Source organism: Desulfoluna sp. CYM3A (assembly GCF_056829965.1).
The window spans coordinates 4,609,079-4,834,054 of the sequence record NZ_CP186556.1 but is presented as its reverse complement, the minus strand read 5'-3'; the positions used below and the strand labels follow the sequence as shown (position 1 = coordinate 4,834,054).

Annotated in this window: 212 protein-coding genes, 1 tRNA gene and 12 pseudogenes (2 of these 225 only partly in view); 145 read left to right on the top strand and 80 right to left on the bottom strand. The window is 59.2% G+C overall.

The window, feature by feature from the left end:
* Positions 1-671, top strand: the 3' portion of a protein-coding gene (locus ACOYW1_RS24490; protein WP_482420119.1) for an alpha/beta fold hydrolase. Its footprint begins 232 nt before the window's first position; only the last 671 of its 903 coding nucleotides appear in the window; the start codon falls outside the window, past its left edge; the stop codon is at positions 669-671.
* Here ACOYW1_RS24490 and ACOYW1_RS24485 read toward each other — a convergent pair.
* From ACOYW1_RS24485 to ACOYW1_RS24465, 5 genes and pseudogenes are all read right to left on the bottom strand, one after another.
* Entirely contained in the window at positions 640-795 is a 156-nt protein-coding gene (locus ACOYW1_RS24485; RefSeq protein WP_482423813.1) for an AMMECR1 domain-containing protein, read from the bottom strand. The two genes, ACOYW1_RS24490 and ACOYW1_RS24485, sit on opposite strands and share 32 nt — an antisense overlap.
* Positions 795-1,226, bottom strand: a pseudogene (gene amrA / locus ACOYW1_RS24480) (AmmeMemoRadiSam system protein A); the annotation flags it as partial. The pseudogene amrA and the gene ACOYW1_RS24485, both read right to left, overlap by 1 nt.
* 549 nt (positions 1,227-1,775) lie before the next feature.
* On the bottom strand, positions 1,776-3,287 hold the full coding sequence (locus ACOYW1_RS24475; RefSeq protein ID WP_482420118.1) for a U32 family peptidase: 1,512 nt from the start codon (positions 3,285-3,287) through the stop codon (positions 1,776-1,778).
* A gap of 122 nt (positions 3,288-3,409) precedes the next feature.
* Positions 3,410-3,469: pseudogene (locus ACOYW1_RS24470) on the bottom strand (hypothetical protein); the annotation flags it as partial.
* Between the two features lie 287 nt (positions 3,470-3,756).
* Entirely contained in the window at positions 3,757-4,152 is a 396-nt protein-coding gene (locus tag ACOYW1_RS24465) for a hypothetical protein (protein WP_482420117.1), read from the bottom strand.
* A gap of 417 nt (positions 4,153-4,569) precedes the next feature.
* Between ACOYW1_RS24465 and ACOYW1_RS24460 the strand changes: the two genes are divergently transcribed.
* The 3 genes from ACOYW1_RS24460 (at position 4,570) to ACOYW1_RS24450 (ending at position 7,314) form a co-directional block, all read left to right on the top strand.
* Positions 4,570-5,769: a multidrug effflux MFS transporter gene (locus ACOYW1_RS24460; protein WP_482420116.1), complete on the top strand. Its 1,200-nt coding sequence runs from the start codon at positions 4,570-4,572 to the stop codon at positions 5,767-5,769.
* A 266-nt stretch (positions 5,770-6,035) separates the two neighbouring features.
* On the top strand, positions 6,036-6,209 hold the full coding sequence (locus ACOYW1_RS24455) for a hypothetical protein (protein ID WP_482418182.1): 174 nt from the start codon (positions 6,036-6,038) through the stop codon (positions 6,207-6,209).
* Between the two features lie 433 nt (positions 6,210-6,642).
* Entirely contained in the window at positions 6,643-7,314 is a 672-nt protein-coding gene (locus ACOYW1_RS24450; RefSeq protein ID WP_482420115.1) for an NAD(P)/FAD-dependent oxidoreductase, read from the top strand.
* A 437-nt stretch (positions 7,315-7,751) separates the two neighbouring features.
* On the opposite strand, the gene ACOYW1_RS24445 is transcribed toward ACOYW1_RS24450, so the two are convergent.
* Positions 7,752-8,123 (bottom strand): hypothetical protein, encoded by a 372-nt coding sequence (locus ACOYW1_RS24445; protein WP_482423812.1) that lies wholly within the window; start codon positions 8,121-8,123, stop codon positions 7,752-7,754.
* A gap of 182 nt (positions 8,124-8,305) precedes the next feature.
* A pseudogene (locus ACOYW1_RS24440) lies at positions 8,306-9,532 on the bottom strand (AMP-dependent synthetase/ligase); the annotation flags it as partial.
* 356 nt (positions 9,533-9,888) lie between these two features.
* Between ACOYW1_RS24440 and ACOYW1_RS24435 the strand changes: the two are divergent.
* Complete coding sequence (locus ACOYW1_RS24435; RefSeq protein ID WP_482420114.1) at positions 9,889-10,761, top strand: transposase; 873 nt, start codon at positions 9,889-9,891, stop codon at positions 10,759-10,761.
* A gap of 257 nt (positions 10,762-11,018) precedes the next feature.
* Here ACOYW1_RS24435 and ACOYW1_RS24430 read toward each other — a convergent pair whose 3' ends face one another.
* A complete protein-coding gene (locus tag ACOYW1_RS24430; protein ID WP_482420113.1) occupies positions 11,019-12,239 on the bottom strand; it encodes a sigma-54 interaction domain-containing protein in 1,221 nt (406 codons plus the stop codon).
* A 534-nt stretch (positions 12,240-12,773) separates the two neighbouring features.
* Between ACOYW1_RS24430 and ACOYW1_RS24425 the strand changes: the two genes are divergently transcribed.
* From ACOYW1_RS24425 to ACOYW1_RS24415, 3 genes are all read left to right on the top strand, one after another.
* A complete protein-coding gene (locus ACOYW1_RS24425; RefSeq protein ID WP_482420112.1) occupies positions 12,774-13,322 on the top strand; it encodes a flavodoxin family protein in 549 nt (182 codons plus the stop codon).
* Between the two features lie 60 nt (positions 13,323-13,382).
* On the top strand, positions 13,383-14,210 hold the full coding sequence (locus ACOYW1_RS24420) for a class I SAM-dependent methyltransferase (RefSeq protein WP_482420111.1): 828 nt from the start codon (positions 13,383-13,385) through the stop codon (positions 14,208-14,210).
* 184 nt (positions 14,211-14,394) lie between these two features.
* Positions 14,395-14,949 (top strand): gamma carbonic anhydrase family protein, encoded by a 555-nt coding sequence (locus ACOYW1_RS24415; protein WP_482420110.1) that lies wholly within the window; start codon positions 14,395-14,397, stop codon positions 14,947-14,949.
* Between the two features lie 114 nt (positions 14,950-15,063).
* On the opposite strand, the gene ACOYW1_RS24410 is transcribed toward ACOYW1_RS24415, so the two are convergent.
* Positions 15,064-15,915 carry a hypothetical protein gene (locus ACOYW1_RS24410; RefSeq protein ID WP_482420109.1) on the bottom strand — a complete coding sequence of 284 codons (852 nt, stop codon included), beginning with the start codon at positions 15,913-15,915 and terminating at the stop codon, positions 15,064-15,066.
* A gap of 735 nt (positions 15,916-16,650) precedes the next feature.
* Positions 16,651-17,772, bottom strand: a complete 1,122-nt coding sequence (locus tag ACOYW1_RS24405; RefSeq protein ID WP_482420108.1) for a DUF362 domain-containing protein — start codon at positions 17,770-17,772, stop codon at positions 16,651-16,653.
* 390 nt (positions 17,773-18,162) lie between these two features.
* On the opposite strand from ACOYW1_RS24405, the gene ACOYW1_RS24400 reads away from it, so the two are divergent.
* Complete coding sequence (locus ACOYW1_RS24400) at positions 18,163-18,891, top strand: sulfite exporter TauE/SafE family protein (protein ID WP_482418171.1); 729 nt, start codon at positions 18,163-18,165, stop codon at positions 18,889-18,891.
* A gap of 241 nt (positions 18,892-19,132) precedes the next feature.
* Here ACOYW1_RS24400 and ACOYW1_RS24395 read toward each other — a convergent pair whose 3' ends face one another.
* The 5 genes from ACOYW1_RS24395 to ACOYW1_RS24375 all read right to left on the bottom strand — a co-directional run bounded on the left by ACOYW1_RS24395 (position 19,133) and on the right by ACOYW1_RS24375 (position 22,233).
* Entirely contained in the window at positions 19,133-19,753 is a 621-nt protein-coding gene (locus tag ACOYW1_RS24395; RefSeq protein WP_482420107.1) for a hypothetical protein, read from the bottom strand.
* Entirely contained in the window at positions 19,705-20,625 is a 921-nt protein-coding gene (locus ACOYW1_RS24390) for a TIGR03545 family protein (RefSeq protein WP_482420106.1), read from the bottom strand. The genes ACOYW1_RS24395 and ACOYW1_RS24390 overlap by 49 nt, the downstream gene beginning before the upstream one ends.
* Before the next feature lie 238 nt (positions 20,626-20,863).
* On the bottom strand, positions 20,864-21,166 hold the full coding sequence (locus tag ACOYW1_RS24385; protein ID WP_482420105.1) for a TIGR03546 family protein: 303 nt from the start codon (positions 21,164-21,166) through the stop codon (positions 20,864-20,866).
* Entirely contained in the window at positions 21,100-21,360 is a 261-nt protein-coding gene (locus ACOYW1_RS24380) for a hypothetical protein (RefSeq protein WP_482420104.1), read from the bottom strand. Before ACOYW1_RS24380 ends, ACOYW1_RS24385 begins: the two co-directional genes overlap by 67 nt.
* A gap of 213 nt (positions 21,361-21,573) precedes the next feature.
* Positions 21,574-22,233 (bottom strand): CsgG/HfaB family protein, encoded by a 660-nt coding sequence (locus ACOYW1_RS24375; RefSeq protein WP_482420103.1) that lies wholly within the window; start codon positions 22,231-22,233, stop codon positions 21,574-21,576.
* A gap of 233 nt (positions 22,234-22,466) precedes the next feature.
* Between ACOYW1_RS24375 and ACOYW1_RS24370 the strand changes: the two genes are divergently transcribed.
* The 9 genes from ACOYW1_RS24370 to ACOYW1_RS24330 all read left to right on the top strand — a co-directional run bounded on the left by ACOYW1_RS24370 (position 22,467) and on the right by ACOYW1_RS24330 (position 33,120).
* Positions 22,467-22,832: a hypothetical protein gene (locus ACOYW1_RS24370; RefSeq protein WP_482420102.1), complete on the top strand. Its 366-nt coding sequence runs from the start codon at positions 22,467-22,469 to the stop codon at positions 22,830-22,832.
* Between the two features lie 44 nt (positions 22,833-22,876).
* Entirely contained in the window at positions 22,877-23,869 is a 993-nt protein-coding gene (locus ACOYW1_RS24365) for an adenosine deaminase (RefSeq protein ID WP_482420101.1), read from the top strand.
* 337 nt (positions 23,870-24,206) lie between these two features.
* On the top strand, positions 24,207-25,208 hold the full coding sequence (locus tag ACOYW1_RS24360; protein WP_482420100.1) for a Fe(3+) ABC transporter substrate-binding protein: 1,002 nt from the start codon (positions 24,207-24,209) through the stop codon (positions 25,206-25,208).
* Between the two features lie 478 nt (positions 25,209-25,686).
* A complete protein-coding gene (locus ACOYW1_RS24355) occupies positions 25,687-27,336 on the top strand; it encodes an ABC transporter permease (protein ID WP_482420099.1) in 1,650 nt (549 codons plus the stop codon).
* A complete protein-coding gene (locus ACOYW1_RS24350; protein WP_482420098.1) occupies positions 27,333-28,187 on the top strand; it encodes an ABC transporter ATP-binding protein in 855 nt (284 codons plus the stop codon). The genes ACOYW1_RS24355 and ACOYW1_RS24350 overlap by 4 nt, the downstream gene beginning before the upstream one ends.
* Positions 28,126-28,362 (top strand): hypothetical protein, encoded by a 237-nt coding sequence (locus tag ACOYW1_RS24345; protein ID WP_482420097.1) that lies wholly within the window; start codon positions 28,126-28,128, stop codon positions 28,360-28,362. Before ACOYW1_RS24350 ends, ACOYW1_RS24345 begins: the two co-directional genes overlap by 62 nt.
* A 329-nt stretch (positions 28,363-28,691) precedes the next feature.
* The gene (locus ACOYW1_RS24340) at positions 28,692-30,266 is read left to right on the top strand and encodes a Re/Si-specific NAD(P)(+) transhydrogenase subunit alpha (protein ID WP_482420096.1); all 1,575 of its coding nucleotides are present in this window, start codon (positions 28,692-28,694) and stop codon (positions 30,264-30,266) included.
* Positions 30,259-31,647, top strand: a complete 1,389-nt coding sequence (gene pntB, locus ACOYW1_RS24335) for a Re/Si-specific NAD(P)(+) transhydrogenase subunit beta (RefSeq protein ID WP_482420095.1) — start codon at positions 30,259-30,261, stop codon at positions 31,645-31,647. The genes ACOYW1_RS24340 and pntB overlap by 8 nt, the downstream gene beginning before the upstream one ends.
* 615 nt (positions 31,648-32,262) lie before the next feature.
* A complete protein-coding gene (locus ACOYW1_RS24330; RefSeq protein ID WP_482418161.1) occupies positions 32,263-33,120 on the top strand; it encodes a YitT family protein in 858 nt (285 codons plus the stop codon).
* A 320-nt stretch (positions 33,121-33,440) separates the two neighbouring features.
* Here the strand turns inward: ACOYW1_RS24330 and ACOYW1_RS24325 are convergent, their stop codons facing one another.
* The 4 genes and pseudogenes from ACOYW1_RS24325 to ACOYW1_RS24310 all read right to left on the bottom strand — a co-directional run bounded on the left by ACOYW1_RS24325 (position 33,441) and on the right by ACOYW1_RS24310 (position 36,827).
* Complete coding sequence (locus ACOYW1_RS24325) at positions 33,441-34,127, bottom strand: methyl-accepting chemotaxis protein (RefSeq protein ID WP_482420094.1); 687 nt, start codon at positions 34,125-34,127, stop codon at positions 33,441-33,443.
* A gap of 259 nt (positions 34,128-34,386) precedes the next feature.
* A pseudogene (locus ACOYW1_RS24320) lies at positions 34,387-34,554 on the bottom strand (HAMP domain-containing protein); the annotation flags it as partial.
* Between the two features lie 805 nt (positions 34,555-35,359).
* Positions 35,360-35,965 carry a hypothetical protein gene (locus tag ACOYW1_RS24315; RefSeq protein WP_482420093.1) on the bottom strand — a complete coding sequence of 202 codons (606 nt, stop codon included), beginning with the start codon at positions 35,963-35,965 and terminating at the stop codon, positions 35,360-35,362.
* A gap of 406 nt (positions 35,966-36,371) precedes the next feature.
* Positions 36,372-36,827, bottom strand: coding sequence for an MBL fold metallo-hydrolase (locus ACOYW1_RS24310; protein WP_482423811.1), 456 nt, complete (start codon positions 36,825-36,827; stop codon positions 36,372-36,374).
* On the opposite strand from ACOYW1_RS24310, the gene ACOYW1_RS24305 reads away from it, so the two are divergent.
* The 4 genes and pseudogenes from ACOYW1_RS24305 to ACOYW1_RS24290 all read left to right on the top strand — a co-directional run bounded on the left by ACOYW1_RS24305 (position 36,751) and on the right by ACOYW1_RS24290 (position 39,554).
* Positions 36,751-37,047 carry a hypothetical protein gene (locus ACOYW1_RS24305; protein WP_482423883.1) on the top strand — a complete coding sequence of 99 codons (297 nt, stop codon included), beginning with the start codon at positions 36,751-36,753 and terminating at the stop codon, positions 37,045-37,047. The two genes, ACOYW1_RS24310 and ACOYW1_RS24305, sit on opposite strands and share 77 nt — an antisense overlap.
* 366 nt (positions 37,048-37,413) lie before the next feature.
* Positions 37,414-38,421 (top strand): YhdH/YhfP family quinone oxidoreductase, encoded by a 1,008-nt coding sequence (locus tag ACOYW1_RS24300; RefSeq protein WP_482420092.1) that lies wholly within the window; start codon positions 37,414-37,416, stop codon positions 38,419-38,421.
* Between the two features lie 283 nt (positions 38,422-38,704).
* A pseudogene (locus ACOYW1_RS24295) lies at positions 38,705-38,788 on the top strand (hypothetical protein); the annotation flags it as partial.
* 61 nt (positions 38,789-38,849) lie between these two features.
* Complete coding sequence (locus tag ACOYW1_RS24290; RefSeq protein WP_482420091.1) at positions 38,850-39,554, top strand: mechanosensitive ion channel family protein; 705 nt, start codon at positions 38,850-38,852, stop codon at positions 39,552-39,554.
* A gap of 9 nt (positions 39,555-39,563) precedes the next feature.
* Here the strand turns inward: ACOYW1_RS24290 and ACOYW1_RS24285 are convergent, their stop codons facing one another.
* From ACOYW1_RS24285 to tpx, 4 genes are all read right to left on the bottom strand, one after another.
* Positions 39,564-40,181, bottom strand: a complete 618-nt coding sequence (locus ACOYW1_RS24285; protein WP_482420090.1) for an HD-GYP domain-containing protein — start codon at positions 40,179-40,181, stop codon at positions 39,564-39,566.
* The gene (locus tag ACOYW1_RS24280) at positions 40,097-40,474 is read right to left on the bottom strand and encodes a hypothetical protein (RefSeq protein WP_482420089.1); all 378 of its coding nucleotides are present in this window, start codon (positions 40,472-40,474) and stop codon (positions 40,097-40,099) included. The genes ACOYW1_RS24285 and ACOYW1_RS24280 overlap by 85 nt, the downstream gene beginning before the upstream one ends.
* A 161-nt stretch (positions 40,475-40,635) precedes the next feature.
* A complete protein-coding gene (locus tag ACOYW1_RS24275) occupies positions 40,636-41,415 on the bottom strand; it encodes an exodeoxyribonuclease III (protein WP_482420088.1) in 780 nt (259 codons plus the stop codon).
* 63 nt (positions 41,416-41,478) lie between these two features.
* On the bottom strand, positions 41,479-41,979 hold the full coding sequence (tpx, locus tag ACOYW1_RS24270; RefSeq protein ID WP_482418154.1) for a thiol peroxidase: 501 nt from the start codon (positions 41,977-41,979) through the stop codon (positions 41,479-41,481).
* A 553-nt stretch (positions 41,980-42,532) separates the two neighbouring features.
* Here tpx and gcvT point away from each other — a divergent pair.
* From gcvT to ACOYW1_RS24250, 4 genes are all read left to right on the top strand, one after another.
* Positions 42,533-44,329, top strand: a complete 1,797-nt coding sequence (gene gcvT / locus ACOYW1_RS24265) for a glycine cleavage system aminomethyltransferase GcvT (RefSeq protein ID WP_482420087.1) — start codon at positions 42,533-42,535, stop codon at positions 44,327-44,329.
* Entirely contained in the window at positions 44,286-45,179 is an 894-nt protein-coding gene (locus ACOYW1_RS24260) for a hypothetical protein (protein WP_482420086.1), read from the top strand. The genes gcvT and ACOYW1_RS24260 overlap by 44 nt, the downstream gene beginning before the upstream one ends.
* A 731-nt stretch (positions 45,180-45,910) precedes the next feature.
* Positions 45,911-46,645 carry a FadR/GntR family transcriptional regulator gene (locus ACOYW1_RS24255; protein WP_482420085.1) on the top strand — a complete coding sequence of 245 codons (735 nt, stop codon included), beginning with the start codon at positions 45,911-45,913 and terminating at the stop codon, positions 46,643-46,645.
* A gap of 232 nt (positions 46,646-46,877) precedes the next feature.
* On the top strand, positions 46,878-50,495 hold the full coding sequence (locus ACOYW1_RS24250; RefSeq protein WP_482420084.1) for a bifunctional proline dehydrogenase/L-glutamate gamma-semialdehyde dehydrogenase: 3,618 nt from the start codon (positions 46,878-46,880) through the stop codon (positions 50,493-50,495).
* A 477-nt stretch (positions 50,496-50,972) separates the two neighbouring features.
* On the opposite strand, the gene ACOYW1_RS24245 is transcribed toward ACOYW1_RS24250, so the two are convergent.
* Positions 50,973-51,377, bottom strand: coding sequence for an MBL fold metallo-hydrolase RNA specificity domain-containing protein (locus ACOYW1_RS24245; RefSeq protein ID WP_482423810.1), 405 nt, complete (start codon positions 51,375-51,377; stop codon positions 50,973-50,975).
* A gap of 106 nt (positions 51,378-51,483) precedes the next feature.
* Positions 51,484-52,491 (bottom strand): annotated as a pseudogene (locus ACOYW1_RS24240) (MBL fold metallo-hydrolase); the annotation flags it as partial.
* 415 nt (positions 52,492-52,906) lie between these two features.
* Here ACOYW1_RS24240 and ACOYW1_RS24235 point away from each other — a divergent pair.
* The 10 genes from ACOYW1_RS24235 (at position 52,907) to ACOYW1_RS24190 (ending at position 63,720) form a co-directional block, all read left to right on the top strand.
* Positions 52,907-53,959 (top strand): FUSC family protein, encoded by a 1,053-nt coding sequence (locus tag ACOYW1_RS24235; RefSeq protein ID WP_482420083.1) that lies wholly within the window; start codon positions 52,907-52,909, stop codon positions 53,957-53,959.
* Between the two features lie 231 nt (positions 53,960-54,190).
* Positions 54,191-54,907: a phosphorylase family protein gene (locus tag ACOYW1_RS24230; protein ID WP_482420082.1), complete on the top strand. Its 717-nt coding sequence runs from the start codon at positions 54,191-54,193 to the stop codon at positions 54,905-54,907.
* Between the two features lie 458 nt (positions 54,908-55,365).
* Positions 55,366-55,974, top strand: coding sequence for a poly(R)-hydroxyalkanoic acid synthase subunit PhaE (locus tag ACOYW1_RS24225; protein WP_482418147.1), 609 nt, complete (start codon positions 55,366-55,368; stop codon positions 55,972-55,974).
* Positions 55,975-56,061: 87 nt separating this feature from the next.
* On the top strand, positions 56,062-57,201 hold the full coding sequence (gene phaC / locus ACOYW1_RS24220) for a class III poly(R)-hydroxyalkanoic acid synthase subunit PhaC (protein ID WP_482418146.1): 1,140 nt from the start codon (positions 56,062-56,064) through the stop codon (positions 57,199-57,201).
* Between the two features lie 44 nt (positions 57,202-57,245).
* Positions 57,246-58,964, top strand: a complete 1,719-nt coding sequence (locus ACOYW1_RS24215) for a PHA/PHB synthase family protein (RefSeq protein WP_482420081.1) — start codon at positions 57,246-57,248, stop codon at positions 58,962-58,964.
* 206 nt (positions 58,965-59,170) lie between these two features.
* Positions 59,171-59,575, top strand: a complete 405-nt coding sequence (locus ACOYW1_RS24210) for a MaoC family dehydratase (RefSeq protein WP_482420080.1) — start codon at positions 59,171-59,173, stop codon at positions 59,573-59,575.
* A 759-nt stretch (positions 59,576-60,334) separates the two neighbouring features.
* Positions 60,335-61,078: an alkene reductase gene (locus ACOYW1_RS24205; protein ID WP_482420079.1), complete on the top strand. Its 744-nt coding sequence runs from the start codon at positions 60,335-60,337 to the stop codon at positions 61,076-61,078.
* 4 nt (positions 61,079-61,082) lie between these two features.
* Positions 61,083-61,412: a hypothetical protein gene (locus tag ACOYW1_RS24200; protein WP_482420078.1), complete on the top strand. Its 330-nt coding sequence runs from the start codon at positions 61,083-61,085 to the stop codon at positions 61,410-61,412.
* Positions 61,413-61,651: 239 nt separating this feature from the next.
* A complete protein-coding gene (locus ACOYW1_RS24195; RefSeq protein WP_482420077.1) occupies positions 61,652-62,143 on the top strand; it encodes a PDC sensor domain-containing protein in 492 nt (163 codons plus the stop codon).
* The gene (locus tag ACOYW1_RS24190) at positions 62,140-63,720 is read left to right on the top strand and encodes a methyl-accepting chemotaxis protein (RefSeq protein WP_482423809.1); all 1,581 of its coding nucleotides are present in this window, start codon (positions 62,140-62,142) and stop codon (positions 63,718-63,720) included. Before ACOYW1_RS24195 ends, ACOYW1_RS24190 begins: the two co-directional genes overlap by 4 nt.
* 153 nt (positions 63,721-63,873) lie before the next feature.
* Here ACOYW1_RS24190 and ACOYW1_RS24185 read toward each other — a convergent pair whose 3' ends face one another.
* From ACOYW1_RS24185 to ACOYW1_RS24165, 5 genes are all read right to left on the bottom strand, one after another.
* Positions 63,874-64,560 carry an amidohydrolase family protein gene (locus ACOYW1_RS24185; protein ID WP_482420076.1) on the bottom strand — a complete coding sequence of 229 codons (687 nt, stop codon included), beginning with the start codon at positions 64,558-64,560 and terminating at the stop codon, positions 63,874-63,876.
* Between the two features lie 112 nt (positions 64,561-64,672).
* On the bottom strand, positions 64,673-65,386 hold the full coding sequence (locus tag ACOYW1_RS24180; protein WP_482420075.1) for an amidohydrolase family protein: 714 nt from the start codon (positions 65,384-65,386) through the stop codon (positions 64,673-64,675).
* A gap of 73 nt (positions 65,387-65,459) precedes the next feature.
* A complete protein-coding gene (locus tag ACOYW1_RS24175) occupies positions 65,460-66,776 on the bottom strand; it encodes an MFS transporter (protein ID WP_482420074.1) in 1,317 nt (438 codons plus the stop codon).
* Positions 66,777-66,821: 45 nt separating this feature from the next.
* Positions 66,822-67,037 carry a hypothetical protein gene (locus ACOYW1_RS24170; protein WP_482420073.1) on the bottom strand — a complete coding sequence of 72 codons (216 nt, stop codon included), beginning with the start codon at positions 67,035-67,037 and terminating at the stop codon, positions 66,822-66,824.
* Positions 66,988-68,202 (bottom strand): alginate export family protein, encoded by a 1,215-nt coding sequence (locus ACOYW1_RS24165; RefSeq protein ID WP_482420072.1) that lies wholly within the window; start codon positions 68,200-68,202, stop codon positions 66,988-66,990. The genes ACOYW1_RS24170 and ACOYW1_RS24165 overlap by 50 nt, the downstream gene beginning before the upstream one ends.
* A gap of 392 nt (positions 68,203-68,594) precedes the next feature.
* Here ACOYW1_RS24165 and ACOYW1_RS24160 point away from each other — a divergent pair, with 392 nt between their 5' ends.
* Positions 68,595-69,881 (top strand): hypothetical protein, encoded by a 1,287-nt coding sequence (locus tag ACOYW1_RS24160; RefSeq protein WP_482420071.1) that lies wholly within the window; start codon positions 68,595-68,597, stop codon positions 69,879-69,881.
* On the top strand, positions 69,830-71,323 hold the full coding sequence (locus tag ACOYW1_RS24155) for a sigma-54 interaction domain-containing protein (protein ID WP_482420070.1): 1,494 nt from the start codon (positions 69,830-69,832) through the stop codon (positions 71,321-71,323). Before ACOYW1_RS24160 ends, ACOYW1_RS24155 begins: the two co-directional genes overlap by 52 nt.
* Positions 71,324-71,419: 96 nt before the next feature.
* Here the strand turns inward: ACOYW1_RS24155 and cls are convergent, their stop codons facing one another.
* From cls to ACOYW1_RS24120, 7 genes are all read right to left on the bottom strand, one after another.
* Positions 71,420-72,853: a cardiolipin synthase gene (gene cls, locus ACOYW1_RS24150; protein WP_482420069.1), complete on the bottom strand. Its 1,434-nt coding sequence runs from the start codon at positions 72,851-72,853 to the stop codon at positions 71,420-71,422.
* A 215-nt stretch (positions 72,854-73,068) separates the two neighbouring features.
* Positions 73,069-73,830 (bottom strand): hypothetical protein, encoded by a 762-nt coding sequence (locus ACOYW1_RS24145; RefSeq protein WP_482420068.1) that lies wholly within the window; start codon positions 73,828-73,830, stop codon positions 73,069-73,071.
* Between the two features lie 132 nt (positions 73,831-73,962).
* Positions 73,963-74,448: a DUF2491 family protein gene (locus tag ACOYW1_RS24140; protein ID WP_482423808.1), complete on the bottom strand. Its 486-nt coding sequence runs from the start codon at positions 74,446-74,448 to the stop codon at positions 73,963-73,965.
* A gap of 241 nt (positions 74,449-74,689) precedes the next feature.
* On the bottom strand, positions 74,690-76,144 hold the full coding sequence (locus ACOYW1_RS24135) for a TAXI family TRAP transporter solute-binding subunit (RefSeq protein WP_482420067.1): 1,455 nt from the start codon (positions 76,142-76,144) through the stop codon (positions 74,690-74,692).
* 599 nt (positions 76,145-76,743) lie between these two features.
* Positions 76,744-78,948, bottom strand: a complete 2,205-nt coding sequence (locus tag ACOYW1_RS24130) for an efflux RND transporter permease subunit (RefSeq protein ID WP_482420066.1) — start codon at positions 78,946-78,948, stop codon at positions 76,744-76,746.
* A 5-nt stretch (positions 78,949-78,953) separates the two neighbouring features.
* Positions 78,954-79,256: a hypothetical protein gene (locus ACOYW1_RS24125; protein WP_482420065.1), complete on the bottom strand. Its 303-nt coding sequence runs from the start codon at positions 79,254-79,256 to the stop codon at positions 78,954-78,956.
* A 95-nt stretch (positions 79,257-79,351) separates the two neighbouring features.
* The gene (locus ACOYW1_RS24120; protein ID WP_482418132.1) at positions 79,352-79,939 is read right to left on the bottom strand and encodes an MlaC/ttg2D family ABC transporter substrate-binding protein; all 588 of its coding nucleotides are present in this window, start codon (positions 79,937-79,939) and stop codon (positions 79,352-79,354) included.
* Positions 79,940-80,465: 526 nt separating this feature from the next.
* On the opposite strand from ACOYW1_RS24120, the gene ACOYW1_RS24115 reads away from it, so the two are divergent.
* The 5 genes from ACOYW1_RS24115 (at position 80,466) to ACOYW1_RS24095 (ending at position 84,554) form a co-directional block, all read left to right on the top strand.
* On the top strand, positions 80,466-81,437 hold the full coding sequence (locus tag ACOYW1_RS24115) for an NAD(P)H-dependent flavin oxidoreductase (RefSeq protein WP_482420064.1): 972 nt from the start codon (positions 80,466-80,468) through the stop codon (positions 81,435-81,437).
* A 362-nt stretch (positions 81,438-81,799) separates the two neighbouring features.
* On the top strand, positions 81,800-83,302 hold the full coding sequence (locus ACOYW1_RS24110) for a cation:proton antiporter (RefSeq protein ID WP_482420063.1): 1,503 nt from the start codon (positions 81,800-81,802) through the stop codon (positions 83,300-83,302).
* On the top strand, positions 83,259-83,591 hold the full coding sequence (locus tag ACOYW1_RS24105; protein WP_482420062.1) for a hypothetical protein: 333 nt from the start codon (positions 83,259-83,261) through the stop codon (positions 83,589-83,591). Before ACOYW1_RS24110 ends, ACOYW1_RS24105 begins: the two co-directional genes overlap by 44 nt.
* A gap of 109 nt (positions 83,592-83,700) precedes the next feature.
* Positions 83,701-84,039, top strand: a complete 339-nt coding sequence (locus ACOYW1_RS24100) for a DegV family protein (protein ID WP_482420061.1) — start codon at positions 83,701-83,703, stop codon at positions 84,037-84,039.
* Positions 84,036-84,554, top strand: a complete 519-nt coding sequence (locus tag ACOYW1_RS24095; protein ID WP_482420060.1) for a DegV family protein — start codon at positions 84,036-84,038, stop codon at positions 84,552-84,554. Before ACOYW1_RS24100 ends, ACOYW1_RS24095 begins: the two co-directional genes overlap by 4 nt.
* Positions 84,555-84,609: 55 nt before the next feature.
* On the opposite strand, the gene ACOYW1_RS24090 is transcribed toward ACOYW1_RS24095, so the two are convergent.
* The 3 genes from ACOYW1_RS24090 to ACOYW1_RS24080 are packed head-to-tail and all read right to left on the bottom strand — an operon-like array spanning position 84,610 to position 86,877.
* Positions 84,610-85,599 carry a TAXI family TRAP transporter solute-binding subunit gene (locus ACOYW1_RS24090; protein WP_482418128.1) on the bottom strand — a complete coding sequence of 330 codons (990 nt, stop codon included), beginning with the start codon at positions 85,597-85,599 and terminating at the stop codon, positions 84,610-84,612.
* Positions 85,600-85,655: 56 nt separating this feature from the next.
* A complete protein-coding gene (locus ACOYW1_RS24085) occupies positions 85,656-86,339 on the bottom strand; it encodes an aminotransferase class I/II-fold pyridoxal phosphate-dependent enzyme (RefSeq protein WP_482423807.1) in 684 nt (227 codons plus the stop codon).
* Positions 86,239-86,877, bottom strand: coding sequence for an aminotransferase class I/II-fold pyridoxal phosphate-dependent enzyme (locus tag ACOYW1_RS24080; RefSeq protein WP_482420059.1), 639 nt, complete (start codon positions 86,875-86,877; stop codon positions 86,239-86,241). Before ACOYW1_RS24080 ends, ACOYW1_RS24085 begins: the two co-directional genes overlap by 101 nt.
* 605 nt (positions 86,878-87,482) lie before the next feature.
* Here ACOYW1_RS24080 and ACOYW1_RS24075 point away from each other — a divergent pair.
* Positions 87,483-88,199, top strand: coding sequence for a 4'-phosphopantetheinyl transferase family protein (locus tag ACOYW1_RS24075; RefSeq protein WP_482420058.1), 717 nt, complete (start codon positions 87,483-87,485; stop codon positions 88,197-88,199).
* Positions 88,200-88,413: 214 nt separating this feature from the next.
* On the opposite strand, the gene ispH is transcribed toward ACOYW1_RS24075, so the two are convergent.
* The 3 genes from ispH to ACOYW1_RS24060 all read right to left on the bottom strand — a co-directional run bounded on the left by ispH (position 88,414) and on the right by ACOYW1_RS24060 (position 92,054).
* Positions 88,414-90,147 (bottom strand): 4-hydroxy-3-methylbut-2-enyl diphosphate reductase, encoded by a 1,734-nt coding sequence (gene ispH, locus ACOYW1_RS24070; RefSeq protein ID WP_482420057.1) that lies wholly within the window; start codon positions 90,145-90,147, stop codon positions 88,414-88,416.
* A gap of 1 nt (position 90,148) precedes the next feature.
* Positions 90,149-91,045, bottom strand: coding sequence for a ParB/RepB/Spo0J family partition protein (locus tag ACOYW1_RS24065; protein WP_482420056.1), 897 nt, complete (start codon positions 91,043-91,045; stop codon positions 90,149-90,151).
* A 250-nt stretch (positions 91,046-91,295) separates the two neighbouring features.
* Positions 91,296-92,054 (bottom strand): ParA family protein, encoded by a 759-nt coding sequence (locus ACOYW1_RS24060; protein ID WP_482418123.1) that lies wholly within the window; start codon positions 92,052-92,054, stop codon positions 91,296-91,298.
* Positions 92,055-92,437: 383 nt separating this feature from the next.
* Here ACOYW1_RS24060 and ACOYW1_RS24055 point away from each other — a divergent pair, with 383 nt between their 5' ends.
* Complete coding sequence (locus ACOYW1_RS24055) at positions 92,438-93,868, top strand: M48 family metalloprotease (protein WP_482420055.1); 1,431 nt, start codon at positions 92,438-92,440, stop codon at positions 93,866-93,868.
* A gap of 254 nt (positions 93,869-94,122) precedes the next feature.
* Here the strand turns inward: ACOYW1_RS24055 and ACOYW1_RS24050 are convergent, their stop codons facing one another.
* The 4 genes from ACOYW1_RS24050 to ACOYW1_RS24035 form a co-directional block, all read right to left on the bottom strand.
* Entirely contained in the window at positions 94,123-94,950 is an 828-nt protein-coding gene (locus ACOYW1_RS24050; protein ID WP_482420054.1) for a translation factor GTPase family protein, read from the bottom strand.
* The gene (locus ACOYW1_RS24045; RefSeq protein WP_482420053.1) at positions 94,947-95,213 is read right to left on the bottom strand and encodes an EF-Tu/IF-2/RF-3 family GTPase; all 267 of its coding nucleotides are present in this window, start codon (positions 95,211-95,213) and stop codon (positions 94,947-94,949) included. The genes ACOYW1_RS24050 and ACOYW1_RS24045 overlap by 4 nt, the downstream gene beginning before the upstream one ends.
* Positions 95,210-96,118 carry a GTP-binding protein gene (locus tag ACOYW1_RS24040; protein WP_482420052.1) on the bottom strand — a complete coding sequence of 303 codons (909 nt, stop codon included), beginning with the start codon at positions 96,116-96,118 and terminating at the stop codon, positions 95,210-95,212. Before ACOYW1_RS24040 ends, ACOYW1_RS24045 begins: the two co-directional genes overlap by 4 nt.
* 294 nt (positions 96,119-96,412) lie before the next feature.
* A complete protein-coding gene (locus tag ACOYW1_RS24035; RefSeq protein ID WP_180142590.1) occupies positions 96,413-96,988 on the bottom strand; it encodes a GerMN domain-containing protein in 576 nt (191 codons plus the stop codon).
* Between the two features lie 482 nt (positions 96,989-97,470).
* Between ACOYW1_RS24035 and ACOYW1_RS24030 the strand changes: the two are divergent.
* The 5 genes and pseudogenes from ACOYW1_RS24030 to ACOYW1_RS24010 form a co-directional block, all read left to right on the top strand.
* Positions 97,471-98,331 (top strand): annotated as a pseudogene (locus ACOYW1_RS24030) (pyridoxal-dependent decarboxylase); the annotation flags it as partial.
* Between the two features lie 73 nt (positions 98,332-98,404).
* Positions 98,405-99,118: a pyridoxal phosphate-dependent decarboxylase family protein gene (locus ACOYW1_RS24025; RefSeq protein ID WP_482420051.1), complete on the top strand. Its 714-nt coding sequence runs from the start codon at positions 98,405-98,407 to the stop codon at positions 99,116-99,118.
* A 75-nt stretch (positions 99,119-99,193) separates the two neighbouring features.
* Positions 99,194-99,763 (top strand): pyruvate kinase alpha/beta domain-containing protein, encoded by a 570-nt coding sequence (locus tag ACOYW1_RS24020; protein WP_482420050.1) that lies wholly within the window; start codon positions 99,194-99,196, stop codon positions 99,761-99,763.
* A 436-nt stretch (positions 99,764-100,199) separates the two neighbouring features.
* Entirely contained in the window at positions 100,200-100,661 is a 462-nt protein-coding gene (locus ACOYW1_RS24015) for a hypothetical protein (RefSeq protein ID WP_482420049.1), read from the top strand.
* The gene (locus ACOYW1_RS24010) at positions 100,574-101,197 is read left to right on the top strand and encodes a hypothetical protein (protein WP_482420048.1); all 624 of its coding nucleotides are present in this window, start codon (positions 100,574-100,576) and stop codon (positions 101,195-101,197) included. The genes ACOYW1_RS24015 and ACOYW1_RS24010 overlap by 88 nt, the downstream gene beginning before the upstream one ends.
* Positions 101,198-101,524: 327 nt before the next feature.
* Here ACOYW1_RS24010 and ACOYW1_RS24005 read toward each other — a convergent pair whose 3' ends face one another.
* The 6 genes from ACOYW1_RS24005 to iorA form a co-directional block, all read right to left on the bottom strand.
* Positions 101,525-102,298, bottom strand: coding sequence for a fatty acid cis/trans isomerase (locus ACOYW1_RS24005; protein ID WP_482420047.1), 774 nt, complete (start codon positions 102,296-102,298; stop codon positions 101,525-101,527).
* On the bottom strand, positions 102,258-103,946 hold the full coding sequence (locus ACOYW1_RS24000; RefSeq protein ID WP_482420046.1) for a fatty acid cis/trans isomerase: 1,689 nt from the start codon (positions 103,944-103,946) through the stop codon (positions 102,258-102,260). The genes ACOYW1_RS24005 and ACOYW1_RS24000 overlap by 41 nt, the downstream gene beginning before the upstream one ends.
* Positions 103,947-104,235: 289 nt before the next feature.
* Positions 104,236-105,729 (bottom strand): TolB family protein, encoded by a 1,494-nt coding sequence (locus ACOYW1_RS23995; RefSeq protein ID WP_482420045.1) that lies wholly within the window; start codon positions 105,727-105,729, stop codon positions 104,236-104,238.
* A gap of 1 nt (position 105,730) precedes the next feature.
* Positions 105,731-106,735 carry a potassium channel family protein gene (locus ACOYW1_RS23990; protein ID WP_482420044.1) on the bottom strand — a complete coding sequence of 335 codons (1,005 nt, stop codon included), beginning with the start codon at positions 106,733-106,735 and terminating at the stop codon, positions 105,731-105,733.
* Positions 106,736-107,002: 267 nt separating this feature from the next.
* Positions 107,003-107,596: an indolepyruvate oxidoreductase subunit beta gene (locus ACOYW1_RS23985; protein ID WP_180142604.1), complete on the bottom strand. Its 594-nt coding sequence runs from the start codon at positions 107,594-107,596 to the stop codon at positions 107,003-107,005.
* A 96-nt stretch (positions 107,597-107,692) separates the two neighbouring features.
* On the bottom strand, positions 107,693-109,546 hold the full coding sequence (gene iorA / locus ACOYW1_RS23980) for an indolepyruvate ferredoxin oxidoreductase subunit alpha (RefSeq protein ID WP_482418114.1): 1,854 nt from the start codon (positions 109,544-109,546) through the stop codon (positions 107,693-107,695).
* Between the two features lie 509 nt (positions 109,547-110,055).
* Between iorA and ACOYW1_RS23975 the strand changes: the two genes are divergently transcribed.
* The 9 genes from ACOYW1_RS23975 (at position 110,056) to ACOYW1_RS23935 (ending at position 119,216) form a co-directional block, all read left to right on the top strand.
* Positions 110,056-110,766, top strand: coding sequence for an XTP/dITP diphosphatase (locus ACOYW1_RS23975; protein ID WP_482420043.1), 711 nt, complete (start codon positions 110,056-110,058; stop codon positions 110,764-110,766).
* Positions 110,767-110,977: 211 nt separating this feature from the next.
* A complete protein-coding gene (locus ACOYW1_RS23970) occupies positions 110,978-112,927 on the top strand; it encodes a phosphoenolpyruvate carboxykinase (GTP) (RefSeq protein WP_482418113.1) in 1,950 nt (649 codons plus the stop codon).
* A 334-nt stretch (positions 112,928-113,261) separates the two neighbouring features.
* A complete protein-coding gene (locus tag ACOYW1_RS23965; RefSeq protein ID WP_482420042.1) occupies positions 113,262-113,684 on the top strand; it encodes a sodium:solute symporter family transporter in 423 nt (140 codons plus the stop codon).
* A 7-nt stretch (positions 113,685-113,691) separates the two neighbouring features.
* Positions 113,692-114,978 carry a sodium:solute symporter family transporter gene (locus ACOYW1_RS23960; protein ID WP_482420041.1) on the top strand — a complete coding sequence of 429 codons (1,287 nt, stop codon included), beginning with the start codon at positions 113,692-113,694 and terminating at the stop codon, positions 114,976-114,978.
* 321 nt (positions 114,979-115,299) lie between these two features.
* Positions 115,300-116,175 carry a DUF6178 family protein gene (locus tag ACOYW1_RS23955; RefSeq protein WP_482420040.1) on the top strand — a complete coding sequence of 292 codons (876 nt, stop codon included), beginning with the start codon at positions 115,300-115,302 and terminating at the stop codon, positions 116,173-116,175.
* Positions 116,117-116,887, top strand: a complete 771-nt coding sequence (locus ACOYW1_RS23950; RefSeq protein ID WP_482420039.1) for a DUF6178 family protein — start codon at positions 116,117-116,119, stop codon at positions 116,885-116,887. The genes ACOYW1_RS23955 and ACOYW1_RS23950 overlap by 59 nt, the downstream gene beginning before the upstream one ends.
* 389 nt (positions 116,888-117,276) lie before the next feature.
* Positions 117,277-117,840 (top strand): GAF domain-containing protein, encoded by a 564-nt coding sequence (locus ACOYW1_RS23945; RefSeq protein WP_482420038.1) that lies wholly within the window; start codon positions 117,277-117,279, stop codon positions 117,838-117,840.
* Position 117,841: 1 nt separating this feature from the next.
* Entirely contained in the window at positions 117,842-118,747 is a 906-nt protein-coding gene (locus ACOYW1_RS23940) for a protein kinase (RefSeq protein WP_482420037.1), read from the top strand.
* A 25-nt stretch (positions 118,748-118,772) separates the two neighbouring features.
* Positions 118,773-119,216, top strand: coding sequence for a universal stress protein (locus ACOYW1_RS23935; protein ID WP_180142618.1), 444 nt, complete (start codon positions 118,773-118,775; stop codon positions 119,214-119,216).
* 131 nt (positions 119,217-119,347) lie between these two features.
* On the opposite strand, the gene ACOYW1_RS23930 is transcribed toward ACOYW1_RS23935, so the two are convergent.
* Positions 119,348-120,100: an SIR2 family NAD-dependent protein deacylase gene (locus tag ACOYW1_RS23930; protein ID WP_482418109.1), complete on the bottom strand. Its 753-nt coding sequence runs from the start codon at positions 120,098-120,100 to the stop codon at positions 119,348-119,350.
* Between the two features lie 18 nt (positions 120,101-120,118).
* Positions 120,119-120,958 carry an MBL fold metallo-hydrolase gene (locus tag ACOYW1_RS23925; RefSeq protein ID WP_482420036.1) on the bottom strand — a complete coding sequence of 280 codons (840 nt, stop codon included), beginning with the start codon at positions 120,956-120,958 and terminating at the stop codon, positions 120,119-120,121.
* 547 nt (positions 120,959-121,505) lie between these two features.
* Between ACOYW1_RS23925 and ACOYW1_RS23920 the strand changes: the two genes are divergently transcribed.
* The 4 genes from ACOYW1_RS23920 (at position 121,506) to ACOYW1_RS23905 (ending at position 125,867) form a co-directional block, all read left to right on the top strand.
* A complete protein-coding gene (locus tag ACOYW1_RS23920) occupies positions 121,506-123,308 on the top strand; it encodes an acyl-CoA dehydrogenase (RefSeq protein WP_482420035.1) in 1,803 nt (600 codons plus the stop codon).
* A 327-nt stretch (positions 123,309-123,635) separates the two neighbouring features.
* The gene (locus tag ACOYW1_RS23915; protein WP_482420034.1) at positions 123,636-124,616 is read left to right on the top strand and encodes a hypothetical protein; all 981 of its coding nucleotides are present in this window, start codon (positions 123,636-123,638) and stop codon (positions 124,614-124,616) included.
* On the top strand, positions 124,606-124,851 hold the full coding sequence (locus tag ACOYW1_RS23910) for a hypothetical protein (protein WP_482420033.1): 246 nt from the start codon (positions 124,606-124,608) through the stop codon (positions 124,849-124,851). The genes ACOYW1_RS23915 and ACOYW1_RS23910 overlap by 11 nt, the downstream gene beginning before the upstream one ends.
* 20 nt (positions 124,852-124,871) lie before the next feature.
* On the top strand, positions 124,872-125,867 hold the full coding sequence (locus ACOYW1_RS23905; RefSeq protein ID WP_482420032.1) for a tRNA 4-thiouridine(8) synthase ThiI: 996 nt from the start codon (positions 124,872-124,874) through the stop codon (positions 125,865-125,867).
* Positions 125,868-126,001: 134 nt separating this feature from the next.
* Here ACOYW1_RS23905 and rlmN read toward each other — a convergent pair whose 3' ends face one another.
* Positions 126,002-127,072, bottom strand: a complete 1,071-nt coding sequence (rlmN, locus tag ACOYW1_RS23900; protein WP_482418104.1) for a dual-specificity RNA methyltransferase RlmN — start codon at positions 127,070-127,072, stop codon at positions 126,002-126,004.
* 120 nt (positions 127,073-127,192) lie between these two features.
* On the opposite strand from rlmN, the gene ffh reads away from it, so the two are divergent.
* The 34 genes and pseudogenes from ffh to ACOYW1_RS23730 all read left to right on the top strand — a co-directional run bounded on the left by ffh (position 127,193) and on the right by ACOYW1_RS23730 (position 152,205).
* Entirely contained in the window at positions 127,193-128,521 is a 1,329-nt protein-coding gene (gene ffh / locus ACOYW1_RS23895; protein WP_180142632.1) for a signal recognition particle protein, read from the top strand.
* Between the two features lie 20 nt (positions 128,522-128,541).
* Positions 128,542-128,796 carry a 30S ribosomal protein S16 gene (rpsP, locus tag ACOYW1_RS23890; RefSeq protein WP_482418103.1) on the top strand — a complete coding sequence of 85 codons (255 nt, stop codon included), beginning with the start codon at positions 128,542-128,544 and terminating at the stop codon, positions 128,794-128,796.
* A gap of 45 nt (positions 128,797-128,841) precedes the next feature.
* A complete protein-coding gene (locus tag ACOYW1_RS23885; RefSeq protein ID WP_092211420.1) occupies positions 128,842-129,072 on the top strand; it encodes a KH domain-containing protein in 231 nt (76 codons plus the stop codon).
* Positions 129,062-129,586, top strand: a complete 525-nt coding sequence (rimM, locus tag ACOYW1_RS23880; RefSeq protein ID WP_482420031.1) for a ribosome maturation factor RimM — start codon at positions 129,062-129,064, stop codon at positions 129,584-129,586. The genes ACOYW1_RS23885 and rimM overlap by 11 nt, the downstream gene beginning before the upstream one ends.
* Entirely contained in the window at positions 129,583-130,329 is a 747-nt protein-coding gene (gene trmD / locus ACOYW1_RS23875; RefSeq protein WP_482418101.1) for a tRNA (guanosine(37)-N1)-methyltransferase TrmD, read from the top strand. The genes rimM and trmD overlap by 4 nt, the downstream gene beginning before the upstream one ends.
* The gene (locus ACOYW1_RS23870; RefSeq protein ID WP_482420030.1) at positions 130,319-130,903 is read left to right on the top strand and encodes an RNA methyltransferase; all 585 of its coding nucleotides are present in this window, start codon (positions 130,319-130,321) and stop codon (positions 130,901-130,903) included. The genes trmD and ACOYW1_RS23870 overlap by 11 nt, the downstream gene beginning before the upstream one ends.
* A 121-nt stretch (positions 130,904-131,024) precedes the next feature.
* Positions 131,025-131,372, top strand: coding sequence for a 50S ribosomal protein L19 (rplS, locus tag ACOYW1_RS23865; RefSeq protein ID WP_092211417.1), 348 nt, complete (start codon positions 131,025-131,027; stop codon positions 131,370-131,372).
* Positions 131,373-131,450: 78 nt separating this feature from the next.
* Positions 131,451-132,044 (top strand): ribonuclease HII, encoded by a 594-nt coding sequence (locus ACOYW1_RS23860; RefSeq protein ID WP_482420029.1) that lies wholly within the window; start codon positions 131,451-131,453, stop codon positions 132,042-132,044.
* Positions 132,045-132,079: 35 nt separating this feature from the next.
* Positions 132,080-132,448 (top strand): YraN family protein, encoded by a 369-nt coding sequence (locus tag ACOYW1_RS23855; RefSeq protein WP_482418098.1) that lies wholly within the window; start codon positions 132,080-132,082, stop codon positions 132,446-132,448.
* Positions 132,423-133,295: a 16S rRNA (cytidine(1402)-2'-O)-methyltransferase gene (rsmI, locus tag ACOYW1_RS23850; protein WP_482420028.1), complete on the top strand. Its 873-nt coding sequence runs from the start codon at positions 132,423-132,425 to the stop codon at positions 133,293-133,295. Before ACOYW1_RS23855 ends, rsmI begins: the two co-directional genes overlap by 26 nt.
* 917 nt (positions 133,296-134,212) lie before the next feature.
* Positions 134,213-134,491 (top strand): 4Fe-4S dicluster domain-containing protein, encoded by a 279-nt coding sequence (locus ACOYW1_RS23845; protein ID WP_482420027.1) that lies wholly within the window; start codon positions 134,213-134,215, stop codon positions 134,489-134,491.
* Positions 134,472-134,750 carry a hypothetical protein gene (locus ACOYW1_RS23840; protein ID WP_482420026.1) on the top strand — a complete coding sequence of 93 codons (279 nt, stop codon included), beginning with the start codon at positions 134,472-134,474 and terminating at the stop codon, positions 134,748-134,750. The genes ACOYW1_RS23845 and ACOYW1_RS23840 overlap by 20 nt, the downstream gene beginning before the upstream one ends.
* A complete protein-coding gene (locus tag ACOYW1_RS23835) occupies positions 134,743-135,624 on the top strand; it encodes a heterodisulfide reductase-related iron-sulfur binding cluster (RefSeq protein ID WP_482418095.1) in 882 nt (293 codons plus the stop codon). The genes ACOYW1_RS23840 and ACOYW1_RS23835 overlap by 8 nt, the downstream gene beginning before the upstream one ends.
* 139 nt (positions 135,625-135,763) lie before the next feature.
* Positions 135,764-136,084, top strand: coding sequence for a DUF1844 domain-containing protein (locus ACOYW1_RS23830; RefSeq protein WP_482420025.1), 321 nt, complete (start codon positions 135,764-135,766; stop codon positions 136,082-136,084).
* Positions 136,085-136,954 carry a 4-(cytidine 5'-diphospho)-2-C-methyl-D-erythritol kinase gene (ispE, locus tag ACOYW1_RS23825; protein ID WP_482420024.1) on the top strand — a complete coding sequence of 290 codons (870 nt, stop codon included), beginning with the start codon at positions 136,085-136,087 and terminating at the stop codon, positions 136,952-136,954. It abuts the gene before it with no gap.
* Positions 136,955-136,965: 11 nt separating this feature from the next.
* A tRNA-Gln gene (locus ACOYW1_RS23820) sits at positions 136,966-137,040 on the top strand.
* A 43-nt stretch (positions 137,041-137,083) separates the two neighbouring features.
* Positions 137,084-138,025, top strand: a complete 942-nt coding sequence (locus ACOYW1_RS23815; protein WP_180142652.1) for a ribose-phosphate diphosphokinase — start codon at positions 137,084-137,086, stop codon at positions 138,023-138,025.
* A 45-nt stretch (positions 138,026-138,070) separates the two neighbouring features.
* Complete coding sequence (locus ACOYW1_RS23810; RefSeq protein ID WP_482418092.1) at positions 138,071-138,676, top strand: 50S ribosomal protein L25; 606 nt, start codon at positions 138,071-138,073, stop codon at positions 138,674-138,676.
* Positions 138,677-138,843: 167 nt separating this feature from the next.
* The gene (gene pth / locus ACOYW1_RS23805) at positions 138,844-139,425 is read left to right on the top strand and encodes an aminoacyl-tRNA hydrolase (protein WP_482420023.1); all 582 of its coding nucleotides are present in this window, start codon (positions 138,844-138,846) and stop codon (positions 139,423-139,425) included.
* Positions 139,426-139,882: 457 nt separating this feature from the next.
* A complete protein-coding gene (locus tag ACOYW1_RS23800; protein WP_482420022.1) occupies positions 139,883-140,803 on the top strand; it encodes a manganese-dependent inorganic pyrophosphatase in 921 nt (306 codons plus the stop codon).
* A gap of 596 nt (positions 140,804-141,399) precedes the next feature.
* On the top strand, positions 141,400-141,939 hold the full coding sequence (locus ACOYW1_RS23795) for a CarD family transcriptional regulator (protein WP_482418089.1): 540 nt from the start codon (positions 141,400-141,402) through the stop codon (positions 141,937-141,939).
* 51 nt (positions 141,940-141,990) lie between these two features.
* Positions 141,991-142,926, top strand: a complete 936-nt coding sequence (locus ACOYW1_RS23790; protein WP_482420021.1) for an RluA family pseudouridine synthase — start codon at positions 141,991-141,993, stop codon at positions 142,924-142,926.
* A 325-nt stretch (positions 142,927-143,251) separates the two neighbouring features.
* Positions 143,252-143,641 (top strand): NADH-quinone oxidoreductase subunit A, encoded by a 390-nt coding sequence (locus tag ACOYW1_RS23785; RefSeq protein ID WP_482420020.1) that lies wholly within the window; start codon positions 143,252-143,254, stop codon positions 143,639-143,641.
* Complete coding sequence (locus ACOYW1_RS23780; protein WP_482418086.1) at positions 143,638-144,216, top strand: NADH-quinone oxidoreductase subunit B; 579 nt, start codon at positions 143,638-143,640, stop codon at positions 144,214-144,216. Before ACOYW1_RS23785 ends, ACOYW1_RS23780 begins: the two co-directional genes overlap by 4 nt.
* Before the next feature lie 63 nt (positions 144,217-144,279).
* On the top strand, positions 144,280-144,723 hold the full coding sequence (locus ACOYW1_RS23775) for an NADH-quinone oxidoreductase subunit C (protein ID WP_482420019.1): 444 nt from the start codon (positions 144,280-144,282) through the stop codon (positions 144,721-144,723).
* Between the two features lie 68 nt (positions 144,724-144,791).
* Positions 144,792-145,910 carry an NADH-quinone oxidoreductase subunit D gene (locus tag ACOYW1_RS23770; protein WP_482418084.1) on the top strand — a complete coding sequence of 373 codons (1,119 nt, stop codon included), beginning with the start codon at positions 144,792-144,794 and terminating at the stop codon, positions 145,908-145,910.
* Positions 145,911-145,921: 11 nt separating this feature from the next.
* Positions 145,922-146,893, top strand: coding sequence for an NADH-quinone oxidoreductase subunit NuoH (nuoH, locus tag ACOYW1_RS23765; RefSeq protein WP_482420018.1), 972 nt, complete (start codon positions 145,922-145,924; stop codon positions 146,891-146,893).
* Positions 146,890-147,330 (top strand): NuoI/complex I 23 kDa subunit family protein, encoded by a 441-nt coding sequence (locus ACOYW1_RS23760; protein ID WP_482418082.1) that lies wholly within the window; start codon positions 146,890-146,892, stop codon positions 147,328-147,330. The genes nuoH and ACOYW1_RS23760 overlap by 4 nt, the downstream gene beginning before the upstream one ends.
* Positions 147,327-147,845, top strand: coding sequence for an NADH-quinone oxidoreductase subunit J family protein (locus tag ACOYW1_RS23755; protein ID WP_482420017.1), 519 nt, complete (start codon positions 147,327-147,329; stop codon positions 147,843-147,845). The genes ACOYW1_RS23760 and ACOYW1_RS23755 overlap by 4 nt, the downstream gene beginning before the upstream one ends.
* On the top strand, positions 147,842-148,159 hold the full coding sequence (gene nuoK / locus ACOYW1_RS23750; RefSeq protein ID WP_482418080.1) for an NADH-quinone oxidoreductase subunit NuoK: 318 nt from the start codon (positions 147,842-147,844) through the stop codon (positions 148,157-148,159). The genes ACOYW1_RS23755 and nuoK overlap by 4 nt, the downstream gene beginning before the upstream one ends.
* 665 nt (positions 148,160-148,824) lie before the next feature.
* Positions 148,825-148,878: pseudogene (locus ACOYW1_RS23745) on the top strand (hypothetical protein); the annotation flags it as partial.
* 243 nt (positions 148,879-149,121) lie between these two features.
* Positions 149,122-150,183: a proton-conducting transporter transmembrane domain-containing protein gene (locus ACOYW1_RS23740; protein WP_482423806.1), complete on the top strand. Its 1,062-nt coding sequence runs from the start codon at positions 149,122-149,124 to the stop codon at positions 150,181-150,183.
* Positions 150,183-150,431 carry a hypothetical protein gene (locus tag ACOYW1_RS23735; RefSeq protein ID WP_482420016.1) on the top strand — a complete coding sequence of 83 codons (249 nt, stop codon included), beginning with the start codon at positions 150,183-150,185 and terminating at the stop codon, positions 150,429-150,431. The genes ACOYW1_RS23740 and ACOYW1_RS23735 overlap by 1 nt, the downstream gene beginning before the upstream one ends.
* Complete coding sequence (locus tag ACOYW1_RS23730; protein WP_482420015.1) at positions 150,418-152,205, top strand: Na(+)/H(+) antiporter subunit D; 1,788 nt, start codon at positions 150,418-150,420, stop codon at positions 152,203-152,205. Before ACOYW1_RS23735 ends, ACOYW1_RS23730 begins: the two co-directional genes overlap by 14 nt.
* Before the next feature lie 171 nt (positions 152,206-152,376).
* Here the strand turns inward: ACOYW1_RS23730 and ACOYW1_RS23725 are convergent, their stop codons facing one another.
* A complete protein-coding gene (locus ACOYW1_RS23725; protein WP_482420014.1) occupies positions 152,377-152,580 on the bottom strand; it encodes a hypothetical protein in 204 nt (67 codons plus the stop codon).
* 42 nt (positions 152,581-152,622) lie between these two features.
* Here ACOYW1_RS23725 and ACOYW1_RS23720 point away from each other — a divergent pair, with 42 nt between their 5' ends.
* The 3 genes and pseudogenes from ACOYW1_RS23720 (at position 152,623) to ACOYW1_RS23710 (ending at position 155,826) form a co-directional block, all read left to right on the top strand.
* Positions 152,623-154,203 carry a complex I subunit 4 family protein gene (locus tag ACOYW1_RS23720; RefSeq protein WP_482420013.1) on the top strand — a complete coding sequence of 527 codons (1,581 nt, stop codon included), beginning with the start codon at positions 152,623-152,625 and terminating at the stop codon, positions 154,201-154,203.
* 239 nt (positions 154,204-154,442) lie between these two features.
* A pseudogene (locus tag ACOYW1_RS23715) lies at positions 154,443-154,901 on the top strand (hypothetical protein); the annotation flags it as partial.
* A 97-nt stretch (positions 154,902-154,998) separates the two neighbouring features.
* On the top strand, positions 154,999-155,826 hold the full coding sequence (locus ACOYW1_RS23710; RefSeq protein WP_482420012.1) for an NADH-quinone oxidoreductase subunit N: 828 nt from the start codon (positions 154,999-155,001) through the stop codon (positions 155,824-155,826).
* 19 nt (positions 155,827-155,845) lie between these two features.
* Here ACOYW1_RS23710 and ACOYW1_RS23705 read toward each other — a convergent pair whose 3' ends face one another.
* Positions 155,846-156,856 (bottom strand): serine/threonine protein kinase, encoded by a 1,011-nt coding sequence (locus ACOYW1_RS23705; protein ID WP_482420011.1) that lies wholly within the window; start codon positions 156,854-156,856, stop codon positions 155,846-155,848.
* Positions 156,857-157,607: 751 nt separating this feature from the next.
* On the opposite strand from ACOYW1_RS23705, the gene ACOYW1_RS23700 reads away from it, so the two are divergent.
* The 12 genes from ACOYW1_RS23700 (at position 157,608) to ACOYW1_RS23645 (ending at position 168,096) form a co-directional block, all read left to right on the top strand.
* Positions 157,608-158,486, top strand: coding sequence for a transglutaminase-like domain-containing protein (locus tag ACOYW1_RS23700; protein ID WP_482420010.1), 879 nt, complete (start codon positions 157,608-157,610; stop codon positions 158,484-158,486).
* Complete coding sequence (locus ACOYW1_RS23695; protein ID WP_482420009.1) at positions 158,479-158,889, top strand: hypothetical protein; 411 nt, start codon at positions 158,479-158,481, stop codon at positions 158,887-158,889. Before ACOYW1_RS23700 ends, ACOYW1_RS23695 begins: the two co-directional genes overlap by 8 nt.
* A gap of 43 nt (positions 158,890-158,932) precedes the next feature.
* Positions 158,933-159,526: a hypothetical protein gene (locus ACOYW1_RS23690; protein ID WP_482420008.1), complete on the top strand. Its 594-nt coding sequence runs from the start codon at positions 158,933-158,935 to the stop codon at positions 159,524-159,526.
* Complete coding sequence (locus ACOYW1_RS23685) at positions 159,523-160,509, top strand: GAF domain-containing sensor histidine kinase (RefSeq protein WP_482420007.1); 987 nt, start codon at positions 159,523-159,525, stop codon at positions 160,507-160,509. The genes ACOYW1_RS23690 and ACOYW1_RS23685 overlap by 4 nt, the downstream gene beginning before the upstream one ends.
* Before the next feature lie 414 nt (positions 160,510-160,923).
* The gene (locus tag ACOYW1_RS23680) at positions 160,924-162,291 is read left to right on the top strand and encodes a TIGR01777 family oxidoreductase (RefSeq protein WP_482420006.1); all 1,368 of its coding nucleotides are present in this window, start codon (positions 160,924-160,926) and stop codon (positions 162,289-162,291) included.
* A gap of 10 nt (positions 162,292-162,301) precedes the next feature.
* Positions 162,302-163,417, top strand: a complete 1,116-nt coding sequence (locus ACOYW1_RS23675; protein WP_482420005.1) for a hypothetical protein — start codon at positions 162,302-162,304, stop codon at positions 163,415-163,417.
* Positions 163,418-163,871: 454 nt separating this feature from the next.
* On the top strand, positions 163,872-164,480 hold the full coding sequence (locus ACOYW1_RS23670) for an RNA polymerase sigma factor (RefSeq protein ID WP_482420004.1): 609 nt from the start codon (positions 163,872-163,874) through the stop codon (positions 164,478-164,480).
* A gap of 42 nt (positions 164,481-164,522) precedes the next feature.
* Complete coding sequence (locus ACOYW1_RS23665) at positions 164,523-164,849, top strand: hypothetical protein (protein WP_482420003.1); 327 nt, start codon at positions 164,523-164,525, stop codon at positions 164,847-164,849.
* 11 nt (positions 164,850-164,860) lie between these two features.
* Positions 164,861-165,541 carry a hypothetical protein gene (locus tag ACOYW1_RS23660; protein ID WP_482420002.1) on the top strand — a complete coding sequence of 227 codons (681 nt, stop codon included), beginning with the start codon at positions 164,861-164,863 and terminating at the stop codon, positions 165,539-165,541.
* Between the two features lie 144 nt (positions 165,542-165,685).
* Complete coding sequence (locus ACOYW1_RS23655; protein WP_482418065.1) at positions 165,686-166,486, top strand: alpha/beta fold hydrolase; 801 nt, start codon at positions 165,686-165,688, stop codon at positions 166,484-166,486.
* Between the two features lie 444 nt (positions 166,487-166,930).
* Positions 166,931-167,485, top strand: a complete 555-nt coding sequence (locus ACOYW1_RS23650) for a porin family protein (RefSeq protein WP_482420001.1) — start codon at positions 166,931-166,933, stop codon at positions 167,483-167,485.
* Complete coding sequence (locus ACOYW1_RS23645; RefSeq protein ID WP_482420000.1) at positions 167,386-168,096, top strand: OmpA family protein; 711 nt, start codon at positions 167,386-167,388, stop codon at positions 168,094-168,096. Before ACOYW1_RS23650 ends, ACOYW1_RS23645 begins: the two co-directional genes overlap by 100 nt.
* A gap of 82 nt (positions 168,097-168,178) precedes the next feature.
* Here ACOYW1_RS23645 and ACOYW1_RS23640 read toward each other — a convergent pair whose 3' ends face one another.
* The 3 genes from ACOYW1_RS23640 to ACOYW1_RS23630 all read right to left on the bottom strand — a co-directional run bounded on the left by ACOYW1_RS23640 (position 168,179) and on the right by ACOYW1_RS23630 (position 172,324).
* Positions 168,179-170,446, bottom strand: a complete 2,268-nt coding sequence (locus ACOYW1_RS23640; protein WP_482419999.1) for an acetate--CoA ligase family protein — start codon at positions 170,444-170,446, stop codon at positions 168,179-168,181.
* Between the two features lie 158 nt (positions 170,447-170,604).
* The gene (locus ACOYW1_RS23635) at positions 170,605-171,648 is read right to left on the bottom strand and encodes a hypothetical protein (protein WP_482419998.1); all 1,044 of its coding nucleotides are present in this window, start codon (positions 171,646-171,648) and stop codon (positions 170,605-170,607) included.
* Positions 171,605-172,324, bottom strand: coding sequence for a flagellar assembly protein A (locus tag ACOYW1_RS23630; protein WP_482419997.1), 720 nt, complete (start codon positions 172,322-172,324; stop codon positions 171,605-171,607). Before ACOYW1_RS23630 ends, ACOYW1_RS23635 begins: the two co-directional genes overlap by 44 nt.
* Before the next feature lie 854 nt (positions 172,325-173,178).
* On the opposite strand from ACOYW1_RS23630, the gene ACOYW1_RS23625 reads away from it, so the two are divergent.
* From ACOYW1_RS23625 to ACOYW1_RS23590, 8 genes are all read left to right on the top strand, one after another.
* Positions 173,179-174,510, top strand: coding sequence for a [FeFe] hydrogenase, group A (locus ACOYW1_RS23625; RefSeq protein ID WP_482419996.1), 1,332 nt, complete (start codon positions 173,179-173,181; stop codon positions 174,508-174,510).
* A 13-nt stretch (positions 174,511-174,523) separates the two neighbouring features.
* Positions 174,524-174,874 carry an iron hydrogenase small subunit gene (locus ACOYW1_RS23620; protein ID WP_482418060.1) on the top strand — a complete coding sequence of 117 codons (351 nt, stop codon included), beginning with the start codon at positions 174,524-174,526 and terminating at the stop codon, positions 174,872-174,874.
* Positions 174,875-175,280: 406 nt separating this feature from the next.
* Positions 175,281-176,693, top strand: a complete 1,413-nt coding sequence (gene hydG, locus ACOYW1_RS23615; protein WP_482419995.1) for a [FeFe] hydrogenase H-cluster radical SAM maturase HydG — start codon at positions 175,281-175,283, stop codon at positions 176,691-176,693.
* Between the two features lie 584 nt (positions 176,694-177,277).
* Positions 177,278-178,732, top strand: coding sequence for an aspartate ammonia-lyase (locus ACOYW1_RS23610; RefSeq protein ID WP_482419994.1), 1,455 nt, complete (start codon positions 177,278-177,280; stop codon positions 178,730-178,732).
* Complete coding sequence (gene hydE / locus ACOYW1_RS23605) at positions 178,729-179,730, top strand: [FeFe] hydrogenase H-cluster radical SAM maturase HydE (RefSeq protein WP_482419993.1); 1,002 nt, start codon at positions 178,729-178,731, stop codon at positions 179,728-179,730. The genes ACOYW1_RS23610 and hydE overlap by 4 nt, the downstream gene beginning before the upstream one ends.
* Positions 179,731-179,895: 165 nt before the next feature.
* The gene (locus ACOYW1_RS23600) at positions 179,896-180,075 is read left to right on the top strand and encodes a hypothetical protein (protein ID WP_482419992.1); all 180 of its coding nucleotides are present in this window, start codon (positions 179,896-179,898) and stop codon (positions 180,073-180,075) included.
* 258 nt (positions 180,076-180,333) lie between these two features.
* Positions 180,334-181,281 carry a GTPase gene (locus ACOYW1_RS23595; protein WP_482419991.1) on the top strand — a complete coding sequence of 316 codons (948 nt, stop codon included), beginning with the start codon at positions 180,334-180,336 and terminating at the stop codon, positions 181,279-181,281.
* Positions 181,194-181,544, top strand: a complete 351-nt coding sequence (locus ACOYW1_RS23590) for a hypothetical protein (RefSeq protein WP_482419990.1) — start codon at positions 181,194-181,196, stop codon at positions 181,542-181,544. The genes ACOYW1_RS23595 and ACOYW1_RS23590 overlap by 88 nt, the downstream gene beginning before the upstream one ends.
* 405 nt (positions 181,545-181,949) lie before the next feature.
* Here ACOYW1_RS23590 and ACOYW1_RS23585 read toward each other — a convergent pair whose 3' ends face one another.
* From ACOYW1_RS23585 to ACOYW1_RS23570, 4 genes are all read right to left on the bottom strand, one after another.
* Positions 181,950-182,447, bottom strand: a complete 498-nt coding sequence (locus ACOYW1_RS23585) for a hypothetical protein (RefSeq protein WP_482419989.1) — start codon at positions 182,445-182,447, stop codon at positions 181,950-181,952.
* A gap of 263 nt (positions 182,448-182,710) precedes the next feature.
* A complete protein-coding gene (locus tag ACOYW1_RS23580) occupies positions 182,711-182,872 on the bottom strand; it encodes a hypothetical protein (protein WP_482419988.1) in 162 nt (53 codons plus the stop codon).
* A gap of 249 nt (positions 182,873-183,121) precedes the next feature.
* Complete coding sequence (locus ACOYW1_RS23575; protein WP_482419987.1) at positions 183,122-184,069, bottom strand: DUF3795 domain-containing protein; 948 nt, start codon at positions 184,067-184,069, stop codon at positions 183,122-183,124.
* Positions 184,066-184,752: a class I SAM-dependent methyltransferase gene (locus ACOYW1_RS23570; protein WP_482419986.1), complete on the bottom strand. Its 687-nt coding sequence runs from the start codon at positions 184,750-184,752 to the stop codon at positions 184,066-184,068. Before ACOYW1_RS23570 ends, ACOYW1_RS23575 begins: the two co-directional genes overlap by 4 nt.
* A 324-nt stretch (positions 184,753-185,076) precedes the next feature.
* On the opposite strand from ACOYW1_RS23570, the gene ACOYW1_RS23565 reads away from it, so the two are divergent.
* The gene (locus ACOYW1_RS23565; RefSeq protein WP_482419985.1) at positions 185,077-185,526 is read left to right on the top strand and encodes a PaaI family thioesterase; all 450 of its coding nucleotides are present in this window, start codon (positions 185,077-185,079) and stop codon (positions 185,524-185,526) included.
* Here the strand turns inward: ACOYW1_RS23565 and ACOYW1_RS23560 are convergent.
* Entirely contained in the window at positions 185,498-186,208 is a 711-nt protein-coding gene (locus tag ACOYW1_RS23560; protein WP_482419984.1) for a DUF3786 domain-containing protein, read from the bottom strand. The two genes, ACOYW1_RS23565 and ACOYW1_RS23560, sit on opposite strands and share 29 nt — an antisense overlap.
* A gap of 289 nt (positions 186,209-186,497) precedes the next feature.
* Between ACOYW1_RS23560 and ACOYW1_RS23555 the strand changes: the two genes are divergently transcribed.
* The 4 genes from ACOYW1_RS23555 to ACOYW1_RS23540 all read left to right on the top strand — a co-directional run bounded on the left by ACOYW1_RS23555 (position 186,498) and on the right by ACOYW1_RS23540 (position 190,237).
* The gene (locus ACOYW1_RS23555) at positions 186,498-187,250 is read left to right on the top strand and encodes a Rossmann-like domain-containing protein (RefSeq protein WP_482419983.1); all 753 of its coding nucleotides are present in this window, start codon (positions 186,498-186,500) and stop codon (positions 187,248-187,250) included.
* Positions 187,251-187,536: 286 nt separating this feature from the next.
* Positions 187,537-189,291, top strand: a complete 1,755-nt coding sequence (locus ACOYW1_RS23550; RefSeq protein ID WP_482419982.1) for an exo-rhamnogalacturonan lyase family protein — start codon at positions 187,537-187,539, stop codon at positions 189,289-189,291.
* A gap of 116 nt (positions 189,292-189,407) precedes the next feature.
* Positions 189,408-189,908 (top strand): hypothetical protein, encoded by a 501-nt coding sequence (locus ACOYW1_RS23545; protein ID WP_482419981.1) that lies wholly within the window; start codon positions 189,408-189,410, stop codon positions 189,906-189,908.
* A 74-nt stretch (positions 189,909-189,982) separates the two neighbouring features.
* Positions 189,983-190,237 carry a hypothetical protein gene (locus ACOYW1_RS23540; RefSeq protein WP_482419980.1) on the top strand — a complete coding sequence of 85 codons (255 nt, stop codon included), beginning with the start codon at positions 189,983-189,985 and terminating at the stop codon, positions 190,235-190,237.
* 87 nt (positions 190,238-190,324) lie between these two features.
* Here ACOYW1_RS23540 and ACOYW1_RS23535 read toward each other — a convergent pair whose 3' ends face one another.
* Positions 190,325-191,086: an aspartate/glutamate racemase family protein gene (locus ACOYW1_RS23535; protein ID WP_482419979.1), complete on the bottom strand. Its 762-nt coding sequence runs from the start codon at positions 191,084-191,086 to the stop codon at positions 190,325-190,327.
* A 553-nt stretch (positions 191,087-191,639) separates the two neighbouring features.
* Here ACOYW1_RS23535 and ACOYW1_RS23530 point away from each other — a divergent pair.
* From ACOYW1_RS23530 to ACOYW1_RS23520, 3 genes are all read left to right on the top strand, one after another.
* A complete protein-coding gene (locus tag ACOYW1_RS23530) occupies positions 191,640-192,167 on the top strand; it encodes a hypothetical protein (protein ID WP_482419978.1) in 528 nt (175 codons plus the stop codon).
* 374 nt (positions 192,168-192,541) lie between these two features.
* Positions 192,542-193,309, top strand: a complete 768-nt coding sequence (locus ACOYW1_RS23525) for a hypothetical protein (RefSeq protein ID WP_482419977.1) — start codon at positions 192,542-192,544, stop codon at positions 193,307-193,309.
* On the top strand, positions 193,306-194,577 hold the full coding sequence (locus tag ACOYW1_RS23520) for an autotransporter outer membrane beta-barrel domain-containing protein (RefSeq protein ID WP_482419976.1): 1,272 nt from the start codon (positions 193,306-193,308) through the stop codon (positions 194,575-194,577). Before ACOYW1_RS23525 ends, ACOYW1_RS23520 begins: the two co-directional genes overlap by 4 nt.
* Here the strand turns inward: ACOYW1_RS23520 and ACOYW1_RS23515 are convergent.
* The 5 genes and pseudogenes from ACOYW1_RS23515 to ACOYW1_RS23495 all read right to left on the bottom strand — a co-directional run bounded on the left by ACOYW1_RS23515 (position 194,555) and on the right by ACOYW1_RS23495 (position 199,328).
* The gene (locus tag ACOYW1_RS23515) at positions 194,555-197,008 is read right to left on the bottom strand and encodes a molybdopterin dinucleotide binding domain-containing protein (RefSeq protein ID WP_482419975.1); all 2,454 of its coding nucleotides are present in this window, start codon (positions 197,006-197,008) and stop codon (positions 194,555-194,557) included. The two genes, ACOYW1_RS23520 and ACOYW1_RS23515, sit on opposite strands and share 23 nt — an antisense overlap.
* Positions 197,005-197,469, bottom strand: a complete 465-nt coding sequence (locus ACOYW1_RS23510) for a hypothetical protein (RefSeq protein WP_482419974.1) — start codon at positions 197,467-197,469, stop codon at positions 197,005-197,007. The genes ACOYW1_RS23515 and ACOYW1_RS23510 overlap by 4 nt, the downstream gene beginning before the upstream one ends.
* A 67-nt stretch (positions 197,470-197,536) precedes the next feature.
* Positions 197,537-197,632 (bottom strand): annotated as a pseudogene (locus ACOYW1_RS23505) (twin-arginine translocation signal domain-containing protein); the annotation flags it as partial.
* Positions 197,629-198,288 carry a 4Fe-4S dicluster domain-containing protein gene (locus ACOYW1_RS23500; RefSeq protein WP_482419973.1) on the bottom strand — a complete coding sequence of 220 codons (660 nt, stop codon included), beginning with the start codon at positions 198,286-198,288 and terminating at the stop codon, positions 197,629-197,631. The gene ACOYW1_RS23500 and the pseudogene ACOYW1_RS23505, both read right to left, overlap by 4 nt.
* A gap of 14 nt (positions 198,289-198,302) precedes the next feature.
* The gene (locus ACOYW1_RS23495; RefSeq protein ID WP_482419972.1) at positions 198,303-199,328 is read right to left on the bottom strand and encodes a transglutaminase-like domain-containing protein; all 1,026 of its coding nucleotides are present in this window, start codon (positions 199,326-199,328) and stop codon (positions 198,303-198,305) included.
* Positions 199,329-200,244: 916 nt separating this feature from the next.
* On the opposite strand from ACOYW1_RS23495, the gene ACOYW1_RS23490 reads away from it, so the two are divergent.
* The 3 genes from ACOYW1_RS23490 (at position 200,245) to ACOYW1_RS23480 (ending at position 202,560) form a co-directional block, all read left to right on the top strand.
* On the top strand, positions 200,245-200,982 hold the full coding sequence (locus ACOYW1_RS23490) for a sulfite exporter TauE/SafE family protein (protein ID WP_482419971.1): 738 nt from the start codon (positions 200,245-200,247) through the stop codon (positions 200,980-200,982).
* 238 nt (positions 200,983-201,220) lie between these two features.
* Entirely contained in the window at positions 201,221-201,817 is a 597-nt protein-coding gene (locus ACOYW1_RS23485; RefSeq protein WP_482419970.1) for an HD domain-containing protein, read from the top strand.
* A gap of 452 nt (positions 201,818-202,269) precedes the next feature.
* The gene (locus ACOYW1_RS23480) at positions 202,270-202,560 is read left to right on the top strand and encodes a hypothetical protein (protein WP_482419969.1); all 291 of its coding nucleotides are present in this window, start codon (positions 202,270-202,272) and stop codon (positions 202,558-202,560) included.
* A 127-nt stretch (positions 202,561-202,687) separates the two neighbouring features.
* On the opposite strand, the gene ACOYW1_RS23475 is transcribed toward ACOYW1_RS23480, so the two are convergent.
* The 3 genes from ACOYW1_RS23475 to ACOYW1_RS23465 form a co-directional block, all read right to left on the bottom strand.
* The gene (locus ACOYW1_RS23475; RefSeq protein ID WP_482419968.1) at positions 202,688-203,149 is read right to left on the bottom strand and encodes a C-GCAxxG-C-C family (seleno)protein; all 462 of its coding nucleotides are present in this window, start codon (positions 203,147-203,149) and stop codon (positions 202,688-202,690) included.
* Between the two features lie 976 nt (positions 203,150-204,125).
* The gene (gene acnA, locus ACOYW1_RS23470) at positions 204,126-206,780 is read right to left on the bottom strand and encodes an aconitate hydratase AcnA (protein WP_482419967.1); all 2,655 of its coding nucleotides are present in this window, start codon (positions 206,778-206,780) and stop codon (positions 204,126-204,128) included.
* A gap of 16 nt (positions 206,781-206,796) precedes the next feature.
* Positions 206,797-207,969 (bottom strand): citrate/2-methylcitrate synthase, encoded by a 1,173-nt coding sequence (locus tag ACOYW1_RS23465; RefSeq protein WP_482418036.1) that lies wholly within the window; start codon positions 207,967-207,969, stop codon positions 206,797-206,799.
* Between the two features lie 599 nt (positions 207,970-208,568).
* Between ACOYW1_RS23465 and ACOYW1_RS23460 the strand changes: the two genes are divergently transcribed.
* The 8 genes and pseudogenes from ACOYW1_RS23460 to ACOYW1_RS23425 all read left to right on the top strand — a co-directional run bounded on the left by ACOYW1_RS23460 (position 208,569) and on the right by ACOYW1_RS23425 (position 214,442).
* Positions 208,569-209,297 carry an FAD-dependent oxidoreductase gene (locus tag ACOYW1_RS23460; RefSeq protein WP_482419966.1) on the top strand — a complete coding sequence of 243 codons (729 nt, stop codon included), beginning with the start codon at positions 208,569-208,571 and terminating at the stop codon, positions 209,295-209,297.
* Positions 209,285-210,352, top strand: coding sequence for an FAD-dependent oxidoreductase (locus ACOYW1_RS23455; RefSeq protein WP_482419965.1), 1,068 nt, complete (start codon positions 209,285-209,287; stop codon positions 210,350-210,352). Before ACOYW1_RS23460 ends, ACOYW1_RS23455 begins: the two co-directional genes overlap by 13 nt.
* Positions 210,352-210,531, top strand: coding sequence for an FAD-dependent oxidoreductase (locus ACOYW1_RS23450; protein WP_482419964.1), 180 nt, complete (start codon positions 210,352-210,354; stop codon positions 210,529-210,531). The genes ACOYW1_RS23455 and ACOYW1_RS23450 overlap by 1 nt, the downstream gene beginning before the upstream one ends.
* Positions 210,528-211,043, top strand: a pseudogene (locus ACOYW1_RS23445) (FAD-dependent oxidoreductase); the annotation flags it as partial. The gene ACOYW1_RS23450 and the pseudogene ACOYW1_RS23445, both read left to right, overlap by 4 nt.
* 44 nt (positions 211,044-211,087) lie before the next feature.
* Positions 211,088-211,366, top strand: a complete 279-nt coding sequence (locus tag ACOYW1_RS23440) for an FAD-dependent oxidoreductase (protein WP_482419963.1) — start codon at positions 211,088-211,090, stop codon at positions 211,364-211,366.
* 272 nt (positions 211,367-211,638) lie between these two features.
* Positions 211,639-212,181: a 2-oxoacid:acceptor oxidoreductase family protein gene (locus ACOYW1_RS23435; protein WP_482419962.1), complete on the top strand. Its 543-nt coding sequence runs from the start codon at positions 211,639-211,641 to the stop codon at positions 212,179-212,181.
* Between the two features lie 276 nt (positions 212,182-212,457).
* Positions 212,458-213,429, top strand: a complete 972-nt coding sequence (locus ACOYW1_RS23430) for a hypothetical protein (RefSeq protein ID WP_482423805.1) — start codon at positions 212,458-212,460, stop codon at positions 213,427-213,429.
* A 179-nt stretch (positions 213,430-213,608) separates the two neighbouring features.
* On the top strand, positions 213,609-214,442 hold the full coding sequence (locus ACOYW1_RS23425) for a thiamine pyrophosphate-dependent enzyme (RefSeq protein ID WP_482418032.1): 834 nt from the start codon (positions 213,609-213,611) through the stop codon (positions 214,440-214,442).
* A 113-nt stretch (positions 214,443-214,555) separates the two neighbouring features.
* Here ACOYW1_RS23425 and ACOYW1_RS23420 read toward each other — a convergent pair whose 3' ends face one another.
* Positions 214,556-214,849, bottom strand: coding sequence for a GYD domain-containing protein (locus ACOYW1_RS23420; protein WP_180142785.1), 294 nt, complete (start codon positions 214,847-214,849; stop codon positions 214,556-214,558).
* A gap of 295 nt (positions 214,850-215,144) precedes the next feature.
* Between ACOYW1_RS23420 and dapF the strand changes: the two are divergent.
* Positions 215,145-215,986, top strand: a pseudogene (gene dapF / locus ACOYW1_RS23415) (diaminopimelate epimerase).
* 96 nt (positions 215,987-216,082) lie between these two features.
* A complete protein-coding gene (locus ACOYW1_RS23410) occupies positions 216,083-216,493 on the top strand; it encodes a hypothetical protein (protein ID WP_482419961.1) in 411 nt (136 codons plus the stop codon).
* 270 nt (positions 216,494-216,763) lie between these two features.
* Here ACOYW1_RS23410 and ACOYW1_RS23405 read toward each other — a convergent pair whose 3' ends face one another.
* The gene (locus tag ACOYW1_RS23405; protein WP_482419960.1) at positions 216,764-217,528 is read right to left on the bottom strand and encodes a TSUP family transporter; all 765 of its coding nucleotides are present in this window, start codon (positions 217,526-217,528) and stop codon (positions 216,764-216,766) included.
* A gap of 372 nt (positions 217,529-217,900) precedes the next feature.
* On the opposite strand from ACOYW1_RS23405, the gene ACOYW1_RS23400 reads away from it, so the two are divergent.
* Positions 217,901-218,347: a heavy-metal-associated domain-containing protein gene (locus tag ACOYW1_RS23400; RefSeq protein ID WP_482419959.1), complete on the top strand. Its 447-nt coding sequence runs from the start codon at positions 217,901-217,903 to the stop codon at positions 218,345-218,347.
* A gap of 177 nt (positions 218,348-218,524) precedes the next feature.
* On the opposite strand, the gene tsaA is transcribed toward ACOYW1_RS23400, so the two are convergent.
* Positions 218,525-218,998, bottom strand: a complete 474-nt coding sequence (gene tsaA, locus ACOYW1_RS23395) for a tRNA (N6-threonylcarbamoyladenosine(37)-N6)-methyltransferase TrmO (protein WP_482419958.1) — start codon at positions 218,996-218,998, stop codon at positions 218,525-218,527.
* Between the two features lie 221 nt (positions 218,999-219,219).
* Between tsaA and ACOYW1_RS23390 the strand changes: the two genes are divergently transcribed.
* Positions 219,220-219,756, top strand: coding sequence for a YkgJ family cysteine cluster protein (locus ACOYW1_RS23390; RefSeq protein ID WP_482419957.1), 537 nt, complete (start codon positions 219,220-219,222; stop codon positions 219,754-219,756).
* Between the two features lie 140 nt (positions 219,757-219,896).
* Here the strand turns inward: ACOYW1_RS23390 and ACOYW1_RS23385 are convergent, their stop codons facing one another.
* Both ACOYW1_RS23385 and ACOYW1_RS23380 read right to left on the bottom strand, forming a co-directional pair.
* The gene (locus tag ACOYW1_RS23385) at positions 219,897-220,172 is read right to left on the bottom strand and encodes a DUF4405 domain-containing protein (protein ID WP_482418025.1); all 276 of its coding nucleotides are present in this window, start codon (positions 220,170-220,172) and stop codon (positions 219,897-219,899) included.
* Between the two features lie 196 nt (positions 220,173-220,368).
* Positions 220,369-222,927, bottom strand: a complete 2,559-nt coding sequence (locus tag ACOYW1_RS23380; protein WP_482419956.1) for a response regulator — start codon at positions 222,925-222,927, stop codon at positions 220,369-220,371.
* A 634-nt stretch (positions 222,928-223,561) separates the two neighbouring features.
* On the opposite strand from ACOYW1_RS23380, the gene ACOYW1_RS23375 reads away from it, so the two are divergent.
* Complete coding sequence (locus ACOYW1_RS23375) at positions 223,562-224,332, top strand: DUF4198 domain-containing protein (RefSeq protein WP_482419955.1); 771 nt, start codon at positions 223,562-223,564, stop codon at positions 224,330-224,332.
* 51 nt (positions 224,333-224,383) lie between these two features.
* Positions 224,384-224,976: the 5' portion of a cobalt transporter CbiM gene (cbiM, locus tag ACOYW1_RS23370; RefSeq protein WP_482419954.1), read on the top strand. The gene runs 40 nt beyond the window's last position; the window shows 593 of its 633 coding nt (coding positions 1-593); its start codon is at positions 224,384-224,386; its stop codon lies beyond the right edge, outside the window.

The following is a 224,976-nucleotide window of genomic DNA, read 5'->3' as shown; positions in this document are numbered from 1 at the left end:
ATCCCAAAGGGTACGGCTACACCCCCAGGGAGCACGCCGGGTGGGTCAAGGCGCTTCTTGGACACCTCAAGCTGGATCGTTATGTGCTGGTGATGCAGGACTGGGGCGGGCCCATCGGGCTCTCCATCGGGGTGGAGGCTCCGGAGAAGGTGGCGGGGATGCTCTTGCTGAACACCTGGTGCTGGCCGGCCCCTATGAACGCCAGGGCGTTTTCCTGGGTGATGGGGGGGCCCTTCAGGGAGTGGATGCACCAGAAGCACAATGTGTTTGCCCGCAAGGTGGTTCCCTGGGGCATTGCCGGGCCGTCCAAGCACGACCCCGACGTGATCGCAGCCTATCTCTCTCCTTTTTCCACCTACGAGTACCGAAGGGGCACCGCCGAGTTTCCCCACCAGATTCGAAAGTCCGGTGACTGGCTGGCTTCCATCGAGAAGCGGTTGAAGCTCCTGAGGGGGGTGCCCAAGGAGATGGTCTGGGCCATGAAGGACCCCGCCTTCGGCAGCAACAAGTATATTTACCGATGGCGGACCTATTTCCCGGATATCTTCACCGTACGGGTGGACAACGCCTCCCACTATCTACAGGAGGACTGCCCCGAGACCATTGTCGACTCCCTGGAGCGGGTGCTTGAGGATGCCGCTACTCGTGAAAGTGCTGAACCTGATACGTAAAGACGTCAAGGCCGGGCTCCCGCCAGGCTGTTCTGGAGAGGCCGGCCTTGAGGCAAAGCTGGGAAAGAAACGCCTCGGCCTGGAATCTGGTCCCATACCTGGGGAAGAAAAAGTACTTTTCCACGCGCCGCCTTTTTTTATGAGGACCCCGTCAAGGCCGGTGCGAAGGCACGTGAGCAGGGTTTCCGGGGTCGTGAACTCCAGGGGCTCCGGCTCGGTGAGGAGGCTCAGCTCAATGTGGAGCTCATCGAATTCCCCGGCCTCCACCGGGTTGAAGCGCTGATCGCGAAAGGCCGCGGCATAGGTGTTTTCCCGGACCGACTCCCGGAGGGTGGTGACGGGCAAAAGGGTGCCGATGCATCCCCGGAGAAGCCCCTGGCGGGTGAGGGTCACGAAGGTGGCCTGCCTGCGCTCAAGGGACGGGTGGTCGATGTTTGGTTCTTCGTCCGCTGTGTCCCAGGGAATCCGAAGGGCTTCGGCCAGGGTCTTGCGGGCCAGCTTGAGCAGGGCCGTGCCCTGGTGTCGGTCGAGGTGCGGGCTGCCGTGGTCGGTCATGGGGCCTCCTCATATGCGGGGGGAACAGGCAATGGGTTACGGGGTGCGCCTCGATACCTCAGGCGGTGCCTTCAGCAACGAGTCGTGCAAAGTGCGCATAGCTTCGGTCAAAGGTCTTGTGCCTCCGGGGGAAAAGAACAGGTGGTGAAGCTGGTTTTTGCCCCGGTGGCGTGGCCGCTGACGCACTGGCAGCAGGCGCCTTTTTTGTCGCAGTCGTAGGACAGGGGCAGTTGGCGCGGTTTTTTTCCAGGGTGCAGTCCATGGGTGTCTCCAGTTCAGCATCATGGGTGATGACTAAAAATAAGGTAACGATTCAGCTTATGCCTCCGGCGGCCCTGCCGGGGGCCAAACGTTTGAAAAGTTTGACAAACAGGTTTTAAACCATCATTTCAAGGCTCCGCCGAAACAATCCAGGCACATTCGCAAGCATCAGGAACGTTTTTTGCGGAGCTTTTTTTCAAAAAAGCGACCCGCCGGAGGCAAACGACAGCAGAACAGATACCGAGCTGGTTTATATGCCTCCGGCAGCTCTGCCGGAGGCATTTTTTCCTAAAGCAGCCGGATGTTCCAGTTCCACTCTCCGGGGCGTTTTTTGAGCTTTACGCCTTTGGGAATGGGCTCGTGCATGGTACCAGCCAGACTTGAGTTCTGCGGACTTGTCCGTGATGTCCACCCTCCAGTTGGGGAGAGCCAGTGGTTCTCCCCGTGTTTGGCCACCCAGGACTCTTCGCCTTTGGGGCTGGCAAAGGCGTCGTGGGGGTTGAGGTCCGGTGTCAGGGTCCGGGCGAGGGTCAGGGGGTAGTACCCGGCCACCACCACGCCCGAGGAAGTGGGTGCAGAGGCCTTGGCCAGGTCCCTGAAATCTTCCCGTGAGAGCTCCGGTGAGGCCATGACCCCTGTGAACCCGCGCTGTTTCAGGGATTCTGCTGCCAGGGCGTTGGCGATGTTGCAAAAGGGGCCCGCCCAGAGGTGGAGCCCTTTTCGTTTGGCCTCGGGAAAGAGGGCCATCTGCCAGGGGGCGCCCAGGACAAAGTGTTTGGCGCCGAAGTTGATGAGGCGCCGGACCAGGGCCGCGTACTCCTTCTCTTCATCGGGCCAGATGACGGGGGAGAGCCACCACCAGCGGTTGCCCACGCCCCCTTTGCGGGTTTTGGGCACTGCTTTTTCCGAGACCCAGGTGGCCTTTTCCGTGTTTTTGGGGCCGTGCCTGTCCTCCCGGAAGAGGTAGAGGGTGGTGGCGCGGGGCGCTTTTTTCGGCCTGTGGCGCATCACCTTGGGAGCCGCGCCGTGGTGGCGGTCACCGGCCGGGAGAGCGGTCGTTCTGGCCAGCTCGGCGATGGCGTCTTTGAGCCCTTTTTCCCGGCGGTCGATGAGAAAGACCGGGGTTCCCTTGGGGGGGATGCGCTCTTTCTGGGGCGCGATGTGGAACTTCCCTTTTTTGGGGACGCTGGCTTTGACGCGGCGGATGAGGTGGCCCCGTTCGTCTTCGTAGCCGATGCGCAGGAGGTCGCCGGGGAGCAGGGGCTCCCTGGGGCTGAACCAGGGGGCTTTAAAGGAGCCCTGGAGCCTGCCGAGCATGAGGCCGGAGCCGGTCTGGGCCTTGACGTCCACTGGGTTGTAGGGGCGGTGGGGCAGGAAGTTGTAGTGGGTGCCGGAACGTCCCAGGGCCAGCTCCAGGAGGGCCTGGGCGTTTTTCTTGGTCTTGGGATCCTTGCCGTTGTCCCGCAGCATCTTGTAGGCCAGGGTGGTGTAGTAGACGTAGTGGGGGCCTTTTTTGCGGCCCTCGATTTTCCAGGTGGTGACCTGGGGGATGTCCAGGAGCACCTTGACCAGGGTGTCCAGGGAGAGATCCTGGCAGGAGAAGAAACGCTCGTTTTTGTGCCCCTGCTTGTAGACCCGCCTGCAGGGCTGGACGCACCGCCCCCTCAGGCCGCTTTTGCCGCCCATGTAGCTGCTCCAGTAGCAGCGCCCCGACACCCCGTAGCACAGGGCGCCGTGGATGAAGACCTCCAGGTCCACGCCTTTGGGCACGGCCTCGGCAGCGGCTTTGATCTCTTCCACGTTGAGCTCACGGGGCAGGACGATGCGGTTGGCGCCTGTGGCTTCGATGGCCTCTGAAAAACCCTGGAGACGTTGGCCAGGGTGGAGAGGTGAAGTTCCCCTTTGAACCCGGCGGCTTCGGCCAGGGCCGGAATGGCCGGGTCCGCAAAGATGATGGCATCGGGGTTGACGATGCGGGCCATTTTTTCCAGCTGGCTCAGGGCGCGCTCCAGCTCGTGCTCCTTGAGCATGGTGTTCATGGTGACGTACACTTCGGCGTTTTTCTGGTGGGCCAGGCGGGTCAGGGCACCCAGCTCTTCCATGGCGAAGTTGTCGGCCTCCATGCGGGCGGAGAAGCTCTTCAGGCCGCAGTACGGCTCGGCGGCCAGGGCAGCCAGAAAAGCGTTTGTAGCCTTGCCGCGGGGGCCAGGATTTTCGGGGGGGTATGGGCAATGCCGTTTTCCGGCATGGTGTGACTCCTTATGTTGTCTTATGGTTCGCGGCGGTTTTGTCCCCGCAATGAAAACGCCCCAGGCCGGTGAAAAAAGGGCCGATGAGGCGTAGCGGCGCTGCCGGCGGGTGCATGCATCCGGAATATGGGTGTTTCGGTATGACAGCAGGGGAGACCGGGGTGTGCCGTGAATTTTTTGTGGCCACCACCATGGGGGAACACAACAGTCACCAAGATATCAAATTTGAAGGTAAAGTAAACAGATTCGATGCCCGGTGGCAGGGTCATCGCATTTAATAAATCAGTTGCCTTCGGCGGGTCGCTTTTTGAAAAAAGCTCCGCAAAAACGTTCCGGTGATCAAGGCGCTTATCTTCAGCCCCGCAGAGAGGTGCCAAAGATAAGCGCCTTGATAAATTAAAAAGAAAGAGGGTCATACCCTTCTCTGGGACGCATCCTCAAAAAACAAAACCTGTTTGTCAAACGTTTCAAAAGTTTGGCCCCGGCAGGGCCGCCGGAGGCAAAAATCTAAATGCGCTAACCCTGTGCCCGGTGGGTGTCCCGTTTTCGTGGGGTTTTCCCGGTTAAAGTCAGACGAATTCCAACGGCCTGCCATGGCATGTCCAGACGAGTGGCACAGGCCTTTTCTGCAACACCGGTTGCCATGTGTCACACATCACGCGAGTGCCCCGAAAGCGTGTGTAAAGCGATAGCCTCCGTGCCTTCGCCAAAGGGTTTCCAGGTGCCCCACCTTGAAGGCGGAGAGCCTGTTTGAGCAGACTCGTGACCTGGAAACATGGTGCAGAGCGCCATAGGTCCTTGACTGCACGGGAGATCACGACTAAGGAGGGGTGATGCAACAGACACATTCCCCCACACGGACCGTGATGACCCTGGCGGCCCTGTCCGCCATTGCCGCTTTTTCCATCGACACCTATATCCCTGCCATCCCCACCATGGCCCGGGCCCTGTCGGCCCCCATTCACAAGGTGGAGCTTTCCATCAGCACTTTTTTTATCGGGTATGCCCTGGGGCAGCTGTTCGGCGGGCCGCTGTCCGATCGCCTGGGGCGCAGGCGGGTGGCTCTCATGGGGCTTTCGTTTTTCCTGGCGGCCAGCTTTCTGCTGATCTTTTCAAAGAGCGTCTGGCAGCTCCTGGCCCTTCGTACCCTCCAGGCCGTGGGGGGCGGGTTTGCCACGGTGGTGGCAGGGGCAACGGTGCGGGATCTTTACGAGGGCAGGGAGGGGGCGCGCATGATGTCCCTGGTCCAGTCCGTCACCATGGGAGCGCCCCTGGTGGCCCCGGCCGTGGGCACGGCCCTTCTCGCCGGATTCTCCTGGCACGCCATTTTCCTTTTTCTCTGCGGCTACGCCCTGTTTCTCATGGCTGTGTTGACCCGGCATTACCCCGGGGAGGGGCACCCTGCCCCGCATACCGAGGCCATGAGTCCCAGGGCTGTGGCGCGTCAGTATGCCGGTGTCCTCCTTCACCCTGTCTCGCCTCTTTTCATGCTGGTACACACCTTTGGTTGCGGGGGGCTGTATGCGTTTTTAACGGAGTCAGCCTTCATGTACATGGGGTATTTTCATGTGTCCAAGGAGCTGTTTCCTGTTCTTTTCAGCTCAGGGGTGGGGGTGGTGATCCTTTTGGCCCGTCTCAACGCGCGCCTGGTCCGGTGGGTTCATCCCATGGACCTTTTGACCTGCGGGATCCTTTTGCAGGTGGTGTGCGGAACGGCCCTGGCCATCCAGGCCACCTTTTTTGTTCCCGTTCTCTGGGTGACGGTGGGGCTGAATCTTTTTTTTATCGGCTCCCTGGGCCTTGTCATGGGGAACACCGTGTCCGGGAACCTGCAGTATTTTCCGGAAAAAAGCGGCACCGCCCATGCCCTCATGGGGGTGGTCAACTGCCTGGGGGGCGCGGTGGCCGGTATCACCGTGAGCCATTTCCACGACGGCAGCCTGCGCCCCCTGGCCTGGGTGATGTGCGTGAGCGCCCTGTGCGCCTTCGGGGCCCTCGGGGTGCTGCGACGGCGGGTGGGGCGCCTGGGGTGAGGGTGTGTCTTTTTTATACGGGTTGCGGGGCAGAGTGGGGCAAAGTGTATCGGTGCGGCGTGGGTGATGGTTTTTCTTTACACAGTGTCGCAATTTTATGAGACATGTCTGCATGATGTCCCGATGGGACGGTAAGAACGGGGCAGGGAAGTGGCACGCAATGCCCTAAAAACAGCGGTTATTGTCTTTTTGTTTTTGTTTGGCACGCATTCTGCATATTTCTCGATGGTACAACGCATCATTAACCCCATATACGGAGGTGAGGCATGAACGCCATCGAATCACGAACGACCCGATATGAAGAATCCCTGGAAGAGGTGACCCTGGAAGCTGTGGTTGCCGCTGTAAGCGACTCCATCGAGCCCGGTGAAGAGGCCATCATTGCCCATGTGGTAAACCGCATCCTGCGCCAGGCAAGTGCCGAGGCTGTAGGCAGGTGATGCCTGCGGACGGGAGAATGTCCTCCCGGCCCAGCCGTTTATCCAACCATGACGTTTGATTTTTCAAGCAAAATTATATAAAACCCCTTTGATCCGTGATGTCGTGTCATGATCAAAGCGCCGGGCCTCGTTGATCCACTGGACATCGGGGCTTTTTGCGGGGCACAGGCCCATGCCCGGGCAGTGGCGCACCCCGTGATGCGGGACCGCGAGGCACCCATTCGCAGTTTGAGCGAGGCCGTTGCAACAGGCAGGATAGATTTTCCGTGGAGAGATCCCGGTTTCCCTGGCAGGAGCTTCATCTGGATACAGATACCGGGTGGGGCAGGGACCGTGACGCTCTTCGATGACGCAGCCGGATGGCATCCGATTGCCCTGCCGATATTATTTCATACCCCAACTGATTTAAGTCCATAATATAGGGATACCTTTCATGACAAACCAGAAGAATTCCATTGTTCGCCAGAGAGACAAAGAGACCTATGCCGTGGTTCCCCACGTACCCTGCGGAGTGGTCACCCCCGACACCCTCAGGAAGATTGCCGATGTCTCAGAAAAGTACGATGCCGCAGCCCTGAAGATCACCAGCGCCGCCCGTATCGCCATCGTGGGCCTCAAAGAGGACGACGTGCCCAAGGCCTGGGACGACCTGGCCATGGTCCCCGGCCAGGCCGTGGGCAAGGTGGTACGAAGCGTCAAGGCCTGTCCCGGCACCACCTTCTGCGCCATGGCCAAGCAGGATGCGTTGACCATCGGTATGGCCCTGGATGAGAAGTACCACGGCATGGAGCTGCCCAGCAAAACCAAGATGAGTGTGTCGGGCTGCAAGAACCAGTGTGCGGAAAACTGCATCAAGGACGCCTCCCTGGCCGGAACCAAAGATGGCTGGACCCTCATGGCCGGTGGTGTGGGCACGGGCCGCCCGCGCCTGGCAGATATCATCGCCGAGGACCTCGATACCGAGGAGGCTCTGGCCATGTTCGATCGCCTCATCGAATACTACAAAGAGAACGCCAAGAAGGCCGAGCGTATGGGCCGCATGATCGACCGCATCGGCCTGGACGTTGTCAAGGCCGCGGTGGCCGGTGAAAAGGCAGCCGCCTAAGCTGACCGCACCTTTCCAGACATCTTTCAGGATGTAAAAAACCCTTTCCCCGCTTGCGGGGAAAGGGTTTTTTTTATGGTTTTTTATGGGGTAGGGCCCTTTTTAAACGTGCCAGTTTCTTGGGTTGAAACAAACGATACGGACACTCTCAATGGGCATGTCGCCGCGATTAAGTGCGTGGAACGGGGGGGGCGGCATGCAGCTTTTGAGGGTGCTCCCCTTGCTGTCGGAGGCCGTGCGGTTCAATCCATAATGGGCACGTTGACGACGTACCCTGTTACGTCAAAGCTTGTGAGCCAGCCCGCACAAGCCCTCAACGTTCATGTCGGGCGCAGCCCGAGTCGAAGGCCATTGCGATTTTTCCTTAGGAACGAAGGGCAAATCGCAATGGCAATGAGCTTTCGAGGTGGCTCACCTCGCCGCCGGAGGCTTTCTGGTTACGATGCCTTCAGGCGGGGCTCTGCGTACATAGCCTCAATGGTGTCGGCATAGCGCTGCAGGATGACTTTTCGCTTGAGTTTGGAGGTGGGTGTAAGTTCTCCGGCGGCCTGGGTCAATTCGGCGGGAAGGAGGGTGAACCGCTTGATTTTTTCCACGCGTCCAAGGTGTCGGGTGTGGTGGTCGATGCGTTCCCTGTAGAAGCCGATGACCTCCGGGTGGGCCACAAGCTCTTTTCGGGAGAGCCCCTGGAGTCCCAGGATATCGGCAAGGGCGTCAAGCATGGGGAAGGAGGGGACCACAAGGGCCGAGATGTAGGGCTTGCCGTCACCCACGGCCACGGCCTGTTCCACGTAGAGATCCTCTTTGATGGCGGTTTCGATGGTTTGGGGAGAGATGTTTTTGCCCCCGGCGGTGATGAGGATCTCTTTGATGCGGTCGGTGACCCGGATGTAGCCTTTGTCCGTGATCTCGCCGATGTCTCCGGTCTTGAACCACTCGTCCCGGGTGGGGCCCTCACTGATACTTCGGGGTTGTTGGTGTAGCCTTTCATAAGGGACGGACTCTTGGCCTGGAGCTCTCCGTCTTCGGCAATGCGGACCTGCATGAGGGGGATGGGCTTGCCACTGGTGCCGAAACCGATGTCTTCCGGGGTGCAGACGCAGATGGGAAAGATCTCCGTCAGGCCATAGCCCACCCCCAGGCGGATGCCTGCGTTGACAAAGAACTGGTTGATCTCCGGGTTCAGGGCGGCTCCACCGGCGTGGAAGAATTTGGCGCGCCCTCCCACCACCTCCCGGATTTTCGAAAGGACCAGACGGTCTGCCAGGGCGTACTTCAGGGTGAGGAATCGATCGGGCTGCCCCTTGGCGTTGGTGATCCTGTGATATTCACCACCGGTCCGTATGGCCCAGTGGAAGAGGTTTTTCCTGAGGTTGGGGGCCTTTTGCACGCCGTCCTGAATGGTGCCGTAGATTTTTTCCCAGACCCTGGGGACGCTCACCATGTAGTGGGGCCTCACCTCGGCAAAGAACTCCTTTACCTGGTGGGTGTCGTGGCAGTAGTGGTTTTCGGCTCCCCGGGAGAGCATGAACCAGGTCCAGCTCCTTTCGAAGACGTGGCTCAGGGGGAGAAAAGCAAAGGAGACGTCGGTGGGTTCCACGGGCATGGGGTACCCCGTGCCATACAGGGATGCGAGGATATTCTCATGGGTGAGCATGGCTCCTTTGGGCGGGCCCGTGGTGCCGGAGGTGTATATCAGGGTGTAGAGATCCGAGGCGGCGGCTTCCTCCAGACGTTTTTCGTGCTCTTTTTCGGCGTCTTCTTGGTGGTCAAGGGCGATAAACTCGGCAAACGAGAAGCTTTGGGTGCCCTCTTTGAGCTGTACAGAGGCAGAGAAAGCCACAAGAACCTCAAGGCCCTGGTTTTGTTTCTGCACTTCAAGGGCCTTGTCGTATTGCTCCTGGTCGTTGACAAAGAGGACTTTGATGCCCGCGTCTTTCACGATGTAGGCCGTTTCATCCGCCGAGTTGGTGGGGTAGACAGGCACTGTTACCCCTCTGACGGAGAGGATCGCCAGGTCGGCCAGGGTCCAGGCCGCACGGTTTTGTGAAAAAATTCCCACCCGGTCCCCCACCTTGACGCCGCAGGAGATGAGCGCCCTGCCCAGGCTGTCGGCCATTTTGCCCATCTCTTCCCAGGTCACCGATTCCCAGGGCCCGTCGGCCCTGTCCTTCAAGGCCACTTTGGTGCCATATCTGGGGATGCGTCTTCGGATCATTCGGGCGATGTGTTGCTCTTGCTGAAGGAAAGCCTGGAACTCAGCGGGATGGTTCGATGTCATGGGGCTGCCTCTTCTTTGATAAGTGATGTAATCATCGTTTTATTGGTAGAACATGATTATATCAAACAGGGCAAAGGATCAAGGCCCCGATAACTTCCAAATGCCGGGGACAGGTTATTTTTTCTGGACTTTCTAAGGTGTTGCATGCGAAAGTTGTCGGGCTGGTAACATCCTCTAATTCATTTCTATTTAATCTTGCTTTGTAAACATTGTGAATGGCCAGAAAGGAGAACGCGATGCCTCGGATTCCTCGTATGGTCGTAACGGACCCCGGCCAAAAGGTTGCATATCATGTGATCAGCAGAACTGCTCTGGACGGGCTTCCCTTCAAACAAGTTGAGAAAGATGAACTGGTGCGAATTATCCAGCGTTATTCGGCGGTATATGCCGTGGATGTTGTGGGTTACGCCATCATGGGGTCGCATTTTCATCTCCTCGTGGTGGTGACGCCTGGTGAGATGGTCTCCGACGAGGAGGTGGTGCGGCGTTATCATCTTCTCTACGGTGAGGGCACCGGTTTCCCGGAAGCGCAATTGGGCGAATTCCGGAAACGGTTTACCAGCCTGTCTGCATACATCAAAGACATCAAGCAGACCTTTTCTATCTTTTACAACAAACGGAAGAAGCGAAAAGGAACCTTGTGGGGCGAGCGGTTCAAAAGCGTCATTGTCCAGGAGGGGAATGCGCTGACCAATTGCCTGGCGTATATCGATTTGAACGCCGTGCGCGCAGGGATCGTCAAGCGACCGGAGGCATACAGGTGGTGTTCCATCGGGTACCGGATGCAAACCGGAAACCGGGAGGGGTTTCTTTCATCAGAGCTGGGGACCCCTGAGTTCGGGGGCGCTGACCCTGCAGCGCAACTTCAAAGCTACCGCGAGTTTCTGTATCACATGGGGGCCATAGAAAAGAGAGGTAAGGCTAAAATTTCACAAAGGATCCTTGATAAAGAGACCTCCACGGGCTTTAAGTTGCCTCAGGCTGCCCGGCTTATGTGTCGGTCCCGGTACTTTACGGATTCGGGGATCATTGGTTCTCGCGCGTTTGTGGAAACAACCTACGGCCTGTTCAAGGGCCGTTATCAGACAAGACGGGAGAAAATTCCTGAAGCCGTCGAAGGCATTGAGGGGTTGTTCTCTTTGAAACGGCTTGCGGGTACCTCCTGAGTCGCCACTACCCAGGGGCCGCACACAATACGCCCAGTACGAATTTTGATGGCGTGGAAAAAATAACCTGTCCCCTTTAAAATTTCTTTTTAGAATCAGTGAATCAGGGTTGGTGGTATGGGATCCCCCATCGTTTCATTCGTTGCTTCCAGACGGCGGTCGACGTCGCTCGTGCGGCCTCGGCCTTGTTCCGTTGGGGCTCCATGGAGGCGAGCTGTCAGCAGTCCCGGGTCAGGGGCCGGAAGGGAGGGGTGGTTCTACGGCAGTGCTGATCTGGTAAGTGTCCTCGATTCCAGGGGTAGGTGGTCCGGGAGGATGGTGCGGGCGTTGCACAGCACAAAGGCATGCTCGATGGCATTTTCCAGTTCCCGCACATTGCCCGGCCAGTGGTGGTCCAGGAGCCGCTGCATGGCCGTGGGGGATATCTTTTGGATGTTTTTGTCCGTTTCGGCGTTCAATCGGTGACAGAAATGTCGCACCAGCAGGGGGATGTCGGTTTTTCTCTCCCGCAACGGGGGGACGCCGATGGGGAAGACCTTAAGGCGGTAGTAGAGGTCCTCCCTGAATTTTCCCTCTTTCACAAGGGCATACAGGTTCCGGTGGGTTGCGGTGATGACCCGGATGTCCAGACTTCGCTGCCGGGACTCCCCGATGCGCTCGATGGTGCGTTCCTGAAGGACCCTGAGGAGCTTGACCTGCACCAGGGGGCTCAGCTCGCCGATTTCGTCGAGGAACACCGTGCCGTGGTTTGCTTTCTCCAGACGACCGACGCGGTCGGCGGAGGCCCCTGTAAAGGCACCTTTGGCGTGGCCGAAGAGCTCGCTCTCCAGAAGGGATTCCGACAGGGCCGAGCAGTTGACGATGACAAAGGGCCCTCTGGCCCGTTCGGAGTTGTAGTGGATCGCCCCTGCCACCAGCTCTTTACCGGTGCCGCTCTCCCCCTGGATCAGGATGGTGGCCTGGCTTGCCGCCGTGGCCTTGATGGCCATGAACACCGCCTGCATGCAGTCGCTCTTTCCGATGATCCGGTCCAGCCGGTGGCGATCCCCAAGTCGTCTGGTGGCCTCCTCTAAGGTCGTCCGGGCCTTTTCCAGTTTTGTGAGATCTGTGATGGCCTCCACGATCCCGATCACCTTTCCGGTTTCATCTTTGACCGCAGTGGCGTTTTTGATGGCCGGGATGTCGTGGCCGGCTTTGTGCTTGAGAAAACACTCCCGGGCACCGGTGATGTTTCCTTCCAGAATGCCGCAGCGGGTGGGGTCTCCGGTTCCCAGGACACCGAGGCAGTTGGAGATCTTCAGGGTCCCGCAGGTTTTGCCGATGGCCTCATCCGCGGAAAAGCCGGTGATCTGCTCCATGGATTTGCTCCAGAAGGTGATGTGTCCGGTGATGTCCAGGGTGAATACCCCGTCGGCGATGGTGTCGATGATCTGTTTCAAGGCCGGGTGGTCGTTCATTTCGCGGAGTAAAGTCTTCACGTCAACGCTCCTGGTTCTGGCAGAAAAGAGATGGAAAGGAGACCGGGCTGTTCATGTGGGGATCGCAGAGTGCCCGGCAGGCCCAAACGTTAACCCACATGGTACGCTTTGGCATGGCTTCATGCAAGGAATTCCCATTGTTTTGGTTACTCTGGGAAAATCGAGTTAACGGTTTTTGGCGGTGGGTTAACGATTGTCTTGTTGGGAGTTAACGTAAACCTATGCTTTTCTCAGCTCCTTTCCACAGAAGATAGTTTTTTTGCAGTGCTTTGTTCTGTGTTTTTTAAACCTGTCCCCCAACGAATCACTCAAGTAATAACCTGATAGTTATTGTGTCGGTTCAGGCGCTTTTATCACAGTGTATATCAGCCTTGTTTCCAGGCAAACTTCGCCGAAACCTATTCTGTTTTGAATTCAAGAATAAAGAACCTGTCCCCTTATGTGGCACATGCGTTGCAATGTGCCATGGGGAACAAAGAGCTGGTGTGGTTATTGATTCTGATTGTCGTTTAGCGCATCGCAAAGGAGATACCGATGAAATCCCTTATCCTCTACGATTCCATGGGGGGCAACACCGCCCTCGTCGCCGAGACCATTGAAAAAGCCCTTGGGGCCCGGGCCATGGCCACTGACCTGGTCAAGGTGGACAAAGACCTTGATATCGAGATGTTTGATTACGACCTGGTCTTTATCGGGTCCCCTGTCATCGACTGGTTGCCAACCAAACCCCTGATGGATTTTGTGAAACGGAAAATGAAGGCCTACGCAAGGCAAGGCGCGGTCAAGCCCTCGTCTCCCCTGTTGCCCGGGAAATTCGGCGTCAGTTTCGGGACCTTTGCCGGGCCCCACATCGGTGAGAAGGAGGCCCTGCCCATGACCATGTGGCTTAACTCCTTTCTTGAGCATCTGGGCTACGCCGCCCTGGATCAGTGGCTTGTGGTGGGAAGGCACCACCACAACAAGGAGATCAACCGGAACGGCCGTCTGGGAAATATTGAGGACCGGCCCAATGGCGCCGACCTGACCGTTGTCGAGCACAAGGTGGGAGGCCTCGTGGACTCATTGAGCGCCTGGTGTGCATGAACTTACAGGCAGGGGCATCGGCGGAGCCTGTCCCTGCATTAAAAACGAAGGAGGACAGCCATGACAGCCACCAAATCAAAAACGCCCAGGGAGTACTGGGATGATAAGGCCGATTTTTTTGCCTCGGATGAGCGGAGGCAAAAAAATCGGCGCATGACAGACCTCTATGAGACAAGCTGCTGGCGGTATATCGAGCCGGTGCTGCCCCCAAAGGAGGGCAGTCTCATTCTGGAGGCAGGATGCGGCACAGGGCGGTGGGTCTATCACCTGGCCCCCATGGGGTACCGGATGGAGCTCCTGGATTTCTCAGCCGAGATGATCCAGCACGCCGAAACCCATGTTACCCGACAGGGGCTGGGGGGGCATGTGCTCGGGTATCACGTTCGGGACCTCTGTGATATGAGCGCCCTGCCGGACGACGGCTACGATCTGGTCCTTGCTTTGGGCATGCCCCTGTCCCTGTGCAGCGACCCTGTAAAAGCCGCGGGGGAAATGTTCAGGATCGTCAGGCCGGGGGGGCATGTGGTGTGCGATGCCATGAATCGCTATCGCACGGCCCTGGACATGGCCCGGAAAAAGAACATGACCGAAATGTTCAATGCCTTGAACACGGGGCGTGTGGTGGCAGACTCCGGGCAGACCCACCATTGCTTCAGCCCGGATGAGCTTGTGTCGCTCTTTGGCGACCAGGGTTTCGAGGCCTGCCGCACCGCGGCCATCACCCCGTTTTTCGATGTGCCCCCCTCCCCTGAGCAGGTGGCTATCCTGGACGACGACACCCTGTTCAATCAGGTATCCAACATTTTTCAGGCCGTGTCGGAAGACCCAGGGGTCATGGCAGTGTCGAGCAGGCTCCTGATCGTGGGCCAGAAACAGGGCCCGGTGTGAGTGTGCAGCGGGGACAGGTTCATGTATCACGGCATGCTTTTTGTTGATCTGATGAGAGAACTATGTTTCTTTGGTCCTGCAGGTGGAAAGGGCGACGCCTTTGCACCTCTCTGGATTCCATGCGTGCGGCAGCATGAAGTCAGCAGATGGCAACCCATTGAGTTCTATAATGTAAGGAGTCCCAATGCTCTACAAATTCGACGGAAAACAGCCCTCCGTGGGAAAAAACACCTACGTCAGCGAGCTGGCCAGCGTCATCGGTGACGTGGTGATCGGCGACAATTGCTACATCGGTCACGGGGCCATTGTCAGGGGGGATTACGGCAGGATTGAGATCGGCGACGGCACCGCCGTGGAAGAGGGCGTGATCATTCACGCTCCCCCCGGTGCGGTCAATCGCATCGGAATTCGCGTGACCCTGGGCCACAACGCTGTGATTCACGGCAAGTCCATCGGGGACGGTGCCGTCATCGGCATGGGGGCTGTGCTGAGCATTCTCTCGGACGTGGGTACGGGCGCCATCGTCGCCGAGGGAGGCATCGTCAAGGCGAACCAGTGCATCCCGGACCATGTGGTTGCCGCGGGAAACCCGGCAAAGGTGATCCGCGAGGTGTCGGCCGATGACAAGGCCCTCTGGGACTTCGGCAAACAGATCTACATCGACCTTGCCCAGAAATACCTGGATGAAGGGATGGAGCCGGTGGGGCAAGGTGAAACCCCGTCTGCTTCCGTGGGCTAACCGTGGGCTGCACTATTTGTCATTATTCAGCTCAAAAAAGCGACCCGCCGGAGGCAACGGACTCGTTAGATTATTTTTTGTCCGCGTCCTTTACCTGCCAGTGTCCGTCGGAGTCTAAGCAGATTGTTCGGACGTTTGTCTCCTTTTTACCGGATCTGGGCTTGAGGTCGAACTGAAGGTGAGCACGGATGTTCCGTCTTCATTAAAGGCCCGTACGAGCGAGACCTTGCCGCTGTTCTTTGACTTGCGGTTGGACCACTCAACGGATTGAAGGTCCAGGTTTTGAAGCAGGGTGGTGGCGGCTTCCACCACTTTTTCCTCATCCTCCGGGGTGATCCCCTTGGAGGAAAACAGAGAGCCGGAGATGCTTTTACCCGCATCTTTGAGGAGCCTGTACGGCGAGGTGATGACCCCTTTGAAGACACCGGTGACGGCATCCTGGGAGGCCCTGCCCACGATGGTCTGGGCTTCGGCCACAATGGCTTCCACCCGGGTGAGGATTCCCGGGATGTCCTTGCGAATGGCCTCGGCCTCCTCAAGGGCTTTGTCGACCCGTGGCAGGACCTCATCCATCTGATCGGTGACGGTGTTCACGGTTTCATTGATGAGGGGAAGCTGCTTTTCCAGCTCTGCGACCTGGGCCTGGATGGCATCGACCCGGGTCAGGATGGAGGGCAACGCCTCACGGAGTTGCTCCACCTCGGAGAGAATCGGCGGAATGGTTTCCCGGATTTTGCCCACTTCCGTGAGGATGGGGGGCACGGTCTCCCTGACCTTTCCCACCTCTGTTACGATGGGGGGGATCTCTTCGGTGATTAAAGGAATGGTTGCCACGATGTCGTCGACCCGGGTCAACACCCCGGGCACTTCCCGGGCGACGACTTGGATGCTGTACGCCAGCCAGGCAAGGGATCCCGCCAAAAGGGCAATGGACAAGGCTAAGGCGGCTGAGAAGATATTTTTCATGGGGAACCTTTTGGTTTGTTTTTCTGTAGCAATTCAGTTTGCTTCGGGCGGGTCGCTTTTTAAAAAAAGCTCCGCAAAAACGTCCCAGTAGCATCGCCTTCTGCCGCCCAGACCCAACGGGTCTGGGCGGCAGAAGGCGATGTATGGCCGATACGGTGAAAAGCAGTCGGCTTGCCGAGAATGTTCGGCCATTCTGAGGCCTTGGCGAGGCCTGCTGGCGAACGTTGTTGTCCCGCCGCAGCCCTTGGCGAAGGCGGATGAAACGTATCCCCCCCGGCAGGGCCACCGGAGTTCTCTCGGTTAACGTCAAGCTCGTCCCAAGTGCCCTTTATCGTGTTTCCAGAAAAATGAAATGGGCCTCTCCTGCAAATACGACTGCCGCATGTCACACACCACGCGAATGCCGCTGAAAGCGGTTGCATGATGTCTGCCGCCGTGCATTCGCCATAGGGTTTCAAAGCGCCCCCACCTTGCCGCCGGAGTTATCCCGGTTAAAGTCAAGCGAATTGCAAATGCCCTTCATCGTGATTCCAGAAGGATGAAATAGGCCTCTTCAGCATAAGCGGTTGCCCCATGTCATAGATCATGCGAATGCCTTGTGAGCATGCGTATAACAGCAACCTCCATGCATTCGCCATAGGGTTTCAAGGTGCCCCCACCTTGCCGCCGGAGGCTTGTTTTTTTACCCACTTTAACCGTAGAAGGCTGTTTTGGGCTCAGAAGTAGTTCCGTTTTTTAAAGTACCCGATCCACAAGCTGTTTGCCCTTCTGGAGCCATGTCCCGAGGCGGGTGTCCACGGCTTCCAGGGCCGCGTGGGGGCAGACCTCCACGCAGCAGTAGCACCGGATGCACGTTTCAAGGTCGAAGGCCACGGCCTCGGGAGTTTCGGAGATGGCGTTTACCGGGCAGTAGGTGAGGCAGTGGTTGCACTTCTGGCAGGCGGCCGGGTTCACCACGGGGCGTTGGACCATGTGTTTCCGGATGAGGTGCTTGAGAAACGAGGGGCCGAAGGTCACCGGGCTCTGGGTGGGGAGCTTGAAGTCCTTGAAGACGGCCTCGGGCACAGGCAGAGGCGGCATGTCCGTTAAGAGCCCTGAAGTCAGGGCCGCGGCCAGGGTGGGCAGGGTCTCGGGGACAAGACCTGCCATGTGGGCACAGGTGGCGTCCACCTCGTGAACGTGTGACCCGGCCACGAGAAAGCCCATGGGCCTTGGGGTTCCGCTCTTACCGGGGCCCTGGCCTTCCAGGCCCGTGACAGCGTCCACCAGGGTGACCGTGGGCCGAACCGCTTCGGCGATGCCTACCAGGAGTTTTGCGAACTGTTCTCTCTGGATCCCGGCCCGTGCGTGCCATCTGGGTTTTTCAAACCCCACCACGCACCCGAAGAGGTTTTTGACCCCCAGGGTTAATGTCATCATGGCGTGGGTCTTGAACTTGGGCAGGTTGATGACCATGGGGGTCTCCAGGGCCTCTTGGGCCAGGCCGATGGTGCCGAAGGGCGCCCCGATATCCACCGGCGCCGCCGTCTCGAATCCCCGCACTTCAACGTCCATTCCCTTAAGCGCTTCTTCGAATCCCCCCATTCTCCAGATTTTTGCCACGCTCCCCACGGCAGGGCTGTCGGCGATGAGGGGCCGTGCACCGCGGTCCAGTACCCATGCGGCCGTGGCCCGCACCACCAATGGGTGGGTGAGGATGGCCTTGTCCGGCGGGGCTGCCAGCAGGAGGTTGGGCTTGATGAGGACCTCTTCGCAGGCACTCGGGGCCTTGGGCATGTGCCGGTCCAGGAGGTCTCCCACCTGGCGGGTGAGCAGGGCCTGGTCATAGGCGGATGCGACAAACTCTGGGGTGGTCATGGGCCCTCCGGGGGTGAGTGGTCAATGTTGGCTCACGGGCTTGGAGCATGTATACCGGTAAGGCAGCATCAAAAAAGACCGATGCCACGGGCATGTCCCGCCGCTGTTGTGTACCACAGACACCGTCCAAGGGAAAAAAGGTTTCGTTTGGGGGCCGCACCTTTGCACCACGCCTCCGTTTATCGCCGTTATTATATAAAATAGGTTATGAAATGTTGACAGCCAGAAGAACCGGGTGGTAAATTTTTTTCCTTTTTGTCCGGGACCATGACGATGGCCTTCGAAAGGCGTTGGGACACCGCTTCATGCCCGTGTACGCTGTTCCGTCGGTGCCTGTGCATTTTTTTGTGTCCATGGCGCGGTGGCGGGCGCATGAAGGAGACTCGGTACGTGTTTGAACAGCCTGAACTCTGGCAAATCCTGGCCGCCAATGTGGCCGTGGCCTTCGGGGCCTTTATCCAAAGCGGGACCGGATTCGGTATGGGGCTTCTGTGCGTGCCCCTGCTTACCCTCATTGATCCGGTTTTTGCGCCGGGCTCCTTTCTTCTGGCCAGCATGTTTCAAAACAGCGTCATGGTGGCCAGAAACCGACGGGGGCTCCGCCCGGACTGGCTGGGGGCCATCCTGCCCGGCATCGTCATGGGGTCCGTGGCTGCCTACTTTGTGCTGAAAAACCTGAAAGGGCCGGGGGTGGAGCTGGCCATCGGGTTCACCATTCTTTTTGCCGTTGCCATGAGTGCCGTGGGGGTTCGCGTGACCGTTGGGCGCAACACCCTTGTGGGCGGCGGTGCTGTTGCCGGCATGATGTCCACCGTGGCCGGTGTACCCGGCCCGCCGTTGATTCTTCTTCTCCAGAACGAGGTCGGTGTCCAGATCCGGGCCAACCTCGGCATCACCTTCATGTGCGGGAGTTTTGCCTCCATCACCGCCCTCTATTTGTCGGGGCGCTTCGGCGGGCTCCATGCCCTCCTCGGCTTTTCGCTCCTTCCCGGGATCCTCACCGGCAGCCTCCTGGCCGGGCCCTTTGCCCGCTTTCTGGATCGCGCCTTTTTGCGCCCGGCCCTTCTGGTGCTGGTCAGCTTCGGAGGCCTGGCCCTGATCCTGCGAAACCTTCTCTGATTGCAGCCATTCAGCGTATGCCTCCGGCGGGTCGCTTTTTTTTCAAAAAAGCTCCGCAAAAAACGTTTCTAAGAAAATGTCGGAATTGTTTCGGCGAAGCCTATGAATGATTACTTGAGACCTGTTTATCAAACTTTTTAAAAGTTTGGCCCCCGGCAGGGCCGCCGGAGGCAGGCTCTTCCTGCCCCACTTCAACCATAGAAGGTTACCTCTGATCTTTAATGCATGGGGCGCCATTTCGTTAGAGAAGCCCTTTGCCCTCTTCGATTTTTTTTGCGAGGTCGTCATCCAGGGCGGTGATGCCGCCCAGGTCGGTGTCTGCGGCGGAGAAGGCATTCCCTGTTTTTTCGCTGATGGCGGCCTGGAGCTCCTTATTAAAGTCTGCGGTGAGTTCCTTGGTGGCGTTTTGGAAGGCCTGTTTCATGATGGTGTCCAGGTTTGACGTGACGTCCAGGTCGTAGCTGTCCAGGGGACCCGTGGCGCTGCCCTGAACCGAGAATTCCGTCACACCCTTGAGGGTCCGGCCCAGGGCCTGCTGGAGGGCACCGGGGTCGGTGGGGTCGGCAAAGCGCACCTGGGTCATCTTTGCGGAGACGGCGGCGTCCAGGGTCTCGCCCCCGGTGATGTCCGCATGGCCCGTGACCGAGGCCGAGGCCCCTTCCATGCGGATGGTGTCCGCGGAGCCCACCGGGCGGATTCCGATGCCGCTGCCGGAGAAAACGAATCGGTCCCCGGCGGTTTGCGGGCTGACGCGATCCATGGTGGCGGTGAGGTCAACGGCCTCGATCCCTTTGAGATCACGACCCGCCAGCGTCAGGGCCATGGGCTTGCCCACCAGGGGCTGCTGGGCGGTAACGTACATGGTGCCCGACAGGGTTTCCGCAGATCCACCGAAAGGGCGCCCCGCGAGATGAGAAATTCCGGTAGGGGGCGCCTCTCCGCAAACGCGATGTCCACGCCTTTTCCCCGGATGCGTTTGGGCTTTTCTTCTTTTGCAGCACCCTCCTCCTGTGTTTTCCTCTTTTCATCCGACGGATCCTTTTCCAGAATGGGCTGGAGCTTTTGGTACCATCGGATAGCGGTTTCCACCTTGCCTTTGTACGCATCCCCAAAAAGCAGGCCGGTGATGTTCCCGGCGCCCACGGCCGAGGGGCCGTAGGTCTCTTTGAGGCGGGTGTAGTCTGCACGGGCCAGTGTGGGCAGGTTTTTTATCCGTTTTTCAAGGCTTGCTATTTCGTTTTCCAGATCTTTTTTGACCGACTTGATTTCCTGGATATCGGCTTCCACTTCATCGGCAATTTTTTGAATGTCTGCGGCCTTGGTGAGGAGGGCCGTCCAGTCGGATTTTCCGCTGGTGAGTTCCTCGATGCGTTTTTCGTAGGCTTTGAAGTCCTCTTCATCGGGCAGGTCGGCGATGCGCTGTTTGAATTCGCCTTTCAGCGTTTTGATGTCCTCCCGGATTTTTTCTGCCTCCTCCACACTGGCCAGGGTCTCCTGTTCCAGGATTTTTTTCGGGTCCTTGATATCCAGGGAGGGCAGGGAGAGGGGGGATGTCTTCTCCTCGGCTTTTTCAGGGGCGGCCTTTTCTCTTTTGATCACGGCCCCGGAGTAGCTCCGTTCGGTGTCAAAACGGATGCCCGTGGCCGCCATGGTGGGGACAATGCATTTTCGGAAGAAGAGCGGCGCGGTGGAAACCGTGAGGACGATGTGCCGCGCTTCCACCGCGTTTCGCATGGGGGCGTCGGGGTTGGTGACGGCAAGGCCCTTGAGGTCAAGCCCCGCAGGGAAAAACCGCTGGCATCGGCCAGCTCCACCCGGGCCCCCACAATGAGGGTGCCCGTGGTTTCGATGGCCTTTTTGACGAGGGCGTCGGCAAAGAGAACGAAAAAGAGGACCAGGGCCGCGGTGATCACGGCAAAGGCGGCCACACCCTTGATGCGAATCCATTTTTTCATGGGAAACCTCCTTGGGGTCAGGCCAGGGCCTTGTAAGTGGCGTAAATTTTGGATGCCTTGAAGAACTGCATGACGCGGCTCTTATCGACCCAGGCCAGAAGATGGTCCCGGTAGGCGAGGATGAGCCGGTTCAACACGAGAAAGAGGGGCACAAAAAGGGCCAGGGAGGTGATGAGGCTGCCCATGACCACGGTGTTGTTGAATCGCGCCAGGCGAAACAGGGAGATGTTGTACAGGGCCGTCCAGGTGCCGTTTAGAGCCGGCAGGGTGAGGACCTGCTTGCCCAGGCCGTGGAAGAGGGGATCGAGGATCCAGGCCATGCCGGAAAAGACCCCCAGCTCCAGAGCCAGAGGTTCACCCGGATGATGCACACGGCAAAGAGGATGCCAAGGTTGTGCAGGGAAAAGAGCGGGGTGAAGCCCAGCACCATGGAGAGGCAGAGGGCCAGGCTGATCTGGGCCGGTTCTGCCTCGGAGTTCAACAGTTTTAAAAGATTGGCAACCAGCTGGATCATGGGGCCTCCTTGGGCAGGGGGTGCGATGGAAATCAACGGGATGTCGCGGTCTCTTTTTTTGTGATTGTCGCGTGTTTTTAATGTATTAGATTAGGAGGGGCACGGCCCGGTGTCAAGGCGAAAAGCGCGTCGCACAGGGCGCAACAGCTCGCAACACCATGAGGTGCCGAGCCGGTTGGCGGGGGCGGCACCGGCCCCCGCGGCGGGGGGCTGTTACAGGGACGGAAACATGTCGTACTCTTCGCTCGTGGTCTTCAGGGCAGCATCGGTGCTGGAGAGGATCTTTTTCACCAGGCTTTTGGAGGTGCGGTCGGCAAAGCGGACCCCGTTGCAGTCACAGGGGGAAAACATGTCGCCCTTCATGCCCGAGCTGCGTGTGATGGCCCCTTTCCAGAGGACCTCCCCGGTTTCGATATGAACGGCTTTGACCGAATAGCTCAAGGTGGTGCAGGAGACCGCCTTCATTTTTCCCTTTTCCCGCTCGTATTTCGCCTTTTTGAAATCGCGAACCATGCCCAGGATGACAACGTTGGCGTTGGTCATTTTCCCGATCTCCTTGAGCTGGGTCTCGTCCACGTGGCCCATGTAGGAGAACTTCATCTCACCCAGGACTTTTTCCACGCTGCTTCGTTCGACGATCTTGTAGCCGGACTTCATGAAGGCGGTTTCAAAGGCGTCGGTCACCACGTCTGAGACGTCAAACCCGAAGTTGTCCTTCCGGCCCGACCGCTCGTCCACAAAGGGGAGGATGGCAAAGCTGTCGTGGTCGAGCTCTGTGAGCCGGGGGCTCAGGACCACGGTTTGGTCCGGCTGGAGCATGGCACATCCGGTGGAAAACATGAGGGCGGCAAGGAGGAGGGCGATTCGTTTCATGGCTGTATCCTGTGGGCGATGAGGGCGTAAGCCCGAATAGTTCATGAGAAAACGATCAGGTTAAACCAATAAACCATTATTACAGATTGTTTCTCGTGAAATGTCCGGGTAAGGGCGCCGGTAAATTGAGGTCTGAGTACCGTTTGCCGTTGTTTGTTTCGGGCTGCTTTCATTCAGCTGTATTCCTGACGTCTTATATCGTATAGGAAAGCCGGTGGCAAGGGGCCGTGGGGATGCCGGCAGGGTCAACGCATTTAAAAATTCAGTTGCCTCCGGCGGGTCGCTTTTTGAAAAAAGCTCCGCAAAAATTTTCAGGTAATAAAATAAAGAAGAGGGGCTATGCCTTGCAAGGACGCACTCTTAAAAAACAAAACCTGTTTGTCAAACGTTTCAAAAGTTTTGCTCCCGGCAGGGCCGCCGGAGGCAAAAATGGGGATGCCGGGGCGGCAAAGGGACGGATGTTCCCTTGCCGTGGCCGGGATCAACATTTCCTTTTCGGGCCAGGCGGGATACCATGGCAGAAAAGACGGCAGGGGCAGGCGCGTTCCGCCGGAGGCAAAGGCGCGAACCCGGCCCACGACCCCACCAGGTTTCCCTGACGTTATGCCACAACCCAAACCAATTCTTCCGGGATCATGAAGGCATGCATTTTTTGCGCAACCTGCCCAAGGCCGAGTTGCACCTCCACATAGAAGGCACCCTGGAGCCGGAGCTGATGGTCGTCCTTGCCGAGCGAAACGGCATTGCCCTGCCTTACAAAGACACCGAGGCGATTCGACAGGCCTATCAGTTTCCCAACCTCCAGAGTTTTCTCGATATCTACTACGCCGGGGCCGGTGTGCTCCAGACCGCCCGGGACTTTTACGACCTTACCTGGGCCTACCTCGAGCGCTGCAAAGAGGACAATGTGGTCCACACCGAGATCTTTTTTGATCCCCAGACCCACACGGAGCGGGGCATCGCCTTTGATACGGTGCTTGAGGGCATTGACAAAGCCCTTGCCGACGCACGGAAAAAACTGGGGATTACCAGTCACCTGATCATGTCGTTTCTGCGCCACCTGCCCGAAGAGAGCGCCTTTGAAACCCTGGAAGCGGCCCTTCCCCACAAGGATCGCATCATCGGTGTGGGCCTCGACTCCTCGGAGGCGGGATTTCCCCCGGAGATGTTTGAACGGGTCTTTGAAAAGGCTCGCAGGGAAGGGTTCATCCCCGTGGCCCACGCCGGGGAAGAGGGACCCCCTGCGTACATCTATCAGGCCCTGAACCTGTTGAAGGTGGCACGCATCGACCACGGGGTGCGGGCTTTAGAGGACCCATCCCTGATGGCACGCCTCATCGGCGAACGCATGCCCCTGACGGTCTGCCCCTTCTCCAACGTGAAGCTCAAGGTCTTTGAGACCCTCGCCGACCACAACATCCTGGCCATGCTGGACCAGGGGGCCTGTGTGACGGTGAACTCCGACGACCCGGCCTACTTCGGCGGCTACATGAACGCCAACTTCCAAGGGCTGGCACGGGAGCTGGGCATGACCGAGGCCCAGGCCCGCCGCCTGGCCGCCAACAGCTTTGAGGCGAGCTTCCTTCCCGAGGCCGAGAAGAGAACCTGGATGGCCAGAGCACTGGGCGAAGGGTAACGAAAAAGCAACGAACATAGTGAAGCCACGGGAGAGATTTTCCGCGGCTGTGGAGCTGTTTATCCCGCCGGATGCATGATGCGTCCGGCGGGATTTTTTTTTGTGGGGTGCTGAAGGGCGGTCAACGCCATGGAGGGCAAGGGCTCTGTGGTGTGTTGATGTCGAAAGAAAGTTTGTTGCCCCAAAAAATGTGCTTGATTCAAAAAATGCTTCGGGGTAAATAGTTCCTCGCTGCGGAACGTACAGCGGCCCGGAGGGTATCCTGTCGGGGCCATGCTTTTCAAACAGCTGGCCGCCGGAGGCAACGGAATGGTTACAAAAAAAATATGGAGCAACGATGAAGATTATACTCAGCGCCCTGTGCGCCGCCATGGTGACGTTTACCGGCCTGTCCCAGGCCTTTTCCCAGGAACTCGTGGTCTACTCGGCCCGCAAGGAGCACCTGATCAAGCCCCTGTTCGACGCCTATGAAAAGAAGACCGGCGTCACCGTCCGATACGTCACCGGCAAGGCCCCGGTACTTCTGGAGCGTCTCAAGTCCGAAGGGAGCCGCACCCCTGCCGACATCCTCATGACCGTGGACGCGGGCAATCTCTGGCATGCAGCCAACGAGGGGGTGTTGCAGCCCGTCTCATCCGAGGTGCTGTCGGCCAATGTCCCGGCCAACCTGCGGGATCCTCAGAACCGGTGGTTTGGCCTCTCCAAGCGGGCCCGCACCATCGTCTACAGCACCGAGCGGGTCACCCCTTCCGAGCTGTCCACCTATGAGAACCTGGCTGATCCCGCCTGGAAAGGTCGCCTGATCCTCCGTACCTCCAAGAAGGTCTACAACCAGTCCCTGGTGGCCATGCTCATGGCCGAACACGGCGAAGCAGACACCCAGGCCCTGGTGGAAGGGTGGGTGAGCAACCTGGCTGCGCCGCCCTTCTCCAGCGACACCAAAGCCCTTGAGGCCATCGTGGCAGGGCAGGGGGACGTGGCTGTGGTCAACACCTACTATTTTGGCCGCCTCCAGAAAAAGAACCCCGGCCTTCCCCTGGCCATCTTCTGGCCCAACCAGAAGGCAGGGGGCGTCCATGTCAACGTTTCCGGCGCCGGTGTGACCAAGCACGCCAGCCACCCCGAGGCGGCCAAGGCTTTTCTGGAGTGGCTCTCCGGCCCCGAAGCCCAGAACCTCTTTGCCGACGCCAACATGGAGTACCCCGTGAACCCCGCCGTGAAGCCCCATGGGGCCGTGGCAGCCTGGGGTGACTTCAAGGGTTCGGATCTCGGCCTTGAAAAAGCCGGGGAACTCCAGGCCGACGCCATCAAACTCATGGATCGCGCAGGTTACAAATAAGGCGAGTAAAAAAAGCCTCCGGCGGCCCTGCCGGGGGCCAAACTTTTAAAAAAGTTTGACAAACAGGTCTTAAGCAAGCCTTTCCAAGCTCCGTCGAAATAATTTCCACTTTTTGCATTACAAACGTTTTTTGCGGAGCTTTTTTTCAAAAAAGCGACCCGCCGGAGGCACGCTTTTTGAACCGGTTTTAACCATAGAAGGCAGTGCGGTTAAATCGGCAATGGGCAAGTAGTGACAACGTATCCTGTGACGTCGAAGCGTGTGAGCCAGCCCGCATAAACCATCAGCGTTTATGTCGGGCGCAGCCCGAGCCGAAGGCCATTGCGCTTTGCCCTGAGAACGAAGGGCGGAGCGCAATGGCAATAAGCTTTCGAGGTGGCTCACCTCGCCGCCGGAGGCTTGATTTTCAAGCTGAGCAGTGACGTCGTGTGATGGGTAACGCGGCGCAGGGAGTTTTATGGAATGGTGTGAGTCAAAAATGGCAGCTGAACGGTTTGCCGGTGCGTTCCGATGGCGTGGCCAAGCGGAACCCTCCCTTGTGCCCATGGCTGTGGTGGCCCTGGTGGTGCTGTTGCCCATTGTGCTGGTGATGGCCTCGGTAAGCGCGGACACCCGGGAGATCTGGGGGCACCTCAGGGAGAACCTGTTGTCCGGGCTCTTGGTCAACACCGCGGTACTCTCCGCCGGGGTGTTGGCCTTGACCGGGTTTTTCGGGGTATCGGCAGCGTACCTGACGGCCCTGTGCGAGTTTCCGGGGCGGCGCTTTTTCTCCTGGGCCCTGCTGTTGCCCCTTGCTGTTCCTACCTATGTGATGGCCTTTGTCTACACCGGCCTTCTCGATTTTTCGGGACCGGTGGCCACCTTCCTGCGGCAGCACCTGCCTTCCGTGGCGCCGTTTCTGCCGCCCATCCGGTCCACGGGCGGGGTCATCCTCGTGTTGTCCCTGGCCCTGTATCCGTATGTGTTTCTTCTGGCCGCCGGGGGCTTCGCCTCCCAGGGGGAGCGGGTGCTGGAGGCCTCGCGCTGCATGGGGCTGGGCCGGTGGCGCCTCTTTTTCCGGGTGCTGCTTCCCATGGCCCGGCCCTTTATCCTGGCCGGGCTCATCCTGGTGCTCATGGAGACCCTGGCGGATTTCGGGGCGGTGTCCGTGTTCAACTACGACACCTTTACCACGGCCATCTACAAGGCGTGGTTTGGCTTTTTTTCCATCGACACCGCCTCCCAGCTCGCATCCATTCTCGTGATGCTGGCCCTGGTACTCACCGCCGAAAGCTGGAGCAGGCGGCGCATGCGTTATGTGCGTGGCCGTGACGGGCGTCGCGCCAGGCGCATGCCCCTGACCGGGAGGCAGGCGGCCGGGGCCCTCTTGTTTCTGGGCGGGCTCTTTGCCGTGGCCTTTGTGGTGCCCATGGCCCAGCTGCTCGTCTGGGTGGGCGAGGCGTGGCAGGAGGAGCTGCACCTGGGTTACGGAAGGCTGTTTGCCAACTCCCTCATACTCTCCGGGGCCGGGGCCCTATTCACCCTGGCGGCGGCCCTGTCCATTGCCTTTGCCGGGCGAAGGGCCAGGGGACGCCTGCCTGCCGTCCTTACCCGGCTCTCCCTGTTGGGTTACGCCCTGCCCGGCACCGTCCTTGCCGTGGGCATGGTGCGGGTCCTTGGGGGGATGGACCAGATGGTGGCCGGGGCCTTTGCCATGTTTGGCGCGGGGCTCTCCGGCCCTCTTTTTCAAGGGACGGTGTGGATGATGCCCGTGGCTTACATGGTGCGGTTTCTCTCCGTGGGGTTCAGTGCGGTGTCCGGCAGCCTGGGCAGGGTCTCTCCTTCCATGGACGAGGCGGCCAGGACCCTGGGGGTGAGCGGCATCTCCCTGGTGCGGCAGGTGCACCTGCCCCTGATCCGGGGCGGCATGGTGACCGGGGCGATCCTGGTGTTTGTGGATGTCATGAAAGAGATGCCCCTGACCCTGATGACCCGGCCCTTTGGCTGGGACACCCTGGCCGTGAAGATTTTTGAGCTCACCTCCGAAGGGGAGTGGGAGAGGGCGGCGATTCCCGCCGTGGCGCTGGTGGTGGCGGGGCTGATTCCCGTGGGACTTCTGGTGTGGCAAAAGGAAAAGGGGAAAACATGATGTATCTGGATGTTCGCGCAGTCACAAAACACTTCGGGGAGACCTGTGTGGCCCGCAAGGTGGGGTTTTCCCTTGGCCAAGGCGAGCTTGGGGCCCTTCTGGGGCCCAGCGGCTGTGGCAAGACCACCTTGCTCCGCATGATCGCCGGGTTTGAAGAACCGGACGACGGGGCCGTCTACCTTGGCGGCCGACCCTTGTGGGACGAGGGCAAAGGCCTTGCCGCCGAAGAGCGGAAGATCGGCATGGTGTTTCAGGATTATGCCCTGTTTCCTCACCTCACCGTCCGGGAAAACATCGCCTTCGGCATGCAGGGCACCGGCAGGGCAGAACGCCGGGAGACCATCGGCGAACTCCTTGAGGTCACCGGCCTTGCCGGGGCGGAGAACCGCTACCCCCACGAACTTTCCGGCGGCCAGCAGCAGCGGGTGGCCCTGGCCCGGGCCATCGCTCCCAAGCCCCGGTGCCTGCTCATGGACGAGCCCTTTTCCAACCTGGACGTCACCTTAAGGGAGAGCCTCTCGGCCGAGGTGCGGGAGATCCTCAAGCGCTTCGGCATCACCGCCCTCATGGTGACCCACAACCAGCACGAGGCCTTTGCCATGGCCGATCGTATCGGGGTGATGATGGGCGGCACCATTCTCCAGTGGGACACCCCCGAGGGGCTGTACGCGCCCGAAGGACCTTGCCGTGGCCCGGTTTCTGGGGAAGGGAGCCTCCTACCGGGACCTTCTCCCCGGACGGGACCCTGGACTGCGGCCTGGGCGCCTTGGCCGTGGGGGGTGCGCGGGCATGGAATCCGCCAGGCGGGTCCGGGTCTTTGTGCGGGGGATCCGCATTGCTCCTTCCGGTGACGGGGCGTTGGCGCGGCTGGAGAAGAGCTGCTTTCGGGGGCCGGGCCGCAGCTGCCTGTTCACATTGCCCTCGGGGGAGCGGGTCAAGGTTGAGGCCGGTCCCCGGTGCCCCCTTCTGGAGGGAGAAACCTACGGCCTGGGTGTGGACAGAAACGGGGTTTCCGTTTTTCCCTGACGAAGCACCTCTTTACTAACGGGTTCCTCTTTCCTCATGTTTTCTCATTATGTATAATAACGGCTCTCAATGTCTGACCATTGAAAAATGAAGATCCGTTGTCATATTGTGACCGTGAACCCGGGCCATGATGTGGCGGCGGGTTCGTTCTGAGCGGTTTGCTCCCTGCCTGGCCCCCATGGTCGATCCCATCGCCGGTATATCCTGTGAGTTACCGGAAGACCCCTTCCACGATGCCGTCCCGTCGGCTGGCCCGGATCTGTAATCCCCTCAGATGTCCTCAGAGGGCATCAACGCCCTATCTATACCTGGAAAAGAGGAGATAACCTGTGAACATTGGTATTCCCAGAGAGACCCACGACGACGAGAAACGGGTGGCAGCCACGCCGGAGAGCGTGAAGACCCTGATCCGCCTGGGGTACGACGTGTCCGTGGAATCCGGTGCCGGAGAGGCCGCCGGATTCGTTGACGGCGCCTATGAGGCCGCCGGTGCGGCACTGACCGACGCAGAGGCGGTGTGGACCGCCTCGGACATGGTGCTCAAGGTGCGGCCCCCGGCCCTTGCCGAGGCAGAGCAGATGAAAGAGGGGGCCGCCCTGGTCGCCTTTGTCCAGCCCGCCGTAAACCCCGAGCTTGTAGAGCTGCTCAAAACCAGACGAATCACCGCCCTTGCCATGGACCAGGTGCCGCGCATCACCCGTGCCCAGAAGCTTGATGCCCTAAGCTCCATGGCCAACATCGCCGGGTATCGGGCCGTGGTGGAAGCGGCCGGAGCCTTCGGGCGCTTTTTTACCGGCCAGGTCACGGCCGCAGGCAAGGTGCCCCCGGCAACGGTTCTGGTCATCGGGGCCGGGGTGGCCGGGCTTTCGGCCATCGGCACCGCAGGGGGCCTTGGGGCCGTGGTGCGGTCCTTTGACACCCGTCCGGAGGTCAAAGAGCAGGTGGAGAGCATGGGCGCGTCCTTTCTCCTGCTGGACATGGCCGAGGAGGGCAGCGGTACCGGCGGGTACGCCAAGGAGATGAGCAAGGCCTTTATCGAGGCGGAGATGGCTTTGTTTGCCGAGCAGGCAAAGGAGGTGGACATCATCGTCACCACCGCCATGATCCCCGGGAAAAAAGCCCCGGTCCTCATCACCAAAGAGATGGTGGCCTCCATGAAGCCGGGCAGCGTCATCGTGGACCTGGCCGCCGAACAGGGGGGCAACTGTGAGCTCACCGAACCCGGTGCGGCCGTGGTGAAGGAAGGGGTCACCCTCATCGGCTATACGGACATGGTGAGCCGCCTGGCCAACCAGGCCAGCCGCCTCTACGCCACCAACCTCACCCACCTTCTGGACAACCTCACCCCGGACAAAGGCGGGGAGGCAGCCTTCGACATGGAGGACGAGGTGGTGCGCGGCATGATGATCACCAAAGACGGGTCGGTAACCTGGCCGCCCCCTGCACCCAAGGTACCCGATCCTGCTCCTCAGGCCCCCACGCCTGAGCCGGAGGCACCGGCCCAGGAGCCGAACATCCTGAAGAAGGCCTGGCGTCGCTGGTGGCCCCAGGTGATGCCCTTTGTCCTGCTGGTCGCAGGCGGGTTTTTTCTTTATGAGATGGGCACGGTGGTGCCCCAGGCCTTCCTCCAGCACATGACGGTGTTCGTCCTGGCCTGCTTTGTGGGGTACATGGTGATCTGGAACGTCACCCCTTCCCTTCATACGCCCCTCATGAGCGTCACCAACGCCATCAGCGGCATCATCGTCATCGGGGCGCTCCTGCAGATCTCCGGGCCTTTTTTCAGCCTGAAGACCTGGCTGGCGGCCATTGCCGTTCTTATCGCCACCATCAACGTGTTCGGAGGTTTTTTCGTGACCCAGCGCATGCTGAAGATGTTCAGGAAAGGAGGCGACAATGAGTAGCGGCCTCATCACCACAGCCTACATTGCGGCAGGCGTTCTCTTTATTCTCTCCCTGGGGGGCCTGAGCAACCAGGAGACGGCCCGGCGGGGCAACCTCTACGGCATCCTCGGCATGGCCATCGCCCTTCTGGCCACCATCCTCGGCCATGAGGTGACGGGCTATGCCCTTATCATCGTGACCATGGGCATCGGCGGCGGCATCGGCGTCATGGTCTCCCGCAAAGTGCAGATGACCCAGATGCCCGAGCTGGTGGCCATTCTCCACAGCTTTGTGGGCATGGCCGCCGTGCTGGTGGGTATTGCCGGGTACCTGGATCCCGAGATGCATTACACGGGCATTGAAAAGACCATCCACGAGGTGGAGGTGTTCCTCGGGGTCTTTATCGGGGCCGTGACCTTTACGGGCTCGGTGGTGGCCTTCGGCAAGCTCCGGGGCACCATCGGCAGCCGTCCGCTGCTTCTGCCCTTCCGGCACCTCATCAACCTGGCCGGGCTCCTCGTGACGTTGGGTATCGGCGTCCTCTTCGTGGGGGCCGAAGGCACGGGGTACCCCCTGTTCGGGCTCTTTATCATGACCTTCATCGCCTTTGGCCTGGGCTGGCACATGGTGATGGCCATCGGCGGGGCAGACATGCCCGTGGTCATCTCCATGCTTAACTCCTACTCGGGCTGGGCAGCCGCTGCCACAGGGTTCATGCTGGGCAATGACCTGCTCATCATTGCAGGGGCCCTGGTGGGCTCCAGCGGGGCCATCCTCTCTTACATCATGTGCAAGGCCATGAACCGGAGCCTGGCCAACGTGATCTTAGGGGGCTTCGGAACCTCCGGGGGCACCGTGGTGGACGGGGGCCAGCAGGGCGAGGCCGTTGCCACCAGCCTGGAGGAGACCGCCGAGCTTCTGAAAGACGCGAAGAACGTGGTGATTGTCCCCGGCTACGGCATGGCTGTTGCCCAGGCCCAGCACCCGGTCTTTGAACTCACCGAGCGCCTGAAAAAGGACGGGGTGAACGTCCGCTTTGCCATTCACCCGGTGGCAGGGCGCATGCCCGGGCACATGAACGTGCTTCTGGCCGAAGCCCGCGTGCCCTACGACATCGTCCTGGAGATGGACGAGATCAACGATGACTTAGGCGACACCGATGCGGTGCTGGTCATCGGGGCCAACGACATCGTCAACCCCTCGGCCCTGGAGGACCCCAACAGCCCCATCGCAGGCATGCCCGTCCTTGAGGTGTGGAACGCCGGCACCGTGGTTGTGCTGAAGCGCAGCATGGCAACAGGCTATGCCGGGGTGGAAAACCCTCTCTTCTTCAAGGAGAACACCCGCATGCTCTTCGGTGACGCCAAGGAGAGCATCACCGGCCTGCTGGCAGCGGTGTAGCAGCAAAACAAGGTGCCTCCTTAAAAGGGGCACCCGGACATTCCGTTGCTTAGAAAAGGGGATCGGTCGAATCAGGCCGGTCCCTTTTTTTATGTGGCCGCTTCGCTGGCCGGAGCCCTGGTCCCCGCTTTTTAACGTGACACAATCTCCACCCGTTTTTGGGGGGGGCTGGCATTTTTGACTGTTTCTCCTGAACAAAACAAGAAATAAGGCGAATGTCTTCTCGTCCAGATGGTTAAAAATACAGTAAAAATCGAATCCGGTATTTCGGAATAAAAAAAAGTGAAACAGAGGGGGTAAATTTTCTTGACACGCCTTTTTCGCTCTGCCATAAAGCGCCACACGTTGTGTGGGTGCCGTGGTCCATATCCCTTTGGATTACGGTGTTTTCCTTGATATCCTTTTGCCCGTACGGAGCGCCTATTCCGTGCATGTTACGCCGTTATCCGACAGGGTGGGTCCCACAGCTCGAACCGCCCGATTATCCATTTGATAAGTTGATCTGATTTTTGAAAATTGACTCACCATTTTTAGGGATCCGGCAGCGTTGACGCGATATGTTTCGCGCCTTCCGTTGCATGGCCTGCAGGATCCGGTGCGTCTGGAGGTTCAGCCATGCTCAAGAAAGATTTCACCTACTCCGTTTTCTGGAACTGTTTTCTCATTGTTTTCGGAACCCTGATCTACGTGATCGGGCTCAAAGGCATCGCCGACCCCCACAGCTTCGTGCCCGGCGGCCTTTTTGGCCTCGCCTTCTATCTTTACTACCTGTCCGACTGGATGAACCCGGGGATCATCTTCGCCCTGTTGAACATCCCCATGTTCATTGTGGGCAGGATGTGCATCAGCGGGCGGTTTCTGGCCTACAGCTTTCTGGCCATGGTGGTCTCCTCGGTCACCTACAACTTCATCCAGGTGGACCTGGGCATCGTGAACCAGCTTTATGCAGCGGTGACCTGCGGGGTGTTTGTGGGGATCGGGTCCGGCATCGTGCTGCGGTCCCTGGGGTCCAACGGCGGCCTGGATATCATCGCGGTGACTCTCTATCAGAAGTTCAACGTGGGCCTCGGCAAGTTTTACATCATCTTCAACGTGGTGCTCTACAGCTTCAGCTTTGCCACCATGAACACCGACCTGGTCATCGCCTCCATCATTTCGGTGTTCGTCACCTCCGTGAGCATGGACTATGCCCTGTCCATGTTCAACCAGAGGAAGATGGTCCTGGTGGTAACCGAGAAGCCGGAGTGCATCTCTAAGGAGATCATCGACAAACTCAAGATCAGCACCACCTTTTTAAACGGCCAGGGCGCCTACACCGGTCGCGACAAGAAGATCCTCATGACGGTGATCAACAACATCCAGCTCAAGCGTCTGGAGGAGATCGTTTTCACCAAGGACGAAGAGGCTCTCTTTATCGTGGAGAACACCTTCAGCGTCATCGGTGCCAATTTTTCCAAAAGGAAGGTCTACTAAAGGCAGGGAGAGGCACAAGCAGGGATACCTGAAAGGGCCACCGCCAGCAAAATGGCGACGGCCCTTGAGGGTTTTGTATATGGGCGGCGGGCCCTTGGCCCGCCGCCCTTTTTGGTTTGTTACACTGTAACTATTCAGTTGCCTCCGGCGGGTCATTTTTTTTGAAAAAAAGCTCCGCAAAAAACGAAGCACGGGTGCGAAAATGTCGGAATTGTTTCGGCGGAGCCTATAAATGATTACTTGAGACCTGTTTATCAAACTTTTTAAAAGTTTGGCCCCCGGCAGGGCCGCCGGAGGCTTTTTTGATCTGAATAGTTACGTCACACTTTGAATTTTCCCACCAGGGATTTGAGCTCCTCGGCGGATCGGGCCTGGTCCACGGTGCCGGTGTTGACGCGGGCGCTGCGGGTGGCCACATCGCCGATGAGCTGGTTGACCTCGGAAATGTCCGTGGCGATTTCCCCGGCAACGGTGGCGTTCTGGGCGATGTTGGAGTTGACGTCGTCGACCCCCTGGGCCGCCTGGTTGACGTTTTCGGCGATCTCCCGGGTGGTGGCGGACTGCTCTTCCACGGCCGCGGCAATGGCCCCCACCATTTCGTTGACGTTGTGGATGGACTTGTTGATCTCGTTGATGTCCCGCACCGTGCCTGCCGCCGACCGCTGGTTGGTTTCGATCTTTTCCCGGATCTCCTGGGTGGCCCGTGCCGTGAGCTCGGCAAGTTCCTTGATCTCCGAGGCCACCACGGCAAACCCCTTGCCCGCGTCCCCGGCCCGGGCCGCCTCGATGGTGGCGTTGAGGGCCAGGAGCTTGGTCTGCTCGGAGATGTCGGTGATGGTTTCCACCACCTTGCCGATCTCCTGGGCGGAGGTGCCCAGTTCTTCCACCTGGGTGGAGGCGCTGTTGGCCTGTCCCACGGCCAGGCCGGTTGCCTGGCTGGCCTCTTCGGAGTTGCGGGCGATCTCTCCCAGGGAGCCTGTCATCTCTTCGGTGGCCGCGGCGATCATGGCGATGTTGCGCGGCGAGTACTACCATGGTGGCGGCAATGGCGGTGAAGTGGCTGCTCATCTCGTCGGCGGCGTCGGCAACGGTGGTGGATTTACCGGACATGGCCTCGGTGTCCGTGGACATATCATGGGACAGGTCGGAGAGCCCGCTGGAGGCGGACAGCAACGAACCTGCGTTTTCGTTGATCTGGCGGATCATCTCCTGGAGCTGGCCGATGAAGGTGTTGAACCACCGGGAGAGTTCCCCCACCTCGTCGCGGCTGGTGACCTCAAGGCGGGTGGTCAGGTCCCCGTCCCCTTCGGCGATGTCTCTGAGGCCGTCCACCACTCGGTTTACAGGGCGGGTGATGAGGCGGGCCACATACCAGGCAACGGCCAGGGCCACGGCCGCGGAGAGCAGGCCGATGGCGAAAAAGAGGCGGGTCATGCGGGAGGCATTTTTCCGGGTGGCAGCCCCGGAGGCAAACACCTGGCGCCGGTGGTTCCTCGGTGCGGTGCCTGTGGTGGTGGATGAGTTCCGTGGATGCGGCGATGGCCTGCTGGATCCGGCTCTCCTGGATGGCCTGGAGCTCAGCGATGATGCCCCGGACCTCGGTGAAGGCCTTGAAGGCGGAGCCGGTGTCGCTGGCTTTCCTTGCGAAACGGAGTTTCCCCGGGGTGTTGGCCAGGACGAATACCCGCTGGCTTTTTTTCTGCCAGTGCTCAAAGCGCTCAGTAAACCGGGAATAAAGGGCCTGGGTCTCCTCGGTGTCGAATTTGGCCGAGGCTTTCTGCATGCTCGCTTCGGTCTCTTCCATGCTGAGACGGCTGGCCTCCTCGGCCGCCTTGATTTCCGACGGTTCGCTGGCCACCAGGGACATCTTTTCCGCGATGGCGGCCTGGGTGATGTCCCGGTCCGCTTTCATCATGGCCTTGATGCTTGCCTGGAGTTCCTGGAGTTGCGGGATGTCCCTGTTGATAAGGGGCAGCATGTCGTCGGTGATCAAGGGCAGGATCTGCTGCTCGATGAGCCCTGAAAACTGGTTGGTTACGATGTCGTTGAGGTCATCCGACAAGATCCCCAGGGCCCATCTGCCGAGGCCTATCAGCAGAAACAGGGAAAACACGGGGACGCCGATGATGAGGATGCACTTTCGATTTAAGCTCACGTTATTTTTCTCCTGGAAAATCTCCCGGTGCAATCGGTTGCGGGCCGCCCGGTGCTGTGAAGCAATCCGGGCGGCCCTTGGGCATTAAAGTTTGTCGAGAAATACACCCACGAGGACCCCGCCCACCACGGTGCCGTCTTCGTCGATGAGGGGAAGAGCCACGTGCTGGAGCTGCGTGTTCTCGGCCTTGTCGAATTTCACGGGGCCGACCTCGATGCTCTGCTCCTTGACGGTGCGCTTGTACTTGCCTTCATCCCCCTGCCAGTAGTCGTTGGGGGTTCTGTGGGAGCCCACGGTGGCCCCCTGGTTGTCGAAGGCAAACCCCTTGGCCATGGCCGGGGTCCGGTTGGCCAGGGCCTGGAGGGCCTTGCCGCAGTCGTTTGACAGAAGCTCTTCCATGATGGGGAGCTCCTCTTCGGCTTCCTGCCACTCTTCGTCGATCTTCTGGATTTCGGCAAGGGTGGCGCCCTTGGCGTTGCTTGCCTTGGCCGCATCCACGAGCTCTTTGGTGACGCACAAGGGGATCAGGGTGGTTTTGGTAAAGGCTTTCAAGGCATCCGAGCCTTTGGGGGCGGCGTCGATGTCCTTGGCGACTTTGGCCAGCAGCGCTTCAACGGCGGGGTTGGCGGTGCAGAGGCCGGGAAGGCCCAGGAACAGGGCGATGACAAGGGTTGCAATGCATTTTTTCATGGGGGGTCCTTCTCCGTTAATCGGTTTTATTCCATTTTATCAATAGGTGATCACGCGGCCGGCGCCCAGGGGCTTGACCACGTTGTCTCCATAGACCTTGCGAAAATGGGCGATGGCGTTTTCTCCGGTGCAGTGACCTCCGTAAAAAGTAAACCCTTTGGCTTTTACGGCGTCGGTGTAAGCCACGGCTTTTTCCAGCACGTCAGGGGATGCCTTTTTCAGGTGGAGTCCGCCCACCACCGAGAGGATCTTCTCATTGGGGAATTTTTTCTTGATGGCCTTGAGGATGTTGATGTAGCCGGCATGGCCGCATCCGAAGACGGCAACGATGCCCTTGGGGGTCTTGATGGCCAGGGTGGCGTCGTCGATGATGGGGCAGGGGCCGGTGCCGTCTTCGTTGAAGAATTTACCCTGGATGGGCTGGTAGCTGCCCGCCTCCCTGGGGACGTCCGGCGGAAACAGGCCCTCGTCCAGCTCGGTGACGTTGTTGACCGGCTTGAAGGTGGCCTGGGTGTATTTGCGTGCCAGGTAGGGCATCCCGCAGATGCGGACCGGTGCGCCTTTTTTGACCCCGTACTGCTTGTGCCAGATGTAGGGGTGCCCGTAGACCGGGGCTTTTTCCGAGTCGGGGGTAGAAGGTGAGGCCGCCGGTGTGGTCGTCGTGGCCGTGGCTGATGGCGATGCCGGAGAGGTCGTCCAGGCTGATGCCCATGCGCTCGGCGTTTTCAAGGTAGATGTTGGTGGTGCCGGTGTCCAGCAGCCAGTGGTGGCCGTTGGGCAGCTCAATGGAGATGGAGACGCCGTGTTCCGTGGCAAAGCCGTCGGCGGCCGCCTTGTCGTCGCAGAGGACGGAGAGCTTCAACGGCTGGGCGGCAAAGGTTCCGGTAACCGAGGTTAGCAGGAGGGTGAGTACTGTCAGGATAGAAACGATGATCGTGTTTCTGAGGTTATTCCGCATGTCTTTGCTCCTTGACTCTGTGTTGCACATGTTTACCGGGAAGGTCACTGGCTTCAGGGCTCTATGTGCTGTTGTTAGGGCCGGGTTCATGGTTGATTCTAAGTGTGAGTCGAATAGAAATTAGTTCGGATGAACCTAAAATTTCTTTAGAGGAAAATATGAGGTATTGATCCCCCATGGGGAAAACGTGCCTTTGTGCAAATGGGGTGTTGGGAAGATATGGTGTTAACTTGAAAGGTTACCTGGGCGGTTTCGTGAAGGCGTGAAATCGTTTTTTTGAGTGGGGTGGTGTTGCCTGAAAGGGAGCGCGATGAAAAGAGGAAATGGGCTTTGTGCCTTGTGGGGGAGCAATATTAGCCAAGGTCGCGGGTTGCATTTTCACAGGGCAGGGTTCCTCACGCGGGGTGGATTCCACAATGACATTTTTGGGTTTCCGTCGTACAATATGTGTGTCATCTCGCTGAATAAGGATACAAAACGGAGGTGAGCCATGGAACATGCGAGTTGGGAGAACGTGACCTATCATGCGATGGTCGTCTCCGAGGAGGAGGGGACCTTTGTACGACGCATCGAGACCCTGTCCGTTGGAGACTTGCCCCCCGGGGACGTGCTGATCCGGGTGGGGTTTTCGTCCCTCAACTGGAAGGATTGCCTGTCGGCCATGGGGATGGGGCTACCGTGTCATCCCCATACGCCGGGCATCGATGCCGCAGGGATTGTCGCCGAATGCACCACCGAGGGGTTCCACAAAGGGGACAAGGTGATCGTGACCGGGTACGACCTGGGCATGAACACGGCCGGAGGGTTTTCCGAATACATCCGCGTGCCTGAATCCTGGGTGGTGAAACTTCCTGCGGGGTTGACCCGAAAAGAGTCCATGATGCTGGGCACCGCCGGGTTTACAGCGGGGCTTTCCGTCAAGCGCCTCCTCGACCATGGGGTGACCCCTGAGATGGGCACGGTTCTCGTTACCGGGGCCTCCGGGGGCGTGGGGAGCCTGGCCGTGGGGATCCTCAAGAAACTCGGCTTTGTGGTGGCGGGTGTCAGCGGGAGGGAGGACAAAGGGGCCTATCTCTCCTCCATCGGCGTGGACCGGGTGCTCTCCCTTGCCGAGGCTGTGGACACCAGCGGCAAGGCCTTGGGAGGAAAACTCTGGGCCGGCGTGGTGGACGCCGTGGGCGGGGATGTCCTTGCCACGGCCATCAAGAACACCATGCATCGGGGGGTGGTGACCTGCTGCGGGAACGTCCGTTCCGATGAACTCACCTCCTCCATCTATCCCTTTATCCTGCGCGGGGTCTCTTTGTGCGGTATTGACTCGGCAACCTGCCCCATGGAGGAACGCCAGGCGGTCTGGGCCCGGCTGGCCGATGCCTGGAAGCCTGAAAACCTCGATGCCATGGTGGAGAGTTTCAACGGGTTGGAGGAACTCGATGACCAGATCGAGCGCATGCTCAGGGGAGACCGCACCGGGCGCAGCATCGTGCACATGCCCTGATGTGATTCTTTCCCCGGTGTAACCATTCAGATCAAAAAAGCCTCCGGCGGCCCTGCCGGGGGCCAAACGTTTAAAAAGTTTGATAAACAGGTCTCAAGTAATCATTCCGTACCAGTGTGCCTCCGGCGACCCTGCCGGAGGCATGTTGAACCGTTACATCGTCCCTTCATGTATCCCGTCATGTGCCGCTCCGTCCCGGTGACATCCTTTCCGGCACGCTGACGCATCTTTTTGTCTTGTCATTGCCATCTCATTTAAGACCCATCAACCCAAGGAGGATCCAATGGAATCCATTGTGATGAAGCTTCAGGAGTGGCTGGCGTTTTACGGTTTGAAAGTGGTGGCGGCCCTGGTGATTCTCGTGCTGGGGCGCATTGCCGCAGGCATTCTTCGACGCGTGCTTCGAAATATCATGGTCAAGGGGAAAGGTGGAACCCACCCTCATCTCCTTTGTCTGCAGCGTGGTGTACGTGGGCCTCATGGCCTTTGTGATCATCGCGGCCCTGGGCAAGCTGGGGATGCAGACCACCTCGTTCATCGCGGTGCTCGGTGCCGCAGGTCTTGCCGTGGGCCTGGCCCTTCAGGGCTCTTTGGCCAACTTCGCCTCCGGGGTCCTTCTGGTGGTCTTTACCCCGTTTAAGGTGGGGCACTTTGTGGAGGCCGGAGGCACCCAGGGCACGGTGAAGGAGATCGGCATGTTCAGCACCGTCATCAAGAGCGTGGACAACAAGCGGATCATCATCCCCAACGCCCAGGTGACCGGCGGCATCATCGTCAACCACACGGCCGAGGATATTCGCCGGGTGGACCTGGTGGCCGGTGTCGGGTACGGGGATAACCTGGATGAGGTGAGACAGACCCTGGAGGACATCCTGAAAAATGAGCCCATGGTCCTTGAAAGCCCCGCCCCCACCATCGCGGTGAGTGAGCTGGGGGAGAGCAGCGTCAACTTTGTGGTGCGTCCCTGGGTAAAGACCGCCGACTACTGGAGCACCTGGTTTTCCCTTCAGGAGGCCATCAAGAAGAGCTTTGACGCCAAGGGCATCTCCATTCCATTTCCCCAGCGCGATCTTCACCTGAATCTTCCCGAAAACGGGCTCAACGGCCTGACCCAGGGCAGCGCCGGAAGCTGAGAATCCGGATCAGGCCAGGCAGGTGCAGAGGTCTTTAAAAAGGGTTTTATCAAAGGCTCCTTTGGTGACCACCTCGTGTTTGATGAGGTTCAGGGTATCAAAGGGGCTTTTGATTTTGCGGTAGGTTTTTTCCCGGTGGGTGAGGTTCTCGTAGCTGTCGATGAGGCCGATGAGCTGGGCTTCGAAGCCGATGTGGGCGATGCCCCTGGGGTACCCGCTGCCGTCTAGGCGCTCGTGGTGCTCCAGGATGGCCCGGGAGATGGAGAAATCAAAGGAGCCTGTCTCCTTGATGATGTCGATGGCGGCGTGGGTTTTGTACTCATCAAACTCTTTGGTGGTGAGCTTGCGGTTGGTGATGACGATGTTGGGGTCCAGACGGGTTTTTCCGATGTCGTGGAGAAGGGCGGCCAGGGCCAGCTGCCTTGCCTCGTCCGGGGAGAGCTTGCAGTGGGTGCAGTAGAGCATGGTGATGGCCATGGTGTTGATGGAGTGGTCCATAATGGATCGGTCCACGGTGGAGCTTTCGGCCAGCTGTTTTAAGATCAGAGAGTTGTTTCCGTAGCCGTCGAAGACAATGTCGATGGTTTCGGGGAGCTGGGACAGGGAGCTCTCCGAGGGCTTGGCCATGGCCTCGGAGACAATGTCGCAGAGGATGGTCTTGAACCCTTGGTGAGCCCGCCGGGGGTCAGGCTCTGCCGCAGGTGAGTGTTGAAACTTGTCTGCAGCTCGTCCACGGCGGCCTGGCTGTCGCGTTTGTGGATATAGATCCGGGGAGGGCGGGTCCGGGCGTCTTCGGTGAAGTTGATGCGTTTGCCCTTGGGCTTGTACAACACGAAGTCGCCGCTGTCCGCCTTGCAATAGAGAGGAACCGAACGGTAATAATGAACCTGGCTCTCCTTGACTTGAATGAAGTCCCCCATACCCCCACACATCACACTCTGGAAAAATGACATCAAAACAACGTCATGCGGCCTCCCCCAATGGGCCGCACGATTTCTGATTGTTGATATCGGCTGCATGTGGAGGAATCTTTACGGTTCCCGTCTAAAAAAATCAGGGTCCGGGGCCTTTTTTCAAGGGATCACAAGATCAAGACCGATGGGACAGTGGTCCGAGCCGAAGATATCGTTGTCGATCCAGGCGTCTTTGATCCAGCCGTTCTCTGCGATGTCCCGGCTGACGTAAAAGTAGTCAATGCGCCACCCCGCGTTGTTCTGGCGTCGAAGTGATAGGACCACCAGGAGTACTTCTCCTCCTCCGGGTAGAGGTGGCGGAAGGTGTCCACGTAGCCCATGGCGAGGATACGGTCCAGCCACTCCCGCTCAACGGGGAGGAAACCCGAGCGCTTGGAGTTGGCCTTGGGGTGCCGCAAGTCGATTTCGTTGTGGGCGGTGTTGACGTCCCCGCAGATGATGACGGGGCGGCCCTTGTCCCTGAGGGCGTTGGTGTAGGCAAAGAACGCATCGTAGAACCGGAGCTTGTAGTCCAGCCGTTCATCGCTCTGCTGGCCGTTGGGAAAATAGACGTTGAAGAGGGTGAACTTCTCGTACTCAAGCTCCAGGATTCGCCCTTCATCGTCAAACTCCGGGGTCCCGATGCCGTGTCGCACGGCCACGGGGGCGGTTTTTGTCCAGGCCCCGACCCCGCTGTACCCTTTTTTGACCGTGGAAAACGACCAGTGAGCCTTGGACCCGTTGAGGGCCGTCATTTCCGGGGTGAGCTGGGGCTCCTGGAGCTTGGTCTCCTGGACCATGAGCACATCGGCCCCAAGCCGCTCCGCGGCCCCTTCAAAATCTTTCTTCCAGACGGCCCGGAGGCCGTTGACATTCCATGATACCAATCGCACGTTGTCCGATTCCATCGTTGTCCTTTCTCTGCGCAATCATCGGTTAACGGTGGCCCCCTTATAAGGGGGCGCGTCGCATCAGGCCAGGGTGGCCAGGATCTCTTCGTAGGGGGGCTCTTCCTTCAGGTCTTTTGAAAAGGATGAATAGATGACCGTCCCCTCTTCGTCAAGGACCACAACGGCCCGGGCCAGGAGCCCCTGCAGGGGCCCTTCGGCAATGCGGACGCCGTAGGCATCCCCGAACCCGCGGGTGCGGAGCTCGGACACCGGGATGACCCCGTCGATGCCCTCGGTTTCGCAGAACCGCTTGTGGGCAAAGGGCAGGTCGGCGGAGACGCTCAGGACCTGGGTGTTGGCAAGGGAGGCGGCCTCCTGGTTGAACCGGCGCACCGACGCCGAGCAGACCGGCGTGTCGATACTGGGGAAGATATTCAAGACGATGCGTTTGCCCGCCAGGTCAGGAAGGCTCACATCCGTCAGGTCGGTCTTGGTCAGGGTGAACCCCGGGGCTTTGGACCCGACATCGGGGAGGTTGCCTGTGGTGTTGGCGGGTGTGCCGCCGATCATGATCACTGCCATGTGTTCTCTCCTTGAAGGTTAAGGCGTTGTGGTGCCGCCATGCATTGATGAACAGCGTCGATGAAGATGGGTATACAAGATGTGTGCCGGGGCGGGAGGGCCCACGCATGAAGATGTAAAAAAGAAGGTATTTTGACGGTTTGTGGGATTATATCAGCTCTTCGGCGGGCAGGGCAAGGGGGGATGGGCCGCGGCCGTGAGACGAAAGTGCATCGGGTGTCTCCCCTTGCACGTCAGTGGGTGATGCGGGGGTGACACAGGGTTAACGCATTTAGATTTTTGCCTCCGGCGGCCCTGCCGGGGGCCAAACTTTTGAAAAGTTTGACAAACAGGTTTTGTTTTTTGAGGATGCGTCCCTACAAGGCATAGCCCCTCTTCTTTTTTCAAAAAGCGACCCGCCGGAGGCAACTGAATGATTAAATGCGTTGACCCTCAGGGGTGACATCCCAATGGTTCCTTTTGAAGGGCCTCGGTGGTACAATGGCCCATCCGCACCGGATGTACCCATCTGAAAATTCCCGGGTAATGACACAGGCCAGAGGAGGAGACGACCATGACGGAACTTCACCGCACGCCGTTTTTCACCTGCCACCTTCGGGCCGGAGCCCGACTCGTTCCCTTTGGGGGATGGGAGATGCCCCTGGAGTACCCATCGGGCATCGTGGCCGAGCACCTCACCACCCGAAAAAAGGCCGGGCTCTTTGACGTCTCCCACATGGGGCGTTTTGTCGTCTCCGGAGACGATGCCCTCGGCTTTCTTCAGCATGTCCTCACCAACAACGCCGCCGCCCTCGCCGTGGGGGAGGCCCAGTACACCATGATCCCCACCGAAGGGGGCGGGGCAGTGGACGATGCCTACCTCTATCGGTTTCAACAGGAGGGCTTTCTCTTGGTGGTCAACGCCGCCAACCGGACCAGGGACTGGCACCATTTTCAGGCTCACCTGGAGGCGTTCCAGGATGCCTCCCTGCATGACGCCACCTTTGACCAGGCCATGCTGAGTCTCCAGGGCCCCACCTCCAAAACCCTCCTTGCCGGCCTGTTGGAGGAGGGGGCCCTGCCCGAGCCCAGGCGCAATGCCCTCTCCGAGGTGAAACTTAAGGGCGTGCCCGTGCGACTGGCCCGTACCGGGTACACAGGCGAACCCCTGTGCTTCGAGCTCTTCTGCGACACGGCCCATGGCGAGGCGCTCTGGGAGATGCTCGTGGCAGAAGGCGCCGAACCCATCGGCCTGGGGGCACGGGATACCCTGCGCCTGGAAGCGGGTTTGCCCCTGTACGGCCACGAGCTGGGGCAGGACCCCGACGGGGGAGAGATCCCCGTGTTTGCATGCCCCCTTGCGCGGTTTGCCGTGAGCTTGAGCCCCCTGAAAGGCGATTTTGTGGGGCGGGAGGCCCTGACGCGGCAACACAGGGCGTTTTCTCGCCTTGTGGCCGGTGATGATTCCCTCAAAGGGGATCTGCCCCGCATGGCACAGCCCCTGGCCCTTACGGGAAAAGGCATCGCCCGGCAGGGATGCCGTGTCTTCAGGCGCGGTGCCCCGGTGGGCTATGTGAGCAGCGGGACCATGGTCCCCTACTGGGTGATGGACGGGGAGGGCATCCGCACGCATCTGACCGGGGAGAAGGGGCGGCGGGCCATCTGCATCGCCATGGTGGACAGCGATTTAAGGGAAGGGCAGGCCCTGGAGGTGGAGATCCGGGGAAAGATGAGCGAGGCTGTCATCGTGCCTTGCCACATGCGGAGCGATGCCCCGCCGTACGCACGGCCGGTGCTGGCGGACACAGCCCCGCACCAGGACGATGAGGACGCCGTGGGCGAGGTGATGCCCAAGGTTCGGGCCTTGATAAAGGAGGCCGCAGACAACACGGCCTGGCGCCAGGGTGCCTGCATCAACCTGATCCCCTCCGAGCAGTCGGTCTCCCCGGTGGTCAAACTCCTCTCGGTCATGGATCCGGCCGGGCGCTATGCTGAGCACAAAAAGGTGGCGGCCTTAAAAGATGCCGAGGTCTTTTATTATCAGGGCACCGACTTCATCGCCCGGGCAGAGGCGCAGCTTGAAGTGGAGATGCGGACCTTCCTGGGGTGCGCCCAGGCCGAAACCCGTGTGATCTCCGGTCAGATGGCCAACACCGCGGTCTTCAGTGCCATGGTGGATTACCTCAACCGGGCCGACCGCAAAACCGAGCAGCGCCGCATGCGCCGTGTCATGAACCACCACATCATGAAGGGGGGACACCTGAGCGCTCAGCCCATGGGCGCCTTAAGGGACTTCATCGCCCGGGACCCGCGTACCGAAAAACCCCGTGGCGCAGTTTCCCGTCCTTGGCCACAACCCGTTCAAGGTTGATGTTGATGCCTGCAGATGGCTCCTGGAGGCCGAAAAGCCCGAGTTGATAATCTTCGGCAAGAGCATGGTCCTGCACAAAGAGCCGGTGCGGGAGATCCGCGCCATGGTGGACGAGCTGGGCCTCGATGCCGTCCTCATGTACGACATGGCCCACGTCCTGGGCCTTGCCGGTCCCTGGTTCCAGGAGCCCTTTGCCGAAGGGGCCGACCTTGTCACCGGCTCCACCCACAAAACCTTTTTCGGCCCCCAGCGGGGCGTGATCACCGCCGACATGGCCGACGACGATCCCCGCCTTCCCCTGTGGGACGCCATCACCCGGCGCACTTTTCCCGGCAGCGTGAGCAACCATCACTTAGGGACCCTTTTGGGGCTCTGCGCCGCGGCCATGGAGATGAACGCCTTTAAACAGACCTACCAGAAGAAGGTGCTGGAAAATGCCTGCTACTTTGCCCAGGCCCTTGCCGACTGCGGCCTGGAGGTGGCCGGTGACCCGGCCGAAGGCTACACCGAGACCCACCAGGTGATCATCAAGGTGGGCTACGCCAAAGGCCCGGAAGCCGCCCGGCACCTGGAAGAGAACAACATTCTGGTGAACTACCAGGCCATCCCCGAAGAGGAGGGCTTTACCGCCTCCGGCGCCCTGCGTACCGGCGTTCAGGAGATGACCCGCTTCGGCATGGAAAAAGAGGATTTCGGCGCCCTGGCCGAGCTCATGGCAGATGTCCTCATCAACGGAAAATCCGTTCGGGATGAGGTGGCGGCCTTCAGGGGCCGGTTCACCCAGATGCGCTACTGTTTCAGGAACGAAGAACTCGACGGCCTTTTGGAACAGCTGCATCAGTGGATATGAGGGTGTTGTACCTGCCTTCTATGGTTAAAGTGGGCTCAAAAAGCGTGCCTCCGGCGGCCAGGGGATTTTTGGCCTAAGTGGCTTCGCCACCCCTGGACCCCAGGTTGCGAAAGCCCTCCCCCTTCGTTCCTCAGGTGAAGAGCTTCCGCGAAGATTTTCGTGAATACTGAGCAAAACCTGTTTGTCAAACTTTTCAAAAGTTTGGCCCCCGGCAGGGCCGCCGGAGGCATCTTTAACTTGGCTGCCTCCGGCGGCGAGGTGGAGCCACCTCGAAAGCTGATTGCGCGTGCACATTTTCCTTCGTTCCTCAGGGAAATGCGCACGCGCCTTCGGCTCGGGCTTCGCCCGACATAAAGGCCCATGGTTTATGCGGGCTGGTTCACAAGCTTCGACGGAACAGGATACGTTGTTGCTACTTGTCCATTGTGGATCTAACCGCACTGCCGGCGCTCCTGCTGGATGCGCTTTTTTTCTATGTTGCGCATAAGAAGGCAATCGAAACGTTCAGTTCACCGCTCCTCAGATGCTTGCCCGTGTATAAAGAACTTTTTCAGAATGTTGTCTCCCTTGACAAAGGCTGGGTGTGTAAAGTATCTAATGGTTAAACCATTTGATCTTTGCGCCTGTTTTCTTCCTTTTTGTGGGCTGGCATCGCCCTGGAAAGGACCAGAATGCGGGCGTTGTTCCGTTGAACCGTGCACCATGACCGGCCAGGGAGCCGTGAAAAACATATGTTTGAGAAAGCAAAACAGAGTCGCATTTTCCAAGACGTGGTGGACCAGATCCAGGAAGCCATCCTGGACGGGCGCATCAAGCCCGGCGAGAAGCTGCCCTCCGAGCGGGAACTCAAAGAGACCTTCAACATCAGCCGGGGCACCTTAAGGGAAGCCCTTCGGGTCCTGGAGCAAAAAGGGCTTATTGAGATTCGCCTGGGCGTCCATGGCGGGGCCATCGTCAAGCAGGCCTCCACCGAGCCCATGCTGGAGAGCCTCTCCCTTATGGTGCGGCGAAAAGAGATCCCCTTTGAAAACCTGCAGGAGTTTCGAAGTTCCGTGGAGGCGGACATCGCCTCTTTGGCCGCCCAGCGCCGCACCGACGAGGACATGGTCTCCCTTGCCGAAATCCTGGAAGAGACCCGGGTCCACCTGGAAGACCACTATGACTGGGACGCCTTCATCGCCGCCGACGGCAGGTTCCACCAGGAGCTGGCCCGCATCGCCCGCAATCGCCTCTTCTCCCTGGTCCAGAAGGCCGTCCACGAAAACATCCACGAGTACTACGAGGCCTACCTGGCAAGGAAAAAAGAGATCCTGGTCGAGAACCACCAGGACCTCATCGATCTCTTTCACGCAGTTAAAGACGGCAACGGCGTCCGCGCCGCTGCCCTCATGGGCAGCCACGTGGTTAAATTCGACCGCCATATGACAAAGCTCGTGAATACCCCTACCTCGCCTGTCGCGCCGTAGCCCGCGACGGCGAGGGTGGCGAAGCCACGATAGCGAAAACACCTCGAAAGCTGATTGCCCTTGCACTCGGAACTCACCACGGGCGAAGCCCGTCAGGGAATGTGATGAGCCTGAGGAACGAAGGCGAAAGAGCATTCCCGAACCTGGGGTCCAGGGGATTTATCCCCTGGTTTTTATGCACGTTAACCAGAAAAGATAGATTGTGACTTATATGACATAGGAAGGAAGGATCATGGAAAAGCAGACAGAAGCGAGACTGGTTCAGGAGGCGGTGGCTCTGGCCGAGCAGTGGCAGACCCGCGCCAACGAGTTGTTGACCCCGGATGAGAAGAAGATTCAGAAGATGATGAGTCGGCTTCTTACCCACCCCATGGACAAGGTGATCCTCACGCGGATGATCGACGAGAGTTTTCGGTCGAGCCTCACTCCCAAGGTGGCGGATCGGGTCTACACCCTCCTGAAGGAGAAGGGGATTCCCAAGTTCATGGGGCCCCTGGAAAAATCGCTGATGATGCTTTTCATGGGGGTGGGGCGCCACATCCCCTGGGTCTCCGTGCCCCAGATGGTGGAGCAGATTCGAAAGCAGAGCAGCCGGGCCGTGGTCCCCGGCGAGGAGGGCCCCTTCAAGGCCCACCTTGCCAAGCGCAAGGACGAAGGGGTCCGCATGAACATCAACCACATCGGCGAGGCCGTGCTGGGGGAAGAGGAGGCGGAGCACCGTCTTGAAGCCTATGTGCGGGACCTCTCCAGCCCGGACATCGAGTACATCTCCGTCAAGATCTCCACCATCTATTCCCAGATCTCTTCCCTGGCCATGGACGACACCGTGGCCGAGTTGAAAAAACGCCTCACCGTGCTTTTTACCACGGCCGAGAACCACACCTACACCCGCAAAGACGGCACCACGGTGAAAAAGTTCGTGAACCTGGACATGGAGGAGTACAGGGACCTGGAGCTTACGGCCCGGGCCTTCATGGAGACCCTGGAGCAGAAGGAGCTGAAAAATCACTCCGCGGGCATCGTTCTCCAGGCCTATCTCCCGGACTCCTGGGCCATGCAGCGCAGGCTCACCGAGTGGGCCAAAGAACGCGTGGCAGACGGCGGGGCACCCATCAAGCTGCGCATCGTCAAGGGCGCCAACATGGAGATGGAGCAGGTGGAATCGGCCCTGCACAACTGGCCCCTGGCCCCCTTCGACAACAAACCCTTTGTGGACGCCAACTACAAGCGCATGGCCGAGTACGCCATGGAGCCCGAAAACATCCAGGCCGTGCACCTGGGCATCGCCTCCCACAACCTCTTTGAGCTGGCCTTTGCCTATGCCATGGCCAAAGAGAACCAGGTCACCGAGTACTTTGGCTTTGAGATGCTCGAAGGCATGGCCGACCATGTGCGACGGGCCATTCTGGAGACCACCGGGGATGTGCTCCTCTACGCGCCGGTGGCCGGAAAAGAGCAGTTCATCAACGCCATCGCTTACCTGATTCGCCGCCTGGACGAGAACACGGCCCCGGAGAACTTTCTGCGGTACGCCAACGACCTGAAACCGGGGTCCAAAGAGTGGACCTTTCTTGAAAAGGGGTTCAGGGCCTCCCTGGAACTGCGGGAAAAAGCGCCGAAAATTTCCAATCGCGTCCAGGATCGTACGGCAGAAACCTGGGACGATTTTGAGGGCGGCAGCCATCACACCGGGCGCTTTATCAACGAGGCCGACACGGACTGGGCACTTTCCGGAAACCGGTCCTGGGCCGAAGGGATCCGGGATGCCTGGATGCCCGCAGCGGACAAAGCTCCCCACGAAATTCCCGTGGTGGTGGCAGGCGACGAGCGCTTTGAGGGCAAAAAGATCCGGGAAGGCATGGACCCCTGCCAGTTCAGCGAAAAGAAAAAGGAGAACATCGTCAGCGCCCGCTACGCCATGGCAGACGACGCCGACGCCGAAGAGGCCCTGGAAACAGCCCTGGCTGATCCCGACGGATGGCGGGCCCTGGGCTGGGAAGGCCGTCACGAGGTCCTCTCCCGGGTGGCCGTGGAGATCCGCAAGGCAAGGGCAGACCTCATGGGTGCGGCCGCCGCGTCCACGGGCAAGCTCCTCACCGAGGCCGACGTGGAGGTCTCCGAGGCCATCGATTTTGTGGAATTCTACCCCTTGAGTGCCCGCAAGCTCGCCAGCCTTAACGGCGTCACCGCAACGGGCAAGGGCGTGGGCCTTGTGATCTCTCCCTGGAACTTTCCCATCGCCATTCCCTGCGGCGGCATCTCCGCCTCCCTTGCCGCGGGCAACACCGTGATCTTCAAGCCCGCGTCAGACGCGGTGCTGCCTGCCTGGATCCTCTGCAACTGCTTCTGGCGCGCCGGGGTTTCCAAAAAGGTTCTCCAGTTCATGCCCTGCTCCGGGGCCACCACCGGCCAGAAACTGGCCACGGACGAGCGGGTGGATTACGTGATCCTCACCGGCGGCACCGACACCGGGCTGGCCCTTTTAAAGGCAAAACCCACCCTGGCCCTCTCCGCCGAGACCGGGGGCAAGAACGCCACCATCGTCACCTCCATGTCCGATAGGGACCAGGCCATCAAGAACATCATCCACTCGGCCTTCGGCAACACCGGCCAGAAGTGCTCTGCCACCTCCCTGCTGATCCTGGAAAAGGACGTGTACGAAGACGCCCAGTTCCGCCAGCAGCTGGTGGACGCGGCCCGAAGCTGGTACGTGGGCTCTGCCTGGGAGTACAAAAACAGCATGGGAACCCTGGTGAACCCGCCCTCAGGGGACCTGAAGCGGGGCCTCACCGAGCTGGAGCCCGGGGAGGAGTGGGCCCTGAAACCCGCCCAGATAGGAGACAACCCCTACCTCTGGAGCCCGGGCATCAAGTACAACGTCAAGCCCGGCAGCTACACCCACATGACCGAATTCTTCGGGCCCGTGCTGGGGGTGATGAAGGCCGACAACCTGGAGCACGCCATCAGCCTTGTCAACCAGACCGGCTACGGCCTTACTTCGGGCATCGAGAGCCTGGACGACCGGGAACAGGCCCTCTGGAAGAACAGCATCAAAGCCGGAAACCTTTACATCAACCGAGGCACCACCGGGGCCATCGTCCTGCGCCAACCCTTCGGCGGCATGGGCAAGTCTGCCATCGGATCCGGTATCAAGGCGGGCAGTCCCAACTACGTCAGCCAGTTCATGGCCGTGGAAGAGACCCCGACCCCGGTCTTTCCCCCGGTGCAGAAGGAGACAGCCCTCTACCGCTGCTGCCAGGACCTGGAGTCCAAGGCTGCCTGGGGAGGCTTTGGCGCCATGGGCACGGAGATCACCCGGTTCGTCCGGTCTGCCTTCAGCTACATGGGATGGTACGAGACCGAGTTTGAAAAAGAGACCGACCACTTCCGCCTGAGGGGCCAGGACAACATCGTGCGCTACCTGCCCGTGGGCCACGTGGTGGTGCGCGCCACCGGGGACGATACCCTTGCAGACATCCTTGCCATGTGCACGGCAGCTCTTGTCACCCGGAATAAGGTAACCCTGAGCCTGTCACCCGAAGCCCCCGAAGAGGTGTTTGCCTTTGTGGAGAGCGCAGACGGAGAGCGACTCCTTGCCGGGGTCACCGTGGCCAAAGAAGGGGAAACCTCCCTGGCCGCTTACCTCAAAACCGCAGACCGCATGCGCTTTGCCGCCCCGGACCGCGTGCCCGACGCCCTCCTGGCCAAAGCCGCCGAGACCGGCTTCTACATCGCAAGGACCAAGGTCCTTGCCGAAGGCCGCCTCGAACTGCTCCAGTACGTCCGTGAACAGAGCATCTGCGACAACTACCACCGCTACGGCAACCTCGGAGAGCGGGGGCTGTTGTAAGGGTGAAAAAAAACGTGCCTCCGGCGGCAAGGGGCTAAAGCCCCTTGACCCCAGGTTCGGGAATGCTCTTTCGCCTTCGTTCCTCAGGCTCATCACATTCCCTGACGGGCTGCGCCCATGATAAAAGGTTCTATACAAAAGCCCCGCCTGCATTCAGGTGGGGCTTTTGTGTTGTGTGTATTGGCTCGTTCCCAGGCTCTGCCTGGGAATGATCTTCGGAGGCTCTGCCTCCATGTTTGATGTCGAGAAAGCCTGCGCCAAGCGCCATTCATCGAATTTTATATACCGGCAAGGCAGAGCCTTGCTTTAAACACCCCCAGGCAGAGCCTGGGAGCGCAGAGATACCCAGGTGCGATGTATTGCCCCTTGCCTCGGCACTCATCACGGGCGAAGCCCGTCAGCAAATGTGAAGGGGCGAAGCCCCGGAACATTTGTGAGACCTGGGGTCCAGGGGATTTATCCCCTGGCTGCCGGAGGCTATTCCATGGTGATGGTCTGTCCCCGTTTGGGCACAAAGGCGTTGAGGCCTTTTTCTTTGAGGAAGGCGGCAAAGGCTTTGGATTGCTCTTCTTCCCCGTGGACCACGGCGATGTTTTTCACCTGGAGGTTCGATTTTTTGAGAAAGGTGTGCATCTCTTCGCGGTCGGCGTGGGCGGAGAATCCGCCGATTTTCACCACGTCGGCTTTGAGGGGGTACTCCTTGCCCAGGATTTTGACCATGGGGGGCTTTCCTTTTCGGCCGTTTTGCTTGTAGTCCCAGCCCAGTTCCATGATGCGGCGTCCCAGGGTGTGCTGGGCCATGTACCCCACGATGACGATGGTGTTGTTGGGGTTGTGGACCCGGTACCGCAGGTGGTGGAGGATGCGGCCTGCTTCGCACATGCCCGAGGAGGAGATGATGATGTGGGGGGTGATGGACGATGACGATGGTTGATTCGGCCACGGTGCTGATGTAGGAGAGCCCTTTGAACTCGAAGGGGTTCATGCCTTTTTCCAGGAAGGTGCGGTGGGCCTCCTTGTCGTAGACCTCCGGGTGTTCGGCAAAGACCCGGGTGAGGTTGCCGGCCAGGGGGGAGTCCACGAACACGGGGAACTTGGGGATGCGTCCTTCGTTTCTCAGCTCGTGGATGATGTAGACCACGTCCTGGGTTCTTCCGAAGGCAAAGGCGGGGATCACCACCACGCCTTTTCTGTCGAAGGTGTCGTTGATCACCTCGGCCAGCCTGTCCTTGAGCTCTTCGGCGGGCTCGTGGTGGCGGGCGCCGTAGGTACTCTCCATGATCATAAGGTCGATGGGGCCGATGTCGTCCGGGAAGTGGAGGGTGGGGTTTTTCAGGATGGGCCGTCCGAAGCGCCCGATGTCCCCGGTGTAGATAACGTTGAAGCGCCGTCCGTTATCGCGGAAAGAGAGGAGGCACAGGGCAGAGCCCAGGATGTGGCCTGCCTCGTAAAAGGTGACGGTCATGCCCTTGCCCACGGTGATGGGCGTGTTGTAGGGGTAGCCGTCAAAGGCGGAGAGGGCTGCCTCGGCGTCGGCCATGGGCTCCACGCTGTTGAGGTTGTGCTTGGCCAGGAGCTCTGCGATGGCTCCCTTGTTGAGGCGCAGGCCGTTGTGCTTGAGGAGCTTGGTGATCTCCGAGCGCTCCCGGTTGGTGAGCTTGTTCTTGCCGTTGGCCAGGTTGTAAAGGTGGCCGCGGACGGTTTTGTAGTTGAGGTAAAGGGCGTCCGACTCCTGGATGTGGGCGGAGTCCCGCAGCAGGAAGGAGCAGGCGTCGGCCGTGGTGCGGGTGGTGATGACGCGGCCGTTGAAGCCTCCTTTGACCAGCAGGGGGATACGCCCGGAGTGGTCGATGTGGGCGTGGGAGAGGATCATGTTGGTGATGAACTCGGGGTCCACGGGGAAGACGCGGTTTTTGGCCTCGGTCTCTTTGCGTCGGCCCTGAAAGAGCCCGCAGTCCAGCAGGATGCGATCTTTGCCTGCCTCAAGCAGGTGCATGGACCCGGTGACTTCGCGAATGGCACCGTAGAACGTGACATGCATGGAAGACTCCTTTCACCCCGGCCAGTCGCCGGAGCGGCATGGGATATGGCGGCAAGGTAAGCCACCAAAAAAACGGGTTGGGGAAGATAGTTAACCCTTGTTTGTCGAGCTGGCTGCTGTTGTGCCCGGTAATCCGGGTTTTGGATGTTTTTTTAACATATGGCAGGGGATGCGGGGTGTCAACGAAGCCTGTTGATGCAAGTAAAAAAAGGTATCTATTCAGCTCCTAAAAAGCCTTCGGAGGAGCTGCCGTGGGGCAAACTTTTGAAACATTTGACAAACAGGGCAGGTCGGTATATCGACAAGGGCGAATCGGGCCGCACGTGGCCCGATCCAAATCCCAAGACCCCAGACAAGGGACCTTCCGATCATGAGCATCGCCACCTTTTTTGAACGCATCCCCGCCGCCCACCTGCGGCATGGCTTGAAAACCGGCCTGGCCTCCCTCATCTCCTATGAGGCGAGCCGCGCCATGGGCCTTCCGTACGGTTACTGGGCGGTCATCTCCACGGTCATTGTCATGCAGGTCTACGTGGCAGACTCCGTAAGGATGTGCCTCTATCGCTTTTTCGGCACGGCCATGGGCGCGGCCATCGGTATTTTCTCCATCTGGGCCTTTCCTCCGGGGGACCTCTGGAACGACGCGGCCATTGCCCTGACCCTGGGCTTCTGCGGGTTTATGACCCGGTACAGCCCCCGGTTCCGCATGGCGGCCATTACGGTTTCCGTGGTTTTTGTGGGCAGCTTCGGCTCCCCCATGGACGAGCGGATCGTTTATGCCCTCTGGCGGGTCCTGGAGATCACCCTGGGGGTGGGCACCGCCTTTCTCGTGTCGGTCCTTATTTTTCCGGAGCGCCTGGAAAAACACCTGAGCGAGCGGCTGAACAATCAGAAAGGCCAGGCCGCAGACCTCTGCCGGGAGCTCACCGCAGCCTTTGTCCACGGGGTTGCCTCTCCGCCGTTTCACGGGATGCAGGCCCTCTCGGCAGAGATCAGGAAAAATCGGGAGACCCTTTCGGGCATCACCCACCACGAGTTTCTTTTTGTGCGCAGAAAAAGGGGAGATACCCTGGAATCGGTCATCAACGGCCTGGAGCGCACCGCAGAACACCTTGCCGTCATGGCCCACGCCCTGGAAAAAGAGGCCCTGCTCAAAGAGCGGTTCCACATGGAAAAAGAGATCCTGGACCTTGCCGAAGCCTGCACCGTGACCCTCACCCGCATGCGGGACACGGACGAGCCCGTGGACTGCTGGGACCTTCGGCTGGCCCTTTCCGCCTGCGATGCCCGCCTCCTTGCCTTGCGAAAACAAGGGGCCACCTTTCGTTTCGACCTGGACATCCTGGCCGGGTTCTATGAATTCTACAGCGCCCTGAAAGCCCTGGCCCAGGATTTGATCCGGGGCCCATACATGAACAGATAGGTAACTATTCAGTTCAAAAAAGACAGCCTCCGGCTAAAAGGTGTGCCACCTTGAAAGCAGGTAGCGGATGCGTTTTGCCCCTCGTTCCTCGGGTCAAATCACATCCGCCTTTAAAGCGACACCCGTGAACATGTTTTTTATGACCTGTTTGTTAAACTTTTTAAAAGTTTAGCCCCCGGCAGGGCCGCCGGAGGCATGAGCTGAATAGTTTTAAGATTAAGGAAGTTGCACATGCAGATTTCAACCATTGCCGTCATCATGGCCATGGCCGAAGAGGCCGAGCCGTTTATTCGAGAGATGGGCCTTGTGCCTGTGGAGGCCGCCATTGACGGCCCGTTGCCTTTGGACGTTTACGCCGGAAAGGCGGGGACCGCGGACCTGGTGCTCATTGTGGGCGGAAAGGACCCGCGCCACGGTGTGGATTGCGTGGCCACCCAGCCTGCGACCCTGGCGGCGTACCTGGCCATCGAGCGGTTCAAGCCAGACCTCCTTATCAACGCAGGCACGGCAGGGGGCTTTCGCGGCCGGGGAGCCCACATCGGGGATGTGTACCTGGGGAGCGGGTGCATCCGGTTCCACGATCGTCGCATTCCCATCCCCGGCATGGACGCTTACGGCGTGGGATCTTATCCGGTTCCTGAGTTCAAGGGGCTTGCGCGGACCCTTGGCCTGAAGCGGGGGATCATCTCAACGGGCAACTCTCTGGACATGGTCCCCGAGGACCTGGAGCGGCTTCGGGCCAACGGGGCCGACGTCAAGGAGATGGAGGCCGCGGCCATTGCCTGGGTGGCGGACCTCTATCATGTGCCGCTCCTTGCCCTGAAGTCCGTCACAGACCTGGTGGATACCGAGACCCCAACCCAGGAGGAGTTTCTGGCCAATCTTTCCCTGGCCTCCGAGGCCCTTCAGGAGAAGCTCACGGCGGCCATTGCCTACTGCACCGCCTGATCCGTGGCTTCCGGCCCGCTTCCGTTTCCCGGCCATCCGCGAGGCCCTGGGGGCGGGCCTTGCGTGGGGCTGTAAAATTTTCTGACACCCTGAAAACCCTGGGTTTTCCCTGACGTCCCGCAGGCCATTTCCTACAGGGCGTTTCCCGTTCCATTTTTCTTCCTTTCTTGCCCCTTCTGATCCAACCCTTGCGAAACCGCGAATTACCCCGCCCTTCGTGCCCATTCCCCATAATCCGTACTTGTCTGAGGATCCTTTGTGAAAATTGATAGCTTAAGTATGGCATTGTTTTTGCTAGTTTGCATTGTAACGTATCGCTTTCATGTGTCAGCGATGCGATCCGGGGCCGATGGGTTGGCCCGAATGCCGGAGGCTGGTTGGTTCCGGTGACGTCCATTTCGGGTGAGCCGGAGCAAAGCCGACCGGTTTTCACCCCGACAACACAGCGAGGAAAAAAGATGGCGGCTTTTTACGAGGAGTTGTTCAAGCAGAATGCCACCCTGTGGAACAGCATGTCTGAGTCCATGGGATCCCTTGGAAAAGACGGAATGACAGGGCTTACCTCCTTTTGGCGTGAGTCCGGTGGAAAAGCCATGGAGCGGTTTCTGACAGGCGGGTTTCCCGGTCGCATCGGGCCGGCGTGTTTTCATCAGGAGAAGGTGGACGGGGCCGTGAAGCACCTGGGGGCCCTGAACGCGGCGATCCTGGAGTTCACCGCCTACATGATGCTGCCCGTGGAGGCCGCTTTCAAACATGCCGTCAAGGAGATGGGCAGCGCGAACACTCCCGAGGATTGGAAGGCTTTTGGCGAGCACATGATGCGCCACATGGAGGAGGGGTACCAGGGGCTGTTTACGAGCAAGGGATACCTGGATTCCCTGGACATGCTCATGGTGACGGCCGGAGAGGCCCGGCACCGGATGATGGGGGTGGGAGAGGACCTCCTCCAGGCCTCGGGGGTGCCGTCCCTGCGGGAGATGGATGCCCTGTCCAGGGATGTGTACCAGCTGAAAAAACGGGTGGGAGCTTTGGAAAAAGGGGACGGCGTGTCCCAGAAGTCCGCGTGACCGACCCTTCAGTTGGTGTGAACCCGGTCGCGGCGTTGTTGCGGTGCGACCCCAGTCAAAACAGCCTGCATGAAAACGGAGGACCCCATGAATTTTTCCACCATACAGACAGCCGAGTCCCTTGCCCGGGAGTCCATGCGAACCTTCAGCCAGGGCATGGCTTACGCGGAGGAGAGCCTTCGCAACCTCTCTGAGAACCTGGATACCGATATTGCCACCACCCCTTTTGAGGTGGTGTACACCGAAGATCGGATCCGTTTGAAGCACTACTGCCCCAAGAAGACCAGGGGAAAAGGGCTCAAGACCCCGCTTCTCATTGTCTACGCCCTGATCAACCGGGAGACCATGCTGGACCTCCAGCCCGACAAGAGCGTGATCAGGAATTTTCTGGAGGAGGGCGTGGACGTCTATGTGCTGGAGTGGGGCTATCCCATGCGCAAGGACCGCTGGCTCACCCTGGAGGACCACATCGAGGGCTACATAGACCATGTGGTGGATCATATCCTGAAGACCAAGCGCCTGGCCAAGCTCAACCTCATGGGCATCTGCATGGGGGGCACCATGGGCGCAGTGTATGCCTCCCTTCACCCGGACAAGGTGAAGAACCTCATCACCACGGTGACCCCCACCTGGTTCGACACCGAAGAGGGGCTGCTCCATCTCTGGATGAAGGAGACCCACGTGGAGAGGGTTGTGGAGGCGTGCGGCAACATGCCCGGCGACGTCATGAACCTGGGCTTTCTCATGCTTAACCCGGCCAAGCTGGTGGTGGAGAAGTACCACGGGCTCATGGCCAACCTCAACGACAAGGATTTCCTCGAGAACTTTATCCGCATGGAGAAGTGGATCTTCGACAGCCCGGACGTCCCCGGGGAGACCTTTCTGGAATTCATCACGGCTTTTTACCGGGAAAACCGTCTGCTCAACGGCAGCTTCACCCTGGGCGACAAGGCCGTGGACGTCACCCGCATCACCATGCCCGTTTTGAACATCTACGCCAAATACGATCATCTGGTGCCTCCTTCGGCCTGCGACCGGTTTACCAAGGCCGTGGGAAGCGCCGACGTTCAGGACCTCTGTCTCGACACCGGCCATATCGGCATTTACGTGAGCTCAAAATGCCAGAGAGACTTCGTGCCCCATATCGCGGGGTGGCTCAAGGAGCGTGACGGGGCAGAGGTCCGCAAAACCAAGGGCGACAAAGAGAAGGCCACGGCCGCCGCATGATATTCGGGACCGCCCGGCGGTCCCAACGGAAGAGAGGGATGGAGATGAAACGCGATACACAGACTGACCGATCGTTTCAGGCACTGGACACCCTGTGGCACGCCCTGCAGGGGCGGGGAACCATGAACTTTTCCCCGGTGGCAACCGCCCTTGCCGCCGGGGACTGGGCCATGCATTTGGCCAACTCCCCGGCAAAGCAGACCGAACTCTGGATGGCCCTGGCCACCCTGCCTGCCGCCCTTCAGGCAGAAAAGGCCCACGCCGTGGAGACCGAAGGTGGTGCAGCCGACCGTCGGTTTAACGGCGAGGGCTGGGCTCAGGAGCCCTTCTGCACCTTCCGGAGCCTCTACAGCCTGGCTTGCCGGGCATGGGACACCCTGGCCGTGGGGGGGCCCGGGGTGGAACCCCACCACGGGGAACTCATGGCCTTTATGGGGCGGCAGGTGCTGGAGCTGGGGTCTCCGTATAACTACCTGGCCACCAACCCCGAGCTGCTCCGCCTGACCCGACAGGAGAAGGGGGGCAACCTCGTGCGGGGCCTCTGCCACTACGCCGAGGACATGGGCCGCCTGCTTCAGGGCATGCCCCCGGCCGAGGCCGGTGCCTTTGAGGTGGGCCGCAACCTGGCCGTCACCGACGGGGAGGTGATCTACCGCAACCGGCTCATGGAGCTGATCCAGTACCGTCCCTCCACCCCGGAGGTGTTTGCGAACCCCGTGCTCATCGTTCCGGCCTGGATCATGAAGTATTACATCCTGGATCTTTCGGCTGAAAACTCCATGGTGAAGTACCTCGTGGACCAGGGCCACACCGTGTTCATGGTCTCCTGGAAAAACCCGGCCACAGGCGATCGGGACCTCGACTTGGAAGACTACATGGACTCAGGGATCATGGCGGCCCTGGACAAGCTGGAGGAGGTGGTGCCGGGCCGAAAGGTCCACGGCGTAGGGTATTGCCTGGGAGGTACCCTCTTTGCCATAGCCGCCGCGGCCATGGCCCGGGACGGGGACGAGCGGCTCAAGAGCCTCACCCTCATGGCCGCCCAGACCGACTTCACCGAAGCCGGAGAGCTCATGCTCTTCATCGACCCGGCCCAGCTCAGTTTCCTGGAGGACATCATGCGCTTCCAGGGCTACCTGGACACCGGGCAGATGGCAGGGGCCTTTCAGTTGCTGCGGGCCTACGATCTTATCTGGTCCCAGGCCGTGGGCCGGTACTTAAAGGGCGAGCGGCGGCCCATGAACGCCCTGATGACCTGGAACGCCGATGCCACGCGCATGCCCAGCCGGATGCACAGCCGCTACCTTCGGGAGCTGTTCCTGGACAACGATTTTTCCGAGGGGCGCTTCGAGGTCAAGGGAAGGCCCGTGGTGATCAGCGACATCCATGTCCCCATCTTCCTGGTGGCCACCCAGAAGGACCACGTGGCCCCCTGGACCTCGGTGTACAAGCTTCACCTGGCTGCCGATGCCCGCAGCATCACCTTTGTGCTCACCGCAGGGGGACACAACTCGGGCATCGTGAGCGAGCCCGGTCACCCGGGTCGATCCTACCGCATGGCCACCCGGCGGGAGGGGGAGATCTACGTCCCCCCCGAACGCTGGCTCGCCAGTACCCCCGTCAAACAGGGCTCCTGGTGGGTGGACTGGCAGAAATGGCTCATGGCCGGATCCGGGCAGAAAGGCGCGCCCCCGGCCCCGGGCCGGTTTTCTGGGGAGGGAGAAGGCTGCGTTGCTCCGGGGTCCTATGTCTACGGGCGGTGAGCCCGCTCAAGGTAAGGGCGGGACAAGAGCAAAACATATAAAAACGATGCCTCCGGCGGCAAGGTGAGCCACCTTGAAAGCTGGTTGCCGCAGCGCTTTAACCCTCGTTCCTCGGGTTAAATCACTGCGGCATTCAGGCACAACGAAAATATGTGCTTTTTGCCTGAACTCTTCGATAAAAAGTTAAGGATACATGGAGGCACCTCATGACCACGCGTTCGGCGCAGGGCTCCTGCGCAGAGTTTGCCAAGACCATCACGGAATGCGACATCAACGGATACGCCGGAATCACCGGGGATTTTAATCCCGTGCACATCAACGATGTCTATGCGGGGGCCACCCGCTTTAAAGGGCGCATTGCCCATGGCATGCTGACGGCGGGCCTTATCTCCAATGTTATCGGCACGAGGCTCCCCGGACCCGGGACCATCTACCTGAGCCAGAATCTTACCTTCACCGCCCCGGTGAAGGTCAACGACACCATCACCGCCCGGGTGGAGGTCACCGAGCCCCCCACCGACAAAGGGCTCACCCACCTCAAGACCACCTGCACCAATCAGGACGGGACCCTGGTGCTGGAGGGCACGGCCACGGTGATCTGGCCCCGCTGACAACCGATCCAAAAAGCCCGCCTTTTATGGGGAACGCGGGGACAAAAAGAAGGCCTTCTATGGTTAAAGTGAGTGGAAAAAGCATGCCTCCGGCGGCGAGGTGAGCCACCTCGAAAGCTTATTGCCCTTGCACTTTGCCCTTCGTTCCTCAGGGCAAAGTGCAAGGGCCTTCGGCTCGGGCTGCGCCCGACATAAACGCTGATGGTTTATGCGGGCTGGCTCACAAGCTTCGACGTCACAGGATACGTTGTCGCTACTTGCTCATTGTCGATTTAAGCGCACTGCCTCCGGCGGCAAAAGGCGGGGCACCTTGAAACCCTATGGCGAATGCATGAAGGCAACCATTTCGCGACAGGTTTCGGGGCATTCGCGTGATGTGCGACATGTGGCAACCGGTTTTGCAGAAAAGGCCCATGTCATTCTTCTGGAATACTGATTCGTATATACCTCGGGCTGAAAGTCTCTTCCTCAGGTGCCGGCGGGCCGTGACGTTGCCGGAGTGCGGGCCATGTTGTGCGTTACATGGTACCGTCTTGCCCTGTGATGAGGTATGATAAAGAAATAATTCATTTTGTGGAGGGTGCTTGCATCGTGCATGTACACATCTCCACAAGCATACCGCTGTGATTTCGCCCGAGGAACGAGGGGGAAAGCACAGCGGTAACCAGCTTTCAAGGTGGCTCACCTTGCCGCCGGAGGCTTTTTTGGCTCCGCCCTTACCCTTCGTTGACCAACCCCCAAAAAACAGGAGATCAGGCCATGTCCCGTGAGATGCTCTTTTCCCCGTTTCACATCGGTCCCTTGACCCTTCCCAACCGCGTGGTGATGGCGCCTTTGACGAGGAGTCGGGCAGGGGAGGGCAACGTCCCCCATGCCCTGAACGTGGAGTACTATGCCCAGCGGGCCACGGCAGGGCTTATCATCAGCGAGGCCACCCAGATTTCGCCCCAGGGGGTGGGGTATCCCGGCACCCCCGGGATCCATTCATCGGAGCAGGTGGCGGGCTGGTCCCAGGTGACCGGGGCCGTGCACAACAAGGGGGGGCGCATCTTTCTCCAGCTCTGGCATGTGGGGCGGGTGTCCCACCCGTCCCTTCAGCCCAACGGCGAAAAACCCGTGGCGCCCTCGGCCCTTGTCCCGGCCGGGGAGAGCTTTACCCCGACGGGCATGGCGCCTTTTGAGACGCCCCGGGAGCTGGGCTCCGAAGAGATCCCCTGCATTGTGGCCCAGTACGCCGAGGCAGCGGAGAACGCCATGGCCGCAGGGTTTGACGGGGTGGAGATCCACGGAGCCAACGGGTATCTCATCGATCAGTTTTTACGGGACGGCACCAACCACCGGACTGATGCTTACGGTGGCTCTGTGGAGAACAGGGGGCGTTTTTTGCGGGAGGTGACCGAGGCCGTTCTGAAGGTGGTGGAGCCAGGCAGGGTGGGGGTGCGGCTATCCCCTGAGAACAGCTTCAACGACATTCGGGACAGCCATCCCCAGGCCACCTTTTGATGCCGTGGCCGAGATGCTGAGCTTTTATCGCCTGGCCTATCTCCACGTGGTGGAGGGCGATTTTGTCTCCGGGGAAACGAACCTGGATTACTCACGGCTCAAGGAGCGGTTCCGGGGGCCGTACATGGCCAACGCGGGCTACACCAAAGAGCGGGCCGAAGCGTCCCTTCGAGACGGCGTGGCCGACCTTGTCTCCTTCGGAGCCCTGTACATCGCAAACCCGGACCTGGTGGCCCGTTTTGAGCAGGACGCGCCCCTGGCCGAGCCGGACGAATCCACCTATTACGGAGGCGACGCCAGGGGCTACACCGATTACCCCTTTTTGGATCGGTAGCCCGGGTATTTCGTGGGAAAACGACCCGATAAAAATACGAAAATCGCTTGATCATAGATCGATCCGTCGGAGACAAAGGGTTAAGGTGTTTAGATGTTTATTTTCTAAATTATTTTATAAAAAAGTAGGCAAGTCGTATTCCTCGATATAGGATATCCCCGTTCGTATTCGATTCGGCAGCAGCCTCGGCCACGGTTGCCGGATCTTTATCCTTCTGGGCCGACGATGATCGAGGCAGTATGAAACTCACCTTGCGCGCACGCATGATTCTCCTTATTTGCGGAGTTGCCACCCTTGCCCTGGGCCTGACCCTCGGCACCACCCTTACCCTTTCTAAAAAACTTGCCACCGAAGAGGCCGTCTCTCTGGCAAAAGAGGCCGCTTTCCATTACGGGAGCCAGGTCCAGATCAATCTGGAAGAGGGCCTTGATAAGGCCATCACCGTGGCCCAGCTTTTTGAGGGCATCAAACAGGGGGATCCCTCCCCTTCCCGCAGCTCGTTTTCTCGCATGTTAAAGCAGGTTCTCATTAAAAACCCGGAGTTCCACTCTGTGTGGACGGGATGGGAGCCGGGGGCCATGGATGGCTATGACGAGATTTTTGCCAACACCGAAGGCCATGATGCCACCGGTCGGTTTCCTGTTGGTGCTGGTTCCGGAACGAAGCCGGCGAGTATTCAGTCAAGCCCCTTGCCAAATATGACCAGGCCGGGGCCGGGGATTATTATCTGACCGCCGTCAATACCGGGAAGGCCGTGATCACGGAGCCCTCCGAGTACATGATGGGTGGGCGGAAGGTCAATATCACCAGCCTGGTTTCTCCCGTCGCCCTGGAGGGCAAGATACTCGGGGTGGTGGGGGTGGATCTGACCCTTGATCGTATCGCGGAACAGGTTGGGGCGTTTGATGTCTTCGGCGGGGGAATCATCTCCCTGGTGAGCCATGGCGGCTCCTATGTGGCCCATCCCGATGCCTCCTTTGTAGGACGTCCCGCCGCCGAGGCGACGCCATGGATTACCCCTTATCTTGACGCTGTCAGGAAGGGAGAGGCCTTTTCCCTTGAGAACGACTCCCGAACCCTGGGCGCGCAGGTGCTTCGCATCGGGGTGCCCGTGACCATCGGGGCCACCGGGACCCCCTGGGCTGTCATCGTCAGCATCCCCAAGGCTGCCGTTCTGGCCAAAGTCAGACGGATGATGCTGATCGGGCTGGGTATTGCCCTTGCCTCCGTTGCCTTGGTCTGGGGGATCATTTACTGGCTGACAGGCTCGATCACCGGGCCCATCCTCACCGATGTGAAGGCAGCCGAGAAGATGGCGGAAGGGGACTTTACCGTGCGGGTGACCAGCCGCCGGACCGATGAGATCGGGATCCTGGCCGATGCGTTGAACCGCATGGCAGAGGGGTTAGGAGAAATGGTGGGGGAAATCCGGGAAGGGGTGGAGATGCTGGGAGACTCCGCCACCAACCTTCAGTCTGTCTCCGGGAACATGGCGGAAACCTCCCAGGCGGTCTCCACGCGATCGGGTGACGCGGCCATGGCGGCCGCCGAGGCGGAAAACGGGATGACCTCCATTGCCGCCGCCATGGAGCAGGCTTCGGCCAACTCCGGCATGGTGGCGGCCGCTGCCGAAGAGATGAGTGCCACCATCGGTGAAATCGCAGGCAATACGGAGCGCGCCCGTTCCATTACCGACAGCGCTGTCTCTCTGGCTGATACCACCTCCGAGCGCATCGACGAACTCGGTCGGGCAGCCCGGGAGATCAGCGCGGTGACCGAGGCCATCACCGAGATCTCCGAGCAGACCAACCTCCTGGCCTTGAACGCCACCATTGAGGCGGCCCGTGCCGGGGAGGCCGGAAAAGGGTTTGCCGTGGTGGCGGGCGAGATCAAGGCACTGGCCATGCAGACAGCGGACGCCACCGACGACATCCGCAAGCGGATCACGGGGATCCAGGTTACCTCCGGTGACGCGGTTACGGCCGTGGATGAGATCCGGGGCGTGATCCGGGAGGTGGCGGGCATCGTCTCCGGCATTGCTTCCGCTGTGGAGGAGCAGTCAGCCACCACCCGGGAGATCACCGGCAATATCGCCCAGGCCGCCGACGGGCTCACAGAGATCAGTAACGGCGTCCAGACCAGCACCCATCTTACCGAAAAGATCAACGGTGACATCCAGGCGGTGAACCGACATGCCAGAGCACAACGCCAACCCGGTGCACCATCGCCAAATCCCATGCCTCCTCCCTGGAGGAGCTCTCCCGGCACCTCGAAAACCTGGTCTCCCGGTTTCATATTTAACCTTTAAACATGAAGCGCCCGGCCGCCTGTCGTTATCTGTATCGAATCCGGCAGGCGGGGGGCGCTTTACAAGGCGCGCGGTGGGACGTCGTTTACTCCTGATGACGCGTCCGGGTTGTTGTGCAGGCGCTCCCCCCATTCCTGATGACGAAGCTGCCGTTCAGAGCGCGTGATCGATGCCTTGGGGCTGCGGCTCGTCAAAGGTGGCGCAGGGCTTGAACCGCGCAGCATCAAATACCGTGATGTCCGCATGGAGGCCGGGCTTGATCAGGCCTCGGTCCGACACGTTCACACGGCGTGCAGGGACCGAGGTCAGGCGGCGGATGGCCTCTTCCAGGGGCAGGATCTGCCGTTTGGTTACAAATTCGTCGAGGAAGAGGGGAACCCAGTCAAAGGTGTGCAGCGAGCAGGGGAGCTGGGAGAGAAGGCCCTCGGAGGCCATGGCAAACCCGTCGGAAATGCAGGGACACTCCGGGTCCTGAAGGGCCACGGTCACGTCGTCGTAAGAGAAACTCCGGGAGGTCCACAGGGCGCTCCTGAGTCGTTCACCTTCCTTGATCATGATGTCAAAGGCGCAGTCGAGGGCCGGGCGGTCCAGTTTTTCCGAGATCTCCTCAAAGGACAGGCCCACAAGCTCCGGTGAGTTCGCGGCGTTCAGCAGCCACACCTTGTCCCATTTCTCTTCCCTTACAATCTGCCAGACCGGCTTGAGTTCCCCCTTTATCTTCTGGCGCAGGGCAGGGTCCTGCAATCGTTTGATGGCGTCCTGGGGCGATCCTTCGGTGGCCCAGGTGGGCAGGATGGCTGCGATGTTGGTGTGGTTGAGGTTCACACCCATCACGTCCATGTTGGCGACCGTTGATGCCCTCTTTCCGAGCGTTGAGCACGGCATCCAGGATGCGCTGCATGCCGTTGTCCGGGCGCCCGTTCTTCGGTGGTGGCGAGGAAGACCTGCATGGTTACCCGGTGTTGCGCGCCAGGGCAATGGCCTCATCGATGCCGGTGTCGTAGTACCGGGCACGGTCCCGGGAGTGCATGGCGGCGACGCCGTTATGCCTGGCCACCACCGCGCAGAGCCGTTCCAGCTCCTCCACGGCGGATGAAAACCCGGGTTCGTACTCCAGGCCGAAGGAGAGGCCCACGGCGCCCTGCTCCAGGCACTTTTCGAGCATCTCCTCCATGGCGGTGATCTCATCGTTTCCGGCCTGCCCCTGGGGGTATTTCATGCAGTTGATGCGCAGGGCGCCGTGTCCCACCATGGAGGCCACGTTAAGGCCCAGGGCTTGCCTTTCCATGGTGTCCAGGTAGGTACCGAAGCTGTCCCAGTCCACGGGGGACAGCAGGGGCAGCGGGCAGTATTTTTTCATGTTCTCGACGTTTTCGTACGGGGCGACGCTGGCGCCGCACTGGCCGCACACCTCGAAGGTGACCCCCTGACGTACCTGGCTCTGGGCGCTGCCGTCGGCAAGGAGGACGGTGTCGGAGTGGGTGTGGATGTCGATGAAGCCCGGGCTGACGATTCGGCCGCTTACATCCACGGTTGTTTTGGCCTCGGTGTCGTCCAGGTGGCCGATGCAGGTGATTTTGTCGCCGGTGATGCCGAGATCCCCTTGGTAGGCAGGGGATCCCGTGCCGTCGATGATGGTTCCGTTTGTCAGTTTGATGTCAAGCATAAGTGTCTCCTTGGAAAAACCCCGCAGGGTGTTGATCGTTCAGTCACGTGCCTTTCCGTGAAAAGGGCGCGGCTCAATTGCCTTTTGCGTCTGCCAGGGTGCCCGGGGCCGAGGTGACGGGTGCCGGGTTGTGTCGGGCGAGCAGGATCAGGGCTGCCGACACGGCAAAGCAGCCCGCAGACATAAGAAAGGCCAGGTTGTAGCTGCCGAAAGAGGTAAAGGCCCATCCGTAGACATAGGAGCCTGTCCCCCCGATGATGGCGCCGACGAAGATGCCGACGCTGATGAGGGTGGCCAAGGGCTTGGTTCCGAACATGTCCCCCAAAAGGGCCGTCCAGATGGGGTAAAAGAAGGAGGGGATCAGCCCGAAAAGGAGCATGGCGGCCACGAATCCGAAAAGGGAGGAGACCTGCGTGAAGGTCAGGCAGAGCAGCAGACCTGTCACCAGGGCCACGATGCTGACGGGCTTTTTGCCGAAGCGGTCGCTCAGGGCGCCCCCTAAGAGCATGCCCACGACGGCGAGGATGGAAAGAGCGAACATGGCAGCCGTGATGGCGGTCTTGGCCGATGCAGGGGCAACCCCGCTTTGCCTGGCGATATCGAACCCCCAGCTTGCCACATGGGCCACAAGGCCCATCCCGGGGAAGTTGAAGGCTGTGTAGGCCAAGGCAACGCACCAGAACGAGGGGGTCTTCAGGGCTTCCTTGACGGTCCACTCCCGTGCGGAGGCGGCGGTGCCTTCGGTGGCGGCCATGCGCTCGGCGTGTTGTTCGGCCGAGACCCCGTCCGGGTAGAGGCCCATGACCGCCGGGGAGCGTTTGACCACAAGGGCGAGGACCATGATCAGGGCCCCGGCCGTAAGGCCCAGGTAAAGCCAGGCCGTTCTCCAGCCCCAGGTTTCGATCATGGCGGGGATGAGAAAGCTCACGATGGCCAGGCCGCAGGCCGAGCCCAGGCTTGTGATGGCAATGGCCAGGGCCCCTTTTTCCTGGAACCACACCCGGGCCGCTGCCACGCCGGGCACAAAGTAGGCAAAGGAGACCCCGAGCCCCAGGATCACCCCGTAAAAGAGCTGGAACTCAAAGGTGGTGCCCACCCCGGAGAGGAGGAAGATTCCGACGGAGATGAGGGCCCCGCCCATCAGCATGGGGAGTCTGGAGCCGAACTTGTCGACCAGGACCCCCACCAGCAGCGAGGCGAAGGCATAGACCCAAAGGTGAACGGTCATGCCGAAACCGAGGGTGGCCCGGTTCCATCCCAGCTCGGCCTCCAGGGTGGGCATGAAAATGGTGAGGGAATAGCGGCTCATGGCCGTCAGAAGAACGATGAGGGAGCAGGCGGCCACCACCCACCATCCGTAGAATAGTTTGGGTTTTGAAGCGTGTGTCATAAAGAGTCCTTGTGTTGGGTTGTCGGAATGCTTTTTGCCGGCGCCTTACAGGATGTAGTAAGACAGGGCAAAGGTTGCCTTGGTGGCGATGTTGCTCTGGCTTTCCCCTTCCAGGCGCATGTCCACGGCGCCTAAGCTGATGCCTGCCCGGACCCTGTTGGTGATCCACCAGTCCGTGTCCACGGTGTACTCCAGGGCGTAGTCCCCCTTGTCAAAGCCGATGTTCTGGCCTGCAAAATCCCATCCGAAATAGAGGGGCATGCCGTGGCCCCTCTCCGAGGTGCCCGTGATGTAGCTGGCGCCGATATCCAGAAGGATGCCCTTGTAAAGGCGGATGCCCTTGAGCCCCAGGTTCACCCCGGCGGTGCCCTGGCCGGTTTTGGTGACGGCGCCCACGGATATCTGCATCGGTGGCCAGGGTGGTGGCCTTGAGACCCCGGGACTGGGGACCGCTGAGCACGGGCAGCACCTCGATGCCGTTGTCTGTGTTGGCGTCGTTGCCGCTGCCGTACCATCCGGAGAGGACGGTGGCGAACTTGCCGGGGATGGTGTGCTGGACCTTGAGGGTGGCCAGGTAGCCTTCGGCCTCTTCATGGCGGGTCTCCGACTGCACCGTGCCGCAGATCAGGTCCGCTCCGAGGTAGAGGTTTTCCGTCGGGGTGTAGGAGAGGGGGAGGCCGAACCAGTACCCGTCGGCGTCGGTGGTGGGGGTGAAGAAGACCCCCTGGCCGGGGTGGCTGCGCTTGCCGAAGTTTCGCATGTAAATGGTGGTGTCCTTGCCGATGTCCGAGTACATGGCGTAGGGCATGGCGGTAAGGTTGCCCAGGGAGAACCAGCCGTCGATGGCCCCGATTTCGATGTTGCCGTTGTCTCCCTTGAAGGGGTCGCGGGTGGGGCGTGCCCAGAGCATGCGGACTCCGCCCTCTTTGCCCCTGTCGTAGCGTGTCACCAGGGCCGCCACGTCGTCGAAGAAGATGGGGGAGTGAAAGGCGGCCGTGGGCAGGGTGAGCTGGCCCTGAAGGCCGATATCAAAGAAAAAATGGGTGTCGGGAATCTGGGCCTTGGCATAGAGCCGCCGGGTCTCCACGTTGACGCCGTCGGTACCCAGGGCGCCGCCTGCCCCCTGGCCCACGCTGCCCAGGGAGTCGTTGCCCCAGGGGATGTAGCCGATTTCAACCTGGGCCACGCCCGAGGCATACGGGTTGATCTTGGCCTCGACCTCCGTGCGGAGGCGGCTGTGGACGGTGAAGGGGTCCACGATGTTGGCATCGGGGTTGAACTCGGTGTTTCCGAGGTAAAACGCCTGGTTTGTCAGTTCCGCCTGAACCTTGAACTCCGTTGCGCCCGTCCCCCGGGCAGTGACACACATGGCAAGGCACAAGGTGCCGCACACGAGGTGTTTCAGGTACTTCATACTCTCCATCATTGCGTTTCTCTCCTGATACGCTGAGCTGCTGGACACAGCTGGTGTCTCGAAAAATTCACAAATACAAAAAAATAGATTTACCTTCGAAAAGGGGTGGCCTCCTTCCTCAGTCCCTTTTTTTCAGTCGAGTGAAACCTGTTTTGTGGGATGACGGGGTTAAGAGCAAAGTGCGTGCCGAATTGTGGAAAACAGCGTTTTTTATGGTGGCTGGGGGCGTGCCTGGAGAGGTTTGTTTTGAAAACACGAATGGTTGTTGTGAGGGAACGTTGGCGGGAATGAAAAAAGGATGTTTACATGGAGAAGTTCCTTTGTGTAGGGTGAATCAATAAAACTGTACGTTGTCTAAAAAAGTATAAATCGGTTTACAATTTATTGGACAATCAGGAGGGACGATGGAGGACCTGGGCATGGTTGCTGCCACGGATGTGTTGGGGGAGTGTGAAGGGCTGATCAACGAGATCGTCACGCAGGTCGGCATCGAGGTGACCCCGAGGACCCTGGAGCGGCTCGACACCGTGATGGGGCTGCTCCATGCCTACGAGGTCCGCAGCAAAGGGGAAGCGGAGCAGCTGGCCTATATCGAGCTTGTCCTGGCGGTTCAGGACGTCTGCATCTACCTCAGCAAAGGGTTGAGGCAGGCCCTGGCCTTGTGCCGCGTGGCCATGGAGCTTGTGATTGAGCGCGGGGACCTGCGGTTGAAATCCATCCTGGCCCTTGCCCAGGGCATGCTGCACTGCCTGGTGGGAGAGCCCTTTTCCGGGGCGGGCTCTTCCCTTGCCGAGTGCATCGACACCATTCATATCTTAGGGGACAGGGATATCCGGCTGCGCTCGTCCATTTTTCTTTGCCCCCTCTATTTTTTCCGTGGGGACATGCGGAAACTCCTCCACCATCACAACATGGCCGCCTTTCATCCCCCCTTATGGAACTGCCGGTTCCTCAGCGAGATCTTTCCCCTGGCCTCCTGCGGGGCAGCGCACCTCATGGGCAACTTTCCTCTGGCGTTGGGCATCGCGGATTCAGGCTATCAGAGGGCGAGGCTCCTGGGCCTGGAGGTGGCCGAGGTGTGGTGGCGGCTTCAGTATTGCGCGGTGCTCATGCCTGTTAAGGGCAAGGAGCAGGAGATCGAAGCCCACCTCCGGCGGGTCGAGGAGATCGTGACGCCGGCACAGCACACCGCGGTATACGCCGGGTTGCTTCAGGTCAAGGCCTGTTATTGCTTCAGCCGCGGCGAGATTTCCAAAGCATACGAGTGCATGGGCTCCTGCTTTGAGACGGTTCGGCGATACGGGATCCCAAAGCCGGTATTCGGCCCTGCCAACACCCTGGAGCTTTGCGTGGAGTTCCGTCGCAGGGGGTATCCGGCTTTTCCGGGGGTTGATCTGGAGCATGAGCTGGACCGGGCACTGGAGGGGGAGAACAAGGTCCTGACCGGCATCGCCCTTCGGGCCCGGGGGTTGTTCGCCTTTGACACGGGGGCTCCCCGCTCATCGGTGGCGCGGCACCTCCGGTTGAGTGCAAAGACCTTCCATGAAGCAGGGTGCCTTTTGTACCAGGTCCCCACCGAGGCGATGCTGGAGGCGTTGAACCGGGCAGAGAAGCAGCGGGAGGCTGCTGTCCCAGAGAGGTGTCGATCAAAAAAGAGACCCCTCTGGAGATGCCCAAGCCGGCCAACCTGATGCGGCAGTGTGCGGGAGCGCTCAAAGACATGCCGTCCCGGGGGGACACGGTCGATTACTTTCAGGATCTTGTCTGCCTGGTTCAGCGGGAGTTCGCTGCCGAGCGCGTGGTTCTTTTGCGTCTTGGTGAGAAGGGAGAGGTGGGGTACGTGACGGGGTGCAACTTACCCCGGGCCCGGGTCGACCACCGACCTGACCCGGTGGTCCCTCGCTTTGACGAGGCGCTGAGGCTGGGCAAGATCCGCCGCATCGAAACCGAGGCGGTGGCTTCTGTCTGCATTCCCTTGCAGGTGGAGGACGGCCGGTCCCTGCTTCTCTACGCCGAGAGCAAACACACCCGTGACGTCTTCAGGCAGACCCTCGATGCCGTCAACGATGAGCTGGCGCTGGTCCTCTCTGCCGAGGTCCGTTCGGCCCTGGGCTTCCATGAGGCGCGGGAAGCCAAGCGCATCCGGCCCCAGTACCAGGGCTCTTCAGCACCTGTGTACTACGGGGAGTTGATGCAGTCGATTCTGCAGCAGGCAAACCAGGCCGCGGTCACCGATGCAACGGTTCTGATTTTAGGGGAGACCGGGGTCGGCAAAGAGCTTTTTGCCAGGTATATCCACGAGGCCAGCGGAAGGGAGGGGGCTTTTATTCCGGTGCACCCGGCCAGCATGGCGGAATCGCTCTTTGAAAGTGAGCTCTTCGGCCATGAAAAGGGGGCCTTTACCGGGGCGGTGAAGCAGAAGACGGGCTTTTTTGAGATGGCCAACGGGGGGACCCTGTTCATCGACGAGGTGGGGGAGATCCCTTTGTCTCTTCAGGTCAAGCTCCTTCGGGTGTTGCAGGACAGGAAGTTCACCCGCGTCGGAGGGACCCGGGCCATCCACTCCAAGTTCCGGCTGGTGGCGGCCACCAACAGGGATTTGACCCAGGAGGTGAAAAAGGGGCGCTTTCGCGAGGACCTTTTCTACCGGCTCTTTGTGGTCCCCCTGACCCTGCCCCCGCTTCGGCAGCGGGGAAAAGACATCTCCTACATGGCCAGGATCTTCCTCGATCATTTTGCCAAGCGCTACAACAAGGCCCTGCCCGAGTTGACACCGGGGCAGATCAAGGGGCTGGAGAGCTACCCCTGGCCCGGCAACATCCGGGAGCTCAAAGGGGTGGTGGAGCGGGCTGCCATCCTTTCAAACGGCGAAACACTGGAGTTCATGCTGCAGCCCGCCGAGTCCTCCGGGGGCCAGGCAGACCCGGCCCGGGGCGAAGGCGGCCCGACCCTCTACGACGACCTGCCCACCCTCAAGGAGCTCCAGCGGCGGTACCTCCGGCACGTGATGACCCTGTCCGAGGGCAACATCGCACGGGCCGAGGAGGTTCTGGGGGTCAAGCGCTCCACCCTTTACGCCCAGCTCAAGCGGTTCGGTCTGACCAGGAAACGATGGGGGGACGGGGACGCTTGAGCTCCTGTGCGGGATGTTACTGCACCGGCGCCGTAAGCCGGGCAGCACGGGCGGCAAACCGGAACCAGAAGGGTTTGTTATCCAGCTCGTTGGGGGTCATGAGGCGGGAGATGAAGTCGCCTTTGAGCATGGCTCCACCTCGGCGGCAAAGGGGGCATCCACCACCAGGGCGGAGATCTCGAAGTTGAGCCGGAAGGAGCGGTTGTCGAGGTTGGCCGTGCCCACCACTGCGGCTTCGCGGTCCACGAGCATCACCTTCTGGTGGAGGAACCCTTTCTGATACCGAAAGATCTTGATGTCCGTGCCCTCGAGGTCCCGCAGGAAGGTAAAGGCCGTAAGGTAGACGAGTTTGTGATCCGGGTCGTCGGGGATGAGGATCTTTACCTCCACGCCCCTTAAATCGGCAAGCTTCAGGGCGGCGATGATCCCCTCGTCCGGGACAAAGTAGGGGCTGGCGATCCAGATCCGTTCCCTGGCTGTGGTGATGGCTTCCAGGAACATGAGACCGGTGGTCTCCTGGGGATCCGCCGGGGAGGAGGGGATGATGTGGACCACCTTGTCCCCCTGCCGCGAGAGTGCGGCCAGCCAGTCAAGCTCCACAAAGCTGCGGGTGGCCCAGTACCAGTCTTCGAGGAAGGCGAGCTGCACGGCAAGGACAGATGGGCCCACGATGCGCACGTGGGTGTCCCGCCAGTGACCGAATTTGGGGGAGAGGCCCAGGTACTGGTCTCCCACGTTGTGGCCCCCGACCCAGGCCGTGGTGCCGTCGGTTACCACGATCTTGCGGTGGTTGCGGAAGTTGAGCTGAAAGCGGTTGCCCCGGCCCTGGGTGGTGCCGAAGGCCGAAACCTCGACCCCTGCTTCGCGCAGAGCGTTTAAGTAGCTCCGGGGCAGGGCGTGGCAGCCGATTTCGTCGTAAAGGAAATAGACCTTGATACCGGCCCGGGCCCTTTCGATCATCTTGTCCCTGAGGCGCTGGCCCAGCCCGTCGTTTTTGACGATGAAAAACTGGACGAGGATGTACTCTTTGGCCGCATCCATGCCCGCAAAGATGCTCTCAAAGGTCTGGTCCCCGTCGATGAGCAGCTCCACGTCGTTGCCTGTGGTCATGGGCAGCTCGGTCATGCGGGTGAGGACCCGGTGGCTCCCCCGGGGATCTTTGGGCGTTACGAGAAAGCTGTCCCCTGCGGCCTCCACCTCCGGCTCCAGGGCCAGCAGCTCTTCGTCCACCCGGTGACGGGCCGTGGTGTAGCCCTGGAACTCGCTGCGGCCGAAGACCCAGTAGAGGGGAACGGCCAGGTAGGGAAAGGTGTTGAGGGAGACGGCCCAGGCAACGGCCCCCTGGGCGGTGCGGGTCTCCATGATGGCGTGGACCGAGGTCCAGGCCCCGATGCCGTGGGCGACGGCCGAAATGGTGAGAAAGGCGGAGAGGCGAACCAGCCATCGTTTTAAACGGGACTTTTTTTTGACGGGTGCTGTGGCGTCAGCCTGGGGTGCAGCCTTTTCAGGCGGCGTGGGGTGATTGTCCATGGGGCAGCTCCCTGGTGGGCTGTCGGGTGTGAAGAAGAAAGACCGGGTGAGTGAACAGTGGCCTGAAAACATTCACCAAAGAATATCTTTGATTGATGCCTGAAGTAAAGGGGCTTTGTGTGGGGCTCCGTGGATGGAGGGAGGGGGGGCTTTGTGAATCGTTCCCAGGCAGGGCCTGGGAACGAAGCAAGGGGCATCACGTCTGCCCTGGCGTGTTATTTTTTCAACGCGGCCAGGCGGTCAGAGATGGAGCTGGTGGCCGGGGCGGAACCGCCCGCCTCTTTCATGGCCGAGGCGATGAGGTCGTTTTCTTTTTCGGCCTTGCCGGGTGCCAGGAGCTTGGCCTTCATGCGGGCGGCCTCAGCTTTGGCGTTGGCCTCATCGGCGTTTTTGCGCATGGCGGAGAGGGCACTGCCCAGCTGGTCGGACTCCTCGCGCAGCCCGGCGAGTTTGGCGGCGCGTTCCGCTGAATCTTTGGCCCGCTCTTCCCGGACCTTGGCCCGCTTCATGTCCTGAACCGCTTTTTCAAGGCTCTTCTTGGCGGTTTTCAGCTTTTCGGCGGAAAGGGACGCCACCTCTTCGAGTTCTTCCATGAAGGCCTTGGCTTCCACGGCTTCCTGCTCTTCCACTTCCATCTCAGGCTGCATCTCTTCGAGGAGCTGTACCAGCTCGGTGAGGGCCTTTTCAGCGTCGGCGTTTCCCGGTTCCTCTGCAAGGCGTGTCTGAAGGATCTCAGCTGCCTTGAGGCGCTGGTCGTAAAGGCCCTTGATGGCGTCTGCTTCGGCCTGCTCTTTCTTGTATACCTGGCGGGCCTCTCCCACTTCCTGGACCAGCTTGTTGAGCCGTTTTTCCATCTGCTCAAGCTCTGCCTTGGAGGCGGTTTCAGGGTCCCAGGAGGCCAGGATCTGGACAATGCTCTGGCCGACGTTTTCGCTCTTCTTTTTGCCGAATGATGTCACAAAACTGAAAAAACCCATGGAATGTTACTCCTTATCTGTCATGGTTGCGGGATGCGATAATCAAATTATAAAACAGCCTCCGTCAGCGAATGCCACACCCCGAGGCCCGAGGGGGTTGAGTTTTCGTGAACCAGGGGATTGTCCACCGGTTTAGTATTTGACGGTGATGGACTCGGGGATCACATCGATGCCGGTGGAGATCCGGACGAGGGCGCTTCCGTCGGTGTTCTCTTCTCTGGAGACCAGAATGTACTCGGCCATCTCGCTTTCCTCGTCGATCCAGCGGCCGTAGAGCATGGCGGCGTGGTCAAGGGAGACGGTCTTGTCTCCGAAGCGGTCGAGGAAGAGGGTTTCGCTGAATTCGTTGGGAGCCATGCGGCCCTCGCCGTCTCCCCAGGCCCGGTCGTAGAGGTTGCCCTCTTTGTCTTCAAAGGCGGGGAGCCCGATGTAGCCATCTTCGTCCCCGATCCAGAAGGCCCATTCCTCTTCGGATTCGGGGTACACCTCGTCCAGGCAGGCAAAGAGGCGGCACTCTTCGATGCCGTCGCCTTCCACCACCTGGAGCATGGATTTGGCTTCGGGGTCATCGGTCGACTCCAGGTAGAACCGATGGACCACAGACCCGTCCAGGTCGATGGCGCCCAGCGATGATCATGGTACTTGGCCCCGGGGCGGGGCTGGGTGATGGCTTCGCCGTGGATGAGAAACGGAGTGGTGTCTAGCGCCAGGCTGCTGCCCAGATGGATCTGGAGGGGCAACTGGGTGTCCACGGGTTCCTTTTTCCCCTTGGTGAACGTCTCCTTTGCGGTGTCCATTTTTTTTCCGGCCACGGCCTTGAACAGGTTAAATACTCCCAAAACAACTCCTTAAACGTAAATTAGCGGTCCAACCCGTTGGTTCGCCTCTGGATTTCGGGCTTGCTCTCCATGATGGCAAAGGAGAGGGCGTCCATGGCTTCGGGGCCGTATTGCCGGGCCCAGTCCGTGCGGACCACGAGAACGGCGGAAACGGCGATGCTCTCGACGTCACTGCCCAGGATAAATCCTTTCTGGAGTCCCGGGTAGGTTTTGGACGGGATGGTGACAAACTCGTAGATGCGGTTCCAGTTGCGGTCCCGGGCGTCGTTGAAGTCCCAGTCGTCCACCTGGACGAGGCGGATTTTTTTGGTCTCTTTGGCCACGGCTTCGGCCCTGGCCAGAAGGTCCGAGTTAAGGCCGGAGACAAACATCATGACGGCCCTGGGGTTGTTGATGACCTGCTGCAGGGCCTCGTCGTAGCTGGCGTTCTGGGTCCGGATCTTTCGGTACCCTTTGTCCTGCAGGCAGAGGCCTTCCCAGGTCATGGCCGTGCCCGAGCCCCGTGGGCCGATGTAGAGGATGTGCTCTCCGTCGGGCTCGATGTCCTGAACGGTCTGGATTCCCGACTTCCGATTGGCGATCATCTGCACCACCTCCGGGTAGAGGGCCACCTGCTCGGAGGCGGCAAGGGGCATTTTGGGAAAGCTGCGCTGGAACACCTCAAAGGCATCGGACTGGACGATGGCGGCGTCCACTTCCTTGGCAACCAGAAGGCGCAGGTTTTCCATGGAGCCTGCGGTGGTGCGCAGGTTCACGTCAACGGACGGGGCCGACTCCTTCAGCATGGTTCCGAAGGCCGTGTAGTTGCCGCCTGGTGATGCGGTGGCCAGGGTGAGGGTGGGCCTGTCCACGCTCTTACTGGCAAGGGCTTCGGCGGAGAGGGCCACTTCCGGGGGCATGCCCTCGGGTAGGTAGCCGGATTGCCTGGGCGTGCCGTCCAGGGTGGCCACCCTGGCGTCGAGTTCGTTGAGCTTGGCCCGCAATTGAGCGTCGTCTTGGGCCATGCGATCGGCCTCCTGGCGCCACTGGCGGTAGCCGGGGTCGTCGGCGTGGTGGTAGGCCATGGCGTAGCTGTTCCGGCTTCCCAGGTTGTCCAGGACCATCCACCAGACCATGGCGTCCCACATGCCGAAGTGGGACCGGCTTCGGTAGGCGTAGCGCGGAGGCGTCCAGCCCCGCCCGCGGTAGTAGCTGTTTCGGCGCTGGTAATGGGTGCGATAGTCAAAGTCGCTGTATGTTTTTGTCTTTCGGTAGATGGGGTTTGATGCATAGGAGGAGGCCTTGACGGTCTCACTCTTTTGTTTGAACTTGCCCGTTTCCTTCTTGTAGGCAGAATAAGACGCTGCGGCCTTTTTTTTCTTCAGGGCCGTGGCGGTCTTTTTGTCAAAGGACGAGGTGCTGGTGAACTTCTTTTTCGGGGGCGTGGCCCCGGGCTTGCTGTAACCGCTTGCCGAACTTTTTTTCTGGGTCGCCACCGACTGCTTCGGCTGGGTGCTTCCCGGTTTGGCGTAGCCGGACGACTTCTGGGTCGTTTGTTTGGTTTTCTGCTTTCCATATATGCCGCCGCCGTCCCGTTGGCCCCATACCTTTTTGCTGGGGCTGGACCATTATGTAGCTGGAACTCTTCGAGAAAGAAGAAGAGGAGGAGTGGCTGGAATAGCTGGAGCGGCTTGACCGGCTGGAGCGACTGGATCGCCTGGCGTCGGCGTCGCTTACGGAAAACGAGACCACCAGCAGGGTAAGCAGGAAGAGGGTGAAGCGGGACAGGAATCGTGGTGTCATTCGAAGCGTCATGGTGGCCCTTGGGTTCGGTGTTATGTCATTGAACTCAGCGTGTCGGGCCCGAAGAAGGAAAACCTTGCAAGGGGAAGCATCACTGAACGAGTAAATCTATGCAGGGTTTGACGTGTTGTCAATGTTTGAAGGGAGATCTTTTTCTACTCGCAGCTGCTTCGAGTAAGTTGCTTTTGGTCTCCTTTGCCGTGGTGTTGGGATGTTGGAACGACGGGGGGAGAAATTCCGGCAACGGGGCCATGGCCCCGTTGCCGAAAGATAAGGTGTGTGCCTCTTTTCCTCAAGGGGCGGATGCTTCCTTTCCGAAGGGCTGAAGGATGAGGATCAGCCTGGGCAGAAGGGTCAGGGCTGAGACCAGAGCGATGGCCATGGCCAGGCCCGTGAGCAGGCCGAAGAGGATGCTCGGGATGAAGTTGGAGAGGACCAGGATGGAGAACCCCGAGATGATGGTGATGGAGGTAAAGTACATGGCGTGGCCGATGGAGCCGTGGCAGCGGTGCATGGTGGCCATGTAGTCCCCGTCTTTTTCCAGCTCCGCCTTGAACCGGTGGATGTAGTGGATGGTGTCGTCCACGGCGATGCCCACGCTGATGGCCGCAATGGTGATGGTCATCATGTCCAGGGGGATGCCCAGCCAGCCCATGAGTCCCAGCACCACGCCGATGGACAGAATATTGGGGAGCAGGGCGATGAGGGCGATGACCGGAGAGCGGAACAGAAGGAGGAACATCCCGGCCAGGGCCGCCAGCACGATGCCCAGGGTAAGGATCTGGGAGGAGAAGAGGCTCTGGAGCATGTTGTTGTAGAGCACCAGCATGCCGTTGAGCTTCACCTTGTCCGGGGCCAGCCCCACCTCGTTGATGAGCCCTGCGTTGACCTGTTTCAGGAATTCGTCCCGGCGCAGCTCCGGCGCCGAGTCCTTGATGCGGATGGACAGATGGGCTTCGTTGTGCTCCACCGAGACGTAGGGCTTCAAGAGGAGTTCCCGGTACTGATCGGGAATTTCGCTGTAGAGAAGGGCCAGGGCGAAGTTGTCCAGGGGCTTGCCGTCGTTTAATTTTTCCGCGATGCGGGTGAGGGAGGCCAGGGAAAGGATCTTTCCGGTCTCGGGCAGGGCATCGAGGTAGGTGTGGACCTTGTCCACCAGGGCCACCTTGTCCTGGGTAAACCAGTACTTGTCGCCGGTTTCGATCTCTTCGAACTCTTCAAAGTCGGCAAAGTCTCCATTGGCCTCGTCGTCTTCCGGCAATTCGGTGGCCTCCTCCGCGGCCTGCTCGGGTTCGTCAAAGGTGATGACCACGTCCAGGGGGGTGGTGCCGCCCAGGTGGTCGTCGATGAGCTTCATGCCCTGGTAGATCTCCGTGGATTTTTTGAAGTAGTCGATGAAGCTGTTTTCCACCTCCAGGCGCATCATGCCGGTGAGGCAGAAGAGGAGGGCCAGGAATGAGGCCGTGAGGATGCCCCGGCCGTGTCTTTCGGTGAAGCCGCCGAGGATCTCGGGCAACGGGAATCTCAGGGTGAGTCGTTTCGGGGGGCGTCCCTTGGGAAGCAGCACCAGCAGGGCGGGCAACAGGATAAAGGTGACGCACAGGGAGACCACGATCCCTGCGCTCATCATCCAGCCGAAGGTGATGACGGGCAGGATGTCGCTGGAGATAAGCGAGCCGAACCCTGCGATGGTGGTGAGGGTGGCAAAAAGGCAGGGGGTGGCCATGAGGGCCGCGGCCCGGGCCGTAAGGTCCATCTGGCTCCACTGGGGGTTGGCTTTGTGGAGCTCTCTGTGGCGCACGATGAGGTGAATGGCGATGGCCATGGTGATGATGAGCTGCAGGGAGATGAAGTTCGATGAGATGACGGTCACCTCCCACCCCATGAAGCCCAGGATGCCCGACATGTGGATCACCGAGACAAAGCAGCAGAGCATGGGCAGGATCACCCACCGGACCTGGCCGAAGATGAGGCCCAGGGTTACCACGAGAAAGAGGGCCATGCCCCCGCCGAAGAGGCGGATGTCGTTTTTGATGAAGGTGATGAGGTCGTCGGCGATCATGGAGACCCCGCCGAGGAAGAGGTCGGCCTTGTCCCGGTGGGTGTCCATGATGGCGCGAATGGCGGCGATGTCGTCATGCCGGAGGCTCCGTGCCTCTTCCCTGTACTGCCAGAAGGTGGTTTCGGCCTGCTTCAGCGCCGCTTTCTCCTCCCGGGTGAGGTCGCGTTCCCGGGCGATGTTTTTCAGGGCATCACGTTTGCCCAGAAGGTCCATGTAGGTGTGGTCGTACGTGAGGTTGATGATCACCGAGGTGATGGTGCCGTCGGGGCTGACAAGAAGGTCCCTGTAGACGGGGCTTTGGAGGATCTCCTCCCGGGCCATGGCCTGGTCGATCTCCGGGGAGGTCAGGGTTCGTATGTTGGCGGCCAGCTCCTTGACGGGCAGGGGCGGGCTCTCCAGCAGGGGCACATCCAGGATGGTGAGGACCGACTCCACCAGGCTCACCTCGGAGAGCTCGGCCTTGAGGGCGGTAAGGTCCTCGTAAACCCCCTCGGAGAAGAGATCCCCTTTGGGTTTGTAGGCGATGATGAGGTAGTCCTGCTGTCCGAAGGCTTATGGCGAAAGTAGTTCAGGTCTTCGTCATTGTCCAGGACCAGGGTCTCGGCAGAGGCGTCGAGCCGGAAGTCCTTCATCTCATAAGCGAAAAAGAGGGTGAGGGCAGCAAGCAGCACCAGGGTGAGGATGGGGTACTTCAAGATGGTGTTGCGGTATATACGTTCGATGAGGTGGTTGAATCGCTCCATGGGGATCGGGCCTTTTCAGGGTGTCTGTGGGGGAAGGCAGCGTCGGGCAAAGGCGCGCCGAAGGAACCGGGCATCCGACGGCGCGTGTCTGGGGCTCAGACCTTGATGTGGTTGAGCTTGGTAATGAGCTCGTCAAAGCCTTCTTCGTTGAGGACCTGGTTGAACTGGCTCTGGTAGGTCTTGACGATGCTGACCCCCTGGAGCTCGATGTCGTAGATCTTCCATCCTTTTTTTGATTTGTAGAACTTGTAGTTCATGGCGTAGCGGTTCTCCTTGGAGATGAGCTCCGTGGGGATGACCACCTTTTTGCTGTTGGCATTTTTTACGGGAAGGATGACGATCTCTTCATCGGTGTACAGGGAGAGCTTGTCCGAGTAGGAGCTCTTCATCACCTCGGTGAAGGTGTGGATAAAGGTTTTCCGTTGCTCCTTGGTGAGGCCGGACCAGTTTTTCTTGCCCAGGGTGAGTTTGCCCATGAGGGAAAAATCGAAGATGGGGGAGACGTTCTCCACGATGAGGGCTTTTTTCTCTTCAAGCTGGATATCGTTTCTCTTCAGGGTAAAGAAGATAAAATCGAGTTTCCCCTTCAGCAGGGCTTCCACAGTGTCCGTTCCCACGGCACCGGCCGTCTGCACCAGAAGCAGGAAAAGGACAAGGGTGGTCATCACTGTTTTTTTGATCATGGGTCCTCCGTGACGTCGCGCAGTGCCTTGCTTGGTGCCGAGCCCTCTCTTGGGGCAGGGGGGGAGGCGCATCGTCGTTATCTGCCGGGCCCTGGCCCGGCAGTGTGGTGTTAAACAGTCGCATTCCATAGATTAGTTGACGCTCCCCGTGGTGTCAAGGAGACCGGGAGGCCAATTGCCTTGACACCGGCGGTTTCCCACCGCCTGTGCGAGTCCTGCAACCTGCACGGAGCGGCTCGACGGGGTGTATGCCCGGGAAGGCAGGAACATGCCTTTTTCGGTGCCGGGAAACCTTATCACAAGGCGGTGGGCATGTCTGTGCCCGGGATCACCTTTGCTGTATGATTGACATGGGAATATGTGATCTTACTATGTACACAGTTGAAAAGAAACGAGGGATTGATGATGGACCCGGCCTGTTTTTGAAAGCCGGAGGCGCCTTATTTTCAACGCTGACCATCCCAGGGCAATGGGGCTGGTTGATGTCATCGTCGTATTTAATTCCAAGGATGAACAGGAGGCCTTTATGAAGACACGGGTAACGGATCTGTTGGGCATTGAGCACCCCGTCATCGAGGGCGGAATGCAGTGGGTGGGACGTGCGGGGCTGGCGGCCGCCGTGTCCGAGGCCGGGGGGCTGGGGATCATCACCGCCCTGACCCATCCGACCCCCGAGGGCCTGGCAGGCGAGATCGCTGCGGTGAGGGCCCTCACATCCAAACCCTTCGGGGTGAACCTCACCCTGCTGCCCACCCTGAAGCCCGTCTCCTACGAGGCCTATGTGGAGGTGATGGTGGCAGAAGGCATCACCATTGTGGAGACCGCCGGACGCAGCCCTGAGCCTTTTATGCCCCTGTTTAAAAAGGCCGGCATCAAGGTGATCCACAAGTGCACCTCGGTGCGCCACGCCCTGAAAGCCGAAAAGCTCGGGTGCGCGGCGGTGAGCGTGGACGGGTTCGAGTGTGCCGGTCACCCCGGGGAAGACGACATCCCGGCCCTGGTGCTGTTGCCCCTGGCCGCCGATGCCGTCTCCATCCCCATCATCGCATCGGGCGGGTTCGGGGACGGGCGTGGCCTGGCCGCGGCCCTTTCCCTGGGGGCGGATGCCGTGAACATGGGCACCCGCTTCCTGGCCACCCGGGAGGCTGCGATCCACGACAATGTGAAGAAGGCCCTGGTGGATGCCGATGAGCGCCAAACCGCCCTGATTTTGCGTTCGTTCAGCAACACCGCCCGCATTTACAGAAACAGGATTGCCGAGGAGGTGATGGCCCTTGAGAAACGGGGAGACGTCACCATCGAAGAGCTGGCTCCCCTGGTGAGCGGCAAGCGCGGGGCTGCGGTGTATGAAACCGGAGACCTGGACGCCGGGGTCTGGACAGCCGGGATGGTGACCGGATTGATCCACGACATCCCCACGGTGGCCGAGCTTGTCCAGCGTATCGTTGACGAGGCTGAAGTCCTGATCCGGGAGCGTCTTGCCAGGCTTCTGGGGTAGACAAGGGGGACCCGCTTCGGTCAAAAAAGCCCCCGACGACCCTGCCTGGGACCCAATGGTTAAAAAGTTTGACAGACAAGTCTTAAGGCCCCATTGACAGGCCCCGCCGAAATAGTTTCGATATGTTCATCATGAGAAACGGTTTTGGTGGGGCTTTTTTTTCAAAAAAGCGACCCTGCGGAGATAGACTGAATAGTTGCGAAAAGGGATGGATTCGCCCTGTGGCGTGTGGTATTTTTTCTAAGGTGACGCTTGTTCACGGCGCTGTTCGGTTGTGTCCCGTGCCCGGGAAACCCGGTGTGTCTCTCCCGCCTCTCCCAGGCAATCCCATGGAAAAACACTCATGAACGACAGGGGTGGTGATGTCCCACGACGCATTCCAGACGATTTCTCTTTCCATCGCCTTGGGGGTCTTTTCGTACATTATCTCAAGGGCATACAAAATTCCCGCCATTGTGTTCTACCTGATTTGCGGCTTTGTCTTTGGCCCGGCCGGGCTCAACCTGATCCGCACGGAGGCGGCCATCGGCGGGGGCATCGCCCCCATGGTGGAGATCGCCGTGGCCATCATTCTCTTTGAAGGGGGGCTCTCCCTTTCCATCCAGGGGTTTCGCATGGAGAAGAAGGCCATCAGGCGCCTTCTGTTTATCACCATCCCCATCACCGGAGGGGCCGCAGCCTTTCTCTGCCACTATCTCACGGGCATTCCCTGGCTTTTTGCCGCTTTTTTCGGTGCCCTTATCGTGGTGACAGGCCCCACGGTCATCGGGTCCATTCTCAAGAGCGTGGCCCTGAACCAGCGGTTGGAGACGCTATTGAACTGGGAGTCCCTCTGGGGGGACGTCATCGGGGTCATGGTAAGCGCCCTGGCCCTGGAGCTGATCCTTGTCTCCAAGGGAGGGGTGATCACCGCCGGGGTCTTTTCCCATCTGCTTCTGGGAACCTTTGCCGGAAGCCTCGTGGGCCTTGCGGGGGGCATGCTGCTTAAGCACATTGTGGCATGGCTGGAAAAGTTGAAAGACCCCACCTTGTCGGGTATCGCCTCCTTTGGCGGGGCCGTGGCCCTTTTTTTCCTTTCCGGTGAGCTGGTGGAATCCTCCGGTCCTCTGGCCGTTGTGGTCGCCGGCATGTACCTCTCTCTGAAGTGCGGTGACGCGGTGGTGGGGATCCGTCACTTCAAGGATCAGATCGCCAGCCTCTTTATCAGCACCATGTTCGTGATGCTCTCCGCCTTTGTCAATCCACTGGAGCTTCTGCACCTCTGGCCCACCATGCTGGCCGTGGCCATTATCCTGGGGGCGGTGGTACGCCCCCTGGCCGTGCACCTGGCCATGGCCGGGTCGGATGTGACCCTTCGGGAGCGCTGGTACATGGGCATCATCGGGCCCAGGGGCATCGTGGCGGTGGCCACGGCCTCCTACGCTGCCTTTGAGCTGCCCGGTTTCCCCTACGAGATGAAGGTGATTCTTAACCAGACCATGGCCATCATCTTTTTTTCCGGTGTGGTGGCCACGGTGTTGTGCCGCCCTCTGGCCTCCCTGTTGAAAGTACGGGTGCCCCAGGCCCAGACCGGCATCCTCCTGGTGGGGTCCAACCCCATGAGCCGGGAGTTTGCCCGGCTTCTCTCCCTGCACGTGCCCGTGGCTTTTCTTGAGACGCGGCGGGATGCCTGTTCCCTGGCTACGGATCAGGGGTTTCAGACCGTGTGCGCCGATATGCTCAGCGCCGATGTGTACGAAGAGGCGTCACGGGAGGGGATGATGGTCTGGTGGCCTGAATGTGGCATGCCCACGGACGGCGGCCCTGCGGGCGGCCTCCCACATGGCCCCTGGGCGGGTGTACCGGGGGGTGGCCCGCAGGGCTGAAGAGACCCTCCTCACAGGCAAGGACAACGTGGCCCATGTGGCCTTTTCCGACGGTTTTTTTATCATCGAGGCGGTGAGGCGCATGGAAAAGGGGCAGGCCTTCCTTACGGAGAAGGAGGTGGAGGAGCTCAGGGACGGGGACATCCCCCTGGCCCGGGTCAACGGCGAGGGAAAGGGCGTGCTGATCATGCGTCCGGGGCTGGAGCCTTCCGGGAGGCTCATCTGCTATTGCCGGAAGGAGAAAACAGCGGTGCGTGCCCGGCGCAACGCCACAGATACACCGGCTTGACCGTTTGGGCCTTACCGGCAAGCCGGCAGGTTCCTAAATTCAATGGGCAATGAGCTTTTGAGGCTGACATTAACCATAGAATACCCGAAACAAAGGACGCAGGAGCTCCATGGGACAGAGAATAGCTATTGTCACGGATTCCACCGCGGACTTTCCGGCCGGGGTGGCTGAAAAACTGGGGATACGGTGCGTGCCCGTGCATGTTGTGGTGGACGGGGTGGACCACCTGGACGGGGTTACCATCACCCCGTCCGAGCTGCTGGTGCATATGAAGAAGGGGGCCGAGGTCGTCACCCGTGCCGCGGCACCTGCCGCGTATGCGGATCTCTACGACTTCCTCCTGGCCCGTTATGACCGGGTGATCTCCTTTCATCTTTCCGCCCGGCTTTGCATTGCTGGAATCCGCGGAAATCTCCAGCTCTTGATCCGGCCGATGCCGAGCGCGTGACGGTGGTCGACACCTGCTCGGTAAGTATCGGTCAGGCCATGTACACCCTGATGGCCGTTCGGTACCTGAAAAAACACGGGCGCATGGAGGGGATGAGGGAGGCTTTGGGATCTGCCTTTGCATCGGGGGTGATCCAGGTTGTCGTGGACGACCTTTCCTGGCTCAAGCGGGGAAAAAAGCTGGGGGGACTTTCGGCGGTGCTGGGTGGCATGCTGGATATCAAACCTCTCCTGGAGATGCGGGACGGGGGGCTGGCCCTGGTCTGCAAGGTCCGGGGCATGACCCGGACCCTGGATGAGATGGTCGCCTGTGCCGCCCGTTTGCGGGGAGAAGGGGCCCTGGAGGTGTGGGTGTGCCATTGCGATGCCGAGGCCAGCGCCTTTTACCTGCGGAACAGGCTGGCCGATGCCCTGGGAAAGGAGGTGCACACCATCCACGTGGTGGAGGCCGGGGCAGCCATCTCCGTCAACGTCGGCCCCGGTGCCTGTTGCTGGGGCATGGTGCCCCTGGGCTGACCAGGCTCGGGTGATCCATGGAGAAACGGTCGATGGCCTTTACGGTTTTCGGGCCTTACATGAGGCCCGCTTCTTTGTAGTACCGGACGGCCCCGGGGTGCAAGGGGGCGGAGAGGCCTTCAAGCATGCTTTTTTTGGTGATCACCTGATAGGCCGGGTGGAGTTTTTTGAACTCCTCGAAGTTTTCGAACACCTCTTTGGTGATGGCGTACACCACGTCGTCAGGCATCTTGGCCGAGGTACAGAAGGTGGCCTTTACCCCGAAGGTGGGGTTGTCCTCTTCATTGGCGGCGCCGGGGTAGAGTCCTGCCGGGATATAGGACTTGGCGTAATAGGGGAAGCGCCTGATGAGGTCGTCGATTTCGGTGATGGCCACAAACCGCGTGGGGCGGCTTCCGGAGGTGGCCTCTTTGAAAGCGCTGCTGGGGTGGCCCACGGTGTAGAAGAAGGCGTCGATTTTCTTGTCCTGAAGCAGGCCCGGCGCTTTGGCCGCTTCAACGGACTTGGCTTTGATGTCGGTCTGCCAGTTGATGCCCGCTGCCTCCAGGGCGTCGATGGCGTTGCCTCGCTGGCCGGACCCGGGGTTGCCGATGTTGACCTGCTTGCCCTTGAGGTCTGAGATGGTTTTGATGTCGGCGTCCACCGCGGCAAGGAGGGTGACGGATTCCGGGTGAATGGAGAAGACGGCGCGCAGGTCTTTCTGGGGCGCTCCGTCCCACTCTTTCATGCCGTTGATGGCCTGGTACTGGCGGTCGGACTGGACAATGCCGAACTCCAGGTCTCCGGACATGATGGCATTGACGTTGTAGACCGATCCGATGGTGGCCTCCACCGTGGTCCGAATGCCGTAGGTCTCCCGCTTTTTATTGACGATTTTGGCGATGGCCCCACCGGTGGGGTAGTACACCCCGGTGATGTCACCTGTGCCGATGGTGACAAAGGCGGTCCTTTTCTTGGTGTCGGTGGTTTCCTTGTCGGCGGGCTGGCTGCAACCGGCTGCGACGGTGAAGAGCACAACCATACTCAGGCAAAGCCATCTGTTCATTTAGGATGCTCCTGTGTGTGCCCCCCGCGCCCGGTCAGGGGCGGGGGGCGTGAACATTAGTTCAATGCCTCTCGAATTCGGGCCATGGCCTTTTCGACGTTTTCCAGGCTGTTGAAGGCACTGATGCGGATAAACCCGTTTCCGCAGGAGCCGAAACCGGCCCCCGGGGTACAGACGACTCCCGCTTTGGTGAGAAGCAGGTCAAAGAACTCCCAGGAGTCGCATTTGCCGTTGATCCAGATGTACGGGGAGTTGTCCCCTCCCACCAGTTCGTATCCCAGGGCTGCCATCTCCTTGCGGATGATGGCCGCGTTGTTGAGGTAGTAGTCCACCAGTCCCTTGACCTGGGCCTTGCCTTCCTCAGAGTAGACGGCGGCTGCCGCTTTCTGGACGGGGTAGGAGACGCCGTTGAACTTGGTGCAGTGGCGGCGATTCCAGAGGGCGTGGACCGAATGGGCGTTGCCTTCGGTGTCCCAGGCCTTGAGCTCTTTGGGAACCACGGTGAAGGCGCAACGGGTACCGGTGAAACCGGCGGTCTTGGAGAAGCTGCGGAATTCGATGGCCACCTCTTTGGCGCCCTCCACCTCGTAGATGGAGCGGGGAATGCTCGGGTCGGTGACAAAGGCCTCGTAGGCGGCATCATAGAGGATGATGGCGCGGTTCTCTTTGGCGTAATCCACCCAGGCCTTGAGCTGCTCTTTGGTGATGGTGGTGCCCGTGGGGTTGTTGGGGAAGCACAGGTAGATGAGGTCTACGGGTTTCGGGCAGGGCGGGGATAAAGCCGTTTTCTTCCCGGCAGTCGAGGTAGACGACCCCGTCGTAACGTCCGTCTGTGTTGACGCCGGTGCGCCCGGCCATGACGTTGGTGTCCAGGTAAACCGGGTAGACCGGGTCGGGGATGGCGATGGTGGCGTCCCCTGAGAAGATCTCCTGGATGTTGCCGGTGTCGCATTTGGCGCCGTCGCTGATGAAGATCTCGTCCGGGGAGATGTCGGCGCCCCGGCTCTGGAAGTCGTTTTCCGCAATGGCATCCCGCAGGAAGGCGTATCCCTGTTCGGGGCCGTATCCGTGGAAACCCTCTTCGGTGGCCATGTCGTCCACGGCTTTGTGAAAGGCCTCGACACAGGCCTGGGGAAGGGCGCGGGTCACGTCCCCGATGCCGAGTTTGATGACATCCATCTCAGGGTTGGCCTCCTGAAAGGCGGAGACGCGCTTGGCGATATCCGAAAAGAGGTAGGATGCTTTGAGTTTGGTGTAGTGTTCGTTGATTCGAATCATGTGTCGTCTCCCTGTAAAACCTGTTGATATCACAATGTCGGTCGTCACTTAGGGGACGAGCATTGTGGGTCCTGAAAACGCTGGAAGCGGAGGGCCGTTGGGATACCCCTTGCTTGAAACGCATGGGCGGGATGTCCTGGAGGCGGCTTGGGGGTGATCGGAACGTCTCCTGATCACTGGGTCGCGGAATTATAGAATATTGTTCTCCTGGTGTCAAATACTTGTCAATTCCTTGAATGGGTAATCTGTGGCGATGAGTGCTCCGGTTGAAGCCTTTGTCGGGACCCCGGAGTATGTGTGGAGGTTAGCTATAACGCATCGTTAGTATGAAGAAAATTCGGTGGTATGGCGACCTGATGAAAACACTTGGATTCGGAGCAAGGCATGGCGATGTGTCGTGGTATGGGACGATATGTGAGAAAATGTTCTCTTTGTGGTAACGGCAGAATGGCATGATTTCCTTTTTTTATTCGCCTTTTTGCCCGTTTTTCCGAATCCCTTCTTCTCTGGCACCTGTTTTGACAACCGTTGGCAAACATGGCACCATACGCTGCCCGAAGAGGATATCGGGCACGAACCGCAACCCTATTCAGGAGTCATGAGACGTGAACCCTTCCCTGGAACAGATGGTGCACTTATCCCGGCTTGACGGGGGGATGATGCTGGCCGACGTGGATATTGCCGCTTTTATGGGGGTATTTCTCCCAGAATTTCCGTCCGGGAAACGGGGCCTGCCCGGTGTGGACCTGCAATCGGTCTCCGGCCTTTCCTCCTTGTTCACCGATGCCGAGACCGAACGCGCATCGGGGTTCCGCGTGCTGAAAAAACAGGCGGAGTGGCTCTGCGGAAGGCTGGCTGTGAAGCAGGCCGCGGCAGAGGTGTTGTCTGTTTCACCCCGGGGCGTCACCGTGGATACCGAGCCCGAAGGGGCTCCCTTTCTGGCGGACCATTCAGCCACCCACATCTCCATCAGCCACTCCGGGGACCACGCCGTGGCCGTGGTGTCCACCCGAAAGGAACGGCGCGTGGCCGTGGACCTGGAACAGGTGGAGGCCGGTCGCATGCCCCATGTGGCCCGCGTGGCCTTTACCCCCCGTGAGATTGCCGAACTGAACGGGGCCTCCGATGCCGAGTGGTACCGGCGCTGGACCCTCAAAGAGGCCTACCTTAAATACATCGCCAAAGGCTTTCACGAGAGCCTTAAAAAAGTGGAGATCCTGAATCGCGGCATCTGCCATAACGGCGAGGTGGTGACAGGCATCGCCTGGGACACCCCTGCCTTCCGGGACGGCTACCAGCTCAGCGTGGTCTGGCAGGCGTAACGCAGAAGGGCTGTCGGGGTATAAAAAACGGGACATCACCGATTCATGGGAATCGGTGGTGGCCCGTTGTGGTTTGTGGGGAAACGAATGGTGGGGGGGCCAGGTCCGCTTGTGTTCGCAACGGCTTGAGGCGATGTCCCATCCATATGTAAAACCTGTGTGGCAACCTTATTTAAAAGGTTGGCCCCCGGCAGGGCCGCCGGAGGCAGCCATTTTACCCGATGCAGAGGCTCCAGGTGAGGGCCAGGACCCCTGCCAGCACCAGATGGCTTTCGATGAGGAGTTCAAGCTGCACGCCTGCCAGGAGAAGATGGTTCTGGTAGGCGATGAGCAGGGCAAACATCAGCACCGGGCAGATCCAGAGGAGAAGGCCCAGGCTTGAGAAGATGCCCAGGGCGCTGATAAGCGGGAGCATCACGGCCAGGGCCACCAGCAGGTTCTTGAGCAGGCGGATGGTTTTTTTATCCCCCAGGATGATGGGGAAGGTCTCCTGGCCCACGATGCGGTCCCCCTGCATGTCGAGGATGTCGAAGAAGACCGTCCGGGCAAAGACCATGCCGCAGGCAAAGACCAGGGCGGGAAGGGTGGCGAGACCGAACCCGTTGTCGCTGGTGAGGGCGGGCAGCAGGGCGGTGACTGTGCCCCAGGCCGCGGTGATGAGGATGGTCTTGGAGCCGGGGATGTCCCGCAGGCATCGGTACCTGCCTTGGAAAAAGCGCTTTGGGATCACCGGGGCGTTGTACGAGAGGCCCGCCAGGCTCATGCCCAGCAGCACGAGAAAGGCAAAGAGGCCCTGGCTGTAGGCCAGGAGAAGGCCCACGCCGCCGCCGGTGAAGGCAAAGCCCGCCAGGGGCCACTTGTTTCGGTCGTAGAAATCGGCTCGCTCCGGGTCGTTGTAACGGTCCGAGGAGATGGCGGTGAGGTGGTTGAAGATGTGCATGGACAGGACGTAGAGCATGGCCACGGCCGCGGGGATGAGCCAGCGGTCGATGCCCTGGAGCATGGAGCAGGCATAGGAGAGAAAGGCCGCCCCCAGGGCGAGGTAGGCGTTGCTGCGCAGCAACGCCATCTTCAGGGCCGAGACCGGGATGCCGAAAAGGTCCTTTTCGCTTGCCGTGCCGCTTTCGATGAAGCGGTAGACTTTGTTGATGATCCAGTTGGGGGTGGAGGCCCCGGCGGTGATGGCAACGGATTTCAGGTGCTTGATCCGGCTTAAGTCCAGCTCGTCGGTGTCCTCGATGTGAAAGGTGAGCTTGCCCGATTCCCTGGCCAGTTCTGCCAGGCGCTGGGTGTTGCCGCTGCTTTTGCCGCCCACCACCACCACGGCGTCGACGTTCTGGGCGATGGACAGGATGTCCGCCTGCCTTTTTTCCGTGGAATCGCAGATGGTATCGAAGGTGAGGTAGTGGGGGTGGGTGCTGGCGACCCACGCCTTGACCTCGTCGTAAAAGTGCACGTTCTGGGTGGTCTGGGCCACGAGGATGGCATTTTCAAAGTGGGGAAGGGCCTTGACCTCGTCAAGGGTCTCCACCACATGGCCCAGGCCGTGGGCGTAGCCGTTGAGCCCGATGACCTCGGGGTGGTCCCGGTCCCCGATGATGATGGCGTGGTGGCCTTTTTTGGCGTAGCGGTGGATGATGCGCTGCACCTTGATCACGCGCGGGCAGGTGGAGTCGATGACGGAAAATCCTGCGTCCTTGAGGGCCTCTTTGGCCTCGGGCGGAACCCCGTGGGCACGGATCACCACGGTGCCGTCGCCCTGTTCGGGGATCTCCGAGATGGCGGGGACCCCTTTTTCCTTGAGCAGGTCCAGGACCTGGGGGTTGTGGATCAGGGGGCCGTAGGTGCAGATGGGGCCGTCCTGGCCGTTGGAGGCGTCCAGGGCCGTTTCCACGGCTCGTCTGACGCCCATGCAAAATCCGGCGGTGCGCGCGATGATAATTTTCATGTTAGGCTGTTTCCAGAAGCGTGAGAAGGCGATTGAAGTCGTCATCGCCGTAAAACTCGATTTCAAGTCGGCCCTTTTTCCCCCGTTGCTTGATCTGGACCCTGTTGCCGAATCGGTGGCTCAGGCGCTCGGCAATGGTGTCGAGCTGGAGTTGGTGTGCGGAAGGCACCTCGGGCTCTTGTTCGGGTTGCTGGTTCTCGGTTTTGAGGCGACGGACCAGCGCTTCCGTCTGTCTGACGGAGAGGGCCTTTTCCAGAACGGTGCGAAAGGCCTCTTTCTGGGTGAGGGGGTTGTCCGTTCCCAAAAGGGCCCGGGCGTGCCCCATGCTGAGGCGACCGTCCTGAATGCTGGCTTTGATCTCCGGGGGAAGCTGTCGCAGGCGCAGGAAGTTGGCCACGGCCGGGCGGCTCTTGCCCACCTTGGCGGCCATCTCCTCCTGGGTAAGGGAGAAGAGTTCCATGAGGCGGTGGTACGCCTCGGCTTCTTCAATGGGGTTTAGGTTTTCGCGCTGGATGTTCTCCACGATGGCCACTTCCAGGAGCTTGGCATCGGAGACGTCGCGGACCACCACGGGGACCGTGTCAAGTTTCGCCAGCTTTGCGGCGCGCAGGCGCCTTTCACCTGCCACCAGCTCGTAGGCACCGGCCTCGGCGGCTCGTACCACCAAAGGCTGGATGATGCCCTGCTCCCGGATGGAGTCGGCAAGTTCCGAAAGCTCTTCATCGGAAAAGGTGTGCCGGGGCTGGTATCGGTTGGGGCTGATGCGGTGGATGTCGCAGCGAAAGAATTCCTGGGACGATTCCGGGGCGTCGTCCAGCTGAAGGCTGCTTTCCGGGATCAGGGCGGAGAGCCCTCGGCCCAGGCCCTTTTTTTTGCGTGATTTGGCGGTAGTGGTCATGTTTTTTATCTCACCGTCTCTCTTGGTGAAGGTTATCGGCCCTGCACGGCAGGGTCTGCTCAAGGTCCCGGGTTAACAGGGGCAAGGGCCGGGCGGGCCTTGCCCCCATCGGGCGCCATGTGTCTGAATGGTGGACGAGACGTTTCGTCCGAAGGTTCCGGCCATGGGCGGCCGGAAAGTGGAAGGGCGCGTTTGTGGCGGTGGTTGCCAACCGGTCACATCACGTCGGGCGTCGGGGCTTACGGTGTCATCACCGCTCGACCACCTCTTTGGCCAGGGCCAGGTAACTCTTGGCTCCCACGGAGGAGGGGTCGTACAGAAAGATGGGTTCGCCGTAACTCGGCGCTTCGGAGAGCCGGACGCTCCTTGGGATACGCGTGGTGAAGACCAGGTCGTTGAAGTGTTTTTCAGCCTCTTCCGCCACCTGAAAGGAGAGGTTGGTGCGGCGGTCAAACATGGTGAGCAGGATGCCGCTGATGCGAAGGCGCGGGTTCAAGCTGGCCTTGATGCGTTTTACCGTGTCGATGAGCTGGGTGAGCCCTTCCAGGGCATAAAATTCACTCTGCAGGGGGACCAGAATGGAGTCGGCCGAGGCCATGGCGTTGAGGGTGAGCAGGCTCAAGGAGGGAGGGCAGTCGATGACGATGTAATCAAAGGTCTCCTTTACTTCCTCCAGAAGCTCGCGCATCACCAGCTCCCGGCCTTCGTGGGCCATCATCTCCACCTCGAAGCCGATGAGCTCCACCCGGGCGGGAATCACGGAGAGTCCCTCCACGGCCGTGGGATGAATGAGCGCCTGTGCGTCCGCATCACCGATGAGACCGTGATACAGGTTTTCCCGGAGGGCTGTCTTGTCGATCCCGATGCCGGTGGTGGCGTTGGCCTGGGGGTCGCAGTCCACAAGAAGGGTGCGTTTCCCGATCTTGGCCAGGGCCGTTGCCAGGTTGATGGATGTGGTGGTTTTACCCACGCCGCCTTTCTGGTTTGCTATGCAGATAATCTGTGCCATGGTCGAGGAGATTAGCATAAAAAAGGGGTTTTGCAAAGAAAATGAGCAAAAAACGGCAGTGTAGATATTGCTTGTATAATTGGAGTGTTAGTTCCTTGTGGGGTGGGCGTGTCCCCCCCGCAGGGTCCTGCCGTGGGGCCACCGGGGGCCGGTTGTGGGGCAGCAGGGGGTGTGCTAAAGTGGGCTGGCTGTGATGCGGGTCGGAAGCCGGGAACCCCGGTTGTGCCTGGGATCACAGACAGAGCGCATGGCGCAAGGTATGATATTTTCAAAGGAACCTGCCGCATTTTGTCGGGCCCGAAAGGGCCGTTGCAGGACGAAACGAGCGCAATATTGAGGTGTGCATGAAAAAAAGAAGACGACCTTTTCTACGGGCTGTCTCCATGGCGATAATGTGTGTGTTTCTCTGCGGTCAGGTGGCCTCGGCCATCACCATCCGCGAGGAGAACGAAGTGGCCGGAGAGTTCATCCGGATGATACGCGCCCAGTACCGGATTGTGGATGATCCCGTTGTCAGTGACTATATCAACACCTTGGGGAACCGCATTCTCTCGGCCTTTCCGGAGCAGCACTTCAAGTACCGTTTTTATGTGGTGCAAAGCGACGTGTACAACGCCTTTGCAGGGCCCGGTGGGCACGTGTTTTTCCATAGCGGGCTGATCCAGGGGCTCCCTTCGGAGGAGGCCCTGGCGGGCATCGTGGCCCACGAAATTTCCCATGTCTACAGCCGGCATATCTCCGACCGCATCGAGCGTTCCAAAAAGATCGGTATAGGAACCCTGGCCGGTGTGGCCGCCGGCATCCTCGTGGGGGTGGCCGGGGGGAACTCCGAGGCTGCCGGAGCCCTGACCCTGGGCTCCCTGGCGGGCTCCCAGAGCGCGGCCCTGGCCTACAGCCGGGAAGACGAAATGCAGGCCGACCAGGTGGGGATGACGTACATGATGGAGGCCGGGTACGGCGGTGAGGAGATGCTCACGGCCCTGAAGACCATTCGCTCCAAGCAGTGGTTCGGGCCTTCCCAGGTCCCCACGTACCTCACCACCCACCCCGCCCTGGAAGACCGGCTGGTCTATATCAGCAACTGGATCGAGGCCCATAAAGAGGAACTCGACGCCCGAAGGAAGGTCATCGACCAGTCGGAGTTTTTGAAGATCAAGGCGCGGCTCACGGCCCTTTACACCCCGGTGGACCAGGCGGAAGAGCGGTTTATGAACGCCATGGAGCGGGGAGATGCCCCCTTGTACACCGAATACGGTCTGGCCCTTCTCATGGACCGCATGGGCAAATACGACAAGGCCGCCGTTCACATGCGGCGGGTCCTGGAAAAAAGAGCCTTTGACAAGGACGCCCTCAAGGGGCTGGGTTGGATCTATTTTCATCAGGGCAAGCTTGCGGAGTCACGCCGCCTGCTGGAGGGGGCCCTGAGCATGGATCCGGATGATTTTGAAAGCAACCTCTGGATGGGGCGCCTCCTTATTGAAGAGGGGGACTACGACGGAGCGGTGGACCGCCTCCTGCCCCTGGCAAGGGATTACGGTCCCGGGGCACGGGCCCATTACGACCTGGGCAATGCCTATGCCAAACTGGGAAAAGCCTATGAGTCCGCCTACCACCTCGGCCTCTCCTACCGGGCATCAGGGGACCTTCGCAACGCCGTGTTCCAGCTGAAGCGTGCAAAGGAGATGGCGCCTGATGACGCCTCCCGCAAAGAGGTGGAAAAAGCCCTTGTGTCGATTACGGGCAAGAAAAAGAAGAAGAAAGAGAAGGCCGAGGAGCCGGTGCCTGATGAAGAAGGGGAAAAGGTGAAAGGCTGAAGGCTAAAGGCGAAGGGCCAAAGGCGAAGGGCTGAAGACGAAAAGCAAAAGGGCCGCTTTCCCATGGGGAAGCGGCCCTTTTTATTTAATGCGGGTGGGTGCCGTGTGGCGACCCGTTAGGGCTATGCCAGGTATGAATTACACATGACGAAATCACCCCATACGTCCTCAGCATGTTTTTTTGATCGTTGCGTCGAGACGTAACGCATTTGAGGTGAAATATCGTTATGTATTATTATTTTGGGGCATAGCCCCTATTTGTCCACGGCGCGGTCGAAGTGGGAGAACTTCATGGTGAAGTTGCCCCGGCCCTGGGTGGCGGAACGAAGGGCGGTGGAGTAGCCGAACATCCGGGACAGGGCCACGGCAGCGTTGATCTCCTGGATGCCCGCGTTGGGGTTGATGGCCTCGATCTTGCCGCCACGGGAGTTGAGGTCGCCGATGACTTCGCCCATGAAGTCGTCGGGTACAAAGACCTCCACGGCCATCACCGGCTCCAGCAGGAAGGGGGAGCCGTTTGAAAGGGCCTCCCGCATGGCCATGGAGGCGCTGACGGAGAAGGCCAGCTCGGTGCCGTGGCCTTCCCGGGTGTCGGCCCCGGTGACCGTGGCTTCCACGTCCACCACCGGGTAGCCCAGGAGGGTACCGCTGTCCAGGGCGTCCATGACCCCTTTTTCGATGGCTGCGCTGAACTGGGGCGGCAGCTCCTCTTCGGAGAGGTTGTTGACGAACCGGTTGCCCTCGCCCAGGGCCAGGGGCTTGAGGGTGAGGGAGACCTGGCCGTAGTGGCTCTGACCGGCCATCTCGCGATCGAAGGTGGCGGTGGCGGAGGTCTCGTTTGTGATGCTCTCCCGGTAGACCACCTGGGGTTTGCCCACGTTGACGTCGGTGTTGAACTCACGCTGCATGCGGCTGATGATGATCTCCAGGTGCAGCTCTCCCATGCCGGAGAGGATGGTCTGGCCGGTGTCCTCGTCGGTGCGGACCTTCAAGGTCGGGTCTTCGGTGGTGAACTTGGCCAGAACCGTGTCCAGCTTGTCCTGGTCGGCGTGGGTCTTGGGCTCCACAGCGATGGAGATCACCGGCTCGTAGGTGTCGATACGCTCCAGGATGACCTGGTTGTCGGCGTTGCAGAGGGTGTCCCGGTGGAGGTGTCCTTGAGGCCCACGATGCCAGGGATTGCTTCCGGGCCAGCTTCGGCCACCCGCTCTTTTCGGTTGGCGTGCATCTGCAGGATTCGGGAGAGCTTCTCCTTTTTTTTCAACAGCGGGTTGAACACCTCGCTGCCCGCAATGAGCTTGCCGCTGTATATGCGTGCAAAGGAGAGCTTGCGGCCTTCGATCATGGAGACCTTGAAGACCAGGGCGGAGAGGGGCTCTTTGACCTTCTGCTCAAAGGTGACGGCCTCGCCGCTGGTGGGGTTGTCGTCGGCCGGCCAGGGATGTCCACGGGGCTGGGCAGGTAGTCGCAGATGGCGTCGAGCAGGGGCTGGATGCCCTTGTTTCTGAGGGCCGTGCCGCAGAGGACCGGCACGATGGAGAGGTCGATGGTCCCCTTGCGCAGGGCCGCCTTGATCTGATCGTTGGTGACGGGCTCTTCGGCCAGGTAGGCCTCCATGATCTCCTCATCCACGTCGGAGAGGGCCTCAATCATGGCATCCCGTGCGGCTTCGGCGTCGTCGATCATGGCCTCGGGGATGGGACCGGTTTCGAACTCGGCACCCAGGGAGTCGTCGTTCCAGGCAATCATCTCCATGGCGATGAGGTCGATGACGCCCTGGAAGGACTCTTCGGCTCCCACGGGGAGCTGGATCACCACGGGGTTGGCCCCGAGTTTTTCACGGATGGCGGTCACCGCGCCGTTAAAGTCGGCGCCGATGCGGTCCAGCTTGTTGATGAAGGCGATGCGGGGAACCTTGTATTTGTCGGCCTGGCGCCACACCGTCTCGGACTGGGGCTGAACCCCGCCCACGGCGCAGAAGACGCCGATGGCGCCGTCCAAGACGCGCAGGGACCGCTCCACCTCAATGGTGAAGTCCACGTGGCCCGGGGTGTCGATGATCTGGATCTGCTTGTTGTGCCACTGGCAGGTGGTAACCGCCGAGGTGATGGTGATGCCTCGTTCCTGCTCGTCGGTCATCCAGTCCATGGTGGCTTCGCCGTCATGGACCTCGCCGATTTTGTGGGACCGCCCCGTGTAGTAAAGGATGCGCTCGGTGACGGTGGTTTTTCCCGCATCGATGTGGGCCATGATGATGTTGCTGCTGTTCCGCTGTCGTTTTTCATGTGTGCGTGTTTTTCCTGATGGCCTCAAAAAAAGTCCGGCAAAGGGTGGTGGGGTTCACCAGCGATGCGATGGGTCACCAGCCCGCTGTGCGGCCACATGGCCCGGGCACGTGATGTTGACTTTTTTTCGATCTTTATGTTGCAAACGGGGCGGGAGCTTCCCGTCGTCCGTCACTCTTCCTTCTAATATGGACACAGCCTGTCCCGTGTTAGGGGCATGTGACTGTTGTGTTACGTGCTGCTTTGCCCTTGTCGGCCCCTATCGTACCATGAGCATGTCGGGAGCAAGGGGCTCGGAGATGTCGATGTGGCCGGCCAGGGTCTCTGCCCGCTCGCCCTCGATGAGGATCCGGACGGCATCGATCTCCGGGATGTTGACGGCCAGGGAGTTGACCACCGAGTAGACGGTGAGCAGTTCAGAGGCCGCGCCCATGGGCTCTTCCCGGATCTCTCGGGAAAAATCCACCACCGCCACCTTGGGGTCGGTGATGTACAGGGCCCGCAGGCGGGTGGTTGCCGGCAGGGTTCGGGCGCTGCCCCGTTCGGGGCCGTCAATGAGGGCCGCGATGATCTTCTGGCTCAGCTGCCAGGGATCTTTTGTCGTGGAGACGGTGCGTTCCTCGGAGGTGAGAAAACGGCCGTCGCGCTGGGCAAAGTAGAGGAAAAAGCTCTCCTCTTCGATGCGGCCCGAGTGGCTGGCCGGAATGGGGGCCTCCGTGATGTTCCTCTGGGCGGCGTCGGGGCCCGAGAAAAAGGAGAAGATGGCCACGATGACCAGCGTTGCCACGGCTGCTGCCACAAAAACCCCGGTTTGTCCTTTTCCGTCTTCGGTCATGGCTCCCTGTTGCCTTGCCCGGGTATTGCGTCCCGGTGTCTCAAGTGTGCGTCTGCCCGGGAACAGTCCCCAGACAGGGTGAACGGAACCCTTGTTACGGAATCCCATGGGTTCCGGGCCGTTGGCGACGGCTCGGGCGCCGGTGGGGGTGGGTGCCGCTGTGAGCCAGCAAAATTTAGGCTATAATGAAAAGGTTGTCAAGAAATGAGGCACGGGATTGCTCCTGTATTCACGTATTTTAGCACGTCTGAGGGCTGCCCCGGACTCAGGGGTTTTTCATGCCCCCAATGGATCCGAAAGGGAGGAAAGGAGCAGGGGAGGCCAGAAACCCTTGAAAGACGGGGGCTGTCAATGGGCTTTTTTTTTAGTCGGCGTTGTTATTTTTGCGTAAACGGGATATCAGATCATGATACGATGGTATCAGGTCTCTGAAACAGGGGGTTTGAAAGGGGCGTGAAAGACGGGCAGTGCAGTGAAAAACGATGGCGAGGCGCAGGAAATTGCATCCGCTGATCGAGGTGCAGAACCAGGAAGATGAAAAAACACGGGACGTTCTGGTGCATCATATGCGCCATATCCTCTTTGATCTCCACGATTTTCTGATCCAGAACGTGGGAATCACCGAAGCCGTGAGCCTCAAGGAGATCGCAGACCGGTGTACCGACACCGTGATGAACAGCCTGCCTGAAAAGCGCCTGGCCGATGTGGTCAGCGGGGTCTTCGAAGAGATTGTGCCCCACGCCGTGAACGTGGCCTCACCCTATTTCGTGGGACACATGACGGCTGCCATTCCCTATTTTATGGTGCATTTAAAGGCCATTGTGGCCGCCCTGAACCAGAACGTGGTGAAGCTGGAAACCTCCAAGATGCTCTCCGTGCTGGAGAAGCAGGTGGTGGCCAAGGTGCACCGCATCATCTACCAGAAAGAGGACGCCTTTTACCGGGAGCACGTCCAGAACACCCATACCTCCCTGGGCTCCTTCACCGAAGGGGGCACCACGGCCAATCTCACCGCTCTCTGGGTTGCCAGGAACAGGGCCCTGGGTCCCACGGAATCCTTTGGGGGCGTTGAAGTCGAAGGGCTGGCCGCCGCCTACGCCGCTCACAACATCGACCGGTGCGTGATCCTTGTCTCCAAGAGGTGCCACTACTCCCTGCGGAAATGCGGCGGGATCCTGGGCATCGGCAACGGCAACATCATTCCTGTGCCCGTGGACAACACCAACCGCATGCGGGTGGACTGCCTGGCCGAGATTCTCGAAGGGTTAAAAAAGGAGGGACGGACCCGGGTGGCTGCTGTGGTCACCGTGGCAGGGACCACCGAGACCGGTAATGTGGACCCCATCCCCGAGATCAGCGCTATCTGTCGCAAAGAGGGCATCCATCTCCACGCCGACGCCGCTGGCTGCCACACTTATGAGCGAGACCTACGCCCACCTTCTCAAGGGCATCGAAGAGGTGGACTCCGTCACCATCGACGCCCACAAGCAGTTTTACATGCCCATGAGTTCGGGCATGGTCTTTTTCAAAGACCCCACCAGCCTGGACGCTGTGGCCTACCATGCCAACTACATCATCCGCAAAGGGAGCGTGGACTTAGGCAGCAAGACCCTCTCCGGTTCCCGGGAAGCCAACTGCCTTATCCTGGACAGCGCCTTCAAGATCATGGGCAGCCGGGGTTACGGCATGCTCATCGACCACGGCATCGAGCTGGCCCGGCGTTTTGCCGAGGAGATCGATGGCCGAGACATTTTCCAGCTGGTGACCCGGCCGGAACTCAACATCCTCACCTACCGCGTCTGCCCGACCCCCTTCCAAAAGGAGATGGCCCAGGCCTCCCCCGAGCGGATCCTTGAGATCAATGAATATTTCAACGAGGTGAACCGCGCCCTTCAGCAGGAGCAGCGGGAGGCGGGCAACAGCTTTGTCTCCCGGACCGTGCTGGAGCACGAGACCGTCTTTCCGGGGTATCCCGAAGGAAAGGTCGTGGTCCTTCGCAGCGTCCTCATGAACCCTTTGACCACCATGGATGTGCTGCGGGATATCCTCGATGAGCAGGAGGCCATTTACGCAGCCTGGCTCAAGGGCGATACCAGCCGCAAGGGCCGGAGGCGGGGGGAACCTTCCTGAAAAAACATGCCCGGGCCGAAACGGCCCGGGTTTCGAGTACAATCCACACCACCCCACCAAAGAGATGGACACCCTATGATTCTTTTTGACCAGCCCGGAAAAACCAACACCGACGATGTGCTGCGATGCGTCAGGGAACAGGGCGAGGCCCTTGGCATCAAAACCTGCGTTTTGGCAACGACCAGCGGCTACACAGCCCAACTGGCCGCAGAGATCCTCAAAGGGTTCGATGTGGTGGCCGTCACCCATTTTACGGGCCTTAAAGGGCCCAATGTCCAGGAGCTGGAGCCGGACACCCGGGGGCGCCTCGAAGCCTCGGGCGTAAAGGTCCTCACCTGTGGTCACACCTTTTTCGGTATCGGCAGGGCCGTGCGCCTGCGGTTCAACACCTACCAGGTGGACGAGGTCATTGCCGAAACCTTAAAGCTCTTCGGAGCGGGCCTCAAAGTGGCCGTGGAGGTGAGCCTCATGGCCGCCGACGCCGGGCTTATCTCTGCCGGTGAGAACGTCATCTGTGTGGGGGGCTCCGGCAGGGGTGCCGACACTGCCGTGGTTTTGCGCGCCGTCAATACCGCCGATTTCTTCAAGATGAAAATCCGTGAGATCCTCTGCAAGCCCGCGTTTGACAACGACGCCGAAGCGTAACCCCAGGTTTGCACATGCCCCGGGGCTAAAGCCCTTCACACGTGCTTACGGGCTTGGCCCGCGGAAAGCCGGGCAGGCTTTTGAAACCCTCGACAAATGGTGTCTTGCAAGGTCTCCTGAAAGGCCCTGAAGGAAAGGCGAATGGGATTTTCCCCGAGGAACGAGGGGAAAGCGCATTCGCAACCAGCTTTCAAGGTGGCACACCTTGCCGCCGGAGGCATGCATTTGTTGCTCTTTTGTGGGAAGGGTGGTAGGTCGTGGGTATGAAAAACACAGAGACACAGACAGTAACGACGCGCATGTTCTGGTGGCGCTCCTGACGGAGCGGCACATGGACTTGTATTGTCTTCATTTGCCGCCGAAGGGCGACGAATGAATTGACACGTGCGTGCAATCGTCTCCTTCGGTGGTGTTAAACATATCAAAGGAGAACAAGATGTCTCAAAAAATCCTTACGGGCGATCGCCCCACCGGTTCCCTTCACCTCGGCCACTACGTCGGCTCCCTTACCCAGCGCGTGGCGCTGCAGGACACCTCTTCCCAGGCCATTCTCATTGCGGACATGCAGGGCCTGACGGACAACGGGCACACCCCTGCCAAGGTGTCCGGCAACATCCTCAATGTGCTGGCCGACTACCTGGCCGTGGGCATTGACCCCGAGCGCACCGTGATCTGCCTTCAGTCGGGGCTGCCTGCCCTAGCCGAGCTCACCATGTACTACGCCAACCTCGTGACGGTCTCCCGTCTCCAGCGAAACCCCACCGTAAAAGCGGAAATTGCCGGCAAGCAGTTCGGTGCCATCTTCCATCTGTGGGTTCTCATCCGATCAGCCAGGCCGCAGACATCACCGCGTTTCAGGCGGACCTTGTCCCTGTGGGGGAGGACCAGCTGCCCATGATCGAGTTGACCAATGAGGTGGTGCGCAAGGTCAACCAGGTTGCGGGCAGCGAGGTGCTGGTGGAGTGCCGCCCCCTTCTCAGCAAGGTCTCCCGCCTGCCCGGAGTGGACGGCAAGGCAAAGATGTCCAAATCCCTGGGGAACGTCATCACCCTGGGCAGCGACGACGCCGAGATCGAGCGCGCCGTGAAGAAAATGTACACCGACCCCAACCACCTGCGCATCGAAGACCCCGGCTCTGTGGAGGGGAACGTGGTCTTCACCTATCTCGATGCCTTTTGCCCGGATGAAGCCCTTGTGGCCAGCCTCAAAGAGGGCTACCGACGCGGCGGCCTGGCCGACAGCAAGTTGAAATCTCTTCTTACAGAATGCCTGCAGGAGCTGTTGGCTCCCATCCGCAGGCGCAGGGCTCGCTTTCTCGCAGACCCGGCCGGGCTTATGAACATCCTGCGTGCGGGCACGGAGAAAGCCCGGGCAGAAACCGAAGAGACCGCCCAAAAGGTCAAGGCCGCTTTTGGGCTGGATTTATTAAGGTAGGGCCGTTTCTATGGTCAATGTGGGTAAAAAAAAAGCAGGCCTCCGGCAGCAAGGGGCTGACCCCAGGTTCGGGAATGCTCTTTCGCCTTCGTTCCTCAGGCTCATCACATTCCCTGACGGGCTTCGCCCGTGAAAACATGAAAAAACTTCAGGCAACATGAAGGTGTCTCTCAATAAGCCGTCACCTTATTTATGGGCGAGGCCTGATGGCAAATGCGGAGGGGCTTTAGCCCCTGAGCATTTTGTGGACCTGGGGTCCAGGGGATTTATCCCCTGGCTGCTGGAGGCAAGGCTATTGTCTGGCTTTGGCCATAGGGTGCTGCTTTATCACCACTCCACCAGGGTCCCGTCCTCTTTTTCGGCGATGCGGATGTACCGGTAGAGGTCGAAGGTGCCCCCTTCCACGGGGTGGGCGTTAAGAAAGGTCCGGCAGTGCCAGTCGTATTCGTCCCAGAAGTCCGGGCTGGTGCGGCGGACCACGTGGCGCCTGGCCATGAGGTAGTAGGTGACCTCGTCTTTGACCTTGAGGTAGCGGTCGGCCAGGGTTTCCACCTTGTCAACGTCGATGCGCACAAAGGCGTTGGGGTAGCTTCCCACGTGGCCGCGGACGATGCTCAGGGTGTCGTCTTCGGGGCGGCGGCGCCTCTCTTCGCCGAACATGAAGGAATTGTTGCTCAGGGCCTTGTTCTTGATGATGGTGTAGGCCAGATCCTCCTGATTGGGCGGGGTGACCACCCGGAGAAAGGAGACGTCCGGGAACACCTCGGTCTTTCTTCCTTTGATAGCGGTGATGCGGCGAAGGGCCTTTTCAACGGCTATCCTCTGCGGGCTGGCCCCCTCGGTGGGGCAATGCCCGGAGGGGCAGCGGTTGATGGGGTCGTGCTGCGGGATGACGGGACCCACATGGGCCAGCACCTGCTTAAAAAACTCGTCTTTCGGGGTCAGGGTTCGATAGGTGAAGCCTGTTTCGCGGGAAAGGCCCAGCAAGGGGTTTTCAATGTGGTTCTTGAACTCGGCGCGGGTGCCCTGGTACCAGTTTTTTCGCATCTCCTCACGGCGGTCACTGGGCATGAAGCTTAAAAAGTTGTTTTCGCCTTCCATGCGGAGAAATCCATGAGATGCGGGCGAACGCCGGTGTCCTCACGTTGCCGTAGACATCAAAGCCCGCCACAAGCAGGTAGTGGATTCTCTCCAGCAGGGGAAAGTCCACCACCCAGGCGGTCTTGGGGACCTGGCCCACCAGGCCTTTGAGGACGGTGGCGCTGTCGAAGTGACGGAACACGGTGAGCAGGGCGTTGTCGTTGGTGCCGCCGTCTCCGTCCCAGATGTGGGTGATGTCGTTGCCGATGTGGTCGGGGTGGAGGCGGTCGATATAGTCGTCTTTGGTCTTGAGGTACTTTTTCTGGTTGCGGGAGTAGGTGAACCAGATGCTGAGAATGTTGAGGGTGTTTTCCTTTTCCCCGGGCAGGGCCAGCAAGGGGCTCACCTCCGCGAGGAAGTCGGAGTCGTTGCTGATCATGTCCTTGTCCGGGTCGAAAAAGGCCACAAAAAAATGGTCGTTGATGACGTTGAGGGCCACCTGGCCCCTGCAGACCGGTCCTTTGATAAATCCGTTCACAAAAAAGTGGGCATCGTCCAGGAGGAACCGGTACCGGGAGGCGGCCGGGAGCTGGGCAAAGGCCCGCAAGGGGTTGGCTGCGGTGTTCGGGTCGTAGGAGGGCAGGCTGGTAACCTCGTAGGGCTGCGTAAAGAAGAGGTCGTTGAAGCGTCTCATCTTGGTATCGGAAAGCCGGTAGACGGTGTGGTCCTTCACCACCACGGCGGGGGTCTTTTTCAACCGGTAATAAAAGGGGCGGATGCCCGGGGCGTCGTAGGGGCGCACGCTGGGGATTTCGTCCACGGGCTCACCGGGAGGTGTGGTGGAGCGCACCAGGCGGTAGAACTCCCGGCTGGGCAGGCCCTTAAAGTGGATATGGGCGATGAAGAGGTGCTCGTAGATGTAGCGGCTTACGAGCTGTTCCCGCAAGGAGGTGCCGTTAAAAAAGAGCTCCCAGCGGGCGATGATGTCGGCTGCCTGCGGTGATGTTGTTTCTGGTTGTCTCATGAGCCCGCCGTCTGCGATCCATTTCAGGATGGCGTCGTGTTCCTCCCTGGTGAGCCCGGGCAGGGCGTAGGGCATGCCCCACAGGGGATAGCGCTCCTCAAAGCTGTCAAAGGACTCGCTGGGTTCGCAGTTGTTGGCCTTGGCCAGGGAGAGGTCAAAGGACTGGGGCAGGAGCTCCTTTTTTGGCTGGGGGTTTTTCGCCTTTAATTCCAGCATCCGGGCCAGGACGGAGTTCTCCCGGTTGACGGAAGGCTCCTGGGTGCGTTCGTTAAGGACCGGGTGAAACCCCTTGTCCCGCCACCCTTGGGTGGTGTCCGCGTCGATGAAGAGTCGGGTGGGGTCGTCTGCCGTGATGCGGGAGGCGTTGTACACCATGAGCGAGGTGGCCCCCCGGTCCAGTCCCTCAAAGGAGGTGAGCTTCAGCTGGCAGGGTGCATCGTAACAGCTGTGGCAGGCGCTGCACCGTTTTTCCAGGATGGGCTGGATGTCCTCATAATAGGTGAGCTCTTCCCTGGGCTCCCCGTCCACCCGGGCGACCACCTGCTCCGGCCCGTACCTTTCGTTGAAGACCTTGGCCTGCTGCACGCCGCAGCCGATGAGAAAGAGTCCCACACACAAGAGTAACGCCTTCCATTGTTTTCCCATGGTGCCTCCCTGATAGTGAAAAAAAGGAAAAAGCCTCCGGCGGGTCGCTTTTTGAAAAAAGCTCCGCAAAAACGTTTCAGCTTCTCCTTCAGCCCTTGCAGGGCTGAAGGAGAGGGCTGCTGTATGATCGAACGGACATGTGAATCATGAACACCCCACTCCGCCCATTACGGGCACAGCCCGTCAGCGCATGTGATGTCCCTGAGGAACGAAGGGGCGGAGCATGTGCGAACCTGGGGTGCAGGGGCTTTATCCCCTGCCCGCCGGAGGCTGTTTTTTTTCTGTTACTTCAATCGTATGGTATCGATGGCCTCCGGTTTGAAGGGCACGAATTCCGGGATATTGGCAGCCATGGTCGGGTGACTGAAGCGGTGGAGCCGGATGGCCGGTGAGTCGGTGCCGTCTTCATTGACATGGGTGAGAAAAAGCTCCGTTGCCATGGCGCTGTTTTGTGCCATTTGCCGTTGGGGGACCAGGCGTGCCAGGAGTTCATGCCGGTGCGGTTGCAGGTCATTTTTCGGGCAGTGCCTCCGGTGGCCGGAACGATGCAAAGGCGGCTGTCCGGCTGGAGCATGAGTCCGCTCCGGCTTTGGGTGAAGACCACCCAGTTTCCGTCCGGGGAGACCCGGGCAAAGTAGTTGCTCATGCCGTTGTTGCTGGCGCCCTCAAGGGGGGTGGCCGTGCCCCCGTTGCCGTTATCAAAGGGGAGGCGGCAGATATTGAAGCGGATCGGGTATTGCCGGTTGAGTACGTCGATGCCCTTGGGGGAGGAGAGGATACGGATGTTGCCGAGGTCCGGGTGGTAAGCGTTTTTGGTCTCGGCCCGGGCAAAGAGCAGGGCGGATCCGTCCGGGGTCCAGCTGGGATCGGTGTGGGCAAAGTCCCAGTCGTCTGCGCCTTTCAGCGGGGCAAAGGTTTGTGTGCGCCTGTCGTAGGTCCCCAGGAAGCCGAAGGTGGGGAAGAAGAGCTGGGAGTAGGCGGCATCGCCGGTGGTGACCATGAAGCCGATGTCGTTGACCGGGCCCACCATGAAGCGTCCTGAAGGGGAGAGCCTTGCGAAACTTCCCCGGGGCGGAGGGAAGAAGGGGGGCGTGGGATAATCACTCCAGCTCATGGTGTCGTTGTGGGTGATCTCCATGGTTTTGGCAACGGGTTTCACCCACTGGACGCCGCTGTCTCCGTCCACATTCATCTCCATGGCAAGGAGGCGGCCGTCGGCGCTGGCCTGGTGGCAGCCGCTGCAGGTGGGCTGGTCGGTCATGACGGTTTTGGGGGCGTGGGTGTCATCCACCGCGCCGAGCTTCCAGGTGATGCGCCGGATATCGTCTTTTGAGAAGCCATAGGGCAGGGGGAGCTGGCGGTAGAGGATGGAGGCGTTCACCGGGTCGTTGGAGATAAAAAAGCGCCGCGTTGAAGGGGCCATGCCGGGGCGGGATGGCCCGCCTGGCCGTGAGATGCAAAGGGTTACGGGGGCGCCGGTGGCTTCTTGCTTGATGCGGTGCCACAGGCCCGGGTCGGGCTGCCAGGGGGAGGCTGGTACCTCCCGGCGGATGGGAGGGCCTTTGGGAAGGCGGATCTCCACGAGCCAGGGCGTTTCGTTTTGATGGAGCCCCCTCCATTCAAATAGGGGCGGGGCCATGTCCCGGGGGTAGATCGCCCCTTCGAGGGGTTCGAGGATCTCCAGGGTGCCTGTTGACGCAAAGGGGGCGGTGTGCGTGACGGGCGGGACGCACCGGGCGCACAGGAGCGCTGCGGCAAGGAGGAGGACCCACGGCCGCGGCATCTCAGCTCACCCTGGCCTGGAGGCGTTTGATTTCGTCGATGTTGCCCATGACCACCAGGGTCATGCCCGAGGCCAGCAGGGTGTCGGCCTTGGGGTTGAAGAGGGTGGTCTCCTTGTCTTTGAGCCCCAGGACAAGGAGGTCGTGTTCCCGCCTCAGGTCGGTTTCGGAGAGCCGCCTGCCGTCCATGGGGGAGCCCGGGGTGATGGGCAGCTCGTGGATCCTTAAGGGGCCCTGTTCGCTGCGGAGCATCTGGTCCAGGAAGTCCACGGCGGCTGGCCGGACCATCTCCGAGGCCATGCGCAGGGCGCCGATGGTGTTGGGGGAGACGATGCTGTCGGCCCCTGCCTTGGTGAACTTGGGGGCCATTTTCGGGTCGCTCACCTGGGCGACGATGCGCAGGTCTTTGTTCATCATGCGGGCGGTCATGGTGACGTATAGGCTGTCTTTGTCCTGGGGCAGGGCAATGACCACCCCTTTGGCCCGGTCGATGCCTGCTTTTTCCAGGTTGGCGTCGTCGGTGGGGTCTCCCTCGATAAAGAGGATGTGGTGTGCGGAAAGGCTTGCTGCGGCAGGGTCGTTCTCCTGCTCGATGATCACCACCTGCTCTCCGCAGGTGAGCAGTTCATGGGCCAGGGGGCGACCTGTTTCCCCGCCTCCCACCAGGATGATGTGACCGGTGAGGCGATTGATCTCTCGGTTCATGCGTCTTCTCCTTCGCACACCGGACAGTTCCCCTTCGATGAGAAAGGCGGTGATGGAGCTGATGGCATAGAGGATGAACCCCATGCCGAAGGTGATGAGGCCCATGGTGAAGATCTGGGCCGCGATGCTGCTGGAGACGTCCAGGATCTCTCCGTAGCCCACGCTGGTGATGGAGATGACCGTCATGTAGAGGCAGTCGATCCAGCGCTCCTGGCCGTGGAAGATAAGAAAGTAGCCGGCGGTGCCGATGGCCACCACCACGAGGATGCCCAGCAGAAAGGTGGTGATTCGCTTCTGAATCATGGACGGTGCCTCCTCCGGGGAGCGTTCCCGGGTTCGCGAATGCCCCTCGGGCTAAGCGGCTTGGGGTGGTTCGTGTGTCGATGTCTTTGAAAGACGGTGGCCGTTGCGGTGCGCTTGAGTAAGAATGCGTGCTTAATAATAAGGTGACACAAATTGGTCGTGAAATCGATGGCCGGAGATTTTTTTTCCATGGGCGGGGGCCCGGGAAGGCGTGTTCAGGTCCGGGGGGCATAAGCCTCCCCGGACCCTGTCGTGATTCGCGGAGCTTTAGTGCTTTGCCGCTTCGGCAAAGCCAAGCTCAAAGGCTTTCAGGTTTACGTCCACAAAGGCTTTTTTGGTCTTGGTGGAGATGGCCTCGCGGATGGCGTCGGCGCTGATGGGCAGGACGCCGGTCTCGATGAGGGCGCCCAGGAGCACCATGTTCACCGAAAGGACGTTGCCGGCCTCTTCGGCGAGCTTGACGGCGTCAAAGGCGATGAGGCGCCTGGTTTTGTTTGCCAGCAGCTCGGTGACCTTGTCGATCTCCGGGTACACGCCTTTGCCGATGGCCACGGTAAAGGGGGGCAGGGGGGAGAGGTTGGTGATGGTCACGGTCTCTTCTTTGCAGCGTCCCAGGGCCCGGAGGGCCTCGGAGGGCTCAAAGCTGACGAAGACATCGGCTTCGCCGTCAGAGATGATGGTGCTTTCGGCATCGCCGAAGACGATGGAGGATTCCACCACCCCGCCCCTCTGGGCCATGCCGTGTATCTCGCTCATGTGCACGGGGATGCCCTGGAGCAGAGCCGCTTCGCCCAGAACCCGGGACGCCAGGAGGTTGCCCTGTCCGCCCACCGCCACGATGATCAGTCTTTTGGTATCCATATGGGTGTCACCTTGTGTTGAAAAAAGGTTATGACGAAGGCCCATGCCTGTTTTTGAAAACAGGCGGGGCCGGTGTCGTTCATGGAGCCGCTCTGCCTACTTCTTTACGGGCAGGATGGCGTTTTCAGGGCAGATCTGGGCGCAGATGGCGCAGCCGGCGCACATATCCTCGTTGATCCGGACCCGTCCCCCTTCGGTGGTGAAGGCGGGGCAGGCGATGGTGTCGATGCAGTCCCTGTGGTTCTTGCACTTCTCGGGGTTCACCTGGAACTTCTTGCCGGTGAGCTGCTTGAGGCTCTTGGCGTAGAGGGTGCACTTCTCCTTGGCGATGACCACCGAGACCCCTTCGAACTCCACGGCTTCCTTGATGGCAGCGATGCTCTTCTTGAGGTTGTAGGGACGGACCACGGAGACGTGCTTGACGCCTGCGGCTTTCACGAGCCCTTCGATGTCAATGGAGTTGTATCCTTCAAAACCCATCTCGTCCATGTCCACGCCGGGGTTGGGCTGGTGGCCCGTCATACCGGTGATGCGGTTGTCCAGGATCACCAGGGTGAAGTTGTGGTTGTTGAACACCGCGTTCATCAGGCCCATGATGCCGGAGTGGAAGAAGGTGGAGTCTCCGACAAAGGAGATGACCTTCTTGTCCGTCACCGTGGAAAAACCAGCCGAGGTGCTGGTGGAGGCGCCCATGCAGAGCACGAAGTCCCCGGTGGAGAGGGGCGGCATAAAGCCCAGGGTGTAGCAGCCGATGTCCGAGGGGAACATGACGTCCATGCCCTGGGTGGCCTGTTTCACCGCGTAGAAGGTGGCCCGGTGTGAACAGCCGGCGCAGAGGTTGGGCGGACGGTTGGGGATTTCGGGCACGTTGGAGGTGTCCACGCTCTGGCTGGGGACCGGGGCCAGCTCAAAGTAGGCGGCCATGATGTTGCGGACCATTTTGGGGTCGAATTCGTAGAGGCGGGAGAAGAGGTGCTCCCCTTTGCCGCAGATGGGCAGGGTGAGGCCGTTCTCCTGGGCCACGGCCTTGACCGCCTCTTCCATGAAGGGCTCGCCCTCTTCCACCACGAGGACCTTGTCGCAGCCCTTGATGAAATCGAGGACCAGGGCCTTGGGCAGGGGGTTGGAGAAGCCGATGCGCAGGATTTTGACCTTGTCGGTGGCGCCCAGGTCCTTGAGGCCGTCTTTGACGTAGCTGTAGCTGACGCCGTTGACGATGACGCCCAAGGAGCCGCTTCCGTCCACCCTGTTGAGGGGGGAGGTGCAGGCGATCTCTTCGGCCTTGTCCAGGTTGGCCAGGAGCTTGACGTGGAGGCCCCGTGAGACGGCGGGAACGGTGACGCAGCGCATGGGGTCCTTGGTGAAGTCGCCTTTGGTTTTGCGTTCGGTGATCTCGCCCAGCTCCACCACGCCGGTGGAGTGGTTGATGCGGGTGGTGGTCCTCAGGATCACGGGCTCGCCCAGGGCTTCGGAGAGTTCAAAGGCCTGCTTGGTCATCTCCTTGGCTTCGGCAACGGAGGAGGGCTCCAGCACGGGGAGCCCTGCGAGCTTGCCGTAGTAGCGGTTGTCCTGCTCGTTCTGGCTGGAGAACATAAAGGGGTCGTCGGCGGTTAAGATCACCATGCCGCCGGTGACGCCGATGTAGGCAAGGGTGAGAAGGGCGTCGGCCGCCACGTTCATCCCCACGTGCTTCATCACGCACATGCTTCGTACGCCGCAGTTCGCCGCTGCCGCAGACACCTCTACGGAGACCTTTTCATTGATGCTGTACTCGAAATAGAGATCGCTTTCTTTCGACATCTGAAAAAAGTTGAGGGAAATCTCCGACGAAGGCGTCCCGGGATAAGAGGCGGTAAACGCGACGCCGGCTTCAATGGCGCCCCGTGCAATGGCCTCGTTGCCCAGCATGAGCATCTTCTGGCCCGGGTTGTCTGTGAGAAGCTTGTGCATGGCAAAATTCCTTATGGATGGGTGTTGACGTTCTCGTTAAAGTTAAATCTCCATTTTTTTAGACGTGATAGCCCCGAATGTCAAGGCCTTGGGCCACTGACGCCGGGGAAAAACAGGAAGACGCGGGGGTTGCCTTCTCTTCGGACGGTCATAATAAGGAGGGGTTTCGGACCGTTTCTCTGCCGGATGGGCACCCTGTCTTCAGGCGGTGTTCTTTTCGGTGCAGATGGGTTAAAAAGAAGGTTCGAAAATGAACAAGATGTTCGTTTCGAGAGGTAAAAAAGTGCGGAAATGTTCGTCTTGGAAAACCTTCGCCTGTCATGGCCCAAAACCCTTTACAAGGCCTCTGGTTATACATTAAGAGGAAGTGTAATTTGTTTAAGATCGGGCCGTTTGGTGTTGTTTTTTCCAAAGGAACAGACGCTTGAGATGCCCGTCAACATATATTTACGCAACGGTGTCGCCGCGTTAAGGCCGGCCCCGTTGTCTGGGAAGGGTGGTACGCTCCTATGAGTAAATCCGTTATTCTTGTTCTGGCCACACGGAACAAGGGAAAGACCGAAGAGATCCGGGCCCTGCTGGCCGGGTTCCCGGTTGAATTGAAGAACCTCGACGACTTCGGGCCCATTCCCGAAGTGATTGAGGATGGGGACACCTTTGACGATAACGCCTACAAAAAGGCGAGTTTTACGGCTCGTGTTCTGGGCTACCCTGCCATCGCCGATGATTCGGGGCTGGTGGTGGAAGCCCTGAATGGTGAGCCCGGGGTCTATTCGGCCCGATATGCCGGAGAGAATGCCGACGACGCAGCCAATAACGCCAAGCTTCTGGAACAGATGGCTGGTGTTGAAGATCGCAGAGCGGCGTTTCAGTGTGTTCTCTCCATCGCCATGCCCACCGGGCAGGCCCTAACCTACGAAGGTCGCTGCGACGGGGTGATTGCCCAGGCGCCTTCGGGAGAGGGCGGCTTTGGCTACGACCCGCTCTTTTTCTGCCCCGACAAAGGGAAAACCTTTGCGGAGCTGACCATGGAAGAGAAAGGGGAGATCAGCCACAGGGGCCGGGCCTTGAAAGAAGTGGCGGACGAATTCGACAAGGTGCTGACCTGGATCGACATGCACACGCCGGTTCAGGAGCGGTTTGAGTGCAAAGGGGGTGCTGATCAGGCCCGACGGCACATGGCTGTGGAACGATGGGGTTTGTTCTTATGGGCCATGTGACCTGTTGATGTCCGCTGTCTCGGCGAACAGAACGCGCTCAATTTAAAGATGTATTCACATTCCAACGTATGATGACTCGAACAGAGCCTCTCAGGCCTTATTTTATCCGCATGGGGTTGCGGCACAAAGGCGCGTGAGAAGGCCGGGTGTGAAGTATTGCCCGGCGACGGGGGCTTCGGGTTGTCATCACACTTTCAGGATCAGGAAGAACATGGCACAGAAAAAAGAGATGATTGGGGGGATCGAGACGCTTGAGGAGGCCCTGGCCTTCCTCGAGGCTCGCATGGACGCTGAGACCCTGGCGAAACTTAAACAGATTCGCACCGAAGAGGTGGTGAAAACCATCGCCAACGCTGCGAAACTCTGCACGCCGGACAGCATCTTCATCAACACCGGATCCGATGCGGACGGAAAAGCCGTTCGTGCAGGCGCTTTGGCCAACGGGGAGGAGGACGCTCTTCCCATGCCGAACCACACGATCCACTTCGAGCTCAAGGAGGAGCAGGGCCGTATCACCGACCGCACCTTCTACCTGGCCGAGCCCGAAGAGAAGGTCAGCTCCCTGGCCAACCGCATCGACCGGTCCGAAGGCCTTGACGACGTCAAGACCAAGATGGGCGGGATCATGAAGGGCATGACCATGATCGTGGGCCTCTACATGAGGGGACCCGTTGGCGCCCTGGGCTCCAACCCCTCCCTTCAGATCACCAGCTCCTTTTACGTGGCCCACAGCGCGGAGATGCTCTACCGCAACCGGTTCAGCGACTTTGACAACGAAGTGGAGCGTCTGGGGTACTTCTACACCAACATCCACTCCCAGGGCCTGAACCGAACGGAAGACCTTCCCAACGCCAGGGTCTACATGGACCGAAACGACCAGACCACCTACTCCATCAACTGCACCTACGCGGGCAACACCCTGCTGATGAAGAAGGGCAACCATCGTTTCTCCGTGGACAAGGCAGTGAAAAACCGCGGCAACGAGCTCTCCGAGCACATGTTTATCACGGGCATCGAAGGCCCCGGCAAGCGGACCACCTGGTTTGCAGGCGCCGCCCCCAGCGGTTGCGGCAAGACCACCACGGCCATGGCCGGCCACCACTTTGTGGGGGATGACCTGGCCCAGATGTGGATAGCCGAAGACGGCACCGTTCGCAGCATCAACCCGGAGAGCGGGATTTTCGGCATCGTGGAAGACGTGAACTGGGAAGGCGATCCCGGCCTGATGCCCCTGCTCCGCGAAGAGGGCACCGAGGTGATCTGGTCCAACGTCCTTATTGATGACGACGGCAAGCCCCACTGGACCGGCAACGGCGAAGAGGCCCCCACAAAGGGTCGCAACTTCCAGGGCGAGTGGAAAGCCGGCATGGTGGACGAGAAGGGCAAGCCCGTTCCCGTTTCCCACCCCAACTCCCGTGCCACCCTGGTGGCAAGCTCCCTGGCCAACTACTCCCCCTCTTCCGAAGACCCCAGCGGTGTTGAAACCAGCGTCATCACCTACTCCGGTCGCGATGCCGACACCATGCCCCCGGTATGGGTCGCCAAGAACTCCGACCACGGCGTGGCCATCGGCGCGTGCATCGTCTCCGCCGCCACCGCCACCGAGGTAGGGGCCACCGGCGTGAAGCGTGCCCCCTGGGCCAACGCTCCCTTTATCCCCGGCGCCCTTGGCGAGTACATGGACGCGCAGTTCACCTTCTGGGCCAACGAGCGCATTGCCGACGGCAAGCGTCCCCTCATGGCAGGCCTCAACTACTTCCTGACCCACCAGGCCCGCGGCGGCGAGTCCACCAAGCTCCTGGGCGAAAAAAGGGATGTGAAGGTCTGGCTTGCATGGCTGGAGCGTCGTTTCCACGGCGAGGTGGGCGGCATCGAGACCCCCATCGGCATCATCCCCGAGTACGAAGACCTGAAGGCCCTGTTCACCGACATTCTGGACAAGCCCTACCCCATGGACCTCTACACCAAGCAGTTTTCCCTGTACGTGGACAACATCATGTCCCGTATCGACCTGCAGAATGAAGCCTACGGCAAGGAAGAGGACATTCCCGCCCGCTTCTTCGAGGTTCTCAAGGAGCAGAAGCAGGGCCTTGAAGCCCTCAAGGAGAGCTTCGGTGCCGTTGTGAGCCCCGAGGCACTCAAGGAGAAAAACGCCGCTTAGATAGACCCATGCTGAAAACGGCGAAGGCCCCGCTCGATGGCGATCGAGCGGGGCCTTTTTTTTGGGGGGAGGTGCCTTTGGATTTTGCCTTCTATGGTTAAAGTGCATGGAAAAGCCTGCCTCCAGGGTATTGGAAAATTTAAAGGCCTGTTTGTCAAGCTTTTCAAAAGCTTGGCCCCCGGCAGGGCCGCCGGAGGCATCTTTAACCGGCCTTCCAGAGGCAATTCACTGTTAAACGCGTTTGCCTTGCATGGTTCCATGGATTCGCGTGCTACCCTGTCCCAATTCTGATATGGGTGGGACGGAACTGTTATCAATTGCATGTGGAGGTGTTATGTCCCATCTGGATTGGGCGATTGTCGGGGGCTATCTGCTGTTCAGCGTGGCCCTCGGCCTCTATTTTTCACGCCGGGCCCTCAAGAGCGTGGACGACTATTTTGTCTCGGGCCGTTCCTTTCCCTGGTGGCTTGCAGGGGTCTCCATGGTGGCTTCGGCCTTTGCCATTGACACCCCTCTGGGCATTACCGGGCTGGTGGCGGAAAACGGCATCCCGGGGGTCTGGTTTGCCTGGTCCTTTGTGCTGGGGGCGGCGTTGGCGGCTTCCTCTTTTCCGCCATGCTGCGCCGGTCCCGCATCATCACCACGGCAGAGCTCATCGAACTCAGGTACTCCGGGCCCCAGGCAGCGGTGCTACGGGCCTTTAAGGGGCTCTATTTCGGGGTGTTTGCCAACGCCATTACCCTGGGCTGGATCTTAAAGGCGGTGTGGACCCTCTCGGAGGTGGTGGTTCCGGGTGTGAACCGGGACCTGTTGCTTTTTGTACTGCTTTTGTTCACCCTTATCTACACGGCCATGAGCGGGCTCTGGGGCATTGCGTTATCCGCGACTTTATCCAGTTTGTCATCGGGAGCGTGGGCTCCTTTCTGCTGGCCTTTTACGCCTGGCGGTACATTGGCGGCATCGACCAGGTGGTGATCGGGTTCACGGAAAAATACGGGGCCGCGGACGCCGGGCTTCGCCTCTCCTTCCTTCCGGAGGTGGGGACCCCGTTTTTTGTCACCTTTGTGGTGTTCATGACCTTGAAGTGGTGGGGCAACCCGCCCCCTGCCATCACCCAGCGCATCATCGCCTCCAAAAACGAGCAGGATGCCTCCAAGGCCACCCTCTTTTTTGCGGTTCTGGCCTTCGGGTTCAACTACTGGCCCATGATTTTTGCCGCCATGGTTTCCCTCATCGCCTTTCCCGATGCGTCAAGCCCGGAGACGGGCTATGCCATGCTGCTGACGACCCTGTTGCCCTCGGGCATGCTGGGGCTCATGATGGCCTCCCTTATGGCGGCCTTCATGTCCACGGTGGACACCCACATCAACTACGGGGCCTCGTACATGGTCAACGACATCTATCGCCGGTTTATGGTGAAGGAGGCCTCAGAGACCCATTATGTGCGCGCCTCCCAGGTAAGCACGGTGCTGATGCTCCTTGTTTCCGTGGTGGTGGCTTACAACCTCGATTCCGTGGCCGATGCCTGGTATTATATGTCCATGATCACAGCGGGGTACGGCATCGTCATCGTGATCCGCTGGTTCTGGTGGCGGGTGAACGCCTGGGCCGAGATCACGGCCCTGGCCACCTCGGGGGTCACCAGCACCTTGCTGTCGCCCAAGTTTGCCCAGGCCCTGGGGTACTGGGACGCCATCCCCCATATCCGGTGGCAGTACCGGTTTCTCATCGTGGTGGGGATCTGCACCGTCAGCTGGGTGGTGGTCTGTTTCCTGACGGAGCCGGACGACGAGGCCCACCTTGTGGCCTTTTGCGAGCGGGTGAGGCCGTTTCCCGCCTTCTGGGGACCCATTTACAGGCGATACCCCCATCTTGGGTGGCGTCCCAATTTTGGGCGGGCCTGCCTGCTCTGGGGCATGGGGGCCGTGGGGGTTTACGCCTTCTGCTTTGGTGTGGGGAGCCTCATGTTCCTTCGGTATGCCCAGGCAGGGGGGCTGATCCTTCTGGCTGCGGTCATCGCGTACCTGATCTCCCGGCTCTGGCGGCCGTGATGAGCCCTGCCGCACCCCCGTGTTTCCCGGAGAAGGGGCCGGGTTTTTGACAGACCGCCCCACCGGCATTACTTTAGGTGGTCCCGGGAAAGACCGGGGCGTCCCCCCGGCCACGGGTGGTTAGCCGACCCTTATTCCGGCCTGATGCTGCACGAGCAGCTCGGTCCATGCCATACGAGGAAAACAGATGAATCTTGAAGAGAAAATGGAGTTGAACGGGAGCCTCTCTCCCGCGGATGCGGCGCGCTACGAGCGTCGCCTGAAAATCATGGGCATGGAGCACTGGACGCTATCATCAGCGATCCGACCCCTGCGGCCCTGGTGCAGTCGTTTCCCCATCAGGACCTCTACTTCCTTGTCAACGACATCGGGGCAGAGGACGCCTTGCCCGTGCTGGCCGTGGCCTCGTCCGAGCAGTGGGAGTACTTTGTGGACGCGGAGGTGTGGCAGCGGGACCTCCTGGACGTGGACGGCTTGACCCGCTGGTTCGATCTCCTCCTCAAGGCCGACCCCAAGCGATGCGTCAACTGGATGGTTGTGGAGCACACCGCTTTTTTCGAGGACTATCTGGCCCGGCACATCGAGGTGAGGGTCCGTGAGAAAAACGAGGACCCGTCCGAGTTCGGGCCCGGCTGGTTCACCTTTGACGACTGGTTTTACATCCGGCATCGCGAGGTCCCGGACGAGCCGGTGGAAGACGGCGCGCCGTACATCCACCCGGACGATCGAAACGACGTGGTCTTCTCTCTGCTCCAGACCCTTTCCAAAGAGGATCATCCGCGCTTTCAGGCCGTGATGCTGGAGGCCATGAGCGTCCTTTCCGCCGAGGTGGAAGAGGAGAGCTATCGCCTGCGCAACGTGCGGCTTTCCGAAAAGGGTTTTCTGCCCTTTGAAGAGGCCCTGGGGGTCTACGCACCCCTGGACGCGGAGTCCCTGCGCAAGGGCCTTAAAAAGACACCTCCCCTGGATGCGGCCACCGTGGTTCCCCACGCCCACACCGGTGAGGTGCCCGAGGGCTCCCTGTTCTCAGATGCCCTGGCGGAGCTGGACGACGTGACGCTTTTGTCCGCCCTTCAGATGGAGTTTGCCGTTTTGTGCAACCGCGTCATTGCCGCCGACCAGAAGCCGGTGCGGGAGCGTGCCGAGCTCTCTTCGGGTGGTGAAGAAGGTGTGCGGGTACATCTCCCTGGGCCTTGAGGCGCTGAACCGCGACGCGGAGATGAATAAGGGCCTGGCCGCATGGCTTGCCGAAACCAGTCTGGAAGAGATCTTCAGGGTGGGCTACGGTCTGGCCATGGGGCTGAAGTTCAAGGCGGACCGCTGGCGCAAAGAGAGCTGGCTCCTGGGACGCGGCCTCTCCCTCTCCCTTCTGGGGGAGGCGTGGATGGGCGTCACCGGAGGCCTGCTTCTCAACCGGCCCCTCTTTTACGACAACTACCGGAGCGGCTCCCTGTACCGGGAGTTTGAGACCCTGGCCGATATCGAGGCCACCGAGGCGGTGCTCTCCGATGTGACGGGCATCGATGCCGTACTGAGCCTGCTGGATCCGGACCCTGAGCCTTTTAAGGGACCCGACTTTACCATCAAGAGCCTGTTGCTGACCCTGTGGGCTGCCGCGTGGCTGGGGGAGGGAGACCATGGGGGGCCCCTTACCCTGGACCAGGTGAAACGGCTTCTCTCCGGCATCTGGACCGATGAGGGGGGCACCAGGCAGGTTTCGGACGAGGCCAAGGCCCACTGCCTGGCCTGGCTCTCCGAGGAAACAGGCTTGAGCCGGGTGGAACTCAGCGAGAGGCTGGCCCGGGGGCTGGAGCGCCTTTTCGGGGAAGTGGCCGAAGAGTATGCCCACCTGGACCCCCAGCAGGTCGATGCCCGGTTTATGCAGCTTTTCCTGACCCGTTCCGAGTAGTTTCCGACTTTTTCTTCCACACAGTGGTTCCGGGTTTGACTACTTTTCTTTCCATGGCGACGGGGGGCTCCTTGCCCCCCGTCCCTGATTTGCCGTCTGTTTCGAGGTGCTTCCGCCGAAAAGGGTATTGACTCACCGAGGGGATCTGGAGTAGCATTTTATCCATGACTTCCCGTGGGTTGCCCTTTGCCTGACGGCCTTTGGCATCTCCGGTTACACGACGCGTACATGCTTCTCTCTTTTTTTCTCTTTCTGGGTCCGGTGCCCTCCTGCCTGCGTATGCCCATTCCTGCCGGACAATCACCACAGCTTCGTTGCTTCATCCATGTTCTGATTTTGTTCCTTCGTGAATGGCTCCCCTTTTGTGGGCGTCGCTTTTAGGAGGTTCCATGACCTTTGAACCGGAAAGGAAGATCGGGCTGCCTCAGTTCCGAGCCATCAGCCACGCCATTTCCCGTTATGAAGACGTCACCATGCTGGGCCATCACCTGGTGGAGAGTATCTGCATCTCCTTTGAGATCAAGGCGGCCAGCATCCTTCTTTTCGATGACCGGGAAAAGATGCTCTTCAATGTCTGCAGCCACGGGCTCAGCCAGGAGTACAATCGCGTGGTGCCCGAGTTCTCCGATATGTTTCAGGAGTTCACCCAGGGGCGCTGGGTCTACTTCGAAGACTTTGCCAACGACCCGAGGGTGAAAAACAGGGACGCCGTGAAAAAAGAGGGCATCGCCTCCATGCTGTCGGTTCCCATCAAGCGCAGCGACAACATCCTCGGGCTGCTCAAGCTCTACAACTCCGAACACTGGATTCTCCATGACGAGGACATCATGAGTGTGGCGGTCCTGGCCGAGCAGTACGGCCTTGTCATTGAGAACAACGGTCTCCAGAATTTTCTGAACGAGGTGAAGGTGGCCATGGGAAGCCTTCCCCTCCGCAAGCTCAAAGGGTTGTAAGATGGCCGGGCGGCTGGTGACCGATACCTCCGATTTCATGTCCATTGATATCGGGGACCGCGTGGCGGTGGGGGGCCGGGAGTACCGGGTCACCGGAAACGCGCGGGAGGGGCGCTTCGGTGTGGAAGACCCCAAGATGTGGGTGAAGTGGGTGGTGGATGAGGCCACCGGGGATCGCAAGGTGATGAAGCTGGTCTTTTTCGAGACCTTTGTCACCTCCCTGGGAGGCGTGAAGATCCGCTGCTTCCGGGACCCGGTCAAGGAGGGGAAGATCCTTTCCCTGGTCAAGGACCATCCCTATTTCATGCAGGGGGTGGAGTTCAACGACAACCGGGACAACAGCGTCCGGATCATCGACGTGGTGCGGGGAGAAAATTTCTATTTTTACATCGAGGGGCTGCACATGCCCCATAAAGTCTACTTTGAGGAGGTGCTCCCCGGGATCCTCAAGGGGCTGGTCAAGGCCTTCGAGGCCCTGAGGTACCTGCATGTGAACGGGTTCCGGCACGGGGACGTGAGAAACGATCACATCATCATCGACAACGAGTCCGGCAACTACACCTGGATCGATTTCGACTACGACTACCAGGCCACGGAGAACCCCTTCGGGCTGGATATCTTCGGCATGGGAAATATCCTGCTCTACGCCATCGGAAAGGGGTTTCACACCCTCCACATGATCAAGTACGACACCCGCATCTACGGCGATCTCTTTGACTCGCTGGTGGCCACCGACCTGTCGATCCTGGACGGCAACCGGGTGATGAACCTGCGCAAAGTCTACCCCTACATCCCCAAGTCGTTGAACAACATTCTGCTTCATTTTTCACGGGGGTGCGAGGTGTATTACGAAAACACGGATGAGCTGATCGAAGACGTGACACGCTGCCTTTATTCTATCTTCTAACGGGAGTGACCAATCGGAGGTGGGCATGGATTCCATGTTGATTGCCTTAAGTGATTCCATGAGTTCCAAGGCGGTGCTGGAATATGTTCTGGCCATGGCCTGGTGCCCCGAGGACCTGCAGGTGACCCTGCTCCATGTGTTCCGCAAGCAGTCGGGCGGGGAAGCCCTCATGGGGCAGAAGTTCATGAAAAAGCAGCCTGCCCGGTACATGGAGGTACTGGAACAGGCCAGGGACCGGTTTGTGGAGAAGGGGGTGCCCCCGGAGAACATCACCCTCCTCATGGTCACCGAACCCTACGACACCATTGCCGACGGCATCATCGACCAGGCCCGGCGGGTCAACCCTTCCCTGGTGGTCATCGGGCGCAAGCGCATGAGCAAGGCAGAAGAATTTGTTCTTGGAGACGCCAGCATCAAGCTGGTGAGGGCCTTGGAGGGCATGGCCGTGCTGGTGGTAAAGGTAAGCTGAGGTAAAGCCGGGTGTGACTTGGCCCGGGCAAGGAAGGACAAAACGCGACGGGCCGTCCATGATGCGCATAATGGACGGCCCGTTTTTATTTTGGTTCGCCTTGCCTGGGGCAGGCCGCCCTTGAAGGGGTATTATCCCCTGGCCGGGATGGGGATGGCCTCGGCCAGGCGGGAGAGAACGGCCCCTGCGTTTCCCTGGAGGAAGATGTCGGTGACTCCGGCGGTGAGGGGCGTGGGGGTGGGGTTCACCTCGATGATGGTGGCCCCGTTCTGTTTGGCCAGGACCGGCATCATGGCCGCGGGCTGGACCGTGGCCGAGGTGCCCACCACGAGCATGGCCTCGCACTGGGAGGCGAACTCCCGGGAGCGGCCCAGGGCCTCCATGGGGATATTTTCCCCGAAAAAGACGCAGTCGGGTCGGTAGATACCGCCGCAGGCGCAGAGCGGAGGAAGGCTCTCAAGGCCGATCTCTTCGCTGGGGGTGGCCTTACCGCATGCCATGCAGACCAGGGTGGCAAAGGTGCCGTGGAACTCGATGACATCCTGGCTTCCGGCTTTCTGGTGGAGGGAATCGACGTTCTGGGTGATGACGGCCGAGAGCAGGCCCCGGCGTTCGAACTCGGCCAGGGCCAGATGGGCTTTGTTGGGCCTGGCGGTGTCCAGGACCTTTTTCATGGCCCCCATGAGCACTTCCCATACCCTTGCCGGGTTTTTCATGAAGGCATCGATATGGGCAAATTCCGTGGGGTCGATTTTCTCCCAGAGGCTCCCCGGTCCTCTGAAGGGCGGGATTCCGCTCTCAACGGAGATACCCGCGCCGGTGAGGGCCACGGTGAGGCGGCTTCGGGTCAGGGCGTGCACCGCATCGAGGATGTTTGTCTCCATGTTATTCTCCTGAGGCTCTTATACCGACATGACGGTGTCGGACCCCACGGCAAAGCAGTCCAGGGGCGACTCCGCCCGGAGGATCTCGTCCCTGCAGGCGTTGACGATATCGTCGATGGCATCGTCGGTGTGTTCGGCGTTGTGGTGGATAAGTCCCAGGCGGCCCACCTCCGCTGCCAGGGCCAGGCGCAGGGTATCGGGCCAGGCCGAGTGCCCCCACCCCTTGCGGGACTCGTACTCCTCCTGGGTGTATTCGGCGTCGTGGAGGAGCAGATCGCTGCCCCGGACAAAGGCGACGTAGTCGTCAAAGGCTCCCCCGCCTTCGTGGGTTTGACCCAGTTCGTTGTCGGTGAGGAACACTGCCTGACGGTCGTTTTCCCGGATGCGGTAGCCCAGGCCCCCGTTGGGGTGGCTGATGGGGATGGTGTCGAAGGTGAGGCTCCCGATGGTGAAGTGATCCAGGGGGAAATCGGCAAAGCGGATATGCTGTTTGATGTCCCGGTAGGGGACGGGAAACCGTGGCGGGGAAAAGAGGGTGTCCAGGGCCTCTTCGATGTAGCTTCCCCCGAAGGGCAGGCGCGGTATGGTGATCTGGCAGGTGTCGGAGAACAGCGGGGCAAAGGCTGTGAGGCCCATGAGGTGGTCCCAGTGGACGTGGGTGAACAGGAGGTGACAGGAGCGGCACCCCTCCCGGGCCATGAGGCTGCCGAGGTTGCGAATCCCGGTTCCTGCGTCGATGATGACAAGGTCGTCGGTTTCGCTTCGTATTTCCAGACAGGTTGTCTCGCCGCCGTAGGTCAGGTAGCCCGGTCCGGAGACTGGGATCGAGCCGCGGGAGCCCCAGCACTTGATGTACATGTCGGTCCCTCAGGGTCATGGCATGGGTGTTTTTCCATGCGGGTTGAATAAAAATGGCCTTTTGACGCCTTGGGTTGAGGCATTGTGAGACAGCATAGCGCATAGGGCCGGTGTCAGACAAGGTGCATGTGGCCCGTGGCGTCACTTTGCCTGATGACGGTGTTTTGGAGACAACGCAAGTTTCACTAGGTGGGTGTCATATTTCAGGATATGAGGGCATTTCCCGGTCCGAATGGGAGCGCTGTTTTGCTGCGGCAAATGCTCCCTCAGCTTGACATCCCCAATCACATTTATTACTATCTCATTTCTTTCGGTACATTGTTTACAGTCGCGTATCCATGTGCCTTTCGTGAAAGGGTCGGAATCCTTGACCTATCAACCCGCAATGATGGTATGAAAAGAGGGGGTGTCAAGCAGGGCAGGTGGCACCCCGGGGCACGGATCCGGTTTGATCCGCCTCCCGGAAGCCTTGGGGCAGGGGAGGCGCCCGGTTTTTGCCGACAGGATAAACACGGACAGATGATTTCATAATGAAAGGAGATGTTTCATGGCCCAACCCATTGCCGATCGACGGGATGTAGACTTTGTTCTCCATGAACAGATGGAGGTAACCCGGCTGACGGACAACGAGACCTTCGCCGAATTCAACAAAAAGACCATCGACATGATTGTCTCCGAGGCACGTTCCCTTGCCATCAAGGAGATCATGCCCACCCAGGAGCCCGGAGACGCCGGGTGTGACTTTGAAGGGGGCACTGTGACCCTGCCGGAGTGTTACTCACGGCCCTGGGAGCTTTTCATCGAAGGGGAGTGGCTCGCCATGTCCGATTCCCCGGAGTGGGGCGGGCAGGGCATGCCCAAGACCGTGTCGCTGGCTGCCAATGAGTATTTCATCGGGGCCAACGTGGCCTTTATGCTCTACCACGGCCTCACCCACGGGGCGGCCAAGATGGTGGAGGAGATCGGTAACGAAAAGCAGAAAAAACTCTACCTGAAAAAACTCTACTCCGGTGAGTGGGCCGGGACCATGCTTCTCACCGAAGCGTGTGCCGGGTCCGATGTTGGTTATCCGATCCCGGCCAAAAAGAACCCGGACGGGACCTACTCCATCACCGGCAGCAAGATCTTTATCTCCGGTGGTGAGCACAGCATGACGCCCAACATCGTCCATCCTGTCCTGGCCCGCATCGAGGGTGCCCCTGCCGGGACCCGGGGCATCAGCCTCTTTCTGGTTCCCAAGTACCGTGTCAACGAGGACGGGTCCCTGGGTGAATTCAACGACGTGGTCTGCACCGGCATCGAGCACAAGATGGGCATCAACGGCAGCGCCACCTGCTCCCTGACCCTGGGGGGCAGCGGAAACTGTATCGGTGAGCTCCTGGGCGAGGAAAACAAGGGCATGCGCAACATGTTCATCATGATGAATGATGCCCGGCAGCTGGTGGGCTTGCAGGGCTTCGGCGTGGCCACGGCCAGCTACATGCACGCCCTGGCCTACGCCCGTGAGCGGGTCCAGGGGGCCAACATGGTGAAGCCCAGGGAGGGCAGCGTTCCCATCATCCAGCACCCGGACGTGCGGCGCCAGCTCCTGGAGATGAAGGCCAATGTGGAGGGCATGCGCAGCCTCATCTACTTTTCCGGCATCTGCCACGACATGGTCAAGCTGGCCGAAGACGAGGAGACCCGCCTGGAGTACAGCCAGCTCCTGGAGGTGCTGACCCCCATCATCAAAGGGTATGTCACGGACAAGGCCAATGAAGTGTGCAGCCACGGTGTTCAGGTCTACGGCGGTTACGGGTACTGCAAGGACTTTCCGGTGGAGCAGCTCCTGAGGGACAGCCGGATTTTCCAGATTTACGAGGGCACCAACGGCATCCAGTCCATGGACCTTCTGGGCCGCAAGGTGGGCATGAGCAAGGGCAAGCCCTTCATGAGCTTTCTGGCCCGCATCAAAAAGACCATCGACGAGGCCAAGGAGTCTGCGGAGCTGAAGCCCCTGGCAGCCAAACTTGAAGAGGTCTACACCCGGTTCAACGAGGTGGTGGTGGCCCTTGCCAACGCGGCCATGGGCGAGAAGGTGCAGAGCGCCTTTGCCCAGTCCCATCCCCTGCTGACGGTCACCGGTGACCTGACCTTCGGCTGGCTGCTGCTCTGGCGAGCCCTCACCGCGGAGAAAGCCCTGGCCGGCAAACCCAAGAAAAAGGACCTTCCCTTCTACGAGGGCCAGATCAAGACCTGCGCCTATTACATCAACAACACCCTGGCCGTGACGTTGGGTCGCCTTGCCGCCATCGAGGGCATGGACGATGCGGTTATCGGCATCTCGGAAGAAAGCTTCGGAAGCAAATAAGCCGGTGACTCCATAACGGCGAGAAGGGCGGTCCTCAGGCGCGGGGGCCGCCTTTTTTTGTTGCCGGGGGCCGTGGGAAAAAAGGGGATGTTCCCTGGGGCACGGTGGGGGTGTTTGCAAAATGATCGCAATTGGGTTAAAAAGATGGTCTCGACCCATGGTCGCGGTATGTTAAAAAAAGACAGGCGTTATTATTTCTTCACCTTTCGACGGGCCCTCCAGGTGCGTAAGCGCAAGTACCACTTTCTAAACGCCTTTTATCTGACCGCGGCCCAACCGTAACAGACCTACAGAGCCGGGATTCCCAACGGGGAACCGGGATGGTTTATGACACAAAAAGCTTTGTTGATTTGTCTTGCCTTTCTCCTGTGTGTGTTCGGGACGGCCGCTTATGCGGACGCCCCTTCTGAGAAAGCGCTTTTTACCGCCTTTGATCACCTCGAAAAGAGCGTGGGGGCCCCGTCGGGGGCACCGGACGCCGAGTCTTTGGACACCCTTTTCGCCTTTGTCGACAACATCTCCGCATCCGGCACTGTCTGGGAAGAAACCCGTAAGGGCCGGGGCACCGGCGTGGGTGTTGCCTTTGCCGTCCCCTCCTCCATGGACCGGTTTATCCGGTACATGTACGATCCGAATATTCCGGTGAGCGCGGTGGTGCCGGGCGTGGTGCGCCTGGTTCGCGATGCCGGGAGCACGGAGGCCTGCAAGGGGAGCTACACCCGTCTGGGTGAAGAGGGCGGGGGGCTTGAAACCCCTGTGGTGGTGCGCAGCCGCTACGTCATGGAGATTACCCCGGACGGAAACTCCGGGGCGTACTATGGCTACGACCAGAACGAGTTGACCCTGCTTTCTTCGCGAAACGGGCGGCGGTTTCTCCTGACGGCATCCCGCCAGACCGCTCCTTCGGACGTCAGCAATATTCTGTTGCCACCCGTGACGGAGGGACCCTTTACTGCTATTCCGGGAAGAAGGGGCTTACCAAAACGGGCCTCGGCTGGGTGGACTCTTACATTTACACCTCCATTGCCATCACCGTTTATCTTGAGGATTCGCCGGGCTCAGGCACCCTCACGGCGGTGTCGTGCAAGTGGCTCAATGCCGGGTAGAAATCCACAGACGCTCGGTACGTCCCCATCACATTGCCGATGGGATCGAGCGCTTTGCAGCGCACCTGGGCCGGTTTCTCACCTCCCCCAATATTCCCGAACCCACGGAACTGGCAGGGCTTGTGAACCGAGTCAGGGCCACGGGAGACAAGGGCCTCAGAACAGTCTTCTGCAAGCAGCTGGAGGCGTTGGTGGCCCCTGACCAGAAGCGTGCCTCCATGATGGATGGTGACTATGTCCAGGGGTTGGATCGCGAGGAACTCGTGGCGGGGATCCTCTCCACGCATATGGAGTCCCTCATGGCCGGGGGGGACCCTGTGTTTCTCAACGGCTTGTTGGGCCACGGCGTGGCGACCCAAGACCCGTCCCTTTTGACCGGGCGCATGGAGCAGCCGGTATCCCGGATCCCTTCAGGGGCCGGGCCCGCCTTGAATTGATATCGTAAGGAACCCATTCCATGACAGATAAGAAGAAGAGTGTACGGGCCATCGGGCTCTGTTCCGGGGGACTGGACAGCATCCTGGCAGGCCTGGTGCTGAAAGACCAGGGGATCGACGTGACGTGGATCTGTTTCGAGACCCCGTTTTTCCCTGCGGACAAGGCACGGAAAGCCTCAGAGATGACGGGGATTCCCCTCATCGTAAAAGAGATTACCGAAACTTACCTGGAGATGCTCACCGACCCCCCGTGCGGGTACGGAAAGCACATGAACCCCTGCAGGGACTGCCATGCCCTGATGTTCCGCCTGGCAGGCGAAGAGCTGGAAAAAGGGGGGTATGATTTTCTCTTCAGCGGAGAGGTGGCCGGTCAGCGGCCCCTGTCCCAGAACAAGCAGGCCCTTCGTTACGTGGAGAAACGCTCCGGTTTCGACGGAAAGGTGCTTCGGCCCCTGTCGGCCAAGGTGCTGCCCGAAACCGAGGTGGAGACCCTGGGCCTGGTGGACCGTGAGCGGCTCCTCGGTATCCAGGGACGCTCCCGAAAGGAGCAGATGGCCCTGGCCAAGGCTTACGGTATCGAAGAGTATCCGTCACCTGCCGGCGGGTGCCTGCTGACGGATAAAAAATATTCGGATCGCCTGCGGGACCTGTTTGCCAGCGGCAAGGCCTACGTGCCGAGCGACCTTCACCTGCTCAAGCAGGGGCGGCACCTTCGCCTGCCCGGCGGTGAGAAGGTGATTGTGGGTCGCACCAAAGGGGACAACCGCTGGATCATCACCTATCACGAGCCCGAGCGTCACCTGCTCATCGATCTCAAGGGCAAGGGGAGCCCAACGGTGCTGGTGGATGTTGACGCCTCCGAGGAGACCATTGAGGTGGGCGCCGCCCTCTGTGCGGGGTATGCCAAAGTGCCCCCCGGCGAGGTGGTGGAAGCGGTGGTGAAGTCAGCGGACGGCCGTCGCGTGATCTCTGTGGCTTCGGTGGATCCTGCCGATTTCCGGGACAGCATCATCTGACACCTTAAGCGGTTCAGTTCAGATTTGAAAAACAGACAGCCCGATGGGGGACGGATCCCCATCGGGCTGTCTGTTTTTCAGGGGCCTTCGCCTTTGGCGCAAGGCCGCTGAAAGCGATTGGGGCCGTCCTGGTTTCAGGCCTCCGGCGTCTTTTTGAGCTGGTTGGCCCTCAGCTGCCCGCAGGCCGCTGAGATGTCCCGCCCCTTGCTCTGGCGCACGATGGCGGTGTAGCCCGCGTCGTGGAGCAGCTGGAGAAAGTGATCCACGGTGGCGTCGTCGGGGCGCTTGAGGTCGCTGGCCTCGTGCTCGTTGAAGGGCAGGAGGTTGATCTTCACCGACAGGGGGCGGAGCATGCGGATGAGCCGGGCTGCATCGGCGTCGCTGTCGTTGATCCCTTTCATGAGGATGTACTCGATGGTGATCTTCTCCCGCTGGCGCAGGGGGTATTTTGCCAGGGCCGCCAGGAGCGTTTCGATGGGGTAGGTGTCGTTTACCGGCATCAGGGCGCTGCGGGTGGCGTTATCCGAGGCGTTGAGGGAGACGGCAAGGTTCACCGGGCTGTTGGCTCCCAGCTCTGGAAGCCGTCCCACCAGACCGCAGGTGGAGACCGTGATCCGTCGGGAGGAGAAGCGCAGGCCGTAGTCGCTGTCCGTGAGAACGGACAGGGCGGTAAGGACCCGGGGCAGGTTGGCCAGGGGCTCGCCCATGCCCATGAAGACGATGTTTTGAAAGGGCTTTTCAGTTTCGGCCGCATCCTCGTCCATGGGCAGGTCGGACAAGACGTCCCTCACCTGGCCGATGATCTCCCCTGCGGTGAGGTTTCGCTTGAATCCCCCCTGGGCGGTGAGGCAGAATTTACACCCCTGGGCGCACCCCACCTGGCTGGAAATGCACAGGGTTTTTCTGTCCTTTCCGGGGATGAGGACCGACTCGGTGTATTCCCCGTCGGCAAGGCGGAACAGGTATTTCCGTGTTCCGTCAGAGGAAATTTCTACGTTTGCTTTTTCGAGACGGGGTATGGTATAGTTTTCGTCAAGCAATGCCCTTAATTCTTTGCCAAGATCCGTCATCTCCTCAAAGGAGTCGGCCTGACGGATGTAAATCCATTTGAAAATCTGTCCAGCTCTATATGGAGCGATGTTGCGCTCTTTGAGCCAGGCTTCAAGCTCGGGCCGGGAAAAATCTTTAATATCTCTTTTTTTCATATATTTTCCATGGGAATCGTGTATAATAAGGAGTTTCGTTTTCTTGGTATACCCTTATCCGGTAAAAATTTCAATGACTTTCATGCGCCCTTGACGCCTCTGATAATGATTTAAGGTTGTATGTTCGATAATTTAACCGAAAAGCTGACGTCGGTCCTTAAAGACCTGAGGGGCCATGGAAAACTCACGGAGAAGAACATCGACGGCGCCCTCAAAGAGGTGCGCATGGCGCTCCTTGAGGCGGATGTCCATTATAAGGTAGCCAAGACCTTTGTGGGTGAGGTCAAGGAACGTGCCCTCGGTCACGAGGTCATGGAGAGTCTCACCCCCGGCCAGCAGGTGGTCAAGATTGTCAATGATTCCCTGGCCGACCTCATGGGGTCGAGCCATGAGGATCTGGTCCTTGCCGGAGAGAAACCGGTCTCTGTGATGTTGACAGGGCTCCAGGGTTCCGGTAAGACAACCACGGCCGGTAAGCTGGCGCTTTATCTCCGCAAAAAGGGCAGAAAACCCTTCCTGGTGCCTGCGGACGTGTATCGCCCCGCGGCCATCGATCAATTGAAAAAACTGGCGTCTCAGCTGGATGTGCCCGTCTTTGATTCCGAAGTGGGTATGGATCCGGTTGATATCTGTCGGTCGGCACGGGCCGCGGCCCAGCAGAACGGGTGTGACACCCTGATCCTGGATACGGCGGGTCGGCTCCACGTGGACGAGGAGCTTATGGCCGAGCTGGTCCGGATCAAGTCCGAGGTAACCCCTTCGGACATTCTTCTGGTGGCCGATGCCATGACCGGTCAGGACGCCGTGAACATTGCCAAGTCCTTTGACGGTGCCTTGGACCTCGGCGGTGTGGTCCTCACCAAGATGGACGGCGATGCGCGGGGAGGGGCGGCCCTCTCCATCAAAGCCGTTACCGGCAAGCCGATCAAGTTCATCGGTACCGGTGAAAAATCAAGTGCTCTGGAACCGTTTCATCCCGATCGGATGGCGTCTCGTATTCTGGGGATGGGGGACACCCTCACTCTCATCGAGAAGGCCGCCGAGATGGTGGATGAGAAGAAGGCCCAGGACCTTGAGAAAAAGTTGCGTAAGAATCAATTCACTCTGGAGGATTTCAGGGATCAGCTGGTTTCCATCCGCAAGATGGGGTCGCTGGGTGATATGCTGAAGATGCTTCCCGGGGTGTCGGGAAATAAACAGCTGAAGAACCTGGAGGTGGATGATCGGGAGATTGTCCGCATTGAGGCCATCATCAATTCCATGACGGCGGAAGAGCGGCGCAAACATGCCATTGTCAATGGCAGCCGCCGGAAGCGTATCGCCATGGGCAGCGGGACGTCGGTACAGGATGTCAACAAGCTCCTGAAGAACTACACCCAGATGATGAAAATGATGAAAAAGTTCAATAAAGGCGGCATGCGATCCTTACGGGGCATGCTTCCATTTTAGATGAGGAGAAAGAAAAAGCAATGGCAGTAAAGATCCGATTAGCAAGGGGTGGGGCCAAGAAGAAGCCTTTTTACCGTATTGTTGTGGCCGATTCAGAAGCACGGCGAGACGGCCGGTTTCTTGAGATCGTCGGGACCTACGATCCGCTCAAGGACCCTGCAAAAGTGACTGTTAAACATGACCGCGTGGGCTACTGGCTTGGCGAAGGTGCCATTCCGACCGATACGGTTCGCGACATCCTGAAAAAGGAAGGCGAGCCGGCTTCCGCCAGCTAATCTACGCACCAACCCAATTCTCATATGCCCGAAAGGAGATGCGAGATGAAAGAGCTGATCAACTATATTGCCCAGGCCCTTGTGGACAACCCGGATGAAGTTGTGGTTTCTGAAGTGGAAGGCAATCAGACGTCTGTTCTCGAGTTGAAGGTGGCGAAAGAGGATTTGGGAAAAGTGATAGGTAAACAGGGACGTACTGCACGCGCTATGAGGACAATTCTCAGTGCAGCATCTGCTAAGGTGAAGAAGAGGACTGTTCTGGAAATTGTCGAGTAAGAGCGATTCGGGAAACAGGCGTATAGCCATCGGCAAGATCATCGGCACCCACGGGCTGAAAGGCGGCGCGCGTGTCTACTCCTGGGCGGAGTCCACGGACTCCTACGCCAAGGGTATGCAGCTGACCGTTGCGGCTCCGTCCGGTGATGTCGAACTGACCGTGCAGAGTGCAGCTCCCCATAAAAAGGGGCTGCTCCTCACCTTTAAAGAGGTGGGGCACATCAATGACCTGGAACCGTTGGTCGGTAGCGAGCTCTTTGTGGATCGAGCCGACCTCCCGGAACCTGAGGATGGATCCTATTACTGGGTGGATATCATCGGGCTTCGGGTGGAGACGGAAGACGGGGAGTTCCTCGGAAAGGTGGCTTCCATTTTTCCCACGGGGAGCAATGATGTGTATGTGGTCAAGGATGGAAAAAAAGAGATCCTTGTGCCGGCCCTTGCGTCGGTATTGAAGGAGATCGATCTGGATCAGGGGATCATGGTGGTGGATCTTCCGGAGGGGTTGTTGTGAAGTTTGTAGTTCTGACGATCTTTCCCGAGATGATCAACCCGTTTCTGGAAAACGGCATGCTTCGGCTGGCCGTGGAACGTGGAATTATTGATGCCCGGGCGTTGAACATCCGTGACTATGCCGAAGGAAAGCACAGGGTAACCGACGACAAGCCCTATGGCGGCGGATGCGGAATGGTTATGAAACCGGAACCGCTTTCCCGGGCCATTGGGGCGGCCTCTGAGATAGCTCCCACTGCAAGACGGATTCTCCTGACTCCCCAGGGACGGCCCTTTGATCAGGCCATGGCGCATGACTTTGCTGCGTCTGATGGTCTGATTTTTATTTGTGGCCGTTACGAAGGGGTGGATGAGAGGATCTGCCAGGGCATGGTGGACGAAGAGGTGTCCATCGGTGATTACGTGATGACCGGCGGGGAACTCGCTGCCATGGTGATCGTTGATGCGGTGACACGCCTTTTACCCGGAGTGCTGGGGGGAGACGAGTCGGCCGAAAAGGATTCCTTTTCCGGCGGGCTTCTGGAACACGCGCACTACACCAGGCCATCTGTCTTTGGCGGCGAGGGGGTGCCGGATGTTCTCATGTCCGGAAACCACGCCGAGATTGAGAAGTGGCGCAGGGAAACTTCCCTCATCCGTACTTTTCTCAAAAGGCCGGACCTGCTTGAACAGCGGGAATTCAGCCGCGAGGAAAAACACGTGTTAACCGAATGGTGCAGAAGGATTGAAGATCTTGTCGGGTGACGGTGACGTAACACAGGCGGACCTTCATGTGGTTCTGGTTCATCATCCGGTGCGTAACAAAACCGGTGAGACCATCTGTTCGGCGGTGACGAACCTGGATATCCACGACATTGCGAGGACCTCACGGACCTTCGGTGTCAAGGGATACTATATCGTGACCACCCTGGAAGATCAGAAGGTGCTGACGGAAAAGATCGTCGCCCACTGGACCACCGGTCGGGGTGGCGAACTCAACCCCGCTCGGAAAGAGGCCCTTGAGCTTGTCAAGATTCGTGGGTCCCTTGACGAGGTGGTGGCGGAGATTCGTAACGACTCGGGGCTGGCGCCCCGTGTGGTGGCCACGTCGGCACGGCAATACGCCGATGCCCTGTCGTGGCAGGCGGGTCGAGCGTGCCTGAGCGAAGGCGGCAGGCCCATGGTGCTGATCTTCGGAACAGCCTGGGGCGTCACCGATGAGGTGATTGCTTCAGCGGATCATGTGCTGGAACCCGTTGACGGGGGCACGCATTACAATCATCTTCCGGTGCGGGCCGCAGTGGCGATTATTCTGGATCGCCTCCTCGGTCGGCGATAGCGGAAATGGATGCGTCGGTGTTTTTCTTGTTGATCGATATTGACGCCCTGTGGGATGTCTGATATTGATTACCGGATTTGTTAGACTATACGGTGACCAATTTTACGTTTGGGAGTAAATAATGGATATAATTACTAAAATCGAAAAAGAGCAGATGCGTCTCGACGTACCTCACTTTGTGGCCGGCGATACGATTCGGGTTCATGTGAAAATTGTCGAGGGTGAAAAAACCCGTATTCAGGTATTTGAAGGGGTTGTAATCAGCAAGAGCAAGGGCGGGGTCAATGCACGTTTCACCGTGCGCAAGATCTCCAACGGCATCGGTGTGGAGAGGGTTTTTCCCCTGCACTCCCCGAGCGTCGACCACATTGAAGTGGTGACTCGCGGCCGTGTTCGTCGTGCCCGTATCTACTACCTCCGCAACCTGCGAGGCAAGGCAGCGCGTATCAAAGAGCGTCGCCTTCACTAATTCCGATCCGTGGCTGGTCCGGATTGATTCAATCCGGGCCGCGTGCCATGGATATCAGTATTGCGATAAAGGGTTGCTATGTGGACCTATGAGAAAAAAGCCGTTTCAAACGGCTTTTTGCGTGTTGCGGGAGTGGACGAGGCCGGAGTAACTGGCAGGGCGGTGGTGGCCGCGGCGGTGGTTTTGCCCACAGGCTTTGAGGTCGGAGAGATCACCGACTCCAAAAAGCTCACCCCCAAAAAACGGGATCGCCTCTACGACTATATCCGCTCGGAAGCAACGGCCGTGGGTGTCGGGATTGTGGACGCCGAAACCATCGATAGCGTCAACATTCTCCAGGCAAGCCTCGCTGCCATGCGGGAAGCGGTCATGGACCTTGGCGATGCTCCGGATTTCCTCCTTGTGGACGGAAAGTTCGAGGTGCCCATGTCCCTTGCACAGGAAGCTCTGGTGAAGGGCGACTCCCGGTCGGCCTCCATTGCCTCGGCCTCCATTGTGGCCAAGGTGGTCCGGGACCGAATGATGGCGGAGTACGCCGAAACCTATCCCGAGTACGGATTCGCCGGGCACAAGGGCTATCCCACCAAGGCCCATAAAGAGGCCATTGCGACCTTCGGGCCCACCCCCATCCACCGCAAGACCTTCAGGGGCGTTGCTGAACACGTCGCCTGACAAACCTGTTCCCAGTCGACCTCTTTCGAGGGACCATGTCCTTTTCCCGCATGCGGTTCGGCCGACGCAGTGAAAAGCGGGCGGCCCGCCACCTGAAACGTCGTGGGTATCGAATCCTGGCCATGAATGCCGTGACCCCCGTGGGGGAGATCGATATTGTGGCCGAGGACGGAGAGACCCTTGTCTTTGTGGAGGTCAAGGCGCGAACCACTCTCTTGTTCGGACACCCCGAAGAGGCTGTCACCCGGGCCAAGCAGGCTACCCTGGGCCGCGCCGCCCTTTACTGGCTGAAAAGCCGCGATGCCCTTTCGAGACCGGCACGGTTTGATGTGGTGGCCATCATGGCCGGCGGCGCCTCGGAGGTTCAGGTGATTGAAAATGCCTTTCCCATCCCCATCCGATAAGCAGGACGACGGTCCTGCCCTCTATATTGTTTCAACCCCCATCGGCAACCTGGAGGATATCACCCTCCGGGCACTTCGCATCCTCAAAGAGGTTTCCCTTATTGCCGCCGAAGACACGCGGCATACACGAAAGCTCCTCTCTGCCTACGATATCACCACGCGCATGACGGCCCTCCACGAGCACAACGAGGAAGAGCGTGCCGCCAAAGTCATTGAGAAGGTCCTGGCCGGTGAGAGCGTGGCCCTGGTCACCGATGCGGGCACTCCGTGTATTTCAGATCCCGGTTATCGCCTGGTGTCTGCTGCGGCCCGCGCCGGGGTGCGGGTGGTTCCGGTGCCCGGGGCGTCAGCCCTTCTAGCGGGTCTGGCTGCAGCGGGCCTCCCTACCGATGCCTTTCATTACCAGGGGTTCCTTCCCAAAAAGCAGGGCAAACGTCGTGAGATTCTTTCGGCCCTGGCTTCCCTTACCCATACCTTCGTTCTGTATGAATCCCCGGCCCGCATTGAGCGGCTCCTGGGGGAGCTGACGGATCTCCTTGGAGATCGACCGGCGGTGCTGGCCCGTGAGCTGACCAAACGCCATGAGGAGTTCTTGAGGGGGACGCTCTCGTCCATTGCCCGTGAACTGGCCTCGCGCCCCTCTGTGAAGGGGGAGTGCACCTTGATGGTGGGGGGCGCCACGGAGAGTGTCGCTCCCGCTGTGGTGGATCTTGATGAAGAGATCCGCCGGGCCCTGGCCGACTCCGATGACTCGCCGTCCCGTCTTGCCAAGTCCCTTGCCAAGCGCCTGGGGCTCCCGAAAGGGGAGGTGTATGACGCCGTGGTCAGGCTCTCCGGCGACAGGTGATCGGCAGGTTCCGGGTTTCTCATCGCTGCCGGCTCCAGGTATTTTCCTGTCTTTCGTCCTTGCCATGGCAATGGATCGTTGCCCTGTTCACAGGGCCAGCGCATTAAACAATTCCGTTGCCTCCGGCGGGTCGCTTTTTGAAAAAGCTCCGCAAAAACGTTCCGGTAATCAAGACAGGTCTCTTCAGTCTCTGCGGGACTGAAGAGACCTGTCTTGATAAGCGAAGAAATGAGAGGGGCTATGGCCGGTTGCGACGCGCCCAAAAAAAAAAATGAAACCTGTTTGTCAAACTTTTCAAACGTTTGGCCCCCGGCAGGGCCGCCGGAGGCCAGAGCTAAATGCGTTTGCTTTGGCCCTGTTCAGGCTTCTGGTTGTGCCTTGTTGTTACTGCTGTCGGGATGACTTGCTTGACTGTTCCGCTGTGGGTAACCATTGAGTGATGTTAGTAATAATTCTTATTAAGTTAATCAATTAAAAAACTTAAAGATCTCCCTGGGATAAATTTACCGGGTGGTAAACAGCGCTGCGGGACTGTGTTGACATTTTTTTGCCTGCTAGGTATAAACGCGGACCCTGTTGTGTGTGTTACTTATTGCCTTTGTTGGGGATTTTTTGTGGGTCCGCAAGCTGCGGGATTGCCTTCGTGTTCCCGGCAGGGGACAATGGCTTGACAGGATAGGTGAACAATTAGAAAATGACATACCCCCTTACCATTTCCCATGGGGCGGGCTTTGCTCCGGGAAGCGGCAGGTGTCGGTGCTTTGCAGGCAGAGATCGAGTGCGCCTTTTTTGGGTTCGTTTCGGTCGGGCGACGCTGTTTTGAGGGGGAAGCCGGGTGCCAGTTTTTTGCAACCTCACCGATGATGCCGCTGCTCCGGCGGGCGTGCTGTCGCGGTGACCGATCCGGGTGGGCTGATATGAAGGTTGATCATTCTTTTTTCGAGGAGGTTTCGGCCAAAAGCGGCCAGGACCTCTCCAGGTGCTTTCACTGCATGTGCTGCTCGGGCGGTTGCCCGGTGGCCCACGGCATGGACTATCTGCCCAACCAGATCCTGCGCATGATCCAGCTGGGCATGAAACAGGAGGTTCTGGAGAGCCGTGCCATCTGGATCTGCGTCGGGTGTTACGCCTGGGCGTTGCCCGACCGAGTGCCCAAACCGGGTACATATCCCCTACATGATGGACGCCCTGCGTGAGATCGCCCTGACCGAGAAGGTCAATGTCGGTGAAAAAGACATCTGGGCCTTCCACCGGGAGTTTTTGAAGCAGGTTCACAAGCGGGGCCGCATCTACGAACTCGAATTCATGGCGCGCTACAAGCTGGCCACCGGCAACCTGTTTCAGGATGTGGCCATGGGGATGAAGATGTTCCGCCTCGGGCGGCTGGAGATGCTGCCCAGCAGTGTGAAGCACAAAGAGATCATGAAAAAAATCAGGGAGGCCTGCGATGAGTAACACAAAAAGCACCGGAGAAAAAAGGCTGCGTCGTGTGCACTACTACCCCGGATGCTCCCTGATGTCGTCGGCCAGGGATTTCGGCACCTCCCTGTTTCAGATGTTCCGTCTCATGGGCACCTGGGTGGAGCCCCTGGCAGACTGGAACTGCTGCGGAGCCTCGCCGGCCCACAGCGTCAACCCCGATTATGCCACCCTCCTTGCAGGACGGAATATTCTCCTTGCCGAACGCCAGGGCATCGACGACCTCTATGTGGTCTGCCCCAGCTGTTTCGTTCGCCTTCGTACGGCGGAAAAGATCCTGGCCACCGATGCCTCCATGAACGCCAAGCTCGCCAAGGCCTGTGGCCGGGAGTATGAGGGCGGCGTGCGCCTGAAGTTTACCCCGGAGATCCTTTCCGATGCCCCCATCGTGTTTGAAAAGGCGGTGGTCAATCCCCTGGAGGGGCTTCGCGGCGTGCTCTATTTCGGGTGCCTTCTGACGCGTCCCGAATGGATCACCGGCTTTGATATCCGCCCCTACGAAAAAAAGCTCAAGCGTCTTGTGAACGTGCTGGACGTGGAGACTCCGGACTGGAGTTACAGCAAACAGTGCTGCGGATCCCACCTGGCCGTGACAAAGCCTGATATGGTGGACGGCATGGTGGACCGGATCCGTGATCACGCCCGGCGGGCCGGTGCCAACTGCATCATCGCCTTTTGCCCCTTGTGCCAGGTGAACCTGGAGCTTCGGGGCAAGGAGGTGGAGCCCCTGCCGGTTTTCTATATTTCCGAACTCATCGGCATGGCTGCCCGGCTGCCCGGTTACCAGAACTGGGTCAAAAAGCACCTGGTGGACCCGCGCCCGCTCTTGAACCAGTTGGGGCTTCTGTAGCGGGGGAGGAACTCATCCTTGATGTCGGTGAACGGTTTTTTTATAGTGGGGCAATCGCCGCGTGCCTGGTCCGGCCGGGTATCCGGCGGACGGCACGGGCGGCAGGCGTATTTAAACCAATCGTCAAGGACAAGGCACCATGGAAAAACAGGATAACACCGGCACCGAGGCGTCCGGATCCAAGGGCGGGCAGGAAGCCCCTCCCTTGCCCGGCATCAACTTCTCCACGTTTATTTTTTCCCTGAACTCTTCGGCATTGGTGCATCTGGGCATGATTACCGCACCCGGTGGCGGGGCCAAGGCCATCAACCTGCCCCTGGCCAAGCAGACCATCGATATCCTGGGGATGCTTGAGGAGAAGACCTCCGGCAACCTCACCGATGAGGAGATCAACCTGCTGACCAACATGCTCCATGATCTGCGGATGATGTATGTCAAGCTCAAGGAGCAGGGGGCGTAGGTGGAATTCAAGAGTCCTGCCAAGGTAAATCTTTTCCTGCACGTGACGGGCAGGCGGGAAAACGGGTACCACGACCTCTGCTCGCTGATGTGTGGTGTCGGTCTGTACGACCGGGTGGTCATCGAGCCGTCGGATGCGGGTATTTCCCTGTCCTGTGTGTACCCCGGGGTTCCCGAGGACGAAAGCAATCTGGCCTGGCGTGCCGCCTCTCTCTTTTTCGACGCCGCGGGCATTGACGGTGGCTGCCGCATCGCCATCGACAAGCGCATCCCGCCCGGGGCGGGCCTTGGGGGGGGCAGTGGGAACGCGGCAACGGTTCTTAAGGGACTCAACACCCTGTACGGGGGTCCCTTTGATGAGACGGCCCTGGAGGCCCTGGCCCTTCAGCTTGGAGCCGATGTCCCTTTTTTTATCCGATGTGCCCCGGTTTTGGCCACGGGGGTGGGGGAATGTTTTGAGTCCCTGCCGCCCATCAAGCCGTATCACCTGCTTATTATCTATCCGGGCACGGGGTTATCCACGGAAGAAGTGTATAAAAATCTCAAATTGGGATTGACAAAAAGTGAAAAAAAAATTAAAAGTCGTCTGTTGAATGAAGGGGTGATCGATCCTCTCCACCATCTTCATAACGACTTGGAACCCCCTGCGCAGAAGCTGTCACCGGCTGTCGGGGACGCCAAAGCGGCCTTGGAAAAGGCCGGAGCGGAAGGCGTGCTGATGTCCGGGAGCGGTTCGTCAGTTTTCGGCCTTTTCCGTGAGCCACAAGAGGCGCAGGCGGGGGAAACGCTGCTGATGTGCCTGAGGGGGGATAAGCCGAAAGAGTATGCCGGATGGCAGGTTTTTTTGGCTGAATTGTTGTTGACATTTTGAATATACATTGCAGGGGCGTCGTCAAGTGGTAAGACACTGGATTTTGATTCCAGCATTCGCAGGTTCGAATCCTGCCGCCCCTGCCAAATTTATTTATACCGGCAGTGTTTCCGGGAAAACGGGAATGGAATGAACGATCTTTCCATATTTACGGGGAACTCCAACAAAGAGCTTGCCCAGAAGGTGTCCAAGTATCTTTTTAAAGATCTTGGAAGCGCAAAGGTGAATCGCTTCAGCGACGGCGAGATCCAGATTGAAATTGAGGAGAATGTACGGAAAAAGGATGTGTACATCATCCAGTCCACATGCTCTCCCGTGAACGACAACCTTATGGAACTGCTTCTGATGATCGACGCCATGCGCCGATCGTCTGCGTCTCGTATCACGGCTGTCATTCCCTACTTCGGTTATGCGCGTCAGGATAAGAAGGTGGCACCGCGGGTTCCCATCTCGGCCAAGCTGATTGCCGATCTTCTTACCCACTCCGGTTCATGCCGTATCATCACCATGGACCTCCATGCAGGCCAGATCCAGGGTTTTTTCAACATTCCCGTGGACAACCTCTACGCCGCTCCCATCATCATTGAACGCATTCGAGAAGATTTTGCCGGGGAAGACCTGGTGATCGTGTCTCCCGATGCCGGTGGTGTGGAACGAGCCCGGGCCTTTGCCAAGCGCCTGGGATGCGGGCTGGCCATTGTGGACAAGCGTCGCGACCGTCCCAACGAAGCCAAGGCCATGGCGGTTATCGGTGATGTGGAAGGTAAGACGGCTATCATCCTTGATGATATGGTTGATACGGCCGGCACACTGACTGAAGCGTCCAACGCCATCAGCGAAATGGGTGCCAAGGAAGTCCACGCATGCTGCACGCATCCGGTTCTCTCCGGACCTGCCGTGGAACGTATTGAGAAATCAGCGTTGAAGAGTCTTGTTGCAACGGACACCATCCCCTTAAGCGAAGAGGCGAAGGCATGTGACAAGATCAAGGTCCTCTCCGTCGCCCCGCTGGTGGGTGAGGCCATCATTCGAAGCCATCGGGGTGACTCGGTTACGACGCTGTTTGTGTAATGACACCATTTTGAAAAATTAAGCAGGTTCTTCAGGAGGATCGATTTGGAACTTTTCGAACTTAAGACAAATATAAGGGAAACCAGAGGCAAGAACGCCGCGCGCGTTATCCGCAATGAGGGCCGGGTCCCTGCCGTTGTATACGGTGACAACATGGACGCCGTTGCTGTGGACGTACTCGTTGCCGACGTGGAAGAGGCTTTCAAGCAGAGCGAGACCATTCAGGTTGTTGTGAACCTGAAGGTTGGCGATGCCGAGCCCAAGGTCGCCATCATCAAGGATGTGCAGACCGACCCCACCCGCGGTGAATTCCGTCACGTGGATTTCCAGGTGGTGGCCCTTGACAAGAAGATCAAGGCCGTTGCTCCCGTTGAGACCGTCGGTAAAGCCGCAGGTCTTGAAATGGGCGGCATCCTCCAGGTCATCCGTCGTCAGCTCGACGTACTCTGTCTGCCCCTTGCCATCCCCACCTCCATCAAGGTGGATGTTACCGACCTCAAGATCGGCAAGTCCATCCACGTGGATGAGATCAAGATCGACGGCGTCGAGATTCCCCACAACGTCAACTTCACCGTTGTGACCGTTGTTCCTCCCAAAGGCATGAGCCTTACCGAAGAAGAGGAAGGGGAAGAAGGGGAAGAAGAGGCTTAGGCCTTTTTCCCAGCCCATGGCGACTACGGTCGCCATGGCTGAACCCAATGCCTGGTACAAGGGGGCCTTGCGCCCTCGAACTGAAGGTTCCTTCATTCCGCCGCACAGAAGATATTCTTCCTGCGGCGTTGATGGAAAAGAGTTTCTGTCTGTAACTGGTTATCATTATGAATGAATCTTCGGTCAGGCTGGTGGTGGGGCTCGGAAATCCGGGTGCCCGCTACGAGAACACACGACATAATATCGGATTTCGGGTTATTGATCGCCTGGCAGAGCGTCTCGGCATGTCGGTAACCCGATCTCGTTTTGACGCCCTCTACGCCAAGGGGCGCCATGAAGGCCGGGAGGTGATACTTGCCAAGCCCCAGTCCTTCATGAATTTGAGCGGTGGCCCAGTTCGGGCCCTGGCCGACTATTTTGATATTGCCCCCGGGGAGATCCTCGTTGTGTACGACGAAATCGATCTGCCCTACGGCCGCATGAAAATTGTTGCCAAGGGGGGGCACGGCGGCCACAACGGTGTCCGATCCCTGATCGATACCCTCAAGGACAGGGCCTTTGCCCGGATCCGCATGGGGGTCGGCAGGCCGGATCCCAGGATCGAGGTGAGCGACTGGGTTCTCGGCAGGTTTTCCGCCGATGAAGCAGCGTCCCTGGATCCTTTCATCGACCGTTCCGCCGATGCAGTGGAGGCCATTTTGACCCAAGGGTTGATCAAGGGGATGAACGCCTTTAACTGCATCAAGTAGGGTGTGTTTCGATTTTTCCACAACATGATGGAGGGGCGAATGGAAAATCTACCGACGGTGGGTATTTACGCGGGCCTCGCGGGTCTGGTCCTCCTCATGCTTCTTGCCTCCTTCGGTGGGCGCACCCTCTTCTCCGGGTCACTCCCCGGCTTCCGACGCACCACCGGTTCTGTTTTGTTCCGTGATGGTGGGTTTCTTTGCTTTATTTCCGCTTCGGCGGGCCGACCGGCCCCTAACTCTGTTTGCTTCTACTTCCGATGTTTACAATCTGTTTTTGAGGCCGCTGCCCACGTCAGTCGATTTGTGGCCCGGTTTCTGGTATGCTGCTTTTTTTGTGTGATGGGTGTGGCCCGCGGCGTATCGGGGGTATCTGTATGTGATTTTACAACCTTGTGTACCCAAGGTTAGACTATATAACTATATAAGATACACGTTTAACAAGAGAAAGGACAAAATCATGAGTATTTATGTAATTGGACACAAGATTCCTGATTCAGATTCCGTTTGTTCCCCCATCGCCCTGGCTTACCTGAAGAGCAAGCTCGGTGAAGACACCGTGGCAGCTGTACAGGGTGACCTCAACCCCGAGACCACCTTTATCCTCGAAAAATTCGGCGTGGCCGCTCCCGAGATGAAGACCTCCTTTGCCGGTGAGTCTGTTTACCTCGTGGACCACTCCGACCTGGCTCAGAGCCCCGATGACCTGGGCGACGCCAAAGTTCTGGGGATCGTGGATCACCACAAACTCGGCGACGTCACCACCAGCGAGCCCCTCGAGTGCTGGATCCGTCCCGTAGGCTGTACCGGTACCATCGTCAAGGAGATGTTCGACGCAAGCGGCGTTGAGATTCCCAAGGACATCGCCGGCCTCATGCTGTGTGCCATTCTGAGCGACACCGTCATCTTCAAGTCCCCCACCTGCACCCCCGCCGACAAGAAAGCCGTTGAAGAGCTTGCGGCCATCGCCGGCGTTGACGACGTGGTTGCCCTGGGTGTTGAGATGTTCAACGTGAAGTCTGCCGTTGCCGGTACCCCCATCCGTGACCTGGTCAAGCGCGACTACAAGGATTTCAACATGGGCGGCAAGAAAGTGGGCGTTGGCCAGCTTGAGGTTGTTGACCTGGCTATCTTCGATGACATCAAGGCTGACCTGCTCAAGGACATCAACGAGCTCAAGGCCGAAGGCGAGCGCCACAGCGTGTTGCTTCTCCTCACCGACATCATGAAGGAAGGCTCCGAGCTCCTCATCGCTTCCGACGACACCGCCATCATCGAAAAGGCCTTCAACGGCCAGTCTGCGGATTCCAAGATGTGGCTCGACGGCGTTCTGAGCCGTAAGAAGCAGGTTGTGCCCAACCTGGAAAAAGTGTTTGCCTAAGACGAGGCAACTGACCTTTCCAAGAAAGGGGCCTGCCGCTCAGGTGAGGCCGGGCCCTTTGGTGCGGATTAAGAGTCATCACTGGCTGCCTCCTCGAAGGAGGCAGCCATTTTTTATGGCGGTCTTAGCCTTCGGGTGCTTGATAAAGAGCCTGTACCCATGCGCAAAAACGCATTTGGGGCGGGGTGCGCGGCCAGGATATGGAGCCTTTCTGCGGTGGCCGCAGTTTTCTCCCGTGGGATTTTGTGATTTTTCGATGGGATTTTGGTGTGAACCCATGGCTCAGGAGCCGGGCTCCGATGAAGGCTTTTCCGGGGTTCGGCCGCCTAAGGGAAGAGGCCTTCAGGGTGTGTGGTGAAGAAAAAACATCTTCATTTTAGTGGGTTGCTGAGGGGCGATGATCATCTTTGCCATTGATAATGGCACAGGGGTGTGATATATTTCTTGAGATGACGATTTACCAGTTACATTTATCCTAATTTACTATTTGACTCGACGATTGCATACGACGATTCGAATCTTCTGTCAACAGCTTTTCTGTAAATTCATCGAATGAAGCTTTTGATGCCGTCGTTTGAGTAGCAACAGGTGAGGACATGGGACATACAGATAATCTGGAGTTTCAGGTAGGTGACCTCGCGGTATATCCGGCACACGGTGTGGGACGTATCGAATCCATCGAAATCAAAGAGATCGGTGGAGAGGATATGACCTTTTACATTATGAAAGTTCTTGAAAACGGCATGGTGATCATGATCCCCACCGCCAATGTGGAGTCTGTGGGGCTCCGGCGGGTAATCAAGGAACATGAGATCCCCAAGGTCTATGAAGTGATGACCCAGAAGCGCGAGTGCGCCTTCGACAACCAGACCTGGAACCGTCGTTACCGCGAATACATGGAAAAAATCAAAACAGGCTCCCTTTTCGACGTGGCTGAGGTGTTTCGGGACCTGTTCCTCTTGAGGCTGACCAAGGATCTCTCCTTTGGGGAGCGCAAACTGCTGGATACCGCCCAGAGCCTTCTTCTCAAGGAGCTGTGCATGGCCAAGCAGACGGACGAGAAGTCCATGATGAAGGAGATCGAATCCCTCTTCAGCGATGAGGGTCTGGCCGGAACGCAACCTGAGTTGACGTAAAATCCATTGACGACCCATATCGAAAGTTTGGATCAGCAAGGCGCCTGTTCCGTGACGGTATCCACCGAAGATCACGGACGGCGCCTTGATCTGTTTGTGGCGGAGAAAGGACTGGTGCTTTCACGCAGCCAGTCCGCCCACTTCATCAAAAACGGCTTTGTCACCGTGGACGGTGACGTGCGCAAGCCCAAACACAAGGTGCGCTGCGGTGAGTGCGTGCGGGTGGTGGTACCCGAAACCAAGCCCCTCACCGTGGAACCCGAAGCCATCGACCTGGACATCGTCCATGCCGACGAAGACCTGGTGGTGGTCAACAAGCCCCGGGGGCTGGTGGTGCATCCGGCTGCCGGGCATGAGTCGGGCACCCTGGTCAACGCCCTGCTGTATCATTTTCCCGACATGGAAGGGATCGGCGGGGAGCTGCGTCCCGGGATCGTTCACCGCCTGGATAAGGACACCACGGGTCTGCTGGTGGTGGCCCTGAACCAGAAAACCCACCTGGAACTCACGCGGCAGTTTAAAGAGCGGGAGGTGAGCAAGCGGTACCGCGCCCTGGTGTACGGTGACGTGTCCGAGGACCGGGGCATCATCGACCAGCCCATCGGCAGGGACCCCAGGGATCGCAAGCGCATGGGGGTGAACAGCCCGGTGGGCAGGCCCTCGGAAACCCATTATACCGTTTTGGACCGTTTCCCGGGTGCCACCCTGTTGGATGTGGACTTGAAAACGGGCCGGACCCACCAGATTCGCGTCCACACCCACTGGCTCGGTCATCCCGTGGTGGGGGACCCTGTCTACACGCGGCGTAAAGCAGATCGCGGGCTGCCCCAGACAGCTCCCTTGCGGTCAGCCATTCGAGGGCTTTCCGGGCAACTGCTCCACGCCCATACCCTCTCGCTTACCCACCCCGCAACAGGGCAGAGGATGACCTGGCAGGCACCGCTGCCCGAGGATTTTTCCGCCGTTGTCTCCTTGTTGTCCCCTTGAGGCCCGAAGTGCCTCTCCCTTAAGCATGCGTAGCCTTCAAGGGGGCCCACCCCTGTTGTTTTCCTCATGACACCCGTCATGTTCCCTCCTGGTTATTTCTATGTTGTTCCTCGCAAAATGCCTTGACATCTTCCCTGTTGTGGGACTAAGCATGAATGAGATTTATCCGAAATGCCTAGTCCCTCCGCTGAGAGGGCCCTTCGATTTTTGCAGAACGCTTCACCCCCGCAAGTTGACGACCACCGGCAGTACCTGACCCTTTGGCCTGGCCTTTTTTTTGAGTCGGTATGTAACGATGTTCGCGAGACGGTATGGAGAATCTCTTATGGAATCGACATTGGCTCTGGATTACATCTATGTCATGTTTTTTATCCTGGGCGGGTTTATCGCCGCCTTCCTTCCTTTTGTCATCGCCTGGATGCTCCGCCCCGCAACTGTCGTCACCCCCCGCACCCACCAGACCTACGAGTGCGGTATCGAGCCCTTCAACCAGATGTGGGACTACCGCTTCGGAATTTCCTATTACCTCTATGCCCTGATCTTTTTGGCCTTTGACGTGGACGTCCTCTACCTCTTTCCCGTGGCCACGGTGTTCAACGCCGTCCCGGGCATGCGCGGGGCCGTGGAATTTTCCATTTTCATCGGCATTCTCAGCCTGGCTGTGGTCTACGCCTGGTCCAAAGGGGTCTTTACCTGGGAGAAGAGAAAGCAATGAAAGAGGTCGAACGCTACGCCCAGTCCTTGAGGCATGAAGCCGAAGCCGGTGCCGTCGCCGAAGAGGGGGGCGGCATCCTGGGATTTCCCCTGACCCGGCAGGTACTCCAGGTCTGCCAGGCCAACTCCCTGTGGCCCATGACCTTTGGTCTGGCCTGTTGCGCCATTGAGATGATGGCCACGGGCATGGCCCGTATGGACATGGCCCGTTACGGTGCAGAGGTCTTCCGTCCCTCGGCCCGCCAGTGCGACCTGCTCATCGTCTCCGGCACCGTGACCAAGAAGATGGCACCGGCCCTCATGACCCTTTATGAGCAGATGCCCGCCCCCAAGTGGGTCATCGCCATGGGCAACTGCGCCATCTCCGGCGGTCCCTTCAAGGTGGAAGAGAACTACAGCGTCATCGAGGGGGTGGACACCCTGATTCCCGTGGATATCTACATCCCGGGATGCCCACCCCGGCCGGAAGCCCTCATCGAGGGGATCCTCAAGCTTCAGGAGAAGATCGCGGGCAAACGTCACCCCTGGCCCCAGCGGCGGTTTAAAAAAGAGACGAGAATTCATCCCATTGACTGAGTCTGCGGCGTACGTTCCCGTACGGCGTGATCTGTGAGGTGCAGTGTGAAGGCAAGCGATGCGGTGGCAAAATTATCGGAGGCCGGGTTTTCAGCAGAACCCTCAGCCGTCCATGAAACCGGGGTCCATATCCTGGTGACCCTTGCGGCAGAGCAGGTGCGTCCCTTTGCCGAGTGGCTGAAGGGGGCAGGGTTTTTCATCGACTTTGTTACGGCCGTGGACGTCTCTCCTGCCCTTCAGGTCATCTACCAGTTTGCCCATTACGATGCCCCCTGCCGCATCAACGGCAGGACTTCGCTGCCCGAATCGGGGACCCTGGACACCATCAGCGATATCTTCCAGGGAGCGGACTGGCACGAGCGGGAGACCCGGGATTTTTTCGGGGTGGTCTTCTCCGGGCATCCCAACCTGACTCCCCTGATTCTCTGCGACGAAGACAAAGACTTAAAGCCCCTGCTCAAAACCGAGGCAAAACGCAAAGCCGCGGACAGCATCGGGTGGGGATAGCCCGCCTGAGGGCCCTGTGACGCTAAGCAGGCCCGTGGCATGAAACGGCACACCAACACGGAGCAGCCATGGTAACCAAGCTCGAAAAAATCGCCGGTCCAAGGCACCGGTTCCTGCTCAACATGGGTCCACAGCACCCCAGCACCCACGGGGTCCTGCGCGTGGTGCTGGAGATGGACGGCGAATACGCCATGGCCTTGGATCCGGTGTTGGGCTACGGGCACCGCATGCATGAAAAGATGGCCGAAGGCAGGCCCTATAACGGCTTTTATCCCAACACCGGGCGCATGGATTACCTGGGGGCGATTCTCTTCAACCACGGCTATGTGGGGCTTCTGGAGCGTGTGTGCAAGGTTTCCGTCCCGGAGCGGGCCGAGTACGTGCGGGTAATCACCTCAGAGCTTAACCGTATCGCCAGCCACCTGGTGGGCATTGGGGCCTACGTTCTGGACCTGGGGGCCTTTACCCCCATCCTTTACGCCTTTGACGATCGCGAAAAGATCCTCGATATCCTGGAGGAGACCACGGGCTCGCGCCTGACCTACTGTTACCTCCGTGTGGGTGGGGTGACAAAAGACATCGACGACACCTTTATCCGAAGGACCCGCAGCTTCATAGACCGCATGCGATCACGGCTCCCCATGTACCGGGACCTGGTCACCGACAACATCATCTTTTTGCGGCGCACCAAGGGCATCGGCGTCATCGACCGGGACATGGCCGCGCGATACGGGGTGACAGGACCCGTGCTCCGAGGCTCGGGCATCGCCTACGACGTGCGCAAGAGCGAGCCTTACTCCATCTACGATCGCTTTGACTTTGAGGTCCCCGTGGGCGAAAACGGCGACTCGTTCGACCGGTACATCGTCCGGATCCGGGAGATCGAGCAGAGCCTGCGCATCATTGAACAGGCCCTGGACGGGCTGCCCGAAGGTCCCGTCATGGAGAAGACCAAAAAACTGAAGCTGCCCGCCGGGGCCTGCAACTTTACCGTGGAGGCGGCCCGCGGCTCCCTCTCGTACTATCTGGTAGGGGACGGCAGCGACACCCCCTACCGCCTCAAGGTGAGGGTGCCTTCTTACAGCAACCTGAGCCCCCTGCCCGAACTCTGCAAAGGGATGCTCCTCTCGGACCTGGTGACGGCCATGGGGAGCCTGGACCTTGTGATCCCGGAAATCGACAGGTGATTATGGACACGATGCACTTTTCTTTCGGCGACATGATGCGGCTGGTGATCGCTTTTGTGATGCTCATCTCCCTGGTGTTTATCAACGCACTGGTCATGGGCTACCTGGAGCGCAAGGTGGCGGCCAGAATCCAGCGGCGCTGGGGACCCATGGAAGTGGGCGTCCAGGGATGGCTCCAGATGGTCATCGACGGTATCAAGATCATCGCCAAGCAGCTCATCGTCCCAAGGGACGCCGATCGCACTGTTTTTCGCGTGGCGCCTCTGCTCTCCTTTACCCCGGTGGTGCTTCCCTTCCTGGTGATGCCCTTTTCCAAAGGCCTGGTGGGGCGGGACATCAACCTGGGGCTCATCTTCGTGCTGGCGGTCTCCTCCATCAACGTGCTCTCCATCTTTGTTGCGGGGTGGGCCTCCAACAACAAGTACTCCCTTTTCGGATCGGTACGCTCGGTGTCCCAGAACATCGCCTACGAGATCCCCATCCTTTTGTCCCTGCTCTCGGTGGTACTCATCACCAATACCTTCAGCATGCAGGGCATCGTGGCCGCCCAGGGGAAGGTGTGGTTCGTCCTGGTTCAACCCGTGGCCTGCCTTATCTACCTGATCTCGGCCACGGCCGAGACCAACCGGGCTCCCTTTGACCTGCCCGAAGCCGAAAGCGAGCTCACCGCCGGGTACCACACCGAGTACAGCGGGTTCGGGTTCTCCCTGTTCATGATCGCCGAGTACGGCAACATGTTTATCGTCTGCGCCGTGGCCACGGTGCTCTTTTTCGGCGGGTGGCACGGCCCCTTCAGCGGGGAGTACTTAGGGGCCCTCTGGTTTCTCCTCAAGGTATTTCTCCTGATGCTTACCATGATCTGGGTCCGCTGGACCTATCCGAGGGTGCGGTTCGATCAGCTCATGAACCTTGCCTGGAAATACCTGATCCCCTTTTCCCTGGTGAACCTTCTTTTAACCGCGTTGGTGGTGGCGTTGCTATGAGTGGATACTTCAGCGATCTGATAACCGGAAGCAAGAGCCTGCTGGTGGGCCTGGGGGTCACCTTTAAAGCCATGGTCTCTCCCGTGGTGACGGTGCAGTACCCCCGGGAGAAGATCGACGTGACCCCGTCGGTCAGGGGCCACATCGACCTGGTAAAGGACGAGACCACAGGGACCCACCGGTGCATTGTCTGCCTCTCCTGCATGAAGATCTGCCCCTGCCAGTGTATCACCGTGGAAGGGGAGAAGCAGGAGGGCGTCAAGGGCAAGGTTCTGACCCTGTTTACCCTGGATTTTACCAAGTGCAGCCTCTGCGGCCTTTGCGTGGAATCCTGTAAACCCCGGGCCATCGATTTTTCCAGTGAGTACGAACTGGCGGGCTTCTCCCGGGAGGAGTTCTTCTATGACCTCCTGAAACGCGTAAAGGAGCGGGAATGAACGTGTTGATGGATCTCTTATTCTTTGGCTTTCTCGTGCTGACCATGGCAGGGGCCTTGCTGGCCGTGCGGGCCGGGGTGCTCATGCACGCCGTTTTAGGCCTGGCCGTCTCCCTGCTGGGGGTGGCCGGCCTCTACCTCTACCTGGGGAGCCCCTTTCTCACACTCATGCAGGTGCTCATTTACGTGGGGGCCATCTGCGTGGTGCTCGTCTTCGGCATCATGGTGGGCTATACCCCCAACGAGGTGGCGGAAAAGGTGCCCATGGGCCGCTATGCCTTCCTGGGCCTTGTGGCCTCCGGGGCCGCTGCCTTCTTCCTCATGGTCATGGTCATCGGTCAAACCGACTGGGTCCCGGCTCCTGAACGCCTGGGGGATTTTTCCATCGAGCACGTGGGCAAAGGCCTTCTTCTCACCTGGTGCCTTGCCTTTGAGATGATCTCCGTGGTGCTCCTTGTGGCCATCGTGGGGGCCATTATCCTGGCCCGGGGCGGGCGCGAGGAGGTGAACCCATGAGCTTTCACGCCACTCTGGACACCTATCTGATCCTGGCCCTTTTTCTCCTGATGATGGGCATCTACGGCATGATCCGCCACAAGACCTTCATCGGTATGCTGATCTCAACGGAGCTGGTCCTGAATGGCGCAGGCCTCAACTTCATGGCCTTCAATAAATTCCTGGCCCCGGACCCCGCCGTGGGCCAGATCTTTACCCTTTTTATCATGGGCATCGCCGCCGCCGAAGCCGCCATCGCCATCAGCTTTATCCTGGCGGTCTACAGAAAGTTCTCCTCCGGCGACCCCAGGGACGTGACCGACTTGAAAGGGTAGTGGATAAAAAATATCTGTGGTGAAAGGCGTTTCAAAAAGCCTGCCTTCTATGGCTAAAGTCGAGAGCAAAAGCAAGCCTCCGGCGGCGCAGGCCTGGCCAAGCCCACAATAGCGAAAACACCTCGAAAGCTGATTGCCCTTGCGCTTTACCCTTCGTTCCTCAGGGCAAAGCGCAAGGGCCTTCGACTCGGGCTTCGCCCGACACAACCGCTGAAGGTGTGTGCGGCCTGGCTCACAAGGTTCGACCCAACTGGATACGTTGTCGTTACTTGACCATTTCAGCGTGTTTTTAGAAGAATGAAATGGGCTTCTCTGCAAAGACGGTTGCCAAATGTCACACATCACGCGAATGCCCCGATAACGCAGGTAGAATGGCTACCTCCATGCATTCGCCTCAGGGTTTCAAGGTGCCCCCACCTTGCCGCCGGAGGCTTTTTTGATCTGAATAGTTACGCTTTTTCTAACCCAAACAGTGACCCTCACAAGGCTTATAGAGATGATTGAGACGACTCCCGGCATGTTGATACTCACCGCTGTCATTCCCATGGTGGCGGCTTTTCTGGTGATGATCTCGGGCAGGCGGCCCAACCTCCGCGAGGCGTGGTCTGTGGTGGGGGCGGTGCTGACCTTTGCCTCGGTGGTGAACCTGGCGCCCAGGGTACTGGCAGGGGAGGTCCTCTCCTATACCTATGCGGAGATTCTGCCCGGGGTGGGGGTGACCTTGAAGCTCGACGGCCTGGGGCTCATCTTTGCGGGCACTTCCTCGTTTCTCTGGATCCTTGCGGCCTTTTACTGCGTGGGGTACATGCGGGGCCTTGAGGAACATGCCCAGACCCGGTTTTACGTCTGCTATGCGGCGGCGGTGGGGGCGGCCATGGGCGCTGCCTTTGCAGGGAACCTGTTTACCCTCTACCTTTTTTACGAGATCGTTTCGGTGGTCACCTATCCTCTGGTGATGCACCATCAGGACGCAGAGGGCTACGAAGGGGGGAGGAAGCACCATCTACCTCTTTTTTACCTCCAAGGCCTTTCTCCTGACGGGCATGGCCCTGGTGTACCTCACGGCAGGGACCCTGGATTTCGGCTCCGGCATCATGGACGGGATTTTTCCGGCGGGCACCGGCAAGGTTCTGGTGGTGTCGAGTTTCCTTCTCTTTCTCTTCGGGTTTGCCAAGTCCGGGGTCATGCCCTTTCACAACTGGCTGCCCTCGGCCATGGTGGCCCCCACCCCGGTGTCGGCCCTGCTTCACGCGGTGGTGGTGGTAAAGGTCGGGGTCTTTTCCACGGCCCGGGTCATGCTCTCGGTTTACGGGGTGAACCTTCTCCACAGCACGGGGCTGGGGCTCTTCACCGCTTACTTCGTCAGTTTTACCATTCTCTGCGCCTCGGTCATCGCCCTGACGAAAACCAACCTCAAGGCCCGTCTTGCCTACTCCACGGTGAGCCAGCTCTCCTACATCCTGTTGGGGGTGGCCCTTCTGACCCCCACGGGAGTCACCGGGGGCATCGTGCACATCACCAACCACGCCTTTTCCAAGATCACGCTCTTCTTCTGCGCCGGGGCCATCTTTGTGGTCTCTGGCAAGAGCGATATCCGGGAGATGGGCGGGTTGGGGTACCGCATGCCCTGGACCATGGGGGCCTTTGCCCTGGCATCCCTTTCCATGATCGGGGTGCCGCCGGTGAGCGGGTTTGTGAGCAAGTGGTACCTTGCCCTGGGCACCGACCCCTGCATATTCTACGGCATTCTGCTCACCGTGCTTTTGGTGAGCAGCCTTCTTAATGCGGGATATTTCGTGCCGGTGGTGATCAAGGCCTTTTACGGCGCGCCCCTTCCTGAAGACCAGGGCAAGACAGGAAGCCTGGAGCAGACGCCCCTGGCCCGTTTCATGGTGGTGCCCTTGACGGTCACCGCTATTTTTTCGGTGCTGTTCGGGCTCTATCCGGATCTTTTTTTCAAACTCATCTCGGTGCTTGATGTGGGCTTTTTCACCGGGCTGACTCAGGCGACAGCGGGGTTGTGATGGTCAGATTCATAGGCTTTTTACGAAACCGGTCCGGGCTTCTTACCTGGCTCTTTTTCCTCTGGCTTGGCTTTACCGTTCTTTTTGACGTCACGATTTCCCGGCACGACCCCCATTTTTTCGGGGACACCGTCATCGGGTTCTGGTCGGCCTTCGGGTTTTTGGGCTGCCTTGGGATGGCGTTTGTCTGCAAGGGGATCTATCACCTTTGGCTGATGCAGGATGAGGACTACTATGACAAATCATGAGCTGTTGATGCACCCCACCACCTGGTTTCTCCTGGCAGCGGTGTCCATGCCCCTGTTGAAGCGGATCCACCCCGTGCTCATGAAGCTGGCGCTGGTGGGAGTTCCCGCTCTTTCCATCGTGCTGATCTACCAACTTCCAGAGAACTTCGGCACGGTGACGTGGATGGGGTTTGACCTTGTCTTCGGACGGGTGGACAAGCTGACCTTTGTCTTTTTGAATGTCTTCACCCTTATGGCTCTTATCGGGGGCTTTTACAGCCTTCACGTCAAAGAGAGCGGCCACCACACCGCCGCCTTTCTCTACGTGGCCGGCTCCATTGGGGTGACCCTCTGCGGGGATTACCTCACCCTGTTTGCTTTCTGGGAACTCATGGCCTTTGCCTCCACCTTCCTTGTCTGGTACCGAAAGAAGAAAAAATCCGTTGAGGCGGGGTTTCGTTACCTTTTGGTGCACACCGCAGGGGGTCTGGTGCTTCTGGCGGGCATCTTCCTGCGCTACCAGAACGTGGGCCTCGAAGGGCTGGCCTTTGAGCAGATCGCCCGGGACGGCGCCACCCTGGCCGATTACCTCATTATGATCGGGTTTATGCTGAACGCTGCCGTGCCCCCCATCCATGCCTGGCTTCCCGATGCCTACCCCGAGGCTACCGTGGCAGGGGCCGTCTTTATGTGCGCCTTTACCACCAAGACAGCCGTCTATGTCCTGGCCCGCGCTTTCCCCGGATTCGAGGCCCTGGCCATCCTGGGGGCCATCATGACCCTCTACGGCGTTGCCTACGCGGTCATCGAAAACGACGCCAGGCGGATTCTCGCGTATCACATCGTCAGTCAGGTGGGGTACATGGTGTGCGGCATCGGCATCGGGACCGCCATGAGCATCAATGGCGCCTGCGCCCACGCCTACGCCCACATCCTCTACAAGGCCCTTCTCTTCATGGGCGTGGGAGCTGTCCTGGAGATGACCGGAAAATCCAAGCTGAGCGACCTGGGCGGGCTGTGGAAGCACATGCCCTGGGCCATGGTTTTCACGGTCATCGGCGGCATCTCCATCTCGGGCTTTCCCCTGACCAGCGGGTTTGTGAGCAAATCCATGATCATCGCAGGGGCAGGGGCTGACCATCGGCCCGTGTTGCTGGTGATGCTCACCCTGGCCTCGGTGGGGACCTTCCTGTCCGTGGGCATCAAGCTGCCCTACTATATCTGGTTCGGCAAAGACTCCGGCGTGGAGGGGCGCGAGGCCCCCTGGAACATGAATCTGGCCATGGCCGTCGCTGCCTTTTTTTGCTTCTTCCTGGGCTTCGGGCCCGGCACGCGCTGGCTCTACCAGATGCTTCCCTTTGGCGTGGGCTACCATCCCTACAGCGCCTATCATCTTTCCGAGACGTTTCAGATTTTAAGTTTCACAGGCTTAGGTTTCTACCTCATGGTGAAGAAACTGACTCCCGAAGACCACATGAGCCTGGACCTCGACTGGTTCTACCGAAAAGGGGCCCGTGTGTTTATGTGGGTGGCGTCAAAACCCGTCCACGCCTTCAACGAATGGATGGACAACGTCTACCGCACCATCGGCACCCCCCTTTCCATGGTCCTGGCCAGGGCCTTTACCTGGTTCGATAAAGAGGGGATCGATTTTACCATCGACGGGTCCGCACGGCAGGTGGTGGAAGGCGGCAACAAACTCCGGCAGGTCCAGACCGGTCAGGTCCAGCAATACATCGGCAGCGCCGTGGCCGCCATCTTCGTGATCCTGGCTGCTGTCGTCTTTTTTGTGTAATCGCAGGGGGAGGGGGAAGGGCCTCCGGCGGCCAGGGGATAAATCCCCTGGACCCCAAGGTACGGGAATGCTCTGTACCTTCGTTCCTCAGGTCCATCACATTCCCTACGGGCTTCGCCCGTGGCAAGTACAGGGTGCATGATTACTGGCAGGTACATGCTGTTGGTATGGTCAATGAATTGTAAAAATGAGGATGTGTGTTTTTTTAGCGATGGAATTCGAAAGTCTGCACCTAAACCGACCGACTTCCTTACGGGCGCAGCCCGAGCCGAAGGCCATTGCGCTTTGCCCTGAGGAACGAAGGGCAAAGCGCAATGGCAATAAGCTTTCGAGGTGGCTCACCTCGCCGCCGAGGGCAGGCTTTTCTTTAATCATAGAAGGCTCATTTCTTTCTCGTTTAACTGACATTGGGGACGTATGGACACCTATCTGATTGCAAACACGTTGGGCTACCCTGTTTTATCGATCCTTGTGTTGTTGCCGCTTGTGGGGGGGCTGGTGACCTTTTTCCTTCAGGGGGAGAAGGTTTTGAAGGCATGGGGGCTTGTGGTGACCACGACCACGGCGGTGCTTTCATTGCCTTTGTACACGGCCTTTCAGCACGACACGGCCCTGTACCAGTTTGCCGAGGTGGCCCATTGGTTTCCCTTCCTTGACCTGAGTTATGTGGTGGGGGTGGACGGCATCAGTGTGCTTCTGGTGCTGTTGACGAGCCTTATCATGCCTTTATGCGTTCTCTGTTCCTGGACGTACATTACGGAGCGTCACAAGGAGTTCATCTGTGTGCTGCTTCTCATGGAGGCTTCCATGATCGGGGTCTTCGTGAGTCTGAACCTGGTCCTCTTTTTTATCTTCTGGGAGGCGATGCTGGTGCCCATGTACCTGCTCATCGCTGTCTGGGGCGGGGAGCGTCGGGACTATGCCTCCATCAAGTTTTTTCTCTACACCCTTTTGGGCAGTGTGTTTCTGCTGGTCTCCATTGCGGTGCTCTACATCCGGTGCGGGACCTTTTTCATTCCGGCCTTGATGGATGTGGGGTTTCCCTTTGGCTTTCAGGTGTGGCTCTTTCTCGCCTTTACCCTGGCCTTTGCCATCAAGATCCCCATGTTTCCGCTTCACACCTGGCTTCCGGCGGCCCACGTGGAGGCGCCGGTGGCCGGCTCCGTTATCCTTGCCAGCATCCTGCTGAAGATGGGGGGCTACGGTTTTTTGCGGTTCTGCCTGCCCATGACACCTGCGGCCACCCTTTATTTTGTGCCCTGGCTCATCGGGCTTTCCCTGATCTCCATTGTGGCCGGGGGCTACCTGGCCCTGGGCCAGAGCGACGTGAAAAAACTGATCGCCTATTCCAGCGTGGGGCACATGGGGTTTGTGACCCTGGGGATTTTTCTGTTGACCACAGGGGGGCTCCAGGGGGCCATGCTCCAGATGATCAACCACGGCATTGTCACCGGCGCTCTCTTTATCCTGGTGGGGATTATCTACGAGCGCACCCACAGCCGGGAGATCGAGGAGAACAAGGCCCTGGGCATGCTGATGCCCGCCTATGTCTCCTACCTGGTCGTCTTTTCTCTGGCCTCCTTCGGGTTTCCGGGGACCAACAGCTTTGTGGGGGAGTTTCTCGTGCTTGTCTCGGCCTTTAAGGTGAGCACCACCGTGGGGCTCATCGCCATTTTGGGGGCGATCCTGGCCGCGGCCTACATGCTTCGCCTTGTGCAGGCCATGGTCTGGGCCGACTCCGACGGACACGCCCACGCTGATGACGGCAAGGGGCACACACTCTGGGACCTGAACCTGCGTGAAATCGTGACCCTGGGCTTTTTGCTGGTCTTTGTCTTCTGGATCGGCCTGAATCCCAAGCCTCTGATCCGCGTCATGGAGCCCAGCCTCGCCCACCTGCTCCAGCAGGTGGAGGAGCTCGTGAGCTCCCCCATGGCACCTTGCACTCTTCACTGGAACCGGGGCTTCGCACGGACAGGACGCAGCCGTAAGGATTAACACAAAAGCCTGCCTCCGGCGGGTCGCTTTTTGAAAAAAGCTCCGCAAAAACTTTCCGGTTACTCGTCAGGCTAAATCGATTGGTAGACAATGACATTCGAGTGAGCCGAAATCGTTCTTGAAAACCTGTTTGTCAAACTTTTCAAAAGTTTGGCCCCCGGCAGGGCCGCCGGAGGCATGGCTTGAAATTGGGGAATGGGGTGGACATTTTGCTGATTTTTCTGCCTGAGTGTGCGTTGATGGCCATGGCGCTGGTGCTTTTTTTCGCGAGCCTTGCCTCCTGGAATGTAAAGCGTGTGTACGGGGCGTCCCTTGTGATGGGGGCCACGGTGGTGGTGTGCGCGGTGGCGTCCTGGGGCCAGGAGGGGGACCTGTTTTTCGGGGCATATCAGGTGGACGCCTTTTCCCAGCTTTTCAAGATCGTCATTACCATGGGGCTGTTTGTGGTGCTGGTCATGGGGGAGGGGCTCAAGGGCATTGAGGAGAAGCTGCGGACCGAGTACTTTCTTTTTGTGACGGTGAGCGCGGCAGGGCTGGTGTCCAGCGCCGTGGAGCTCATCACCATTTTTATCAGCCTGGAGGTCTCCTCCTTTGCCCTGTATGTGATTATTCCTTTTCGAAAGGCAGGGGCCAGGCATCGGGAGCAGATGGAGGCGGGGATCAAGTATGTGTTGTTCGGGGCCATTGCCAGCGGCATTTCTCTGTTCGGCATGAGCTATGTTTTCGGTATCGCCCACACCACGTACCTTGCCGATCTCGGGGGCCGTGGCCCCGGGGCCTTCTCGGGCAAGCCCCATGCTCATTGTGGGGCTGGTGATGATGCTGGCCGGGTTTTTCTTCAAGCTGGCTCTGTTTCCCATGCATTTCTGGGCGCCGGGATTGTGGGCCTGGTTGATCGCCGGGTTTGTGGCCACCATTCCCAAGGCAGGGGCCGTGGCCCTTCTCATCCGGTTCATCTCCCTTGCCGCCGGAACCGAGCTTGGGGATTTCAACTGGATACTGGCCTCTTTTGCGGTTTTTTCCATGGTGCTGGGCAACCTGTCGGCCCTGGTGCAGGAGGATGTGAAGCGTCTGCTGGCTTATTCCAGCATTGCCCACGCCGGGTACGTGATGGTGGCCCTTCTCTGCGTGAACCTTCTGGGGTTTGCCACGGCGGTCTACTACATCGCCGGCTACATGATGATGAACCTGGCCTGTTTTTACGTGGTTTACCATGTGGGACAGGAAGGGGAAAACGTGACCATGAACTCCCTTACCGGGTTGTACCGGCGTTCTCCCATGCTGGCCCTGGTCCTGGCCGTGGGGGCCTTTGGCATGGCCGGGATTCCGCCCACGGTGGGTTTTTTCGGCAAGCTCTTCATCTTTACAGCAGCCATTCAAAAATCCCTTTACGCTCTGGTGATCATCACCGTGATCAACGCCGGGATTTCCGCTTTTTACTATCTGAAGCTGGTGCGCGCTGCCTACTCCCCAGCAGAGGACCCGGGCGAAACCCTGCCCGTGGGCAAGCCCGCCTCGCTTCTCGGCATCGGCCTCATGGCCGCCATCCTCCTGGTGGGGATTTTTCCCCAGTTTTTCATGGAGGTGGCGGAAATGGCGGTGGGAACCCTGATGGTGCGCTAGGCGGTTTGTTGTGTGCCCTTTACATGTTACCCGAAGGGGCTGATTCGCCCATGTGGTCCAGTTGCCGGGTGAGGTCGTTCATTTCAGCCCGCCAGAAGTTTTCGGTGCCCCAGTCGGGAAAAAGGGTCTTGAAGCGGTAGTCCTGCCTCTGACGGCTGCACCAGGCCAGAAAGTAGATCATGCGCATGGCGCGCAGGGGCTCCACGAGGCGCAGGGTGCGGTCGTCGAATTCCCGGAACTGTTCATAGCCATCAAGCAGGAGGTTGAACTCCCGGCGGCATTTTGCCACCCGGTCGGGCAGGAGCAGCCAGATGTCCTGGACGGCGGGGCCCGTGGCCATGTCGTCGAAGTCGATGATGAGCAGGCCCTCATGGTCCCGGGACAGGAAGTTTTTGAGGTGGCAGTCCCCGTGGAGGCGAATGGTGTCCGCGTCCGGTACCGCATCAAAGGCCCGGCGTGCTTCGTCGTGGACCGATTCCAGCACCGTTCGGACTTCCGGGGTCATGTGGGGCGGGATGTCCCGGCCGGAGAGGAGCCAGTCGATGTCGTTTTTCAGGGATTTTTCCGGGTGAAGGTGGACCCGGTGGGGGCTTGAACCGGCTGACCCCGTCATGTGGACCCTGCCCAGGAGGGTGCCGACCCTGCGCCAGTCTTCGTCGGTGTTGAGTTCCATCTCCCTGCCGGAGCGCTTGTCAAAGACGGCAAAGAGGATGCCGTTCACCTCGCCCAGGGTGCACCCGTCGGAAAGGGCAAGGGGGGGGACCACAGGAATCTCGTTTGCCACGCAGTCCATCATGAAGCGATGCTCATCTTCGATAGCCTCTTTTTTCCAGCGGCCGGGGCGGTAAAATTTCACCACATAGCGCTTGCCAGAAAACGCCAACAGCTCATAGACCCGGTTGATGTAGCTCGGCAAGGGGGAGGTGAGCCCGGTGAGGCGCTCGCCCACGGCCTGTTCCACGGCGCCGAGCAGGACGTCCGGGGTCAGGGATGAAAAGCCGTCTTCTGGATATGATGTGTCATCTTTCATAGGCGTACGTATAGCAGATATTGCCCCCGGAGAAAACAGCGGGGCCCGTCCTTCGGCGATTGATGGCCTTTCGCCCATTGCGATGCCGCGATATACGATGTGCCGGGAAATACTCTGCAGGTGTCGCGAGAGAATAAATACTCTGTTTTGTGAGTAAAAATATGTCCATTTATGATTGCTTTGTGCTATAGTGTTTGACCATAAGATCGGGTGTGCCGGCCTGTCGAGTAGTCAACACCTTGCATAGTAATGATCCCGCAATACATCTCCATGTCGGATTGGCGCGACAATGGCCTGGGGCTGGGAACCATGACATCGTCATGGCGAAGGGCATCAAGAATCGAGACGATGCCCCGCAAAAACGGGTTGTTAACCTGTCAGCAGGCATCTGACGTTGATGCACTGGCTTGCTTTTGTGTCCCCGTGCGATTTTCTTTCCTTGTATTGCTTTCTTCACAATCCTGCCGGTATTCCCCTTTTTCCAAGCCCCCCATGCCTGTTTGACAAGGGTGAACCCACCGTCATGGATCCTGGGGCTTTGAAAGCACAAACGGCATTTCTGAACGCACAACAATACTTTGAGATCTACCTCACATGGGCCGCAGACCGCCAAGGTCCCCGGATTCAGTCATGGGCCCATGCCGCCATGCATTATATCCAGGCGACAGCCCTGGTTCGTAATATCTATAGCTATTTGATGCCGTAAGTCTGATTTGACAACGTTATTCCAAAAACCTAAGCGGAGGCGGACATGACTCATCCTCAGGCAGAGTATCTCAAGACGACCCGGTTTTGCGATTACGATCATCCCGATGTGATTCGGCAGGCACGAGCTGTGACAGCGACCATCACAAACGACACGGAAAAAGCCGTGGCGATTTTTTACTGGGTGCGCGATAAAATTCTCTATCGTGTGGGGGACTGGCACAAGCGGGCTTCCGAGACCCTGTACGAACGTGAAGGGACCTGCACCAACGCAGCCAACCTGTTTGTGGCCATGTGTCGTGCCGCCGGGCTTCCCGCCGGGTACGGTGTGCTTCGGGTCAAGGGGAAAAGTTACTTCGGACCGGTGATGCTTCCGTTGTTCCGGCAGTTTATGAGTGCGGAGTCCGTGCACGTCTATGGCGCTGTTTTTCTCGAGGGGCGCTGGGTTCAGGTGGACCCGTCGGATGATTACGATTTTTGCCGCGCCACCGGGCATTTTAACCCCACGGCCAAGCTGGTGGACTGGGACGGCAAGAACCACGCCATGCTGCACTTAGACCCCAACGATATCCTCAACGTGTCCTGTCCGGTCCCCTCCATTGACGACCAGATGCTCAAAGCCAAAAAGAACGGCAAGGGCGTCCGTGCCCTCATGGGCAGCACCTACGTCCGGCATGCTGCTGGCCGTGGTCTCCAGCTGCGACGAATTGCAGCCACTTTTTGTGAAGTACCTGTTCCGGAAGAAGTTTCATCTCTATCTTTTCTGGCAGTATCTGAGATGCGTCCTATTTATTCGCCGGATGAACCGGGAGCCGCAGATGCTCCCGGACATTTCATAAACACGCCAGGGGTCTCGGTGAAGGTGATGCCAAGGGCTCAGGGTGGACACTGGAGAGATGATGACAGGCGCATTGCATGTGTGTAAAAAAAAGAATGCATCCTCCGGGGCGTTGTACAACAGTCGTCTGCTTAAGTTCTGTGACAACTACGCCCGGGAGAAGTATGCACTGTTGAGCCTGGAACCGGTGTATCAAGCCGCCGGAATTCGCAAGTACGAGATCGATGATCCAGGCCACTGGTTTACCCAGGATCAGTGCGACAAGTATTATTTTTCTCTCATGGATATGTGCGGCAGCCCGGAGTTCGCAAGGGAAGCCGGTCGGTATATCATCCGCTCCAAAGAGATGTGGGTGGTCCGGCAGTTCATTCTGGGCATGGTCTCTCCGTCCGCCTTTTTTTCCACCATTGAGCGCAATTACTGCAAGGTGAGCCGCGGTGTCCACGCCACGGCCCACCTCACGGGAAAAGAGTCGGCGGAGATAGCCTAGCCGCCCCGGAACCGCCATCAAACCCTATCAGTGCGATGTGTGCGTGGGAATCCTGGAGGCTGTCGGGCTTCTTTTTACCAATGCCTTTGCCCATGTGAAGCACACGGAGTGCATCCATAAAGGGGGCGAGGCCTGCCGATTTGAGGTGACCTGGAGCGCGGCGCCTTCTGTGGTGTGGCGTCGGATGCGAAATCGTGCCTTTGTGGTGGGAGCGCCCCTGGGCATCGGGATGGCGGTGCTGTTTCCGTCACCCCTTGTCCTGTTGCTCAGCTGTTCTCTTTTTCTATCGATCGCGGGCCTTGGGGGGGTGGCTCATCACAAGCGGGAAGAGGAGCTGCTGAACATCATCCAGGCCCAGGGGAATTATGCCGGGGACCTGGCAGAAGACGACAACATCCGCAACCGGCACTCGCTGCTGATCAAGAGCATCAGCCAGGAAGCGGCCATGACCGACTCCCAGGAGGGTGGGGCCCAGGGGGTGATCAATGTCATGGCCCGGCATCTGGATTACGACCGCATTGCCTTCTTTTTTTATGACGGCAAGCGGCTGAAGCTGGCCTCCCAGGTGGGATACACCCCGGCCCAGGTGGATCATTTCAAGGAGCAGGGGAGTGGTACACCAGGACGGAGTCCATGACCCGGGTGCTCTGGAACAAAGAGAACATCGTGGTCAACGGGGTGAAGGGGTTTTCCGAGACCACGCTGTTCGGCCCTGATTTTCCCGATGTCCAGGCCCTGGAGAGCCTTCTGGTGGTGCCCGTGACCATGGAAGGGCGGATCTCGGGGGTGCTGGTGGCGGCCAACCTCCACGGCAAGCGGGCCCTGACCCAGGGAGACTTGAGCCTGCTCATCGGGGTGGCCACCCAGGTGGGGCTCAGCATCGACAACGTGGGCAAGCGGCGAGAGCTGGCCGAACGGGAGCGGCGCTATCGCAAGCAGGTACAAAAGGGACTGGAAGATGAGCGGCGACGCATCGCCTTTGATCTTCACGACCACGTGGCCCAGGACCTGGGCTCTCTGATGATTACCGCCCGGATGATGCAGGAGATGGCGTCCCGGAAAGAGGCGGTGCCACCCGGGGACCTCCAGGCCTTTGTGTCGGTTCTGAAGGGCTCCATCGACTCGGTCCGCAACATTGCTTATGATCTGCAGCCGCCGTCACTGGCTCAGTTCGGCCTGGTGCATACCATCAAGGTCTACGCAGCGGATTACTCGGAAAAATACGGGGTGGAGGTGGATTTCCGGGTGGCAGGGGTCCGTGAGGCCCTCCTTGAGTACGACACGAAAATCAATTTTTTCCGCATCATCCAGGAATCCCTGGCCAATATCTACAAGCATGCCTACGCAGACAAGGTCTTCATCCGCCTGGTTTTTTCTCACCCCAACCTGATCCTTCGCATTCGCGACAACGGCAGCGGCTTCATGCCCCAGGCCCTGGAGGGCGGGGTCTCCTGCGGGCGACACATGGGGCTGCGAAACATGGAGGAGCGGGCCCGCCTCATGAAGGGAACCTTTCGCATCTATTCGTCTCCTGAGAAGGGGTGTGAGATCGTGGTGGAGGTGCCCCTGGAGCGTGAAGAGGAGAAGGAGGAAGGGGCTGTCCGGCCGCCGGAAGGGTGAGGCAATCGAACAGAAAGTCGTGAACGACACGTTGGTTTTTTGACCTGTCCGATTTTCCGAAGTCATCACGTGCGGTCGCACTTTATGCCTTTGATGTGGTCGCTTTCCCATGAACGATTCGGGATCGTCTGACCGGAACGCCCGAGAACGGGCCGTTGCCAGTGGCCTGTGGGCACGCAACGGTCCGTTTGTTTTTCTTCCATGGTCATCCGGGCCAAGGGGGTTTTGTGTTGCGTGTCTCCCCGGTCCTGTACTATGCCTCTGGTATGGTTACAGGCACGAAGAACCCTGGATCACGGAACGATTCTGGCGCACATGTCCGATGACCGGGCCCTGTGTGCATCTATAAGGCTCCGGCCCCTCGTGCCTTCATCATCGCTTTCAGACCGACACATCAACCCCATGGGGGCCTGGATGCATCGACGATTTATACGGCGGCTTCGACTGAAGTGTTCAGCCCGTGAGGTTTATGACTGGCACGGGGGCGACGGGGTTGTCCAGCGCCTGACCCCGCCCTGGGTGGCTTACCGGAACCTGAGGCGGCGCGGGGGGCTGGAAGAGGGCGCCACCACCTCCCTGACCCTGAAGCTCGGGCCCCTGCCCATTCACTGGCATTCCGTTCATACCGCCTGTTCCCGTGATCGGGGCTTCACCGACACCATGGTCAGGGGGCCCTTTGCGGCCTTTGAGCATACCCACCGGTTTGACGAAGACGACGGGGGCTGCCTTCTCACAGATACGATTCAATACCGCCTTCCCCTTGCGCCCCTATCCCACGCCGTGGCCGGGTCCTTTGCGGACAGAGAGCTAACGCGAATGTTTCGTTATCGCCATGCCGTCACCGCACGGGACATTGCTTCACGCCTTGCCGCTGCGGGGGAGCCCCACCTCACCATTGCTGTTTCCGGGGCCGGTGGAATCATCGGCTCGGCCCTGGTGCCGTGGTTGAGAAGCCAGGGGCATCGGGTGATGCCCCTGGTGAGGGGAAGGGCCCCGGGGGCCCATGAGATCGCCTGGGACCCGGTGGCAGGGACCGTGGAACACGAAAAATTCAAGGGCTGCGATGTCCTGATTCACCTGGCCGGAGAAAACATCGGAAACGCCCGATGGACGCCTGCAAAGCGTGAGCGGATCATGAAGAGCCGGTTGGATGGCACCGCCCTTCTGGCCAGGGCCGCCTCCCGGCACAAAGACGGCCCGAGGGTTTTTCTGTCGGCGTCGGCCGTGGGGTTTTACGGGAACCGGTGTGACGAGGCGGTGACCGAGGCCGCCTCCTGCGGCGGGTCCTTTGTTTCGGAGGTGTGCAGGCGGTGGGAAGAGGCCGCCGCCGCCAACTGGACCCGGCCGGGCGGTCGGCTGGTCACCCTTCGCATCGGGGTGGTGCTGACCCCTGCAGGCGGAGCGCTGGCACGGCTGCTTCCTGTGTTCAAGGCCGGGCTGGGGGGGACCTTTGGTCGCGGTGATCAGTACATGAGCTGGGTCTCCATGGAAGATGTCCTGGGGGCCGTGGGCCATATCCTGCGGACCCCTGACCTGGAAGGCCCGGTGAACCTCACCGCGCCTCACCCCGTCACCAATCGGGCCTTTGCCCGGACCCTTGCATCGAGTGTGAATCGTTGCTCCTTCACCACGCTTCCTGCGGCGGTTATTACCGGTGCCTTCGGGGAGATGGGGCGGGAGGTGTTGCTGGAAGGCGTTAAAGCCCTGCCCGGCGTTCTAGAACAGAGCGGGTACGGGTTTGTCCATCCCACCCTTGCCGACGCTCTTTCCGAAGTGCTTTAGGAGATATGCCGTGAGGAAACGATACCGACTGCTGTTTATGTTCATCATGGTGGCGGCCCTGGGGTTCGGCTACCTGCATCACATGGTGCCCGGAACCCACAACTTTGAGCGCCTCCATATCTTTTTGTTCAACCTCACCTCAGGCGGGACCTCCATCCTCTATTATATCGAAAACAAAAAAGGGATGTCGGTACGGGTGCGCTTTTTCCTGGTCTTCTCCGTGGTCTTTGCCGTTTTTGCCTGGCTGGAGCTCTTTGTCCCGGCTGCGGTCTGCGGCCTGGGCCTGGCAATCATCGCCGAGAGTGTGCGCTGCAATGCCTACTCCTTTTTTCCCAAGGAGTTTTTCTTAAGGGGGCACACCACATCCGACCGGTTTGCCCATGCCTCCCTGCTCTGCCTGGTCCTGGGGCTCCTTGCCTCGGTGCTGGTGATTTTAAACGATGCCTGGCTTCATCTCTTTACCTTGGAGACCCTGAGCATCGACACCTTTTTCCTGGGGTTCTCCTTTCCGGTGTCCCTGATCACCATGAGCGTCATGTTTTCCCTGATCCCGGACCTGAAAAAGCCCTTTATGAGCGCGGCCAGCCAGTTTGCCTTCTGGGCGGTGAACTTGGGGGTGATTGTCTTTTTTCTTTTTATCGTGGCCGGGTCCCTGTGGCCTCAGGTGGCCGTGACCTTGGTGCTTTTTTTCACGGTCATCCTCATTTTTGTCCTGTTTGTTACCTACGTGAAGGGGCTGCAACAGAAGAGCTTTCTGGTGTCGGGCATGCTGTTCCTTTTGTACACGGCCATTACCGGCATTGCGTACATTCTCCTTGAGATCATGTCCGACGGCTACCTTCGCTGGGGGGATCTCCTGCTTCGGCTCCATGCGGTGGCCGCCCTTTACGGGTGGAACCTGAGCGGGCTGGCGGTGATCTACCGGCGCTTTGACTTTCCCATTCGCCTCAACTCAAAACAACTCATCGCAGGCCACTGGCTCCTGGTGGCCGTAGCCGTCCCCCTGGGGGATGCCCTTGCCACCATGGCGGTGGTGGCCACGGTGGGGTACGGGGTGTTCCTCTACCTGATGTTTTTCAGCGGGAAACTCATCGAAGAAGACGACATCGAGCCTGTGATCGCCTGACATGCAAAGGGCTGGTGCGACCCGGGAATTTAAACGCCCCGTCATGCAAGCTGCATGGCGGGGCGCTTGGGTCGGCAGGGGCTTGCGGGGGGTGACCAGGCGATGGCGCCTCTTTTCTGGGGGGAAGTAAGGCAACGCCTGGTCACGGGTTGGCTCCTGCCGCCATTGCCGTAAGGTGAGATGCCCATGGCGGCCTGTTTACCCGAACGGCTCGGTTTTCTGTTGTTGTAGTCGCCAGCAACCGGCCGGAGGTTACATCTGAAAGGAAAAAAACAACGGGCTGCCTTTCGGGGGTGAGAGGCCGTTTTTTTGTAACGCTTTGCCTGTCCCGTACGACCCATAAGGAGAATATGTCTGAAACGGCGGGGGGATTCCGGCAGGGTCCGCAAGGGGGATAAAGCAGGACGGCAGGCCGGAAAGACTGTGGCGCGGAACGGGTTGGGTTGAGCGGGTGATGGAGAATTATCCGAAAGACGAGATGCCTGACACATGCGACGACGACGTGGTGAGGCGCGTGCTGGCGGGGGATGCCAATGCCTATGAGGCACTGCTGGTGAAGTATACCCCGCATGTGGGGCGTGTTGTCGGCAGGCATGTGCCCTTTGACCAGGCCGAGGAGGTGGCACACGACGTCTTTGTCAGGGCCTACGGGTCCCTGGGATCCTTTACCCTGGGGCGTTCGTTCCGGGCATGGCTGACCACGGTGGCCGTGCGCACCTGCTATGATTTCTGGCGCAGGGAGATGCGCTGCAAAGAGACGCCGGTGAGCTCCCTCGTGCCCGGGGGGGACCTGCCTTCGGCGGAGTGGATGGATGCTGTGCTGTCCGCCGATTCCCACCGTCGTTTCCACGCCGATGAAACCCGGAAGACCGCTGAAGAGGTGCTTTCCTTTGCCCTCGGCGCCTTGTCCGCCCGGGAGCGCATGATCATGGAGCTTTACTACCTGGAGGGGTACTCGACCCGTGAGGTGGCGCTTTTTCTGAACATGAGCATGGCCAATGTGAAAATCAACGCCTTTCGAAGCCGCAGGAAACTGCGCCTTGTTCTTGAAAAAATCACCTGAAGGGCGTCGGCCCGGTGAGTTGTCCGGGAGGAGATACGTGTGATGAGAGAAAAACAGTGGGATATCCGTCTGATGCGGGCCTTGAAAGACCGACAGGTCACGTCGGGGCTGTGGCAGAGCCGGCAGGAGACGGAAGCCTTCCAGGCCGGGGTGATGAGAGACGTGGCCCGTCTCCGGGTTTACCCGGCAAGACCTCAGGAGGAGGGGTTTTCCGAGGCCGTCTGGCGCCTTGTTCCCCTGACCTCCCTTGCGGCGGGCGGACTCGCCGTGATACTGGCGCTTTGGTCCCATGGGAGTGAAGACTTGTTGAACCTGGCGCTGATAGACACGTCGGTGTATGTCGAGCACCTGATCGCTTACATGTTTTGATCGAGGTTGTCATGAAACGAGTAAAGCTCATGGTGGGGGTGGGGTTGATCTTTTCACTGGGGGCCCTGGCCGGTTTTTTTACGGCTCGCCAGGTGACGCATCATAAGGTGCGCCGGTTTGTCCACGGAGGCCCCCCTGCGGCCATGATCATTGCGCGCATGGTGGGCCGCATCGACCTGACCCCGGATCAGGGCAGGGCCGTTGACCCCCTTCTTACCGGGCTGCGGGGAGAACTGGTGGAGCTCCACGATCGCACCCTGGCCGAAATCAATGCGATTATCCGGAAACGGTATTCCCTGATTGTGGAGGTATTGACGCCCGATCAGTATCAACGGCTTCTTTCAGAGACACGGAAGGCAAGACGTTTCAATATGTTCCGGACCAGCTGGCGCCTGCCCTGGGCGGACAAGAGCGCCGAAGAGGTGATGGCAGAGCTGACGGCAGTCCTCTCCCTGACCCCGGATCAGCAGGAGACCCTGAAACCCATGGTGGCCCGGCGAGTGAATGCACAGAAGGTTGTGGCTCGGGTGATGCACACCACAGAGGGTTTCGACTTCCTTCGGGTGGCGCGGGGCGCTGAGGGCGATGGCGAGATGGCCCGACCGATTCAGGAGGTTCTCACCCCCGAGCAGCTGGAGACCTACTGGTTGTCGCTCAGCCATCGGGGTCGTGCTTTCAAACGGGATCGGTGATGCCTCTGGTAATGTTTCACGGTTTGACAGCGGGCGTGGGCCCAACATCCTTGACATGCCGTGCAAGGCCTTTAACATGAACCCCGATGCCCCAATGAGGCATCGGGGTTTTTTATTTATTACGGCAAATCAAGGGGGATAGGCATGGGTTGGGTGTCCGAAGGCGAAGGGGAGGCTGTGGTGCTGCTCCACAGCTCCATGAGTTCGAAGGTGCAGTGGGTTTCCCTGATGGAAGAGCTGAAGCAGACCCATCGGGTGGTGGCGGTGGATCTCTGGGGGTATGGGGATGCCCCGTCCGTTTCTGATGAACAGGCGGGGGACTTTACCCTGGATGACGAGTTGACCCTCATTCGCCGGGCCCTTGCCCATGATGTTCCCGGCGACACCCCGTTTCACCTGGTGGGGCACTCCTACGGCGGGGCCGTGGCCATGCATCTGGCCCTGGAGATGCCCGAGCGCATTCGCAGCATCTCCCTGTATGAGCCCATGGCCAACCACGTGGTTCGTGAAATAGACGACGCCCTCTACGAAAAGCAGAAGACCCTGATGGGGTCGGTCATCGAGGAGATCAACCGGGGCAATCTTAAGACGGGGGCCTCCATGTTCGTGGATTTTTTCAGCGGGGACGGGCTGTTCGATCTGTTGCCCTCCGAGGTCCAGGAGGCGCTGGCCGGGTGTGTCAAAAAGATGCCCCTGGACTATTTTGCGTCCGCGCACAAAGGGCTTCGCATGGGGCGCTACGGAAAGCTTGAAGCCCCCACCTGTCTTATGGCCGGGCGTCAGAGTCCGGCGCTCTCTTATGAAATTTCCCGTGCCCTTTCCGGGGTGATTCCCCATGTGGACTACCACCTCGTGGATGCCGGCCACATGGCGCCCCTGACCCACGGCCCCAAGGTGAACCCCATCATCGCGGCCCATGTCAGGCGGCACACCTGCCTCAACTGACTTTTGCCCCGTGTAGAAGGCCAGGTTGCGGCAGAATGTTTGGGGCTGAAGTATTTTTTTTAATGAATTTAGGGGATTGCTGATTGAATATCGGCGGGCCGTTGGTGTATACTTCCTCCATTAACCGGGGAAAGGGGGCTGCTTTAAGCCGCGGTCCCTTTTCCGCCGTATCAAAGGGGCAGTTACCCGCCTTGCCCGGATATATATCGTAACATCTCAGCATTTTTTCAATGTCCTTGGCACCGGCCATCAAGGATTCGGCGTCAGGAATTCTTCCTTACAGCACCTTTTTTTGAACTGCATTTTTCTACGTCCCCGGCGTACATCGACACGTCATCTCGCGCATACTGGTCTCAGGTTCCTGAGGTTTGGTCGGCAAGGCATGTTTTTTCGTTGAAACGGCTTCGCAAGGCAATCCACGATACAAAGGACAAAGGAGGCAGTATGAAACGATGCATGAAAGCCCTGGCTCTGGTTGCCGTGGTGATGGTCTGGGCAGGGCAGCCGAGCGCCGAAGGATCGGACTATCGTTTTGACCTCTCCCCCATGGTGGGAGGGCACATTTTCGAGGGGAACCAGAATCTGGATGACGGGTACACCATGGGGCTTGCCCTGGGGTATGCCATAAACCAGCGGTGCACGCTGGAAGGCGGCTTTACCTGGATCTCCACGGAGACGAAAAAGTTCGATGTGGACGTGGACGGTCAGCGCTATTCCCTGGACGCCCTTTACCATTTCATGCCCGAGGAGGCCTTGAGGCCCTTTGTGCTTATCGGGGCGGGTGCCTTGCGCCTGGACCCGGACGTGGGGGATTCTGAGACCGATTTCATGGCCGAGTACGGAGCGGGTCTCAAATACGCCATCATGGACAATCTGGACTTGAGGGCCGAGGCCACGTCATGCCCTTTGATGACTTTTACAACAACCTTGCCTGGCAGCTGGGGATCAGCTGGCGTTTCGGCAAGCGTGAGGCCGCCGCAGAGGAGCCCATGGCCGTGATGGACAGCGACGGCGACGGGGTCCCCGATGATGTGGACGCCTGCCCCAACACCCCCGCAGGCCAGGCCGTGGATGAGCTTGGCTGTCCTGTGGTGCTGGATTCCGATGGGGACGGGGTTCCCGACGACATGGATGTGTGCCCGAATACCCCCGCAGGCCAGCCCGTGGATGAGCTGGGCTGCCCCGTGATAGCCGATGCGGACGGTGACGGGGTGGAAGACAGCATGGACCGTTGTCCGGACACACCCCAGGGGGCCGTGGTGGACAGCCGCGGGTGCTGGGTGATCCAGGGGTTGACCTTTGATACGGGCGAGACCCGCATCAAGTCCGATTTCCTTCCCCTGCTCAACGAGGTGGTGGAGATTCTGATGACCAACCCCGATGTGCGGGTTTCCATCGAAGGCTACACCGACAGCGAGGGGAGCGATGCGGCCAACCAGCGTATTTCCGAAGGGCGGGCCAAGGCCGTGCAGGAGTATTTCGTGAGCAAAGGGGTTGCCGAAGGGCGCCTGGAGTACCAGGGCTTTGGCGAGGAAAATCCCGTGGCGGACAACGAGACCGAGGAAGGGCGAAAGCAAAACCGTCGGGTGGAACTCAGGCCCCTGCAGTGATCCACCGGGCTTATCCGGTTTGATGTGTTGAAAGGACCATGAAACGCCGTGCGAGGTCACTCGCACGGCGTTTTTTTGTGCCTTATTTCAGCCGGTGGCTCAAGGGCCGGGTCATGTCCCGGCTCAGGCGGTGGCGGATAAAGGCGTTGAGGCAGACCATGGCCCGGTTGGCGGTGAGATAGGTGGGGACCCCGCCCGCATCCAGGGTGCGTCCCAGCTCGTTGTAGACGGCATCGGCCCGGCTCACCACGTTGACGGAGACGGCCACGGGTTTTTTGTAGGCATGGACCAGCCGGATGATGCGGGCGGCGATGTTGTCCGGGTTGGTTCGGATTTCATCGTCGGTGGTATGGATCAGGGCGCTCTGGGGCACGATGGAGACCATGAGGGCGTCCACGTCCGGGGATTTGAGCATGGTCTCGACGGCACCGGCAAAGATGGCGTCATCGGCCATGGGGGTGAGGTCCAGAAGGGGGGAGGCCTCGGCCATGGGAGGGATGATGGCCCTTAAGGCCGAAAGGGTGGCCTCATCGAAATCCGCCGGGACCAGGTCCCCCAAATTGTCGGCGGCGTAGGTTTTTTCGTACCCGGCGTTGGCGATGATGGCCACGCGGTTGCCCGAGACAACAAAGTCGTTCATGAGGGCAAAGGTCTTGATGAAGTCCCCGTGGTCCACCATGGTGTCGGCCACGATGGCCCCGGCCTGCTTCATGGCGGCACGGGCCACGGCGTACTCCCCTGCGATGCTGGCGGTGTGGGACTCCGTGGCCTTTCGCCCCTCCTCGGTGCGCCCGGCCTTGTAGACGATGACCGGTTTGGTCCCGGCCCTGACGGCGTCGAAGAACTTGCGCCCCGCGTAGCGCTTGAACCCTTCGATGTAGCAGCCGATGACGTTGATCCTGGGGTCGTCCTGAAAATAGGTGACCAGGTCGCAGGGGTCCACATCGAGTTGGTTGCCGTAGCTGACGATCACCTTGGGGGAGATGGCGTTTTTCAGGTTGTCGATCTCGATGATGCCCAGGGCCCCGCTCTGGCTCAGGATGGCCACCTTGTTCTCACGTTCCATGCTGACGGAGAATTTGTCCTCGGGAATGAAGAAGGTGTTGAGGCCTTTGGCGGTCCGGCTCCCCTCGTAGACGATGCCCAGGCAGTTGGGTCCGATGAGGCGAAACCCGCCCTCTTTGGCGAGGCGGGAGATCTCCTCTTCCAGGTCCCTGTTTTTGTCCACCTCGGCAAAGCCCCCGGGGATGAGGATGACGGCCTTGACCCCTTTTTTTACACACCCTTCGATGACGGGCAGGGTGGCGCTTGCCGGCACCGTGATAATGGCAAGCTCCACGGGGGCGTCGATGGCCTCCAGGTCGGTGTGGACGGGAAATTCTCGGGATCCTGCGGAGAGGGTGCCTCCCCGGGGGTTGACGCAGTAGATGTCGAGCCGCTTCATGCGGATGAGGTTCTCGACGATGATGTTCCCCGCCTTGGTGGGGTCCGATGTGGAGACCCCCACCACGGCGATGCCCCTGGGCTCGAAAAAGGGCCTCATGGTGGCTTCGGGGGCGATGGACAGGTCGGGCAGGGGGCCCCGGGGCTTGAAACGGGCAAAGCCGTCCACGGCCACAAACCGGCCGTCGGTGGCAAAGACCAGGGGGTTGACCTCGAACTCCGTGATGACGTGGTCGGAGCCGGTGTTGAAGTAGGAGGAGAAGGCAACAGCCAGGTCTGAGAAGGCCACGCCCACATCCACGATGCGTCCCACGTCCGCCTCACGGTTCCAGGCCTTGAATTTTTCGTGGATGTGGGAGGACTCCAGAAGGGCCCTTGTCCAGTCCCGGTCCACCGGGGCGAGGATGAGGTTGGGCTGGGAAAAGTGCCTGGCAAAAAATTCGGCGTCGCTGCCCCCTTTGGAAAAGGAGAGCACCGGCCCGAAGGTCTCGCTCTCCCGAAACCCGAGGAGGATTTCATTGCCCAGCTCGGGCTGGTAGTCCACCTTTTCGGTGATGAGCACCCCTTCCACCGGGACGCCCATGTCCCGAAACGCAGAGGTCATTTTCTCGAAGGTGTAGCGGACAAAGTCTGGGTCGGCGTGGACCATGCACACGCCGCCTGCGCTCGCTTTGTGAGTGACAGCCGGCGAGACGATCTTCATCACCAGCTCGGGCCCCCCGATGCCGTGGAGAAGCTCGCGGGTGACCGCGTGGGCCGAGGCGACGAGGGCATGGCGGGGGACCTCGATGTCCATGGCACGGAGAATGGCGTACACTTCATGCTCGAAGAGCATGTCCCGACCGGCTGTGCGGGCGGCGCGGAGCATGGCGCCGACCTCTTTTTTTAGACGGGGTTCCAAGGGCATGGGGCACCTGTATGATGTGGGGGACGGGGTGGCCCTGGCCGGGCGGGGAGCCCATGACGGAAGGCCGGGGCGGCTGCTGGCAAACGTCTTGCTGATGCTTGGTTTTGTTCAGGATACGGGGCCGCCGACAGGCTGTCAACATCCGGGGGGATGCCGGGCTAACGCGAACGCTGTGAGGTCACCAATCCCTCTTCAACGGTGAATTTGCCCTTGATGTTGACGGCGTGGTCGTGGTCACTGCCCGGAGGGGCCTCCAGGGTGAGGGGAGCGGGGTCGTTGCTGCCGAGGTGGATGGCGATGACAGCGGAGGGACGCAGGCGTGCGTTGATGCTGAAGCTGATGGTCCTGAGCGCCTCTTCCACCTCTGAGATCTCGTTCTGGAGGGCTTTGGCCTGGGCCTCAAGGTCCCAGAACCGTCCGCACAGGGTGCGGGTATGCTCAATGGTCTGCATGGCGCCGCTGACGGCCAGGCAGGTGTTGCCCCGCTTCAGGGAGGCCATCAGCTGGGGGACCCCCTCGAACTCATAGGCCTTGAGGGATGCGACAATTTTCTTGAACACCGGCCTGACGGAGTCGTCTTCTCCAAACTCGGCGGACAGGCTCTTGAGTTCGGCCACAAGGGAGGCCTTGGCTTTGTTGAGGGTCTCCTCCAGCTCGTGAAGGGCTGTGTTGATCCGGCGCTTTTCAAGGATCAGCTCATCGCGTTTCGCAAAGAGGCCGGGCCCCAGGATGAGGTGGTTTGTGCCGCTGACCCGTACATTGTCCAGATCCGCCACACAGGTGTGGATGTGGGAGTTAAGCAGCAGGGCCGCCGAGGTGTTGATGGCCACCCGGTGGGCATGGATGGTGGCGTCGATGGCTTCCCGCTGAATGGACACGGTGCCGTGCTCGCAGCAGATGGTGGAGGAGGAGACGCTTCGGCAGGCAACATCCCCGTCGCTGGTGAGGTGACTTTCGGGCAGCATCTGATCCACCGTCGCCTTTTTGCCGGACTCCACATGGCCGCCGTTGATGGTGCGGATGGTCACCGACCCCGCCACCTTTACCAGGAACCCCTCGTTGACCGATTCCGCCTGCATGCTCACCGGGCAGACCACATCACTACCGATGTTTCCCACGGAAAAATCGATATCCCCCACCACAATGCGATCGGTGATGTCAATGGCCGAGATCCCTTCCGGGCCGAGGTGGGTGATGACCACGCCGTCCCGACTCGCTTTTACATCGTTCGCCTTCGCTGGTGGTGATGTACACGCTTCGCGCCCTTTTTCTGAGCTTCAGGGGGTACTCCTTGGCCACGGGAGGCTGGACCGGGGTGCCGTCATGGGAGAGGCCGTCTTTGGCGGTGTCGGGGAGGGAGACCTGCAAGAGGAGATCCCCGGCCTTGGCCGAGGGGTAGCGGAGCATCTCCCGGAAGTCGATGCGTCCGTCGGAGAGGATCTTGCCTGCGTTGGAACCCTTGTCGAAAAAGGTGCGGGTGATGCGGCCGCTTTTTCCGCCCCGGGGCAGGGTGCCGGAGACGGTGAGGGTGATGTCGTTGTTCTTGGAAACCAGGCGCACGGTCCGGCCGAGGCCGTCGTCGTCCCAGGGGACGTAAAGGGATTCGTCAAAGGGTTCTTCGGCCAGCACGCCGTGAATAATCAGGGCGCTGATTTTGACAGTCTCCAAGTGAAACCGCTGCAGGAGCTGGAGCAGTGCCAGGGCGTTGATTTTTTCTTCACCCGGCTTGATGCCGGCCGTGATGGTGACGGTGAGGGTCTGGAGCGTGTGGACCTGGGAGCTGAACAGGTAGCTTTCGAGGATATCGGCCTTGGCTTGCTCCCGCCGGGAGACAGGAATCTCTGTGAGGGGTATTACCGCGTGTCCTGTATCGGTCATGTCTCGGCTCCTCATGGTAATGCACCGAATCACCCATCCCATGTCTTGAGAGCGGTGCGTCCTGATCTGCTTGCGGTGGCCCTGAACCTGCGGCGATGGAAAAACGACTTCCATTACCTTCATGCTATCGGCGGCTCTTCTGGAAAAGTTTAGAACGAATATTCAAGGATTTTCGACAGTCTGCCGGTGGTGAGGGGCATGACGGGGCTGCGGTACCGCCGCCGGAGTGATGTGCTGTTTATGTAAAAAAAGCCGGGTAAAATTCCGTTTTATTAAAAACACAATTCCCAAAACTACTTGTTCGACTGAATGTTACCGATAAAGGAACGGTACCAACGTACGTCGGTGACCGGGGATGGTTTTCGGAAGAAGGCAAACGCTGTTTTGCTTGTGTTTGCTTGTTGCGGGGTGTGACGAAAGAACGGATCACAAAAGCCCGAACGAGTGTGGAACAAAAAAACAGACATGGGAAAAAGGCTGAAATGGCGGCCTGTTTTTCGTACTTGGAGTCCTTTTTTAAGGTCTTGGTAGGGTGTTTTAAGCAAAGATGTTCGGTGGGCGATGCAAATTGCCGTTGGCTTACATGAGTTATCCTGCGATACCGCTATTTCAGTGGCAAAAAACGATTTTTTAATGAAATTGAAGGGAATAATAGAAATTATTGAATAAAAAGAGGTGCGTCCGGATGTGTCAGGTGTTTCGGCGGCTTAACGCGGTACGCGGTCTGGTTCGTTTTTTCGGATACATATCCCTGTTGCATTTTCCCATCGGCGTGGGTAGGCAACTTAAATATAAGGAATACAGTCTACGACGGGGGGTTGCCCTTTACCCACATGGGAGGAGAAGCACGCAACATGACAGAAGAAACCAGGAAAAGACCCGCAACTCGCGCCATGGACCTGTCCGGGGTCCGGGTGGATCCGCCCGGAGCGGTTCGAACTATGGAAGGAATCCGCAATACCGTTTACTCTCCGGGGGCAACAGACCCCAACACCCTCTATTTCGTGGAGGTGGATCCGAAGGTGTGCCAGGGCTGCGGGGAGTGCTCCCATCATTGCCCCACCGGCGCGATCCAGGAGACCGAGGACGGCACGCGACACATCGTGGATCCTTCCGTCTGCATGAACTGCGGCCAGTGCCTGACCCATTGCCCCTACGGTGCCGTGACCGAGCGTGTCTCCTATGTAAGCGAGGTGCTGGAAAAGCTGAAAGACCCGGATACGGTGGTGGTGTCCATGACAGCCCCTGCCGTGCGGTATGCCCTGGGCGAGTGTTTCGGCATGCCCACGGGCACCTGGGTGGGGGGCAAGGTGCATGCGGTGTTGCGGCGCCTGGGCTTCGACTACATCTGGGACAACGAGTGGACCGCCGACGTCACCATCATGGAGGAGGGCACCGAACTCCTTCAGCGCGTGAAAAACGGGGGCAAAGGCGATAAGCCCCTGCCTCAGTTCACCTCCTGCTGTCCGGGCTGGATCAAGTTCTGCGAGTCCTTTTACCCCGACCTGATCCCCCATCTTTCCACCTGCAAGTCCCCCGTTGCCATGCTGGGGCCCCTGGCCAAGACCTATGGGGCCCAGCAGACCGGCACAGACCCCAAAAAGGTCTACACCGTCTCCATCATGCCCTGCATCGCTAAGAAATACGAAGGGCTGCGACCGGAGATGAACGCAGGCGGCTCTCGGGACATTGATGCCACCATCAACACCCGGGAGCTGGCCTACATCATCAAAAAAGCAGGGATCTCCTTTGCCTCCCTTCCCGATGAGGAGGCCGACCCCATCCTGGGCATGGCCACCGGGGCCGCCACCCTTTTCGGCACCAGCGGCGGGGTCATGGAAGCGGCCCTGCGTTTTGCCTACGAGGCCATCTCCGGCAAGACCCTTGCCGACCCGGCCATCAAGGCCGTGCGCACCGGCACGGGCATCAACAAGGTGTCGGTGGACGTGCCTGGTTTCGGGCCTGTGCGCGTGGCCGTGGTGAGCGGCCTTCATGAGGCGGCAAAGCTCTGCGAGGAGGTGCGGGCCGGAACAAGCGACCTGCACTTTATTGAGGTGATGACCTGCCCGGGGGGCTGCGTCAACGGCGGGGGCCAGCCCGTGGATGATTCCATCATGGAGGCCTCCCTGTTCAAGAAGATGATGGCCACGGTCAACAAGCGGTTCAACATGAGGAAGGTGGGATAAAGGAGGCAAGGTTATGAAAAAAGGAAGATGGGATCTCTCCAGGCGCAGTTTTATCAAGGCAGCGGGCCTGGCCTGCGGGTACGCTGTGGTGGGCGCGGGCATGGCAAAGAAAAGTGTGGCAGCGGTCCTGGACCTGGTGGGGCTTCGCCAGCAGTCCGTGTACAACGCTGACGCAGACCCCCGCAAATATGCCCTTCGTAAATCCCAGGATAATCCCATGGTGAGGGCACTCTACGCCCGGGGCGGCTTTCTGGAGGAGGGACCCTGCGGGCACCGTTCCCACCACCTGCTCCACACCACCTACGAGGACCGGAGTGCTCGCATCCGGGCCCTCAAAGACAAGGGCATCGAATTGTACATCTGATGCATCCATGCCGGGCCCATGGCCCGGCTCCGGGGGCCTTACTGCCATGGGTTGACTCCCACCCGGTACAAATACAGGTTCGTCGATATGGAGAGCATTCAGGAGGGGCACAGGCAAGGGATGGGTTGATCGGTTCCCTGGTCGCGGTTCCGGCTGTTGTTGACAGCTTTCCGACACAGCCCGGAGAGGTGTTTTTTCTTCGGATTCTCGTATTGTATGAGCCTTCTGGCACAAAATATGCTATTTGCCATGGGGGCAATCGCCACGGTTGTCCCCATGGACCAGATGGTCTGTTGGAGCCTTTGTAATAACATATTAGATTGCGGGAAGCCTTGACGCCTGTATATCTGCCGGCGCCCGGGACTTTCGGTGTGGTGCCGAGGCGCCATGCCACTGGATGGATGAAATGACGTATGACCCTGAGCACCCCGAGGATTTTATCGATGCGGCGAGCATCTGGAATCACATAGAAACAGCAAGCAACCCGGCACCTGAGAGGGTCCGGGAGGTCCTGGCCAAGGCCGGTGAGATGAAAGGGCTGACCCTTGAAGAGTCAGCGGTTCTTCTCGCCTGCGAAGACAGCGGCCTGGACGACGAGATTTTCGCCACGGCAAAGAGGGTCAAAGAGAGCATCTACGGGAACCGTATGGTGCTCTTCGCGCCTTTGTACATCACCAACGAGTGCTGCAACTGCTGCAGCTACTGCGGGTTCAACGCCACGAACAAGGAGCTGACCCGCCGAACCCTCACCATGGATGAGATCAAGGACGAGGTGAGGGTGCTGGAAGACCAGGGCCACAAGCGCCTGTTGCTGGTCTACGGCGAGCACCCCCGGTTCGGCGCCGAATGGATGAAAGAGACCGTGGAAGCGGTCTACGCCACCCAGTCGGAAAAGAGCGGAGAGATCCGCCGCGTCAACATCAACTGCGCGCCCCTGTCCGTCGAGGGCTTCAAGACCCTGGCCTCCGCCGGTATCGGCACCTACCAGTGTTTTCAGGAAACCTACCACCGGGAAACCTACGCCAAGGTTCACCTCAAGGGCAAAAAGACCGATTTCCTCTGGCGACTCCACGCCATGCACCGGGCCATGGAAGGCGGCATCGACGATGTGGGCATGGGGGCGCTCTTCGGCCTCTTTGATCACCGATTCGAACTGCTGGCCCTGCTTGCCCACGCCCAGCAGCTGGAAGCAGACACCGGGGTCGGTCCCCACACCATCTCCTTTCCGCGTATTGAGCCTGCCCTGGGTTCCGAGATGTCCACCAACCCTCCCGATGTGATCACCGACCACCGCTTTAAAAAGATCGTGGCCATCACGCGCCTGGCCGTTCCCTACACCGGCCTTATCATGAGCACCCGCGAAACCGGGGAGCTTAGGCGCGAGCTCATGGAACTCGGCGTCTCCCAGATGAGCGCCGGATCCCGCACCTACCCCGGAGCCTACTCCGACCCCGAATACGACCGCCCCGACGTTCAGCAGTTCTGCCTCGGCGACAACCGCTCCCTGGACGAAGTGATCCGCGAAATGGCGGAAAACGGTTTTACCCCCTCATGGTGCACGGCCTGCTACCGCAAAGGACGCACCGGGGACCACTTCATGGGCCTTGCCAAGCAGGGTTTTATCCAGGAGTTCTGCATCCCCAACGCCCTGTTGACCCTGCGCGAGTACCTGAGCGACTACGCCAGCCCCGAAACCCGGGCCGCAGGCGAAGCCCTTCTGGCCAAGAGCGAAGAGACCATGGCCCAGCGCAAGTGCGGCAAAGAGTTCTCCAAACTCTTGAAACGCGTCACCGACGGTGAGAGGGATCTGTATTTTTAAATGTCGCTGGTGCCTCCGGCGGCAAGGTGGGGGCACCTTGAAACCCTGTGGCGAATGCACGGACGTCGTGCGGTCATGCAATTGTTGCCGGGGCATTCGCGTGGGGGATGGTGAGATTCAGTGGAGCGTTTTTGCAGGAGAAGGTCGTGTCACTCGCTCCCGGGCTCAGCCTGGGAGTGCCGATGGCAAGGCTTCGCCTTGCCGTGTGAAGCATAGCGGATAAAACGTACAGGGGAAAGCGGCTTCAAGCGTGGAGGCAGAGCCTCCGTGGATCATTCCCAGGCAGAGCCTGGGAACGAAACCTGAGACAGGGCAATGCCCACTGCCGTCGGAGATACTCCGCCCAAGGTTTTACAGAGCTTGCGGCAATGCCCGAATAGTCGCCAGCGTTGATGGCGGGCGCAGCCCGCGGCGAACGCCATAGCGATTTTCCCTGAGGAACGAAGGGGAAATCGCTATGGCAATATGCTTTCGAGGTGGCACACCTCGCCGCCGGAGGCATGTTTTGGCTTTTTGGTCTGGGCCTTGTGGTTCTGTATCGGGCATAGAGGGCGACAAAAGCGACACAACGGTGGATACCTTAGATGACAGATGCCATGGACGTGACATGTCCTGACACACGGATAGAGACGGACAGCCTGGGGGAGGTGGCGGTGCCTGCCTCGGCGTATTGGGGTGCGCACACCCGGCGAGCCCTGGATCATTTTCCTTCGTCGGGCCAGGAGTTCCTGCACCCTTTTGTCCGGGCCCTGGCCCTTGTGAAGCGGGCCTGTGCCGAAACCAATGTTTCCCTGAAGTATCTGGACGCCTCCGTGGGGGAGGCCATTTGCGCTGCCTGCGACGAGCTGGCCCAAGGGGACTTGGGGCTTCAGATCGTGGTGGATCCTTTCCAGGGCGGGGCAGGCACCTCCACCAACATGAACGTCAATGAGGTGATCGCCGGGCGGGCTGCGGAGCTGCTCGGGTCGCACCGGGGGGATCGCGAGCTCGTCTCGCCCCTGGATCATGTGAATCTCCATCAGTCCACCAACGATGTGTATCCCACGGCCCTGAAGGTGGCGGCGGTGTTTCTCCTGAAAGAGCTGGAGACGGAAACCGGCCACCTGCAGCAGGCCTTTCAACTGAAAGAGACCGCGTTTTCCTCGGTGGTGAAACTGGGGCGTACCCAGATGATGGACGCCGTGCCTATGACTTTGGGTATGGAGTTCGGCGCCTTTGGCGAGGCCATCGCACGGGATCGCTGGCGGGTGTTCAAGTGCCGGGAGCGGCTCAAGCAGGTAAACTTGGGCGGCACGGCCGTGGGCACGGGGCTGGGCGCTCCCAGGGCGTATATCTTTAAAGTGGTGGAGCGTCTCAAGGCCCTGGCCGGCGTGGTCATCGCCCGGTCGGAAAACCTGGTGGACGTCACCCAGAACCTCGACTCCTTTGTGGAGGTCTCCGGTATCCTCAAGGCCTACGCCGCCAACCTGGTGAAGATCGCCTCGGACCTGCGGCTGTTGAGCAGCGGTCCCCACGGCGGCCTGGCGGAGATCAACCTGCCGCCTCGCCAGGCAGGCTCGTCTATCATGGCCGGAAAGGTGAATCCGGTGATCCCGGAGGCGGTGATCCAGGTGGGCCTGCGCACCATGGCCAACGATCAGATGATCGGGGCCGCAGCCTCCATGGGCCAGCTGGACTTAAACCATCTTATGCCCCTGGTGGCCCACGGGCTGCTGGAGTCCCTCACTCTGTTAAACGGAGCGGTAAAAAGCTTTCGGGTTTACTGCGTGGAGGGGATCACCCCCAACGCCGAGGCCTGTAAGGCCCACGTGACGGCAAGCGACACCCTGCTTACTGCCCTGGTCCCCTTTATCGGGTATGACCGGGTGGCCGGGCTGGTGGAAAAGGCACGGACCACGGGGCATTCGGTTGCTGACCTTGTGGTGGAAGAGGGCGTGCTGAGCAGCGAGCAGGTGGCGGCGGTTCTTTCTCCCAAGCGCATGCAGAAGCTGGGCTTTGACGCAGCAGATGAAGCCCTCTTCAAAGGAGAGAAATCATGACCAGAGATGAGATTCTTGCCTATCTGCAAGGAAAGGACGATGCCGGGCTCTTTGCCGGGGCACGGGCTGTTCGTCGCGAAATCTTCGGGGACGAGATCTATTTAAGGGGCATCGTGGAGTTTACAAGCTTCTGCCGGTGCCGCTGCAACTACTGCGGGCTTCGGGCGCCCAACGACGAGGTGTTTCGTTACCGTCTCACCGAAGAAGAGATCCTGGACGCCGTGGACGAACTGGCCGCCCTGGGCCTTCCCACGGTGGTGCTCCAGGGCGGGGAAGACCCCCATTACGATGCGGCCTTTATCGGGCGCATTATCGAAAGCATCAAGGCGAACCATGGCATCGCCGTGACCCTCTCCCTGGGGGAACGGGGTGTCGAGGCCTTTTCCCACTGGCGGGAGTGCGGGGCCGATCGTTATCTCCTGAAGATGGAGACCCTGGATGAATCCCTTTACGGCACCTATCGCCCCGGGTGCGATTTCCACCAGCGCCTGGCAGGGGTCCGCACCCTTCAGAGGCTGGGCTACGAAGCAGGCTCCGGCATCATCACCGGCCTGCCCGGTATGACCTCGGAGACGTTGGCGGACGATATCCTGGCCGTCACCGACCTTGCTTTGGACATGATCTCCGCCGGTCCCTTTGTGCCCCATCCCCAGACCCCCTTCGGCGCCGAGAGTCCGGGGGATCCCCAGCTTGCCCTGCGTACCATGGCCATCTTGAGGCTCCTCAACCCTTACGCCAACATCCCGGCCACCAGCGCCCTGGAAACCGTCCGGGAAGAGGGCCGCAAACAGGGCATCGACGCCGGAGCCAACGTGCTCATGTTCTCCGTTACCCCGGCCTCGGTGCGGAAAAATTACGCCATCTACCCGGGCAAAAACCAGGAGACCCGCACCGCCGCCCACACCGTGCAAAAGGCTCGGGAACTCATTCGGAGCATGGGGCTTTCCCCATCCTCAAGCCTTGGAGGATCCAAGGTTTCTAAAAAAAGGGCGGGGTAGAGCGTTTGGTGAGGTTGGGCATGGAAAAGGAAAAGCGCCTCCGGCGGCAAGGTGGGGGCACCTTGAAACCCTATGGCAAATGCATGGAGACCGTTGTTAAGCGGGTGTTGTCGGGGCATTTGCGTGACGTGTGACGTTTTGCAGGCACCTCTGCAGGAGATGCCCATGCTCATTTTTTTTAAAACGGTAATTATTCAGCTTAATTTATTAAAAATTGAACAAACAGGTGTTATATGGTTTTTTGCACGAAGTTCGGGCCTTGGTTATCGTTTGGGCTGCGACTTTCAAAAAAAACTGAAAAAAATCGACCGAAACGGAGCGCCGCACTCCGGTGCGGCTTTTTAGTCCGTCGTTACCCGTGCCGCACAGGAGTGCGGCGCTCCAGGGGCAGGTGGGGCGGGGTATGATGTAAATACGACCATGGCCCAAACGAAGATCAATGCCGAATTTTGTTTGAAAGGCGGATGTGATTTGACCCGAGGAACGAGGGGCAAAGCGCATCCGCCACCTGCTTTCAAGGTGGCACACCTTGCCGCCGGAGGCTGATTTTTTTTTAAAAAAACTCAGGGAAAGCGTTTCTGTTTTAATATGAAGGAGTAAGAGATGTCTGTGAAAGCACCCAAGGGGGTTCGGTTGGTGATTACGCTCACCGGGCGTCGAAATGCGGGAAAATCATCGCTCATCAACGCCATCTGCGGGGAGGAGATCGCCATTGTCTCGGAGATGCCCGGCACCACCACAGACCCGGTGGCCCGGCACCATGAGCTGCTGCCTTTGGGGCCGGTGACCTTTTACGACACCGCGGGCCTGGATGACGAGGGTGCCCTGGGTGAGCTGAGGATCCAGGCGGCCAGGAAGGTGCTGTTCCGGACGGACGTGGCCGTGGTGGTGGCCGGTGAAGAGGGGATCACGGACTATGAAAAAGAGATCATTGCCGAGCTCCGCCGCATGGACATCTCCTTTCTGGTGGCCCTGAACAAAAGGGACCTGCGGGATGAGACCGAGGCCGATATCCGGTGGTGTGCCGAGGAGGGCATCAAGGTGCTGGCCGTCTCTGCCAACGGCGGGGACGGGGTGCGGGAGCTCAAGGAGGCCCTCATTGCCCTGGCTCCGGCTGAGTTCCGTGAGGAGCCTCTTCTGGTGCGGGACCTTGTGAACGAAGGGGACTGGGTCTGCGTGGTGCCCATCGATTTGGCGGCCCCTAAGGGACGCCTGATCCTGCCCCAGGTGATGGTGCTGCGCGATATCCTCGATGCTGACGCCGTGGGGTTGGTGGTCAAGGAGCGGGAGGTGGAAGAGACCCTCTCCAACATGGGCAAGAAACCGGCGCTGGTTATCACCGATTCCCAGGCGGTCCTCAAGGTGGCCGCGATGTGCCCGGCTACACGTGGTCCTTTACCACCTTCTCCACGCTCATGGCGCGGTACAAAGGGGACCTTGAGGCCCTGGTGGAAGGGGCCGACATGCTGGACAAGCTCAAGGACGGGGACACCATCCTCATGGGCGAGGCATGCTCCCACCACGAGGTGGCCGACGACATCGGCCGGGTGAAAATTCCCCGCTGGATCACCCAGTACACCGGTCTGGACCTCAACTTTGAGTTTTACTCCGGCAACGATTTTCCCGAAGACCTGGAAAAATACGCCCTGGCCGTCCACTGCGGAGGCTGCATGCTTAACCGCACGGCCATGCTCCGGCGCGTCCGCGAGTGCCGGAGACGGGGCGTGCCCATCACCAACTACGGGGTGGCCATCTCCAAGGTCCAGGGGCTCTTGGATCGGGTGATCAGGCCCTTTGGGCTGGCCGGGGAATAGCTTCCCTGCACATGGGGCTAAAACGCCTCCGGCGGCCCTGCCGGGGGCCAAACTTTTAGAAAGTTTTGCAAACAGGTCTTAAGCAAGGCTTCCAGGCTCTGCCGAAATAATTTTGTCAGTTTCGCCCCACCCTTCGTGTTGATCGCCCTGAAGGGCGATCAACACGAAGGGTGGGGCATTAAGATTGCTTTTTGAGGCTTGTCACGCCGGAGGCAAGCTGAATAGTAACTAAGTATGCACGTCGCGCACGGCCGTGCGGCAGACGCTCCGCCCATGTAAAAAAGCCGCACAGGAGTGCGGCGCTCCACACGAGAATCCTTCGGGGCTAATTTACTGCGGCATAAATAAGGTGCTTCCCTTATAACCTATTATCTATCCCCTGTTATTGCCTCTGACCTGTTTTTCCTATTCCCCCACCCTATACCCCACATACCCCTCGTGGTAGCACTCCAGACAAAATCCCTTTTCCGGGCAGACAACCCACAGGTCTTCGCATTCGTCGGTAAACAGGTCGGTGTGGCGAATCATCGCCCGGGCCTCCAGGCTCAGGCAGGGGGTGTCGGCATTGCCGAAAATCACGGTGACCGCATCGCCCGGGGCGAGGTGTTCCGAGATGATACCGGCGATTAGTTGCTCTTTTTCCTCGTCTTCGATATAGGGGCGGGTGGTGCTTCCCGGCACCTTTTTCCAGTCAATACCGGAAAACACCACGGGAAAATGGTCGAAGATCCACCCCGCGGCCTCGCGGTCCAGGTGGACGGCAAAAGAGACATTCAGGGCATTCAGGCTGGCTGCAAGGTCCTCAATGAGGGCCATGCGCCGTTCCCGCTCCAATCGGTCCTTGAGTTTTTTTCGTCTTTGGAGCAGCTCTTCCCGGCTGGGGGGCGGGCCTTGTTTGGTCACGATACATCTCCTTGCCCGGATATTTCACGAGTCGAGAGCACCCATATTCAAGGCATCAGAGCTGCAGATGTAGTGGTTTACCTCAAAGCTCTGATAACGCAGAAGATGGGTGCACTCGGCTCGCCCGAAGGGTGAGAAAATCAAACAGCTAACGTCGATTTACATTTTGCATTTTCAAAACAGTTGGTATTTTTTATTATAACCATTCGAAATAATAGTATTTTTGCTTGGTTGTTTTTCCATGAAATATCCGGGCTTGGGGGTTACGGGCGCAGCTCCTTGAGCCATCGTTTAAGCAGGCAAAAGACCACCACCCATACCAGAAAGGAAAGGAAAAAAGAGACAATCCCTTTGTGCTCTCCAAACAACCCGGAGACCGTGTAGGCAGAGGCGCTTGCGGCAAGCATGGCAAACAGTGTGGGCATGTGTGTCAGCTCCTGTTGGTAAATGATTGGGGCTTAGCCGGAAAAGGGTAATGCCTCCGGCGTCCAAACGTTTGATTAACAGGTCTTAGTCCAGCATTTCGAGTTTTCGCCGAGACAATTCAAATATTTTTTCATCAGAAACGTTTTTTGCGGAGCTTTTTTTCAAAAAAGCGACCCGCCGGAGGCATCCTTAACAGTTGCGAGGTATTTACTTCTGTTGCCAGATATAAAACGGTTCCCTGAAGTAGTTCAGTTCTGGCCGTGTTGTCTGATGGCCCGGAGATTGTTTTTGGGCATTTCTCCGCACCGGGGCTCCAGCAGGTCGAATTTGTCGCAGGCGTCCACCTCGTCACACTCCCAGCACCCTTCATATTTTCTTGAAAGACAGCATTCCATAATTTTACAGGGTGTCCCCGAACACCCGCCTCCTACCCGACAGGGCTTTTTGCACCCGGACTCCGCCAGTGCGACGAGGACCTCCGAGAACTTGCCGTAGTGAGAAAAATTAGCTCCGAAGGGTGAGTCCACGGCCGCGTACTCGTGGAAGGCCACCTTTTCGAGTTCCTCTTTCAGGTGTTGTGCATGGGCTTCGAATCGGTTGTTGTACCGGATGCAGTCCGGGCAATAGATGCCGCAATAGGCTGTTTCGGCAATTCCACCGGTGAGCCAGTGGATGTAGCTGGCGTAGGCGTCTTTATGAAAGTTGAGGGAGGCAGGGTTCATGAACCCGTGGAGATATTGAGAGCGGTGAACCCTTACGTTTTCTTTTCCGGAAAGGTCATCGGCAAGCTCGGCCACCGAAAAGCGGGGCTCTTCTCTGGCAAAAACGAGGTCCGTGGGCACCGCCGGGTTGATGGCTCGCCAGTTCCTGATTTGTGAGCCGTAGAAGCAGACCACCCGGCGGACTTTTTCGGAGGTAACGGCTTCGGAAAGGCGCCAGGCGGCCGATGCTCCCGCGCTGAACCCAATAAGAGTCACAGGGCCGGGTGTGTCATCGATTTTCTTTGAGAGGATCTCACAATAGCGATCCAGGCCGACATTCTCGGTGAAGTACTGGTAGGCGGCGGATTCTTCTTTGAACTCCATGAAGAGCCCGCAGTATGGGTCGACGATCTCGACGTTCCCAGGCAGCTCGTCTCCGAGCTCTCCAAGGGCCGATGTCCTTCCGAAAATGTCCGCCACAAGGATGGTGCTCATAACTTTGGGTATTCCTTTGCTGAGGTGGTCTCCCGGTTTTCCGGCTTTTTTGCGATGATCTGGAAGATGGTGGCCTTGTTTCCGTTCATGGTGGAAACCTCAATGGGTTGCTCCCGGATACGTTGAAAGGGGGCGAGCAATTGGTGGATCCAGGCCATGTCATGGTGCCGGACCACAGCTCCTTCGGGAAGCCCGAAGACACCGTACTTCCCGTATTCGGCTTCATGCTGTCGGTATCTGTCGGTGTTTCTTTCATCGTTTTGCAGGGGGTAATCGCTGAGGTAGAGGATGCCTCCGGGGCGAAGGACCCGGAAGATTTCACTGATCACCTGCCTCTGGCCTGTGTCTGTGGGAATGCAGGTCAAGACGGCCAGGAGGGTGCACGCGGAAAACGAGTGGTCGGGAAAGGGCAGGGTTTCGGCGTCGGCATGCCGCAGGTCAAGGGCCGGGTTTTTGGCAAGGCCCCTTTTAATCATCTGGCAAGAGATATCGACTCCGGTGACGTTGCTGTACCCGTTTTCCGCGAGCTGGGCGCAGGTGCGCCCGTACCCGCAGCCATAATCAAGGATTTTCTCATCCGGTCGCACCCATGTTCGGAGTGTGTCAACATCAACGGGGTGGGAAAAGGTTTTTGTCGGGGCAACGCTGTCCCAGTAGGCTGTCTGAACGTCAATCGGGTTCATGGCTTTTTCCCCTCGCGCATGGGATGGTTCATAGCAAATCTCCGTCATTCAGGCTGTTATGGGATTAAGATTGAGTTATTCTCACGTTTTATAGTATTTATGGCCGATGGAGGATCACTCGGTTTTTCCCAGTGTCATGTGTCCAGATAGGCCCTCATTCGAAGGATGAGAAAGTCGAGTAGAAAATGTTGAATTACATTGTGCGTTTTTGGAATGCCTCATTTTTCTCAACAGCCAAGTGTAATAACAATTTTATTGTTTTAACAAGATCGTTTTCTCATGAAATATCCGTGCTTGAGGTTAACGATGAGACAAGGAGGTTCCGTGAGCCCCACCGATCACTACCGTTCCCTGGAACGAATGTATGCAGCCGCCCCGTTGAACATGGCGTTTTATCAGCCGACCATGACCGTCGGGGAAGGCAAGGCCACCATTGAGATGGTGCTTGCCGAGCACCATCATCACTCAGCCGGTGCCGCCCATGGGTCCGTCTACTTCAAGATGCTGGACGACGCCGCATTTTTCGCGGCCAACTCCCTTGAGCATGAGACCTTTGTCCTGACCAGCTCTTTTACCACCTATTTGCTGAGGCCCGTTGTGCAGGGTACTTTACGCTCCGAAGGCCGTGTGGTCAATATCGGCAGGAGTCAGTTTATCGCAGAATCTGTCCTTTATGATGAAAAGGGACGGGAAGTCGGCAGGGGGAACGGGGTGTTTGTCAAGGGCAGAACGCCCCTTGAGGAGGCTACAGGGTATGGACCGCCCGCCCCCTGAACCGGGGCCCAGGGGGGCGGCACATCTTCAATGGGCAACGGGAGGACGTTACAGGTAATCCAGGGAAACCCCCTTGGACCGGGCGGCCAAGATGTGGCAGCCGCCCATGGCGAGGCCGGGACTCCATGTCCAGGTAGGTCGACGCGTTTTGTTGAAACAGCATGGTCGCCTGGGCCGGGAAGTCTTCGTCTGCATCGTTGAAGAGGAGAACCACAGGGACCCGGGGCAGGGCCTGGAAGCGAAAGGCGAGCTCGCATGAGACATCCGTGGCAAAGGGCTGGCCACCGATGGCATGGCATTGCTGCTCTAAGGCTTCCACGGCTCCTTCGAAATGGGCAGAGATGGGGCGGGACGCCGTGTTTCTGAACCCGGTCACATAGGGCACGGCATCTTTGAAGTCTTTGTACGTCACCAAAGAGGCATCCTCGGACGGGCTTTCGGGGCACAGCAGCAGGTATTTGCACACTACGACCCAGGTGATGTGATTGGCCTCTTTCCCAGTCTCATCGGATACGGCATGGGGTGTCACGGTGTATGTCCTATCGAAAAACGGGATACGCCATGTGGTTTCACCGGCGGTGATTCCCAATGCCTCGGCGATGTTCGGGGCCCCTTCAAGGGCCTCCACCTGACGGAGATAATCCTTCTTGATCTGCTCAAATACGGGAGCTTTTTCAGCCATGGTGATGCCTCCGTTTGCTTTGTGAAGGGGTGTCTCAAAACCATGATGTCTGATTTTGTTGTCTTGGGGCATGCCTTTCTTTGGGTGGGGATGTCTTTTTTATATACAGATGGTTATCACAAGGTGTTGGTGGGGGCAAGGCATGTGGGGCGGTAAAAGGTGATCCCATTTCTTTTTGTGCTTGATGTTTGCAACAAATTCTCTTGTTGTGTAGTGTAGATATTTGGTTGACGGCGAGCCGGGTGCCATTCATGCAGTGCCCGGAACGAGAGAAAAGCGAGCAGAAAATGTGAATGACATCTTTGAAAAGGACGACGAGATCCCCATGAACTTATTTGACGAATTGCGCGTTGCCTTAGGGCGGGAGATCAGTGCTCACAAGCTTTCAGGGCAGCGGATTCAGGTGAGATGCAAGGCCCTTTCGGCCAAAGAGGCCATCGGAATTCCCGAGCACGATGACTACCCCATCATCAAGGGCAGGGAGGTGATGGTGGAGGCGGAGTTCGGCGGTGCCAAGGGGCAGGCCTTTGCCGATGAGTACGAACAGGCCGATTACTCAGTGGACGACCTGATGACCATGCCCCTTGACTCCAACAGCAAACGGGCCAGCTTTGTGGCGGGGCTCAACGCGGTGTACCGGTACCTGAACCTCTGCGAGAAGACGGTACACTGCAGGGACGCCGAACCCATGGAGTGTGCGGGCCATGTGGCAGAAGCCGTTGCCCCGGGCCAAAAAGTACTCCTTGTGGGGCATCAGCCCCGGTTCCTGGAAAACCTTGCCGCTCAATGTACTGTCCGGGCCGTGGACATGGATGAGGGCAACATAGGCACCCCGTTTTCCGGGGTGGTTATCGAGTCGCCGGAGATGACGGCAGACGCGATTTCCTGGTGCGATACGATTTTTGCCACGGGCTCAACCCTGGTCAACGGTTCCCTGCCGACATTCCTGAACCGGGGTAAACCCGTTGTGTTTTACGGCGTTACCGTTTCGGCGGCAGCCAGGATACTCAATCTGAAGACCTACTGCCGATGCGGCCATTGAAACGGACGACGCTGATTTGACCTGATACTTTGGTGCGCCCCCCCATCCTTACGTTTCTTATATTTATCAAACTTGTTAGGAGTGCATGGTGATGGCGTTGTTACGGTGTGAACTGGTGAGGCGTGTCTTGTGCTGTTTATTCATGGTGCTTTGTATCGCCGGAATGGCCCCTTTTCAAGGGGTGTGCGGTATTAACCCGGCTGTTAAGATTCTTGTTCATGAGGTCCTTCCGGAAGGCGTGGAGGGCGTAAAAAGATCCGAGGCAGTTGCATCCTTCGGCATTCCCTTGGACAGGTCAGATGGTGTTCGATCCATCGGCGAGCTGGGGCTTGTGGGGGCATCCGATTATCAATTTCGAGTGCTTCACAGGTACCCCGACGGCGCCATTCAGTGGGTGCTTGTGGATACCCTGGCGTCTGTTGAGGCAGGCGGCAACAAGGTAATCTGGCTTACCAATGGTTCCGGCAACAGTGCAGGGCCTCACCTTGCCGTGGACGGTTCTGATCGTATTACGGTGAATACGGGTACTGCCCGGTTTGTGATCAGGAAGACAAACTACAATGTGTTTGACTCCGTGGTTGTGGATGGGACCCCGTTTTTACAGGGTACGGGTGGGATTACGGCCGTCAGCGGATCAACCCGCTACTCTTCGGCCCTGGATGACGATTCCACGGCAGAGATCGAAGAGAACGGCCCCGTTAAAGCGGTGATCCGCTGTGACGGGCACCTTCTGCCTGAAAGCGGGCCGTGGCTTTTCGGCTACACCATGCGCATGTATTTTTACAAGAACACCGGCCGAGTCCGGCTTGACCTGATCATCAAAAACGCCGAGATGGCCTCCTATTCGGTGAAGATCTTCGAGTCCCTTCGCATTGAGCTTCCCTCCACGGTCTCTGCCCCCAGCTATCTCTTTTCCACCGGCCCGGGGACGGAATCCCACGGCCCCATCAACGAAACCGCATACCTGTACCAGGGCTACAGCAGCCATAAGTATATCCAGTACATTGGCGGCGCCTCCAAGCTCCGGGAGCGCCTGGTCCCCGATACGGGCCTGATGGTCGCCAACGGAGGGGCGGTGATCCACCCCCTCGGGGACGAGACCCACCACAGCGAAGGGTTCGCGGCCATGTACTCGGTAGAAAAGCAGATCAACTGCGGGATCCGAAATCTTTACGGTATGTGGCCGGCTGGGTTCACCATGGAGGATGACGGCGATCTATTCATTGATATCTTCAGCCCGTGGAACTCAAAAGATGATATCGGGTTCGCCTTTTTTGCCCATGACAAACGGCAGGTGGTGCTGGAGTTTTCGAAAAAGGAGGATACACCGTTACCGAGAGAGACCTTTTACGCCATACAATACCCCCTCACCGGGCGGGCGGCGTTTCAACAGTATAAGGACACCGGGGCCGTCTATTACGAAAAGAGGCTGGCGACCCATGAAGAGACGCGGAGGTTCCTGGCCGAGATCGGGCTTGAAAACTATGAGATCTCCAATGTGGACAGCATGCGCAGGTATTATGTCTGGGGGCAGTCCGGAGGCTCCAATCAGTATGATGTGAATTTGTGTCAGTACCTTCACTACCTGCAGACCGGTAACGGTGGGGCGTTTCTGGCTGCCCAGAACATGGACCACCATAAAATGTTCGGATCAACACGGCATTCGGATGATTTTGATTTCTATGCTGACGGGCCTGAAATTTTTACCAATGTAAATAAAGTCATACCACCCGATCAAGAGAAGCTGGCATTTAACTATAAGTCCATTGAAAGAGAGCATTCCCATGACATCTCCGTGCCCATTGGCTATTTCCTTACAGGGGATGAGTCGTTCATGGAAGCTTGGAAAGATTACGGGGAGTATACGCTCTACGATCAGGGCTCCGGCAAAGGGGCTATCGGAAGTTATTACGATGGGACCACTTACGTGGGGTATCCCCGCGTGTTTTCGAGGGCGCTCAGGCGTGCCGGGGCCTTTGGTCTCTATGCAAGTACGGAGGTGTGGCGGAGAAGATTTATCGCATTGTCCGTAATTTTATGAGCATGAGGGCAACGCCTTTAGATATCGACCAGAACGGATGGGATCTGGATCGTGGTTTCTTTTACATGAGCAAAGCCGGAAACTGTCCGGAGGGCCGCAGATGCAACAAGGTGTTCATGGCATACGATATCTTTCCGAATTCGTTCTGGACGTATCAACCTGAAAATTTCGACGATCCCTTGATGTATGAAGACTTTCGGGATTACCTTTTGGGGGACGCCTACCATTGCCTGAGAGAGATCATCCCTCTGGAGCATCAGGTCTACGTATTGTCCCTGGATCTCGCCAATGAGTCCGATGATAGTGGGGAGTATCCCTTTTCCTTCCTGATGGCCCTGGGGTACGAGATGACCGGGGACGACGCTTTTCTGGTACAGTACAAATCCCATTATATGAGGATGCTGGTGGTCCAAAGCAAAGAACGGGTCTACTCTCCCTATTCATCGAAATTTATCTATGATTACTACAATCGAAACGTGGTCGCAGGTTATGTGGCCCCTGTGGGTAACGGTCGCGTGGACATGGGAAATTCCAGCGCGGCTTCCGTTGCGCGCCAGGGATCCGTCTACACCCTCACGTGGAATGCGCCTCTGGACGGGCTCCAGACCGTCAGATAAAGGTACTCCGGTGCCCATGGTGGAAAACCTTACCATTCGACCCAGGTAACCGAAACTACCAATACGACCCGGACATGTATGATAACTACTGGGCTGCGCTGAACGTTGCCAATGAACCGCCCCCGAAACAGAAAAGGGGAGACGTGGAGTCCGTCTCTGTGGACGTTGCGCAGGTCATCAGCGCGTATAATGCCAGATATGGCTTGTCTGAGGGCGATCCTGCCTACCGTTCGTATGATCCTGGGACCGATTACTATTTCGCAGTGAAGTACAATAAAGTGGTCCCTGCAGCCTACGCAGAGACCATTTTCTCGCTTCCCTGTCCGTAAAGGGCAACGTTACAACTCACGTTTCGCGCGTAGCCCGAGAGCAATGGCAAGATGCTTTCGAGGTGGCACAGCTCGCCGCCCAAGGCCTTAACCGGCACCTTCCCCTTCCACAGCATACCGAAATGTGGCGTTGGCGTGGATCATGGTGGTGTTCAGGTAGAAAACACCATTGTGATGGAAGGTTTCGCATTGCTCCTTGCCTTCAAAGGCCAGGGGAAGCTCGGTGCATGCCAGGCACACGACGCTTTTCTTTCCTTCCGTCTGATCACAGGACGCACGGACGACCTCATCAATGCGGGCGCTGCCATTGTCGCTTTTGCCTTTGAACAGTTCGGAGATCAGCCCCGTTACCTTGGTTTTCAAGGCCGCTTCAGACGGGGCGAATCCGTTGACCCCGTGTCGTTTGAGATAACCGGGGAAGATCCCGGAGTCCATGGTGGGCTCTGTTCCCAGAATGAGGCAGTCGGACACCCCATGGGCCTTGCATGTTGCGGCCACAGCCTCAAAAATGCTGAGCACAGGGATGCGCAGCCCTTTTGTAATGGCATCAAATCGATTGTGGGGCGTGTTGCTGGCAATGATGGCAAAGTCCACGCCGTTGTCTTCAAGCCTTTTCAGCGCCTCATGAAAGTAGGCATCGTAGGCCTTCCATGACTCCTCGTCACCAAAGGTGCCTCTCCGGTTGAACGAATAGTTGATATTCACCGATTCAATGCACATCTCCGGCATGGGGGACGGCCCCGGGAGCCCGGCGTCGGCATGGTGTTTCTGGCTCAACTCACAGATGGCTTTGTAGTATTCAACGGTTGCGGGCCAGGCGAGGCCGCCTAAGATGCCGATCTTTTTCATGTTCGGTTCCCTCCGGTTGGGTGTGCATGGACGTAACGTCAGAAAAGCGTATTCCCGCGACCTCGGCACATGTTGAGTAACTCTCCGCAGTGCGTGGTTACTTCCTGATCAAATAACGATTTAGCACAGGCGCTGTTCCCGGACAAGGTGAAGAGGGCTACCTCTTTGGCATACACCATGGTAAGCTGTAAATCGTCATACATGCAGGATATTTGAATCGGTGCTTGTGCTTTTGGCCTTGTGCTCACAAACGGATTCATGTTTAATGAACGTATCCATGCCATTGTTTCCCATCTGTTTAAATATCATTGAATAAATCAGCCGGTGGTGAAGGCCTCCATCGTATCTTTTATACCCTATCTTCACAGGCAAGCTCGGTGTACCCTTTTTGCTGACTTCCTCTGTTCTTGTTTGAACCCACTACTGTTTCGGCTCGCCCGAAGGGTGAGAAAATCGAGTAGAAAACCGCGGATTGCATTCTGTAATAATTCATCATTGTCTCAATTGATCTGTTTTTTCATGAAAGATCCGGGCTAAGGATTTGGAGCACACCATGAAACTACGTAAAAGATATCTTATTTTAGTGGCCCTTTGCGTGATTCCCCTGCTTTCCTCTGCCGCAGAATTTGACCTGAGCCCCAACCAGCCGGTGCACCCCTTTGTGCCGTTGTCCAGCAGAGGGCACACCCTGGCTGACATCACCAGTTCAGGGGAGCTGCTGGCGCAGATTATCCTGTCGGGGGACATCAACCATTACGACAGCCTCAGGATCCACGCCGACTATGCCGACCACTTTGCCATCTCCCAGGAGCAGGTGGTGGCAAGCCTGCCGACATCCAACCTGCATGCCCTTGATACCCTTATTATCCAAGGAAACGACCGGTTGACCGACACGCTTTATCTGATCTCCGAAGCGCCGAGTCCCCGGGTGCCGCTACCGGGGCCCGCATCTCCCTATGAACTCTTCCTGACGTCCCTGCAGATCTCCAGATCGCCAAGCTCATCATTCTTTATCTACCTCGGGAGCGATGATTATGTCAACGGGGCGATCCATGTTCTATTTAAAAGCAATCCCCTTTGACGATGAAACCCTCAAGGTGTCCCATATACCCACCAGGGGAATTATTAAAACTTCCCGTGCTGCGACCATCACCGCCTCGAGTGGCCAGAACACCATCAACGGGGAGTTTAAATCAAGCAACGCCTTGAACGTTCACACCCTGCAGGGTGCGTCTCTCACCCTGGACAACTTTACCAGCATTGTCGGCAGCAGCTCGTCGCAGCTCCTTATGGACCCGGGGAGCCGTCTCAATCTTGCCAATTCAGAACTGGAGTTGTTTTCCTATGTGTCTCAACCATCTCAGATCACCGGTGCCACCCTTTCACTTAAAGGCTCTTACGGCTCCGGCTCTCCGGTGGGATTGTCATCGGCATCTGAGCACAGGCCCCCTTCAGGTGACGGATTCGACCATTCATTTGAACAACAACACCTACCTGCGTTCCTATATCCACAGCGGGGTATCCCCTGCGACCGGCACGTTTACCTTTCAGGGCAACAACACGGTACATTTCGGCGACGGCGCCTTTTTGTCGGCGTCCTATGACGACACAGATCTGGTGAACGGCACCCTCATCGTGGACGGAGGCACCACGGTTTTTCAACGCAGCTTTACCGGGGTTCCTGCCACCCATCCCGCCCTGAAGGTCTCTCGCCTGAACCTGATCAACCAGGCCGATGTCACCATTGACGGTGTTCACGGGCTGGATACCCTGGATTCTCTGGATATCAGGGATTCAACGCTCTCGTATTACAACAGCATCGAGGCGGACCAATTGACCTCCTTTGCCATGCATGACGGCAGGCTTGTGACAAGCCCCATGCGGTTTACCTCACAGCAATTCACCCTAAGCAACAGCGATGTGGTGTTGCGTCACCAGCAGGGGGATGCGCTGTCGTCCCTTGATTTCGCCGGTGCCGCAGCCGGGACGCCCTTTCAGGCCACGGGGAAAAACGAATTTCATCTCCGGATCCTGCCCGGTGGCCAGCCCATTGCGCCGGGGTTCAATCAATACAACGACTCCGTGGCCTTTACGGATGTAAACATCACGGGGATGCCCGCTCTGTCCCTGACCCTTGAGGCCCTGCAGGCAGGCCTTGGTGCCGATGCCTATGCGTCGGGGGAGCAGCCGCCGACGGACGTTATGACGTGTTGTTTTTTGTGACCAGTACCACGGACGGAGATGCCATTGGGTCCACCCTGGGGGGCAGCATGCCTGCCCTGCTTACGGCCAGGCAGACAGCCACGCCTTCAGCAGACGGCAAGGTGACGGTGAAGCTGGAGACGCAGCCATACACCACCCTTCTCTCCCACCCGGGCGTGACGACCCCCAACCAGAAAAACGGGATGCAGCTGATGGTCAACAGCGCCACTACCGGGAATGTACAGAACCAGGCCGCGCTGAACATGCTGACCAACGATCAGGTGGGGGCCCATGCAGACTTTATCCACGCGGAACCCTACTCGTCTTACATGACGGTCTCTTTGGAGCAGATCGATATGATTATCGGTACGGTGATGCGGCATGGTTTTCTTGAGCGCTCAGCGGGGGAAACCATGGGGCGTGATGAGTTGCCGCAACCGGAAAAGGGGATCTGGTTTGACGCAGGCCACGTGGACGGAAACGTGGACGGTGATGAGCACCTTGGCAATTTTGATTATACCCTCACCGGGTTCACCGTGGGCGGGACCCTGGCCCGTATTGGCGACGGGCTTCTGGGGGGCTACTTTTCCTATGGCCTCCAGGAGATGGACGAGCACGATTCTCTTACGGAGAGCTTTGACAGTTCCGTGTATCATCTTGGCGCATACCTTCTGCTCCCGGAACAGAACGGATGGCTCTTTGATGTGCTCTTGGGGTACAGCTATGGGGATCATGACTCCAAGCGGTACGTGATGGTGGGGCACACGGAGACGGTGCCCGAGGCAAGCTACTCCAGCCACAGCGTCTATACGTCCATCAGCACTAAAAAACAGGTTTTTGCCAATGAGGTACTGGCGCTTTTTCCGGAGCTGGGGCTCAGTTATATTTACTACGATCAGGAGTCGTTCACCGAAAGCGGCGACCCGAACCTCAGTCTTGCCGTTGATGATGCCGATGCCCAGGCCATTGTGGCCTCCGTGGGTTTGAACATGCAGTTTGCAGGGCTTCCGTTTGCTCCGAGGGTGTTTCCCCTCTCCTTTATTCGCTACGAGCATGATGTTTACGCAAACAGCAATGACGCCCACGACATCGACGCCTCCCTTGTCTCCCACCCGGAATTCACCCAGACCTTTGAAGGGCAGAACCGGGGCAGTGATATCATGACAGTGGGCATCGGCCTGGGAAGTTCTCTTTCAAGCCGTGTGCAGGCACGGGGCGGCGTGCTTTACTCTCTCAATGCCCATGGGGATGAGTGGGGGGCAGGGGTCAATCTTTCCTACGCGTGGTGATTTCTTGTTCCCGCCGGATCCTGACCCGGGTGCTGCTGAAGTCCGGGATCCCGGCCGCCGGATCCACAAGGGGTGTGCGGGCCAGGTGCTCGTCCAGGCGGGAGACATCGTTCATGTTGAGGCCTTTGGTGTATTCGGAGGTGGGGATCAGCCGGGAGCCGTCCATGATGCTCTCTCCGCCCAGGAAGGCCTGTGCCCCGTTATTTACCGTGAGGGACGAGCCGCCGAACTGGGTGTGGCCGAAGTGAAAGGAGATGGCGATACACCCCGGTCGCACGAGGTCGGTGGGGCGGGCCGTGCCGGAGATTCCCCCGGGGTTGCTTCGGGAGGAGACCTCGACCCGGTCACCTGCTTTAAGGTTCAGGCGGCGGGCATCTTCTGCGTTTATCTCCACATGGTTTTCGTCCTGGATTTCCATGGCCCGGTCACACCAGAGGGAGCGGGACTGGGTGTGGAGCCTGCTTTTGTAGGTCACCACGGTGAAGGGGTACTCTTTGTCCGCACGGCTTAACGGGACACCGGCTGAATCCGTTGGCTCCAGGTATCCGGGCACCCCGGAAAACCGAATGCCTGTCAGGGTGTTGCGCGTGGTGCCCAGGGCCTCGTTGTAGAGATGGACATGGGGCGTAGCCTTGGTAAAGCGTCCTTTGGAAAATCCCTTGTCATACGCTTCGAACACGCCTCCCCGGGAGAGCAGGTGGCAGACTCGTCGCCATTGGTCTTCGGGGAGGATTTTTTTGTGGGTGGCGATGGGGTAGTTGGTCTCCACAAACCGGACCTCTTCCGGGGAGGCTTCGGGGACTCCGGCGTTGTGGCAGATGTTGGCAAATCCCCGCAGATAGAAATCCTCGGCCCGGTTCAAGGGGTGGAGGGTGCCCTTGCTGTCCGGGATGGCCTTGTCCCCGAACCCGCCGAGGCCGAGGCCCTTGGCCAGGTCGATGAGGAAGGTCTCGGTGCAGAAGGGCCTTCCGTCTTTGGTGTGGCCGGTGAGGGGCTTCACCATGGGGGTTCGGATGGCGGAAAAGGTCAGGGCCGGGGCATGGGGCGTGAGCCATCCGTGGTGGCCTTCGGCGTAGCTGAGATCCGGTACGATGTAGTCGGCGTAGATGTTCGATTCGTTGATGGCCACATCCATGGAGACGTGCAGGGGCACCTTGTCGGTGCTTGAAAGGGTCTCTTTGAAGCGGTATCCCCCGGGAATGGAGTAGACCGGGTTGAAGAGGTAGGTAAAAAGGACCTTGGCCGGGTAGGGGTACTGCTCATCCATACCGCTTAAGCACTCCACGCACAGCCCGCCCTTGGAAAAGGGGAACCAGGGCCTCCTGGACGGGTAGCCGCTGCCCGTTTTCTCCTGTTTGGACCGGTACTCTTCGGTGGCTTCGTAGCTCGCTTTTTCCCGAGAGAGGGCCACGCCGGAGGGCTTTTTCCTGCCGGGAAAGCCTTTGAGGTCGAAGATCCCCTTGTGGGGGGCGCCTGCTTTTCCCCCGCCGTGGAGGTAGCCCCCCTGCATGCCGATGCTTCCCACCAGGGCGTTGAGGGCGGCCACGGCGTAGGCGGCCCCGATGCCGTTTACGTAGTTTCCGGCCCCATGGTACTGGGTAACGGCGGCGCGGGTGCCGTGGGATGAGAACTCCCGGGCCACGGAGGAAATTTGTGTTTCGGGCACGCCGCAGAAGTGGGCGTAATCAGAGAGGCTGTGGGAGAAGGCGCTCTCTTTGAGCAGGGCAAAGGCTGTTTTCACCCGGATGGGTGTGCCCGAGGCGTCTCGTACCACCCCTTCGGCCTCGAGTACGGCCTCAGAGGTCTCTTCGGCGGGCTGAAATGTCCCCTCCGGGCTCTGGACCATGGGGGATGTTTTTTTGAGCTCGCCCAAGGTTGGGTCCAGGTGCCCCATGCGAAGAAAGGCGCCGTCATCGGGGTGGTGGGTATCGCAGATGACCAGGTGGGTGGCATTGGAGACGGTTGCAAATCCGCGTTTCTGTGCTGTTTTGATGTTGGGGGCCGTGAGGTAGTCGCGGTTGACAGCCTGGTGTTCAATCATCCAACGGATCATCCCCATGGCAAGGGCCCCATCCCTGCCGGGTTTGACGGGGATCCACTCTTTGGCATGGGCCGAGGCCCGTGTGGCACGGGGGTCGGCCACGGCAAAATCGAGCTCACCCTGGCCGTGGCGCCGGGCCACCAAGGCACCGTAGGTGTTGATGCCGGGCTGAAGGGCTTCGTAAATATTGGCACCGATGACGAGGATATAGCGGGCATTGAGGGCGTCGGCCTTCAGCTCCGCCTGTTTGGCCCCGGTGAGGGCCCAGTTGCCCATGCGAAAGCCCAGGCCGCAGATGTCGGTGTGTCCGATGCGGTTTTTGGAGCCCACGGCCGACTTGACAAAGCGGTCGATGAACTCCTTTCGTCCTGTTTGAAGCCTTCCTGTCATGAACACAAAACCGTTTTGCTTTGGGCCCAGGCCCGGGTCGTTTTTCGAGACGGGCTCCTGGGCCAGGCAACCTCGCGCCGCCCCTCCTCCACCTCCCGCTCTTCCCCCAGGTGGGCAAAGAGTTTTCCTCCACCGGAGACCTCTGCAATCAGCTGGCCCCACTCAATGGGTTCGAATTGTCCGGATCCCCTGGGACCCGTGCGTTTTAACGGGCGAATGAGGCGGTAAGGGCTGTAGATGTGGGAGGGCGTATCCAGGGCTTTTCCGCAGACCGGGCTGGAGATCTGAAGGGCTTCAGCCACGGGTGTTTTGGCGTCAACGGGGGCAAACTGCATGTTGTACGGGTGATAGGGGTTGCCCGAGATATTGACCAGCCGCCCGTCCTTGACCACGCCCCGGACACCGCAACGCGCGTTGCAGGCCAGGCAGACGGAGTGCACGGTTTGGGTCCCCTTGTCCATGCGTGTGGGTGGCCTTGCGGCCCGTTCCTGTGGGCGAGGCCTCGGACGGTACTGAACTGGCCCCCGGAGCCAGGGCCATGGCTGCCCCGGCGGCGCTGGCTGTGAGAAAAGCCCTGCGGGAGAGGGGGCTGCTTTTTTTATCTTTGCGTTTCACTTTTTTCATGCCTGGGTTCCCCCAGTGTTTCCCTTGCAGAACAGGACCGCCCCGTTGGAATCGTTCTCGTTATGGCGGCGGATTGTTTCCACCTGACCGGCAAAGGCCTCATTCGGGCCATCGCTTCTGCCAAAGGTTCGGGCACCGGAGGCGCAATTCTCCACGCAGGCGGGCTGGAGCCCCTGGGTGATGCGGTCCAGGCAGAGGTCGCATTTATCAGCCCGGTTGCCGAAACGGGTGTCGGCAAACCGGGCGTTGTGGGGACAGGCTGGCAGGCAGGCCCCGCATCCGTTACAAAGGCTCCAGTCCATGGTCACCGCACCGCACGGGTCCTTGGCCGACGCCCCGGTGGGGCAGGCCTTGACGCACGGGGCATCGTCGCAGTGGTGGCACAGGGTGGGGGAAAAACCGAGGGAGGCGTGTGGAAAGGTGCCTTTCTCCTCTTCCACCACGTGGGTGTTGAATTTTCCCTTCTCCGTGTTGTGTTGCAGCTTGCAGGCCACCATGCAGGCATTGCATCCGGTGCACAGGGCGCTGTCCACAACCATCGTCCACTGACCCTCGGGGCGCTTTTTCGGGGCTGATTCGGCCCGGACCGCCAGGAGGCCGCCGGCCCCTGCGCAGAGCAGGAGACCGTGCTTGATAAACGTGCGTCTGTCTTCCATTTGAGGTACCCGGCCTAGTTCCCGGCGTCTGTCGCGAAGGTGACATTGTAATGGAACGCTTTGCTGTCAAAGTAGTTCAGCATCTTTCCGTCCACCTCGGCGGCGGGGTACATGAAGTAGTTCAGGGGCGCAGAGGCCCCTTCAAGGGCGGCTCCCCGGGCATCTTTTTGCAGGACCACGCGGAACAGGTCATCCCCGCCCCAGAAAAAGCGGCGCCGAATCCCAGCATCCTCGAGTTTGACGTTGTGGACCAGCATCATCTTGCGAACGTCCGCAGGATCCACCATCACCCATCCGGTGCCGGGCAGGTAGAACTCAGCCCAGCAGTGAAAGGCGCTGGTGATGTCTCCCTCTTTGGGGGAGGAGAGGCGCAGGCCGTACACATCCCGTGCGGGGATCCCGGCTGCCCGGGCAAGGGTGACAAAGACCGTGCTCAGATCGGCGCACTTGCCACCGCCGCCACACTCGTTCAGGGTTCGGGAGGGGATGCCGAGGCCGCAGCCTTTGACCTTGGGATCCCTGTATGTGTTTTCAACAACCCAGTCGTAGACCCCCTGGGCCTTTTCAAGGGTGCCTTCTTTGCCCTTCACAGCCTTTGCGGCGATGCTCTGCATCTCCGCGTCTGCTGCGGGAACCCAGGTGGTGGATTCCCGGTATTTTTTCACCGGTACGGGGAAGGGGGCATCCACCTCGGTGAGCTGTGTGTTTCTGCGATCTGCCTGGCTCACATGGAAGCTGAGGCTGGCCGATGGCTTGTTTCCTGCCTTGGCCCAGGTGGCATAAAGATAGACGGCACCGGAGCCGGGATCCCGGAGGACCTGTGACGCATCGAAATTGCCGGTGACCCGCACATCGGTGATGGTCTGGAAGGCGTCGGACATGGGGTAGGGGACCCAGAGTTTGACGGCCTGGTTAGAGGCCTCAACGGCAGGGGAAAGATGTAATGTGACCACTCCTGAAGGGGCTGAGGCGTGGGTTGTGGTTGCAATGAGCAGCCCGATGAGCAGGGCAGTCAGAATCAGTATCGATTTTGGCTTCATGGTATCCTCGCGTTTGGCACCTGATGGTGTTTAATAAGACCGAATCTCAGTCGACATGCCCATGGCTTTGGTCTTGATTGTATTCAAGAAATGTAGGGCCAATCGAATGTCGGGTGTAATATAACGATCCCATTAGTAAGTGGCCTTGGCTTGAGAACGGTTAGGGTGCGGGCAAAAAATAATTGTACAATCGAACGGTGCTGGCCGAATCAACGCTGATGCTTATCAACATGTCGTTCAAGACACTTGCGGCAAGGTCGCTATTCGGTGTCTGTCTATTTAATTTTTTTCCATCACCCTTACAGTAAGGACCGAAGGCCGAGGTTCGTGTGTGTGTGGGTCAGTGAATGTAAGGGGTTTGAGGCGGGACAATCAAATCGATTTTTTAGCGTTTTTTAAGTGGGTATATTGAATATATCAATAGTATTTATTGAAAATGTTGAATAATAGAGGTTCTGAAGGAGGACTAACATTTTTCTGCGAAGGACTAAGGAGGCGCAAAGGTTACGCATTTAGATTTTTGCCTCCGGCGGCCCTGCCGGGGGCAAAACGTTTGCCTATTTTTATGATCTGTGTTTGACAAACAGGTTTTGTTTTTGAAGGTACGTTACGACAGAGCAGAGTCCTCTTCTTTGATTACCGGAACGTTTTTGCGGCGCTTTTTTCAAAAAGCGACCCGCCGGGAGGCAACTCATTTTTTAAATGCGTTGACCCTGCAGAGAGGCGCGGTTCGTCTGGTCAAGGTTGGAGACGGTGTGATAGGGGCGTGTTCTGAATATTGTTTTGTTGATACATATCCGGGTTGGGATCAGAATTTACAAAAGGCCGGTAACACGGTAAAGAGTCGAGCGTCATCCCCGTATGGCATATTGGGCCGCGGGGTGTTGGATTTTTTCTCCTTTTTAGGATGTGTTGTATGAATGATTACCTGATCATGGCCCTTTTCTGGGGCCTCGGCGGCCTTGTGAACGGCATCGCCGGTTTTGGCTGCGCCCTTGTGGCCACCCCCCTTGCCACTCAGTTTATCGAGCTTCCCATAGCGATCCCTGCCGGAACCATCATCGGCCTTGCCATGAACATGCAGATGGGGCTTACCTTTCGCAAATACGCAGACTGGGACCGGCTGCGACCGCTGATTTTCGGCGCCTTTCCCGGTGCCCTCACCGGCGTGACCCTCATGAAAAAACTCCCCGGCGACACCCTGAAACTCGCCATGGGGATTTTCCTTATCACCTACGCCCTCTGGGGCCTCTTCTTCGAAGGCGCCTCCCGGCGCGTGGTCTCCAAATACTGGGGCGTCCTTGCGGGCTTCTCCTCGTCGGCCATCGGTACCTCCTTCGGCATGGGCGGTCCCCCCACCATTGTCTATACCTCCCTGACCGGCTGGAAGCAGGAGCAGATCAAGGCAGGCATCGGCAGCTTTTTCATGTGTGCAGGCATCATCATGATCACGGCCCAGACCCTGGCAGGCCTCCAGAGCACCGCCTCCGTCACCCTTGCCATGGTGGCGGTTCCCTCTGCCATCTCCGGCGGCTGGATCGGCATTCGCATCTCCCGGCTCATCGGAGACTTTTCCTACCGGAAGATCCTCTTCTCCCTCCTGGGGGCCATGGGGTGTATGATCCTCTACAAAGCAGCCATGGTGCTTTTGTAAAGCCATGGTTTCAGTGGCTTATATTAATGACAGAAAAACGCCTCCGGCGGCCCTGCCGGGGGCCACATTTTTGAAAAGTTTGATAAACAGGTTTTAAGTGCTGTTTCGGTTTATTCGACTACTGCTGCTTGATGGCTGTTTTAAACCCAAAAGGGGACGTGATCGCAACGTTTTTCCGGAGCTTTTTTCAAAAAGCGACCCGCCGGAGGCATAACGGAATAGTGACAAGGATAGATACATGGAATATGACAAGATAATCGCCTTTCTCAAAGAAGTTGAAACCTTCAAAACCTGTGAACGAACATGCCGCACGACCCGTGTAGATCGCCCGGAAAGCGATGCCGAGCACTCGTGGCACCTGGCCCTGTTTCTCATGCTCATTGAAGACGAGCTCGAAGGTGTCGACCGCATGAAACTCCTCCAGTTGGCCCTGATCCATGATCTCCCGGAGATTTATGCAGGGGACACGAACCCGTACAGGGGCAACACCGATGACAAGGAAGAAAACGAGAAAAAAGCAGCTAAAAAACTCTTTTCCCAGCTGCCCGCAGCCCTTGAAGCCAAACTGTCCGGCCTGTTTGACGAGTACATGGCCCAGGAGACCGCAGAGGCAAAAATCGTCAAATCCGCAGACAAGCTGATGCCCCTGATCCAGAACCTGTGCACCAATGAGGCCCATTCATCTTACAGGAAACTGTCCGTAACCCATGAAGAAGTGAAAGCTTACATGGGCCCGTATTTTCAATCCGGGGGCATGTTGAAAGCCTTCTATGATAAGCTGCTCACGGAAGCACGGGAAGACGGTGTGTTCCATGATGGAACAGAAAACAAGTAAAAGGGGGCTTTCTGGCGTCCCTTTCGCCCCATATTTTCGGATGCAGGAGCCTACCACCAGATACTTTTTTCATGCTGTCACCCTGGCCCACGGGATGCGAAGCGTAGGGTGCGGCTCCCGCACCGACCACCGCCTCGCAAGCCACCGGCTTTTCTTTCTAACGCATCCCCATAGCGATCATCACGGATCCCCTATTGCTGTTTTCGGAACGATGGGCGGTGCGCACGGCGCACCCGCCCGTATCCCGCAAGCCCATCGGACGAAATGGATGTAAGCTCCAGTTCAAGGAAATATCCCATTTTTCATCAGAAGCATGTAAACGGTTTACTCAACTCAATTTAAATACGGTAACTCAACTGTTTTTAACTCGCAGGGTTTGTATGGGTTTCTTTATATTTGGCGTTATCGTTTTCTTGATTTGTTCAACATTTCTTCATGTAGTAGGTAGTAACTTGGAAGAGAAAAAGAGAGGCCGGTTAATGGATAAATATTGTGATAAGCAATTAGTTGATAAATTAATGAAGAAAATGATTTGGCAAGGCCAGACTGAAGGGCAATTAGTTGATTCAATAGGGCGACCAGCTCACATTGAACAAGAAGATTTAAAAAACAAGGCCCGAGAAAGTTGGAAATATGAGCCAGCTAGAAGCGGCCGTATTACCTGGTGTTCTACATCGTCCCAGAACTTCACGGTAACTATAGAAAATGGCAAAGTGCATGGTTGGAATAGGGTTGATCTTTAATAAGAATTTATTTGGATCATATTTGACACTCTTCAAACGTGTTTGTTGCAAAACGAGATATGCCGCTTGTGATTAGGGGGCGCTGCGGAAATTCGCTTTCAATGTGGTTCAACTATGTCGCTATGAGTTATTGTTTTTCTGAGTTTTGTCTTTGCGTGGAGCTTAGGGCTTCTCCTTGATGTGTCCTGTCTGTCATGGGGTGACGTTTCTGGAGGTGAAGCTGATTGGCGCGACATGTTATGGGCTCGCAGAGATGAGGCGGGTTGTCGGGGTGAAATCCTTCGGGTCTCAGAACGCTGCATTGCAGGCTGCCAAAGCGCTTGTGAAAGGCGGTGGAAAAGCCGGTACGCTGCAGTTGAAATCTCAAGTCCGGGATACTGTGTTTTCTTCCCCAGATACCTATAAACATGAGGGTGCCGGAGACCAGCCCGCAGAGCGCGCCGTGTTTAGCGGCACCGGGCAGGCCAATGGCGGAGCTGATCACCTGCTCATGAAGGGGGGTCCCAAACGCTTCCGCCAGTATTTTTAGCGTTGTCGTTGTACAGTTGAAATCGTCTTTCCAGTAATAGGTGTTGACTCGGTCTTTCACAAATGTGTCTGTTATCATGGTTCGATTCGAATGGTGTGTGTCGTTATCAGGCTATGGAGGCCAACCCTCCTGTGGGGTGGCGATCTTTTTCTACTCTTTTACCGAGCCATGCATCATAAAGAGAAGCCGTTTTTAGCAGCATGGAACAATGGCTGGGATTGCCAGCCTTACTCCTCTCTCCTTTACTCGTGAAGAATCTGGAAATTTTATTGCTCTAATGCATGGAGATGAAACTGCTTTTGTCTTTCTTCTTTTCCGAAACAGGCAAGAAACACATCAGGTTCAGAGCCGGGACAACAATCATGACAAAAATTAGAAAGACGTCCCTGTCACTCCACGGAGAAGAGAGCTGTGTTAACATCAGAATAGCGATGAAAAATTGGATGGTGTTTGCGATCAGTGCGAAAATAGTCATTTTTTTCCCTCCCGTTGACATTGTGACGATGCTTGCCTCGTGAAAAGGGATGCTTTCTGGGGCTACATGCCCTGGCCTTTTCAGGCGTCTCCCTCCTCCTTTTGTCAATTCCATAATCAGGTGAGCTGTGCCGAATTCAAAGGGTCAATATGGAGCGGTATCTGGATCTCCATGTTTTGAAGGTAAATACTATTTGATTTGATCTCAGTTATTGGAATGAGACCACAGTTTGTATGGCAAAGCAAGCGTGGAAAGGCGTGTTTTTGGTCGGGGGGCAGAATGATCTGAGTGGATATGGGGACGGGGTGGCGTTTTCAGAAGCAAATGGGGCCATATCCCGCTATTCCATCGGATGACGTGGCGTTTATTCTGATACAGGTGTCATTGAGGTGAAAGGGGCGTGGTGGGGGGACGATGATGGTCATGTCCCTGTGACATGTTGGCGTGCATACGTATCTCCATGGCGATTATTACGGATAAGCCTTTGTTGTTTCAGGAACGAAGGCGGATTAGACTTTTTAGCCCCCGGCAGGGTCGCCGGAGGCTTTTTTGTTGGAAAAATTATTTTTCAAGCAATTCACGTAACACCATGGGCAGGATGCCGCCGTGGCGGTAGGTTTCCACCTCCTTGGCCGTGTCCAGGCGGACCTTGACGCCAAAGAGGATGGCCTGGCCGTTTTCTTTCTGGGCGCGGACCGAGAGGGTGCCCCCGGCTTCCAGGGTGTCCAGGCCTGAGAGGGAGAAGGATTCGGTGCCGTTCAGGTTGAGGGTACGGGCGGACTCGTCTGCAAGGAACTCCAGGGGGAGAACGCCCATGCCTACGAGGTTGCTGCGGTGTATGCGCTCAAAGGACTGGGCGATGACGGCCTTGACTCCCAGGAGGAGGCTGCCTTTGGCGGCCCAGTCCCGGCTGGAGCCGGTTCCGTACTCGGTGCCGGCCAGGATGATAAGGGGGGTCTCCCGGTCCTGGTAGGCTTGGGCGGCATCGAATATGAAGGTTTCATCGTGTTCGGGAAAGAGGGTGGTGTAGGCCCCTTCCCGGCCGTGGGCCAGCTCGTTTTTGATGCGGATGTTGCCGAAGGTGCCGCGCATCATGACTTCGTGGTTTCCCCTGCGTGAGCCGTAGGAGTTGTACTGGTCCGGGGGCACCCCCTTGCCGGTGAGATAAGCCCCTGCCGGGTAGGCTGGGGGGATGGCCCCTGCCGGGGAGATGTGGTCGGTGGTGACCGAATCCCCGAGTTTGGCCAGGACCCGCGCACCGGTGATGGTGTCCGGGGTGGGGAGCGCCAGGGAGAAATCATCGAAGAAGGGGGGCTTGCGGATGTAGGTGGAGTTGGTGTCCCAGTCAAAGGTGAGGCCCGCTCCCGAGGCAATGGCCTGCCAGTGCTCGTCCCCATCGTAGAGGGAGGCGTAGGTGGCGGTGAAGGTATCGGGGGTGATGCACCGGTTGACGACCGCCTCGATCTCTTCCCGGGAGGGCCAGAGGTCGGCCATGAAGATCTCCTTACCTTCGGGGGTGCAGCCGATGTGCTCGTGCAAGAAGTCGATGTCGGTGCGCCCGGCAAGGGCAAAGAGCACCACGAGCATGGGGGAGGCCAGGAAATTGCTGCGCACCTTCTGGTGGACGCGCGCCTCAAAGTTCCGGTTGCCCGATAGCACGGCGGCCACGTTGAGGTTTTCTTCTTCGACCACGTGGGCCACCTCCGGGGGCAAGGGGCCGCTGTTGCCGATGCAGGTGGTGCAGCCGAAGCCCGCCAGGTGGAACCCAAGCTGCTCCAGGGGAGCCAAGAGGCCCGCATCTTCCAGGTATTTCACCACGGCCCTGGATCCCGGGGCCAGGGATGTTTTGACAAAGGGCGGCACCGAGAGCCCGAATGCCGCGGCTTTTTTGGCGATGAGGCCTGCCCCAAGCATCACATGGGGGTTGGAGGTGTTGGTGCAGGAGGTGATGGCTGCGATGACCACGGAGCCGTCCTCCACGCGGCAGAGGGTGCCGCCCATGGAGATACTCCGGCCCTTTTTCCGACCGTCGAAGGCGGCCTCCATGGCGGGTTTGAGCTTTGGCAGGGGAATCCGGTCCTGGGGGCGGGAGGGACCTGCCACAGAGGGCGTGATGGCCGAGAGGTCGAGTTCGATGACCCGGTTGTACGAGGGCTCTGATGCGGGGTCGTGGAAGAGCGCGGTCTCCTTGGTGTAGGCCTCGGCAAATCGGGCGGCATCGTCCCTGCCCGTGGCTTTGAGGTAGCCCAGGGTCACCTCGTCCACGGGGAAGAGGCCCACGGTGGCCCCGTTTTCAGGGGTCATGTTGGCGATGGTGGCCCGGTCCGGCAGGGAGAGTTCGGACAGGGAGGGGCCGAAGTACTCCACGAACTGCTCCACCACCACCTCCTGGCGCAGCCGCTCGGTGATAAAAAGCACCACGTCCGTTGCCGTCACCCCTTTGGCAGGGGCGCCGCAGATGCGCACCCCGGTGACGCTGGGCAGGCGCATGGACAGGGGTTGTCCCATCATCACGGCCTCGGCCTCGATGCCACCCACACCCCAGCCCAGGGTGCCCAGGGCGTTGATCATGGGGGTGTGGGAGTCGGTGCCCACCAGGGAGTCGAGGAAGGCCCAGGCACGCCCGTTCCGGGTTGCGGTGGCTGCCACCGTGCCCAGTTTTTCCAGGTTGATCTGGTGACAGATGCCGGAGTTGGGGGGCACGATCTTCAGGTTGTCGAAGCTCTTTTGAGCCCATTTCAAAAAGGCGTAGCGCTCCCGGTTGCGGTCGAACTCTAAGCCCACGTTTTTTTCAAGGGCTCCTTTCATGCCGAAAAAATCCACCTGCACCGAGTGGTCGATGATCAGATCCACGGGCACCTCGGGGTTGACCCGTTCAGCCGGGAACCCGGCCTTAACGGCGGCGTCCCGCATGGCGGCCAAATCGCAGAGGGCAGGAACGCCCGTGAAGTCCTGCATCAGCACCCGGGCCGGGTAGAAGCTGATGCCCACGGCGGAAAACCCTTCGGCACGCCAGGAGAGGAGCCGGGTGAGATTCTCCGGGGCAAGGCGTCCCCAGAGGATGTTGCGCACCATGTTCTCCGCCAGGATTTTCAGGGAATAGGGAAGCCGGGAAGGGGTTGCGCTGTAGACCCCGGCAAGGCCATCCACATGCACGGCGGCGTATGGACGGCCGTCCACAACCACGTCTTGGATCAGGGAGTCCAGGGAGATCACAGGTTGCCTCCTTGCATTATCGTTTGTCCATGGGGACAAGGGTGCAGCCTTCGGGGCCGCAGTAGGTGCCGATGTATTCGGATTCCGGCCGGTAGAGAACAGGCTTGTGGGCCTCGTCGGCGAACTGCTCTTCGATGATGTGGGCGCCCCATCCGGCCATGCGGCTCATGGCGAACACCGGGGTGAAGAGATCGTGGGGCAGGCCCATGGTGTGGTAGAGGGAGGCGCTGTAGAAGTCCACGTTGGGGAAGATCTCCATGCCTTTCTTCTCTTTGAACAGGGCCTTGCCTACCCGCTCCAGCTCTTCGGTCATTTCATACCAGTGGGTGTCCCCGACACGCTCGCCCACCTCTTTGCTCATGGGGCGCAGGATCTCCACCCGGGGGTCTCCGTTTTTGTAGACGGCATGGCCCAGGCCCATGACAAGTTCGCCTTTTTCCAGTTTTTCCTCCACAAAGGGCCGGATGTTCTCCTTGCTGCCGATGGCTTTAAGCATCTCCATGACCCGGGTGTTGGCCCCGCCGTGGAGCTCTCCGGAGAGGGAGCCGATGGCCGCGGACACCGCAGCGTACATATGGGCCCGGGTGGAGGCCACCTCCCGGGCGGCGAAGGTGGAGGCATTAAAGGCGTGTTCGGCGTGCAGAATCAGGGCCCGGTCAAAGAGTTCGGCCACGCGGCGGTCCGGCCGTTTGCCCGTGATCATGTAAAAGAAGTTTTCGGCCATGGAGAGGCCCGGCACCGGATCGATGGGCGCCAGCCTCTGGCGGATGCGGGTCCAGGCCGCCACCACCGTGGGGAGCTTGGCGATGAGGCTCATGGCCCGGTTGCGGGCCAGGGGGAGGCTGTTTTCGGGGAGGGTGTCGTCGTGGTGTGCCAGGAGGGCGACGCAGGCCTGGAGGATATCCATGGGGGGCGTGGTCACCGGCCGCGTCTGCATGGCGCAAATGAGGTTGGGGGGCAGGGTTCGGTTCCTCTCCAGCTGGTTGGAGAAGTTTACCAGCTCATGAATGTCGGGCATCTTGTCATACAGGAGCATGTGAGCCACCTCGGCGAAGGTGGTCTCCATCGCCAGGTCCTGGATGAGGAAGCCGCGATAGAGGAGGCGGCTGTTGGCACCGTCCACGTCGCAGATTTTGGTGCTGGCGATAACCACACCGCGAAGGCCGATGTTCTTGATGCTGCTGTCCATGGTGTCCTCCTTGTTAGGCGTCGGGTCGTGTTGACATGGGGTCGGGAGCGGGGCCGGGTGCGGCCATATCCGCCCGGGCAAAAACGTCACGGAGTGCCGCGGGAGGCACAGGGGGGAACGGATTGGGCAAAACACTCCGAAGGCGCCACCGTGCAACAAAAGAGGGCCCGGATGCGGGCGATGCGAGCAGGCAGGGTAGCAAGCAGAAGCGCAGAAGAGATGGGTAGAAGCTCTGCAAGAAGTTGATATGAAAGGTGTTTTTATAACGAACTTGCGGCGGCTTGGAATACTTAATTAAACATGAAATCCCTGAGAACCACAAGGTTAAAAAAACGCAACCGCCTTGCGTGGCTGTCAAAAAGAGAGTATATTTAGCGGTAACAATTCCATGTCACGGGCCTGGTGCGGGGATTCATCTCTGCAGGGGCCCTCTTCCCTTGCGGGGCGGCCTCTTCCCCTGGTCCGGTTTCCATCTTCTTGCCTTGCGTCTCGACCCCGGCCCTTCCCGCTTCCTTGAACCAAGACCGTAACCGTCTCACCACGATTAGTGTCACGAATCGTCAATCAGCCTTACAGAAAAGACCCCACGGGAAAAGCCGATGAAACGAGAGATCTACAGCAGCCAGCGCGGGAACGACGGGACCAGCGGCATGCTCCGCATTATCAAGGAGATCGCCTTTTCAGACGACCCGAGGGATTTCGGGTACATGGCCGATAACGTTCCCTGCCAGCATGCCTGCCCCGCCGCCACCAATGTGCCCGGGTATATCCGGTGCATCACCGAGAACCGCTACGGGCGCTCCTATGAATTGAACCGGGTCTACAACATCCTGCCCGCCACCCTGGGCAGGATCTGTTCCCGGCCCTGCGAGGCGGCTTGCCGCCACGGGGAAGACGACCTGGGCGACCCGGTGAATATCTGCCACCTGAAGCGGTCGGCAGCCGATTTGAAACCGGCCATGCACCGCATCAAAGAGGATCTGTACGCCCCGTCCGGCAAGAGCGTGGCCGTCATCGGCTCCGGCCCTGCCGGCATCGGCGCGGCCCACGACCTGGCCGTTTACGGGCATAACGTGACCCTTTATGAGAGGCGCTGCCCGAAGCAGGCGGGATGCTGCGCTACGGGTCCGGCGTTTCGGCTTCCCCGGGATATTCTGGACCTGGAGATCGAAAATGTCCTGAGGCTGGGGGTGACGCTCCAGACCCGGGTGCTGGTGGGGCACGATGTCGTTCTCAAAGACCTCCTGAAAAAACACGACGCCGTGATCACCACCGTGGGTTGCATGGAGCCCAACCGCCTCAGGGGGTGGCGGAGATGGAGGGGGTGATTTCCGGCCTGGACTACATGGTGCGGACCAACCTCGGCCAGGACGTGGAGACGGGCAAGCGGGTCATCGTGGTGGGGGACGGCTTCACGGCCATGGATTGTGCCCGCACCTCCCTTCGCATGGGGGCGGAAAGCGTGCGCATCAATATCCTGGCCACCGAAGAGCACATGCCCGTGGACGACCATGAGATCCGCGAGGTCAAGGTGGAGGGAGGACGCATCTACAGCCTGGTGAGCACCCACCGGATCCTGGGCACAGGGGGCCGGGTGGAGGGGATTGAGTTCCTGCGAACCCGCCTGGAAGACACCCCGGACGGCAAGGGCCGCATCGCCGTGCCCATTGAGAATTCCGAGTTTGTCATGGAAGCGGACACCATCATCAGCGCCATCGGCCAGCACCCCCGGGTGGACCTGGGCCAGCCCCTGGAAATGGACGGGCAGCGCATTGGGGTCAAGGCAGGCCGCTTTCTCACCTCCGTGGACCGGCTCTACGCAGCCGGGGATTGCGTCACCGGTGCCTCCAACGTTATTTCCGCCCTGGCCGCAGGGCGCCATGCCGCCCACGAGGTGGACGAGCTCTTTGCCGGGCGCAGGAGAAAGGCCCTTCTGGTGCGGTTTGAACCGGCGGAACAGACCGACCGGGAGCGGGAGTACGATTTTATCAAGCCGGTGCCCATGCCCACCCTGCCCGTTGAAGAACGCTTTGAGGAGGCGGATAACGAGGTGGAGAAGGGCTACGGCGAGGCCGAGGCCGTCAAGGAGTCGTTGCGCTGCTACCTCTGCAGCCTGAAGTACGAGATCGACGTCTCCCGTTCGGATTGTTCCATGTGCATCGACGTGGCCCCCCGGGACTGCATCAAGATGATCACAAGCGTTGCCGAGAACCCGGACGGAAGCTACGGAGAATATAATGAAACGGGCAACTGGAACGACGTGGTGGCCATTGCCATCGACAACAAGCGGTGTATCCGTTGCGGGAAGTGCTACGAGGTCTGTCCCATGGACTGCATAACCATAACCAAAACCGAGCTGGTGGAAGTGGACAGGGAGGAGTGATGCCCAAGGACGACCATTACGTCATCATAGGAAACGGCCCGGCGGGCAACAGTGCGGCCGATACCCTGCGCCGGGAAGACCCCGAGGCCAGGATCACCATCATTTCCGATGAGAAGCCCCGGTTACAAGCACCGGGTGCCTCGGCTACCGCGGAGGCTGCGAGGCCGAGGACCTCGTGATTCGTCCCTACCGCGGCTATCAGGAGAAGCATATCCGCCTGCGCCTGGGCCAGCGCGTGGAGAAGGTGGATCCGGCCGAAAAGGTGGTCTACCTCCGGCACATGGAAAAGGTGCATTTTACCAAACTCATCCTGGCCGTGGGGGCCTCGGCCCGAAGGCTCCCCACACACGCCGGGTTTGCCGATCACCTTCACTGCCTGGCAGGGTTCGACGACGCCCGGAGCGTCCGAGACGCCATGGAAAAAGTCTCCAGCCTGGCCGTTCTTGGCGGGGACCTTACCAGCATGGGCTTTGCCCGGGAGGCGCGAAAAGCTGGCAAGGAGGTGGTGTTTGTCCTCTACAGCAGCCTCTTCTGGCCCGTGAGCCTCAAGGACGAGATTCAGAAAAGCGTGACCAAGCGCCTAACCTCCCTTGGGGTGACGGTCATCACCGATGCCGAGCCCGTGACAGACGTGCGGCCCGAAGGGGAGGGGTTTACCCTTACCCTGCCCGACGGCGCTGAGCTCTCGGCGGACCTGGTCCTTCCTTCGGCTCCGTACCCAACATCCGGTTTCTCGTGGGCAGCGGCATCAACACGGAAAAGGGGGTGCTTGTGGATCACCTCATGCGCACCAACCACGAAGACGTCTACGCCTGCGGGGATTGCGCCCAGATCTACAACCCGGACCTCAAGGATTACTGGGTTTCCGTGGGCTGGGGCAATGCCGAGGCACAAGGGGAGATCACCGCCATGAACCTTCTGGGCGGGAAGATTATCGCTACCACCAGCCCAAGGACAGGTTCCGTATGGTATGGGGTTACCATCCGCACCTCCTGGTGGAAATCCTTCGCATAACCGGGTTCGCAAATGCTCCCGGCCTTCGTTCCTCAGGCCGATCACATTCGCTGACGGGCTACGCCCGTGATGGGCGGTGTGGGGTATTCCCCCCCATGTGTCGAAGGGAGCTTTATGGTTAAAAACCAATCATGAAAAATAAAGGCGAATGTGATTTTCCCCGAGGGACGAGGGGGAAAGCGCATTCGTAACTTGCTTTCAAGGTGGCACACCTTGCCGCCGGAGGCAGATAATTTTTTGTGCTGCATGTTCAATACAGGAGAGCGAACACGATGACGACCAGCGTTGATATTGTGATTGAGATCTGTGGCAGCGCAGGGGAGGGGACCATCTCCGCAGGCGAGGTGATGACCCGCTTCATGAGCAGCGAGGGCTATGACATTGTCTCCTTTGATTCGTTTCCTTCGGAGATAAGGGGCTTCGGCAAGTGTGTGGCCCACTTTCGCGTCAGCACGGACAAGGTGCTTTCGCCGGGGAAGTACACGGACGTGCTGGTGGCCCTGAACGACGCCCACGCCATCACCCAGCTGGGCGGGCTTCGGAAAAACGGGGTGCTGATCTACGACAGCAAGCCCCCGGTCTGCCACGAAGAGGACAAGAGCATCGCCGGGTGGGCTGAGCCGGGCATGACCGCCTACGGCATTCCCATGCTGGAGCTTGCCAACAAGGCCGCGGGCAACGCCAAGGGGCGCAACATGGTGGCCATCGGTGCGCGGCCGCCCTTCTGCCGGCATCTCTCATGCCGAAGCCTGCCCACCAAGGCCTTGTACCCAGGCAGGAGGAAGGACAAGGGCAAGAAACAGGTGATCATCTGACAGGCCGTTTTTCTCTCCTGGGCCTACCAGCTGGATGCAAGGAGGTGCAGGAGATCCTGGCCCGCCACCTTCCTGAAAAAGAACTCGCCACCAGTACCCGTAGTAGGGCGTAAAAAGTAGGCGATCATGAATGGAACGTGCTGATGGATGGCCGCGATGGCAGCGGGGTTCGCCTTTACGCCCGTACCCCATCACCCCGGCCACCAGATCAGCCGCCGGAAGATCCTGAGCAAGCGCCTGGGAGACCGTGGGCGACGCTTCTAGACCGAGGATGAGATTTCGGCTGCGGGCAACGTGGTGGGGGCGGGTTTTTCCGGGAAGCGGGCCATGACGGCCACCTCCGGCCCGGGCTTTGCCCTCATGGGGGAGATGATCAACCTGGCGGTGATGGCTGAGGTGCCCGCCGTCATCGTGAACTCCCAGCGGGGTGGCCCCAGCACCGGGCTTCCCACCAAGATGGAGCAGAGCGATCTGTCCGCTGCGGTGTGGGGAGGCACCGGGGATTCGCCCCGGGTGGTCTTTGCCCCCAGGGACGTCATGGACTGCTATGCCATGACCTGCCTGGCGTTTTATGCCGCTGAAAAGTACCAGACCCCGGTGGTGATTCTCCTTGATTTTTACCTTTCCAACAGCATCCGAAACATTCCCAAGCCCGATCCCCCCGGGGAGGCCATGCTGTCCGCCAACGTGTTTCCGCCGGACGAGGCCCTGGACGATTACGAGCGCTTCAAGGTGACCGACAGCGGCATCTCTCCCCGGACCCTGCCGGGCATGCCCTACGGGATGTTTGTGGCCACCGGCCTGGAGCACAACACCCACGGCAAGCCCGTCTACGACGGGGAGAACCACCTGACCATGACCGAGAAGCGGTTCCGAAAGCTCAAGACCCTTCAGGACGAGCTGCCGGCCGTGATGGAGTCCGGCACCGAAGGGGAGGTGGACATCGGAATCCTCTCCTGGGGATCTTCCTCCGGGGCCGCGGAAGAGGCCGTGAGAAGAGCCGGGAAAAAGGGGCACCGCATCGCTTCCTTCCACTCTTCGGTGATCTATCCCCTGCCTGAAGAGGCCTTGAAAGCCTTCAGCAACCGCTGCAAAACCCTGGTGGTGGCCGAACTCAACCACACCGGTCAATACGCCAACCTCGTGGCACCTGTCATTAACCGGCAGGTGCACCGTTTAAACCTCATCTCCGGCCTTCCCATGGCGTCCGAGGATATTCTGGAGTTTATCGGGAAATTTAAGTTTTAACCCGGATAGTTTATGAGAATACGGCCTGATTAATTTAATGATCTGTTATTGCAAGTGTTTACTGGGTAAGGGCTGGGCCTTCGAATACTGCTCGCCACAGACCTGTTTGTCAAACTTTTCAAAAGTTTGGCCCCCGGCAGGGCCGCCGGAGGCGCTTTTGGACCAAAGACGGAGTTGCCATGACCTACATCAGCGACGCCCTGGTCAAAGTCCGGGGAGAGGGGTTCCTTGACTATCGTACCCGTGAGCTGCCCACCTGGTGTCCGGGGTGCGGATATTTCGGCATTGCCCATGCTCTCTTGCAGGTGGTGGGGGAGCTGGGCCTTCGCAATGAAGAGATGTGCGTGGTCAGCGGTATTGGCTGCGCCGGGCGGTTTCCCATCTTCATGAAGGTGTATGGGTTTCACACCCTCCACGGGCGGGCTGTTCCCATCGCCAGCGGCGTAAAGCTGGCCTCCCCGGATCTCACGGTCTTTACCGTGGGCGGGGACGGGGATATCCTGGGCATCGGGGGCGGCCATCTGCCCCACATCGCCCGGAAGAACATCGATGTCACCCTGTTTCTTTTCGACAACTCCATCTATGGCCTCACCAAGGGGCAGTCGTCTCCCACCACCCCCATGGGAAACGTCACCGGCTCCCACCCGCGGGGCAACCCGGACACCCCCCTGAACCCCGTGGCCCTGGCCCTTTCCTACGGCGCGTCCTTTGTGGCCCGGGGCTTTGCCGGGGACGTGGAGGGCATGAAGCAGATCATGCATCAGGGCATTCTTCACAAGGGGTTCAGCTTTCTGCACCTTGTCTCTCCGTGCGTTACCTTCGACAAGGAGAACTACACCTGGAAGCGCCTCTCGAAGCTGGCCCTTCCCCTGCCCCACACCCATGACCCCGAAGACCACGAAGCCGCCCTGCGCCTGGCCCGGGACGAGCGCCTCATGACCGGCATTTTTTATCAGGACGCCCTTCGGCCCTCTTACATCGATCACCTGGAAGCGCAACGCACGGGAAGGTAACGGGCAGTAGCAAAAAACCTCCGTAATGGCTTTCGGACACAACAAAACAGCCCATGATCCCGGTTCGGATCATGGGCTGTTTGTGTGTGTCGGGAATCAGTGGGGGAAAGGGATCACATGGAGGTGATGATGTCGTCGATGAACTCCTCGATGGGCATGGCCGGAAGGGTCATGGTTTTGACGGTGCCCAGGGCGTCAAGCTCTGTTGTGATGCGGAAGATGGATTTTTCGTCCTTGGCCTTGATGATGGTAAGAAAGTCCCAGGGCCCCAGCAGGGCAAACTGGTCCACGAGGATGCCGCCACGGTTTTCAATGGCCTGGGCCGAGAGCTTCATACCGGCCGGGTCATTCTGGATGGCCTTTTTGCCCTCTTCGGTCAATTCCGTCAGGATGATAAAGGTTTTCATCGGCTCACCTCCGTTTCGACGTTGATGGTTGGGTTGTCCGACAGGCGGTGCGGGGGGACATGCCTGACGGGGGTGATGTGGTGCGGTTATGTCGTGTGGTGTGTGGTGGGTAGTCTGTGGTTAACTATACCTTTGAACAAGGATTTGTGTCAAACACCGTGTTCCTGATTTGATGACGTTTTGCGCCTTCTTTTCGGGCGGGTTTTTATTGTTAGGCCGCCAAACATATTGTGTGATACATGCGTATTCGGTATGAAAATGGGATCACAACATTTTATCGACCCCGGAGGGTATCATGGTTCTCGAGTTTGCGAAAATGGAAGGTATTGGAAACGACTTTGTCCTGCTGGACGACATGGACGGGGCCCTGGGCGCCATGGGGTACCCGGAGCTTGCCCGAAAGCTCTGCGACCGACGGTTCGGCGTGGGTGCCGACGGCATTATCATGGCCCTTCCCTCGAAGAGCTGCGATATCGGGTTCCGTATCTTCAACTCCGACGGGTCCGAGGCGGAGATGTGCGGCAACGGGATGCGCTGCTTTGCCGCCTTTGTCAACGACAGGGGGCTCCTTTCCGGGACCCGCTTCACCGTGAGGGCTTGGCTGGGACCATGCAGATCATCGAGGCAACACAAAACGGCGTGACCCGGGTGTGCGTGGACATGGGCGAGCCCATTCTCTTCCCGCGGAAGATTCCCTTTGATGTGGACGGTGATCGGGCCGTGTCCGTTCCCGTCACAGCCGATGGCAGGGAGTACGCCGTGACAGCCGTCTCCATGGGCAATCCCCATGCCGTCATTGTGGTGGACCGCCTCACCGGAGACGAGCCCACAGCGTTCGGCCCTGCCCTTGAGGTCCATCCCCTGTTCCCTGAAAAGACCAACGTGGAGTTTGTGGAGATAGTGTCGTCTTCCGAGGTGAAGATGCGCGTCTGGGAGCGGGGTGCAGGCGAGACCCTGGCCTGCGGCACCGGGGCCTGTGCCACGGCCGTGGCAACCCACCTTCTGGGCCTGACGGGCCGCGAGGTGACCGTGGGACTCAAGGGCGGCGATCTGGCCATTGCCTGGAACGAGGCCGACAACCATATTTTAAAGACCGGTCCGGCCAGGCTGGTGTACGAAGGGCGAATTCGCCTGTGATGTGGATAATGGGCTTGGTAGGCTGGAGAGGCGTGAGCCGAGCCCTTGATTGCCCCGGTGTTTCCAAGGAGGTGACCACCGGGTGGGAGGTGCGTGATGAGTCGGTTGACCCCCTATGACGAGGCTCAGGCCCTGGTGGCTGCCGTTCGGGTCCATGAGTTTACGAAAAAAGCGTCCCCCTCTTTCAAAGAGGTGGCCGAGATCCTCGGCATGACCACGGACTGGGTCTCCCGGGTGTGCACGGAGCTTTCGGACAAGGGCATTATTGCCCTGGTGGAGGGCCCTTTTCAGACCACCTGCATTGTGGTGGAGGATCATCTTGCCGTGGAAGCTCTTCCTAAGAAAGTGCGGGAGAACCGCATGGAAGAGGAACTGAAAAAGTTCAAGGAGAAGACCGCCGGGGTCTACGAGCAGAAGGTCAAGGCCATTCAGGAAGAGCAGAAGAAAAAAGAAAAAGACCTGTTCGACGACATCGCAGAAAAATTCAAACGCGAGCTGGATTCTTAAGGCCCCTTGCAGTCATTGTGCAACGGGAGGCTTTTGCCCATGTCATGTTTACGCCCCGGTCTCTTGGAGAGGCCGGGGTTTTTTTGTCTTCGCGTAACGACTCCGTTTTGCCTTCGGTGCGCTCAAAACAGTCCGGCAGTCGTTAACTTTCGGTGGGGCCAAGTCGTTCGTAAGACCTGTTTGTCAAACTTTTTAAACGTTTGGCCCCCGGCAGGGCCGTCGGAGGCAATGGCTTCGTCACGTTTTTGCGCGTCAAACGGGGGGGAGTCGCTACGCGTACGTTTGATAGATGAGTCTGGCCGTGGTGAGAAAGACCACGGTGACAAAGATGGGCTTGATGAGCCTGGCCCCTTTTTTAATGGCCAGGGCTGAGCCGGTACGCGCGCCGATGATCTGGCCTGCGGCCATGATGAGCCCTGCGGTCCAGACGACGTTGCCCAGGGCGATGAAGACGCAGAGGGCCACGACGTTGCTCGTGAAGTTCATGACGCGGGTGTAGCCTGCGGCCCGGGTCATGGAAAAGCCCATGAACAGCACCATCCCTGTGGTCCAGAAGGAGCCCGTGCCGGGGCCGAAGAAGCCGTCGTAAAAGCCCAGGAGCAGGCCGCAGAGGGTGTAGAAGACCGGGGCGGGGAGCCTGGGCTTGCGCTGGGCGTCCCCGAAATCGGGGGAGAGCAGGGTGTAGGTCAGCACCGCCAGGAGCAGAATCGGGATGAGCCCTTTGAGGAAGCCTGCCTCCATGTGCTGGATGGTCCAGGCACCGGTGGCGGCGCCCGTGAGGGTGGCGGCGATGCCCAGGGCGGCCTCTTTCAGGTTCACCTCACCTTTCTGGACGTAGGTGAGGGCGGCTGAAAAGGTGCCGAAGGAGCCCTGGAGCTTGTTGGTGCCCAGGGCAAGCTGGGGCGGCACACCGACGGAGAGCAGCATGGGAAGGGCCACGAGGCCGCCTCCCCCTGCGATGGAATCCACAAATCCTGCGGCGGTTCCGGTGGCAAAAAGAGAAAGGGCGATGACGGGGGTAAGGGCAAAATCCATGGGGCTCCCAGCGATGGTGGATTGTTGGGGAGGAGCCTGTCCTGATACGGGGGCTCAACCTGTGGTATCTCGGAGTCTCCGTGTGCCGTTTTTCCGTAGAGCCGACGGGCACTCCCTTCAACACGCCTTTCGTATCATTGTTACCCGTAAAATCAACCGGGAATTACCTAATAGTCTTCAGGCAGGTGCAGAGTATTCGCCAGCCCTGTGCCCTTTGCGTCCCGCCCCTTTCTTTATGGTCGCCCACGGGGCAGCCAAGGGCGATTCTTCGTCTGGTCGGCATGGTTTATGAAAGATTTACACGCAGGCGCAACCGATGCGCACAAATTGGAAAAAACTCACGGTGAGCGTGCAATGCGCAAAGGAGGGAAGATGCGATGGGTGGTGGTTGTCCTTGCGGTGCTCTTTGTGGGCGCGATGTCGGTGCTGTCCTGGGCGCAGGGTGCAGGGAAAAAGTCAACATACGCCGTGGAGCGGATGACATGCGGTGACTGTCTTTCCGTGATTTCAACAGGGGTGTCCCGGGTGGCGGAGGGGGCCCGGGTGACCGGGGCGTTTTCAAGCGGTGTGGTGGTGGTGATGCATGACAACGGGATCTCTCCCGAGGACGTCGGCCGGGCCATTACCCGGAGCGGCTATCCGGCCCGGCTTACGGGAACCGCGGATGCCTCCCCCCAAGAGATGGCCGCGGTGATGGGGGTGTCCCCCCTTGAGATGGAAGGAAGCTGCTGTAAAAGTAAGGCCCGGCCCGCCTGCGGTGGGTCCGGAGAGAGCTGGAGGGCCCTGTACATGAAGCTGAAGGCGTGGTGGGCCCGCTGACCTTTAGAGCCAACCTCCGACGGGTCGTTTTTTTGAAAAAAGCTTCGCAGAAACGTTTGGGTAGCATTGCCTTTTGGCCGGTCCAAGGGACTCGCGAAGCCTGTTGGTCAAATTTTTTAGCTTGGCCCCCGGCAGGGCAGCCGGAGGCAGCAACAAGCTGAACCGTTTCCCCTTATGTTACACAAACCGGTCGTCGGACCGCTTATCGGATACTGTTTTTTCGTCTGCGGTCATCCATCCTGATGTGCTTTCCTCCACATGATCGAAATTTCGGATGTAGGGCTTGATGTCCATAAGCGGGGTGCCGTCGAGCATGTCGGCCCCGGTGAAGTGCACGGTGGCTCCATCAACCCGGGTGACGCGGACGATGGAGAGGCCTAGGTGGGTGGGGCGCAAGGGAGATCGGGTGGAGAAGACCCCGCGGGGATGGGTGTCCATGAAGGGGACCACGGTGAGTTCGGTGCGTGTGGCCTTGTGGAAGTGATAGATGAGGTAGATGTGGCTGAAGCCCGACAGGTCGGCCAGGCCCTCAGCGTACTCCGGGAGGAGGACAGCACGCCCCTGCACCTCTGTGGCGCCTTTGGGCTGGATGGGCATGGACGAAAGTTCCGTGTGGGGGGTGTACAGGGTACCGATGGGGGCTATTTCCATGGTCTGGGGTGCTCCTTTTCTTGTCTGGGGGAGTGAAATGCACTACATAAGCACGCGCACATCATGTTTCTGAAGAAACCGCCACCGGCGCATGTGTCGTATGCCTTCGGGATGAAGGCCATACGAATCGGGTGGCTTTAATCTAAGGTACGTCGTACATCGTCCTGCCTCCATGTCTGGCCTCCCCCTGTTTTTTTCCTGACCCTATTATGGAGATATCCATGGACGCATTGTTTGAAAACTACAGGACACTTCTTTCGCGGGTGAACGCCCGGTGCGGGGAGATCGAAGCCGCGCTTACAGGCCACATGGCCTGTCGTAAGGGGTGCAGCGCCTGTTGCCTGAATATTTCTCTTTTTCCCGTGGAGGCCGTCAGCCTTCGCCTGGCCTTTGACACCCTTTCCGAGACCCAGAAGGCCTCAGCCCTGGCCCGGGCCACCGAAAGCAGCGATGAAGGACCCTGCCCCCTTTTGGACGGGGACGGGGCCTGCCTCCTCTACGGGGACCGGCCTTTGATCTGCCGGACCCACGGCCTTCCCATCCTTTTTGACGACGGCGAGGGGAACCGGAGGGTCGACTTCTGCCCGGAGAACTTTCAGGGGCTCTCCTCCCTTTCAGGGGACGTCATGATCGACCTGGAGCCCATGAACCAGACCCTGGCCGCCGTCAATGCCATGTTCTGCCAGGCGCTTTTTGGGGGAGAGCCTCCCTTTGAGCGGCTCTCCATTGCCGACACCCTGTCCCTGGACCTGGTCTGACATCCGGTGATGTGAGGTGGGATCAACAACAGGCAGGATGGGCTATGGCACACATAAAACAGGCACGTGGCGGCGTGGCTCTTTGTCAGCCGAGCCCTTGTCCCCGGTGGGGACGGAGGCAAGGGGTGCCCAGTGCTTTTTTAAGGTTTGATCCAGCGGGTCCAACCGAAGGCGGCCATGTTTTTGCGGATGTACGTGCTGTGCAGTACCAGGTGGAGGGCCACGGCAAGGATAAACAGGAGTCCCGCCCACTCGTGGACATCGGTCAGTACATGGCGGATGTCCACCAGCACGCTTCCTTTGGCCTCGTACCCGTGGGGGAGAATCCATGCATTGATCAACCCCGTTACCGCAAGAAAAACCCCCAGCACAAAAAGGGCCACATTGACCCCCCATAATTTCTTCGGGCGTTCCATCGCTTTATTACTCCTTCCATGAATCTATATGTTTGTCTTGTCTCGTTGCTCTAGATATACGACCGAGGTGGGAAAAAATCAAATGCTGCTTCAAAACGTTGGTCATAGATTGGAGATGGCAAGATCGGGGGAATTATTACTAAGGAGGGAAAGACCGGCTCCCCGGGGAGCCGGTACAAGGTGGCGTTGGGCCCCTTTATGGTTGGGGCGGCAGGCCGCTGCCGTTGAGCATTTCACGAAGGACCTGCTTGAGTTCGTTTATCTGGTAAGGCTTCTGGAGGTAAGCGCAGGTGTCGTCTTCGGCCGGTGCCGATTGGGACGGTGCCGATCCGTACCCGCTGGCAATGATGGCCTTGGCCGATGGGTCGACCTGCCGGATCTGGTCCAGGGCTTCGCTGCCGCTTAGCCCCGGCATGGTCATGTCGAGGATGACACAGCGGATCTCCTGCCGGTGGGCCTTGTACAGAGAGACCGCCTCCCTGCCGTCTTTGGCCGAGATAACAGAAAAACCGAGCTTTTCCACCATGCGCTGGGAGATCTTCCTTACGGGCTCCTCGTCGTCGGCGATGAGGACCAGGCCGCCCTGTTGCTGGATGGGTTTTTCCAAAGAGGGCGCTTTCGGCTGCTTCCGTTGTTCAATGGCAGCAAGGGATGCGGGCAGGAGCACGCGGATGCGGGTGCCCACACCCGGGGTGCTGTCCACGGTCATGGTGCCCCGCAGTTGCCGGATGATGCCCAGAACCGCGGCCATGCCCAGGCCTGTGCCTGTCTTCTTGGTGGTGTAAAAGGGGTCGAAGAGTTTGTCCCGGGTGGTTTCGTCCATGCCGCAGCCTGTGTCTTCGATGTCGATGAAGGTGTAGGTGGCCTCGGGCAGGGTGGCGTCCACGCCGGGGCGCACGGGCATGGAACAGGCGTTCAGGTCGCTTCGGGTGCAGAAGACCTTGCCCGTGCGGATGTCGATCTGGCCGCTGGCGTTGCCGATGGCCTGGGAGGCGTTGGTGAGGAGGTTGAGGATCACCTGGCGCAGCTGGCTGAGGTTGCCCTCTACGTGGGGGGTGTGGCGGCCCGGGTGAAAGAGGATGCGCACTTTTTTGGAGACCGACACCTCGATGAGGCTCATCATGTCGGTCACCAGGGTGTTGATGTCGACAATGCTGGTCTCCAGTTTTCCTTTGCCCGAGTAGACAAGGAGCTGCCGGGCAAGCTCCGTGGCTCGTTTTCCTGCGGTGACGATGTTGTTGAGGGCTTTCTGCGGGCCGGGGTTGCCGGCGACCTCTTCCAGGGCGATGTCGGCGTGGCCCAGGACCGCCATGAGGATGTTGTTGAAGTCGTGGGCAATGCCCCCTGCGATAATGCCCAGGCTTTCCAGCTTCTGGGCATGCTGCATTTTCAGCTCGAAGATGATGCGCTCCTCTTCGGCGCTTTTTTCCCGGGTGATGTCGTTGCAGGCGCGCAGGATCTTGGTGGCGCCGCCTTTGGCCTTGAGGGTGGTGGTGCGCTCGCGGAAGTGGCGCCAGCCGTGGGAGAGGTGTCGGACCCGATAGTCCATGGGTGGGGCTGTTGCGCAGTGGGTGTTGCCTCGATAGGTTTCGGCAATACGTTGCCTGTCGTCGGGGTGAATCAGGGCGAGCCAGGCCTCCATGGTGGTGGGCCGGGTCTCCGGTTCCGAGCCGATGACGGCGTCGATGTTGCCGAACCAGACAAGGTCGTCGGTGGCCGGGCTCCACTCGCTGATGAGGTCGCTGGCGGTGAGGGCGGCGAGTCTGTATTTTTCTTCGCTCTTGGACAGGGCTTCCATGGCCCGGACGGCCCGCAGGGTCTCGGAGCTGTAAGAGGCCAAAAGGCCCCCCACCTCGCGGTCCTGATGAACAAAGGGGGGGCTTTTTTTCCCGTGGAGGGAGACCAGCCCAAAGGGCTTGCCCTCCTGGTTCTGCAGGGGAAAGATGACGAAGGAGCCGTTGTGATACCCTCCGTATCCGCTGGGACGCAGGGCCCCTTCGTTGCGGATGTCCCCGATGAGGACGGGCTCTTTCCGGTACAAGGCGTAGCCGAAGGGTGAGCTTTTGGCCACGGGGTAAGTGATGAGCCCCGGAGCGTGGCCCCCGTCCAGGCAGTGGACGAGGCGCAGGCCTTCCTGGCCGGCGATGTAGAGGCTTCCGCCCGATGCGTCCAAGTGGTGGCTGAACTCTTCGAGCAGGCGGGTGCCGAAGCTTTCGATGGTGACGCAGGTGGAGAGCCTTCTGGAGGATTCAACCACCTCGGTGAGGCGATGGTTGAGCTCGGTGAGGTAGCGGTTGGTGGTCCTCAACTCCTCGGAGTTGCGGGAAATGCGCTGTTCCAGGAGCTCTTTGTATCTCTGGTTCTGTTGCCGGAGTTTTACTTCCCGGAGGGTGCGTGTCACGGACAGGGAGAGTATGTCCATGTTTTTCAAAGGCTTGATGAGGAAGTCGCTGGCCCCTTTTCGCAGGCACGTCACCACCTCGGTGGGTTCGCAGGTGGTGGAGGTGACGATGACGGGGATCTCCGGCCACCTCCGCTGGAGGTGCCGAAAGAACGAGCCGTCCATGGCGAGGTGCAGCAAGATGATGAGCTCCGGCGGGTGAACGGCGATGAGCTGGGTGGCGGCAAAACCGTCCCTGGCCGTCATTACCTCATAGCCGCATGTTTCCAGGTATGGGGCGTAACTGTTGATCACCGAGGCATCTCCGTCAACGACAAGGATGGGGCCCCGGGGGGTGCTATGGGTTGAGGTCATGATGGTCTCCATTGCATGGTCAGTGCAAAGGCAATGGTCCGGCAGGGACCACGGGAAATTCTCCGACTTTGAGTCTCTGTTGACGTCTTGGGAAAAATGGCGTTTCGCGTCTGGTGACGGGGCACCTGTCGTCGGGAGAGGGGTGCTTGCAAGCGACGGCTTTGTCGGTGTGGATATCTCTTTGAAATGTGAGGATGCTTTTAACAAATATACCGAATCGGTGGTGGGCGTGTCAATTGGGATTTCAGCAGGTTACCGGTAATGCGTCGCAGCCGGACAGCCGATGGATAAGCACGGCGAAAGGCCGCGAAGCCTCGAAAGGCAAGGGCTTTTGTTTTTCACTTTGGATTTGACAAGAGCAATTCCTTCACGCTATCTGTGTTAAATAATGGCAGACACGAAGTCTGTTGCGAAAGTCGTTGTTCTGAAGTTGTCATGAATGGGCGCTCCACGAAGGTAAACAGCCACGAAGGCTTTCACGTGAGATGATGCGTTCGTAAAAAACGTCTCTGGAACCACCCCGTCGGGTGAACCGGGCCACCCCAGGCCCAGGCCGGTGTCGTTTTTTGCGGTGATGTCATGCGGTTTACGTTTATGTGGCTTTTTGCTTTTTTCGAACTATGGAGGAATCCAAATGAAACGCTTCGCAGCAGCCGTTGCCCTGGCCCTTGTGGTCTCCCTTCCCTTATCCGCCCTTGCCCACTTCGGCATGGTGATCCCTGACACATCCGTTGTATCCCGGCAAACAGGAAAAGAGCTGGGCCTTTCCCTTTCGTTTTCGCACCCCTTTGAAGGGGTGGGCATGCCCCTTGAAAAACCAGCGGAGTTTTCCGTGGTCGTGGACGGAAAGAAGCGCGACCTCACCGGAACCCTGACCCCTTCTGAGGTCATGGGGAACCCTTCCTGGGCATCCTCTTACGCTGTGAAGCGGCCCGGGGTTTATACCTTTGTCATGACACCGAAGCCCTACTGGGAACCCGCCGAGGATCTTTTCATCATCCACTACACCAAGACCATTGTGCCGGCTTACGGCAGCGAAGAGGGCTGGGATGACGAGCTGGGCCTGAAAACCGAGATCGTGCCCCTGACCCGGCCCTTTGGCCTCTATGCCGGCAATCTCTTCCAGGGAGTGGTCAAGCTCGACGGCAAGGCCGTGCCCTGGGCCGAGGTGGAGGTGGAGTTCTACAACCAGGACGGCAAGGCCAAAGCCGCCAATGAGTATCTGGTGACCCAGGTGGTCAAGGCCGATGCCAACGGCGTGTTCTCCTTTACTGTGCCGAACGAGGGGTGGTGGGGATTTTCCGCCCTCAATGAGGCGGATTACAAGCTGGAGGCCGAAGGGGAGAAAAAGGGCGTGGAGCTTGGTGCCGTCCTCTGGGTGGAGTTTTCCAAGTGGCAGGGGTGATCCGGGGCACCGGGTACCAGAGAACCATGTGATTGACCAAGGAATTCAGTGATGCATATTTCCGAAGGGGTGTTGTCCGCTCCGGTTCTTCTGGCCGGAGCGGCCGTTGCCGCGGGCGGTGTGGCCTACGGGCTGAAACGGATGGACGGGGAGGCAACCGTCAGCGCCGCGTTGGTGACTTCCGCGTTTTTCGTGGCGTCCCTGATTCACCTGAACATCGGTCCGGCCAGTGTCCACCTTGTCCTGAACGGGCTGGTGGGCCTGGTCCTGGGCTGGGCCGCTTTCCCCGCCATTTTTACGGGCCTGCTCCTGCAGGCCCTTCTCTTCCAGTACGGTGGGCTCACCACCCTGGGGGTGAACACCGTGGTGATGGCAGCCCCTGCCGTGGCGGTTTATCTGATCCTCGGACCCCTGGTGTCCCGGTCGGGGCGCGTGGGTCTTGCCGCTTCCTTTGGCTGCGGGTTTCTCGCCGTCTTTATCTCTTCCCTTCTTTTGGCCGCCTCCCTGGTGTTCACCGGGGAGAACTTTACGGTGATCGCCTGGGCGTCGGTGGTGGGCAACGCCCCTGTGATGGTGGTGGAAGGGCTTTTTACCGCTTTTGTGGTCTCGTTTCTCCTGCGGGTCTACCCTGAACTGCTCGGAGG

Excerpts from the sequence above, each read along its gene's own strand:
- ACOYW1_RS24325 (WP_482420094.1), bottom strand. The coding sequence starts at position 34,127 with ATGATCGCCGCGGCCACCGAAGAGATGACAGGCTCCCTGGGAGAGATC.
- ACOYW1_RS23570 (WP_482419986.1), bottom strand. The coding sequence starts at position 184,752 with ATGAACCCGATTGACGTTCAGACAGCCTACTGGGACAGCGTTGCCCCG.
- ACOYW1_RS24145 (WP_482420068.1), bottom strand. The coding sequence starts at position 73,830 with ATGGGTTTTTTCAGTTTTGTGACATCATTCGGCAAAAAGAAGAGCGAA.
- ACOYW1_RS23755 (WP_482420017.1), top strand. The coding sequence starts at position 147,327 with ATGAACGTGTTGATGGATCTCTTATTCTTTGGCTTTCTCGTGCTGACC.
- tsaA (WP_482419958.1), bottom strand. The coding sequence starts at position 218,998 with ATGGAAATAGCCCCCATCGGTACCCTGTACACCCCCCACACGGAACTT.
- ACOYW1_RS24450 (WP_482420115.1), top strand. The coding sequence starts at position 6,643 with ATGACAAACCAGAAGAATTCCATTGTTCGCCAGAGAGACAAAGAGACC.
- ACOYW1_RS24315 (WP_482420093.1), bottom strand. The coding sequence starts at position 35,965 with ATGAAAAAATGCATTGCAACCCTTGTCATCGCCCTGTTCCTGGGCCTT.
- ACOYW1_RS23975 (WP_482420043.1), top strand. The coding sequence starts at position 110,056 with ATGAGTAAATCCGTTATTCTTGTTCTGGCCACACGGAACAAGGGAAAG.
- ACOYW1_RS23935 (WP_180142618.1), top strand. The coding sequence starts at position 118,773 with ATGGATTCCATGTTGATTGCCTTAAGTGATTCCATGAGTTCCAAGGCG.
- ACOYW1_RS24090 (WP_482418128.1), bottom strand. The coding sequence starts at position 85,599 with ATGAACAGATGGCTTTGCCTGAGTATGGTTGTGCTCTTCACCGTCGCA.
- ACOYW1_RS23380 (WP_482419956.1), bottom strand. The coding sequence starts at position 222,927 with ATGACCTCAACCCATAGCACCCCCCGGGGCCCCATCCTTGTCGTTGAC.
- ACOYW1_RS23855 (WP_482418098.1), top strand. The coding sequence starts at position 132,080 with ATGTCCTTTTCCCGCATGCGGTTCGGCCGACGCAGTGAAAAGCGGGCG.
- ACOYW1_RS23410 (WP_482419961.1), top strand. The coding sequence starts at position 216,083 with ATGAGTCGGTTGACCCCCTATGACGAGGCTCAGGCCCTGGTGGCTGCC.
- ACOYW1_RS24370 (WP_482420102.1), top strand. The coding sequence starts at position 22,467 with ATGCCGGCAGGGTCAACGCATTTAAAAATTCAGTTGCCTCCGGCGGGT.
- rpsP (WP_482418103.1), top strand. The coding sequence starts at position 128,542 with ATGGCAGTAAAGATCCGATTAGCAAGGGGTGGGGCCAAGAAGAAGCCT.
- ACOYW1_RS24460 (WP_482420116.1), top strand. The coding sequence starts at position 4,570 with ATGCAACAGACACATTCCCCCACACGGACCGTGATGACCCTGGCGGCC.
- gcvT (WP_482420087.1), top strand. The coding sequence starts at position 42,533 with ATGACGGAACTTCACCGCACGCCGTTTTTCACCTGCCACCTTCGGGCC.
- ACOYW1_RS24120 (WP_482418132.1), bottom strand. The coding sequence starts at position 79,939 with ATGATCAAAAAAACAGTGATGACCACCCTTGTCCTTTTCCTGCTTCTG.
- ACOYW1_RS23420 (WP_180142785.1), bottom strand. The coding sequence starts at position 214,849 with ATGAAAACCTTTATCATCCTGACGGAATTGACCGAAGAGGGCAAAAAG.
- ACOYW1_RS24080 (WP_482420059.1), bottom strand. The coding sequence starts at position 86,877 with ATGATTCGAATCAACGAACACTACACCAAACTCAAAGCATCCTACCTC.
- ACOYW1_RS23920 (WP_482420035.1), top strand. The coding sequence starts at position 121,506 with ATGGCCCAACCCATTGCCGATCGACGGGATGTAGACTTTGTTCTCCAT.
- ACOYW1_RS24275 (WP_482420088.1), bottom strand. The coding sequence starts at position 41,415 with ATGGAATCGGACAACGTGCGATTGGTATCATGGAATGTCAACGGCCTC.
- ACOYW1_RS24355 (WP_482420099.1), top strand. The coding sequence starts at position 25,687 with ATGGCAGCTGAACGGTTTGCCGGTGCGTTCCGATGGCGTGGCCAAGCG.
- ACOYW1_RS23735 (WP_482420016.1), top strand. The coding sequence starts at position 150,183 with ATGGTCAGATTCATAGGCTTTTTACGAAACCGGTCCGGGCTTCTTACC.
- rsmI (WP_482420028.1), top strand. The coding sequence starts at position 132,423 with ATGCCTTTCCCATCCCCATCCGATAAGCAGGACGACGGTCCTGCCCTC.
- ACOYW1_RS23835 (WP_482418095.1), top strand. The coding sequence starts at position 134,743 with ATGAGTAACACAAAAAGCACCGGAGAAAAAAGGCTGCGTCGTGTGCAC.
- ACOYW1_RS24410 (WP_482420109.1), bottom strand. The coding sequence starts at position 15,915 with ATGAAAAATATCTTCTCAGCCGCCTTAGCCTTGTCCATTGCCCTTTTG.
- ACOYW1_RS24305 (WP_482423883.1), top strand. The coding sequence starts at position 36,751 with ATGGAGATGGAGACGCCGTGTTCCGTGGCAAAGCCGTCGGCGGCCGCC.
- ACOYW1_RS23705 (WP_482420011.1), bottom strand. The coding sequence starts at position 156,856 with ATGAAAGATGACACATCATATCCAGAAGACGGCTTTTCATCCCTGACC.
- ACOYW1_RS23660 (WP_482420002.1), top strand. The coding sequence starts at position 164,861 with ATGAAACGAGTAAAGCTCATGGTGGGGGTGGGGTTGATCTTTTCACTG.
- ACOYW1_RS24300 (WP_482420092.1), top strand. The coding sequence starts at position 37,414 with ATGGAACATGCGAGTTGGGAGAACGTGACCTATCATGCGATGGTCGTC.
- ACOYW1_RS24180 (WP_482420075.1), bottom strand. The coding sequence starts at position 65,386 with ATGCTTGACATCAAACTGACAAACGGAACCATCATCGACGGCACGGGA.
- ACOYW1_RS23700 (WP_482420010.1), top strand. The coding sequence starts at position 157,608 with ATGACTCATCCTCAGGCAGAGTATCTCAAGACGACCCGGTTTTGCGAT.
- ACOYW1_RS24280 (WP_482420089.1), bottom strand. The coding sequence starts at position 40,474 with ATGGGGGACTTCATTCAAGTCAAGGAGAGCCAGGTTCATTATTACCGT.
- ACOYW1_RS23655 (WP_482418065.1), top strand. The coding sequence starts at position 165,686 with ATGGGTTGGGTGTCCGAAGGCGAAGGGGAGGCTGTGGTGCTGCTCCAC.
- ACOYW1_RS23400 (WP_482419959.1), top strand. The coding sequence starts at position 217,901 with ATGCGATGGGTGGTGGTTGTCCTTGCGGTGCTCTTTGTGGGCGCGATG.
- ACOYW1_RS23795 (WP_482418089.1), top strand. The coding sequence starts at position 141,400 with ATGGGACATACAGATAATCTGGAGTTTCAGGTAGGTGACCTCGCGGTA.
- nuoK (WP_482418080.1), top strand. The coding sequence starts at position 147,842 with ATGAGCTTTCACGCCACTCTGGACACCTATCTGATCCTGGCCCTTTTT.
- ACOYW1_RS24170 (WP_482420073.1), bottom strand. The coding sequence starts at position 67,037 with ATGCCCCTCTATTTCGGATGGGATTTTGCAGGCCAGAACATCGGCTTT.
- ACOYW1_RS24415 (WP_482420110.1), top strand. The coding sequence starts at position 14,395 with ATGCTCTACAAATTCGACGGAAAACAGCCCTCCGTGGGAAAAAACACC.
- ACOYW1_RS24125 (WP_482420065.1), bottom strand. The coding sequence starts at position 79,256 with ATGGAGCGATTCAACCACCTCATCGAACGTATATACCGCAACACCATC.
- ACOYW1_RS23540 (WP_482419980.1), top strand. The coding sequence starts at position 189,983 with ATGTATGATAACTACTGGGCTGCGCTGAACGTTGCCAATGAACCGCCC.
- ACOYW1_RS23630 (WP_482419997.1), bottom strand. The coding sequence starts at position 172,324 with ATGACCGATACAGGACACGCGGTAATACCCCTCACAGAGATTCCTGTC.
- ACOYW1_RS24345 (WP_482420097.1), top strand. The coding sequence starts at position 28,126 with ATGGAATCCGCCAGGCGGGTCCGGGTCTTTGTGCGGGGGATCCGCATT.
- ACOYW1_RS24465 (WP_482420117.1), bottom strand. The coding sequence starts at position 4,152 with ATGACCCTCTTTCTTTTTAATTTATCAAGGCGCTTATCTTTGGCACCT.
- ACOYW1_RS24040 (WP_482420052.1), bottom strand. The coding sequence starts at position 96,118 with ATGGCCCACATCGATGCGGGAAAAACCACCGTCACCGAGCGCATCCTT.
- ACOYW1_RS23580 (WP_482419988.1), bottom strand. The coding sequence starts at position 182,872 with ATGCCCACACTGTTTGCCATGCTTGCCGCAAGCGCCTCTGCCTACACG.
- ACOYW1_RS24005 (WP_482420047.1), bottom strand. The coding sequence starts at position 102,298 with ATGGAAGGCGAAAACAACTTTTTAAGCTTCATGCCCAGTGACCGCCGT.
- pntB (WP_482420095.1), top strand. The coding sequence starts at position 30,259 with ATGAGTAGCGGCCTCATCACCACAGCCTACATTGCGGCAGGCGTTCTC.
- cls (WP_482420069.1), bottom strand. The coding sequence starts at position 72,853 with ATGGACAATCACCCCACGCCGCCTGAAAAGGCTGCACCCCAGGCTGAC.
- ACOYW1_RS24035 (WP_180142590.1), bottom strand. The coding sequence starts at position 96,988 with ATGACCGAAGACGGAAAAGGACAAACCGGGGTTTTTGTGGCAGCAGCC.
- ACOYW1_RS24185 (WP_482420076.1), bottom strand. The coding sequence starts at position 64,560 with ATGGACGTGATGGGTGTGAACCTCAACCACACCAACATCGCAGCCATC.
- ACOYW1_RS23800 (WP_482420022.1), top strand. The coding sequence starts at position 139,883 with ATGAGTATTTATGTAATTGGACACAAGATTCCTGATTCAGATTCCGTT.
- ACOYW1_RS23650 (WP_482420001.1), top strand. The coding sequence starts at position 166,931 with ATGAAACGATGCATGAAAGCCCTGGCTCTGGTTGCCGTGGTGATGGTC.
- ACOYW1_RS23645 (WP_482420000.1), top strand. The coding sequence starts at position 167,386 with ATGCCCTTTGATGACTTTTACAACAACCTTGCCTGGCAGCTGGGGATC.
- ACOYW1_RS24245 (WP_482423810.1), bottom strand. The coding sequence starts at position 51,377 with ATGTGCGAAGCAGGCCGCATCCTCCACCACCTGCGGTACCGGGTCCAC.
- ACOYW1_RS24045 (WP_482420053.1), bottom strand. The coding sequence starts at position 95,213 with ATGATCGAAGGCCGCAAGCTCTCCTTTGCACGCATATACAGCGGCAAG.
- ACOYW1_RS23575 (WP_482419987.1), bottom strand. The coding sequence starts at position 184,069 with ATGAGCACCATCCTTGTGGCGGACATTTTCGGAAGGACATCGGCCCTT.
- ACOYW1_RS24015 (WP_482420049.1), top strand. The coding sequence starts at position 100,200 with ATGTCTCAAAAAATCCTTACGGGCGATCGCCCCACCGGTTCCCTTCAC.
- ACOYW1_RS23760 (WP_482418082.1), top strand. The coding sequence starts at position 146,890 with ATGAGTGGATACTTCAGCGATCTGATAACCGGAAGCAAGAGCCTGCTG.
- ACOYW1_RS23535 (WP_482419979.1), bottom strand. The coding sequence starts at position 191,086 with ATGAAAAAGATCGGCATCTTAGGCGGCCTCGCCTGGCCCGCAACCGTT.
- ACOYW1_RS23595 (WP_482419991.1), top strand. The coding sequence starts at position 180,334 with ATGTCTGTGAAAGCACCCAAGGGGGTTCGGTTGGTGATTACGCTCACC.
- ACOYW1_RS24025 (WP_482420051.1), top strand. The coding sequence starts at position 98,405 with ATGAGCGAGACCTACGCCCACCTTCTCAAGGGCATCGAAGAGGTGGAC.
- ACOYW1_RS23625 (WP_482419996.1), top strand. The coding sequence starts at position 173,179 with ATGACAGAAGAAACCAGGAAAAGACCCGCAACTCGCGCCATGGACCTG.
- ACOYW1_RS24395 (WP_482420107.1), bottom strand. The coding sequence starts at position 19,753 with ATGTACGTTACCGCCCAGCAGCCCCTGGTGGGCAAGCCCATGGCCCTG.
- ACOYW1_RS23685 (WP_482420007.1), top strand. The coding sequence starts at position 159,523 with ATGACCCGGGTGCTCTGGAACAAAGAGAACATCGTGGTCAACGGGGTG.
- ACOYW1_RS24375 (WP_482420103.1), bottom strand. The coding sequence starts at position 22,233 with ATGAAACGAATCGCCCTCCTCCTTGCCGCCCTCATGTTTTCCACCGGA.
- ACOYW1_RS23610 (WP_482419994.1), top strand. The coding sequence starts at position 177,278 with ATGACAGATGCCATGGACGTGACATGTCCTGACACACGGATAGAGACG.
- ACOYW1_RS23905 (WP_482420032.1), top strand. The coding sequence starts at position 124,872 with ATGACAGATAAGAAGAAGAGTGTACGGGCCATCGGGCTCTGTTCCGGG.
- ACOYW1_RS23885 (WP_092211420.1), top strand. The coding sequence starts at position 128,842 with ATGAAAGAGCTGATCAACTATATTGCCCAGGCCCTTGTGGACAACCCG.
- ACOYW1_RS24455 (WP_482418182.1), top strand. The coding sequence starts at position 6,036 with ATGAACGCCATCGAATCACGAACGACCCGATATGAAGAATCCCTGGAA.
- ACOYW1_RS24055 (WP_482420055.1), top strand. The coding sequence starts at position 92,438 with ATGGCGATAATGTGTGTGTTTCTCTGCGGTCAGGTGGCCTCGGCCATC.
- ACOYW1_RS24065 (WP_482420056.1), bottom strand. The coding sequence starts at position 91,045 with ATGACCACTACCGCCAAATCACGCAAAAAAAAGGGCCTGGGCCGAGGG.
- ACOYW1_RS23940 (WP_482420037.1), top strand. The coding sequence starts at position 117,842 with ATGGCCGGGCGGCTGGTGACCGATACCTCCGATTTCATGTCCATTGAT.
- ACOYW1_RS23435 (WP_482419962.1), top strand. The coding sequence starts at position 211,639 with ATGACGACCAGCGTTGATATTGTGATTGAGATCTGTGGCAGCGCAGGG.
- ACOYW1_RS23930 (WP_482418109.1), bottom strand. The coding sequence starts at position 120,100 with ATGGAGACAAACATCCTCGATGCGGTGCACGCCCTGACCCGAAGCCGC.
- phaC (WP_482418146.1), top strand. The coding sequence starts at position 56,062 with ATGAATTTTTCCACCATACAGACAGCCGAGTCCCTTGCCCGGGAGTCC.
- ACOYW1_RS23665 (WP_482420003.1), top strand. The coding sequence starts at position 164,523 with ATGAGAGAAAAACAGTGGGATATCCGTCTGATGCGGGCCTTGAAAGAC.
- ACOYW1_RS24360 (WP_482420100.1), top strand. The coding sequence starts at position 24,207 with ATGAAGATTATACTCAGCGCCCTGTGCGCCGCCATGGTGACGTTTACC.
- ACOYW1_RS23710 (WP_482420012.1), top strand. The coding sequence starts at position 154,999 with ATGCTCATTGTGGGGCTGGTGATGATGCTGGCCGGGTTTTTCTTCAAG.
- ACOYW1_RS24235 (WP_482420083.1), top strand. The coding sequence starts at position 52,907 with ATGAGCATCGCCACCTTTTTTGAACGCATCCCCGCCGCCCACCTGCGG.
- ACOYW1_RS23500 (WP_482419973.1), bottom strand. The coding sequence starts at position 198,288 with ATGGAAGACAGACGCACGTTTATCAAGCACGGTCTCCTGCTCTGCGCA.
- ACOYW1_RS23375 (WP_482419955.1), top strand. The coding sequence starts at position 223,562 with ATGAAACGCTTCGCAGCAGCCGTTGCCCTGGCCCTTGTGGTCTCCCTT.
- ACOYW1_RS24100 (WP_482420061.1), top strand. The coding sequence starts at position 83,701 with ATGGGACAGAGAATAGCTATTGTCACGGATTCCACCGCGGACTTTCCG.
- ACOYW1_RS24060 (WP_482418123.1), bottom strand. The coding sequence starts at position 92,054 with ATGGCACAGATTATCTGCATAGCAAACCAGAAAGGCGGCGTGGGTAAA.
- hydE (WP_482419993.1), top strand. The coding sequence starts at position 178,729 with ATGACCAGAGATGAGATTCTTGCCTATCTGCAAGGAAAGGACGATGCC.
- ACOYW1_RS24380 (WP_482420104.1), bottom strand. The coding sequence starts at position 21,360 with ATGATCCAGCTGGTTGCCAATCTTTTAAAACTGTTGAACTCCGAGGCA.
- ACOYW1_RS24385 (WP_482420105.1), bottom strand. The coding sequence starts at position 21,166 with ATGGCCTGGATCCTCGATCCCCTCTTCCACGGCCTGGGCAAGCAGGTC.
- ACOYW1_RS23730 (WP_482420015.1), top strand. The coding sequence starts at position 150,418 with ATGACAAATCATGAGCTGTTGATGCACCCCACCACCTGGTTTCTCCTG.
- ACOYW1_RS23620 (WP_482418060.1), top strand. The coding sequence starts at position 174,524 with ATGAAAAAAGGAAGATGGGATCTCTCCAGGCGCAGTTTTATCAAGGCA.
- ACOYW1_RS23545 (WP_482419981.1), top strand. The coding sequence starts at position 189,408 with ATGGCATACGATATCTTTCCGAATTCGTTCTGGACGTATCAACCTGAA.
- ACOYW1_RS23860 (WP_482420029.1), top strand. The coding sequence starts at position 131,451 with ATGTGGACCTATGAGAAAAAAGCCGTTTCAAACGGCTTTTTGCGTGTT.
- ACOYW1_RS23405 (WP_482419960.1), bottom strand. The coding sequence starts at position 217,528 with ATGGATTTTGCCCTTACCCCCGTCATCGCCCTTTCTCTTTTTGCCACC.
- ACOYW1_RS23530 (WP_482419978.1), top strand. The coding sequence starts at position 191,640 with ATGAAACTACGTAAAAGATATCTTATTTTAGTGGCCCTTTGCGTGATT.
- ACOYW1_RS24390 (WP_482420106.1), bottom strand. The coding sequence starts at position 20,625 with ATGCGAAACGCGGTGGAAGCGCGGCACATCGTCCTCACGGTTTCCACC.
- ACOYW1_RS23770 (WP_482418084.1), top strand. The coding sequence starts at position 144,792 with ATGGTAACCAAGCTCGAAAAAATCGCCGGTCCAAGGCACCGGTTCCTG.
- ACOYW1_RS23510 (WP_482419974.1), bottom strand. The coding sequence starts at position 197,469 with ATGGACAAGGGGACCCAAACCGTGCACTCCGTCTGCCTGGCCTGCAAC.
- ACOYW1_RS23490 (WP_482419971.1), top strand. The coding sequence starts at position 200,245 with ATGAATGATTACCTGATCATGGCCCTTTTCTGGGGCCTCGGCGGCCTT.
- ACOYW1_RS24250 (WP_482420084.1), top strand. The coding sequence starts at position 46,878 with ATGGAAAAGCAGACAGAAGCGAGACTGGTTCAGGAGGCGGTGGCTCTG.
- pth (WP_482420023.1), top strand. The coding sequence starts at position 138,844 with ATGAATGAATCTTCGGTCAGGCTGGTGGTGGGGCTCGGAAATCCGGGT.
- rlmN (WP_482418104.1), bottom strand. The coding sequence starts at position 127,072 with ATGAAAAAAAGAGATATTAAAGATTTTTCCCGGCCCGAGCTTGAAGCC.
- ACOYW1_RS24210 (WP_482420080.1), top strand. The coding sequence starts at position 59,171 with ATGACCACGCGTTCGGCGCAGGGCTCCTGCGCAGAGTTTGCCAAGACC.
- ACOYW1_RS23990 (WP_482420044.1), bottom strand. The coding sequence starts at position 106,735 with ATGATTCAGAAGCGAATCACCACCTTTCTGCTGGGCATCCTCGTGGTG.
- ACOYW1_RS23845 (WP_482420027.1), top strand. The coding sequence starts at position 134,213 with ATGAAGGTTGATCATTCTTTTTTCGAGGAGGTTTCGGCCAAAAGCGGC.
- ACOYW1_RS23840 (WP_482420026.1), top strand. The coding sequence starts at position 134,472 with ATGATGGACGCCCTGCGTGAGATCGCCCTGACCGAGAAGGTCAATGTC.
- ACOYW1_RS24365 (WP_482420101.1), top strand. The coding sequence starts at position 22,877 with ATGCATTTTTTGCGCAACCTGCCCAAGGCCGAGTTGCACCTCCACATA.
- ACOYW1_RS24255 (WP_482420085.1), top strand. The coding sequence starts at position 45,911 with ATGTTTGAGAAAGCAAAACAGAGTCGCATTTTCCAAGACGTGGTGGAC.
- ACOYW1_RS23560 (WP_482419984.1), bottom strand. The coding sequence starts at position 186,208 with ATGGCTGAAAAAGCTCCCGTATTTGAGCAGATCAAGAAGGATTATCTC.
- ACOYW1_RS23455 (WP_482419965.1), top strand. The coding sequence starts at position 209,285 with ATGGAGGGGGTGATTTCCGGCCTGGACTACATGGTGCGGACCAACCTC.
- ACOYW1_RS24020 (WP_482420050.1), top strand. The coding sequence starts at position 99,194 with ATGATTCTTTTTGACCAGCCCGGAAAAACCAACACCGACGATGTGCTG.
- ACOYW1_RS23460 (WP_482419966.1), top strand. The coding sequence starts at position 208,569 with ATGAAACGAGAGATCTACAGCAGCCAGCGCGGGAACGACGGGACCAGC.
- nuoH (WP_482420018.1), top strand. The coding sequence starts at position 145,922 with ATGCACTTTTCTTTCGGCGACATGATGCGGCTGGTGATCGCTTTTGTG.
- ACOYW1_RS23995 (WP_482420045.1), bottom strand. The coding sequence starts at position 105,729 with ATGCCGCGGCCGTGGGTCCTCCTCCTTGCCGCAGCGCTCCTGTGCGCC.
- ACOYW1_RS23815 (WP_180142652.1), top strand. The coding sequence starts at position 137,084 with ATGAACGATCTTTCCATATTTACGGGGAACTCCAACAAAGAGCTTGCC.
- ACOYW1_RS23725 (WP_482420014.1), bottom strand. The coding sequence starts at position 152,580 with ATGATTAAAGAAAAGCCTGCCCTCGGCGGCGAGGTGAGCCACCTCGAA.
- ACOYW1_RS23390 (WP_482419957.1), top strand. The coding sequence starts at position 219,220 with ATGGACGCATTGTTTGAAAACTACAGGACACTTCTTTCGCGGGTGAAC.
- hydG (WP_482419995.1), top strand. The coding sequence starts at position 175,281 with ATGACGTATGACCCTGAGCACCCCGAGGATTTTATCGATGCGGCGAGC.
- ACOYW1_RS24330 (WP_482418161.1), top strand. The coding sequence starts at position 32,263 with ATGCTCAAGAAAGATTTCACCTACTCCGTTTTCTGGAACTGTTTTCTC.
- ACOYW1_RS23485 (WP_482419970.1), top strand. The coding sequence starts at position 201,221 with ATGGAATATGACAAGATAATCGCCTTTCTCAAAGAAGTTGAAACCTTC.
- ACOYW1_RS24205 (WP_482420079.1), top strand. The coding sequence starts at position 60,335 with ATGTCCCGTGAGATGCTCTTTTCCCCGTTTCACATCGGTCCCTTGACC.
- ACOYW1_RS24110 (WP_482420063.1), top strand. The coding sequence starts at position 81,800 with ATGTCCCACGACGCATTCCAGACGATTTCTCTTTCCATCGCCTTGGGG.
- ACOYW1_RS23925 (WP_482420036.1), bottom strand. The coding sequence starts at position 120,958 with ATGTACATCAAGTGCTGGGGCTCCCGCGGCTCGATCCCAGTCTCCGGA.
- ACOYW1_RS23945 (WP_482420038.1), top strand. The coding sequence starts at position 117,277 with ATGACCTTTGAACCGGAAAGGAAGATCGGGCTGCCTCAGTTCCGAGCC.
- ACOYW1_RS23985 (WP_180142604.1), bottom strand. The coding sequence starts at position 107,596 with ATGGATACCAAAAGACTGATCATCGTGGCGGTGGGCGGACAGGGCAAC.
- ACOYW1_RS23495 (WP_482419972.1), bottom strand. The coding sequence starts at position 199,328 with ATGAAGCCAAAATCGATACTGATTCTGACTGCCCTGCTCATCGGGCTG.
- iorA (WP_482418114.1), bottom strand. The coding sequence starts at position 109,546 with ATGCACAAGCTTCTCACAGACAACCCGGGCCAGAAGATGCTCATGCTG.
- ACOYW1_RS24160 (WP_482420071.1), top strand. The coding sequence starts at position 68,595 with ATGGAGGACCTGGGCATGGTTGCTGCCACGGATGTGTTGGGGGAGTGT.
- ispH (WP_482420057.1), bottom strand. The coding sequence starts at position 90,147 with ATGAAAATTATCATCGCGCGCACCGCCGGATTTTGCATGGGCGTCAGA.
- ACOYW1_RS24225 (WP_482418147.1), top strand. The coding sequence starts at position 55,366 with ATGGCGGCTTTTTACGAGGAGTTGTTCAAGCAGAATGCCACCCTGTGG.
- ACOYW1_RS23670 (WP_482420004.1), top strand. The coding sequence starts at position 163,872 with ATGGAGAATTATCCGAAAGACGAGATGCCTGACACATGCGACGACGAC.
- ACOYW1_RS23425 (WP_482418032.1), top strand. The coding sequence starts at position 213,609 with ATGACCTACATCAGCGACGCCCTGGTCAAAGTCCGGGGAGAGGGGTTC.
- ACOYW1_RS24285 (WP_482420090.1), bottom strand. The coding sequence starts at position 40,181 with ATGGCCAAGCCCTCGGAGAGCTCCCTGTCCCAGCTCCCCGAAACCATC.
- ACOYW1_RS24350 (WP_482420098.1), top strand. The coding sequence starts at position 27,333 with ATGATGTATCTGGATGTTCGCGCAGTCACAAAACACTTCGGGGAGACC.
- ACOYW1_RS23965 (WP_482420042.1), top strand. The coding sequence starts at position 113,262 with ATGTCCCATCTGGATTGGGCGATTGTCGGGGGCTATCTGCTGTTCAGC.
- ACOYW1_RS24425 (WP_482420112.1), top strand. The coding sequence starts at position 12,774 with ATGAAATCCCTTATCCTCTACGATTCCATGGGGGGCAACACCGCCCTC.
- ACOYW1_RS23465 (WP_482418036.1), bottom strand. The coding sequence starts at position 207,969 with ATGGACAGCAGCATCAAGAACATCGGCCTTCGCGGTGTGGTTATCGCC.
- ACOYW1_RS23640 (WP_482419999.1), bottom strand. The coding sequence starts at position 170,446 with ATGCCCTTGGAACCCCGTCTAAAAAAAGAGGTCGGCGCCATGCTCCGC.
- ACOYW1_RS23385 (WP_482418025.1), bottom strand. The coding sequence starts at position 220,172 with ATGGAACGCCCGAAGAAATTATGGGGGGTCAATGTGGCCCTTTTTGTG.
- ACOYW1_RS23600 (WP_482419992.1), top strand. The coding sequence starts at position 179,896 with ATGCTCATTTTTTTTAAAACGGTAATTATTCAGCTTAATTTATTAAAA.
- ACOYW1_RS24115 (WP_482420064.1), top strand. The coding sequence starts at position 80,466 with ATGAAGACACGGGTAACGGATCTGTTGGGCATTGAGCACCCCGTCATC.
- ACOYW1_RS23450 (WP_482419964.1), top strand. The coding sequence starts at position 210,352 with ATGCCCAAGGACGACCATTACGTCATCATAGGAAACGGCCCGGCGGGC.
- ACOYW1_RS24165 (WP_482420072.1), bottom strand. The coding sequence starts at position 68,202 with ATGATGGAGAGTATGAAGTACCTGAAACACCTCGTGTGCGGCACCTTG.
- ACOYW1_RS24195 (WP_482420077.1), top strand. The coding sequence starts at position 61,652 with ATGAAACTCACCTTGCGCGCACGCATGATTCTCCTTATTTGCGGAGTT.
- ACOYW1_RS23915 (WP_482420034.1), top strand. The coding sequence starts at position 123,636 with ATGACACAAAAAGCTTTGTTGATTTGTCTTGCCTTTCTCCTGTGTGTG.
- ACOYW1_RS23720 (WP_482420013.1), top strand. The coding sequence starts at position 152,623 with ATGGACACCTATCTGATTGCAAACACGTTGGGCTACCCTGTTTTATCG.
- ACOYW1_RS24405 (WP_482420108.1), bottom strand. The coding sequence starts at position 17,772 with ATGACCACCCCAGAGTTTGTCGCATCCGCCTATGACCAGGCCCTGCTC.
- ACOYW1_RS23590 (WP_482419990.1), top strand. The coding sequence starts at position 181,194 with ATGCTGGACAAGCTCAAGGACGGGGACACCATCCTCATGGGCGAGGCA.
- ACOYW1_RS23515 (WP_482419975.1), bottom strand. The coding sequence starts at position 197,008 with ATGACAGGAAGGCTTCAAACAGGACGAAAGGAGTTCATCGACCGCTTT.
- ACOYW1_RS23680 (WP_482420006.1), top strand. The coding sequence starts at position 160,924 with ATGCATCGACGATTTATACGGCGGCTTCGACTGAAGTGTTCAGCCCGT.
- tpx (WP_482418154.1), bottom strand. The coding sequence starts at position 41,979 with ATGGCAGTGATCATGATCGGCGGCACACCCGCCAACACCACAGGCAAC.
- ACOYW1_RS24105 (WP_482420062.1), top strand. The coding sequence starts at position 83,259 with ATGGCCCCTGGGCGGGTGTACCGGGGGGTGGCCCGCAGGGCTGAAGAG.
- ACOYW1_RS24215 (WP_482420081.1), top strand. The coding sequence starts at position 57,246 with ATGAAACGCGATACACAGACTGACCGATCGTTTCAGGCACTGGACACC.
- ACOYW1_RS23830 (WP_482420025.1), top strand. The coding sequence starts at position 135,764 with ATGGAAAAACAGGATAACACCGGCACCGAGGCGTCCGGATCCAAGGGC.
- ACOYW1_RS23970 (WP_482418113.1), top strand. The coding sequence starts at position 110,978 with ATGGCACAGAAAAAAGAGATGATTGGGGGGATCGAGACGCTTGAGGAG.
- ACOYW1_RS24000 (WP_482420046.1), bottom strand. The coding sequence starts at position 103,946 with ATGGGAAAACAATGGAAGGCGTTACTCTTGTGTGTGGGACTCTTTCTC.
- rplS (WP_092211417.1), top strand. The coding sequence starts at position 131,025 with ATGGATATAATTACTAAAATCGAAAAAGAGCAGATGCGTCTCGACGTA.
- ACOYW1_RS24420 (WP_482420111.1), top strand. The coding sequence starts at position 13,383 with ATGACAGCCACCAAATCAAAAACGCCCAGGGAGTACTGGGATGATAAG.
- ACOYW1_RS23785 (WP_482420020.1), top strand. The coding sequence starts at position 143,252 with ATGGAATCGACATTGGCTCTGGATTACATCTATGTCATGTTTTTTATC.
- ACOYW1_RS24230 (WP_482420082.1), top strand. The coding sequence starts at position 54,191 with ATGCAGATTTCAACCATTGCCGTCATCATGGCCATGGCCGAAGAGGCC.
- ffh (WP_180142632.1), top strand. The coding sequence starts at position 127,193 with ATGTTCGATAATTTAACCGAAAAGCTGACGTCGGTCCTTAAAGACCTG.
- ACOYW1_RS24175 (WP_482420074.1), bottom strand. The coding sequence starts at position 66,776 with ATGACACACGCTTCAAAACCCAAACTATTCTACGGATGGTGGGTGGTG.
- ACOYW1_RS23780 (WP_482418086.1), top strand. The coding sequence starts at position 143,638 with ATGAAAGAGGTCGAACGCTACGCCCAGTCCTTGAGGCATGAAGCCGAA.